The organism is Bradyrhizobium sp. NBAIM01, from assembly GCF_020194115.1.
GTDB classification, from domain to species: domain Bacteria; phylum Pseudomonadota; class Alphaproteobacteria; order Rhizobiales; family Xanthobacteraceae; genus Bradyrhizobium; species Bradyrhizobium yuanmingense.
The window spans coordinates 57,672-283,544 of record NZ_JADYVU010000004.1 but is presented as its reverse complement, the minus strand read 5'-3'; the positions used below and the strand labels follow the sequence as shown (position 1 = coordinate 283,544).

Sequence of the window (225,873 nt, the reverse complement as noted above, 5' to 3'; positions counted from 1 at the left end):
CCGGCTTGCCGATGCTGCGTCCTGGCCGGATCGCGCGGCGCAAGCGCGCGCCGAGTTCGACCTCGCCATCGTCAGCGTGCTGCTCGATGCCGGCGCCGGCGCAGCTTGGCGCTATCGCGACAGCGTGACGGGAGCAGACGTAGGGCGATCGGAAGGGCTCGCGATCGCGAGCCTCGACATGTTCGCGAGCGGGCTGTTTTCGCGCGATGCGCGTGCGCCGTTCAGGGCCGATGCGGAGGTGCTTGAAAGACTGCCTCTTGGCTCACTCACCTCCGCCTTTCAGGTGACCGAGGCCAATCCGCTGCTCGGCCTGGAGGGACGCACCGACCTGCTGCGGCGTCTGGGCAGGCAGGTCTCGGAGCGTGCGGACGTGTTCGGCCTGCACGATACGCCGCGGCCGGGCGGGCTGTTCGATCATATCGCAGCGCAGGCGATCGGCGGCGCCGTCGCAGCGCCCGCGATCCTGTCCGCGGTGCTGAACCAGCTCGGACCGATCTGGCCGTCGCGACTTGAGCTTGCGGGCGTGCCGCTCGGCGATTGCTGGCGGCATCCGGCGATCAAGGCGGACGACGGCACGGCAGGCCTCGTGCCGCTGCACAAGCTGTCGCAATGGCTGAGCTATTCGCTGATCGAGCCGCTGCAGCGCGCCGGCTTTGAGGTGACCGACATCGATGGCCTGACCGGGCTCGCCGAATACCGCAACGGCGGTCTGTTCGTCGATCATGACGTGCTGCGCCTGCGCGATGCCGCCGATGCCGCGCGTGCGCATGAAGTGGATTCGCTGCTCGTCGTGGAGTGGCGCGCGCTGACGGTTGCATTGCTCGACAGGTTGGCGGAGCGCATTCACGCCAAGCTCGGCCGCACCCCTCGGACCTTGCCGCTTGCGAGCATCCTCGAAGGCGGCACGTGGGCGGCGGGCCGCGCCATCGCATTTGCACGCCGTCCCGATGGATCGCCGCCGCTCAAGGTGATCAGCGACGGCACGGTGTTTTAAACCCTCTCCCCTTGTGGGAGAGGGTGGCTTCGCGAAGCGAAGCCGGGTGAGGGGTTGTCGCCGCGGGCACATCTCTCAGTTGGAGTTCGCGGAGAGATACCCCTCATCCGGCGCTTCGCGCCACCTTCTCCCACAAGGGGAGAAGGGAAAAGCAAGAGCATCTCATCATGGAAGGCGTCACGATCGTCGATCATCCGCTGGTGCAGCACAAGCTGACGCTGGTGCGGGACAAGTCCATCTCGACCAAGTCATTCCGCGAGCTGATCAAGGAGATCGGCATGCTGCTGTGCTACGAGGTGACGCGCGACCTGCCGCTCACCGACACCGTGATCGAGACGCCGCTGGCGACGATGCACTCGGCCAAGATCGCCGGCAAGAAGCTGGTATTCGTGCCGATGCTGCGCGCCGGCACCACCTTCGTCGACGGCATGATGGATCTGGTGCCGACCGCGCGCGTCGCCCATATCGGGCTCTACCGCGAGCCGCACAGCTTTGCCGCGGTGGAGTATTTCTTCAAGTCGCCGTCCGACCTCAGCGAGCGCCTCGCCATCGTGGTGACGCCGGTGGTCGCCACCGCCAACACCGCCGTCGCCGCCATCGACCGGCTGAAAGAGCGCGGCGCCAGGGACATCCGCCTGGCCTGCCTGATCGCCGCACCGGAAGGGCTCGAACGGCTGCGCGGATTGCACCCGGACGTGCCGATCTGGACGGCGGCGGTGGATGAAGGGCTCGACGACAACGGGTTCATCCTGCCGGGCCTCGGCGATGCCGGCGACCGCGCCTACGGAACGCGGTAAGTGCTGGGCGCGTTTTAGGAACAGCTTCCGCCGCGCGAGGTTCTCCTGCTTTGCGATGGAGAGCAACGATGACCTATCAGAATGAGGACCGCAGGGCCGACAGAGCGCGCCGCAACAGCCCGGTGGGCTGGGCAGTCGGCGCGATCTTCGTGATCGCCGTGGTCGCGGCCGTCTTCTTCTACAATGGTCGCGAGTTCGGTCCCCAGACCACGACCTCGAACCCGAACACGGCGCCGAACGTCACCACCGGATCGAATCCACCGGCTGCGCCGGCGAAGTGATGCGCCAGGAGCGGGCCGTCACACCTTCCCGCTGCCGCAAATGCCCTTCAGTGCCTGCCACTCCTTGTCGGTCAGCAGCGGCGGGCCGCTGGCGGGCCGGTCCTCCTTCGTCATGCGCGCGAGGCGGTCCTCGGTCAGCGGATGGCTGGCGAGGATATTCGTCAGGCCGGAGCCGCCCTCTTTGCCGGTGATGCGGAACATCAGCTGGGCCGCGGGCTTCGGCGACCGGCCGAGCGCATGCATGATCTCGATCGCGAAAGTGTCGGCGCCGGTCTCGGCTTCGCGCGAATAGGACGCTTCGACCAGGCTGCGCGAGGCGAAGATCACGGCCGAGGAGCCGGTGATGTCGCCGAACAAGAGGCCGATCAGGAACGAGGTGCCGCCGTTGTAGATCAGGCCGCGCATGTTGTCGTAATGCTTGAGATGGCCGAGCTCGTGGGCGAGGATGCCGGCGAGCTCGTCGGGACTTTCGGCCTTGTCGAGCAGGCCCTTCAGCACGAACACCTTGCCGCCGGGCAGCGCGAAGGCATTCGGTATCGAGCTCGGCAGCACGCCGGCCGTCATTGAGTCGTCGAGGCCGGCCGCATCGCGCAGGCGGTTGACGAGCTTCGTGAACGCGGCCTTGCCCGCGGGGTCTTCGCACACGCCGCGGCCGAAGATGGTTTTCATCTGCACTTCGGCGGCGTCGCCGATGCGCCGTTCCACGGGCTTCGGCACCAGCGGCGCGAGCCGGTCGGCGGCGAGCGGCACGCCGAACAGGACGACGCAGACGATGGAGACGGCGGCGGCAACCGACCAGCCCACGATTTTCGCGACGCCGCTGCGCGTCGTCCGGTGCTCGTCGAGGCGCGTGCAGCGCGCGGCTACGTCCGCGGCGAGCACGGCATCGCGGATCTCCAGCCGCGCCAGAGGCGGTGCAGACGTCGCAGCCAGGCGCAGGATTCCGGGGGGACTGTCGGCGCGGCGAACGTCGGCGTAGGCCCAGCGAACAGGCGTTGCGCCGTCCTCGGCGATCTCGAGCGCATCACTGAGCGTCAGCGTCACCTGCCGTCTGCGGCTCGACACGCCGTCGAAGAAGATGGTCGGACTCTCCGACTGCGCCGGGGTCTCGGCAAACACGTCACTCACAGCTCAGAATCCCGCGACATCGAGTCCGTCGGCAAAGCCTTCGCCGAGCGCGCCGGCAAGCTGACCGCTGCCGCGCACGTCCGCCGCGGCCCAGATGTTGTGCACCTCGACGGTCTCCAGCACCTTGGCCCAAAGATCGCGTTGAAGATAGACCCGCATGACGATGTTGATGGCAAGAGCGAGCGCGAAATAGCCGATCACCATCATCGCCACCATCGGGATGCTCTTCGTCGCATTGTCGCCGGCGAAGATCTCCTCGGCGGAAACGCCTGTGAGCGAGACGACCAGGAAGGCGCTGCCGCCCATATAGGCTGCGAACGCGACCGTGAGCAGCATCCACCAGCCGATCACTTTCCAGTACAGGCCGTAGAAGGCATCATGACGCAATTCCGAGGACAGGCTGACGCCACCGATCCGGATGCCATCGAGCCACCAGCGCCATTCGCGCGCCTTGAACTCGGCATAGAAGAACGGTGCGAGCGGGAAGATGATCAGCGCGATCGGGCTGAGCAGCCAGAGCCACCAGCCGCGCTTGAAGAAGGTCCAGCCGTCGGCGTCGAAATCGCCGCGGAGATCGCCGTAATGGGTGTGCCGCATCTTGTAGCGTTCGAGCGCCGCCGCGCGCCAGGGCAGCGCGAGACCGAGCGTCAGGAGCACCAGCAAGCCCCATAGCATGGCGCGAAACGCGTAAGCCCAGCCGGAGCCGTCCATCCAGAAGCGGACGCCGCGCCAGACCGTGCGGGTCAGGCGGTAGCGCCGCGCGCGAAAAATCGCGAACTGGCCGAAGGCGTAGAAGGCGATGAATAGCGGCGTCGACGCAAAGGCCTGCCAGCGCTCGAACTCGATGCCAATGAGAAAATAGGCGAGATAGATCGGCACCAGGATCGCGAGCGCGAACAGGAAGCCGACCAGGAGCTCCTTGGCCCGTCCGGTGTATTCGGCCGCATCGCCATCGATCGCGGTGTGCGTCCACAGATGACGGCGGATGTCGGTGACGAGCCAGAACCGGTAGAAGCCGAAGGTCACGAGCTCGAGCATGGCACCCTTGGTGACCATTTTGCGGAACTCGGAGCGGCTGCCGGAGAAATCGACCCGCGTCGCCGGCAGCGGCGGGGGCAAGGGTTCGGACCCGATCGGGGTCCATTGCATGTCGTTCACGGCGGCAACCTCGGGATGCGGATCTGTTCCAGCCAAACTATAGATCAGAGATTAGTCGATCCCCAAGATGAGCGGGTTCGATTTAGCTCGATTCCAGCGGGTTTCTCGCACGATTCTCTGTCGTTCGGCGTGCGGGAGGTCACGTTCTCGTGGCGCCGTGACGATCGTGCAACGCGCTCGTGAAGGCTGGATGAGGCAAAACTCTCCCTTGCCCCGGCGCAGACAACCGGCTGTAATTGCAAATCAAATACCGCAGCGCAGAATTCAACGACGCGCGGTTCATATTCAGGGAGAACGGTCATGCATGGGACCATCGAAAGCGCGGCCAAGCTCGACGCCTTGCGCGAGCGCGCCATGTCGCTGCCGCTGGAGCAGTTCGATCCCGGCGACCCCGAATTGTTCAGGACCGATACGTTCTGGCCCTATTTCGATCGGCTGCGCCGCGAGGATCCCGTGCATTACTGCAAGGACTCGATGTTCGGGCCGTACTGGTCGGTGACGCGCTACAATGACATCATGGAGATCGAGACCAACCATGCGGTGTTCTCCTCGGCCTCCGCGCTCGGCGGCATCACCATCCGCGACATCGATCCGGATCTACGCCGTGAGAGCTTCATTTCGATGGACCCGCCGCGCCATGCCGCCCAGCGCAAGACCGTGGCGCCGATGTTCACGCCGACGCATCTGGACAATCTCGCCATCAACATCCGCAAGCGCTCGGCCGAGTGCCTGGACAACCTTCCCCGCGGCGAGGTGTTCGACTGGGTCGACCGCGTGTCGATCGAGCTCACCACGCAGATGCTTGCGGTGCTGTTCGATTTCCCCTGGGAGGATCGCCGCAAGCTGACGCGCTGGTCCGACGTCGCCACCACGATTCCCGGGCCTGACGGCCTGGTCGCGACCGAGGACGAGCGGCAGGCCGAGCTGACGGAATGTGCGGCCTATTTCTCGAAGCTGTGGAAGCAGCGCATCGAACAGCCGCCGAAGAGCGACCTATTGTCGATGATGGCGCATGGCACTGCTACGCGCGACATGGATGCGAAGAACTTCCTCGGCAATCTCATCCTCCTGATCGTCGGCGGCAACGACACCACGCGCAACACCATGTCGGGCTCGCTTCTCGCGCTGAGCCAGCATCCGGAGCAATATCGCAAGTTGCGCGAGAACCCTGACCTGCTCGACAGTTTCGTGCCGGAGGTGATCCGCTGGCAGACGCCGCTCGCGCATATGCGCCGCACGGCGCTGTCCGATTTCGAGTTCCGCGGCAATCAGATCAAGAAGGGTGACAAGGTCGTGATGTGGTACGTCTCGGGCAACCGCGACGAGGACGTGATCGACAGGCCCTACGAGTTCATCATCGACCGCGCCCGCCCGCGTACGCACCTGTCCTTCGGCTTCGGCATCCATCGCTGCGTCGGCCTGCGGCTCGCCGAGCTCCAGCTCAAGATTATTTGGGAGGAAATTCTCAAGCGGTTCGACCATATTGATGTGGTCGGCGAACCCACTCGGGTCTATTCGAGTTTTGTAAAGGGTATCGAAACGCTGCCGGTGAAGATTGCTGCGTGAGTCGAACGCAACGGAGCCACGATCATGAACATCCAAGCGCCGGTTAAAGTGGACAAGGCCGAACGCATGCGGAAGGCGCGCGAGGAGGCCTATGCGACGCCGTTGTCGCAATTCCACCCCGGCGCGCCCCGGCTGTTCCAGGACGACACGCTGTGGCCCTGGTTCGAGCGGCTGCGCAACGAAGAGCCGGTGCATTACTGCACCAATGCGCCGATCGAGCCGTATTGGTCGGTGGTGAAATACAACGACATCATGCATGTCGACACCAATCACGGCATCTTCTCCTCGGATTCCAAGCTCGGCGGCATCTCGATCCGCGACGTGCCGGAAGGCTACGACTATCCGAGCTTCATCGCGATGGACCAGCCCCGGCATTCGGCGCAGCGCAAGACGGTGTCGCCGATGTTCACCCCTCAGCATCTGGACGAGCTGGCAAAGCTGATCCGCCAGCGCTCGCAGACCGTGCTGGACAATCTGCCGCGCAACGAGACCTTCAGCTTCGTCGAGCGCGTTTCCATCGAGCTGACCACGCAGATGCTGGCGACCCTGTTCGACTTCCCCTGGGAGGAGCGGCGCAAGTTGACGCGCTGGTCCGACGTTTCCACCGCGCTGCCCAAGAGCGGCATCGTCGCCAGCGCCGAAGAGCGCCGCCGCGAGATGGACGAGTGCTACGCCTACATGTCCAAGCTCTGGAACGAGCGTGTCAACTCCGCGCCGCGCAACGACCTGTTGTCGCTGATGGCCCACAACGAGGCGACGCGCCACATGGACCCCGACAACCTCATGGGCAACATCATCCTGCTCATCGTCGGCGGCAACGACACCACGCGCAACACCATGACCGGCTCGGTGCTGGCGCTGAACGAGAACCCGGAGCAATACGACAAGCTGCGCGCCAATCCGGAGCTGATCGATTCCATGGTGCCGGAGGTGATCCGCTGGCAGACGCCGCTGGCGCATATGCGGCGTACTGCGCTCCAGGACACCGAGATCGGCGGCAAGCACATCAGGAAGGGCGACCGGGTCGTGATGTGGTACGTCTCCGGCAATCGCGACGAGGAGATGTTCGACAAGCCGGACGAGTTCATCATCGACCGCCCCCGCCCGCGCACGCACCTCTCCTTCGGCTTCGGCATCCACCGCTGCGTCGGCATGCGCCTCGCCGAGCTGCAGCTCAAGATCGTCTGGGAGGAGATGCTGAAGCGCTTCGACCGCATCGAGGTGGTCGGCGAGCCCAAGCGGATCTATTCGAGCTTCATCAAGGGATATGAGACGCTGCCGGTGCGGATTCCGGGCTGAGCTCTCTCCTACCGTCATTGCGAGGAGCGAAGCGACGAAGCAATCCAGACTGTCACCGCGGAGGGATTTCTGGATTGCTTCGCTGCGCTCGCAATGACGGTGTCCTGGACACACCTGCTCGTCACGCCCGCACCGGCAGGCACGGCACTCCCCAGCTATAAAATTCCGGCATGACAGCTCGCGCCAGATGCGAAGGCACGACCGCGCGCGGCTGTTCTACCACACGCCATCTAACTCAGCTTGATGTCCCACACGCCGTCCTTGCGGCAGGCGGCGACCTCCTCGCGCAGCAGCGCGGTGATGGCGAGCGAGGCCGTCGAGGCCGGGCGGTCGATTGGAGAGGCAAAGATGAGCTCGCGCGTCATCGGCTTGGATACGGGGGCGGTTTCCAGCCGCCCGTCCGCGACCTCGTCGTGGACAGAGGACGGCGGCAGCAGCGCGAAGCCGAGGCCCTCCTCGACCAGGCTCGTCAGCACGCGAAACGAATCCGCCTCCAGTTGGACGTCGAGCTTGATCTTGCGCTGGGCCGCGGCGTGCTCGATCAGCGCGCGGAGGCCGTGGGAATGAGAGGGCAGCACCAGGCGTTGCCGCAGCAGCCAGCCGATGTCGACGCTCTTCTTGCGCGCCAAGCCGCAGCCGCGCGGACCTACCGCGACGATGTTGTCGCGCCCCAGGCTCTGCACGTTCAGATGCAGGTCGGCCGAGCGGCCGTAGAGGATGGCGAGATCCATCTCGCCGCGATGCAGCCATTCGACCAGATGCCCGCTGTAGCTCTCGACGATGCGCAGCGAGATGCCGGGAAATTTTTCGACACAGCGCCGTGCAAAGCGCGCCGACAGCACGCAGCTCACGGTCGGAACCAGGCCGAGCACGACCTGGCCGGACGGCGGCCCCTTGGCCGACTGGATGTCGTCGCGGATCTGGTCGATCTGCCGCACGATGCCGGAGGTGCGTGCGAGCAGCAGGCGGCCGGCCTCGGTCAGCACCATGCCGCGGCCGTTGCGCGTGAAGAGTTCGGTGCGCAGCTCGTGTTCCAGGAGCTTGATCTGCCGGGAGAGCGCCGGCTGCGCCACGCGCAAGGTGTCGGAGGCCTTGGACAGGCTGCCGAGCTCCGCCACGCAACTGAAGGTCCTGAGCTGCCGGAAATCCATGCTTGCCAATCCTGGAAGGCTACTCCATACGCTATAACAAATGAGCATAGGGGGCGGGCATTGTTTTCACAACGCCCGTGGGTTGGCCGGCGTTATCTTTAACTGCCGCTGAGAATTGGAAACGCCATGAGTCAAGAACACCACGCCGAAGATTACGCCGACATCCGCGAGGCCATAGCCAAGCTCTGCGCCCAGTTCCCCGGCGAATATTGGCGCAAGCTCGACCGCGAGATGGCCTACCCCAAGGCGTTCGTCGATGCGCTGACCGAGGCCGGCTATCTCTCGGTGCTGATTCCCGAGGAATACGGCGGCGCGGGCCTGAAGCTGTCGGCGGCCGCCGCGATCCTGGAAGAGATCCAGCGCGCCGGCTGCAACGGCGGCGGCTGCCACGCCCAGATGTACACGATGGGCACGGTGCTCAGGCACGGCAATGCCGAGCAGAAGGCAAAGTACCTGCCGAAGATCGCGAGCGGCGAGTTGCGCCTGCAGGCGTTCGGCGTCACCGAGCCGACCAGCGGCACCGACACCTCCTCGCTGAAGACGTTCGCGCGCAAGGACGGCAACGACAGCTACATCGTCAACGGCCAGAAGATCTGGACCAGCCGCGCCGAGCATTCCGATCTGATGGTGCTGCTGGCGCGCACCACCCCGAAGGACCAGGTCAAGAAGCGCACCGATGGCTTGTCGGTGTTCATCGTCGACATGCGCGAGGCCAAGAACAACGGTCTCGAGATCCGCCCGATCCGCACCATGATGAACCACGCCACCACCGAAGTGTTCTTCACCGACATGAGGGTGCCGGCGGAGAATCTGATCGGCGAGGAAGGCAAGGGCTTTCGCTACATCCTCTCCGGCATGAATGCCGAGCGCATCCTGATCGCGGCCGAATGCGTCGGCGACGCAAAGTGGTTCATCGCGAAGGCGACGAACTACGCCAAGGAGCGCGCCGTGTTCGGCCGGCCGATCGGCCAGAATCAAGGCATCCAGTTTCCGATCGCAAAAGCCTACGCCTCGATGCGCGCGGCCGAGCTGATGGTGAAGGAAGCCACGCGCAAATACGAGGCCGGGCTCGATTGCGGCGCGGAGGCCAACATGGCCAAGATGCTGGCGGCGGATGCGTCCTGGGAAGCGGCGAACGCCTGCATCCAGACCCATGGCGGGTTCGGCTTTGCCGAGGAATACGACGTCGAGCGCAAGTTCCGCGAGACGCGGCTCTACCAGGTGGCGCCGATCTCGACCAACCTCGTGCTGTCCTTCGTCGCCGAGCACGTGCTCGGCATGCCGCGCTCGTACTGAGGTGGCGGCCATGGGAGCATTGGACGGGATCAGGGTGATTGCGGTCGAGCAGGCGGTGGCGGCGCCGTTCTGCTCCTCGCGCCTGGCGGATGCCGGCGCGGAGGTGATCAAGATCGAGCGGCCCGAGGGCGATTTCGCCCGCGGCTATGACGCGGCGGCCAAGGGCCAGAGCAGCTATTTCGTCTGGCTCAATCGCGGCAAGCAATCGGCGGTGGTCGATCTCACCACGAAGGAAGGCCGCGCCGAGCTGGAGAAGCTGATCGCGAGTGCCGACGTGCTGATCCAGAACCTGAAACCCGGCTCGATGGACAAGCTCGGCTTCTCGCGCGAGCGGCTCTTGAAGGACTATCCCAAGCTGATCTCGTGCACCATCACCGGTTATGGTGACGAAGGTCCCTACGCCCACCGCAAGGCCTATGATCTCCTGATCCAGGCCGAGAGCGGGCTCGCCTCGATCACCGGCAATCCCGACGGCGCCTCGCGCGTCGGCATGTCGATCGTCGACGTCGCAACCGGCGCCACCGCGCATGCGGCGATCCTGGAGGCGCTGATCGCGCGCGGGCGCACCGGCAAGGGCGCCGACATCCGCATCTCCATGTTCGACGTGATGGCGGACTGGTGCACCGTGCCGCTGCTCAATGCCGAAGCCGGCAATCCGCCCAAGCGCATGGGCCTGCGCCATCCCTCGATCGCGCCCTACGGTGTGTTCACCTCCAAGGACGGCAAGGACATCCTGATCTCGATCCAGAGCGAGCGCGAGTGGAAGACCCTGTGCGCGAAGGTGCTGGATCAGCCGGACCTGCCGGCCGATCCCCGCGTCGCCAACATGGTCGAGCGCGTGCGCAACCGCGACTTTACCGACACGACGGTGGCCGACATCTTCGGCAAGATGACGCGCGGCGAGCTCCTGAAGCGGCTGTCGGACGCGGACATCGCCTTCGCCGAGGTCAACACCATGGCCGACCTCGCCAACCATCCGCATCTGCGCCGCATCGATGTCGACACGCCGAACGGACGCGTCAGCTATCCCGCGCCGGCGCCGATCATCGTCGGCGAGACGCGCAGCTACGGCGCCGTGCCCGCCATCGGCGAGCGTCCCCAGTCCAAATAAAGAGAGCGAGGCGTCATGACCGAGAAGCTCGACATCGATCATCTCAGGCAATGGATCGGCCGCAGCCAGGAGGCCACCGACATCGTCACCGCGCAGCTTGTGAAGGGCCTGCGCGCGACATTGTTCCAGGAGGTCGGCGAGCCCAAGACGGGCGATGCTGCGCCGTTCACGGTGCATTGGTGCCTGGCGCAGCCGGTGTTCCCGATGTCGATGCTCGGGCCCGACGGCCACCCGACCCGCGGCGGCTTCCTGCCGCCGGTGCCGCTGCCGCGCCGGATGTGGGCGGGCGGCGAGATCGAGTTCTTGCAGCCCTTGCGCGTCGGCGATGAATCGACGCGGACCTCGCGCATTGCCGACGTGCAAGTGAAGACGGGCTCGACCGGCACGCTGTGCTTCGTCTCGGTCGAGCACAGCATCTCCTCACCGAGGGGCACGGCGATCCGCGAGCGGCAGGACATCGTCTATCGCGAGATGACCGGCGGCGCGCCGGCTGGCGGCAAGGCGTCGCCTCCGCCGCCGCAGGCGCATCATCGCGAAACGCATGTGTCCGATCCCGTGCTGCTGTTCCGCTACTCCGCGCTGACCTTCAACGGCCACCGCATCCATTACGACCGCGACTACGTCACTGAGGTCGAGGGCTATCCGGGCCTGATCTTCCACGGCCCGCTGCAGGCCGCGCTGATCGTCGAGATGGCGGCCAAGCTTCGCGGCGGCAAGGCGCCGAAGAAGTTTTCGTATCGCGGCGTGCAGCCGCTATTCGAAGGCACGGAGTTCTCCGTCAACGCCAATGAGACCGACGCGGGCATGGAGCTGTGGACCGCGAACGCGGAGGGGCAGCCGACGATGAAGGGAACGGCGGTGTGGTGATAGTCTCTCCTCGTCATTGCGAGGAGCGAAGCGACGAAGCAATCCAGACTGGCTCTGCGGAGAGATTCTGGATTGCTTCGCTTCGCTCGCAATGACGGGTGGGGCTGCTACGTTCAATCAATAAACGCAGGGACGGAACCAATGGCCAGGAACGGCAAGACCGGCAGCAAGCCCGTCACCGTGAAGCAGGCGACGCTCGATCTCTTGCGCGCCTTCGGCATCGACAGGGTGTTCGGCAATCCTGGTTCGACCGAGCTGCCGTTCCTGAGCGACTGGCCCGACGATATCGACTACGTGCTGGCGCTGCAGGAGGCTTCCGCCGTCGGCATGGCCGATGGCTATGCGCAGGCGACGCGCAATGCCGGCTTCGTCAATCTGCATTCGGCGGCCGGCGTCGGCAACGCGCTCGGCAACATCTACACCGCGCATCGCAACCAGACCCCGCTAGTGATCACCGCAGGCCAACAGGCGCGCTCGATCCTGCCCTTGCAGGCGTTTCTCTATGCCGAGCGCGCCTCCGAGTTTCCGCGGCCTTATGTGAAATACAGCGTCGAGCCGGCAAGGCCGGAGGACGTGCCCGCCGCGATCGCGCGGGCCTATTACACCGCGATGCAGCCGCCGTGCGGGCCGACCTTCGTGTCGATCCCGATCGACGACTGGGCCCATGCCTGCGCGCCGGTCGCGGCGCGGAAAGTGAGCCGCGAGATCGGCCCTGAGCTGGAGCCGATGAAGGCGCTGGTTGCGGCGCTCGCCTCAAGCAAACACCCTGCGCTCGTCGTCGGCCCGGGCGTCGATCGCGCCGGCGCGGTGGATCTGATGGTGCGCGTCGCCGAGAAGACCAAGGCGAGCGTCTGGGTCAGCCCGTTCTCGGCACGCTGCTCGTTCCCCGAGCGGCATCCGCAATTCGCAGGCTTCCTGCATGCCTCGCCGGCGCAGCTGTCCGATGCGCTGCGCGAGCACGATGTCGTCGTCGTTATCGGCGCGCCGGTGTTCACCTTCCATGTCGAGGGCCATGCCGCGATCTTCGACGGCGGCGCGACCATCTTCCAGATCACCGATGATGCGGATGCCGCCGCGGTGACGCCATCAGGCACCAGCATCATCGCGACGATGAAGCCGGCACTCGGCCTGCTGCTCGATCTGCTGCCGGAGAGCAAGCGCGCGGCGCCGAAGGGCCGCACGCTGCCGCCGGCGCCGCAGCCTGCCGATCCGCTGCCGGTCGAATTTCTGCTGCATTCGCTGTCGCAGGCGATGCCCGATGGCGCCTCACTGGTCGAGGAAGTGCCTTCGCATCGGCCGGCGATGCAAAAATTCCTGCCGATGCGCGGCCAGGACAGTTTTTACACCATGTCAAGCGGTGGTCTCGGCTACTCTCTGCCAGCCGCGGTTGGCATGGCCCTCGGCAAGCCGAAGCAGCGCACGGTGTGCCTGATCGGCGACGGCTCGGCGATGTATTCGATCCAGGCGCTCTGGACGGCCGCGCAGCGCAAGCTGCCGCTCACAATCGTCGTCATCAACAATTCCGGCTACGGCGCGATGCGCTCGTTCAGCCAGGTCATGCAGGTGCGCAACGTGCCGGGGCTGGAGCTGCCGGGGATCGATTTCGTGCGGCTTGCCGAAGGCATGGGCTGTCATGCGGTGCGGGTGACGAAGGCCGCGGAGCTGGGCGAAGCGCTGAAGCGCGGCATGGCGTATGCGGGCACGAGCCTCGTTGAGGTCGTCGTGGATTCCGCAGTGCCTGTGCTGTACGGGCAGAAGCATTGACCGTGTCGTAGCCCGGATGGAGCGCAGCGTAATCCGGGAATCCTGCCACAGGCGAGTCGGCCCTGGATTGCGCTGCGCTCCATCCAGGCTACGACATCACGACGCCAAAAATCCCCCGTCCGCCGCCAGCACATGCCCGACGACATACGACGACGCATCCGACGACAGCCACACCACGGCCTCGGCGACCTCCTCCGGGCTGCCCATCCGCCGCAGCGGCAGGCCGGCGCTGACCGTCGCGACATCGCCGACGCCGGCGCGCAGCATCATGTCTGTGACGACGCGGCCGGGCGCGATCGCATTGATGCGAATGCCGCGCGGCGCGTTCTCCATCGCCGCCGAGCGCGTCAGCGAGATCGCGGCGGCCTTTGAGGCCGAGTAGAGCGAGAAGCCTGGATTGGGATTGCGCACCCCGCTGACGGAGGCGTTGACGACGATGCAGCCGCGCCCCTGCGCCAGCATCGCCGGCAATTGATGGCGCAGGCACAGGAACAGCGCGCGGACATTGGTGTCGAACACGCTGTCGTAGATCTCCGTGCCCTGTTCCTCCAGCGGAGCGCGGCGCTCCTGGAAGCCGGCATTGTTGAAGGCGACGTCGAGCCGGCCGCAGCGCCCGACGGCTGTGCCGACGAGGCGCGCGACCTCGTCCTCCCGCGTGATGTCGGTCTGAAGCGCGATCGCCTCCGTCCCGAGTTCGCGGCACGCTGAGGCAGTGGCCTCGATCTCGGCTTCGCGCCGGCCGGCGACGACGACCGCTTCCGCTCCTTCGGCCGCCATCCTCAGCGCCGTTGCGCGCCCGATGCCGCTGCCGCCGCCCGTGATCAGGCAGACCTTGCTGCTCATGCGCTGACCGGTCGGCAAGGCTTCGCTCATGGTCCACTCCAAACACTTGCGCGCGCCGTTGCGCCCATATAGTTGTATGATACAACATATGGGTCGAGTCAAGCCATGGCCGAGCTTTCGCTGATTGACGACATCCGCGCCGCCTCGCGCCTGATGGTGCGCGAACTCGGCTTCATGGACGCCACGGTGGCGGCCTCGGGCTATCCGCCCTCGGCGGTCCACACCATCCTGGAGATCGGCATCCGCGGCCCCATGACGTCGGGCGAACTCGGCGATTTCCTGCGGCTGGAGAAATCCAGCGTCAGCCGTCTGGTGCGCAAGCTGATTGATTGCGGCGAGCTCAAGGAGACGCTGGACGAGGCGGATGCGCGCAGCAAGCTGCTGTCGCTGACGGCGAAGGGCCGGCGCACGCTGGAGGCTCTCCATGCGTTCGGCCGGCAGCAGGTGCGCGGCGCGCTGGCGGCGCTGACGGAAGCCGAGCAGCGCAAGGTGCGCGAGGGCATGATGCTCTATGCGCGGGCGCTGCGGGCGAGTCGGGTGGGGGATGAGGTGGAAGCGGCCGTGTGATGCGCGAGGCTGCTGAAGCTGCTTCTACACACTCGGTGTCATCGCCCGCGCAGGCGGGCGATCCAGTACTCCGAGACGGTCGTGGTTGAGCCGACAGGCCGCGGCGTACTGGATGCCCCGCCTTCGCGGGGCATGACAGCGTCAATTGCGGCGACTCACTTCCCGAACTCCTCCCGCATCTTCGCCTGGATCTTGGCCATGCCGCCGATCCAGCGGTCGTAATTCTCGGTCTTCTTGCGCATGTAGCCGAGCACTTGCGGGTGCGGCAGGATCAGGAACGTCTCCTGCTCGAGTCCGGCGAGCACGTCTTTCGCCACTTGCTCGGGCGTCAGGTCGCCGTCGCCGGATTGCGGGCCCTTGGGAATCGAGCGCAGCATGTTGGTGTCGACACCCTGCGGGCAGAGGATCGAGACCTTGATGTTGTGGGCCTTGTGCGAGATTGCGAGGTTCTCGGCGAAACCGACCGCAGCGTGCTTCGTCGTCGAATAGGCCGGGCTGCCGACCTGCGACAACAGGCCCGCGGCCGAGATGGTGTTGAGGAAATAGCCGCCGCCGCGCGCCCTCATCCGAGGGACGAGATGCCGCGCCGCATAGACATGCGCCATGACGTGGATCGCCCAGCTGCGCTGCCAAGGCTCGTCGGAAGCGCCACCGGCGTTCTCCGACATTGGATCGAAGCCGCCGCCGATGCCGGCGTTGGAACAGAACAGCGCGATCGGGCCGAACTGCCGCTCGGTCTCCTCGATGACGTGGACGATGTCCTTTTCCTGCGCGACGTCGCATTTGAACGCGGCGCCATCGACCATGGCCGCGACCGCTCGCGCATTGGCCGCGTCCATGTCCGCGACCACGACCTTGGCCGCACCCGCATTGTGAAAGGCCTCGCACAGCGCCTTGCCGATGCCGTTTGCGCCGCCCGTGACGACCACGACCTTGCCGGTCACCTGCATGCGACGTCTCCTCTCGTCTTCTTATACCGCTTCGCGGAAACTTCTCAGCTCAACACGAGGTCGAGCACCGCGGTATAATGACATGCCGCGCCGGCCAAGACAAAGCCGTGCCAGATCGCATTCTGAAAGCGCAGCCGCCGCCAGGCGTGGAAGATCACGCCGAAGCTGTAGAGCAGGCCGCCGGCAAGAATGAAGCCCAGCACCAGCGTGGGCAACGCCCTGACCACGGCATCGTAGAGCATCATGCCGCTCCAGCCCATCGCGAGATAGATGCCGACCGAGACGCGGTCGAACCGGCCGGGATAGAGCAGCTTCAGCACGATGCCGAGGATTGCGACGCACCAGACGCCGGCCAGCAGCACCAACGCGAACACGCTGTCCTTCAGCTCCAGGATGAACGGCGTGTAGGTCGCGGCGATCAAGAGATAGATCGCGGAATGGTCGAAGCGGCGCAGCAGCCATTTGGCCGGCGAGACCGGCCAGAGATTATAGGTCGCCGACAGCACCAGCATCGAGAGCAGGCCGGCGACATAGACGGAGACGCCGACGATGTCGGTGGCGTCGGCATAGACCGCCGTCAGCACCACCAGCACCGTCGCGGCAATGATGCCCGCGAGCACGCCGATCCCGTGGACGATGCCGTCGGCGATCAGCTCGGCGCGATCGTAGTCCCAGCCGATCGCGTCGGCTGCGGCGTGGACGGAAGAGGATGCAAGCTGCTTCAACTGGAAGACGGTCATGGCAATCCGCAAAGGCTCGAGGCAATGCCCTCTAGATGGGTGTTTCAGGACCGGCGGGTCGTTCAAACGGCTGATTTGCCGAGAAAGGCGGTGGAAGTATGAAAGCTTGAATTTCTTCAGGCAATTGCCACTTTTGTGACTAATCCGTTTTGCGTATCCCTCGCCCGAGATCCCCTCACGTTCATATGGCATTCAGTTTCCAGGATATGGTCGAGGAAGCGCGGCTGTCGGCGCGGGCGCTGATCGACTATGGCGAGCACTTCTTCAACCCGACGGTGCGGCTTGGTGTCACCGGTCTGTCGCGCGCCGGTAAGACCGTATTCATCACCGCGCTGATCCATGGACTGACGCGCGGCGGCCGGTTTCCGGTGTTCGAGGCCTACGCCTCGGGCCGGATCGCGCGGGCGCACCTGGCGCCGCAGCCGGACGATGCCGTGCCGCGCTTTGCCTATGAGAACCATCTGCGCGCGCTGATCGAGGAACGGCGCTGGCCGAGCTCGACCGTGGATATCAGCGAGCTCAGGCTCGTGATCGACTACCAGCGCCCGAACGGCGCCGACCGCACGCTGACGCTCGACATCGTCGACTATCCCGGCGAATGGCTGCTGGACCTGCCGTTGCTGCACAAGAGCTACGAGCAATGGTCGGCGGAGAGCCTGGCGCTTTCGCGCGAGGCGCCGCGCGCGCATCTCGCAGCCGAGTGGCACAGTCATCTCGTAACGCTCAAGCCCGAAGCGCGCGAGGACGAGCAGGCGACGCTGACGGCCGCAAAGCTCTTCACCGATTATTTGCGCGCCTGCCGCGACGAGCGGTTTGCGATGAGCCTGTTGCCGCCCGGTCGCTTCCTGATGCCCGGCAATCTCGCCGATACGCCGGCGCTGACCTTTGCGCCGCTGGACGTGCCTGCTGGCGGGCAGGCGGGCGAGCGATCGCTGTGGGCGATGATGGTGCGGCGCTTCGAAGCCTACAAGGACGTCGTGGTGCGGCCGTTCTTCCGCGATCATTTCGCGCGGCTCGACCGTCAGATCGTGCTGGCCGATGCGCTCGCCGCGTTCAACTCCGGCCCCGAGGCGCTGCACGATCTCGAAGCCGCGCTCGCCGGCATTCTCGACTGCTTCAACACCGGCCGCAGCACGATCCTCTCCAGCCTGTTCCGGCCGCGCATCGACCGCATCCTGTTCGCCGCGACCAAGGCGGATCATCTGCATCATTCCAGCCACGACCGGCTCGAGGCGGTGCTGCGCCGCGCCGTCTCGCGCGCGGTCGCGCGCGCGGAAAACACCGGCGCGGCGATCGACGTCGTCGCGCTCGCCGCCGTGCGCGCCACGCGCGAAGCGCAGGTGGCGCATGGCCGTGACAAGCTGCCGTCGATCCTGGGAACACCCGCCGCAGGCGAAAGCGCCGGCGGCGAGTTCTTCGACGGCAACACCGAGGTTGCGACCTTTCCGGGCGATCTTCCGCTCGATCCCGAACCGCTGTTCAATGGGACGGATGCGTTCCGCGGGCTCGCGTCGGAGGCGGCCGGGAACAGCGATTTCCGCTTCCTGCGCTTCCGCCCGCCGAAGCTCGAACGCGAGGGTGCCGACGAGCCGACGCTGCCACACATCCGCCTCGACCGTGCTTTGCAGTTCCTGATCGGAGACAAGCTGTCATGACCGAGCGATCCAAGCCACGGCGGCCGGCGACGTTCCGGCTCGACGATCCCGGCGTCGTCGTCGCCGAGGCCGACGAGACCGGCCGTCTCGGTCGCGCCACCATCCAGATCACGCCGGAGCCCGACCCGGCGATGCTGCCGGTGCCGGTGCAACCCGCAGTCCCGGCGCGGCGCGGCTTTCCCTGGGGCACTCTGTTCTGGTCGGGGCTCGCCGGATTGACGCTGCTCGGCACCGGGCTCGGCGTGGTGCATCTGATCGAGGATCTGTTCGCGCGCAACGAGACGCTCGGTTTCGTCGGGCTTGCCTTCGCCGTCATCACCGCGCTGGCGCTTGCCGTGGTGATCGGACGCGAGGCGTTCGGCCTCGCGCGTCTTGCGACCATCGAGAAGCTGCACCAGCGCGCAGCTTCCGTGCTGGCCAGCGACGATCGCAAGGAGAGCCGCGTCATCGTCCAGGACCTGCTCAAGATCGCGCACCAGAATCCGCAGCTGGCGCGCGCCCGCGCGACGCTGGAGAGCCATGCCGGCGAGATCATCGACGGCGCCGACATGATCCGCCTCGCCGAGCGCGAGCTGATGTCGCCGCTGGACGCCGAGGCGCGGCGGCTGGTGTCGTCAGCGGCGCAAAAGGTCTCGATCGTGACGGCGGTGAGTCCGCGCGCCGCCATCGACGTGCTGTTCGTGTTCGTGGCGGCGCTGCGCCTGATCCGCCAGCTCGCTTATCTCTATGGCGGCCGCCCAGGCGCGCTCGGCATGATCCGCCTGCTTCGCCACGTCATCGCCCATCTCGCCATCACCGGCGGCATGGCCGCGAGCGACAGCCTGGTGCAGCAGATGCTCGGCCACGGCATCGCGGCGAAGCTGTCGCAGCGCCTGGGTGAAGGCGTGCTGAACGGGCTGCTGACCGCGCGGCTGGGATTGGCCGCGATCGATGTGACGCGGCCGCTGCCGTTCGCGGCCCTGCCGCCGCCGAAGCTGTCGGATCTGGCGACGGATCTGCTGCGGAAGAAGGACGCCGACGAGTAGATCGCTCCCTTGGACCGCCTCACTCCTTCAGATTATTCGCCCGCTTCACCCAGGCGCGCACGTCCTTGAGGACGGCGGGAAGCACGGTCTTGACCTCCGCCACGGTCATGCCCGCCTTGATGCGGGGATCGTACAGCAGGTTGAGGATGTACTGGTCGTAGACGTCGAAATAGCCCATCGAGACGTTGTCGTTGAACATGGTCCAGGGCACGCTCGTGGTGTCGTTGATCGGCCCGAGCGATTGCAGCAGCTCCTCATAGGCGCAATCGAGGAAGGTGAAATCGCCGTTGTCGACGGTGAGGATGACGTCGGAATGCTCGATCTCGAAATTGTCGTTCTTGCGGAAGCCGGACAGGCATTGCGGATCGAGCGAGGAGCGGATCTCGCGCGCCTTCTCGGCGCCGTAGAAGCTCGAGATGGTGCGGAAGAGATCGCGGTCGCGCACCAGCTTCACGCGCACATTCGCCGCTTCGTTGGTGTCGATCATGGCGATGTCGAGATGCTGCACGCGCTTGCCGATGTCGGCCACGACCTTGGCGAGCTGCGTCTTGCGATCCTCGCGGTCGCTCTCGGCGTAGACGCGTACCGGCCCGTCGAACTTGCGGATGCGGTCGACGCGGCCGGCAAGATGGTATTCGGCGCCGAATGCCGTCTTCAGGAAGCCTTCAATGATCTCGCCGTCGGTGAAGCTCTTCTTCTCGGCGCGCTGGCGCGAGGACACCGCGGGCAGCTCGGCGGCGGCAGCCATGGGTGCGATGTCAGGCGCGCAGGCGAGCGTCGCGAGGGCCAGCAGGGCGAAGCGAAAGCCGGGCGAGGGCGGGACGAATGCGCTCATCGTGCTGTGACGCTGCCGCATTCGCCCCGCGTGCACAAGAGCGCAAATTCACGCGCCGCGCGGGTTCCTGGTCAGTTGTTCAGCACCACCACCGGGGTGCCGATCGAGACGCGGCTATAGAGGTCGGTGACGTCGTCGTTGGTCATGCGGAAGCAGCCCGAGGAGACGGCCTGACCGATCGTCTCCGGCTCGTTGGAGCCGTGGATGCGGTACAGCGTCGAGCCCAGATACATGGCGCGGGCGCCGAGCGGGTTGTCGATGCCGCCCTTCATGTGGCGCGGCAGGTCCGGCCGGCGCGCCAGCATCTGCGAGGGCGGCGTCCAGTCCGGCCATTCCCTCTTGGCGGTGATCCTGTGCACCCCGGCCCAGCGGAAGCCGTCGCGGCCGACGCCGATGCCGTAGCGCAGCGCCTGCCCGTTCCCGAGCACCAAATAGAGCCGCCGCTCGGCGGTGTTCACCACGACGGTGCCCGGGGCGTAGCTGCCGTTATACATGACGGTAGTGCGGGGGATCGGGCTCGCGCCGCCGCGGCCGATATAGCTGGTGGAACTGGTGCCCGTGAAGTCTATCATCCCCGTCGCGGACGCGTCGGCTGCGCCAGCCAGCAGCAGCGCCATTGCGGCCATCGGTGCGGCAAAAAACCGGATCATCATCTCCCCCAGAAAAAAATCGATTCAACCGGACCCAGAGGCCATATTTGCGCGCGTTTCGCAAGCCACGGGCCCGTGAGGGTCGCATCGTTAACGACTGGCGTTACCAAATCGCAACTGCGCCAATTTGCTGGAAAGCGTTAGCCAAATCCGCGTCTCACCACGCGGGGCAGGGCCGCAATGCCCGCTATTGCTTTGACGCGCCGCGCGAACAATGATTGACCGAACGGATCACTGGCAGGTTGCGGGAGCAGACAGAATGAACGGTGCGGAAAGCCTGGTGCGGACGATGGTCAAGGGCGGGGTGGACGTCTGCTTCACCAACCCCGGCACCTCCGAGATGCATTTCGTCGCGGCGCTCGACCGTGTCCCCGGCATGCGATGCGTGCTCGGCCTGTTCGAAGGCGTGGTGACGGGCGCGGCCGACGGCTATTTCCGCATGAAGGGCACGCCGGCCTCGACCCTGCTGCATCTCGGCCCCGGCCTCGCCAACGGCCTTGCCAATCTGCACAATGCCAAGAAGGCCAATTCCGGCATCGTCAACATCGTCGGCCAGCACGCCGTCTACCACATCGGCTACAACGCGCCGCTGACCTCCGACATCGAGGGCCTGGCCCGGCCGATGTCGTCCTGGGTCCGCACCTCGCCGGATGCCAAATCGGTCGCCGCGGACGGCGCCGCCGCCATTGCCGCCGCCAAAAGCGCGCCGCCGCAGATCGCGACCCTGATCCTGCCCGCCGACACCGCCTGGAACGAGGCCGACGGCATCGCCGAGGTTCCGGCCGAGCAGCAGCGCGCCAGCTATTCGCCGCAGGCGGTCGAGCAGGCCGCAAAGATCCTGCATGGCGACGGCGAAGGCACGCTGCTCCTGATGACCGGCAGCGCGCTGAGCGCGCAGGGTCTGGCGCTGGCCGAGCGCATCGCCGGCAAGACCGGCTGCACCGTGATGGGCCCGACCTTCCGTCCGAAGATGGCGCGCGGCCGTGGCCGTTTCTCGATCGACCGCATCCACTACGTCATCGATCAAGCCCTGCCGATGCTGGCGAAATTCCGTCACATCGTGCTGGTCGAGTCCGACGACCCCGTGGCGTTCTTCGCCTATCCGAACAAGCCGAGCATGCTCAAGCCGCAGGGCTGCGAGGTGCATCGCATGACCTCCTGGGGCGAGAATTCGGTCGCCGCGCTCGAAGCACTCGCCGGCGCCGTGAAGGCCAGCGCCAGGGACGTCAAGCCGCAGGCTCTGGCTGAGCTGGTCAAGCCGACCGGCGCGCTCACCTTCGCCTCGATCGCGCAGGCCATTGCCTGTGCGATCCCCGAGAACGCGATCATGGTCGACGAATCCCTCACCACCGGCCGCGGCTTCTTCCCGCCGACGGCGGCGGCCGCCCCGCACGACTGGCTGCAGAACATGGGCGGCTCGATCGGCTTCTCGACGCCGCTGTCGATCGGTGCCGCGATCGCCTGCCCGGACCGCAAGGTGATCACCATGGTCGGCGACGGCAGCGCGATGTACACGATCCAGTCGCTGTGGACCCAGGCACGCGAGAACCTCGACATCGTCACCATCGTGTTCGCCAACCGCATCTACCAGATACTGCGCGGCGAGTTCGACAATGTCGGCGCCGGCGAGCCCGGCCAGCGCGCCAACGACATGCTCCGCCTCGACCGCCCGACCCTGGACTTCGTGGCGCTGGCCAAGGGCATGGGCGTGCCCGGCCGCGCCGTCACCAACGCCGACGAGTTCAACAAGGCACTGGCAGAGGCCGTCGCCGAGCCCGGCCCGCGCCTGATCGAAGTTCAGATGTAGACCGGACCGATTGCGCCGCGAATTCCGGTCTCATGTAGCCCGGATGGAGCGTAGCGTAATCCGGGGCTGGTGTGTTTTGCGAGAGTCCCGGATTGCGCTACGCTTCATCCGGGCTACCAACTTGGCGCGCACGTGATGGGCCCGGAGGCACGATGCAGACGGAGCTGAACAAGGTGATCGCGGCTGTCAGGGACTTCTACGCCCACGAGGGCTTCCTGTTCGAGAAGGACGTCGGCGAGCGGGCGGTCACGCACCGTTTCGCCGTGCATCTGGAGAAGCAGTTCTCGGGCTGGTCGGTCGACTGCAACTACGACCGGCTCGGCGAGCGCACGCTGCATCTGCCGCACGGCACCATCATCTCGACCGACGACCATCTCGGCAAGTCGATCTACCCCGATGTCGTCGTGCATCAGCGCGAGATCCCAAACAATCTGCTCGCCGTGGAGATCCGCAAGGCGAGCAACCACACGCCGCTCGATCACGACCAGCACAAGCTGCGGGCGCTGACCGACGTCCATGTCTGGTTTCCCTATTGGATCGGCCTGCTCCTGGTGCTGGACAGGCAACATGTGACGATGTCGGAGGTCTATGTCAGCGGTGCCGTCGACGAGCCGCTGTCACGCTGGTTCGCCTCGCGACTGGAGGAGACCGGCCGCGCAGCTCGCGCATAGCCGAGCGCGCCATTGCGAACCTGCGCACGCTGCGAGGTCGTGAGGCAGACCACGCCGGGAGTGTGACCCCCACCACAGTTCCGGCGTGCGATCGGGCCTATCGTGGGCGGACTTGCACGCGTCGATGCCGGAGGCCTACGCTGGCTCATTCGGATCAGGTATTTTGGAGGTTCTGATGCAGAAATCATATTTGCTGGCTGCGACGGCAGCGCTGATGCTCATGATGCAATCGCCGCTCGCGCTGGCGCAGGGCGCGCCGGCCGCGGGCGGAACCGCTGCGCCTGCCGCGACAAGCACTGCGCCGGCTGCGACGACCACAGCGCCAAGCGCGACCACCGACACGTCCAGCCAGCCCACTGACGGCAAGAAGAGCGCGTCGAAGAAGCCGGCGAAGAAGAAGATGACCCGCCAGCAGGAGATCGATCATTCGGTCGACACCGGCACCGTGCCGGCGCGCTATCGCAGCTCGGTGCCCAAGCGGTACCACCAATACATTCCGTTCGCTAAGCAGTAACGGATCGCACGCTATCGCCTATGACTTGTGGCGCGGCCGGCGCGCACGCCTCGTCCTTCGAGACGGCGCTTACGCGCCTCCTCACAGGATGAGGCTCTGCGGCACCAGCGCTCGTTGAAGCTGCTGCCGCGCACTCGGACCTCATCCCGAGGAGCCCGCCAAAGCGGGCGTCTCGAAGGATGGCCGCAAGGGAAGAGCTCCCATGTGCGATAGCCCTGCCACATCGCCGGTGGCGGTCTGCGCGAGCGGTGCTAGAGTAGGCCGAAGCCCGGGGGGAATGATGAGCGATGAGGTGAAGGATGCCGGCCTTGTGGCCATGATCAGCAGCATCCTGGGAGGCAACAAGCGCGCAGACCCTGCTGCACCGCCTCCGCTCGCCGAGGTCCCGCCGATCGTGCCGGCGGATCCCATGGAGCCGGCCGCGACGTCCAGGTCCGAGTCCACGTCCGAGTCCAGGTCCGATGCGGCCGAAGCCGAGAGCGCGCCCGATGCCGCAGCGGCGGCCGCCGAGCCGGCCGAGCCGCCCGCGCAAATCGCAACCACGCGGGACGGCAAGCGGCTGCTGCCGGCGGAGGCGATCGCCGATCTCGTGCTCGGCGAGCTGCGCAAGCTGGACAACTTCCCGAGTTCCGGCGTCTCGGTCACGGTCTACGGTTACCGGCACTGGAACGCGATGCTCACTTTCGCGCCGTTCTCCACCAGTTTCCAGAACGCAACCCGGTTCCGCCAGGCCGTGCCGGACCTCGTCTTCAAGCTCCGCCGTTTCGTCGAACTTGAGATATAATCTCGGTCGTCGGCGCCATGGCGTCGCAAGCGAAACAGTTCGACAGGATCTTCAATTGAGCGTCGCCTTCACCAAGGAAGAGAGCGCCGAAACCGCGTCCGAGACGCTGTTGCCGGACCGCCCGATCTCGCCGCATCCGAACCTCGTGACGGAAGCAGGCTTCAACGCATTGCAGGCGCAGCTCGCCGAAGCGCGGGCGGCCTATGAAGCCGCGCAAGCCATCGAGGACGTCAACGAGAAGCGCCGGCAGTCCGCCGTGCCCCTGCGCGATCTCCGCTATCTCACGGAACGCTTGCGCACGGCGCAGGTGATGCCCGATCCTGTCGCGACCGAAATCGTTGCGTTCGGCAGCACCGTGAGCTTCAGCCGTGCTGACGGCCGCGTCCAGACCTACCGCATCGTCGGCGAGGACGAAGCCGATCCCAAGGCCGGCTCGATCTCGTTCGTCGCGCCCGTCGCGAGGTCGCTGATGGGCAAGGCGGTCGGCGACGTCGTCGGTTCAGGTGCGCAGGAGATCGAGATCCTGTCGATTGCGTAGGGGTGCGCAAGCCGAGGTGAGTTGCGTGGCAAAGAGCGCCATCGACAGCCTCAATCCCATTCGCCTAAAGCAGATCCGGAACAGCGCGAGGCCGTCGTCTCCGCCAAACGAAGTTGATGATTGGATGAGACGGTTTTTGTCTGGAGCCTTGCCGTTCTATGCGCTGGCGGGCCTCGCCATGTGCATGTACCTCGTTCTCTACAGGACGAGCCTGTTCGACCTGAACGCCATCGTCCACGGCGCGGCCGGGTCGGCATGGTTTCCAGCCTTCATGTTCGCCTGCGTGCTGGTGGAAGCAGTCTTCCCGTATTTCGGCTATTTTCCCGGCACCGCCCTCATCCTGATGTCCGTGGCGCTCAGTCCGAAGGCCGTGGACGGCTCCGTCTTCCTCGCGGCGTGGCTCGCCATCATCCTGGGCGCCGTTCTCAGCTATGGACAAGCGCGTTTCTTCAGGCCGTTTCTGCAGCGGGTGGCCTCGAAGGCGGCCTTGCGCCGATGCGAGTCCCTGTTCGACGCCTATGGCCGCTATGCGCGCATTGCCTTGTTCGTTCATCCCAACGCCTGTTCGATGTATTTCACGGCCCTCGGACTGCTCGGCCGCAGCCTGACGCGCGAGCTCGCTTATCTCTGCGTGGGTGCCGCGGCCGCAGTGGGCATTCTGTTCGTCATCGTATCCCGGCTGGTGTCGTCCATCGGCCCCACCGACAACGGCGAATTGCAGGTGCTGCTGGCAGCCGCGCTGGTCGCCATGGGGACACTGATCGGTCTCTACACGGCCTGGCGGCCGAAGGCCGCCTGAAGCCTGCTTCGTCATTGCGAGTCTGCAATGACAACGAATCGTTGTGCGTCACTCCTCCGGCAGCTCGACGCCCGTCAGCTCGGTCAATTTGCCGATGAGCCGGTCCTGAAACCTCGGATCGGTCGCCTCACGGGCCGGCGCTTGCTGCTCGAGGCGATGCCAGTAGCGCCCGCTCACGAGGGCCGCGGGATCCTCGCTGACTGCCAGCCAGGTCTGGGTCCGTTGCCCGGTGTCTATATCGACCGGGGCGCCCGCGCCGCCCATCTTCGTGCGCACCCAACCGGGATCGACGGCGTTGCAGAGGACGTCGGGCCACCGCCGCGCCAGCGCGTAGGCGAGCGCGACGACGTGCAGCTTGCTCTCGGCATAGGCCGTGGCGGCGTTCCAGGCCCGCTTGGTCCAATCGAGGTCGTCGAGCGAGCCCTCTCCGCCGCGGTGCAATCCGCTGCTGAGATAAATCAATCGAGCGGGCCGCGCGATCAGAGCCGTCAGCATGAACGGCGCAAGCGTGTTGATGGCCAGCGTCTCGGCATGGCCTTCCGGCGTCGCGCCGCGGCTCGGCCGCGTGTAGACGCCGGCATTGTGAATGACCGCATCCATGCGCCCGATCGCGTTGATCTGGTCCGCGATGCTCCGCGTCTCCCCCGCGCTCCTGAGATCGCCGATCACCAATCCCTTCGCACGCGAAGTGAGGCCGCCGAGAGCCGCGGCACGATCGGCTGAACGCGCGTGCAGCACCACGCGGTGCCCCTGATCGAGCAGCGATTGGGCCGCCGCCCGGCCGAGGCCATCGGTGCTGCCGGTGATGAATATGGTCGCCATGGGGCTCTCCTAGGTGTTTCGGGACGCAATCTACGGCGCTCGCGGCACGTGGGTCCCGCGATCCCCCTGGCGCCAGCACCAGGCGGACCCGAGGTAATCGGCCTCCAGCGGCATTGTGTGAAACTTGCCGCTTCGGTCGATCACGAGGACGAATTGACGCGTAGTCGATCGAAAATCAACTCACGGTATGTCTGGTCGGAAGCACCTGATGGTGAAATAATTCCCGGCGCTTTCTTGATTAAATTTTGACGTCGGCCGCGAACCGGCTGCCGACACGGATTTTCATCATGGCCGCGCTTCCTCAGGGCGTTGTGGCGGAATTGCAGCAGGAGAACGCGCGGCTCCTGGCCGAGTTGCGCGCCGCACAAGATCGCGAGACCGCCACCGCGGACATTCTCAAGATCATTGCCAGCTCGCCATCGGAGGTGAAGCCGGTATTCGATGCAATCGCGAGGCGCGCAAATGCCTTGCTCGGCGGCTTTTCGACGACCGTATTCCGCTTCATCGACGGCAATGCCCACTTGGCGGCGTTCACGCCGACGAATTCTGCCGCCGATGAAGCTTTGAAGAAGATGTTTCCGCGTCCGATCACCGATTTCGAGAGTTTTGCGAGGACACAGGCGGGCAAGGTGGTGCCGACCCCCGATACGGAAGCGTTGACGAACGAGATCAAATTCATCGCGCGCGCCCGCGGCTTTCGCAGCATGTTGTTCGTTCCGCTCGCGACTGGCGGCGTGGTGATCGGCATGATCAGCGTCACGCGGGCAGAGCCGGGGGCCTTCGCTCCGCATCACGTGCAGCTTCTGCAGACCTTCGCCGACCAGGCCGTCATCGCCATAGAGAACGTGCGGCTGTTCGACGAGGTGCAGGCGCGTACCGACGACTTGCGGGAATCGCTGCAGCAGCAGACCGCGACCGCCGATGTGTTGAAAGTCATCAGTCGCTCCGCGTTCGATTTGCAAACGGTTCTCGACACGCTGACGGAATCGGCGGCGTCGCTGTGTGGGGCCGACATGGCGGCAATCCTCCGGCAGGACGCCGATGGCTCCTTCTATCACGCAACTCGGTACAATTTCTCGCCGGAGTGGGCCAAGGTCTCGGCGGGCGTTCGGCTCAATGCTGGACGCGGTAGCCTCGTTGGGCGCGTCCTGCTGTGCGGCAAGGCTGTTCAGATTCCGGATGTCCTGGTCGATCCCGACTATGCCTATCCCGAGCAACAGAGGGCCGGCGGTTACCGCACCCTTCTGGGCGTACCCCTGCTGCGGTCCGGAGAAGTGATCGGCGTGCTATTCCTAGGCCGCAAGACCGCGAACTCGTTCACGGACAAGCAGATCGACCTGGTCTCCACTTTCGCTGATCAGGCCGTGATCGCGATTGAGAATGTGCGGCTGTTCGATGAGGTCCAGGCGAAGACGCGCGATCTCGCCGAATCGCTCCAGCAGCAAACTGCGACCGCCGACGTGCTGAAGGTGATCAGCCGCTCGACCTTCGACCTGCAAACCGTGCTCGACACGCTGGTCGATTCGGCGGCACGGCTGTGCGAGGCGGAGATGGCCTTCATCATGCGCCGCGAGGGCGATGAATATCAGGCCGGAGCAGCGGTCGGGTTTTCCGAGGACTACATTGCTTTTCTGCGGGCTCATCCGATCGCTCCCGGCCGGGGCACGGTCACGGGTCGAGCCGTCCTCGAACGCCGTCCGGTGCAAATCCTCGACGTCGCTGCCGATCCCGAATACGGCCTGGAGGCGTCGATCACGATCGCTGGTCAGCGCACGGCGCTCGGTGTTCCCCTTCTGCGCGAAAATGAGCCGATCGGCGCGATCGTGGTCGCCCGCAAGCGCGTGCAGCCCTTCACCGAAAAGCAGATCGAACTCGTCGCCACCTTTGCCGACCAGGCCGTGATCGCCATCGGCAATGTGCGTCTGTTCGAGCAATTGAATGAATCGCTGGCGCGGCAGACGGCAACGTCGGAGGTGCTGGAGATCATAAGCGCTTCATCGGGCGCGCTCGCTCCGGTCTTCCACAAGATGCTGGAGAATGCGACGCGAATTTGCGGCGCCGGCTTTGGCACCATGAATCTGTACGAGGAGGGCGGCTTTCGCACGGTCGCATTGCACAACGCGCCGCAAGCTTATGTCGATACCCGGCTCTACCAGAACATTCGCCCACATCCCGCGAGCGGGCTCGGCACCGTCGAGAAGAGTCATCAGACCGTTCATATCGACGACATCAGGACGCAGCCGCCCTATATCGAAGGCAACCCCAATGTTCGCGCGCTCGCTGACCTTGCCGGCGCAAGGACCCTCGTCATCGTTCCCATGCTCAAGGAAGATGAGCTGATTGGCACGATCACGATCTTCCGCCAGGAAGTGAAACCCTTCACAGACAAGCAGATCGAGCTCGTGTCCAACTTCGCACACCAGGGCGTGATCGCGATCGAGAATGCACGCCTGCTGAATGAACTGCGCGAGCGCACCATGGAATTGTCGCAATCGCTCGAGGAATTGCGAAATACGCAGGATCGGCTGGTCCAGACCGAGAAGCTTGCCTCGCTCGGGCAACTCACCGCCGGCATTGCGCACGAGATCAAGAACCCGCTCAATTTCGTCAACAATTTTGCTGCGCTATCCTCCGAACTGACCGACGAGCTCGGCGACGCGCTGCGCTCAGCCGGCCTCGGCGAGGTGGAAAGGCAGGACATCGACGCGCTGATCCACATGCTGCAAGGTAACCTGGAAAAGATCGTGCAGCACGGAACGCGCGCCGATTCCATCGTCAAGAATATGCTTCTGCACTCCCGCGAGGGGTCCGGCGAACGCCGCGCGGCGGAGATCAACGCCATCCTCGAAGAAAGTCTCAACCTGGCCTATCACGGAGCCCGCGCTGAAAGAGCCGGCTTCAATATCACGCTTGAAAGAAAACTCGATCCGTCTGCGGGAGCCCTCGAGCTGTATCCGCAGGAAATCACGCGGGTGTTCCTCAATCTGGTTTCAAACGGTTTCTACGCGGCCAGCAAACAAAAGGAGGTCGTCGGTGACGGCTTCGAGCCAAGGCTGCGTGCGACGACCACAGACCTCGGCGGCGCCGTCGAAATTCGCATTCGCGACAATGGCACCGGCATCCCGGCCGACGTCAGAGAGAAGATATTCAATCCATTCTTCACGACCAAGCCGGCCGGCGAAGGAACTGGCCTTGGGCTTTCGATCTGCCACGACATCATCGTGAAGCAGCACGGCGGCAGCATCGAGGTCGATACCGAGCCGGGCGAATATACCGAGTTCATCATTACGCTGCCGCGTACGCGGGCGGCACCATTGTAGAGCGGAGGCAGAAATTGAGCGTCTATATCATGGTGGTCGACGACGAGCCCGATGTCGAGGCGCTGTTCCGCCAGCAGTTTCGGCGCGATCTGCGCGCCGGTCGTTTTCTGATGGAGTTTGTATCCTCGGCGCCCCTGGCATTGCAGCGCGCGGCCGAGATAGCGGATGCCACCCTGATTCTGATCCTGTCCGACATCAACATGCCCGGAATGAGCGGACTGGAGATGCTGCCTATCGTGCGCTCGGCCCGCCCCGATGTACCGGTTATCATGATCACGGCCTACGGTGATGCCGAGACCAAGCGCAAGGCGCTGGAGAAGGGCGCCGCCGACCTGTTGACCAAGCCAATCGACTTCGCCGCGCTGCGCCAGGAGATCGATGCGAGGCTTGAGCAGGCCGCATGATTGCAACCGTTGCCGGTGGCAAACGAGAGCGGCTCGCAAAGTGAAGCTGTTGCAGACGCCGCCCCAATTGAGAGCATGCATCCACCGTCAATCTTCGTCAGAAAATCGGAGATTCGAAATGAAGACGCTCCTGGTCCCGCTTCAGAATATTCCGATGATGACAGCTACGCTCGCTGTGGCCGTAGGCCTAGCGCGTCGCACCGGCGCCTATATCGAAGGCTTTCCACTCCGGTTCGGCATCCCTCAATATGCGGCCGCCGAATTGGCCACCGGCATTCTCCTGGACACGTATCAAGTGAAGAGCGAAGCCGAACTGAACGACATGCGGAACTTTTTCGAAGCATTCATGCTGAAGCATGATGTTCCCCGCGCCACCGCAGGGTCGAACCCGCCTTGCTTCGGCTGGCTGGAGACCGCGCCTGAGGGCGAAGACTTTGTCGGAAGTTATGGGCGCGCTTTCGATCTGATCGTGATGGCGCGGTCTGACATTGATGCGGTGGGCCCTCACCGCCGCGCGATTGAGTCCGCGCTGTTTGAGAGCGGCAGGCCCGTTCTACTGGCGCCGTCGAATGGACCAAGAAGCGTCGCAACGAACATTATGATCCACTGGAACGGGAGTACCGAGCAAGCTCGGGCAAACGCATTTGCCATGCCGTTGCTTCGTCTGGCCGAAAGGGTATCGGTCCTAACCGTTGTCGGCGGCCAAGCGGTGCCAGGACCGTCTGCCGGTCAGATCGCTCGGCAACTCCAATACAATGGCATTGCGGCCAGCTTGATCAGCGTTGAGCTGGACGGGCGCGAAACTGGTGAGGCGGTCCTCGATGCCGCCAGGGCACACGGTTGCGATCTATTGATCAAAGGAGCCTTCACCCGCACGCGGCTACGGCAGATGATATTCGGTGGAGCGACCAGCTATATCATGGAGCACGCGGATATCTCCGTCCTTATGGCTCACTAGCGCGCAAAAGGCCTGGTTTTATCGCCATTGGTGAGGCAAAAATCCATTGCTTTACAGAGCGACCGGCGCATGGCTTTGGCTATCAACATTCGGTCCGACCATTCCTCCGCAGAGCGCATCGAAGCCTTGTGGGATGAAGTTGCCGCGTTTGAGAGCCAGCCTTCGATGAGGGGGCTCGGTTATCGGCCGCATTTCACATTCGCCATTTATGATGCGCCCGAGATTACCGCGAAGACCGCGTGGGAGACCATGCTCCGCGCAGTTGGAGGCGAAGGGCCATTGCAGGTCGCGTTCAGGCGAATTTGTTGGTTCGCAGGTCCGCCGCTCGTGCTCTGGGCGGAGCCGGAGTTCGATGAAACGCTCGTCCGGTGGCACGCTTCCATCAGCGCTGCAATCGATCCAGCCTTGTGTCGGCTGCATTATCGGCCGGAAAACTGGCGACCTCATTGCACGCTCGGCACACAAATCGCCGACGCAAAGCGCGATGACGCGATCGCTTTCGCGCAGTCATTCAGCGGCAGCATCAGCGTGCTGTTCGACGTCGTGGATTGCGTTTCTTTTCCGCCAGTGCGCGTGGTTGCGGAGCAGAGATTGCCGGTTCGGGCTCCATGAAGTGGTGATCATTCGTCGAGCCCGCAGATCATTTGTAATCGATCCGGATCGAGCCGACCTTCTCATCGTGCCGGATGAAGCCTCCCTCGACCCCTGGCATCATCGCAATTTCGACGACGTTGCTCCCGCGCCAGCTGGGTAGTATCTCCGCGTGACCGGCGAAGCCAAGGAATGCGTGGTTGCGATCAGGTGAAAAGGTCCGGTCCATCGGTGCGATGCTCGCATATGTGGAATCCGGAACCGTTGCGTTGCATTCCTGCCTGAAGACGAACACGGCCTTGGTGCCGTCGGGCGACCACGTCGAGCTCAGGACCACGTTGCGGCAGCTGGCAAATCCTTCGAGTGCGAACCAGATGAGACCAACCATGGCCGCGATTCCGATGCCGGCCACAGCAAGCACCGCGATCGCGATTCGTACCCAGAGTTTCGAAGGAGGGCGAGGGAGCGTCATCCAGCTCATCCATGAATCTCTAAGCCGGCGATGCCGTGCGGGCCCTCAGGCGCAGCATGCTCATCAAGCGTGCGCCCCTCCCGATGATGCCATCATGCCCCTGTTTTGCCCGACGGAGCAAGGAAAATTCGGAAAAGTCGCAACCCTTTGATCCGACTGAGGTCGGCTACTGTGCATGGGGTTGTTTTCGAATTTTTGACAGAGCGGAAGCAAGACCCCCGGTCCGTCTACGCTCTTTGAGCTACGCCGGACACGCTTCGCTGCCATTGGGGGTGGCTGCGCCACGCGAAGCCTTGCGAAGCGTGGTGGGCGCACAAGGGATCGAACCTTGGACCTCTCCCGTGTGAAGGGAACGCTCTCCCGCTGAGCTATGCGCCCGGGACCATCATGCAGGCGGCCGCAACCTTGGGCCGGCCGGCACATCGGAGCCCGCGATTTAGAAGTGCCGGCCCAAGGTGTCAAGTTTTCAAGCCGTCGCCGGGGCGGAAAACCTTCGTCAGGTCGCGCCTTCCGCAGGGGAAGCCGGATTTTGGTCGGTTACGCGCCCTGCTGGCGGGCGCGGGAGGCGTGGGCCTGGAGCGCGCGGATGCGCTCGGCCAGCGTTCCACCGCCTTCGGGCAGGCGGGGCGCAGAACCGCTGCTGGTCGCGGCGCCGCCCGTCGCGGCGTCGTTGGCCGGGCGCGGCGCCGGCTTCGGCGGCTGGCCGGCCTCGGCCGCGAGCAGCGCCTCGATCGGCGAGTTCGGGCCTTCGAGCTGCATCGCGAGTTTTGCCACCTCGGCCGCGATGTCGTTGATGCGCTCGCGCAGAAGCGCGTTCTCCATGCGCTCGGTCGCCCAGGAACTCTCGGCCTGCTGCTGAATCGCGTTGATGTCGCGCTGGAGTTTCGCGCGTTCGTCGCGTGCGCTGCGCAGCTGCTCCTCCAGCGCGGCCTTTTCCGCGCGCAGCTGCTCCATCGCAGCCGACGACTTGCCGCGGCTGAGGCCCGCGATCTCGACGCGCAGCTCCTTGATGGTGCGCTCGTTGGCCTCGTTGGCCTGGCGCAGCTGGTTGTTCTCGTAGTCGCGCTCGGCGAGCAGCTTGCCCTGCGTGGCAAGGCGTCCTTCGAGATCGGCGACGCGGCTCGACAGCATCTCGGCCTCCTTGACCTGCACGATGAGCTGGCGGTCGAGCTCGGTGACGCGCTGGCTCAGATTCTCGACGCGGCCGCGCGCCTCGCCGAGCTCGCGCGAGGCGGTCTCGGATTCGGTGCGCTCCTGTGCGAGGCGCGCTTGCGTCGCGGCAAATTCCTTCTCGGCATCGCCGACCCGGTGCTTCAATTCCTCGATCTGCGCGCGCACTGCGACCAGCTCGACCTGGCGGCTCTCCGCCATCATCGAGCGGTCGGACAGTTCGGAGTTGATCTTGGCGAGCTCGGCCTGCTTGTCCGTCAACGCGATCTCGGCTTCGCGCAAGGACGCCGTCTTGGCGGCGAATTCCTCCTCGGTGGCGCGGAGCTGCTCTTTCACCGCCTTCTCGCGCGCCTCCAGCGCGAAGATGGTGGCGTTCTTCTCGCCGAGCTCGATCTTCATGCGGTTGATGGCGTCGCTCTTCTTGCCGAGCTCGGCGAGCTGGCTCGTGGTCTTGTTCTTGAGCTGCTCGACGCTCATCTCGAGCCGCCGCGCGGACATGGCGAATTCGGCGCGGAGCTGGTCCTTGTCGGCCTGGATCTCGGCCATCGATAGCGGGGTGGCGGCCTCGAGCCGGCGCGTGGTCAGGCGCACCGCGCGGTTATGCACCAGCGGCACGATCGCAAGCCCGCACAGCATCGAGAGCAGGAAACCGATCGCCAGGTACATGATCGGTTCGACCATGGGCCAGAACTCCCAAGCTTAAGGAAAAATTCACCAACGACAATGCCATGGCGGGCCGGCAGAAAGCCAGCCCCGCTCTGTCGTTAACCTTGATCGGTGGGCAGTGGGGAGGACGTGGGCCTAGAACGGGTTCCAGGTCGCCCGCGGGGTGTATTTGAGATAGCCGATATTGGCGCCGAGGCGCAGGCCGAGCCCGGAGCGGATCGGCACCAGCACGATGTTGTTGGAGGTCAGCGCCGTCATGCCGAAGCCGCCGATGATGTAGGCCGAGCCGTCGATGCCGGCGAAGCGCTGGTAGATCGCGTTGGTGGCCGGCAGGTTGTAGACCAGCGTCATGGTGCGGGCGCCGTCGCCGCCCCAGTCGAAGCCGAGCGAGGGGCCCTGCCAATAGACGCGCAAGTCGCCGGCGTTCTTGGTGTAGAGCGTGCCCTCGCCGTAGCGCAGGCCGGCGACGAAGGCGCCGGAGCCTTCCTCACCCAGGATGTAGCCGTTCGGCAGGCCCCATTGGCTGACCGCCTTCTCGATGATCGAGGCGAGCCCGCGCGAGACGTTGCCGAAGAAGCGATGGCCGGCGGTGACGAGCTCGTCCGGCCCATAGGTATTGGGCGTCGGGGTCCGCTGCGGCGGCGGCAGGTCAGGCGGCGGCGCCTGCTGGGCGGAGGCCGGCACGATCCAGCCGATCATCGCGGCAAGCGCGAGCGCAGCAAGGCGTGATGCGAAAGTCATAAAAGAACCCCTGGTACCGAATCCGGTCGCTTCCTTAACCTCACGCCAACAGGCATGGCCCTAGGTTGCGCCGGATGTCCCCTCGACTCGGATGTTATCCGCAGCAACTATGACGGCACAACGGCAGGAAGATAGCCCTTTGCGCCCCGGAATTGCCTTGATCGCCCGCCGCCTCTGCCTGCTGGCGGGCATTTGGATCCTCGGTGCCGGCGGACCGACAGGGGCCGCCACCACCGAGCGGATCGTCGTCAACCGCTTCAGCGGCGTCGCCATCGAGGGCTTCGACCCCGTCGCTTATTTCGTCGCCGGCGCGGCCGTGCAGGGGACGGCGGAGTTCGAGGCGAACCTCTGGGGGGCCGTCTGGCGCTTCCGGAACGAGGGCAACCGCGCCTCTTTCCAGGCCCATCCCGAAATCTACGGACCGCAATTCGGCGGCTACGATCCGGTCGATATCGCCCGCGGCGTCACCGTCCCCGCCAATCCGCATTTCTTCGCGATCGTGGCGCAGCGGCTCTATTTGTTCAGCCGGGAAGACAATCGCGACGCCTTCGTCGCCGATCCCGAGCGCTTCCTCTATGAGGTGGGCAAGCGCTGGCCGGCCCTGCAGGAGAAGCTCGGGCAGTAACGAGCCCTGGTCAGTCGCAGCCTACCGCCTGCGGGTCGCCCCACGCGATGAATTCCGGGATGATGAAGCCGGTATCGCTGCGCTGGCCAAATCGGAGCTCGCCGCCCTTGCCGTCGGTCACCTTGCCGCCGGCCGCGGTCACGACCGCGCAGCCGGCTCCGACGTCCCATTCCGAGGTCGGCCCGAAACGGGGATAGATGTCGGCGCCGCCTTCCGCGATGCGGCCGAATTTCACGGCCGAGCCGCACGTCATCCTGACGGCATTGGGCCTGTCGGCGATGAACGCCTCGCTTCTGGCATCGCCGTGCGAACGGCTCACTGCGGCGATCCAAGGCTCCCCGCGCGCCGGCAGCTTGCGGGTGCGGATCGGCTCGGCGGCGGCAATCGTCGCGCCGTTGAATCTCACGCGCTCGGCGCCGCGGCCGACGATGCCGCGCCAGAGCAGGCCGAGTGCGGGTGCGGAGACGATGCCGAGCAGCGGCACGCCGTCCGTCACCAAGGCGAGGTTGACGGTGAACTCGTCGCGGCCGGCGACGAACTCCTTGGTCCCGTCGAGCGGATCGATCAGGAAGAAGCTGCCCTGGAACGGCGGGGAGGCGAGCTGGGTCCGCTCCTCCGACAGCGTCGGAACGTCGCCCGCGAGCTGCGCGAGTCCGTCCGCGATGATGCGGTCGGCGGCAAGGTCGGCCTCGGTCACCGGCGAGCCATCCTGCTTGCCGTCGATCCGCATGGCCGCGCGGTTGACGGCGAGGATCGCCTCGCCCGCCTTCACCACCAGCGCAGTCAGCGGCTCCATCAGGCCGGCAGCGGCCGCTCCGTCAATGATCCGTTTCACCTGCATGCCTCATCTGTCGGCAATATCGTTCCTCGTCCACTGATTCGCCCCGATCGATTCGCCCGGGCTTATGGCCGCCTCGAACCGATCGCAAGCTAGCTGCCGCGGGGTTGCGAATGTTAGAACCCGCAGCATCCGTCAAGCATGCGTGATTCGCGGCGTCCAGCGCCGTGCAATTCCAGGAACCCTCCAGGACCCCATTATATGTCTGACGCTTCGTCGCCCGCGACCACTGCCGCTCCCGATATGCTCGAACTCGCCGCGCTGCTGTGCTCGCGGGTCTGCCACGATCTCATCAGCCCCGTCGGCGCCATCGTCAACGGGCTCGAAGTGCTCGACGACGATCCCAAGCCCGAGGACCGCGAGTTCGCGCTCGACCTGATTCGCAAAAGCGCCAAGACGGCCTCCGCCCGGCTGCAGTTCTGCCGCCTTGCCTTCGGCGCGGCCGGCTCCTCCGGCGCGCAGATCGATCTCGGCGATGCCCACACCATGGCGAAGGGCCATATCGAGGACGGCAAGTGCTCGATCACCTGGAATCTGCCGCGGCTGCTGCTGCCGAAGAACCGCGTCAAGCTGCTGCTCAACATGCTGGTCGTCGCCCAGCACACGATCCCGCGCGGCGGCATGCTGACTGTCGATCCGGTCGGCGAGGGCGAGGTGATGAGCTTTCGCATCACCGCGACCGGACACAATGCACGCCTGCCGCAGAACATCTCCGAGCTCCTGAGCGGCGAGCGCGGGCCGGCTGCCGATGCGCATGCGATCCAGCCTTATTATACGCGGCTGCTCGCGCAGGCCTGCGGGCTCACCGTGACGCTCAAGCCGGAAGGCGAAGCCATCATCGTTACCGCTTCGTAAACGCGAAGCCTCGCTCGCGACGCGTTAATGCAATCTTTACGAGGCGCTTCGGCTTGTCCGGAGCGCCTTATCTCTTTGTTGGTGCCGTTCTTTTGCACATACTCAACCAATATTAAACGCTTTGCGGTGAAGCTGGCCCCATTCCGAAATGGCGCATCACGCCTCGTGCGCGCCCTTCCTGTATGAAGGCCTGTTTTCATGGATGATCTGTTGCGGGAGTTTCTGACGGAGACCAGCGAGAGCCTGGACACCGTGGACAATCAGCTGGTGAAGTTCGAGCAGGAGCCGAACAACGCCAAGATCCTGGATAACATCTTCCGCCTGGTCCACACCATCAAGGGCACCTGCGGCTTCCTCGGCCTGCCGCGGCTGGAAGCGCTGGCCCATGCCGGCGAGACCCTGATGGGCAAATTCCGCGACGGCATGCCTGTGACTGCCGAGGCGGTGACGGTGATCCTGTCCTCGATCGACCGCATCAAGGAGATTTTGGCTGGCTTGGAGGCGACCGAGGCCGAGCCTGAGGGGAACGACCGCGATCTCATCGACAAGTTGGAAGCAATGGTCGAGCAGGGCATGGCCGCCATGTCAGGCTCGGCGCAGCCGATGCCGACTGCCGGCACTGCTGCTCCCGTTGCCGATGCACCGCCGCTGGTGCCGGAAGCGCCCGCCGCTGCGTCCGCACCCGCCAAGGAGATGACCATGGGCACGCTGGTCGATCAGACCCTGGAGCGCCCCTTGCGTCCGGGCGAGGTTTCGCTCGACGAGCTCGAGCGCGCCTTCCGCGAGACCGCGATCGAAGCGCCGGTGCCCGTTGCTCAGGCTGAGGCAAAGGCCGAGCCCGCGCCAGCTGCTGAAGCGCCCGTGGCGAAGGAAGCCGCAAAGCCCGCCAAGGAGAAGGCCGCGCCGAAGAAGTCGATGGCCGACGAGATGGCGGGCGAGGGCGACCGCATCGCCAACCAGTCGATCCGCGTCAACGTGGATACGCTGGAGCACCTGATGACCATGGTCTCCGAGCTGGTCCTGACCCGCAACCAGCTCTTGGAGATCTCCCGCCGCAACGAGGACACCGAGTTCAAGGTGCCGCTGCAGCGCCTCTCCAACGTCACCGCCGAGCTGCAGGAAGGCGTCATGAAGACGCGCATGCAGCCGATCGGCAATGCCTGGCAGAAGCTGCCCCGCATCGTCCGCGACCTCTCATCCGAACTCGGCAAGCAGATCGAGCTCGAGATGCACGGCGCCGACACCGAGCTCGACCGCCAGGTGCTCGATCTGATCAAGGACCCGCTCACTCACATGGTGCGCAACTCCGCCGATCATGGCCTCGAGACCCCCGCCGAGCGCCTCGCCAGCGGCAAGGGCGAGCAGGGCACCATCCGCCTCTCCGCCTATCACGAGGGCGGCCACATCATCATCTGCATCGCCGACAACGGCCGCGGCCTCAACACCGAGAAGATCAAGGCCAAGGCGCTCTCGTCCGGTCTCGTCACCGAGGCCGAGCTCGAGAAGATGAGCGAAGCCCAGATCCACAAGTTCATCTTCGCGCCGGGCTTCTCCACTGCCGCTGCCATCACCTCGGTCTCGGGCCGCGGCGTCGGCATGGACGTGGTCCGCACCAATATCGACCAGATCGGCGGCACCATCGACATCAAGTCGGTCGCGGGCGAAGGAAGCTCCGTCACCATCAAGATCCCGCTGACGCTCGCCATCGTCTCGGCCCTGATCGTCGAAGCCGCCGGCGACCGCTTTGCGATCCCGCAGCTCTCGGTGGTGGAATTGGTCCGCGCCCGCGCCAACTCCGAGCACCGCATCGAGCGCATCAAGGACACCGCGGTGCTGCGTCTGCGCAACAAGCTGCTGCCGCTGATCCATCTGAAGAAGCTCCTGAAGATCGACGACGGCGCGGCCAGCGATCCCGAGAACGGCTTCATCGTGGTGACGCAAGTCGGCAGCCAGACCTTTGGCATCGTCGTCGATGGCGTGTTCCACACCGAAGAAATCGTGGTCAAGCCGATGTCGACAAAACTGCGTCACATCGACATGTTCTCCGGCAACACCATTCTGGGCGATGGCGCGGTCATCATGATCATCGATCCCAACGGCATCGCCAAGGCGCTCGGCGCCGCCGGCTCCTCGGCCCATGGCATGGGTGACGAAGCGGCCGGCCATCACATCGGAAGTGGCGAGCAGACCACCTCGCTCTTGGTGTTCCGCGCCGGCTCGTCGCAGCCCAAGGCGGTTCCGCTCGGCCTCGTCACGCGCCTGGAAGAGCTGCCGGCCGACAAGATCGAGTTCTCGAACGGCCGCTACATGGTGCAGTACCGCGAGCAGCTGATGCCGCTGGTGGCCATGGAAGGCGTCACCATTGCGAGCCAGGGCGCCCAGCCGATCCTGGTGTTCGCCGACGACGGCCGCTCCATGGGCCTCGTCGTCGACGAGATCATCGACATCGTCGAGGAACGCCTCAACATTGAGGTCGGCGGCTCCTCCTCCGGCGTTCTCGGCTCGGCCGTGATCAAGGGCCAGGCCACCGAGGTGATCGACGTCGGCCACTTCCTGCCGATGGCGTTCGCCGACTGGTTCACCCGCAAGGAGATGAAGCCGTCGCTGCATTCGCAGTCGGTGCTGCTGGTCGACGACTCGGCCTTCTTCCGCAACATGCTGGCGCCGGTGCTGAAGGCCGCCGGCTACCGCGTCCGCACCGCGCCGACCGCGCAGGAGGGCCTCGCGGCACTGCGCGCCCAAAGCTTCGACGTGATCCTGACCGACATCGAGATGCCCGATATGAACGGGTTCGAGTTCGCGGAAGTCGTCCGCTCCGACAACAACCTCGCTGCGACGCCGATCATCGGCCTGTCGGCGCTGGTGTCGCCGGCGGCGATCGAGCGCGGCCGTCAGGCCGGCTTCCACGATTACGTCGCCAAGTTCGACCGTCCCGGCCTGATCGCGGCGCTGAAGGAGCAGACCGCGGGCGCCGCCGGCGCCTCCGAGCTGAGCCGGGCGGCCGCGGCTTAAACCTTGAGCGGCATGGACCAGGAGACACTGAAATGAGCAAGAAGACCCAGTCCAGCGAAGGCGCCATGGTCGAGTACGTCACCGCGATGATCGGTGGCCAGCTGTTCGGCCTGCCGATCTCCCGCGTCCAGGACGTGTTCATGCCCGAGCGCGTCACCCGCGTGCCGCTGGCCTCGCGTGAGATCGCAGGCGTTTTGAACCTGCGCGGCCGCATCGTCACCGTGGTCGACATGCGCTCGCGCCTCGGCCTGCCCAAGGACGAGGACGGCAAGACCGCGATGGCGGTCGGCGTCGACCTACGCGGCGAATCCTATGGCCTCCTGATCGACCAGATCGGCGAGGTGCTGCGCCTGCCCGAGGACGGCAAGGAAGAAAACCCCGTGAACCTCGACCCCCGCATGGCCAAGCTCGCCGGCGGCGTCCACCGCCTCGACGGCCAGCTCATGGTCGTCCTCGACGTCGACCGCGTCCTCGAGCTCGCGCCCGAGATGATGGCGGCCTGATACGGCGGCATTGCCGCCGAGGGACTTGCGATTGGAAGTGCCCCGCAAAGGGGAAAGGAAGCAGAGGTTCACATGCGAACTTGTCTCGTCGTTGATGATTCCAGCGTCATCCGAAAGGTTGCGCGCCGGATCCTGGAGGGGCTCGACTTCCAAATCCTCGAAGCCGAGGACGGTGAGAAGGCGCTGGAGGCCTGCAAGCGCGGCCTGCCGGACGCGGTGCTGCTCGACTGGAACATGCCGGTCATGGATGGCTACGAGTTCCTCGGCCATCTCAGGCGCATGCCCGGCGGCGACCAGCCCAAGGTGGTGTTCTGCACCACCGAGAACGACGTCGCGCATATCGCGCGCGCTCTGCACGCCGGCGCCAACGAATACATCATGAAGCCGTTCGACAAGGACATCGTGACGGCGAAATTTCAGGAAGTCGGCCTGATCTGAGCGATCTCCCGGAGGCTGAACGGATCCTTCGGCGCTTGTTTTCAACTGAACCGTTTCAGTCTGAGTTGGTGTGTAATGAGTGTTGCGTTCGCAGGTAATTCGACCACGAGCACGTCGCGCGAAACCGGGCCGCTGCGGGTGATGATCGTCGACGACTCGGTCGTCATCCGCGGTCTGATCTCGCGCTGGATTGGTGCCGAGCACGACATGGAGGTCGCGGCCTCGCTGCGCACCGGGCTCGAGGCGGTCAACCAGCTCGACCGCATCAATCCCGATGTTGCCGTGCTCGACATCGAAATGCCCGAGCTCGATGGCCTCTCGGCGCTGCCGCAACTGCTCGCCAAGAAGCGCGATCTCGTCATCATCATGGCTTCCACCCTGACCCGCCGCAACGCGGAGATCAGCTTCAAGGCGTTGTCGCTCGGCGCAGCCGACTACATTCCCAAGCCGGAATCGACGCGTGAGGCGTCGGCCGCGGACATTTTCCATCACGACCTGATCCAGAAGATCCGCCATCTCGGCGCGCGGCTGCGTCGCAAGTCTGCGGTTGCGAGTCCGCCGCTGGCGCCGGCGAGCCCGGCTCCCGTCGCGCGCAGTCCTGTCGCGCGGCCTGCCGCGCCTGCGCCCGCTCCGGCCCCCTCGTCAGGCTCGGTGTCAACGCGTCCGTTCTCGACCCAGGCGCCCAAGGTGCTGTTGATCGGCTCCTCGACCGGCGGTCCTCAGGCGCTGATGTCGCTCGTCACCGAGCTCAGCGCCGTGATCGATCGCTTCCCGGTGCTGATCACCCAGCACATGCCGCCGACCTTCACCACCATCCTGGCCGAGCATCTGGCGCGCTCGAGCCGCCGGCCGGCGGCCGAGGCGGTCGACGGCGAGCCGGTCAAGCCGGGACGGATCTACCTCGCACCGGGCGGCAAGCACATGCGCGTCACGCGCAGCGGCGCCGATCCTGTGATCGCGCTCGACGACGGCCCCGCCGTCAATTTCTGCAAGCCTGCGGTCGATCCGCTCTTCACCTCCGCCATCGACGTCTGGCACGGCAACATCCTCTCGGTGATCCTGACCGGCATGGGCTCGGACGGCATGCGCGGCGGCAAGGACATCGTCGCGGCCGGCGGCAGCGTGATTGCGCAGGACGAAGCCTCCAGCGTGGTCTGGGGCATGCCCGGCGCGGCGGCCAATGCCGGCATCTGCGCGGCGATCCTGCCGCTCAACCAGATCGGCGCCAAGGTCAACCGCCTGTTCGCTGGAGACCGCTCGTGACGCCCGCAGATTACGACTATCTGCGCAAGTTCCTGAAAGAGCGCTCCGGTCTCGATCTCTCCGCCGACAAGCAATATCTGGTCGAGAGCCGGCTGCTGCCGCTCGCCCGCAAGGCAAGCGTTCCCGGCATCCCCGACCTCGTCCTGAAGATCAGGAACGGCGACGGCCGGCTTGCGACCGACGTGGTCGAAGCGATGACCACCAACGAGACGTTCTTCTACCGCGACAAGATTCCGTTCGATCACCTGCGCGGCACCATCCTGCCGGGCCTGATCCAGGCGCGCGCGGCGCGCAAGTCGCTTCGCATCTGGTCGGCGGCCGCCTCGACCGGGCAGGAGCCCTATTCGATCGCGATGTGCGTGAAGGAGATGGGCGCGGCGCTCGCGGGGTGGCGCATCGAGATCGTCGCCACCGATCTGTCGCAGGAGGTGCTGGAGAAATCCAAGGCGGGCCTCTACAGCCAGTTCGAGGTGCAGCGCGGCCTGCCGATCCAGCATCTGGTGAAATACTTCACGCAAACCGGCGAGCTCTGGCAGCTCAACGCCGACATTCGCGCCATGGTGCAGTTCCGCCAGCTCAATCTGCTGCAGGACTTCTCCCATCTCGGCACGTTCGACGTGATCTTCTGCCGCAACGTGCTGATCTATTTCGACCAGGACACCAAGGCGGTGATTTTCGAGCGCATGGCGAAGGCAATGGAAGCCGACGGCACGCTGCTGCTGGGCGCTGCCGAATCCGTCGTCGGCATCACCGATGCATTCCGCCCGATCGCCGATCGCCGCGGCCTCTATCAGCTCAACCCCGCGCGCTCCGGCCGTCCGATGGGCGGATTGATGCCGCAGCCGCTGAAGGTCGCCGCGGCGAGATGAAGTTCTCTTTGTCATTCCGGGGCCGCGCATAAGCGCGGAGCCCGGAATCCATAACCACAGGCCATCGAAATAGGCAGGCGGTTAGACCAGGGCCATTTCATCCGACTGTGGTTATGGATTCCGGGCTCGCGACTTTGTCGCGCCCCGGAATGAGAAAATCACAAAATCGCATGCGGCAAGAACCGCGAGCGGTTGCCCGTGATCGGGCTCTCGTCCTCGCGGATCGATATCCCGCAGGGCTCGTGGTTCACCAGCCAGCTTCCGATCACCGGATAGCAGCCCGAAAAGTTCGGCAGCGGTGCCAGCGCCTGACGTACGAAACCTTCGGCGCCGTACGGCCCCGTCTGCTCGTCGAGCGGCATGCCGCCGGAGACCAGCGTGACATTGGCGCCTTCGCGCGACAGCAGCGGCTTGCGCACATAGGACGTGCCGAGCTCGGCGGCGCGCGGATCGTCCTCGAAGAAGGCCGGCAGCAGATTGGGATGGTTCGGAAACATCTCCCAGAGCAGCGGCAAGATGCCCTTGTTGGAGAGCACCGCCTTCCACGGCGGCTCGATCCAGCGCGTTGGCGCATCCTTCAGCTTTGCGCCGAAGGCGTCCTGGAACATCCATTCCCAGGGATAGAGCTTGAAGGCGAGCGCGATGTCGTTCTCGCCGAGATCGACGAAGCCGCCGGCCTCGTCGCGCCAGCCGACCTGCTCGATGTCGAGCAGCGTCGTCGAGAGTCCGGCCTGGCGCGCGGTGTCTTCGAGATAAGCGAGCGTGCCGGCGTCCTCTTCGTTGCCGGTGATCCCTGTGAGATGGACGTGACGGCTCCCAGCGATCTCCTTCCATGCCGCGATCAGCCGCTCGTGGATGGAGTTGAATTGGTCGGCACGCGAGGGGATGACGCGGCGTTCGATCGCCTGTTCGAGCCAGGTCCATTGGAACACCGCGGCCTCGAAGATCGAGGTCGGCGTGTCCGCGTTGTATTCGAGCAGCTTTGCCGGCGACTTGCCGTCGAACCTCAGATCGAGCCGGCCGTAGAGGCTGCGGTCGTCGCGCTTCCAGCTCTCGACGATCAGGCCCCAGAACGCTTCCGGAATCTTCAGCCGTCGCAAGGAACGCTCGTCGCCGATGACGCGGCCGGCGAGTTCCAGGCACATCGCGTCGATCTCGCCGGTCGGCGCCTCGATGCCTCGCTCGATCTCCTCCAGCGTAAAGCCATAATAGGCGCGCTCGTCCCAATAGCGCTCGCCGTCGATGGTGTGGAAGACGAAGCCGCATCGTGCGGCGGTCTCCCGCCAGTCGTCGCGCTCGAGGCAGGTGATGCGCTGCATGGATCAGCCGCCGCCCGAGAAGCCGTGGCCGAACGAGCCGAAGCCGCCGCGGCTCACGCTGCTATGGCTGACATTGGACGACGTTCCCGACGAGGAATGGCTGGAGGAATCGCCGCTGAACAAGCTCGATCGCGACGACCAGCGCGAACTGCTGCCGCCCGACGAACTGCTGCTGCTCGTGCAGGTCGTGGTCGTCTGCCCCGGCACGGCGCCGGGCGTGGGCTCGCAGTTCTGCCGCGGCATCAAGGTATAGGCCGTGGTGCCGACGGCGATCGTGCCCATCACCAGCAGCGCGACGTGGCCGGAGCGCTTCACCGGCGGTCGCGGCGGCTCGGCGACTGGCCGGCGCTTGCCGAACTCCTTCTTGGCGGGTTTGTCGGCCATGTCAGTAGATCATGCTGGCGGCGTTCAGCAGGCCCGCGGCGAGCGAGGACAGGCCGAGCCAGATCGCCGGGGCAAGCTCGCCGTCATCGATGCGCCTCGACAAGTCCGGCACCGGAACCTTGACGAGATAGAACACGATGACCTGCACGATCAGCGCGATCGTCGCCCAGATCAGGCAGTCCAGCACGTTGGCCGAATGCGCGATGGCGCTGACCAGCGGCGCCACGAAGCCGAGCAGGCTGAGCCCAAGCGCGATCGCCGCGGCCGGCTGGTTGTCGCGAATGAGCTGGAATTCGTTATGCGCCGTGATGCGGGTGTAGACGAACAGATAGGCCACGATCACGATCAGCCCGGTGCAGAAATAGACCAGGAAGGCGGGCAGGCCGGCGAGTGATTGCAGGATCATCGTTCCCCCATCGTGCAGCGACCATTCGTCGGCAGGGGAAGGCTAGGGGTTCAAACGTTAAGCTTCCAATGAAGCGTCCCCCCAAAAACGAAAACCCCGCCATTTGCGGCGGGGTCCAGGCTGGGAGGAGCGAGCCTGACTGGGCTCGCGACGTAACCCAGGGATCAGGCGGGGATGCGCTCGTCGGCCTCGTGCGGCTCGCGCAGCACGTAGCCGCGGCCCCAGACGGTCTCGATGAAGTTGCGGCCCTCGGAGGCGTTGGCGAGCTTCTTGCGGAGCTTGCAAATGAAGACGTCGATGATCTTCAGTTCGGGCTCGTCCATGCCGCCATAGAGGTGGTTGAGGAACATTTCCTTGGTGAGGGTCGTGCCTTTGCGGAGCGAGAGCAGCTCCAGCATCTGATATTCCTTGCCGGTCAGATGCACGCGCTGACCGCCGACTTCCACCGTCTTGGTGTCGAGGTTGACGACGAGGTCGCCGGTCTGGATGACCGACTGGGCATGGCCCTTGGAGCGGCGCACGATGGCGTGGATGCGGGCCACCAGCTCGTCCTTGTGGAAGGGCTTGGTCATGTAGTCGTCGGCGCCGACGCCGAGACCCTTGACCTTGTCCTCGATGCCGGCGAGGCCGGAGAGGATCAGAATCGGTGTCTTGATCTTGGAGACCCGGAGCTGCTTGAGCACATCGTAGCCGGACATGTCGGGCAGGTTGAGGTCGAGGAGAATAATGTCGTAATCGTATAGTTTACCGAGATCGACGCCTTCTTCCCCCAAATCGGTCGTGTAGACGTTGAAGCTCTCCGACTTCAGCATCAGCTCGATCGACTGCGCGACGGCGCTGTCATCTTCAATCAGCAAAACGCGCATGCCAGTTCCCCATAGTCGCCGCTCCTGGGCGTCAGGTCGGCCGCATTCGCGGCACTCAACAAAACGCCTTTGAACAACTGATTCGGATCCTGACAACAGATGGTTAACAAAGTCTGATTCTGGAACGCAAGTCCCCCCGGTGCAATTTTTGTCGAATCGCCCTAAGGTCTTGCGTACGAAGCAGCTTTCGTTACCCGATTCCGTTCAAGCTCCACTTTAAGAGACGGGCCTAACCGACTCCCGCGACTCAGCCTTCTTCTGAAGGGGAGGCACGCTCAGTCTCAAAGACAGTGACGCAATGATTAATGATGCGGGTAAACACGAAGTTAAGCGCCGTTCAGAAATATGGCGAAACTTAAGGTTTTCACCGTGATGTCCCGGGATCACCGAAAGCGATCATCTCATGAGCACCCTCATATGAAGGCGCGCTGCTGATGAAGGCCCCCCTGTGAAGGCCCTCCTATGAAGGCTCTTGCCGAACAGATCGGCGACATCGACGGCGTCAACATCTATGGCCGCGTGGTCGGCGTTCGCGGTCTGATGGTCGAGGTGGCCGGCCCTATCCACGCGATGTCGGTCGGCGCGCGGCTGGTGATCGAGACCGGCGCCAACCGCACCATTCCCTGCGAGGTGATCGGCTTCTCCGGCAACAATGCCGTCGTGATGCCGTTCGCCGGCCTCGAGGGCGTACGCCGCGGCTGCAAGGCGGTCATCGCCAATGCCGCCAACCAGGTGAGGCCGTCCGCGGCCTGGCTGGGACGCGTCGTCAATGCGCTGGGCGAGCCGATCGACGGCAAGGGGCCGCTGCCGCAGGGCTCTTCGCCGATGCCGTTCCGCAATACGCCGCCGCCCGCCCATTCGCGCAAGCGCGTCGGCAGCCCGCTCGACCTCGGCGTGCGCGCCATGAACACCTTCCTCACCTGCTGCCGCGGTCAGCGCATGGGCATCTTCGCAGGCTCCGGCGTCGGCAAGTCGGTGCTGCTGTCGATGCTGGCGCGCAACGTCGATGCCGATGTCAGTGTCATCGGGCTGATCGGCGAACGCGGCCGCGAGGTGCAGGAATTCCTGCAGGACGATCTCGGCGAGGAGGGCCTTGCGCGCTCAGTCGTGGTGGTCGCGACCTCCGACGAGCCGGCCCTGATGCGCCGCCAGGCGGCCTACCTCACGCTCGCGGTCGCCGAATATTTTCGCGACGAGGACAAGGACGTGCTCTGCCTGATGGACTCGGTGACGCGCTTTGCGATGGCCCAGCGCGAGATCGGCCTGTCTGCCGGGGAGCCGCCGACCGCCAAGGGTTACACGCCGACCGTCTTCACCGAGTTGCCGAAGCTGCTGGAGCGTGCCGGGCCGGGATTGGGCGAGGGCGCCATCACCGCGATCTTCACGGTGCTGGTCGACGGCGACGACCATAACGAGCCGATCGCCGATGCCGTCCGCGGCATCCTCGACGGTCACATCGTGATGCAGCGCTCGATCGCCGAGCGCGGCCGCTATCCCGCGATCAACATTCTCAAATCCGTCTCGCGCACGATGCCGAAATCGGCCGATCCGCAGTTCTGGCCGGTGATCCAGCGGGCGCGCCAGGTGATGGCGACCTATGCCGACATGGAGGAATTGATCCGTCTCGGCGCCTACCGCGCCGGCTCCAGTCCCGAGGTCGACGAGGCCATCCGCCTCAACGAGCCGCTGGAAGCCTTCCTGCGCCAGCGCAAGGACGAAAAGGCATCGCTCGCGGAGGGCTATCGCCAATTGGCGCAAATCCTCGGCAATTTGGAAACGGAACGCTAACTTTGTCCGGTCATCATCCGATCCCACAGAGTAGCAGAGCCGGTCTGGGCCCCCTTCGGGCCCGTGGGGTGACCGGTATCGTCCCACGTGCAGCGGGGGGACTTCTGGGGAGTACGAGTCGATGAAGTCACGAGATACCCTCATCCGCCTGAAGAAGTTTCAGGTCGACGAGAAGCGCCGCCGGGTCACCCAGATCGAGACCATGATCGCCGACTTCCAGCGCATGTCGGTCGATCTCGAACGCGAGATCCAGACCGAGCAGGAGCGCGCCGGGATCAACGATCCCTCGCACTTCGCCTACCCGACCTACGCCAAAGCCGCGATCCAGCGCCGCGAGAACCTGACCCGCTCGGCCGACGAGCTCAAGGGCCAGCTCGAGGAAGCCAAGGCCGCACTGGCCGAGGCCTTCGAGGAGCTGAAAAAGGTCGAGCTGCTCGACGAGCGCGACCAGGCCCGCGAGCGTGCCGAGGAGAACGCCCGCGAGCAGGCCGACCTCGACAGCATCGGCCTGATGCGTGCCCGCATCGGCGCCGTCGCCTGAGCCGCTAGCGCCAGACCACCAGAAATTCCAGAACCCGGACCCGCAAGGTCCGGGTTTTCGCATGTGCTGTCCACAGTGTGGCGCCGCGCCCCTTGGTGGTCGGCTTGGCCGCGCGCTATGGTGGTGCGGTGCCGGGGTCTACGCGGAACGCGACGGCCCGCGTGTTGGGGGGCTGAATGCTGACGCCAGCGGAGCTGGTCGGGTTGATTGAGGCGGTGGCGAAGGGCGATCAGGCCGCGTTCGAGCGCCTCTACGCCGCCACGCGCGCGAAACTCTATGGCGTCGTGCTCCGTATCTTGCGCAGGCAGGATCTCGCGGAGGAGGTCATTCAGGAGACTTACGTCAAGATCTGGAACAGCGCCGGCCAGTTCAATCCGGCCCTGTCCTCGCCGATCACGTGGATGGCCTCGATCGCCCGCAACCGCGCCATCGACATCGTGCGCAAGAAGTCGGAAGCCTCCATCGAGGAAGAGCCTCAGGCGATGGAAGTCGCGGCCGAAAGTCCCGATCCGCTGGCCCGCCGCGAGATGACCGAGGAGCTGAAGCGGCTCCTGGAATGCATCGGCCGGCTCGAGCCGGACCGTCAGAGGCTCGTGCTGCTCGCCTATTACAACGGGTGGAGCCGCGAGCAATTGGCGGAGAAGTTTTCAGCGCCGGTCAACACGGTGAAGACGTGGCTGCGGCGCAGCATGCTGGATATCCGGGAGTGCCTCGGACTGTGATCGCTTGGATGATGAGGGTGGTTCTGGACTGCAATTGATGGCCTACACGGAGGACCATATCGCGCTCGCCGCGGAATATGCGCTCGGGACGCTCGGCGCCGACGAGCGCGCGCAGGTCGAGACCATGATGGCGGTGGACCCGGCGTTCGCCGAGATCGTGCAGGCCTGGGCCTATCGGCTCGGCGTGCTCAACCAGATGGTCGGCTCGGTCGAGCCGCGTCCGATCGTGTGGGAGAACATCAGGGCGGAGATCGCGCGCACGACCGCCGCGCAGGAGCCGCCTGCGCCTGCCGAAGCTTCGCCGCCACCACAGCCGCCTGTGCCCGAGACGTCCTCGCTGGCAGCTGCGGAATCTCCGCCCGAGAGCCCGCAGTCGGCTGAGGTGCAGCAGCCCGAAGCCGCCGCGCCTGAGGCGCCGCGTCCCGAGTTTGATGCTGTTCCGGACATCGCGCCGCAATTCATCCCGCAAGTCCATGCGCCGGATGCCAACGTCGTCCGTACGCCGCAGGCGCCGGTGGTCGACGACAGCAATGTGATTCGTCTTGAGAGACGGGTGAAGCGCTGGCGCACCATCGCTTCCGCCATTGGCGCGCTCGCGGCCGCGCTGCTCGTAACGCTGTCGCTGCAGATCTTGCTGCCCGACGCGCTGCCGGGCGCTTTGCGTCCCCCGCCGCGCATCCAGACGGTCGAGGTGAAGACGCCGGCCGCGCCGCTCGCCGCCTCCGCGCAATATGTTGCGCTGCTGCAGGGCCAGGGCGGTGGCCCCGCCTTCATCCTCACCATCGACGGCGCGACGCGGAATTTCACGGTGCGGAAGGTCGGCGCGACGCCGGAGCCCGGCAAGAGCTTCGAGCTCTGGCTGATCTCGGACAAGCTGCCGCGCCCGCGCTCGCTCGGCGTGATCGGCGCCGGCGATTTCACCGCGCGTCCACTGCTCGCCTCCTACGATGCCGAGGTCGTCAATAGCGCGACCTTCGCCGTCACCATCGAGCAGGCGGGCGGCTCGCCGAACGGCCAGCCGACCTCCGCCCCGGTGTTTTCCGGCAAGCTGATCGAGACCGTGCCGCCGGCCCAACCGCAGGCGCCCGCGCAAAAATAGGTGCCACGGAGACTGTCGCCACGGTCCATCCCGCTGTCGCAGCCCGACAAGTGCTCCCGAATCCGCCCTCGATTTGAACCTCGCCTCGGTCCACGGCGTCAAATTCCCGGAATTTGAACGCGATTGATGCCGGAAAGGGCGAGAAAATCAGATGGATGCAGCGAGAACGCCGGGCATCTTCCTTCACCAATATGCAGGCCTGCCGCACGGTCCGGCCTTCGAGCATTGGCGCGAGCGGGCCGTCGGTCGCTGCGGCCTCGATATCGGGCCGAGCCGTGGCGACAGCATCGATTGCCGGCTGCAGATCAGCGTCGTCGACAACATCACCCTTGCCATTCCGGAAGGTGCCTCGGCGCAATATTCCCGCACACAGAGCCACCTTGCCGACGGCAGCGACGATCTCGTCCTGATCGCGGCCCACGCAGGGCTCGTCCGCGTCGGGCAGAACGGCCACACCATCGAGCTCGCGCCCGCCCAGATGGTGCTCGTCGACATGAGCGTGACCGGGACCGTCGGCCACACCGAGGCCGACCGCTTCACCAGCATTCGCATGCCGCGCCGTGCGCTGCTCGACATTAATCCGCGCGCCGAGGACAAGCTCTCGCAGGTGCTAGTCGACGGCGCAGTCGCCGAGACCATCTTCCGCTACCACGCGATCGCCGCCAATCACGCGCCGCATCTCGATGCGGTCGGCCAGCGCCTGACCGCGCAGCACATGGTCGATCTCGTCGGCCTCCTGCTCGGCACCGATGCCGAGCACGCAAGCCGCGCACGCGGTCGCGGGCAGGCGGCGGCGCGCCTCGATCTCATGCGCGCCGACGTGATGGCCGCACTCGGCCGCAACGATCTCTGCCTCGCCGAAGTTGCGACGCGCTCGGGCTTGAGCCCGCGCCAGGCCCAGCGCCTGTTCGAGCAGGCCGGCACGACCTTCACCGAATTCGTGCTGGAGCAGCGCCTGCTCCACGCGCGCAAGCTGCTCGGCGATCCCCGCGCCAGGATGCGCAAGATCAGCGACATCGCGCATTCCTCCGGCTTCTCCGATCTGTCCTACTTCAACCGCGCCTTCCGCAAGCGCTTCGGCACGACGCCGTCGGAGCTGCGCGAGGCGTAAATCGCGATTTTGTGCAGCGGCGCGGACGCCGCCGCATTTGGTCGGCGCCTGTTGTTGCGCTAGTCTGTCTCCGCGGGCAGGCCGCAGGTTTCCTCGGGAAAGTGCAGTAGGCGGAGATGGCGCGTATCGTCGTGCTCGGCGCCGGGTTTGCGGGGTTGTGGGCGGCCATCGGCGCCGCGCGCAAGCGCGAGGAGATCGGTGCGAGCGATCGCGACATCGAGATCCGTCTCGTCGACCGCAATCCCTATCACAATATCCGCGTGCGCAATTACGAGGCCGATCTCGCCGAGGTCGCGCTTCCGCTTCCGCAACTGCTCGATCCGATCGGCGTCAGCCACGGCCTTGGCGAGGTCGAGGCCGTCGATCCGGCCCGGCGCGAAATCTCGCTCGTCACCAGCGCCGGCGCGGAGACGCTGCACTACGACCGCCTGGTGCTGGCGCTCGGCAGCGCGGTGATGCGTCCCGACATTCCCGGCCTTGCCGCGCACGCCTTCGACGTCGACACCTATGCCGCGGCGCTCCGCCTTGAAGATCATCTGGTTTCGCTCGGACGCAGCGCGCCGTCTCCGGGCCATTCAACGGCGGTCGTGGTCGGCGCCGGCTTCACCGGCATCGAAGTCGCAGCTGAGATGCCGGACCAGTTGGCGCGCGCAGGGATCACCGGCCGCCGCCGCATCGTCCTCGTCGATCCCAATCCGAGCGTCGGCGCCAGCATCGGCGCGAACGCGCGCCCGGTGATCGAGACGGCCCTGGCTTCGCTCGACATCGAGACGCGGCTCGGCGTGCGTGTCGCCGCGATCGAGGCCGCGGGCATGCGCCTGAGCTCGGGCGAATTCATTCCGGCACGGACGGTGATCTGGTGCGCGGGCATGCGGGCAAGCCCTTTGGCCGCGAGCTTTCCGGGCGGGCGCGATTCCCTCGGGCGTCTCCTCGTCGATCCCTTCATGCGTGTGGCCGATGTCGGCGGCGTGTTCGCGGCCGGCGATGTTGCGTCGAGCGTGATCGACGGGCTGCATCCGACCGTGATGTCCTGCCAGTTCGCCCGTCCCATGGGCCGCTTCGCCGGCCACAACGTGGTCGCCGATCTCGTCGGCCTGCCCATGCTGCCGCTGCGGATCGACTGGTACGTGACCGTGCTCGACCTCGGCGGCTGGGGCGCGCTCTATACCGAAGGATGGAATCGCGAGGTCCGTGCCACCGGCGCGGCCGCGAAGGCGACCAAACAGACGATCAACCGCAACCGCATCTATCCGCCGCTCTCGGGACGCAAGGACGAGCTGTTCGCTGCCGCCGCCCCGACCGTGCAGGCGCCGCCGCCGACTTACGGGGCGCGATAGTTGGCGACGGCGTGCCGCTTGCTCCGTCATTGCGAGCGCAGCGAAGCAATCCAAAGTCTTTCCGCGGAGGCAGTCTGGATTGCTTCGCTGCGCTCGCAATGACGAATTGGACGCGCGTGCGCTCGCAATGACGAGGTACCAGAAATGGGAAAGCGCCCGTGGGGGGCGGGCGCTTTCTGTAGTCGACTTGGGGTTGGGGTCGTCTACATATCCACGTGGCGACTTTGGGGGGCTGGTAAAGAGCCGCGTGAATTCACAAAACTCGTCAGGTCTCCTTAGCGAACGAGGGACGCGTTCGAACTGGTGACAACGACCGGCTTGCCGGCCTTGATGACGCGGGCGGTCTGGGTCAGGCCTTCATCCGGACCCGAACGTGCCGTGATGCCGAGGCCAGCCACCGCGATCCCTGCGACGAGGGCGACGACCACGATTTTCAAATGGGTCGCGCGATCTGCGCTGTAGATCGAGTGGTTCATGGAAGCCTCCTGCCGCCATCTACCCGAAGTAGTCGCCAGCCGTTTGAGGCAGGTTCATGCTTCCGGTGCCCATCAACCTAGTATCGGGGGGATTCGTTCCCAAGGGGCCATCACAAGGGCGTGATATGACGTGATAGATCGCGATCAAAGGCGACCCTTGATCGGTCTTTTTTATAATTATTTCAAAGCTGTAATGAGCCTATTGCCGGCTTTTGAGGCCTTGGTCGACAAGGCGCCAGGAACTCAAAAACCATTTGCCTGTGGCTGAAAAACACACGGCTTCTTAAGGCAAATCAGATGCTTCCGACGGTTTTCAGCCTCGCCCTGGGGTGGATTTCGGCCTGCGACAGCACGGTGGTCTGGGCCCGGAACCGTTCCACCAGGGAGCGCACGAAGGGCCGAATGGAAGCGGAGGTGACCAGCACCGGCGCCTCGCCTTCGCGGGCGGCGCGCTCGAAGGCCTCGCGCACGGCAGTCATGAACTCCGAGAGTTTCGAGGGCTGCATGGCAAGGCTCCGCTCCTCGCCCTGGCCGATGATGGATTCGGCAAAAGCCTGCTCCCATTTCGCCGACAGTGCGATCAGCGGCAGATAGCCGGCGTAGGAGGTGTTCTGCGCGCAAATCTGCCGCGCTAGGCGGGCGCGGACGTGCTCGACCATGGTCGCGGGGTTGCGCGAGAAGGCGAGCGAATCCGCGATGCCTTCGAGGATGGTCGAGAGGTCGCGGATCGAGATGCGCTCGGCGAGCAGCAGCTGCAGCACGCGCTGGATGCCGGAGACCGTGACCTGGCCCGGGACGATGTCCTTGACCAGCTCGCTCTGCTCCTTCGGCAGCTCCTTGAGCAGCTTCTGCACCTCGCCGTAGGACAACAGGTCCGACATGTTGGCCTTGAGCAGCTCGGTGAGATGGGTCGAGAGCACGGTCGCGGCGTCGACGACGGTGTAGCCCTTGAGCGAGGCCTCTTCCTTGAGGCTGGCATCGACCCAGGTTGCGGGCAGGCCGAAGGTCGGCTCGGTGGTGTGGATGCCGGGCACCTGCACCTGGCTGCCGCCGGGATCCATGACCATGAACTGGTTCGGCCAGATCTTGCCGGTGCCGGCGTCGACCTCCTTGATCTTGATGATGTAGGTGTTGGCCTCGAGCTGGACGTTGTCGAGGATGCGCACCGCCGGCATCACGAAGCCCATCTCGATCGCGAGCGAGCGGCGCAGCGCCTTGATCTGCTCGGTGAGGCGGTCGGTGCCGTCGGGGCCGTTGACCAGCGGCAGCAGGGCGTAGCCGAGCTCGATCTTGAGGTCGTCGATCTTGAGCGCGGCCGAGATCGGCTCTTCGGTCGCGGCAGCGCCTGGCGCACCCGGCGTTCCCGGCGCGGGCGCCGCATGAACGGCTGCTTCGGCCTTGGCCGCCACCCGATTGCGGTTGCGGGCGTTCCAGGCCAGCGCGCCGGCGCCGGCGCCGAGCGCGAGGAACGGAAGGGTCGGAATGCCCGGCAGCGCCGCCAGCACCAGCATCACCGCCGAGGACATCGCCAGCGCCTGCGGATAGCCGGAGAACTGCTTCATCAGCGCCTTGTCGGCCGCGCCGGAGACGCCGGCCTTGGAGACGAGCAGGCCGGCCGCGGTCGAGACGATCAGCGCCGGCACCTGGGTGACGAGGCCGTCACCGACGGTCAGCAGCGTGTAGGTACGGCCGGCGTCGGCGAAGGACATGCCCTGCTGCGCGACGCCGATGATCATGCCGCCGACGACGTTGATGAAGACGATCAAGAGGCCGGCGATGGCGTCGCCCCGGACGAACTTCGAGGCACCGTCCATGGCGCCGAAGAAGCCGCTCTCGTCCTCCAGCTCCTTGCGCCGCTCCTTGGCGACCTTCTCGTCGATCAGGCCGGCGGAAAGGTCGGCGTCAATCGCCATCTGCTTGCCGGGCATGGCGTCGAGATGGAAGCGCGCGGCGACTTCGGCGATGCGGCCCGAACCCTTGGTGATGACGACGAAATTGACGATGATCAGGATGGCGAAGACGATGATGCCGATGACGAAATTGCCGCCCATTACGAAGTTGCCGAAGGCTTCGATGACGTGACCGGCGGCAGCCGTGCCCTCGTGGCCGTGCGTCAGGATCAGGCGGGTCGAGGCCATGTTGAGCGACAGGCGCAGCATGGTCGAGATCAGCAGGACGGTCGGGAAGGCGGAGAATTCCAGCGGCGCCTGGATGAACAGCGAGGTCATCAGGATCAGGATCGAGAGCGTGATCGAGATCGCGAGGAACAGGTCCAGCACGATCGCCGGCAGCGGCAGGATCAGCACCACGAGGATGGTGAGAACGCCGAGCGCCAGCGCGATGTCGCCGCGCTTGAGCACGGTGACGATCTCGTTGAGGGAGGGGATGCCGGGCTTCGCGCCGCCTACGCCCTGTCCCGCGGTGACGTCGACCATGGTAGCTGCCTCCCCGCGCGCCTGCCGTCCGCGCGCCCCAAACGTCTGCGCGGCGGCCGACGGGCCGCCGTTCCGAAAGTGAGGCACCGCACTGGCGTCCACGGGAGCTCCCGTTCTACGCGGCTGACGACACTCGACTTCACCCGGCAATTTTTGCCTGGTGTATGGTTAGCAAAGCGTTAACGGAAGGGGTGGGAAGAGCTCAGACCGGGGTGTTTCGGGGGCGGGTTGTCATACCGGGGCGATGCGGAGCATCGAGCCCGGAATCCATCGGGCCGCAGGTATGGTGGTGAAATGGATTCCGGGCTCGCGCCAAGAGGCGCGCCCCGGAATGACGGCCAGGCGAGGCTGCCCTACTTCGCCTTCTGCATCTTGGTCACCGTGTAGCCCGACGCCGCTTCCTCGGCCTCGAAGGTGATCTTGTCGCCGACCTTCACCTGCTTGAGCATGGCGGGATCCTTGACCCGATAGACCATGGTCATGGGGTCCTCCATGCCGAGGCTCTTCGCCGGTCCGTGCTTGAGCGTGATCTTGCCGGCGCCTTCGTCGATCTTCTTCACCTCGCCGCTGATCGCCGCGCCTTCGGCGGCGAGGGTTGCAGTCGCAAGGCCGACGGTCAGCGCCAGCGCCGAAGCGATACGGATGATGCGGTTCATGTGGATCTCCTTTCGCGTTACTTCACGGTGACCTGGCCGACCATGCCGTACTCGCGATGGTCGGGAATGAGGCACGAATATTCGAAGGTGCCGCGTTTGCTGAACTTCCAGAGGATCTCGGTCGTCTTCTTTGGGGCAAGCCGCGCCGCATTAGGCTCGTCGTGCTCCATGTGCGGATGTTTCTTCATCTGGTCCGCATGCGCGAGGTTCTCCTTGGTCGTGGCCAGCAGGAATTCGTGGTCCTCCTTGCCGACATTGCGCAGCACGAATCGGATCTGCTCTCCGCGCTTCACCTCGATTTTCGCGGGCGTGTAGTCCATCTCGTTCATCAGGATTTCGATAGTGCGTGCGGGCTTCTTGGGATCGCCGGGCTCGCCGGCCGAATAGTTTCCGTGCCCGTGCTTGTCGTGCGCAAAGGCCGGCGCGGTCGAAAGTGCAGCCAGCGCGACGGCGAGCTTGATCGTGGTCTTCATCGTAGTCTCCGGTTGGTGGTTCATCGAAACGCTCACATCTTGTGCTTCATCGGCGGACTGCCGGATTTCTGCCGCGCCGGCTCCGGGGCGGGTGCGGCGACTTCGTAGGCGACGGTGCCTGGCGGGAATTTGTACGGACCAGGATCGCGGTAATCGTCGCGCGTGAGGCCTTCGCGGATCTTCATCACGGTGAACATGCCGCCCATCTCGATCGGCCCGAACTGGCCGGTGCCAGTCATCATCGGCAGCGTGTTGTCGGGCGCGGGCATCTCCATGTTGCCCATCGCCATGCCGGTCGAGCCCATGGCCATGCCGTCGGGCGCGAGCTTGCCGACGGCCTTGGCGAGGTCCTTGCGCGATACGCCGATCAGGTTGCGCACGTCGTGTCCCATCGAATTCATGGTGTGGTGCGACTTGTGGCAATGGAACGCCCAGTCGCCGGGATTGTCGGCGAGCACGTCGAACACCCTGATGGCGCCGACCGGGACGTCGGTGGTCGTCTCCGGGATCTGCGCGCTCTCCTGAATCCAGCCGCCATCGGTGCAGGTCACCGCGAAGCTGTGGCCATGCAAATGAATCGGATGGTTGGTCATGCTGAGATTGCCGATGCGCACGCGCACCTTGTCGCCGAGCCTGACCGGCAGCGGATCGATTCCGGGAAAGACCCGCGCGTTCCAGGTCCACATGTTGAAGTCCGTCATCTCGTTGACGTGCGGCAGATAGGTGCCGGGGTCGACGCGATAGGTGCTCATCACGAACACGAAGTCGCGGTCGACGGCGCGGAAACTCGGGTCGCGCGGGTGCACGATGAACATGCCCATCATGCCCATCGCCATCTGCACCATCTCGTCGGAATGCGGGTGGTACATGAAGGTTCCGCTCTTCTTCATCTCGAATTCGTAGACGAAGGTCTTGCCCGGTTCGATGTGCGGCTGGTTCAATCCGCCGACGCCGTCCATGCCGCTCGGGATGATCATGCCGTGCCAGTGCACCGTGGTGTATTCGGGTAAGCGGTTGGTGACGAAGATGCGCACCTTGTCGCCCTCGACGGCCTCGATGGTCGGGCCCGGCGATTGCCCGTTGTAGCCCCACAAATTCACCTTCATGCCCTCGGCGAATTCCCGCACCACCGGCTCGGCGACGAGATGGAACTCCTTCCAGTCGCCGTTCATGCGGAACGGCAGCGACCAGCCGTTCAGCGTGACCACGGGTCGGTAGTCAGGGCCGCTGCTCGGATGCAGCGGCGGCTGCATCACCACCTTGTCCATGGTGGGTGCTTCCGGAATCGACGCGGCCTGGACGCGGCCTTGAATGGCGGATGCGCCGACAAGCGCGGCGGTGCCTAAAAATCCTCGGCGGGAAAACATCTTGGCCTCCGTCTCAGTGGCCGCCGCCTTCGGCAGGAGCTGCCGCGGCAACGGTGGTTGGATTGTCGCCAACGGCGGCGGGCAGACCGCCGCCGTTGACGGCGGTCTGCAGATCGGCCTGGGCGAGGAAGAATCTCTGCCTGGCATCGATCGCGCCGCGCAGCGCCGCGAGGCGCTGCCGCGCCTCGGTGAGCAGCGCGAAGATGTCGACCTGCATGCTGGAGAAGCGCAGCTGCATCTCCTCGGTGATGATCTTTCGCAACGGGATGATCTCGCGCTGGTAGTGGCCGGCGATGTCGTAAGTGGAGCGATAGACGCGATAGGCGTCGCGCGCCTCGGACCGCACATTCACGGCCCGCTCGGTCAGGCGGTTGAAGGCGAGGTTGTAGGTCTCTGCCGCCTGGCGCACGCGCACCTCGCCGCCGTCGAAGACCGGAATCTGGAACTGCAGGTCGAAGCCGCGCTCGCGGAAGGGCGGTCCTTCCGGATCCTGGGTGCGGCGGGAGATGCCGGCGATATCGAGCAGTGTCACGAAGCGCGTCGCCTCGGTGAGGTTCAGCGCCTTCGCCAGCGCGGCCAGCTCAAGCCGCGCGATCTGCAGGTCGAGGCGATGCGCCACCGCATCGGCCTCGATCGTGGGGAGGGCCAGCGGCCGGCGCGGCAATGGCGGCAGTTGATTGGGCAGGCGGAAGTCGAGACCGTCGTCCCACAGCCCCATCTGGCGCGCCAGCCTTTCGCGCGCGCTCGCAGCCATCTGCCGCGCGGTGGCGAGGTCGGCGGTGGTCTCGGCATAGAACACCTGCTCGCGGGCCTGGTCGAGCTTGTTGAGCGAGCCGGTCTCGCCGAGCTTGAGCGCGAGCTGTGCGGTCGATTCCGCCGTCGCCTTCGCGTCGGTCAGCAGCCCCACCATCTCGTTGGCGGCAACCGCACGGACATAGGCGCGGCGCACGTCCGAGGCGAGCCGCAGCGTCGCCAGCGCGGCGCGCAGCTGCGCTCCGCGGAAGCGTTCCCGGGCGATCTCGGACCGGAACGGCAGGGTGGCGAGCGCGAGGATGTCGCCGACCACTTGGCGTTCGATCTCGCTGGCGCCATTGCCGGTGATGCGAGAGACTGCGAACACCGGATTGGCCGGCAGGCTCTGCTCGACCAGCTCGGTCTCCGCCAGCGCCAGCTCGTTGTAGGCGGCCTGCAGTCCCTTGTTGTTGAGCAGTGCGATCTGCACGGCGGCGTCGACGCTGAGCGTGCGCGAGAGCAGCTGGCGGACGCGGGCATCGACCGCGGCGGCACCCTCGGCCGAGCGCACGAAGGCGACGTCCTTGTTGATGGCCTGGCTCGTCAGATCCGAGACCGCGCTCATGCCGCTGTCGGGCGAGAACGCGGCGCAGCCGGAAAGTCCGAGCGCGGCGAGCACGAGCAGGCCTCGCGCAAAATGCTGTGACATGGCGCGCTCCTACCGCTCTTGCTTCGGCTGCGGCGTCACCGCCTCGTTGCGGCCACGCCAGGGTGCCGGGGTCGCAGGCCGCAGGCTGGTATAGGGCGCGATGGTCGAGCGATAGCCGATTGGGGCCACCTTCGCCGCCGGATCTGCGGGATCCGCGCTGGCCATGTGCGTCGTTGTCGGCACGCAGCCGGACAGCGTCGGCCCGGCAAAGGCCAGCAGCAGCCAAGTGAAACGTGAGTGTCGATCACCCACCGCGGATGCGGCAGATTTCGCCCCGGAAAGCGCAACCATGTCTTAATTCCTGATCTGGAGACCACAGGTTCGCGCGCGCAAAAGCGCGCATCGAAACCGACGCCGTCATGTCAGATCAGGCGATGGGGGGACGGTAGTGCTGGGGCGGCGCCGCGCTGTGCAGGCTGGGCACGATCTCGGGCGCACAGGTCGACATCGGCCGGAGCGGCGTGGCGAGGCTGGGCAGATCGGCCGGCAGCGCGCTGACGCACATCATCGCACAGCAGGGGCCCACAGTTCCCTTGCCGTCGTGATGAATCGGAGCAGGTGCGTCCTTCGCAGCGGTCTGCGAAGGCGTTCCGGCGTGCTCGTGCGGAACATCGCCAGGGTTCGCAGCCATATCATGGCTCGCAGCCATATGGTGATGCGCCGGAACGAGGTCAGCCTGGGCATCGTCGCCGAGGCAGGGCGCAGCACTGCCCCAGGCGAGGCTTGCGGCCGGCGCGAGCACGCAGAACAGATAGGCGAGGGCGATGATCCGCCCCACCCTGATCCGCATCGATCGCGTCAATCGCATCAACATTCCGCCGATAGGCTCCTCGCGCGGCAATGTTGCACACGCTTGTTGCAAACTAATGGCAAAAGACGCATTCGCCAAGAGCTTATTACCGCAGCGCACCGCGCATGCCCAATATCGCGGCAAGATGGTTGACCATGCGGCGGTCCGCGAACATGGTCCTGCCCGTGCACGCGCCAAATCATCCAGGGCAAACACCTGACGCCTTCACCCCTGACTCCCGTCAGGCCTGGGTGCGGCTCGTCATTGCCCTCCTGATCGGCTCGATCGGCGCCGTCGGCATGTGGGCGGTCGTGGTCGTGATTCCCGTGGTGCAGGCCGAATTCGGAGCCACGCGCGGCGCGGTGTCGCTGGCCTTCACCCTCATGATGTTCGGGTTCGGGCTCGGCGGCGTGATCGCGGGCAAGATCACCGACCGGTTCGGCATCGTTCCGGCGATGGCGATCAGCATCGCCTTCCTCGGCGTCGCCAACGTGCTCGCGGGCCTGTCGGGCCAGCTCTGGCAGTTCGTGGCGGCTTATTTCTTCATCGGGCTCGGGACGTCGGCGACCTTTGCGCCGCTGATGGCCGAAGCTTCGCACTGGTTCGAGCGCTATCGCGGTCTTGCCGTGACCATCGTCGCCAGCGGCAATTACGTCGCCGGCGCGATGTGGCCGCCGATCGTGAGCTGGGGCACGCAGGACATCGGCTGGCGTTACACCCATATCGGCATAGGCATCGTCTGCGCCGGCCTGATGACGGTGCTGGTGCTGATCCTGCGCGCGCAGATGGGCCGCGACACCGTCCACGACCATGCCAACGCGCCGCCGCCGCGGGTCGATCTCCGGCTGTCGACGAATACGCTGACGGTGCTGCTCTCGATCGCCAGCATCTCCTGCTGCGTGGCGATGGCCATGCCGCAGGTGCACATCGTCGCCTATTGCGGCGATCTCGGCTATGGCGTCGCGCGCGGCGCCGAGATGCTGTCCCTGATGATGGGCTGCGGCATCGTCAGCCGGATCGGCTCGGGCTACCTCGCCGACAAGATCGGCGGCATCTACACGCTGCTGGTGGGATCGCTGGCGCAGGGCTTTGCGCTGGTGTTCTATCTGTTCTTCGACAGCCTGACCTCGCTTTATCTGATCTCCGCGATGTTCGGCCTGTTCCAGGGCGGCATCGTGCCGAGCTACGCCATCATCGTGCGCGAGGCGATGCCGGCGAGCGAGGCCGCGACCCGCGTCGGCATCGTGATCTTTGCCTCCGTGTTCGGCATGTCCTTCGGCGGCTGGGTGTCCGGCGTGATCTTCGACGCCACCGGCTCGTATGCGGCGGCATTCGCCAACGGCGTCGCCTGGAATGCGCTGAACATCGGCATCGTCGTGCTGCTCTTGATCCGCGCGCGGATGGGCTCGGTCAAGACCGGCCCGGGTTTTGCTACTTAAGGTTTGAGCATGGACTTTTCGGAAAACCGCTACACACTTTGCGCTAGCGCGACCCTCCGGGTCCGGATCATGCTTTAAACCGCCTGTCCCGCCTTCAGCAGCGAGCAGCCGGTGATCTTGTAGCTGCCGTCGCCCTGCTGCTCGAGCGTGTAGAGCGCCTCCCAGGCCTCGCCATTGGCATCGACGATATGGACGCGCTGGGCGATCCAGCCGCCATCGCTCTTGCTCTCGCCGAATTCGAAGCTCTTGTGACGATAGACCGGCGCGTAGCCGTTCTGCACCATGGACATGAAGATGTCGGGCGCGGGAAAGATCTCCTTGATCGCCGGCGCCGCATAGGAATAAGCCGCCGCAGCATCGTCGCGAACGAAGGCCTGCTCCTGGGCGCGGATGATGCTCTGGGCAGCCGCGACATCGCCGGCAAAAGCTGAATGATGACAGGCAACAATGATGAGAGCGACCAGCAAGGCTGCGATGCGCATGACAGGCTCCGCGTTGAATACCCGGCGAAGGCGATCCTAGCACATCTGTGCCGCCAGGGCGTGTACTCAGATATCACGCGCTGGGTTTGAACGCTCCAGATGCCGACTCATCCGGGACAGCGGCGCAACAGCAGGCAGCTGCGACATGTTCTCCTAAGGCAGGAACGGCTCCGCGATGGCCGAGTTAAGCCGGCAAAACCACCTTACCAAGGAGCAAAGTCATGGCCCGTGCAACAGCACATCCGGATCATCACTGCATCTCAAGCGAGGACATTGAGGGAACCGAGGTCTATGGAGCAGATGGGACGAATATCGGCGAGATTGATCACCTCATCATCGACAAGGTGTCAGGCCGCGTGGCTTATGCGGTCATGAGCTTTGGTGGATTTGTGGGCTTGGGTCACAGCCACTACCCGATTCCCTGGGGCGCTCTGAAATATGACACGTCGCTTGACGGTTTCCGAACCAATATCACCGAGCAACAACTGAGGGATGCGCCTGAGTTCAGCGATGACTCCTGGGAAGATCGAGACTGGGAAATGCGAACCCATCGGTATTATGGGACGCCAACCTACTGGGAAGGGCGAGGTGGCCTATAACGCCAGCGGCGCGTCAGGACAGCTGATCTGATTAGCCGGCCCTCATTGGATGCTGTCGGGTTTGATCCGGCCGATTGAGGGCTTGGTACTCGATGGCCTCAGTCGCCACGCCATGTCGCGGCGACTGCCATGAATCGCGGTCATTGGCTTAGTCGAGGCGAAACCAGCGATAGCCATATCCATCAAGCGCGATAGCAGTGCCGTCGGCGCTGGACTTCGAATCGTAAATTCGGTTGCCGAATATATCGGTCAGCTTGCGCCCCTTGGGAACGTCCCTGATCTCCGTGCTGCAGCTGGTTTGTGACAAGTTGTGCAGCACGAGCACGGATTTGCCTTCCCAAACGAAATGCTGGATCAGCACCGCCGGACAGTTGCTTTCGGGAACGGTGCATTCACCCCAGCCGATCTCGGGGCAGGACTGCCGCATTTCGACCAGACGCCGCAGCCAGTTAAACAGCGAGTCCGGATCGCGCTGCTGGGCAGTCGCATTCACCTTAGCTGGCGCGTACGGACCCTCGCGAATTACATGATGGAGCAAACGATGTCCCGGCCGCGCGGAAAATCCGCCGGCTTCGTCGTCCGTCCATTGCATGCACGTACGGACGGGCCATCGCTCAGGAAGCGTCAGATCGTCGCCCATTCCCAGTTCGTCGCCGTAGTAAATGACCGGCGTGCCAGGAAGACTGAATAATAGGCTGAATGCCAGCTCGATCCGGCAACGATCGTTTCCGAACATGCAGGCGAGCCGCCGCCGAATTCCCCGTCCGTAAAGCTGCATTTTGCGGGTTGGAGCAAATGCAGCATAAACTTCGTCGCGCTCTTCGGGAGTTAGCCGGCCGAGATCCAGCTCATCATGATTGCGTAGAAATTGGGCCCAGTGTGCGAATTGCGGCAATCGGGGCAGCTCAGCCATGCAGCGCCGAAGCGGTTCGGCACTTTCGCGTGCAAGTGCAAGAAACAAGTGCTGGTTCATCAGGAACGCAAACAGCATGTGGATCCGCGATCCATCGCCGAAATAGTGCTGAAGCTCCGCGGGAGCTACATTTGCTTCGGCCAGCAAGACCGCGTCACCCTTGCGCCAGGACAGGAAATTGCGGAGCTCGGCGAAAAACTCATACCGGCGCTTCGCCGGGCGGTCCGGACGGATTTCCTCCACGACGAACGGCGCAGCGTCGATTCGGAATCCCGATACACCGAGTTCAAGCCAGAAGCCAAAGATCCTGAAGATTTCTTCGCGGACGGCCGCGCAGGATATGTTGAGGTCAGGCTGATGCTGGTAAAATCGGTGATAGTACCACGATTGCGCGCAGAGGTCGTAAGTCCACACACTGAGTTGAAACCCGGGAAATACAACGCCCTCTGTGCTGTTTTCGGGTTCGCTGGTTGACCAGACGTAATATTCCCGAAAAGGCGACGACGGGTCGGCGCGAGCCTGCTGAAACCACGGGTGCCTGTCCGAAGTGTGATTGATGGGAAGGTCGACTATCAGCCGCAATCCGCGCAGTCGGGCCTGGTGACTGAATTCGACGAAGTCGCCCAACGTTCCAAGTGCCGGTGCGACATTATAGTAGTCGGTGACATCGTAGCCGTGGTCCAGTCCGGGACTGGGATAAAATGGAAGCAACCACAGGCAATTTACGCCAAGCTGAGCGATGTGATCGAGCTGCTCGGTCAGCCCCTTGAAATCGCCGATACCGTCCCCGTTGCCATCCTTGTAGGTGGCCACGTTGAGGCTGTAGATGACGGCATTCTTGTACCAGAGATCGAGCAAGCGTCGACATCCTTTGCCGGGCGAGGGGTCGAAGGGCTTGCAGGTAACCGTCGGCGGCGGCTGTCGTTCCGGGAATTTGTGGCAACGAGGTGTGGGACGGCATGCGCGTTAGCAGGTTCCAATTTTGCCGATGGCATTGCGAGCGTTCGTGGACGCGACGCTCGTTGGTCGCAAGGACTGAGTTACTCGACCTCGGCGAAGGAGAAATACTGGGGCACTCCGGCCCGAAAGTGACGCTATGCCTCGCATTTGAGTCGTCCGAATAACACCATTTGGCATTCTTCATGCGATCATGCTGGGATGGACTGGCTCATTGGCCTTGCATTCTTCGGCTTTTGTTGGTGGCGCGCAGCAAAAGCACGCGAACGAGCTGCTGAACTCGCAGCAACGGGAATTAGGCGCTCACCGTTGTATTGGGTGTCGAACGCCTTGGTTGCAGTCCTGTTGGCCCTCGTGTTGTACATTGCCAACATACACAGTCAGTCGACCGTTCCAGCTTTGCTCTGGCTCGCCGCCCTCGCGATCATTGTGGCTTTGCTTTTCCTGCGACGCGCGTTGAAATGGCACTACCCTGTTTAGTGCCGATGGCCGAAATCATCCTGCGCATCATTGGCGTTTTGATCGAAGGGGTGATCGGGCCAATAGCCGGCCCGCCGCATCACAGATTTTTCAACAAGCGTCGGTGGAGCGTTGCGGCGTTGGGCTGCCTGGCGGCCCACTCCAGATTACGTTCGCCATCGATCTTCACCCAAAACGTACGAGTCGGCGCATCGCTTCCAGTGAGCGAGTTGAATGTACATGATGCCCTTTCTCGCATGATGGCGCCGACGGAATCCTGAGCTTGGTAGTCGATCACCGCCTCATACTGAACCGGCTGGTGGCGTGCTGATTGCATCATGAATCTTCTGGTTGACTCGGGTACGGCCCGTTCCGGCTCGGCGAAAAATTCGTCCCACGTGATCGTTCTTCTGGAGTCTTCCAGGTCGATCCGTTGATAGGTGGAGGGATCCGTCAGCCGCTCTTGAATCGCCTTTTCGCAGGTTTGCACAAATTGAGACGTGAACGGCGGATAGCTACGCACGTAAGCATAACCGAGAACAGCGACACCGAGGACTGCGAATGCTGCAATGGCAGGTTTGATTTTCATATCCGACTCTTACAAGTCCGCCAACATGGATTGGAGCGGATGGACAGTAGGTTGCACACCGTCACTCACGCATTTGCACGCTGACGTAAAAAAACAACAGCACTCCAAGGTTGGGACACCTGCGAACCAGTCGCTCAAAAAAACCACAGACTCATACGGCCTCGGGGCGCAAGCAGCAACGAGCGAACTAAACTGGAATAGGGCTAAGCGTGTATTAACCGGCGCGGACAACCTTACACTCTAGAGTGTGGTACTTTGCCGCTGGCGTGTGTGACGAGGAGCTGTCCGATTTAGCTCTGGCCAGAATGTTTGGGTCACAAGCCACGATGCTCCGGCCGATCAGCAGATTTCCGCTCCGCCCGCACGACCCGACTTTCCTTTTATGAGTACACGCGCCTAGCGCTTCCGCTTCGTCGCCGGCTTCGTCGTCTTGGCTGAGCGCGCCTTGGCCTTGCCGGGCGGCGGCACGCGCAAGCCGTCGACGAACACGTCGAGCAGGCGCAGCGCCGTCTCTTGCCAGCCGGGCTGGTCGTGCACGTAGCACATGCCGAAGAAGGCGCGCAGCAGATCCTCCGGGCTGATGTCGGCGCGCATCTCGCCGGCTGCGATGGCGCGGTCCAGCAGCGAGCCGATCGCCTTGGTCAGACGCTCGAAGGAGAAAGCATGCAGCTCCGACCCGCTCTGCACCGCGAGCGCGAGCGCTGCCATCATCCCCTTCTTGGTCGCAACAAACTCGACCCCTGATCGCAGCCAGCGCCGCAGCGCCTCGACCGGATCCTTGGCATTCTTCAATTGCTCGGCCAGCTCGCTGAGCTGCTCGACCTCGCGGCGGTACACCGCCTCGAACAAGGCCTCGCGCGTCGGAAAATGCCGATACAGCGTGCCGATGCCGACGCCGGCCCGCTTCGCCACCGCTTCCAGGCTCGCCTCCGAACCGCCGGCGCTGAACACCAGCTTCGCCGCTTCGAGCACGCGCTCGCGATTGCGCACGGCGTCCGCGCGGGGCTTTCGGGTCTGATCGGTGTGGTCGTCCATGGCGCGCAATGTAGATCACGAATTGGTTAGATTGAACCCATTGGTCGCCTTATCGCGTTGGTGACGCACGGGCTTTTGACGAATTCCAGATTTTTCCGCACCGGCCTTGTTAAGCGGAGGCTGCCTCCGTATCTTCGATCGAGCGTCGGCCGCATCGTGTTCGGCCGGCGCTATTCGACGGCGGCCACGGCGATGGCGCGCTGCGCGATGACTCATGTCCAAATCTGATCGGAGCCTTGTATGAACCACTCCATCAGCCTCACCGTGAACGGTGCGCGGCGCGATTTCGTCCTCGACGATCCGCGCGTCACGCTGCTCGATCTCCTGCGTGAGCGCCTTCATCTGACCGGAACCAAGAAGGGGTGCGACCGCGGCCAATGCGGCGCCTGCACCGTCCTGGTCGACGGCAAGCGCATCAATTCCTGCCTCGCGCTCGCTATCAGCCATGACGGGGCCGACATCCTCACCATCGAAGGCCTCGCGCGCGGCGACCAGCTCCATCCCGTGCAGGCCGCCTTCATCGCACATGACGGCTTTCAATGCGGCTTCTGCACGCCGGGCCAGATCATGAGCGCGATCGGCATGATCAGAGAAGGCCAGGCCGGCAACGATCCCGAGCGCGTCCGCGAATGCATGAGCGGCAATCTGTGCCGCTGCGGCGCTTACGTCGGCATCGTCGATGCCGTGCTGGACGCGCAAGGACAGATGGACGAGACCAATCAGAGGCGTTCCGCATGAAACCGTTCGATTATGTCAGGCCGGCCACCGTCACTGAAGCGGTTGCGGCGGCGGCCCAGCCCGGCGCGGTGTTTCTTGCAGCCGGCACCAACCTGCTCGACCTGATGAAGGGTGGCATCAGCCGTCCGGACCGGCTGGTCGATGTCACGCGTCTCGATGGGCTCGATCAGATCGAGACTCTCGCGGACGGGTCTTTGCGCATCGGCGCGCTGGTGAGCAACGCAGATCTCGCGCATGACGCTGAATTCGCGAGATCATATCCCGCGGTGGCCGAAGCACTGCTGTCCGGAGCGTCGGCGCAATTGCGCAATGCCGCGACAATCGGCGGCAATCTCCTGCAACGGACGCGCTGCGCGTATTTCTACGACACCGCCAGTCGCTGCAACAAGCGCGCACCTGGCTCCGGCTGCGACGCACTTCACGGCGAGAACCGCGGCCATGCCGTGCTCGGCTGGAGCGAGAGCTGTATCGCCACGCACCCTTCCGACTTCTGCGTGCCGCTGGTCGCGCTTGATGCCATCGTCGAGATCGAGGGCAGGGGCGGCCGGCGCGAGGTCGCGCTCGACGAACTGCACCGCCTGCCGGGCGATGCGCCCGAGCGCGAGACCGTGCTTGAGCCCGGCGATCTCATCGTCGCCGTGCGCCTGCCGCCTGCCGCACGCGGCTTTGCCGCGCATGCGCGTTACCTCAAGGTGCGCGAGCGTACCTCCTACGCCTTTGCTGTCGTCTCGGCCGCGGCCGCGCTGCGGATCGAGAACGGCAGAATCGCACAGGCGCGGCTCGCGCTCGGCGGCGTCGCCGCGAAGCCTTGGCGCGCTCGCGCAGCGGAAGACGTCCTCAAGGGCGTTGCGCCGACGGCGGACGCGTTCCAGGAGGCGGCCCGGCGTGCGCTCGAGGGCGCAAAACCGTCCGGCGACAACGCCTTCAAGATCGAACTCGCGCGCCGCATCGTCGTGCGCGCGCTGACCTTGGCCGCCGCCGGGACGCCTGCGCGTATCCCCGCGCTGCCGGCCTCTCCCTTCGCCTCGACCTCCGGAGCCGTCCATGTCTGAGCTCAATTTGACCAGTGCGCCCGCACATCTCAGGCACGGCTCGAATATCGGCCAGCCGCTGACCCGCCGCGACGGCATCCTCAAGGTGACGGGGCAGGCGAGCTATGCTGCGGACAATCATCCGCCCGGCATGCTGTTTGCCGTGATGGCCGTCTCGAGCATTGCGCGGGGCCGTGTGGTCTCGCTCGATGTCGCTGCCGCAAAACGCCATCCCGGCGTCGTCGACGTCATGACGCCCGATCACAAGCCAGCGCTCGCGATCGACCCCGACCTCAAGACCAATCCGTTCGTATTCCGGATGGAGGTGTTGCAGAGCAATGAGGTCCGCTACGCCAATCAGGCGATTGCGGTCGTGATCGCCGAGACGCTGGAGGCCGCGACGGAAGGCGCCGCGCTGCTGGCCCCACGTTACGAGGTGCAGCCTGCGCTGGTCGGCCTCGATGCCGGCGAAAGCTTCGTGCCGCCGGTCGTCGGCGTCGGCAATCCCACGGAAAGCCATCGCGGCGATGTCGAGGCGGGCCTCGCCGCGGCCGAGAAGCAGATCGACGCGATCTACGAGACGCCGCCGCAATATCACAATGCCATGGAGCCGCACGCGATCGTGGCGCGCTGGGAGGGTGACAAGCTCTTCTTGGACACGCCGAGCCAGGCCATGGTGATGGCTCGCGGCCGCGTCGCCGAGCTGTTTGGCCTCGCGCCGGAGAAGATTCACATCCGCAGCCCGTTCCTCGGCGGCGGCTTCGGCTCGAAGGGCTTCCTGACCGGGCCGCAGATCCTCGGCGTGATGGCGGCGAAGCTGGTCGGCAGGCCAGTCAAGCTGGTGCTCCGCCGCGAGCAGATGTATGGCCCGGTCGGCCACCGGGCGCCGACGCGCCAACGCCTGCGCCTCGGCGCCGATGGCGAGGGCCGCCTGACTGCGCTCGATCATCATGCGCGAACCGTGTCGAGCACCTTCGACGATTTCTACGAGCCTGCCGCCGATGCCTCGCACACGCTCTACGCGGCGCCCGCGATCCGCACTTCGCACGATGCCGTGCGCGTCAACACCGGCACGCCGCTGTTCATGCGCGCGCCGGGCGAGGCGACCGGCTCGATCGCGCTCGAGAGCGCGATCGACGAGATGGCCTGGGCCTGCGGCATGGATCCGCTCGCTTTCCGCCTGAAGAACTACGCCGAGGTCGAGCCGATGACGGGGCGGCCGTTCTCCTCCAAGGCGCTGCGCGCCTGCTACGAGCAGGGCGCCTCGCGCTTCGGCTGGGCCAAGCGTCCGCTGCAGCCGCGGCAGATGCGCGACGATGCCGGCCTTCTGGTCGGCTGGGGCATGGGTACGGCGACCTTCCCGGCGCTGATGTTCCAGGCCGAGGCGCGCGCGGCGATCCGCCGCGACGGCTCCGGCGTGATGGAGATCGGCGCGCATGACATGGGGCAGGGCGCCTGGACGGCGCTGGCGCAGATCGCGGCCGATTCCGTCGGTCTCGACATCGACCGCCTCGACTTCAGGTCCGGCACGTCCGACCTGCCCGATGCCGGCATCGCCGGCGGCTCGGCGCACACGGCAACCGCAGGCGCTGCGATCCACAGCGCCGGTGCCGCCGTGATCGGAAAGCTCGCCGATCTCGCCACAAGCGACGAGCGCTCGCCGCTGTTCGGCGCCGGCAATGCCGGCGTGATCGCGCGCGACGGCAGGCTGATCCGCCGCGACGATGAGAGCCGCAGCGAGAGCTATGCCGGGATTCTGGCGCGCGCGGGCGTTGCCGAAGTGGAGGCGCGCGGCACCGGCGCGCCGAACCCTGCGGCGATGGAGCAATATGCGATGCACGCCCACGGCGCGGTGTTCGCCGAGGTGAAGGTCGATCCCGAGCTCGGCCAGGTCCGCGTCAGTCGCATGATCGGCGCCTTCGCCGCCGGCCGCATCATCAATCCGCGCATGGTGCAGAGCCAGCTGTTCGGCGGCATGATCTGGGGCATGTCCTTCGCGCTGCACGAGGCGGCGATCACAGACCGCCGCAGCGGGCGGATCATGAATGCCAATCTCGGCGAGTACCACATCCCCGTGAACGCCGACGTGCCGCCGCTCGACGTCATCACCGTCGAGGAGCACGATCCGCACGTGAATGCGCTCGGCATCAAGGGTGTCGGCGAGATCGGCATCACCGGCAGCGCCGGCGCGGTCGCCAACGCGGTCTGGCACGCCACCGGCGTGCGCGTCCGCAACTTTCCGATCCGGATCGAGGAACTGCTGACGTAGCTCTAGCTCTTCCGAAACAGGCGGCCCCGGAGTGCCTAGGAGTCCGGGCCATAACCTCAGCACCTTTGCGCGAGGCTGCTCGGCTACGGCTCCCAACATATCAAGCTGCGGTTCGCGGAAATTGCGGTGGCTCAATATCCGCTAGATCCTCGCCTCCGTACGATTGCGGAGGGACCGTCAGAACGTCGGCGGCGTGCAGGCCGAGATCACCTCGCACGGTTTGCCGCCGACGCAGCGGAAGCGATGCGGGCGGCGGCTCTCGAAATAATAGGCATCGCCGGGATTGAGGATGCGGCGCTCGTCCTCGACGGTGACCTCGAGCTTGCCCGAAATCACGATGCCGCCTTCCTCGCCGTCATGGACGAGATGCACGCGCCCGGTGTCGCTGCCGGGCTCGTAGCGCTCCTTCAGGATCTGCAGGCTGCGGCCGAACAGATTGTCGCCGACCTGCCGGTATGAGATCGGCTTCTTGCCGACTTCGGTGAGCTCCTCGGCGCGGTAGAAGATCTTGCGCCTGGACTCCGGCTCCAGCGCGAAGAATTCCGCGAGCCCCATCGGGATGCCGTCGAGGATGCGCTTGAGCGCGCCGACCGAAGGGTTCATCTGGTTGGATTCGATCAGCGAGATCGTCGAATTGGTGACGCCGGCGCGCTTGGCCAGCTCGCGCTGCGACAGCTTGTGGCGCGCCCGGATGAATCGCAGCCGTCCACCGATGTCGACGCTCATGTTCTGGTCCTTGCCCTGGGTCCCGTGTTGCAGGTGTTGCGGATCGCGCAAATATGGACCGGCAGCCCCAGTTAAATCAATGGCTTGCAGGTCACCAGAAAAGGACTTGTTGCGCCATCCAAGCCATGGCTCAGCTATGGGGTCAGCACAGGAGCGCGGCCGTGACCCTTCATCAGATTCCGAACACCATCAAGACCGATTCGTACTGGATGCCGTTCACGGCCAATCGGCAGTTCAAGAAGTCGCCGCGCCTGTTCTCCTCGGCCGAGGGCATGTACTACACCAGCGTCGATGGCCGCCAGGTGATCGACGGCTCCGCCGGGCTCTGGTGCGTCAATGCCGGCCACGGCCGCAAGCAGATCGCCGCCGCCGTCGAGCGCCAGCTGATGACGCTGGACTTCGCGCCGTCGTTCCAGATGGGCCATCCGCTGGCCTTCGACTTCGCCGAGCGTCTCGCCGAGATCGCCCCAAAGGGCCTCGACCGCGTCTTCTTCACCAATTCCGGCTCCGAGTCGGTCGACACCGCGCTGAAGATCGCGCTGGCCTATCACCGCGCCAACGGCCAGGCCAGCCGCACCCGCCTGATCGGTCGCGAGCGCGGCTATCACGGCGTTGGCTTCGGCGGCACCTCGGTCGGCGGCATGGTCGCCAACCGCCGCGCCTTCACCACCCTGCTGCCAGGCGTCGACCATATCCGCCACACCCATGATCTCACCCGCAACGCCTTCGCCAAGGACCTGCCCGAGCACGGCGCCGAGCTCGCCGACGATCTCGAGCGTCTGGTCGCCCTGCACGGCGCGGAAACGATCGCCGCCGTCATCGTCGAGCCGGTGCCGGGCTCGACCGCGGTGTTGCCGCCGCCGAAGGGATATCTGCAGCGCCTGCGCGAGATCTGCGACAAGCACGGCATCCTCCTGATCTTCGACGAGGTCATCACCGGCTTCGGCCGCCTCGGCACGCCGTTCGCCGCCAATTTCTTTGGCGTCACGCCGGACCTGATGACCACGGCCAAGGGCATCACCAACGGCACCGTGCCCTGCGGCGCCGTGTTCGCGAGCCGCAAGGTGCACGACGGCATGATGACCGGCCCGGAGAACCAGATCGAGCTGTTCCACGGCTACACCTATTCGGCGCATCCGGTCGCCTGCGCCGCGGGCATCGCGACGCTCGACATCTACAAGGACGAAGGCCTGCTCACGCGCGGCGCCTCGCTCGCCGAATACTGGCGCGATGCGCTGCATTCGCTCAAAGGTCTGCCGAACGTCGTCGACATCCGCAATTGCGGCCTGATGGGCGCGGTCGAACTCGCACCGCGTGGCGGCGTGGTCGGCGCGCGCGGCTACGACATGCTGGTCGAATGCTTCAACAACGGCCTCTATCTTCGCACCGGTGGCGATTCCGTCGCGATGTCGCCCCCGCTCATCGTCGAGAAGAGCCACATCGACCAGATGATCTCGATCCTCGGCGACGCCATCAAGAAGGTGGCCTGATAATTGCTCTCGCCGCTAGCGAGTTGTGTCCTTGCAGCGGCGAGCGCCGCGGGAGTTTGACGAAGCGTGAAAGTTCTGATCCTCGGCAGCGGTGTCATCGGTGTCACCTCTGCCTACTACCTCGCGCGTGCCGGCCATGAGGTGACGGTCGTCGACCGCCGGCCGGAGCCGGCACTGGAGACCTCCTTCGCCAATGCCGGCGAGGTGTCGCCCGGCTATTCCTCGCCCTGGGCCGGCCCCGGCGTGCCGGTCAAGGCGATCAAGTGGCTGTTGATGAAGCACGGCCCGCTGGTGATCCGGCCGAAGCTCGATCCGGTCATGTGGGTCTGGCTGCTCAAGATGCTGCGCAACTGCACCAGCGCGCGCTACGCGGTCAACAAGAGCCGGATGATTCCGATCGCGGAATACAGCCGCGATGCCTTGCGTGATCTGCGCCGCGACATCGGCATCCAGTATGACGAGCGCTCGCAGGGCACGCTGCAGCTGTTTCGCTACCAGGCCCAGCTCGACGGCACGGCCGAAGACATCGCCGTGCTCAAGCAATATGGCGTTCCCTTCGAGGTGCTGAGCCGCGAGGGCTGCATCGCCGCCGAGCCGGCGCTCGGCGGTGTGAAGGAGAAGTTCGTCGGCGGGCTGCGCCTGCCGCAGGACGAGACCGGCGACTGCCACATGTTCACGCAGGCGCTGGCCAAGCATGCCGGGGCGCTCGGCGTGCGCTTCCTGTTCAACACAGGCATCGATCGCATCGTCACCGAGGGTGCCCGCGTCAGCGGTGTCGCCACGAGCGCCGGCCTGTTGCAGGCGGACGCTTACGTGCTCGCGCTCGGCAGCTGGTCGTCGCGGCTCCTGGCGCCGCTCGGTATCTCGCTGCCGGTCTATCCGGTGAAGGGCTACTCGATCACCGTGCCGATCAAGGACGCCGCAGGCGCGCCGGAATCGACCGTGATGGACGAGAGCTACAAGGTCGCGATCACCCGCCTCGGCAATCGCATCCGCGTCGGCGGCACCGCCGAAATCTCCGGCTATTCGGACAAGCTTTACGACGCACGCCGCGCCACGCTCGATCATTCGCTGACCGACCTGTTCCCGCGCGGCGGCGACCTGTCCAAGGCGACGTTCTGGAGCGGCCTGCGCCCGATGACGCCGGACGGCCCGCCCGTGATCGGCCGGACGCATTACGCCAATCTCCACCTCAACACCGGCCACGGCACGCTGGGCTGGACCATGTCCTGCGGCTCGGGCCGCGTGCTCGCCGACATGCTGTCGGGCAAGAAGCCGGACATCGACGTCAGCGCGTTGTCGGTGGAGCGGTACAAGCACCGGTTTGGCTAAGGTTCTATCCGCGTCTTGCGAGGAGCCCTTGCGACGAAGCAATCCAGTATCCCTCCGCGGAGACAGTCTGGATTGCTTCGCTACGCTCGCAATGACGGCGATGGAGTTGCGTTCGCGGTCTGATAACAGAGCTACCCCGCCCCCGTGACGCAATTCACCCACAGCACCACGGCCTTCGCATCCTGCGCCGGATTGGAAAACCGGTGCGGCCTGCGGCTCGCGAAGCGAAAACTGTCGCCCGTCTTCAGCGACCACGTCTTACTGTCCACCGTCAGCATCATCTCGCCTTCGAGCACGAGCCCGGCCTCTTCGCCGTCGTGGGTGTAGAGCTCATCGCCGGTGGAGCCGCCCGCCTCCAGATGCACCAGAAACAGATTGAGCTTGTTGTCGCTGCTCGCGGGGCTCAGCAATTGCTTCGACACGCCGGTGCGCCACAGTTTCAATTCCGGCCGCTGCAGCCCGCGCGTTACCACCTGATCCGATGCGCCGTCGGCGCTCGGGCTCGCGCCGAACAGCGCGGCGATGCCGACGCCGAGCACGTCGGCGAGCGTCGCCAGCACCCGCAGCGACGGCGACGACAGCCCGCGCTCGATCTGGCTGAGGAAGCCGATCGACAGCTCCGTGCGCGCGGCGACCGTCTCCAGCGAGAACTGCCTGACTCGCCTGAGATCCCGGATGCGGCGGCCGACCGCGACGTCCATCGCCGGCTCGGCCGGCTTGGCAGCGGCTTTGGCTTTCACCTTGGCCGGCCTGTTCCTGGCCGGCTTTGCGGCGGCCGGTTTGCGCATTCTTTTGCCACCGCTCACGTCAAACCGCTTTCTTCATGTGCATGAAAACCGCTTGCATCACCCGCGAAAGTGTGACCAAATTTTCATATTGGTGAAAATAAGCCGAAACGGGCCGGCCCGCAACGTTCGATCGCGACATGCGCGCGCCGCCGCCGACCAGGCCCAAAAGGGGGATGCGATGAAGCGTTTTGTTCAGGCCGCAGTTGCGGCGCTCGCCATTGCCACAGCGGTGCCGGCAGCGGCGCAACAGGTGCTGAAGGTCGGCTCGACGCCGACGGGCATTCCCTTCACCTTCCTCGACACCAAGACCAACACCATCCAGGGCATCATGGTCGATCTCATCACCGAGGTCGGCAAGGATGCGGGCTTCAACGTGCAGATCGAGCCGATGGCGTTCTCGGCGCTGATCCCCTCGCTGACTTCGAGCAAGATCGACATCATTGCGGCAGCGATGTTCATCACGCCGCCGCGCAAGGAGGTCATCGACTTCTCCGACCCGATCTACAGCTACGGCGAGGGCCTCGTGGTGCCGAAGACCGACACCAAGGCTTACGCCACGCAGGAGGATCTGAAGGGCCAGACGGTGGGGGCGCAAGTCGGCACCGCCTTCGTCGACGCGCTGAAGAAGACCGGCCTGTTTTCCGACGTGAAGGCTTACGACACCATCCCGGACATCCTGCGCGACGTGAACACCGGCCGCCTCAAGGCCGGCTACGCCGACTATCCGATCCTCGCCTACAATCTGAAGCAGGGCGGCTTCCCCGAGGTGCGCCTGGTCGACGGCTACAAGCCGGTCACGGTCGGCTCGGTCGGCATCGGCGTGCGCAAGGGCGAGAGCGCACTGCTCGGCAAGATCAACGCTTCGCTGGCGAAGCTGAAAGCCAACGGCACCATCGACAAGATCCTCGATAAATGGGGCCTGAAAGCACAAGGTTGATCGATAGAAGCTGATCGAAGGCTGCCCGATGAAAGGCTTCTGGCGCGACGCCGTCGAGTTCTTCCCGATCCTGCTGAACGGCGTCGCGCTGACGATCATCGTCACGATCGGCTCGCTGTTGCTGTCGACGGTGCTCGGCCTGGTCTGGGCGATGATGCGGGTCTCCGGCATCAAAGCGCTGTCGATGCTCAGCGCCAGCCTGATCAACGTGATCCGCGGCATCCCGATCATCGTGCTGTTGTTCTACCTCTACTTCGTGATGCCCGATCTCGGCGTTACGCTCAGCGCGTTGCAGGCCGCGATCCTCGGGCTCGGCATCGCCTATTCGGCCTACCAGGCCGAAAACTTCCGCGCCGGCATCGAGGCGATCGACAAGGGGCAGATCGAGGCGGCGCAGTCGATCGGCATGGGCTGGTGGCTCACCATGCGCCGCGTGGTGCTGCCGCAGGCCGTGCGCATCGTGCTGCCGCCCTACGGCAACGTCATGATCATGATGCTGAAGGATTCCTCGCAAGCCTCGACCATCACGGTCGCCGAGCTCGCGCTGCAGGGCAAGCTGATCGCGTCCTCGACGTTCAAGAACACCAGCGTGTTCACGCTGGTCGCCCTGATGTACCTCACCATGAGCATTCCGCTGATCCTCTTGGTCCGTCACTTCGAGAAGCGGGCCGGCAAGCGATGATCGAGCTGAGCGACGTCCACAAGAGCTTTGGCAAGGTCGAGGTGCTCAAGGGCATCACGGCGAGCGTCGAGAAGGGTGAGGTGGTCTGCATCATCGGCCCCTCCGGCTCCGGCAAGTCGACCATCCTGCGCTGTATCAACGGCCTCGAAAGCTACGACCGCGGCGAGATCAGCGTCGAGGGCTTGAGGGTCGATCGCGACGCGCCCTCGATCGTGAACATCCGCACCCAGGTCTCGATGGTGTTCCAGCGCTTCAACCTGTTCCCGCATCGGACAGCGCTGGAGAACGTGATCGAGGGGCCGCTCTTCGTGAAGAAGGAGCCGCGCGCCCAGGTGCTCGAGCGCGGCCGCGCGCTGCTCGCTCAGGTTGGGCTTGCGGAAAAGGCTGATGCGCATCCGCCGCAGCTCTCCGGCGGGCAGCAGCAGCGCGTCGCCATCGCGCGGGCGCTCGCCATGCAGCCCAAGGCGATCCTGTTCGACGAGCCGACCTCGGCGCTCGACCCCGAGCTGGTCGGCGACGTCCTCGGCGTCATGCGCAAGCTCGCCGACGACGGCATGACCATGGTCGTCGTCACCCACGAGATGGGCTTTGCGCGCGACGTCGCCGATCGTGTTCTGTTCATCGATGGCGGCGTCATTGTCGAGCAGGGCCCGGCGAAATCGGTGCTCAATCAACCGCAGCACGCGCGGACGCAGGACTTCTTGCGCCGCGTGCTGCATCCGCTCTGACCGGTTTCGACATGACGCGCCTGCCTCTGCCGCCCTCGCTCTATGCCGACACCGCCGTGGCGCCGGTTGCCACGCCGCCGCTCGATGTCGACAAGAGCGTCTCGGTCGCGATCGTTGGCGGCGGCTACACCGGCCTTTCCACCGCGCTGCATCTGGCGGAGCAGGGTGTCGAGGCCTTGGTGCTGGAGGCGCAGGAGCCGGGCTGGGGCGCGTCCGGCAACAATGGCGGCCACACCAATCCCGGCCTGAAGCACGATCCGGATCAGATCGAAGCCGATTTCGGCACCCAACTCGGCCGCCGCATGATCGCGTTCGCCTATGGCACGACCAACTTCACGCACGATTTGATCCGCCGCTACCAGATCCCGTGCGAGGCGCGGCAGAACGGCACCTTGCGCGCGGCTTACAACGAGAGCAGCGCCGCCGCGATCGAGAAGACCGCGCAGCAATGCATCCGCCGCGGCATGCCGGTGAATTATCTGAACCGCGAGCAGTTGCGCGAGATGACGGGCACCGACCGCTACATCGGCGCGATGTTGGATGCACGCGGCGGCGATCTGCATCCCCTGAGCTACGCCCGTGGTCTTGCCCGCGCCGCGATGTCGGCGGGCGCGAAGGTTCATGGCGAGACGCCGGCATTGTCCCTGCGCCGCGACGGCACGCGCTGGCGCATCGAGACGCCGCGCGCAGTGGTTCATGCGGATAAAGTCCTGCTCGCCACCAACGGCTTCACCGACGATCTCTGGCCGGCGCTCCGCCGCACCATCGTGCCGGTGTTTTCCTCGATCGCCGCCACCGCGCCGCTTTCCGACGCAGTCGCCCGTTCGATCATGCCGACGCGTCCGGTGCTCTACGAGAGCGGCCATATCACGGTCTACTATCGCATCGATCAGCAGAACCGTCTGTTGATGGGCGGGCGCGGCCCGATGCGCTGGATCAGGTCGCCGCATGACGTCGCCTATCTCATGCGTTATGCGGAGCGACTCTGGCCGCAGCTCAAGGGCGTTGCCTGGACCCACGGCTGGAACAGCCGGCTCGCCATCACTGCGGACCATTATCCGCATGTGCACGAGCCCGCGGAGAACATCCTGATCTCGCTCGGCTGCAACGGCCGCGGCGTTGCGCTTGCGACCGCCATGGGTGCGCAACTCGCCCGCCGCCTCATCGGCGGCGCCAAGGCCGAGATCGACATGCCCATCACGGGCATCAAGCCGATCCCGATGCACGCGTTCTGGCCGGTGGGCGTGACGACTGCGGTGATGGCGGGCCGTGTGCGCGATCGACTCGGCATATGAAAAAGGCGCCGCTCGGTGAGGAGCGACGCCTTGCTCGGATCCTAGCTCGACTCAGCAGCGACCCTGCTTCCAAAGTCCGGGCGGGCACGCGTGACCGCGCCAGCCGACCTTGCGACCGTGGTACCAGCCGAACGACTTGCCATGGTGATGATGGCCCATCTTGTGGCCATGACCATGTCCATGTCCGTGCCCACCCTTCGCCAGCGCGGCGCTCGTAAATGTGAAGCCGGCCGCAATGATCAGCGAGGCGGCGAGCGCAAGTTTCTTCATGATGTCCTCCAGTGGGGCGAGCGCATTTGTCCGTTCAGTGAACGAACGGTGGGTGGGTAAGTTCCCTGCGAATGTGGAGGAGTCGTGACGCTCGCCTGGATGCGTAATCGCGCCGGAGCTCAACGCGCGCTGGCATGTCGAGCGGAGTCAAGCCTCCGCCACCGCATCGGCCCAGGGCTGGAAAATCTCGACCGCGCCGGAATTGACCTCGCCCTCGCGCATCACGACGCTCGGGCAGGCGAACTTCTGCGGCAGCGCCTGCACCCGGCTCTCTTCATAGTCGAAGCGCGCGGCCAGCGCCTCGCGCACCTCCGCCGGCAGACGCGCATCGCCGATCACCACCGCGCCTTCGCTGGCGTCGATGCGCGGCTGGTGGATGGCGCCGTCGAGGTCCATCCCATAATCCATCGCGAAGGACACGAGCTGCATCACCGACGGCAGGATGCGGCGACCGCCGGAGGCGCCGATTGCGAGGCGCTTGCCGTCCTTGGTCTCGGCGATGACGGGCGTGTAGTTGCAGAGGCAGCGCTTGCCGGGTGCAAGCGAGTTGGTGGTGCCGGCTGTCGGGTCGAACCACATGATGCCGTTGTTCATGGTGATGCCGGTGTGCGGTGTCACGTAGCGCGAGCCAAAGGACGACAGTAGCGTCTGCGTCACCGCCGCGATGTTGCCGTGACGATCGACCACCGAGAAATGCGTAGTGCAGGCCGGCGCCAGATATTCGGCGCCGAGCGAGCGCTTGCCGTCGGCATCGCCCATATCCTTGAGCCGTTCGCGGAAGGCGGCCTGCAGGGCGAGCGCATATTCGACATAGGCGCCGGCATCCGGCGCGCCTGCCGGCGTCAGGCTCTGCTGCAACAGCCGCAGCGCATGAGCCATTGTCGGCCCCGCGGTGAGCTCCGGGGTCGCGAACACCCTGCCTTGGCGATAGGGGATCGCCAGCGGCGCGCGCAGATGGGCGCGGAATGCGGCGAGATCCTCCACCGACAGCGAGCCGCCGTCGGCCTTGATGTCGGAAGCAATGCTCCTGGCGAGATCGCCCTGATAGAAATCGCGCGCGCCCGCGTCGGCGAGATGTGTCAGCGTCGCCTTCAGGGCGTCCTGCGGCAGCCGCGTCTCGAATTTGATGCCCCAGGGCGCGGTTGGGGGCAGGCCGTCCTTCAGATATGCGGCCGCGCTCGCGGGGTATCGCCTGAGATCGGCGGCCGAGCCCGCGATCGTCACCGTCGTCCACCAATCGACCAGCAGGCCTTCGCCGGCAAGCCGAGCTGCCGGCGTGACCAGATCCTTCCACGGCATCTTGGCGTAGCGGCGGTGCGCCTCTTCCATTCCGGCGACGACACCGGGTACGGCGATCGAGCCGGGGCCGTGGATGTTGCGATCGTCCTTCACCCTTGGCCAGGGAAACAGGTCGGACGACGCGCCTTCGCCGCTGAGCGGATAATCGGCCGTGCGCAGGCTTTGCGGCGCGCACATGCCGTAGTCGATCACCTCATAGCGATTTTCCTTGGCGCGGTAGAGCACCATCGCACCGCCGCCGCCGATGCCGCTGTTCCAGGGCTCCAGCACGTTGAGGGCAAACGTGGTCGCAACGATCGCGTCGACGCAATCGCCGCCCGCGGCCAGCACCTGCGCCCCGGCTTCGGCCGCCCGCCGCGATTGCGAGGCGACGATGCCGCCCTTGGAGGTGACGGCGGGCTTGCGGACGGTCTGGTTGAGGCTGAACTGGTGAGGCATGGTGTCGTCTTGATCTCTGGATTCAGTTGCGTCGTGCACTGAGGTTGAAAGCTCTGCGATTGGCGAAGCGCGCGGACAATGGCACATTGCCGCCAACGAGAACATCGAAAGGGAGGCGCGGCATGGCTGGTGTGAAACAGGCGCGGGATGGCGCGGTCGGGATCCTGACGCTCGACGAGCCGGCCAGCCTCAACGCGATGACGCCAGACCTGCTCGGCGCACTTGCCCTAGCCGTCGGCGAAATGACGGGGGACGAGGCCATCCGCGCGCTGGTGCTCACGGGCGCCGGGCGGGGATTTTGCTCAGGACAGAATTTGAAAGCCTCAGAGGCGCTCGGCGAGGACATCGCGGCCGGCGTGATGCGCTTCTACTGGCCGGCCTTCAAGGCCTTGCGCGAATGCCGAGTGCCTGTTGTCGTTGCCGTCAATGGCGTCGCGGCCGGCGGCGGCTTCAGTCTCGCAATGGCCGGCGACATCATCGTCGCGGCGCGGTCGGCGAGCTTCATCCAGGTGTTCAGCCGCATCGCGCTGGTGCCCGATCTCGGCTCGACCTGGCTCTTGCCGCGGCTGATCGGCCGGCAGCGCGCGCTCGAGCTGATGCTGCTCAATGAGCCGCTGACGGCGGAACGCGCCCAGGAGATCGGCCTGGTCCGGCAGGTCGTCGACGACGCCAAGTTGATGGATGAGGCGTTAGGTTTGGCGCGCCGCCTCGCCGAAGGACCGACGCGCGCTTTGGTCGCAACCCGCGCTCTGGTCGAGGAGAGCGAGCATGCGACCTATGAAGCGCAGTTCCGCCGCGAGATCGAGCTTCAGGCCACGATCCGCAAGAGCGCGGACGCCATGGAAGGCCGCAATGCGTTCGTGGAGAAGCGCAAGGCGAAGTTTACCGGGAGGTGAGGTGGGCATGCTTCTCATCCAACCGTCATGCCCGGGCTGTCCCGGGCATCCACGTCTTCCTATCCGAGCCCCCAAAACGTGGAATGGCCGGGTCAAGCCCGGCCATGACGACGATTAGTGCGATTTCTATGGCCGCGCGCTCAGCGCATGCGATCCAGCCGGCTGGCCTGGTACTTGGCGCGCCATTTCGGGCCGGGTCCGCGCATGTAGTGCAGCTCGGGGCGGTAGGGATTGGCTGCGACGCGGATCAGCGTCTGCCATCTGGTGGCGACGAAGCTGAGGGGCTGGCGCAGCAGGCTCAATGAAGCGAGCAACATGGCATCACCTCAATGCGGCTTGCCGAGCATGGCGGTGAAGGGGAGGTCGAACAGATCCTCGCCGTCGGAGCCGCTGACGTGGATCACCCAGTCGCGCCAGTCTTCGGCGCCGGGGGTCTGGATCATCGAGTTCATGATCTGAGCGGCGCGGTCGCGCGCCTCGGTCAGATTGGCGACTGCGGCGCCGTAGCGGTCGATCAGCGTGCCCTCGGTGTTGGAGCAGTGAAAATAGACCTGGACCATAGGCGCCTCCTGTAGAAAGCGATCGGGACGGCAAACCGATACCACCCCAAGCATTCGCGAAACATTCGGGTCGAGCCCGGTAAGGGAATTTACGGATATTGGTCGGGCCCAAGGTCGTTACAGGTTTAATCACAGGCGGGTGATGACTGGACGGCGTTGCGGCGGCATGGAACAACGCCCGCGGGAAGGCGGGGCTCACCGTGAACCAGTTCACATTCGATCGCGAACGGCCAAATCTGCGCTTGCCTGCAGCGGTCGTTCTTGCAGCGGGCTTCGCCGCCGCGCTGCTCGGCTTCGCCCCGGCTTCGTCCGAGCCGGTCAGAAAGAGCGGCTACGCGATCGGCACGGAAGCCTGCGGCAGCGGCGATCTCGCCTTTCCCAGGATCCAGATCGACATGAAGGCGGGATATTGCGCCGGCCTCGTCGCCAGCGAGGGGGACCGCCTCAAATTTCCGCGCTCGATCGTCCAGGTGCCCGGCCGCGACCTTTTGGTGGTCGCCGATATGGGCGGCTGGGGCCACACCGACGGGCGGCTGCTGCTGCTCGATCCGCGTGCCCCGCAGGGGCAACGCTTCAAGGAGCTGCTGACGGGGATAGAATATCCGTTCGCTCTCGTCATCGGCCCGGACAAAAAGCTTTATGCCTCGACCGCGGAGACGATCTTCCGGTTCGACCCGCTCGCGGACAATCCACGCAGCACGGTCGAGACCATCATCCGTCACATGCCCGGCCGCCGGATCACGCTGCCGGATGGCACGAGGACCGATGAGAGCGCGCACCCGTTCAAGCAGTTCGTGTTCGACCGGAACGGCCGGCTGTTCGTCAATGTCGGCTCGCACAGCGACGATTGCATCACGCCTGCGCCGATCACAAAACCCTGTGCGGCGGCCGAGGGCGCGTCTGCGCTGGCCTCGATCTGGCTGTTCACGCCGCCCTCAAGCGGCGTCTTCCCGGCATTGAAACCCGGCGATCCCGACCCGCCGCACATTGTCTATGCGCGCGGCCTGCGCAACTCGATGGCGCTGGTGCTGCACCCGAAGTTTCCGGACGCTGGCTACGCCTTCCTGCAAGGCGAGAACGCCCGCGACCTGCCCGACATCTTCAAGCCGAACGAGGAGATCAACGCGATCGAGCAGGGCAGGCACTACGGCTGGCCCTATTGCTACGATTTGTCGACGCCGAGCCCCGAATTCCGGCTCGTGCTGCAATCGGGCGCATACAAGTCGTTCTGCTCGGCCAATGTGCTTTACAAGGCGCCGCTCTCGCTGCTGCCGCCGCACGGCGCGCCGCTCGCGATGCTCTACTACCACGGCGCCAAATTCCCGGAGCTGGAAGGCAAGCTGCTGGTCGGCTTGCACGGCTATCGGCCGACCGGCAGCCGGCTGCTGGTCTATGACGTCGACGATCACGGCTTTCCAAAGCCCAGCGCGGCACCGGTGCGCTATCACGTCAGTTGCGCGGCCGAGCCGACCCGCAGTTTCCGGACCGATGCCGGCGAGGTCGCCGCCGCGCCGTTCGAAGAGCTGATCGCCGGCTGGCACCGCGTCAACGGTGCGCGGCCGCAAGGTGCGCCGGTCGGCATGACGGTGACGGAGGACGGCGCGATCTGGCTGGTCGAGGACAAGAACAAGACCGTGATCCGCATCGATCGCGCTGCTGGCGAAGCGCCTGCGCCTCTCCCCTGCGATACGCGCAGCCAGGCGATGATCGACCAGCTCGCAGCTTTCGTGGCCAGGGATGCGCAGAACGGCGTTCGCCTCACCACCTTGCGCAAGGGCCTCGTCGAGAAGCATTGCGTCGGCTGCCATTCGGATTTCGGCCTGAGCGCGGGGCAATCGGATGCGGAGAAGGACAGGGCGGTGCTGCACTTCATGCTGGCGCAGGACGGCTGGATCTACCCTGGCGATCCCGACGCCGGCAGGCTGCGGACGCGCCTGCGCGGCCTAGGCGCCGAGAAGCTGATGCCGCCGGGCGGCGAGAGCCTGCCCAAGACCGAGCCTGGTTACACGCGCCTGCTCGATACCGCGGACCTGTTCGTCGCCAAAATGGTGCCGGGCACGCGGATGCGGATCAAGCCAGGCCCGCCGCAGCGGAAGTTTTTCAGCAAGGCCAACAAGGAATGCGGCGAAATACCGGCTGGAAACGTCGTCGTCGTGACACAAAGGAGCGCTGTAGACAGACCCGGCTTTAGCCGATTCTTCCGGCCAGCCGATCCCTATCTGAACGGCGAGTGCACCGACGGCGATGGCTATTACATCCGGCAGGAACTTCTGGTGCCTGTGCAGTAGCATCCTGCTGGTCACGACGCTGCCGGCCGCTGCCGAAACAAAACTGTTCGAAAGCGCACAGGTGACGCCCGCCAGCGAATACACCTTCGGCATCGAAGGGCCGGCCGCCGATCTCGACGGCAATCTGTTCGTCGTCAATCTCGGCAAGCCCGGCACCATCGGCAAATTGCCCGCTGGTGGCGCCGCCTCGGAGCTGTTCACGACGCTCCCCGAAGGCAGCGTCGGCAACGCGATCCGTTTCGATCGCAGCGGCACCATGTTCATCGCCGACTACAAGAAGCACAACATCTTCGCCATCCCCAAGGGTGCGACCAAGCCCGCGGTGTGGTTTCACTCCGGCGAGATGAGCCAGCCCAACGACATCACGATCGCGCCGGACGGCACGATCTATGCGAGCGATCCGAACTGGAAGGGGCGCGAAGGCCACATCTGGCGCATCGCCAGGGGAGCGGACGGTACGGTGCGGGGGCAGGTGATGTCGACGCCGCGCGCCATGGGCACCACCAACGGCATCGACCTCAGCCCTGACGGCAAGACGCTCTATGTCGGCGAATCCAGCAGCGGCCAGATCTGGTCCTATGCGATCAGCGGCAACGAGCTGACGGCTGCAAAACTCGTCAAGGCGTTTCAGCCCGACACCATCGACGGCCTGCGCACCGACGTTGCCGGGCGCCTCTACGTCGCGCGCATTCTCAAGGGCACGATCGCGCTGATGAAGCCGACCGGCGCTGTCGAGCGCGAGATCCCGCTGAAGGCCAAGGAGCCGACCAACATTGCCTTCGGCGGCAGCGACGGCAAGACCGTCTTCGTCACCCAGCGCCAGGGTGGCTTCATCGAGTCCTTCCGCACCGACCAGCAGGGCCGCGAGCACTGCCTCCAGCGTGGGCGTTGCTGAGCTTCGCAAGCGCTCTGCTTTCCGCGCAGGGCAGCGCGACGATGGACGGCATTTTTCTTGCTTGCATCCGGCGGCCGTGGCGATCAAGACTCTGCGGCACGTCCAGTAGCAGGCGACCACGGAGTGTTGAGTGAAAGCCGTCTATACCGAGCTGCACCGCAGCCACGATCCGCAATTCTTCTTGGTGCGTGGTGTCGTCAAGCGCACCACAGAGCAGCCCGAGCGCGCCGATCGCCTGCTCAGGGGATTGAAGGACGGCAGGCATCAACTGGTCGAGCCAACCAAGTTCGGGCCCGGTCCGCGCGCACGCATTCACAGCCCGGAATACCTGTCGTTCCTCAGCGAAGCCTGGGACGCCTGGACGGCGCTCGGCGATTCCGGCCCGGAGATGATCGGCAATATCCATCCCGTGCGCCATGCCGCGACCTATCCGACCCACATCGTCGGCAAGCTCGGCTGGCATACCGCCGACACCGCAGCGCCGATCGGCCCGGGCACGTGGGCCGCGGCCTGCGCCGCCACCGATGTTGCGGTGACCGCAGCGCAGATGGTGATGGATGGCGAGGACGCAACTTACGCGCTCTGCCGTCCGCCCGGCCATCACGCCTATCGCGACATGGCCGGCGGCTTCTGCTTCCTCAACAACAGCGCGATCGCGGCGGCGCATCTGCGGCAGAAGCATGAGCGCGTCGTGATCCTCGACGTCGATGTCCATCACGGCAACGGCACGCAAGGCATCTTTTATGCCCGGCCCGACGTCTACACGATCTCGATTCATGCCGACCCCGTTGCGTATTATCCGTACGTATGGGGCTATGCGCATGAGCGCGGCGAAGGACCCGGCCTCGGCACCAACCTCAACATTCCGCTTCCCATCGGCACCGGCGATGACGGCTATCTCCAGGCGCTGGACATCGCGCGCAAGGCGATCGAATCCTTTGCACCCGGCGCCCTCGTCATCGCACTCGGCCTCGATGCCTCCGAGCACGATCCGCTCAAGGGATTGGCCGTCACCACACCCGGCTTCCGCCGCATCGGCCAGGCCATCGCAAAGCTGGGCCTGCCGACCGTGCTCGTGCAGGAAGGCGGCTATCTCTCGGACATTCTCGGCGCCAACCTGACCTCTGTGCTGGCAGGATTCGAAGAAGCGCGGTGAGATCGCTTCGCCTCTCCGCTTGCCCGCCTCACTCAGCCGCTTCGCGGAGGGGCCAGGCATGGCGGCTGATGGGAAGGCCGCCGTCCGCGCGGGAGCCGTCGGCGATCGCGAGGCGATGCGCGGGCGATGGCGAGCACAGCGAGAAGCGCCAGGCGTCCGGATCGTCGACGATGTCGGGCTTGAAGCTGATCTCGATGGCCTCGCGTGACACCTGCATGGCGAAGGCGTCGAGCGGCAGATTCAGCCCGAAGCCCCTGGCTTTCAGATAGGCCTCCTTGAGCGTCCAATAGTCGAAGAAGCGCTCGATCGCCGCGGGCTCCGGCAGTCCGCGCAAGGTTTCGACCTCCTCCGGCGCAAAGAAGCGAAGCGCGGTGGACAGCGGGGCGACGCGCCGCGACACGGTTTCGACGTCGACCCCGACGGCCTCATGCCGCGACACCACACAGGCGACGCAGCCGTCGGCATGCGACAGGCTGAAATGCAGCGCGGTCGAGGTGGCCGGTGCTGCGACGAACGGCCGGCCATAGCGGCCCGCGCCAAACGTCCAGTCGGTGGGCGCGACGTTGGAAGCGACCCGTGACAGCGCCAGGCGCAACATCGCATGCGCGAAGATGTACTGCCGCCGATGCCGCTCGAACACGAAGCGATCGGCCCGGGCCCGCTCGTCGACCGAGAGCAGGCGTCGGCACGCCTCGGCCGCGCCCGGCACGTCAATGCTCTCGATCAGTCCGACAAAGAGTTCGATTCTGTCGTCTGCCATCAATTGGGCCCATGGCGTCGGGCGAGGCCAAATCCCTCGGTCCCGACGGAAGAAACAACTGCGCAAGAATCAGCCGAGAGGACCGTACCTAGCGGTCCACCCGGGCGAATTCTTGTCGATTTGCAGGCCGGTTTACAGGCGCAAGCTTGTGCGAGCCCCCAAACTCGACACGCAAGCGGCCGCTCTGCGAAGATTCGTACGGCCGTCCCCGACCGACGAGTTTACTTCTTCTTGGACTTCTTCTTCTTGGACCCGCGCAGAGCCTTAAGGCTGGCGTCGACATCCTTCAGTGCGAGCTGGAGTTTTTGCTTCTCGAAATTGAGCAGGTCTTGCAGCGCCTTGCGGTCCTCCGCGCTGAGCGAGGTCTTCTTGGTAAATTTGATGAAACCCATAACACTCCCCCGGTTGAAAATGATCATCCCAAATCAAAATCCGAGAATAATCTTGCGCGACGACGCCAAATAATCAAGCTGCAACTTGATCATTCACAGCTTTGGGGCGTGAACCCGTATTCTGGCGCGATGTCGCGGCATCAAGCGGCCCTGCGCGCGAGCAATCTGCCGAGTGGTGCGTTGGGCTGGGCGATCGCCGCCGTTAGCAGGGCGACGAGGTCCTCCATCCATTCGCCGACCGCTCGGCCCTCGAGCAAATCGCGCTTGTAATTGCAGGAGCCGGTAATGCCGGTCGGGCGCTCCTTGAGCATCAGCGACAGCCAGGTCTGGTCGATCGGCAGCACCGGCTGGCCTTCGCGCGTGACGTTGCCGATCGATTCCGTCGCGAGATCCGGGAGATCGAGCGGCCGGCGCAACGGATTCTGCAGCGTGAAATAGACCTGGAGCAGCGAGGCCGGATCGATCCCCTCCTGCTCCAGTCGATCGGCCAGGACGTTGAACGGCAGCTCCTGCCGCGCATGCGCCTCGAGCACGCTCTGGCGCACCCGCAGCAGAGCCTGCGCGAAAGACAGGTCCGGCGTGATTGTCGTGCGGACGATCACCGTGTTCTCGAACGGGCCGATGATCCGGTCGGTGTCCGGCTGGGCACGATTGGCCATCGCGGTCGCGACCGCGATGTCGGTGCGGCCCGTCCGGGCCAGCAGCATGGCCTTCAGGCCGGTGAGGAAGCACATGAACAGCGTGCAATTGTGCTGGCCCGCAAACGCCGTCAGCCGGGCGATCAGCTCGCGCTCGAGGCAGACCGGATGATGCCCGGTGGAGGCGCCCGGGCTCGATTCGCCGTCGAAGAGGGGACCCGCTCCGCGCAAATTCAGGATCCAGTCGGAAGCCTGGCGGCGCGCCGCGTCGGTGCCGCACCACCAGCGCTGCCAGCGTGCCACGTCCGAAAAGGCCGGCGGCGGGCTCGGCAGCGGCGCAGACGGATATCCGGCCAGCGCGGCATAGCGGCTCGACAATTCCTCGAACAGCACGCCGATCGACCAGCCGTCGACGACGGCGTGATGCAACGTCAGCAGCAGCACGTGGTCATCGTCGTGGAGCCGCAACAGCCGGGCGCGCAACAGCGGCGCGCGCGTGGTGTCGATCGGGGTATAAGCCTCCTGCTCGATCAGGAGATCGATCTTCCTGAGCTCGAGCGCCTTGCGCCGCTTGTTGTTGTGGGAATGACCGTCGCCGATCGTCTCGACCGTCATGATTCGGCCGAGCGTGCGTGGCGCGGCGATGCGGCTTTCCGGCTCATCGCCGTTCCAGGCGAACGCGGTGCGCAGCGATTCGTGCCGGCGCACCACGTCGTCGATCGCCTTTGCCAGGGCGGCCGAATCGAGCGGGCCCTGCAGGCGGAAGGCGAAGGGCAGGTTGAGCTGCGGCAGCCCCGGCAGATTCCGCTCGATGTGCAGCATCTGGTCCTGTCCGATGGAAGGCGCCGGCGGCCCGCCCGCAGCCGATCGCGGCAGGCTTGCGGCAGGCTCGTGCGGCTTCGTGGCCACGGTCTGTTCGACCCGCCGCGCCAACCCCTCGATCGTCGGCGCCTCGAAGATGGCCTTGATCGGTAACGAGACGCCGAGCGCCCGCGCGATGCGCGCCATCACCTGGCCGGCCAGCAGCGAATGGCCGCCGAGGTCGAAGAAATTGTCGGTAACACCGATGCGTTCGACGTTCAGCAGGTCGATCCAGATGTCGGAGAGCACCTTTTCGGTGAAGCGCCGCGCCGGGACGGCCGCATCCGCGCCGGACGTTTCCGGCGGGACGGACGCCAGCAGCGCCGAGCGGTCGATCTTGCCATGGGCGTTGAGCGGCACCTGATCCAGGAACAGGAAGGCGGCGGGGATGGCGTGGACGGGCAGGCGGCTCTTCAGGAAGTCGCGCAGCTCGCTGGCGCTGCTCCGGCTGCCGGGCTTGGCGACGACATGGGCGATCAGCCTGATGTCGCCGCTCGCCTCGCGGCGCGGTTCGACGATGGCGGCGCGCACGCTTGGATGCTCGGCCAGCGCGTTCTCGATCTCCTTGAACTCGATACGATAGCCACGGATCTTGACCTGATGGTCGGCGCGGCCGAGGCATTCGATCGTCCCGTCGGCGCGGCGCCGGGCCAGATCGCCGGTCCGGTAGAGCCGGCTGCCGGCCTGGCGCGAGAACAGATCGGGCAGAAAGCGCTGCCGGCTCTGCGCGGGATCGTTGATATAGCCGCGGCCGATTCCGGCGCCGCCGATGCAGAGCTCGCCGGTCACGCCGATCGGTTGCGGCTGGAGCTGCGCGTCGAGCACGTAGAGCTGCGTGTTCGGCAGCGGCGCCCCGACCGGAACGTTGGCCGTCGCGATCGCCGGCGCCTTGGTAAGGCGATGCAGGGAGACGTCGTCGGAGCATTCCGACGCGCCATAGGCATTGATCAGCGGCACCCTCGGGCAGCGGGCAAACCAGGCGCGGCAGAGCTCGACGGGCAACGGCTCGCCGGTCGAAATCAGCAGCCGCAGCTTCGCGAAGGCGCGCCGGATCGGCGCCTCGTCCATAAGCTCGAGAATGAGGCGCAGCAGCGAGGGCACGATCTCGAGCACCGTGATGCCCTCGCGCTCGATCTCGCGCGCCAGCAGCATCGGGTCCTGCACGATCGCGCTGCCGCAGACATGGACGCGCGCGCCGACCATGGGACCGGCGAGGAATTGCCAGACCGAAATGACGAAGCTCTGCGGCGCGATCTGCGCGATCACGTCCTTAGGCGAGAGGCCGAGTTCGGAGATGAGCGAGGCCAGATGGTTCGACAGGCCGCGCTGCTCGATCATGACGCCCTTCGGCGCGCCGGAGGAGCCGGACGTATAGACGAGATAGGCAAGGCTCGAGGCGGCGCGGCGTGCGGCGCGGGCCGGCTTTGTCGACCCGGATGCAAGAGCGTCGTCGAGCTCGGCCACCGGGATGCGCTCGACCAGCGGTTCGAGCAGGGCCTCGACCATGGCAGACTGAGCCCGCCCGGTCAGCAGCACGCGGGCACAGCTCGATCCGAGGATGGTCGAGAGCCTAGCCGTCGGCTGGTCGGGATCGAGATTGAGGAAGGCCGCGCCGACGCGCTGCACCGCGATCATCGCGGCGAGCAGGTCGGGCCCGCGCTCCGCGAGCAGGGCAACCACGCTCTCGGCGCCGACGCCCTCACGGGCAAGCCAGCGCGCGGCCGCCCCAGTGCGACGCGCCAGCTCGCGATAGGTCAGGGACGTGCGACCGTCCGAGACCGCGACTGCGTTCGGCGTCTTCCTCGCCTGGCGCTCGAAGCGTTCGCTCAAGTTGCCGCGTGTGGTGAAATTGGCCGGCATGCCCCGGCCTTTTGCCAGCGCTTGCCGACGTTCGGCCTCGGTCAGGAGCGGCAGGCGCGAGATGCGCTGTTCCGGATTGGCGATGACGGCCTTGAGCAGCGCCTTGAACTGGGCCGCCATGGCTTCGATCGTCGCGGCCTCGAACAGATCGGTGGCGTATTCGAAGAAGCCGGTGAAGCGGCCATCGGCCTCGACCAGTTCGAGCGTGATGTCGAACCGCGCCACCCTGGGATCGACTTCCAGCCGCCGGGTCGACAGGCCAGGAAAACGCGCTGCCTCGATCGAGGCGTTCTGGAGGATGAACATGATCCGGAACAGCGGATTGCCGTCGCTGCGGCGCGCCACCCGCAATGCGCGCAACACCTCCTCGATCGGAAGGTCCTGGTTGCGGTAGGCGTCCAGCGTGACCTGCCGTACCCGCCGCAGCATCTCGCCGAAGCTCGGATCGCCGCTGAAATCATTGCGCAGGACCAGGGTATTGGCGAACAGCCCGATCAGGCGTTCGCTCTCGATCTGGTTGCGGTTGGCGATCAGCGATCCCGTGGCGACGTCCTCATGCGAGGTGTGGCGGAACAACAGGCACTGGAAAGCGGCGAGCAGCGTCATGAACGGCGTGACGCCCTGGTTCTGGCTCAACGCGCGCAGCTCGGACGAGAGGGACTTTGAGAATTCAAGGTAGTGACGCGCGCCGTGTCCGCTCCAGATCTCAGGTCTCGGCCTGTCGGTTCTCAGCGGCAGCATGGTGACGCCGTCGAGCTGGGTCCGCCAATAATCGAGCTGCTCCCTGGCCGCGGGCGTCTGCGCCCAGCTTTGCTGCCAGAGTGCGAAGTCGCGATATTGGAAAGCGGGCGGCGGCAGTGCGGCCGAATGCTTCTTGCGTGTCGCGGCATAATGGACGGCGAGCTCCTGCCAGAACAGCCGCTGCGACCAGCCATCGGTGGCGAGGTGATGGACGTTGACCACCAGCGCATGGTTGTTCCTGTCGAACGACAGCAGTGTCGTCTTCAGGGGCGGCGCGTGGGCCAGGTCGAACTGACGTTGCGCAAGCCTGAGCGCCTCGCGCCGGATTGCCGCAGGCCGCCTGCCCGCAGGGCATGGCTTGAGCTTGATGCGCTCCAGCCGCGGCGTCGATGACAGCACGAGTTGCATCGGCTCGCCCTGGCGCTCGACGAACACCGAGCGCAGCGCCTCATGGCGCGTTGAGATCGCAGCGAGGCTCGCAGACAGCGCGGCGGCGTCGACCGGGCCCTTGAGGACGGCGATCTCGACGACGTTATAATTGTACTGCGTCGGGTCCAGTCGCGAGAGCACGTACATCCGCTGCTGCTGGAACGACAGCGGTGCGTCCGTGCCTGCAAGCCGGCGCCAGCCCGGCAGCGCCGTCTCGCGCCGGCTTGCGGCGGTCTCGATCCGGGCCGCAAGCGCTGCGACCGTCGGGCAATCGAAGATATCCTCGAACGAGAAGTCGACATTGAAGCGGTCGCGCAGGCGCGAGCGCATCTGTGTCACCGCGAGCGAATCCGCGCCGAGCGCGAAGACGTCCTGGTCGGCGCCGACCTGCGGCAGCTCCAACAGGCCGGCCCAGATCTCGGCGAGCTGGCTCTCGACCGCATTGCGCGGCAGCCGGGTCTCGTCGTCCGCGTCGACCGTTGCAATCAGCCCGGCGAGGGCGTTGCGCTTGACCTTGCCGCTGGCGCCCTTCGGCAGCGCCGCCACGCTGCGGATCACGCTCGGTATCTTGTAGGCCGCAAGCCGTTTTCGTGCGAATTGGCGCAACTGGTCCGGGGTCGCCTCGGCATTCGGCCGCAGCACCACGACGGCCGCGACGTTCTCGCCGAGCTTCTGGTGCGGGACCGCGAACACGCCGGCTTCCAGCACCGCCGGATGGCTGAGCAGGACGTCTTCCACCTCCAGCGGCGATATCTTCTGCCCGCCGCGGTTGATGACGTCCTTGATGCGGCCGACGATGAAGAGATAGCCGTCGTCATCGAGATAGCCGAGGTCGCCGGTCCTGAACCAGCCGTTGCGGAATGCGGCCCGCGTCGCCGGCTCGTCATTATAATAGCCGCGGCTCATGTTCGGCCCGCGCAGCACGATCTCGCCGTGCGCCCCGCTTGCGAGCGTGCGGCCGGTCTCGTCCATGATCGCGATCTCCGGGCCGGCGGCGCGACCGACCGACGCGACCTTGCGCAGCTCGAACCGATTGGCCGCAATCTGCGAGGCCGCCTCGGTCATGCCGTAAGTTTCGAGCACGGGAACGCCGAACGTTGTCTCCAGCCCGGCGAGAATCGTCGGCGCGAGCGAGGCCGAAGCCGACCGGATCACGCGCAGCGACGATGGTCGGGCGCGGTCGGGGTTTACTTCCGCCGCCGTCAGCAATGCGCGATGAATGGTCGGCACCGCCGTGTACCAGGTCGGTTGCAGCTCCCGCATCCAGCCGAAGAACGAGGCTGCGTCGAAACCGTCGGTGCAGATCACGCTGGAGCCCGCGGCCAGCGCCGTGAGCAGGCCGGAGATCAAGCCATGGGCATGAAACAGCGGCAGGACGTTGAGCAGGCGATCATGCATCGTGAGCGACAGCACATGGCCGGCATTGTAAGCGGACAGGCAGACATTGCGATGGGTCAGCGGCACCATTTTCGGTCGCGCCGCCGTGCCTGACGTCAGCAGGATGAACGCATCGTCGTCGCCGCGCGAAGCGCCGCCGGCATTGGCCGGCCCGATCGCCGGAGCAATGAACGCGCAGCCGCCGAGATCGTGGGTGGGCCCCGCCACGAAATCGATCAATGCGATGTCGAGCATCCTGGCGGCGTCACGGCTCGCCGAGTTCATGTCGGCCCGGGTCACGAGCGCGGTCAGCTTCAGTTCGCTGAAATAGCGTTGCAGCTCGTCCGCCGTCAGATCGGGGTTGACGGGGACGCAGGCGCAGCCTGATGCGACTGCTAGCAGCGCCAGGGCAGTATCGGCGCCGCGCGGCAGCGCCACCGCGATGCGGTCTGCGGGACGGATGCCGAGTTCACGCAAGGCACGCACCAGTTGCCGGATCGACTCGGCCAGCGCGCCATAGCTGAGCGCCGGCCGGCCGGGAGCGAGGAGTGCGGGCGCCGCCGGCGTCCTGCGGGCGTAGAATTCGAGAAGGCCGCTGATATGCGCGAACACCTTCGTTTCGGCCGTGGTGCCGGCTGATGCTTCGTCCGCTCCGGATGCAATGTCCGACAACGCCATTCCCTTTTGGACCGATTAAGTTATTCTTCCAAGAAGTTGGGGAATGCGTCCAGTCCGAGGTGAAGTTTGGACCCCAAAATCTGTGGTTGAGGGGCCCTCGAGCCCTTCGACGGAGTAAGGGTCGGGCAGAATCACGATGCTGGAGAACGAGCCGAGCACGAGTTTGGAAGGTGGGCTGAATCACTGGCTCGAAAGCATCGGCCTCGGGCACTACACCGATCTTTTCGCGCAGCACCGCCTCGATCTCGACGTCATCGCGGATCTCACCGAAGCCGATCTGGTCGAACTCGGATTGCCGCTCGGCGATCGCAAGCGGCTGCAGCGGGCGATGGCGGCGCTGTTTCAAGCGGAAACCACGGAGGCGCCGGCGGAGGCGCCGCGTCCGCAAATCCGGGCGGAGGTCGGAGCCGAACGGCGCCAGCTCACCACGATGTTCTGCGACATGGTGGATTCCACCTCGCTGTCCGCGCAGTTCGATCCGGAGGACGTCCGCGACATGATCGCGGATTTTCGCGAGACCTGCGTCCGGGTGGTCAAGCAATACGAGGGCTTTGCCGCCCGTTTCGTCGGCGACGGTATCCTGGTCTATTTCGGCTATCCGACCGCACATGAGGACGATGCCGAGCGCGCGGTGCGCGCCGGGCTCGAGATCGTGCGGGTGCTGTCGACGGCACGCGCGGTCGAGCCGCGTGGTGCGCTCAGCCATTCACCCGCCGTCCGCATCGGGATCGCGACCGGCCTCGTTGTGGTCGGCGACCTCGTCGGGCAGGGCACCGAAGAACGCGACTCCGCGGTCGGGGAAACCGTCAATCTCGCGGCGCGCCTGCAAGGCCTGGCGCCGCCCAACGGCGTGGTGATCTCGGCCTCGACGCAGGCGCTGCTGAAGGGGAAGTTCGACTACCGCAATCTCGGAGTCCACGACTTGAAGGGGATCTCCGAGAAGGCCCAGGCCTGGCACGTGGTGCGCGCCTCGCGGTTGGAGACCCGTTTCGCTGCGGCGATGGGTACGCGCCTGACGCCGCTCGTCAACCGCGAGGAGGAGATCGCGCTGTTGATGGGGCGCTGGCAGCAGGCCAAGGACGGCGACGGCCAGGTCGTGGTCAAGTTCGGCGAGCCCGGAATCGGCAAGTCGCGCATCATCCAGGAGATCTTCGAGCGGATATCGGGCGACCGCCATGGACAGGTCTCGCTGCAGTGCTCGCCCTATTACACCTCCACCGCGTTCCATCCGTTCGTCGAGCAGCTCAAATTCTCCCTCGGTCTCGATCGCGAGGATTCGTCCGCGCTGTCGCTGGCGAGCCTGGAGAACGCGATCGCCGCCGCCGATGGCGACATTGAGCAGGTCACCCCGCTGTTTGCCGCGCTGCTGTCGATACCGACCGGGGACCGCTATCCGCCGCTCGAGCTGTCGCCGCAGCAGCAGAAGGATGCGACGGTCGTGGCGCTGGTCAACCATTTCCTCGGCCTTGCGCGCGAGATGCCGCTGGTGATCGCGTTCGAGGATTTGCATTGGATCGACCCGACCTCCCGCGAGGTGGTCGACCTCCTGGTCGATCGGGTGCAGAACCAGCCGATCCTGGCGATCATCACCGCGCGCTCGGAATTCCAGGCGAGCTGGAACGCGCATTCGCACATCACCACCCTGGTCCTGAACCGCTTGAGCCGGCAGTTGCGCACGACGCTGGTGGAGCGCGTCGCGGGACGCGAGCTGCCCAAGGAGGTTGTCGAGGAGATCATCGTCAAGACCGACGGCGTGCCGCTGTTCCTGGAAGAGCTGACCAAGACGGTTCTGGAATCCAATCTGCTGACCGAGCGGCACGGGCGCTACGTGCTGTCGGGACCGTGGCGGCAGCTCGCAATCCCGGCCACCCTGACCGACTCGCTGATGGCGCGGCTCGACCGGATGGGACCTTTCAAGCGCATCGCGCAGATCGGCGCCACGATCGGCCGCGAGTTCTCCTACGAGACGCTGCACGCCGTTGCCAATGCGCCGGCCGAGCAGATCGAGGCGGCGCTCAGCCATCTGCAGGAAGCCGGGCTGATCATGCGCCGCGGCCATCCGCCGGATGCGCTGTACTCATTCAAGCACGTGATGATCCAGAACGCCGCGCATGGGAGCCTGTTGCACAGCGAGCGGCGCAAGCTGCATGCGCGGATCGCCCAGGTGCTCGCCGAGATGTATCCGGAGAGGACCGAGCGCGAACCGGAGCTGCTCGCCCATCATTTGACCGAATCCGGCCAGAGCGAGGGCGCTGCCAGCTTCTGGCTCAAGGCCGGCAAGCAGGCGGCCAAGACCGGGGCCAATCTGGAGGCGATCGGCCACCTGCGCCGCGGCCTTAACGTCGTGCAGGCCAATGCGCGCATGCAGGGCGCCGACGAGATGGAGCTCAAGCTGCGCATCGCGCTCGGCAACGCGCTGATCGCCGCCAAGGGCTACGCGGTGCAGGAGGTCGAGGAGAACTACATCCGCGCGCTGGAGCTCGGCCGTCAGCTCGATGACGACGAAAAGGTCTTCGCTGCGACGCGCGGGCTCTGGGTGTGCCATTTCATCCGCGCCGATCTCACCCGCGCGCACGATCTCAGCGTCGAGCTGTTGAAGTTTGCCAAGCGCGAGCGGCTGAACGAGCGGACGCAGCCGGCGCAGCAGACCGGCTATCTGATCGAGGCGCACCGCGCGATCGCGATGACCATGCTCTATCGCGGCCGCTTCGCAGCCTCGCAGCACCATTTGCACCGCTGCATCAACCTGTTCAGCCCCGATCTGCACTCCGACCTGATGGAACGGCACGGCATCGATCCCGGTGTCGTTTCGCTGTCCTATCTCGGTTACCTCCTGTGGTTCCTCGGTCGGCCCGACGCGGCGCGCCAGCACAGCGAGCAGGCGATCGCGAACGCCGAGAAGATCCGCCACCCCTTCACGCTCGCCTTCGCGCTGGTGTTCGGCGCCTATCTCCGCCAGCATTTGCGCGACGTCGAAGGCACGCGCGACTACGCCAATCGCGCCATGATCATTGCCACCGAGCACAATTTCCTGCACTGGAAGCAGCAGGCGGCGATCCTGCGCGGCTGGGCGCTGGCTCAGCTCGGCGAAGCCGACGAAGGCCTCGGCCAGATGCGCTTCGGCCTCGACGAGTACGAGGCGATGGATTCCTGGCTCGCCGGCTGCTGGTTCCGCTGTCTGCTCGCGGAAACGTACGCCAAGGTCGGGATGCGCGACGCCGCCTTGCGCGCGCTGGATGGTGCGCTTGCGACCGCAAGGCGGACCGGCGATCACTTCTATCTCGCCGAGGTCTATCGCATGCAAGGCGAGATCACGCTGGCGGGTGGCGACCCGGCGTCGGTACAGGAGGCGGAGGACCTGTTCGGCCTTTCGCTGGAGACCGCACGCAAGCAGGGAGCGCTGTCCTGGGAGCTTCGCACCGCCGTCTGCCTCGCGCGCCTGTCGCATCAAGCCGGCAAGCGCGAGCACGCAAGACTCCTGCTGATGCCGATCGTCGGCAAATTCAGCGAGGGCTTTTACACGCCGGACCTGAAGCAGGCGATGCAGCTCCTCGATGAGCTCGGTAGCGACGCGGCGGTGCGCGAGCAGGCCGGTCTGTGACATGAGCGATCTTGCCGCCGCGCGTGCGCGCTACGCTGAGTTGATCGCCAGGCGCGAGCGGATTGCCTCGAAGCGTCTGCTCGATGCGCTCGCCGCTGTTCCGCGCGAGGACTTTCTGCCAAGAGGACCCTGGCGCATCAAGGGCGAGGCGGCGCGCAGCTACCGGCTGACGTCCGACGCCGATCCCGTTCATCTCTACGACAACGTGCTGGTCGCGATCGATGCACGCCGCAAGCTCGACACCGGCCTGCCGAGCCTGTGGGCGCATTTGATCGACATTCTCGACGTCAAGCGGACGGACCGTGTGGTGCAGATCGGCTGCGGCCTCGGCTATTTCTCGGCGGTGCTGTCGATGATGGTCGGCGAGAAGGGCCGCGTCCATGCGATCGAATGCGACGAGCGGCTCGCGACCCGGGCGGCGAGCTATTTGCGCGGCTATGGCAATGTCACGGTCGTCCACGGCGATGGATGCAAGGACGTGAGCGAGCCCGCCGATGTGATCATCGTCCATGCCGGCTTCCCGCACCCGCACCCGCTCTGGCTGCGGTCGCTCCGTCCGCGCGGCCGTCTTCTGGTGCCGCTGACCCAGCGCGACCGCGAAGGCGCCGCCCTCAAGATCACGCGGAGGGCCAGGGGTTTCGAGGCAGAGGCGATCCAGCAGATCCGGATCTTTCCCGGCCGGGGCCGCGGCGTGACCGCCCTCGACGACCGCGTCGCCGACTGGTGGCAGCGCGCCTCAGCCCTGGCGCCGCTCCGCTTTCGCGGGCTGGAGCAGGGGCTGCCGTCGGATGGCTAACACTTCGTTTCGCTTTACCTTGATTTCGATCGTGAGTTTCCGGCATCTCGCATTGCCGCTATCAGTGCGGGTCTGATGGCCATTTGAGCGTGCTCCATGCATTCCGTTGCCCTGCTGACTGCCAGCTACGCCAAGGATATCGAACGCTTTTCGCTGCTTAGCGAGAGCATCGACACCTGGCTGTCGGGATACACGCGCCATTATGTGCTCGTTAACGATGAGGACGTGCCGCTGTTCGCGCGCTTCGCGTCCGACAAGCGGGTGATCGTTCCGGCCTCGCGCTATCTGCCGAAGTGGCTGTTCGCGCTGCCGCCGGCGCTCCAGTTCGGCAGCCGGCGCGTCTGGCTGTCGCTGCTGTCCTCGCCGGTGCACGGCTGGCACATCCAGCAGATCCTGAAGATCGCCGGCGTCCTCAACGCGCCCGAGCAGCGCGTCTGCATCCTGGATTCGGACAATCTGTTCTTCCGCGAGTTCGACGTCAGCCGATATGCCGGCGCTGAGACGACGCCGCTGTTCGTCACGCGCAAAGCGATCGCCGCCGACCACCCGTTGCACGGCCTGTGGCTGCGCACCGTCGACCAGCTTCTCGGCATCAAGGAGCGCGCGTTCCCGGCGGACGATTATGTCGGCAACGCGCTGGTCTGGGACAGGGACACGGCGCGTGCGATGACGGACGCGATCAAGTCGGCGACCGGCCTGAGCTGGGCGCTGGCGCTGTGCCGGAAGAAGAAGTTTTCGGAGTATCTGCTTTACGGAAACTTCGTCGCCAATGCGCCGGAACACCTGGCGCGACATCGGCTCACCGAAGACAGCATCGCGGTCTCGCACTGGGACGACACGCCGCTCGACCGCCCGGCCATCGAAGCGATGATGCGCACGGCCTCGCCCGAGCAGGTCGCGCTTTGCATTCAGTCCTATTCGTCGACGTCGATCGCCGACATCCGCGACGTGTTCCGCCTGTCCTCGCGCGAGCGGCGCGCGCCGAGCCTGGCCCCCGATCATATCGGCGATGTGGCCGCGTTCGAAACGCCGAAGACACGCTGATTTCTAAAGCATGATCCGGAAAAGTGCATAGCGGTTTTCCGAAAAGATCATGCTCGAACAATAATCTAAAGCGCGATGACGATTCATCCTAATCGCATCGCGCTTTAGCCGTCCTTCGTGAACTTGCTGATGACGTCCATGAACGGCTTCGGCTTGAACTCGCCGTCGAGCGGCAGGGGGCGGTTCGGCTGCTTGTCCTTGCGGGCAAAGGTGCCGTTGATCCAGCTGTAACGGTCCGAGATGCCCCAGGTCAGGATCGACCGCACCGGGCCGCTCGCGGCAACGGCCGTCAGCAGGTCGTCGACGCGCTTGGCGACGACGGCGTCGCGCTCCGCAGGACTTCCCGCCAGCTTCTGGTCGTCGACGTCGAGCTCGGTGATGAGAACCTCGAGCCCCCAGGAACGCAGCTCGGTGACGAATTCGGCGAGCCCGTGCGTGTCGATCTCAAGCTCGGCGTGAAGATGCGCCTGCAGCCCGACGGCGTGGAGCGGAACGCCCTGATCGAGCAAGTCCATGATGAGGGTGCGATAGGCGGCCCGCTTGGCGATGAAGGAATCTTTCGCCGATTCGATGTCATATTCGTTGATCGCGAGCTTGACGAAGGGGTCGGCCGCCGCCGCCGTGCGGAACGCCAGCGGAATCCAGCGATCGCCGAGATGTTGCGTCCAGAAGGTGTCGCGCCGGTCCTTCGGGCTGCGCGGATTGTCCGGGATCGGCTCGTTGACGACGTCCCACGACGTCAGCTTATCCTTGTAGTAGGAAACGACGGTGCCGATGTGGTCGAGATAGGCGCGTTCGACGCCCTTGCTGCCCTTGATCTGCTTGGTCCAGTCCGGAATGTCGTGATACCAGGCGAGTGCGTGGCCGCGCATGGTCAGATCGTTGTCGCGCGCGAAATCCAGGATGGCGTCGGCGCGCTCGAAGGTGAACGTATGGGCGTCCGGCCGCAGCATCGGCCATTTCAGCTCGAGCACCGGCACCACCTGCGTGCAATAGGTGCTGATGGCCTCGCCGAGCCGCGGATCGGCTTGCAGGTCCCAGAGCGTGGCGGCTGCGCCGTAGCCCGGGCGGCGTTGGACGCGTTTCGAGGCCGGCACCGCGGACGCCGATGCGCCCGCCGCGAGCGTTGCGACACTGCCGAGCAGGAATTCGCGTCGGTCGAGCCCGGTCACGCGTGCCGCTGCATCGCGGCTTCCGCGATTTCGTAATAGTGAAGCGCGCCCTTCTCGAGCGTCAGGTGGTCCAGCACATAATCGCGCGGCGCGAAGCCTCCTGCGTCGACCTGCGACCAGAAACGGCCCCAGCCCGCCGCGAAGCTGCCCGCATCAGTGAAGGTCATGCCGCAGCGCGCGTCGAAATAGGGCACCGAGGACACGTTGCCCTCGTATCGCACCTTGTCCGGGAAATATTTCGGATCCTGCCAGGGTCCGCCGCGATCCCAGGCGAAGACGGGCACGCCGCTCGACAGTGCTTGCTGGCAGGCGATGCCCTGGCTCTCGTGCTCGCAGAGGAAGATCATGCTGCGGCAGCGCGCAAGCGCGGTCTTGTAATCCTCTTCCTTGTAGTGCCCGTAGCGGATCGTTTCGACCGTGCGTCCGCTGGCTTCGAGAAACTTTCGGATCGGCTCGATCAGCTCCGGTTGATACCGGTCGTAATCCCAGCGGACCTTGTCGTAGAGCAGCACGTCGATCTTCTTCTGCGCGGCCGGCGCCGGGACCCAGAGATCCGTCTCGATGCCGACGGGCCAGGCACCGACATGGGGCCAGTGCGGACGGAACATGTCGGCATACCAGGCGCACGGCAACAGCACCTGCCTCACGTCGAGATCCTCTAGAGTTTCTGGTGCGTCGATTGGATGGTCATACATGGCGACGCCAAGCAGCAGTGGATTCTTCCACTTGAACCAGTCGAGCACGAACGGCCGGCCGATGATGCAGGCCAGTTCCTCCGGATGCTTCCGAATGTAGCGATAATCGTTGACGCGGTAGCGAATGCCAAGCCGATCGAGACCTGCGCACAGATTGAGCAGAACGCGCCGCTGTCCGCTGATGAAGGACTTGCCCAGCAGCAACCGGCGCAGCAGCGGCCGAAGGTGACGGTCGCCGGGAAACCAGCGGTCGTCTCGTTCCTCGAAGAAGAGGTTGAGGACCATCCTGTCGCGGCCCTTCGCGCCGGGATACGCCGGAGCCGCGGGAGCAGTGGCGGTTCGACGCGGGAGGGAAGTCGATCTCGCCCGTGTTCGTTCGACAACGTCCATATCAGTTACATCAGTGCGTCGGAGGAGTCGGGCGACGTTTCGCTATCATTGCTTCTTTTCTGTGATCGCGCCCGCTCCTTCAAGGACAGGGCAAATTTAACGCTAACGCGCGATAACCGCGTGCTCGCTCCATTAGCGATCCGATTTGCAGGGTTATCCGGCTATCCTTGACTTGTCCTTGACCTATCCTTGGCAATGCCAGCGGCGAGCCCCGATTGTCGCACCCAATCGTCTTAACGATCCGTTAATCCTGATGGCCGCCCACGGTCCCGTGCTCGCATGCTGAACCGCCATTTCTCGATCTATCTCGTCGCCTACATCCTGCCTGCGGCGGTGGGCTTCTTCGCCGTCACGGCCTATACGCGGCTCCTCAGCCCGGCGGAGTACGGCGTCTATGTCGTCGGCATCAGCCTTGCCGGGATTCTGGGCGCGATCTTCTTCGCCTGGATCAAGCTGTCGGTGTCGCGCTATCAGGCGATGTCGGCGGAGGTCGATTTTCGTGGCACGGCAATCGTCGCCTTCGCGCTCACGGCCGCGGTGCTCTGCGCCACCACTCCGCTGGTTGTCCTGGTCCGCAGCGATCTCAGCGTCGAGCTGCTGCTCGCCAGCATGTTCGTCGCGATCATGGCCAATGCCGTCGATGTCGGCCAGGAGTTCGAGCGCGCCAAATTGCGCCCCTACCGCTTCGCGGCGATCTCGATCGTGCGCAGCGTCTCCACCGTCGGCTTCGGACTTCTCGGAATCTGGCTCGGCTGGGGTGGATTGGGGCTGCTCGCCGCATTCGGCCTGGGGTCGCTCGCCGGCATCATCCTGAACCTCGTCGGCGACCGCACCGGGATCGCGCGATTCCAGCGCAGCCAGTTCATGCAGCTGGCGCGCTACGGCCTGCCGCTGACGCTGGCGGGATTGTCCGTGGCCGTCTATTCGGCCTGCGACCGCCTCATTGTCGCTTATCTGCTCGGCAAGGATGCTGCCGGCATCTTCGGCGTTGCCGCCGATCTGCCGCGCCAGTTCATGGTGATGATCGCATCCAGCGTCGCCGCGGCGACCGTGCCGCTGGTGTTCCGGTCATTGTCCGAGAACAACGGCGAGACGACGCGGGAGCGGCTGACCGAAAGCCTCGAGCTGCTGCTCGTCGTGGTGGCGCCCGTTGCGGTCTGGCTTGCGCTTGCGGCGGACCAGGTGGCCGGAACGCTCGTCGGGATCGACTTCCGCGCCGGCGTCTCGGCCCTGTTGCCGACGCTGGTGCTTGCGCGCTTCTTCGGCATCGCCAATCAGTTCTACGTGCAGATCAGCTTCCAGCTCGCCGAGCGGCCGTTCATGCTGGCGACGCAATCTTTCCTCACGCTGGTGATCAGCGTGATCCTGATGTTCGCGCTGATCGGCGGCTACGGCCTTTACGGCGCGGCGCTGGCGACCTTGGCGACCGAGGCGATCGGCTTCCTCGTCGCACTCGTCCTGATGCATCGGGCCCATCCGGTTCCGTTCGAGCTCAATCGCCTCGCCGGCGTCGCTGCCTCCGCGGCCGCGATGGCCGCCGCGATCCTGATTGCGCGGTCGCAAGTGGGCGGCACCGGCCTCGTGCCGCTCGTCATCGTCAGCCTCGCCGGCGGCCTTGCCTATGCCGCCGCGGCGTGGCTGCTGAATGTTGCGAACGTGCGAACGTTGTCGCTGCGTTTCCTGCGAACGTTGAACCGCAAGGCTCTCGGCGTCTAGCGAGGGACTATCCGCGCGTTCGTACGGTTGCACCAAAAGGTGATCCGGACATTCTGCCGCAGCGATCGAGGCAGCTCCGGACCGCCCCCGGCTGAAGGCCGCCTTCCGCCTTCGCCAACCCTCGTATATGAGAGATTTGTCGCCCGAACGTACCGAATCCCGCCACAGAGGGAACGTAAGGCGGCTGCGATTTCTTAATCCAATGATTCCAATCTGACACGTGAGCGACACCAGCCGACTGGCAGCTCGACCGAGGATGGCATGAAAAACCGATCGACGACGGCGCAATCCATCAGGGCGGTGGGGCGCCGGGGGCCTGCCGGAATCATGGCGCTCGTGGCGGCGGCGACCCTTGCGGCGGCCACCCCGGCGATTGCGGCCAAGCAGCAGCGCCAGGTGGCCGAGGCAGTCGCGCCGCGGGTGGCCGGCGATCCGGTCATGGCGATCGTGTCGATCAAGAGCCAGCAGGTCACTTTCTACGATGCCGACGGCTGGATCGTGCGCGCGCCGGTATCGACCGGCACCACCGGACGCGAGACGCCGGCTGGCGTCTTTGCCATTATCGAGAAGAACCGGGAGCATCGCTCGAGCCTTTATGACGATGCCTGGATGCCGCACATGCAGCGCATTACCTGGAACGGCATCGCCCTGCATGGCGGACCGCTGCCCGGCTATGCCGCCTCGCACGGCTGCGTGCGAATGCCGTTCGGCTTCGCCGAGAATGTGTTCGACAAGACCTATATCGGGATGCGCGTGATCGTCTCGCCGCATGACACGGTCCCGACGGAATTCTCTCATCCGTCGCTGTTCGTGCCAAAGCCGGAGGCCATCGCGGCCGTGCCCGGCCGGGCCGACAAGCTCTCCGCCGAGGCGGAGGAGGCCACAAGGGCGGCCGACGAGGCCAAGAAGGCTGCGTCCGCCGCCGCGAAGGAAGCCGCCTCGCTCCCGGCCGCGTTGCGCAAGCTGGAACAGCAGAAGACCCGCGCCGATGCCGAGCTCGCCTTCGCCGACAAAATGCTCGCAAATGCCAAGACGGATCAGGCCCGCGCCAAGGCCGAGGAGCTGAAGCAGAAGGCAGCAACCAAGGCTGCCGACGCGGCGACGCAGCTCGAGGCCGCCAGGGCCGCCGCGCAGCCGAAGCGCGATGCGGTGGCTGCGACCAAGGAAGCCGCGAAGACCGCTGCGGCCAGAAAGACCGAGGCCGTGAAGGCGGCGACCGACGCGAAGCTCGCGGGCGAGCCGGTCTCGGTCTACATCAGCCGGGCGACGCAGAAGCTCTATGTGCGTCGGAACACGCACAAGCCGGCGCCCGACGGCGGCGGCGAGGTGTTCGACACCAGCATCGAGGTCCCCGTCACGATCCGCAATCCCGAGCAGCCGATCGGCACGCATATCTTTACGGCGATGGCGAAGACCGGGACGGGCCTGCGCTGGGGCGTTGTCACGATCGAGAACGGCGATGAGGCCCGCAACGCACTCGACCGCATCACCATCCCGCAGGACGTATGGGACCGCATCGGGCCGACCGCGTTGCCGCGCTCCTCGATCGTCGTCTCGGACGAGCCGCTGAGCAGCGAGACCAACTACCGCACCGAGTTCGTCGCGGTGCTGAGCAACGAGCCGCAAGGCGGCTTCATCACGCGCAAGCCGACCGCGCCTGCCATGATCGCCAGCGATGACGGCTGGGACAACGGCTTCGGCTTCTTCTACCGCGATCCCTACGTCCAGCCGGCCAACCCGCGCCGGCGCAGCCAGTACCAGTACTATCAGCCGGCGCAGCCGTTCCAGCGCGGCTTCTGGTAAAGGACGCGCCGCCTCGGCCAACGCCCCTGCTACGGGCGGGCCTCGATCACGATCGCCTGGATCTTGCCCTCCACCGGACCGGATCCACGGCGGGCCCGGATTGCCTCCGCAACCGTATCGGTCGCAGCCTGAAGCTTGCCGGCATCCCGTGCCTCGATCTCGCTGCGCAGCGGCGTGCCCTGGCAGAGCGCAATGGCGACATCTTCGGCTAAAGGCGCGCGGCTGATTTCGGATCGGGTTTCGATCGAGATGTCGCGGAAGCCAGCTCGTTCGAGATCGCTCCTGATGACGGCCTTGTCGTGATAGCCGTGCGGCGTCCGGACCATGAAACGCGGCGGATCATTGGGAAACAGCTTCTCGAGCGCGACCGTTGCTTCATGCGTGAGCGCATTCTCCTCGATGCGATCCCAAACGTTGAACACGAACGTGCCGTCCGGCTTCAGGACGCGCCTGACCTCGCCATAGGCCTTGATGCGGTCCGGAAAGAACATCGCGCCGAACTGGCAGCAGACCACGTCGAACTCGGCGTCGCCCAAGGGCAGGGCCATTGCGTCCGCCTGGCGCCAGGTGATGCGATCGTCATTCGCCTGGCGCTGCGCTGCGACCGCGAGCATCGGTTCGTTGAGGTCCGTTGCAACGTATCGAACGCCGCGCGGCAGCGCCGCCGCCACGGCACGCGTCACCGCACCGGTGCCCGCTGCGATCTCGAGCAATACAGCGGGAGAGCGTGCGGCAACGCGCCTTGCGATGTCCTCCGCATAGACGGCGAAGATCATCGGGACCAGATACTCGTCGTAGATTTTCGGAATCGAGCCGGCGAAAACCTTGTCAGTGTCGGGCATGCTAGCCTCGCTGAAGGTTCGGACACGAGGCCACGTTACCATGGTTTCCCGCAAGAGCCAGCAACGGCGTACATTGCGGGCAATCGGTTCTACGATCTCCCGCCGCCGATCTCGCGGATCGGCCGCGTGCCGTCCCAGCTCATCGCGGCCTGCCGCACCTTCTCGAAGAACGGGCCCTTGGTGCCGCTGATGTCGGAGATTTCGATCACCGTGCCCGGATGCGCCTGCGTGTCGAAATAGGCAAAGCGTCCCTTGTTGCCGCCGATCTGGCCCTCATGGCCGATCCGATAGCCGAGCCCGAGCGCCTTGTCGTAGAGCGCCTGATAGTCGTGGCTCCAATACGACATGTGCTGGAGCCCTTCGTGCCCAGCATCGAGGAATTCCCTGTAGAGCGAGGGCGCGTCGTTGCGCTGCTGGATCAGCTCGATCTGGAGATCGCCGGAATTCGCCAGCGCAATGCTCATCTCGACGGCCGAATCCCGGCCGCGATGCCGGAACCAGTCGGTCTTGACCCGGTCCATGTAGTACCAGGGGCCGACGCCCATCACCTCGATCCAGTGCTTCATCGCGGCGTGGATGTCCCGCACCACATATCCGTTCTGGCGCACCGCGCCGAAGATGCGGCTCATGTCCGCGCTCCTGTCGTCAGCTTGCTCACTTGACCTCGATGCCCGCGTCCTTGGCAACCTGCTTCCAGGCCGTGATGTCGCGCGCGTTGATGTCGCGTTGCTCCTCGCCTGGCACGAATTGCGGGGTGATGCCGAGCGTCAGCAGCTTCTGCTTCACCACCTCATCGCCAAGGGTCTCCTTCAGGGCCGCCGACAGCTTCTGCGCGATCGGCGGAGCCACGCCGGCGGGCGCATACATCGCCCATGACAGGCTGCGGTCGAACGCGACGCCCTGCTCCTTGTAGCTGGCGATTTCGGGCAGGCTCGGCGACCGCTCGCCGCAGGCCGCCAGCGCCTTGATCGAGCCCTCCTTCACCAGCGGCGTTGCGGTGGCGACGTCGAGCGTCGCCAGGGAAATGTGGCGGCCGAGCAAATCGCCGGCCAGCTTTGCGATGCCGTTGAACGGCACGTGGTCCATCTTGATGCCGGTCTGCTGCATCAGGATTTCCGCGCAGAATTGCCCGGTCGAGCCGACGCCCCAGCTGCCGTACTGGATCGGCTCGCCCTTCTTGGCCAGCGCGACCAGACCCTTGATGTCATTGGCGGCAAAGTCCTTGGTCGCCACCAGCATGATGGAGGAGACGCCGACGCGCCCGATCGTCGTGAAATCCTTGATCGGATCGTAGGGCAGCTTTGGATAGATCGCGGGCGCCAGCACATGCGTGGTCATGCCGCCGACGGTGATGGTGTAGCCGTCATTCGCGGAAGTCGCGACCATCTGCGTGCCGATCGTGCCGGCGGCGCCGGTGTGGTTCTCGATATAGATGCTCTGTCCGAGCGTCTTGCCCATCCTCTCCGCAAGCAGCCGGCCGACTACGTCGCCGCCGCCGCCGGCCGCGTAAGGCAGCAGCATCCTGATCTTGCGGGTGGGGTAGGCGGCAGCATCCTCGGCACGGGCCGACGCCGCCGCAGACAGGATCAGCAGCAATGATGCGACGATGCGAAGCGCTGCGATGGTTTGCGCGGGCAAAAGGCGAGCGTGGCTTGCCATGGCATTCTTCCCCAATTGCTCTCCGCTTATCGAGCGGAGTTGAAACGAACGATCGTTCGTACGGTTGACTAGCGAACGAGCGTTCGTTAGTCAAGCAGCATGGCTGTCGACACCTCCAGCGCGGCTGAAGCGGCTGCGCCCACGACGCGCGAGCGCATCCTCGCCGAAGCGCTCAATTTGTTCGCGCAGAGCGGTTATGGCGGCGCCTCGATGCGCGAGCTCGCGCGCCGCGTCGGCATCCGCGAGAGCAGCCTCTACAACCATTTCCCCGGCAAGGCGGCGATCCTCGAGGCGATCGTCAGCGAGCATGGCCCGGCCAGCTCGGCGAGCCGGCTGGAGGAGCCGCGCTACAAGCAGCTGGCGCGGCAGCCGGCGGAGTTCTGCCGGCAGTTCGCGCTCGACCTCGTCGAGCAATGGTCCGATCCGCGCGAGCACCAGTTCCAGAAGGTCATCACCGCCGAGCGCAACCGCGTGCCAGGCATTCGCGCCAAATTCGCCGATCATTTCTACGCGCGCGAGCAGAGCCTGATGACGGATTATTTCCGCGGCTTCGCGCTCGCCGGCCTGATCTCGACCACTGATCCGCGCGAGACCGCGCGGCTGTTCGCCGCCGGTCTGATCTACATCCGCCTCGAGCATTACGTGATGGGCGCGGTGCCGTCGCCGCGCCCGAAGGTGATCGAGGCGATCGACCGCTATCTCGCCTTCTTCCTGTCGCTGATCGCGGCAGGTCAAGACGCCGACAACAAGAAACGAAAGCCCAAGGGAGAAATGCGTGGCAAGGCTGCCCCTGATTGATCCGGAGACGACGAGCGGCGACATTCGCGCCTCGTTCGACCGCATGCCGGTCAAGCTCAACATCTTCCGCATGATGGCCCATGCCGAGGCCAACATGATTCCGGCGATGCGGCTCGGCAATTCCATCCTGCACAAGCAGAAGCTCAGCGCGGTCAACCGCGAGCTTCTGATCCTCCAGTCCGCCCAGCTCGAAGGCGGCGCCTACGAGTGGCGCCAGCACGTGCCGATCGCGCTCGGCGTCGGCTGCACGCAGGACCAGATCGACGCCGTCGAGCGTAGTGACTACGACGCCGCCGGCCTGAGCGAGGCCGAGCGCGCGCTGCTGAAGTTCGGCCGCGAAGTGGTCGAGAACGTCCGTGTCCCCGAGACCATCTTCGCGGCCGTGCGAAAACATTTCAGCGACCAGGAAATCGTCGAAGCCATCGTCGCGCTCGGCTTTTACATGATGATGGCGCGCCTGACCGAAGCAACGGAAACCGATCTCGATCCCGCCGCTGGCATGAAGGTCTATGACGGCGGCAAGAAGCCAGGCGGCTGAGATGGCGGACACCGAGAGCAAGCCGGAGCGTTACATTCGTCCGCCGAGCGCGGAATCATCCGGAGAAGCGCCGGGCAGGGGGCGCCTCAAAGGGCGCCGCATCCTGATCGTCGGCGGCGGCCAACGCGTGTTCGACGCAGCGAGCGATCCAATCGGCAACGGCCGTGCCATGAGCATCCTGTGCGCCCGCGAGGGCGCCAAGGTCGCGGTCGCCGATCTCAACCGCAGCTCCGCCGAACAGACGGTGAAGCGCATCACGGATGAAGGCGGCGACGGCTTTGCCATCGCGGCCGACGTCACCTCGGAGGCCGACGTCGTCCGCATGATCGACGAAGCGCGCCGCGCCATGGGCGGGCTCGACGGCATGGTGCTGAACGTCGGCACATTCGGCAAGGTCGGGCTCGATGCCGTCAGCCCCGAGGAGTGGAACAAGATCTACGACGTCAATGTCCGCGGCCCCATGCTGTGCTGCCGCGCCGCGATGCCGAGGTTCGATGATGGCGGCGCCATCGTCTTCATCTCCTCCATCGCCGCGCTGAAGGCGGGTTCGCAGATGGCGGTGTACGATTCCTCGAAAGCCGCGCTCGGCGGCCTGATGCGCAACATCGCCCATCTCGGAGCCCGCCGCGGCATCCGCGCCAATCTCGTCTATCCCGGACTCGTCGACACCCCCAACGGCCGCGAAGCCGGCGCCGGCCGTCCCTCCCGCGGCAAGAGCCACATCCCGTTCGGCCGCCAGGCGACAGCCTGGGAGATTGCCTATGCCGTGCTGTTCTTCCTCTCGGACGAAAGCGTCTACGTCACCGCACAGACCCTCGCAGTCGATAGCGGCCTGAGCGGGATGTAAGTGCTCTTCTGTAGCCCGGATGGAGCGCAAGCGTAATCCGGGACCGATGCCTCACCGCGCAACCTGCCCCGGATTGCGCTGCGCTCCATCCGGGCTACGGATGCGACAGATCAGACGATCGAGCGAGATGTGCCCCGGCCCGTAAGCCATGAGGGCAAGCGCCATCGCCGCCCAAGTGAGGTGAATCGGCCAGCCGTCGGGCACCGTGAGCTCGACGATCACGGTCATGAACAGCAGCCCGAGCGCGGCGAACCGCGTGCCCAGTCCCAGCACCAGCAGGATCGGGAACATGATCTCGCCGGAGCCCGAGAGAAAGGCCATCACCGTCGGGGCCGGAAAGTGATAGGGCCCGCCGGGCAGATGCAGCATGAATTCGTCGCTGAACAGCGTCACCGCGGTGTCGTTGAGCTCGAGGAAGCCGCTCCATTTGAGCAGGCCCGAGCGCCAGAACGGCACGGCCAGCGCGAGGCGCAGCACCAGCTGGACCAGCGATGGCATCGCGAGCGCCTGCATCAGATGATTGGCTCTGTCGACGAGTGCTCCGGGCGACGCCAGGCCGCTGGCGGACGTCATGGGCTGCTCCGTGATCATGATGGGTCTCCGCAACAGAGCGAGGTGAAGGCGCCGGCTTCGATCAGCCCGGCAATGTTCGCGGCGATGTCGAATTCGCTTGCCGCCTCCAGCGCCGCCGCCGCGGCTTCGCCGAGCGGCCGGCCCAACATGAGATGGTGCGCGAAGACCGCGCCGCCGGGTGGAAGGCGGCGCACGGCGACGTCGAATTCGCCGCGCGTGATCAGGGCATCCTCCGGCGTCGAGGCATCGATCCGCATAATCGGTGCGTCGTCGCGGTTGGCCGCAAAGATCGTCACGGCAGCGTAATTCGAACGCAGGCACCGCGCGGCCGGGTGCGGAATGAAAACCAGATCAGCCAGGCGGTCGGGCGTCACCGCCGAGAGCCGGGCCGGCGACAGCGGGATGGCGTCGGCGGCGTGATAGGCGTCGAGCCAGGCCCGCTCGAGACGCGCGACGTCGCCGAGCCAGGGCAGATCTTGCGCATGCTCGTAGGCTTCGATGAAGTCCGGAAAGTCGCGGCCGTATTCGAACAGCAGCGGCGATGTCGGCGGATTGCTGCGCACATGCAAGCGCGCCATGGCGCGGAAGAAATCGGTGCCTGTGATGCGCTGCACCGCCGGATAGATCGCGGCGAGCGCTTCGATCAGGCTGACCGTGACGTTGTTGCGGTAGACGTCGTAGCGCCGGCCAGCGGCCTTGCCGTTCGGGCCGGTCACGAGCTCAGGCGTGCTGCGCGCCGGATCCAGCAGCGCCGGCGCGAACGATGCAGCAAAGCACAGGCCGGGTTCAGGCGGCATGACGCTCTCCTGCCGGCACGGCGGACAGATGACGGTCGAGGATCGCCTGGGCGGCCGCGGCTTCCGCTTGCAGCACCGGCCAGTCCGGAATCTTGCTGTCCCATTCGATCAGCGTCGGCACCGGCCCGCGGCGGCGGATCACGATCTCGTAGAGCTTCCAGACGGCGTCGGCCACCGGCCCATCGTGGCTGTCGATCAACAGCAGGTCACCTTCGTCGTCGGCCTGCTCGGCATGCCCGGCGAGATGAATTTCCGCAACGCGCGACAGCGGGAAATCAGCGAGGTAGTCGAGCGCAGAATATCCATGGTTGGCCGCGGAGACGAACACGTTGTTGAGGTCGAGCAGCAGGCCGCAGCCGGTGCGCTCCGCAACGGCGCGGATGAATTCGGCCTCGTGCATGGAGGATTCGCGGAAGGCGAGATAGGTCGACGGGTTTTCCAACAGCAGCGGTCGCCGGATCGCCTCCTGCACCTGATCGATGTGATCGCAGACGCAAGCGAGCGTCGCCGCGGTATAGGGCAGAGGCAACAGATCGTTGAAGAAGCTGGTCTCGTGCGTCGACCAGGCGAGATGCTCGGAGACCAGCGCCGGCTGATAGCGCGCGACCAGGCCGCGGAAGCGCGCCAGATGCGCCTTGTCGAGCGGCCGGGGTCCGCCGATCGACATGCAGACGCCGTGCAGCGAGAGCGGATGGTCGCGGCGGATCGTCTCCAGCGCGCGATGCGGCGGCCCTCCGGCGCCCATGTAGTTCTCGGCGTGGACCTCGAAGAAGCCGCGCTGATCCTTTGCCTCGAGGATTGCCGGGAGGTGCTCGGGCTTGAAGCTCGTCCCGGCAACGCCGCCGATCGGCGTTGCGAAGCGGAGCGGCAGCGCTGCTGGCGGGGCCGGCCTGATTGTGCTCATCGTGCTGCTCCGTTCGCGCCTGCCGTTGCGCCGGCCGTTACACCGGCTTCAGCGAACCCTTCTTGCCGCCCGGCAGCTCGATGCTGGTGCAGGTGCCGCCCTTGACGAATTTCCAGGCATTGCCCTGGTAGTCCACGGTCGAGGTGCCCTGGCAGGTGGTGCCCGGTCCCGCCGCGCAATCGTTCTGGCCTTTCAGTGCGACGCCGAAGCACTTCTCTTTCTTGGCGGCGACGGCGGCGTCGGCTTCGGCCTTGCTCAGGGGGCCCGCGGAGGCAAGGGTCGCGAGGGCGGTCGACACCGCACCGGCGAGGACGAGGGAGGTGACGGTATGTTTGGCAGACATTGAGGTTCTCCTGTTCGAGGTGGCATCGCCTGGGATGCGCGCATGGTCTCCTTCGCTCCGCGTGCCGCCCGCGTTACGGCGGGCTGCTCACGAAACCGTGAGGCCGATTGGATCGGGCGCACGAGCGGTGCGCTTGGACGGGATTAGCGGGCGAGTGGCGGGGTAAAGCCAATGCCGAGCTTCTATCGACACGTTAGCCCACGGGCATTGGCGGCCGGTGCCCCCTCCTGCCAGAGGTAACGAACGACCGACGGCGGCCGCAAAGGCAGGATCGGTGGCTCACAACGAGCGCAGGCGAAGGCAGCGATGAGGGTCGATCCGGAACGACGGCTTCATGCGATCGCAAGGATGACGGTGAGCATTCGCCTTGCCGTGTCCGCGCTGGTCCTCGCCGCGATCCTGCTGACCGCGGCGCTCTCCAGCCTGCTGTGGTGGCGCACGGCGGAGGCGGCCAGCCGGCAGCTCGCCTCGACCATCAACGAGCAGATCGTCGCGGCGGTGCGCAAGGAGGTCTCGGCCATCGTCGACGAGGCGCGGGCCGCGCACACCGCGATCCGCACGCTGTTCCTCCAGAACGTGCTCGACACCCGCGAGGCCGACAAGCGCGAGTTCGTCTTCCTCTCGCAATTGCAGTCGCAGGCGACGATTTCCTGGGTCGCGTTCGGCTGGCCCGACGGCTCCTTCTTCGCCGCGCACAAGCTCGGCGATCGGCGCCTGGAGATGATGGAGATCTCGTTGACGGATCATCCGGGCGAACGCCGGGTCGACGAATATGACGTGGTGCCCGGCGACATCGAATTTGCCAACCGCCGCTTCGAGCCGACCGATTTCCGCGTCGCCGATCAGGCCTGGTTCAAGGCCGGCCTCGGCGCGGACGATCCGCAATGGTTCAGGGTCATGAGACACGCGACCGGCGAGCGGCCGTCGATCGCCTTCGCCGGCCCGATCGACGTCTACCAGGAGCGGCAAGGCGTGCTTGCCGTCATCATCGAATATACCAGGCTCGCGCGCTTCCTCTCGCAGCTGGAGGTCGGACGCACCGGCACCGCCTTCATCGTCGACGGCAGCGGCGAGCTCGTCGCAGCGCCGGACAAGGACGCCGACGAGCTCCATCCGGCGCGTGGCGACACGGCGCTGCTGCCGCTGGCGCGCGCAGCGCTCGACCAGGCGGGGGAGGCCGGCCGCAAGGAGGCCTGGCGAAGCCGGCTCACCTCGGGCGGCGCGGCCTATGAGGTTGCGCTGACGCCGCTGCCGTTTCCCGGCTGGTCGCTCGCGACCGTGATCCCCGAGGCCGAATTTCTCGGGCCGGTCGAGACGACATTGCATCGCCTTATCCTCGGCCTCACCGTCGGCGCCGTGCTCGCGGCGCTGGCCTCGGCTATGCTGGCGCGGTCCGTCATCGCCGCGCCGCTGTCGCGCGTCGTCGGCGAGCTGCGCCATGTCGAAGCCTTCGCGCTGGAGCAGGTCCGTCGCCATCCGTCGCGGCTCAAGGAGATCGCAAGCCTGTCGGGTGCGATCGCGGAGATGGCGGCCGGCCTGTCCGCATTCCGCAAGTTCATCCCGGCGGACCTCGTCCGCGGCCTGCTGCGTCAGGGCGTCGAGGCGAAGCCCGGCGGCAGCATCCAGGAGCTCAGCGTGATGTTCATCGACATCGCCGGCTTCACCGGCCTGTCGGAGCGGCTCGGCGACCGCGTCGTGCCGCTGCTGTCGCGCTATCTCGACCTCACCTCGGAGATCATCGTCGCCAATGGCGGGACCATCGACAAGTTCATCGGCGATGCCGTGATGGCGTTCTGGGGCGCGCCGCAGCCGCAAGGCGATCACGCCGCACGATGCTGCCGCGCCGCGCTCGCCTGCCGCCGGGCGATCGACGAGTCGGGCCTCGTCGACGATCTCGGTCAGCCGCTCCAGATCCGCATCGGCATCAATTCCGGCCGCATGCTGGTCGGCAATATCGGCTCGGAGCTGCGGCTGAACTACACCGTGATCGGCGATGCCGTGAACGTCGCGAGCCGGCTCGAAGGCGCCAACAAATCCTACGGCACGCAGATCCTGATCGGCGCGGCAACCGAACGTCTGGCGCGCGGCGCCGTCGTCACGCGCGAGGTCGACAGCATCGCGGTCTACGGACGCGAGGAGGGACTCTCCGTCCACGAGCTGATCGGGATGGTGAACGAGAATGCGGTCGGCAGCATCGGCTGGATCGCGGATTACGAACGCGGCCTCGCCGCCTATCGCGCCCGCCGCTTTGCCGATGCGCTCGCCGATTTCGAGGCGGTGCTGAAGCGGCGCGGCGACGATCGCCCGGCCGAGCTGATGCGTGACCGCTGCCGTCGGCTCGCTGCAGCTGCGCCCGACGTCAGCTGGCGGCCTGTGGCGGCATTGGCGTCGAAATAGCGACATCATCCGGCTACAAACTCTGGTACATACTCCGACTTTCCCGGACGAGCTCAAGACATGAAGGCAACGCTGCTCAATCCTGAAATCTACACCCGCTCGCCGTGGAAGAACGGCGCCGGCGTCTTCACCGACATCGCGGATGCGCATCGGGCCGATGCGCCGCGGAAGGACTGGGACAGCCTGCTCTGGCGCTTTGCGTCGACGCCGATTCTTGCGTCCGGTCCGTTCTCCCACATGCCCGGCATCGACCGCTTGCAAATGGTCGTCGAGGGCCGCGGGCTGGTGCTGAAGTCGCCGACGCAGGAATTCGACGAACGTGAACCTTTTACGACGGTGCGGTTCACCGGCGAGCTCGAGATCGTGACCGAGCTCGAGGCCGGTCCCGTCGAGGTCGTGAACCTCATGGCGCGGCGCGGCGCGGCCGAGATCGATCTCCTCGCGTTGAAGCAGCCCGGCGACCGGCACCTCGCCGCCGGCACGCATCTGGTCTACGCCCCGCGCGGCGAATGCCGCATCCGCCTCGACAACGAGGAATTTGCGATTCCCCGCACCGGCACGTTGAAGGTCGAGCTGGCCGGGCCGTCGCAGCTTGCGCTCGTCGCGGGTCTGGCGGTGCTGGGGTCGATCCGGCTTCTGGTCTAGAACCTCAGACCGATGCGCACAATCCATGCAACTAGCTAGGTTGACGCCGCCGGGCCGGCGCACGATATCTGCTGGCTAAACCGCAGCTCGAGGGGCAGGATATGAATGCGCCACACACATACGCCCCCACACTGGCCGACGGCGTCATCGACTGGCTGACCAACGGCACGCGCGACGAGCGCTTCATCGACGACATCTTCGCGCTGATGTGCATCCGCCTGCAGCAGGCGGGCATTCCGCTCAAGCGATCGACGCTTCACGTGATGATCCATCATCCGCAATGGCTGGGTGCCCGCATGATGTGGTCCGACGGCAAGCGCGAGGCGGAGATCACGCTGGCCGACTATGACGTTCGCGAGCGGTCCGAATATATCGGCAGCTCCGCCAACGAGATCCATGACGGTGCCGACGAGGTCCGCGAAAAGCTCGAACAGGATTCCTCGCTCGGTCGCAAGCATGCCCTCTATGACGACATGCGGTCGCTGGGCATGACCGACTATGTGGCCTGGCCGCTGCTGCACACGCTCGGCAAGCGCCACGTCGTGACCTTCGCCACTGATCGTCCCGGCGGTTTCGAGGATGTCCACATCGCCGGCCTGAAGAAGCTGTTGCCGGTGCTGGCGCTGGTCAGCGAGATCCGCATCAAGAATCGCCTGGCGCGCACGCTGCTGGAAACTTATGTCGGCTCCCATGCCGGCGAGCTGATCCTGGCCGGCGCCACCAGGCGCGGCACCGGCACGACGGTGCGCGCCGCGATCATGATCTGCGACCTCAGGGACTTCACCAAGATCTCCGACAACTGGCCGCGCGACGATGTCATCGACCTTCTCAACGACTATTTCGACGCGATGTCGGAGCCGATCGCGCGGCACGGCGGCGAGATCCTGAAGTTCATCGGCGACGGGCTGCTCGCCATCTTCCCGCTGCATCAGCCGAACGCCTGCGCCAATCTTCTGCATGCGGTGGCCGAGGCGAGGGGAGCCATGGCCGCGCTCAACGATCGGAACAGCGCGACCGGCCGCGCGCCGCTGAACTACGGCATCGGCGTCCACGTCGGTGATGTCATGTACGGCAATATCGGATCTGCCCAGCGGCTGGATTTCACGGTGATCGGCCCGGCCGTCAACATGGCCTCCCGCCTGGAGGCGCTGACCAAGACGCTCGGCAGGAATGTGCTGCTGTCACGCGATTTCGCCGAGCTTGTCGAGAAGGAGTTCGCATTGGAGCATGTCGGCCGGCACGAGGTGCGCGGCTTCAACGCCCCGATCGAGCTCTATGCCTATCCGGCTCGCGCTATTTCCGGTTAGTTCCGGGGGCGTTCGGCAGGGCCTGTTGGCCCCCCTGGGTCTGCCTGGCCGGATCGTTGTCGCCCGGCCTCATCGTTGACGACTTCGCCGGTGCATTGGCGCCGCCGTTGTTGGCGTCCGACGACGTATTGAGGCTGGAGGCGCCCGCGCCGGTCGTGCCGCCGGTGCCGGTCGAATTGATGCCGGAGCCCGTCCTCGACGGCCCCGCGCCGCTTTGCGCGAAGGCGGAAGGAGACGAGGCGAGCGCCGCGATGAGCCCTGCTATGACGAGTGCTTTCATGTCCGCTCCTGTGCTCGGCCTGGTGCATGATCCGGACCCGGAGGGCCGCGCAGCGCAAAGTGCGCAGCGGTTTTCCAAAAAGATCATGCTCAAAAAATAACCTGGAGCGCGATGACGGTTCATCCTAATCGCATCGCGCTCTAGGCCGCCCCGGCCCGGCATCCGGGGGCGGGCTTGAGCCGGGGCCGCCATTTGCCGGAATGGTGAGACGCCGGCGAAGGGCCAATGCGCGGGAACGCGTGGTCGTTCCAAATTCGATGGGGCGCCGCAAACCCGCTGAACTAGGCTGACCAGCGGTCCTGCTCTTCCTGGTGGGCTTGCTCGTTCAGCCGGTCGGCGATCTCGTCCGCAATCTGCTCGGTCTCGGCCGAGGCCACCGGCTCGCCCTTGTGTGTCTTCAGCTTGTCCTTGTCGGCTTCGATCGGAAAGTCGTCGGGTGTCAGTCCGGTCGTCTTGTTCATGGTGCGCCTCACTGTCTCCAGTTGGGGAAAACACACGTGAAGGGCCGATCGTTGCTTTGAGGATGAAGCCGCTGGACGAGGCGGCGTCAGGCGCCGCCGACTGCCCGCGTGATGGTGCCGCTCCCGCCGCAGGTGGCGCAAGGCGCGCCGTCGATGCGTCCCTTGCCGTGACAATCGGGACAGACGTCGTCGCCGGTGCCCTTGGTTCCGGGCGGAGCTTCGTCACCGGGATTGAGCGCTGCTTGCGTGGGAATCTTGGCGTCTTGTGCGTGGGCAGCCTTGGTCTTGGTCATCTGCGCCTCCTCGACAACACCGCAACGCGCCTTGCCGCAGAAAGTGCCAATCGGAGTTCGCAGCGCAGTCAACGGAACCGCGCCGCTGTTCTCGCTACTTCTCGACTGCGCCCGTCCAGTCCTTGAAGCCGCCGACGTTGTAGACGTTCTCGTAACCCATATCCTTCAAGAGCTTGCCGGCCAGCGCCGACCTGCCGCCGGATGCGCAATAGAGGATGACGGTCTTGCCCTTGTCGAACGCCTTGTCGTGATAGGGCGACTCCGGGTCGGCGCGAAACTCCAGCATCCCGCGCGAGACGTTCACGGCGCCGGCGATCTTGCCGCTGGCGGCGACTTCCGGCGCATCGCGAACGTCCACGACCAGCGTGTTGCCCTTGTTGATCATCTCGGCCGCCTGCTCCGAGGTGATCTTCGGGACCGCCGCGCTCGCAGCTTCCAGCATTTGCTTGACACTCGTTGCCATAAATTCTCTCCGGATTTTCTTCTGCCGCCCCATAGGAGGATAGCACATCGATCTGGACATCGCTCCTGGATAAGCTTGTCCCGCCGGAGTCAGAGGCCGGAGGTCCGGTTGCCAAGGCCGGATTGTCCGACTAGCCTTGCCGAAGCTACGCCCAAACGGTCTCTGGCCGCACCTTCATGCCCAAATTTCTCCGCATCGGTGTCCATCAGTCCAACGTCTCCGGATACACCTCGAAGGCGTGGTGCGTCAGACGCGTCGGCGCGGCGGTCTTCCTGAAATGGGGCGCGGTGGAGGTGCAGGGCGCCGGCGCCGGGCGCAAGGTCTACTGGTCGCGGTCGCCGCAGGAGAAGACGATCCGTTGCGGCACCGCGCAGCGCGCGCAGGAGTACACGAAAGCCGCGATCGCGCGGCGCCGCAATCACCGCTATGAGCCGCTGACCGGACCCATCGCGAACCGGCGCCGGTCGGCTGCCCGCGCCGCCGAGCTCAAGCAGGCGCTCGCCACCATCCTCATCGTGGACATCGTCGGCTCCACGGCGAAGGCAGCCAAGCTCGGCGATGCGCGCTGGACCAAGGTGATAGGCCATTATTACGCGGCGGTCCGCAAGGAGCTGAAGACGTGCCGCGGCAAGGAGGTCGTGACCACGGGCGACGGCGTGCTGGCGACCTTCAGGAAACCCGCTGCCGGCATCGCCTGCGCGGCCGCGATTCAGAAAGCCGTGCGCACGCTCGGCCTCGAGATCAGGGTGGGTCTCCACGCGGGCGAATACACCATCAGCGGCGGCGAAATGGTCGGCCTCGCGTTCCACATCTGCACCCGGGTTGCAGCGAAAGCACGCGCGGGCGAGGTGCTGGTTTCGAGCGCGGTAAAGGAACTGATGGCGGCGCAGTCCGCAATCAACCTGAGGGATCATGGCCAGCACCGGCTCAAGGGGGTGCCCGAAAGGTGGCGGCTGTACCGGGTGGAGGGCTGAGGGCATCGCGGCGCAATAAGCCTTGCGAGGCTGCGCCTCAGTCACAGCCCCTGGATTCAAGCTTCCGCCTTCATGTTTGCGAAACGGTCCCGCAAATAGGCGGCGAAGGGACGCCTTCCCTCATCCTGGCTCCAACTGTCGATCGCAAGGCGAAAAGCTCCGATTGAGACCATCGCGACTATGCGGAGTGCCGTTCGCCGCTTGGGCTGCGGCCACATCGTGCAGAGCGCGTCGAAGACCGCCTGTTCCTGTTGGGCGTATTTGGTGGCCTCGCGGGCGCGAAGCGTCTCGTTGGTGCGGATGAACCGGTCGATCTCCATCATTTGTTTCCGGGCCTGGACGTCCTCGTAGGACGCCGTGAGTCTGACCAGTGCATTCTTCACCGCTTCGAGCGGCGGCTGCTTGGTCGATTGCTCCAGAACGGCGCGCCCTATGGCTTCGGCGAGACCGCCCTGCCAGGCCAGGATGATGTCTTCCTTCGACTTGAAATAATAGAAGAAGGTCCGACGCGAAATTCCCGCTGCCTCCGCGATGGCGTCGAGCGTCGTCGCCTCATAGCCGTTCCGAAGGAAGAGCCTCAGACCGGTGTCGGTGATCCGTCGCAACGTTTCGCGGCGCTTTTGCTCCCTCAGTCCCTCGCTTTTCGGTGATGGGTCGTCTCCGTCCTGTTTCGACACACAACGGCCTCATTCAAAATTACACTCAGTGCGATAAAATTCCGCATCAAGTGCGAAATTACTGCATGTGAGGCCGGCCAGCAAGGCTCGGGCCGATTCGAGGCGTCCAAGACCAGCGAACTGGATCAAGATGACTGCAGACAGGGACGGCCCGGCGAACGACCGGGATGCCGATGCTTCGCGTTGCGATTTCCACGATGCCGAGGCCGGTTTGCTGCAAGCGGCGGCCGGGAAGGACCAGCGCACGCGCAGCTCCGGCAACATCGAGCTTCTACGCCGCAATCCTGCCGGTTACGTCGCCTCCAGCCATCGCCAGGGCGCGCCGCACCGGCCTCGCCGTGCAATCAGCAGACCTCGCAGGAGCCTGCAATCCGTCCCCCGGACGATACATGACGCGCGAGCCCGTCATGCCGGCGAGCAGCGCCTCGACGGCGCCGTGCAAGGCTCGCCAAGGGAACGTGACCAGCGTCGATTTGTCGCTCGGACCCTCGCGCGCGCGGTGAAGGCCATACGTTCGCCGTATCTCGGCAATTTCGGCGTTCTCATCCTGCTGTGCGCAATCTCGTTCCATCCCTGCTTCGATCTGGCGAACGTCGTTTCGAACAGCTTCCTCTGTCTCGGTGCGAAGGCGGCGTTCGCCGCGACCGTCAATCTCGTGGTGGACGACTGGACCCCGACGATCCAGGCCTTTCTGGCCGGCCGCCTTCTGCGCTGGATTGGCCTCAGCCTTCTGCTCGCGCTGCTCCCCGTGCTGACCGTCATCCGCGCCGGGACGCTGGCCAAGCTGCGGGCGCTAGCCGCCCTCTTGCTTGTCCGGCTGCGCGGGATCCTCAGAGCTTCGCTGCGGCCACTGAATCGCGCAGCGCGGGAGGGCCGCGGCGCAGGTGTCGTTCACGAGAAGGTCAACAGGCTCGGGCGGCACAACGCTTGAAAATTACACTAGGTGTAATTTAACTGGCCCGATGTGATGTTGTGCCGTGGGAGATGGCCCGATGCCTGGTTGGAGTGCGAGCGATATTCCGTCCCAGCGGGGGCGTTGCGCCGTTGTCACGGGCACGGGTGGCCTGGGTTACCAAGATGCGCTGGCGTTGGCGCGTGCGGACGGCGAAGTGATCATTGCCGGTCGCAATGCCTCGAAGGGAGCAGACGCCGTCGCGCGGATCCGATCCCGTCAGCCCAACGCCAACGTCCGGTTCGAACGGCTCGACCTTGCGGATATTCATTCGGTGCGGGCCTTCGGCTCCCGTTTGCGTGGCCAACGGGACAGTCTCGACCTGCTCGTCAACAATGCCGCGGTCATGATGCCCCCTGTCCGGCAAGTAACGGCCGACGGGTTCGAAATGCAGTTCGGCACGAACCACCTCGGCCATTTCGCGCTGACGGCCGAGCTTCTGCCGCTGCTGCACAAGGGCGTCGAGCCGCGCGTCGTCACCGTGTCCAGCCTGGCAGCGCGCAGCGGAGCGATCGAGTTCGACAATCTGCAGGCTGAGCGTCGCTACCAGCCGATGCCGATCTACAGCCAGTCCAAGCTTGCGAACCTGATGTTTGCGTTCGAGCTGCAGCGACGCAGCCGGAGGTTCGGCTGGGGCATCACCAGCGTTGCGGCCCATCCCGGCGTATCGCGGACCGACCTCATTCCGAATGGCGCCGGCCGGATGAGCCTTCCCGGCCTGGCGCGGACCGCCCTCTGGTTCCTGTTTCAGCCGGCGGCGCAAGGTGCGCTGCCGACGCTGTTCGCGGCGACGTCGCCGGACATCGTCCCCGGCGGCTATTACGGTCCGGACAAGTTCGGCGAAATCCGCGGTTCGCCGTCCGTGGCCCGCGTGCCGCCGCAGGCCGATGACGATGCGGTGGCGTCTCATCTGTGGGATGTCTCGGCAAGACTGACCGGCGCTCGCTTAGCGACGGAGTCGTCCCGCACCCAGGCGAGGACGGATCTGTGCACTTGAAGCGGCCTCGCGCAGGTCCGCCATTCCGAGGCCCGGCGGCCGCGTAGAAAGACGAAGCAGAGGACTCCAACATGACCCGTCGAAATCTGGTGCTGATCGCTTTGGGAGTTTGCCTGATGAGTGCTCCAGTCCACGCGACGCCGCCGAACAAGGTGCTCGGCACCTGGAGAATGGTCTCCGCTCAGATCGATCCGGAAGGAAAGAACCTGCCGGCCTATGGCGCGCGGCCGAACGGGCTGCTGACCTTCACGCCGGACATGCACTTCATCGAGGTGCTGACCGACTCGGACGTCCCGCGCTTTGCCTCCAGCGTGCGGGGAGAGGGCACGGACGCGGAAAACCGCGCGGCCATGGCCGGCAGCATCGGCTTTTTCGGCACCTACACGGTGGATGAGAACGGCGAGTTCAGCGGCAACAAGGTCGAGGGCTGCACCTTTCCGAACTGGATCGGCAGCGTTCGGACGCGGAAGGAATTGCGTCTGGTGGTCGACGGCGACGTCATGACCGAGAATTTTGAACGACCTGACGGCACGAAGATCCGCATCACGTTCGAGCGGGTCCGCTAGCGCCGTTCACGCCGACGGCGTTACCTTCGGCTCCGGAAAGGGGCAGGGCGATCACATATGGGAGCGATCTCGCCTGTGGCCATTCTTCGAGACGCCCGCCGTTAGCGGGCGTTGAAGGACGAGGCGCGCGCTCAGCTCGCGCAAAGCACCATATGCAATAGTCCTGGGAGAGGGGCTCGGCTCGACCGTCGCCGCCTTGATGTTGACATTCAGCTTCAACCTGCTGACGAGTCTGGGGCTTGGCGAATCCGCCAAGCTGATGCTGCAGGGTGCGATCATCGGCCTTGCAGCGGCCGCATATTCGGCAAGGCGCCAGTCATGATTGCCTCGATATCGGAACGAGAACGGATGCGGCCGCAGCCGCGATGACAACAGGAGAGATGACATGACCGATGTGATGGCTGGAGCCGAACCATTCTTCATGCAGGGCAAGGGGCCTGCGGTCCTCGTGCTCCACGGCTTCACGGGAACGACGCAAAGCATGCGGTACCTCGGCGAAGAGCTTCACCGGCGCTTCGGCTTCACCGTCAGCGGGCCTCGCCTGGGGGGCCACGGCACCTCACCGGACGACATGGAAACGACCGGCTATCTCGATTGGCTCGCGTCGGCGGAGCAGGCGCTTCACGAGCTGGCTGGCCAGGGCACCAAGGTCTTCGTCACCGGCCTGTCCATGGGAGGCACGCTGACGCTCAACCTAGCCGCACGTTTTCCGAACATCGTCGCAGGCGCCGTGCCGATCAACGGTGCCGCCGGAATCTTCGATGGCGCGATGGCCGAGCTCGTATCGGACGGCGCGGCGCCGAAGCGCGTTCCCGGCATCGGATCGGACATCAAGGCCGCCGGCGTCAAGGAGCTGGCCTATCAGGAGGTGCCAGTCGCTTGCCTCCGGCAGGTCCACGTCCTGATTGCTGCGACCGAAAGCCTGCTGCGCAAGGTCAGCTGTCCCACGCTCGCCATTCATTCCAGAGAGGACCACGTCGTGCCGGCGGCCAATGGCAAGCGAATCGCGCAGGAGGTCAGTTCCAACGACGTGCGCCTGCTTTGGCTCGACAATTCCTATCATGTCGCCACGCTCGATAACGACAAGGATCTGATCGTAGAGCGCTGCGGACGATTCATCTCGGAAATCGCCGGGGCGGCGCCTGGATAGAACAGCGCTTCTGCATACGGCGGTCGTAGAATGATGGGCTTGAGATCCTACGATAGCCGCTTTCGCATCTTCGGGCTGGCTCAGCCTTCGAACCGCCAGTTCGCCGGCACCCAGCGATAGCCGTCGTCCGTCTTCCTGATGTTGCCGATGCCCGGAAACGGGAAATGGAATCCAAGCACCGGGATGCGGTCCGTCGCAGCGCGGTCGAACAAGCGCCTGCGCGACTGCAACGCGGTATCGGGATCGAGATCCGGCCCGGGCCGCCAGGCATTGTCGATGTTGAGTAGGGGGCTATAGGCGGCATCGGACGTGATCAGCAATGCTTGCGCGCCGGAATGCACCAGGATCGCCGACATGCCCGGCGTGTGGCCGCCGGCGGCGATCGTCGTTATGCCCGGCAACAACTCGCTGCCCGGCCGGTACAGCACGGCAGACTTGGCGACGGGCGCCACGCTTCGCTTGATATTGGCGATGAAGGCGCGCCGGAAATCTTCCGGCATGGGCAGCCGCGACAGGTCAGGCTCGTTACGGATGAAGAACGCAAAATCGTCCTCGGGAAGATGGACCGTCGCCTTCGGAAAAGCGCTCGATCCGTCGGCGCGGCTGAGATTGCCGACGTGATCGGGATGGGTATGCGTGATCACGATGGCGTCGATGTGCTCGGGCTCCACGCCGATCGCCGCAAGGTTGCGGAATAGATGTCCGCCATCGGGGCCCAGCGTTTGCGCTGCACCTGCCTCGATCAGGATTCTCCTGCCACCGGTTTCCAGCAGAAGCGTGTTCAGGTTGAGCCTGAAGGTGTCGGTCGGCAGGAACGCATCGCTCAGCGTCCTGCCGAGTTCCTCCGCCTGGGCGGTGTGGGCATAGATGCGCGGATTGCCGCTCAGCGTGCCGTCGCTGACGACGGTTGTCTTGATATCGCCGATCCGAAAACTGTAGTGGCCGGAATTGGCCCTGCCAGCAGGCGTTTGCGCGATCGCGGCCGGCATGCCCAGCAGCGGCGTCATCGCTCCGGCCGCGCCGCCTGCGAGCATTATGCGGCGGCTGATGTTCAGATGTGATGGCATACGGCTTCTCCGGCCTATCGCGGTGGGGTCTGTGTACGATGATCTGGCATCATCCACAAATGTCATGATAGAATTTACATTATGCGTTCGATGGATTTGGCGAAAGTCGACCTCAACCTGCTGGTGGTGTTGCATGCGCTGCTCGAGACCGGCAGCGTCACGCGCGCCGCTGAGCGTCTCGGCAGCAGCCAACCCGCGATCAGCCGTGCGCTGGCAAAGCTGCGGCGCCTGTTCGGTGACCGGCTGATGGTGAAGGCGGCAAGCGGCATGACGCCGACGCTGCGCGCCGAGGCGATGCGCGAGCCGCTGGCGACCTTGCTCGGCGGCGTCGAGACATTTCTCCACAAGCCGAAATTCGATCCTTCCGCCACCGACCGCGTCTTTCGCATCGCGACGACCGATTATGGGGCGCTCGCCATCCTGCCCAATGTCGCCGCCCACTTTGCGCGCGAGGCACCCGGGGCGGCGATCGAGGTCGTCAGCTTCTCGCGTGATGTGTTCCGCATGCTCGCTGACGGTCAGGTGGATTTCGTGCTGTATGCCGATAATCCGGTATCCGGCTCGTTTCGGGCGCGCGAGCTGTTCCGCGAAAATTTCGTGACGCTGGTCCGGCAAGGGCATCCTTTGCTCAAGCAGATGCGCGGGGCAAAGGACGTGCTGCCGATCAAGCTGTTCACGGCCTGGCCGCACATCGTGGTCAGCATTTTTGGCGGGCAGGGCGGGCCGATCGATACCGCATTGGCCGAGCGCGGCTACAAGCGGCACGTCGCGCTGCGTGTTCCATATTTCGCAACGGCCGCGGTGATCACGGCTGCGTCGGATTACCTGGTGACCATGCCCTCGCGGGCGGCCCGGCAGCTTGCGCCGCGGCTCGGTCTCGTGATGCTGAAACCGCCGGCGCAGGTGACGCCCTACGGCTATCGCCTGCTCTGGCACGAACGAAGTCACGACGATCCCGGCGCGGTCTGGTTGCGCCGGCTGGTGGTCGATTCTGTCAAGTCGGGCGCCGCCTAAACCAAAACATGGAGCAAGACGCCGCAAAGCGTGCTCGTCATGAATGTTGCTCCCGATGTCGGAACCCGGGCCGGCCGTTCGTCTTGAATCCAAGCCGCCTCGAACCGGAGTTCTGCGTAAATGGCCCCGCGCGCCAATTGGAAAGGCTTCCTGAGACTGTCCCTCGTCACCTGTCCCGTGGCGCTCTATCCCGCCACCTCCGAGAGCGAGAAGATCTCGTTCAACCAGCTCAACCGGCAGACCGGCCACCGCATCAAATACGTGAAGGTGGACGCGGAGACCGGCGACGAGGTGACGAACGAGGACATCGTCAAGGGCTATGAGCTCGAGAAGGGCCAATACATCGAGGTCTCCAAGGAAGAGCTCGAGGAGATCGCGCTGGAGTCCACGCGCACCATCGAGATCGACGAGTTCGTCGACAAATCGGACATCGACGCGCGCTATCTGATCCGCCCCTATTACATCCGGCCCGACGGCAAGATCGGCCACGACGCCTTCGCGGTGATCCGCGAGACCATTCGCGAGATGAACAAGGTCGCGATCGGGCGCGTGGTGCTGACCAACCGCGAGCACATCATCGCGCTGGAGCCGATGGACAAGGGCCTCGTCGGCACCCTCTTGCGCTACCCCTACGAGGTGCGCAGCGAGGCTGAATATTTCGACGACATCCAGGACGTGAAGGTCACCAAGGACATGCTCGATCTCGCCCGGCACATCGTCAACCAGAAGGCCGGACGCTTCGCGCCCGAAAAGTTCGAGGACCATTACGAGACCGCGCTGATCGACCTGATCAACGAAAAGCGCGCCGGCAAGGTGATCCGGCCGAAGGAGCGGCCGAAGGGCGAGAACGTCGTCGACCTCATGGAGGCGCTGCGGCGGAGCGTCGGCAAGGAAGTCGGGAAGCAGGCCGCGCCCGCGAAGGCGGACAAGCCGGCGAAGAAGCCGAGGAAGGCGGCGGCCGGCCAGAAGGAGATGCTGATGCCGATCGCCGGCAAGAAGGCGGCCGCCAGGGAGACGTCCGCGAAAAAGCCGGCCGCAGGGGCGCGGCGGAAATCGGCATGAAGCATCCCGTGACGCCGGACTTAAATCGAAAACACGCCCTATGCCGCTTGGTACGCGAAGGTCCTAGTCGCAGGCCTCAAAGGCCCTCGTCAGGGCACTCCGGACATGTATCGCCGATCGAATCGAGGACATCGTTGATCTCCGCGACCGCCTGATCGGCAGAGACGCCGTCCGGCGGATCCTGGCGCGCAAGCACGACCGCGCGATGGCGCGCGTGCGGGTCGGCGCGGTCCCTGGCCCAGCCGTGCTCCTCGCATTCGCAGATCGCGCCGGCCTCGTGCAGCACGTGGGTGGCCCATCCCCGTAAGGTCCGGATCGCCGGCCGTCTTTCCCTGGTCATCAGCATGCGAGATTGCTCCTGCGGGACGAATCCGTGCCGCCGCCAGATCGTTCCGGGCTGTTAGCACGGGTCAGAGATTCCCAAACGGCAGGGCTGGGCTTGTCCACGTGTTCCGGATGAAGGGGAGCGCGCGTTGTGACGCAGCGTCTGTATGCGTTGCAAGCACCCAGCAGAGCCAGGCAGGTTTCCTCCTGAGGAACCCTGGTGCTGAGAGGCGGCTTATGTTGTCATCGGTTTCGGAGGAAAAGCATGGTCATTGATGCGTTCGCTGGCACCACGCCGGTGTTTCTCCCTGAGCAGTTCTTCGTTGGTCGCTTGGAAGGATGGGCGGTGGTCGAGAGTCTCGTCGGCGGGCTGTTGAAGCGGGCGACGATCACGGCGCATGGCGAATTGGACGCGGACACCGACACTGTCGTTCTGACTGAAACCTACACCTTTGATGACGGCCATAGCGACACGTTGCGCTGGACGATCCACAAGCTGAGCGAAGGTCAATACATCGGCCACGAAAATCGACTGGAGGGTGAAGCCACGGGCGAGCAGACCGGTTGTGCATTCCATTGGAAGTACACGCGCGACACGCCCCAAGGCGACGGAAAGTCGTTCAAGCTGAACTTCGACGATTGGTTCTATGCGATCGATGACCGCGCCTGCATCGTGCGCCGATCCGCCGGGCGCGCGGGCATTCCGTTCGCGACGGCGCATGTGACGTATCGGAAGCTTTAGGTTCGCCCGACGCGGGCTGCAGCCCCGCTCCCCTGCGCGCCCGTCTTCCTCCAGATTAACATTTTTGAATCGCGACCGCACCGAAGCAAAGTACGATGGCCGTTCCCGGGGAGGGATCGTCTGGCGTTGATTGACCAGAGCGGGGGCGGGGGCGTTGAATTTCCAGGTTACGGTTTTGAAGATCCTGGTGAGCTATCCGGATGGCTTTGCCGTCATGGAAGACCTCAAGCGCGACATGGCGATCCTGGCGACCAGTGGCCGGGATTGGGCCGACCGGACGAGGCGTCTTGCCAGCCGGGTGCCGGACCTCGACATCTTTTCACAGGGGCTTGTCGAGCGCATCAGCGGTGGCTGGAGACTGACGTCCAAGGGGCGAGACATATTGGCATTCATGGAAGCCCGCCCGGCACCAAGCGAGCCCAGCCTGGCGGCCCCGGTCGATGAGACGTCCCAGCCGGTATTGGAGATTGCTCCGCTTTCCCCGCTGCCGCAGCCAGCCGACCGGGCCAAGCGTCGGCGCGATCGCCGAGAGCGCCGCCGCGAAGCCCGCGAACGGGCGCGGGCGAACGCCTCCTGAACCGGGATTGAGGTCGGCAACGAACTAGCGGTCCATCGCCGCGCTCGAAGGGGCGCCAAGCCGGCGGCGACGCGGAGGCGACGGGGTGCTAACCACCCCATCTCTCGTAAGGATTATGACCTGGCTCTGGTTGATCATCATAGTGCGGGGCCGGTTGACGGCGGTCCGGCCGTGCCGGTGAATAAGCCCAGGCCGCAGTACTCCCAGTCGTCAGAATACGAGGATGCGCTTTTGCATGATGCCGATGGACCTGGCCTGCCACCGCGGCGCTGACGGGGGCCCACAGGATAATCAAAAGGCTCAAAACGAGACCCGATCGCATGGGAGTTTCTCCGATAGACCTACGATGATGAGTTAGATGAGCCTCGGTCCACGCCCTCGCAATCGGTGACGCCTGCAAGACTGGTAACGTCCTCGGCATCACGCGCGGGTTGGCGGTCGAATTCGTGCGAATCTGTAAACCCCGCACTCGGCTTCATGCTGGCAGTTGCGTCACGGTTTGGAGTCTTTCGTCGCCGGGGTGCGTCACGCGATGATGAGCACACCGATTTGCCATTCGCGCAGGCGTGATTGTTCACCCACGTGTTTTTCCCGAGCGCATACCCACCTAATGCTCAACCAAGAAATTCGAAGGAAGCGCATTTCAACAGAGCAGCCGGTTCGAGTCAGCGCGAATGCTCCGCACGAAAACAACAGCCGTTCGGAGCACGACCATGACTGGATTCAGGACCTTTGTTATTGCAGCGATGATGTCGATTGGCGCGATAAGCTCTGCAAGCGCCCAGTGCCCATTGTGGGCGACTCAACATCCAGATTCGTTTCAGGCGCAATATCCCGATCGGGATGTGTTGAACGACTGCGAATTGACGCCAGCAGGCAGAATGGGCCTGGAACGCCCTGGCGGCGCGGCTCCCTTGTTTGGGCCCAACAGGGCCTACCAGACAACGCCTGGCGTTGCCCAGCACCGCGGCTTTCACCACCGATCGCGGTGAGTATCTGAAAATGGATCCGGATGGTCGGATTCCGGCGGAGAAACCGTAGCGCGCCAAGTCGAATGATCAGAAATCAATCCGCGCACCTTCGGTACGCGACCGTTTTCAGCGATTCCTGAGTGCTGTCGGGACCAATCAAATGCGAGTCGATTAAGTCATTGGTTTCGCGTCCGTCGCCAAAAGATCGCGAGTCGTTTTAGGTCAATTCCAAAGATCTGCTAGTCGAATGGGTGATGACGCTAGATCTTGGGTTGGATGCCGCGATTTGTTGTCCAGATGTCGTGGTCTTGTGGAGCTGGGTGCTGCGAGCGTGGCCCGCAATGAACAACCTGCTCGAGGAAAACCGTCGGGGCCAATTTAGTACAAGTCGTCTGAAGCGGTGGAACGCTATCGAGAGACCGATGTGCGATCGTCGAGCGCCGCGCCGGTCGAGGCTTTATAGTCGGAACGGGCGCACGGGAGCACGCAACAGCCTCCTCGATCGCGAGAGATGACCGAGGTTCCGCCTTAGCTATTCTGCGGTCGCGCAGACCACACGGCAGCGATTAGGCCGCCTCGCAGAAGTGCACGGAAGCACAGCGCGGGCAGCGCACCTCGGAAGAAGGAGGCGATGCTCACGAGCTTGCCGCAGGACGTGCTTGACGTGGCCAGGCGCGAATAGAACGACGCACTTCATCGACTCTATCCTCGACGCGAACGGCAATGCGTCCACGCTGCTCCAGACCAATGGTTGCTGAGTGTGGGGTTAGCTGCAGCTCAGCGGTAACGGCAGGTCGGGATGCAACTCGTACCAGTCGTAGCAATCTGGATAGGCGCCGTAGAATCCATAGCCGCCTCGGCGGAAGTGGTGAAACGCGTGCTGGCGCAGGCCTCCGTCATGACCACCGAAGCCAAGGTGCTCGCCGCCGAACCGGGCGCCGCCGGCAAAATCTCCCTCATGGCCCATGCCGCCGAAATGCGCGCCGCCGCCGAAGGCCGCATGTCCAGCGCCGAAGCCTGCATGTCCGCCGCCAAAGCCGCCACCGCCAAAACCACCGCCGTGGCCACCGCCACCACCGCCGCCATGGGCATTGGCCGCGCCAACGGCGAGCGTCGAGGCGAGTGCTGCTGTCGCCAGAATCATGATTGCACGTTTCATGGATGACTCCTCTTGTTGCGCTGTCCGGCCATGTTCCGCGCGAGGTTGCCGATGGCCGGGTCAGTGATGAGGGAGAGGTAGGTCCGGTACGAGGCGATCCAACTGAATTCGATGTCAGAATATCAGGCAAGCCGCTCGCGAAGAGCGTCTCGCGGATCGGCGCGACGCACGCGTAGGAGCGGGCCGACCAGCGCAGTCCGCTTCTCGTTATTGCAAAACGCGGCGAAGCTATAGGGCAGGCCGCGTCACCCAATCAGTACTAGCTGCCTGTGCCCGGCTCGCACGGTACGTTGTTGCCGGTCCACGGCGCGGTGGCAAAGGCGCCGACGCGCGGCGCCGGAACGCAGGCGCGCTCGCCCGGATAATGGAACGGCGTGGTCGCCGCGACTGTATCGGCGCCCACGTCGGGCCGCTGCGCGGCGCGCTGGTGCTCGCGCGCCATGACCGGGCCACCCAGCATTGCGGCCGCGATCAATCCTATCGAGAATAGTTTGGACGTGGTCATTCGCTCTCTCCTCTGACGACATCGGGCCGATCAAGCCGGCTCAGCGACGATGTCTGAACGATCGGCCACGTTTCCAACGCACGTTTTGCTCACTGCATTTCAACCGCCCGAGAGCCGCTGCGGTGTCGCAGCCACGATCGTGTGAATGCATAACATCCGTGGTCCCTGAGACGACGGCACGTGCGTTGACGGCATATGTTCGATCCAGTCGGTTGGCAGCGGAGCGCGGAAGATGATCATTGCATTTGTAACACGCGTGGTGCGGGTCCTCGTGCCGTTGGCGGCACGCACAGCCGACAACATGAACCGCAATTTAATGGCGCGGTGCGCGCGGCAGAGCTACCTCATAGCGCAGCGGGCGACCGGTAACAGGCGGCATCAGCGACGCGCGTCCGACGTACGCGGGCACTGAGCATGACACGGCCCGACGCCGTACCCGTGCTGCCCAACCGCGCATCGAGACGCCGTGGGAATTATGGTACGAGGCTCATGACCCGGATTCTCCTGATTGAGGACGACACTGAAACCGCCGAGGCGATCCTCGCCGAACTCGGCGATCGCGGCTTCGAGGTGCAGTGGGCCGGCAACGGCGTCGAGGGTCTCGCGCGGGCGCGTGCGTCGAGCCCCGATGCCATGATCGTCGATCGCATGCTCCCGGGAGTTGACGGGCTGACCGTCATCGAGGTGCTGCGCAAGGAGCAGGTGAGGACGCCTGTGCTGGTGTTGAGTGCGCTTGGCGCCGTGAATGACCGGGTGCGCGGGTTGCGCATGGGCGGGGACGACTATCTCACAAAGCCGTTCGCGCTCATCGAACTGGTTGCGCGAATCGAGGCGCTGCTGCGCCGGCCGAGCGACAGCCGCGAAACCATCCTGCATGTCGGGCCCCTCGAGCTCGATCTGATCGAGCGCACCGCGCGACGCGGCGAGCGCAAGCTCGACCTGTTGCCGCGCGAATTCCGCTTGCTCGAGTACATGATGCGCCGGAGCGATCAGCTCTTGACGCGCGCGATGCTGCTCGAGGAGGTCTGGAACTACAAGTTCGTTCCGGCGACCACCAACTTGATCGACGTGCATATGGGCCGGCTTCGTCACAAGGTGGACGGTCCCGGGGAGACACAGCTCATCCACAATGTCCGAGGCTCCGGCTTCGTCCTTCGCTCGCGGTAGGAGAGACGGGCGATGCAGCAGACACAGTTGATCCGCTCCAGCACATTTCTCTGGGCTCTGGCCGTGGCGGCGTCCTTTGCGCTGTTCGTGGTCGCCTTGTTCGCCTTCATCTACTGGAAGCTCGACGCCTATCTGGTCGCGCGGTCCGATCGCATGATCACCACGCAGATCCACTTCGTCGCGAAATTGTCCCCGGCCCGCCGCGTCAGCGCAATCGCGGATCACCTCGCGCAGGATTCCAGGGGCGTTCAGTACGCGGGACTGTTCGATGCTGCCGGCAAAAGGCTGGCCGGGAATATCGACCGCGTGCCGCGCGAACTCGGGCTCGATGGGGCGGCGCAGGGCGTGCGACTCGATCTGCTGGAGAAGCCGACGGAGCATGGTCCCGTCGTCAGGGCGGTCGGCAGCCGTCTCGAGGGCGGCGATGTCCTGGTGATGGGACGGAACGTCGACGAGACGCGCGAGATATCGAGCGTGGTGGGCCAGGCTCTGGCCCTGGGTCTGCTGCCGGCCTTCAGCCTCTGCCTGCTTGCGGGTGCCTGGCTGAGCTTGCGCGCCCAGCGACGCGTAGAGGAGGTCAACCAGCGGGTCCAGCGCATCGTGGCCGGCGAGCTGCGCGAGCGGCTTCCGGAGGGCGGGACGGACGACCCGTTTGCGCGGCTGGCCAGGATCGTCAACGGCATGCTCGACGAGATGGAGACGATGATCAATGCGCTCGCCGGCGTCGGCAACGACATCGCTCATGATCTCAGGACGCCGCTGACCCGCGTCCGTCTGGCGCTGGAGCGCGGCCGGACGCATGCGGCGACGCTGGAACAGCTGCAGGACGTTGCGGACAAGGCCATCGCCGGCATCGACCAGTCGCTCGCGATCGTCACGGCCTTGCTGCGCCTGACAGAGATCGAGAACAACCGCCGTATGGCCGGGTTTGGCGACGTCGCGCTCGACGAGATTCTGCGGGAGGTGTGCGACGTCTACGAGCCGATCGCCGAGGACAAGCATGTCCGGCTCGGCGTCGTCACCGAGTGCAATGTGCAGGTGTGGGGTGACCGCGACCTGCTGTTCGAGGCAGTCGCCAACCTCGTCGACAACGCCATCAAGTTCACGCCGTCCGGCGGGCGGGTGGACCTCGCCCTGCAGGCGGAGGACGAGACCGCGCTGGTGCGCGTTAGCGATACCGGGCCCGGCATCAGCGAGCAGGAGCGCGAAGCAGTGCTGCGGCGGTTTTACCGCTCCGACAAGATGCGCAATACGCCGGGCGTCGGGCTTGGACTGAGCCTGGTGGCGGCGATCGTCAAGCTGCACGGCTTCCGGCTGATCATTGGCCCGGCTCCCGGTGGGCGGATCGAGATCCTCGCCTGGACCTGGAGTGCGGGCAGGCCCATCGCGCGCCGGTCACGCGCATTGCTGCACGCGGACGCCGGCCAGATGGGATGAGCCAAATGACGTGTGGTGCCTCCGAGATCAATCAGCCGGCCCGGACTATAGGAGTGACAAATGCAGACGAGCCATGAGGTGGTGTGCCGCGATCCTGTTGCCGTGCCGATCGCAGCGGTGTCGACGCCGTTCCTCACCGCCTATTCCGCCGCAATCCGGCGCTACGAGCTACTTGAATCAGGTCAGGAGCAGCAGCTGGCGCGTCGCTGGCAGGAAACGCGGGACCGGCGCGCCGCGGATGCGCTCGTCACCAGCCATCTTCGGCTCGCCGCCAAGTTGGCGAGGGGTTACAAGGGATACGGTCTGCCGCTGGTCGATCTGATCGCGGAAGCGAACCTCGGCCTCGTGATCGCGGCGTCGCGCTTCGAGCCCGGGCACGGCGCCCGATTCTCCAGCTATGCGATCTGGTGGATCAAGGCCACCATTCACGACTACATCCTGCGATCGTGGTCCCTGGTCAAGATCGGGACGACGGCTGCGCAGAAGAAGCTGTTTTTCAAACTCCGCGGCGAGATCAGGAAAGCCACCAGCAGTGCGATGGCCGGGCTCACACCCGACGTCGCCGAATTGATCGCCGGGAAGCTCGAGGTGACGGCGCGCGAGGTGATCGAGATGGACGCGCGACTCCACCGCGACATGTCGCTGAACGCGCGCGTCGGTGACGAGGACGGTGGAACCGAGCTGGAGGCCCTGCTGGTCGATGGTGCGGTCGACGCCGAGACGATGCTTGCCGATCACGACCAGACGGAGCAGCGCAGCAGGGCTTTGCGCGCTGCACTGGACGGGCTCGCGCCGCGGGAGCGTCATATCTTCGAGGCGCGGCGCCTGAAGGAATGTCCTGTTACGCGCGATCAGCTCGCCCGAGAGCTGTCCATATCCAGCGAGCGGGTTCGGCAGATCGAGATCCGTACCTTCGCCAAAGTCAAACGGGCCGTCGTGAACGCCGCGCATGATGTGTCACACGCCGCCGCGTGCAGCGACTGAATTCGTTTTCATTTGAACGGAGGCGCGGCCGCCCTCACTTGTCCGACAATCCTGCGTAACCCTGTTTCAGGCAGACCAATCATGGGAATTGTTCGCTTCGCGCTGCGGCTTCCGCATACTTTCTACGTGCTTGCGGCGTTGATCCTGTTCCTCGGCGGCATCGCGATTCGCTCGATGCCGACAGACATCTTTCCGGAGATCCGGATTCCCGTCGTCACCGTCATCTGGAGCTACACCGGCCTTTCCACGCCGGAGATGGAACAGCGCGTCAGCACCTACAGCCAGTATTCGATCAGCGCCAATGTCAGCGGTATCAAGAATATCGAGGCGCAGACCCTCAACGGCTTGTCGGTTCAGAAGATCTACTTTCAGCCGGACGTCAATCTCGATCTCGCGATCTCGCAGATCGTCTCGGCAACCAACGCCATCCGCGCCCTGATGCCTCCCGGCATCCAGCCGCCGATCATCGTGCAGTTCAATGCCTCAAGCGTGCCGGTGCTCCAGCTCAGCCTCGAATCGAATAACCTGAATGAGCAGCAGCTCTACGATTTCGGCATCTACCGAGTCCGCCAGCAACTGGCTCCCGTTCGAGGCGTGACCCTGCCCACGCCTACCGGCGGCAAATACCGCCAGATCATGGTTGACCTCGATCCGAACAAGCTGCTGGCGCGCGGATTGACACCGCTCGACATCGTCAACGCAGTGAACACGCAGAACCTGACGCTGCCGACCGGCACGACCAAGATCGGCGACACCCAGTACACCGTTCGTACCAACGCGACGCCGGCGACGATCCAGGATCTCAACATGATCCCGGTGAAGTTCGCGAACGGGGCCACGATCTTCCTGAAGGACGTCGCCCAGGTCCGCGACGGCGCCCAGGTTCAGCAGAACATTGTGCGCGAGGACGGCCACCGCGCCGTCCTGCTCAGCGTCATCAAGAACGGCAATGCCTCCACGCTGGCCGTCGTCAACGGCGTGAAAGCGGCCCTGACGTCGATCCGCGCGTCGGCGCCCGCGGGGCTGAAGGTGAACGAGCTGTTCGACCAGTCAATCTTCGTCACACACTCGGTCGATGGTGTGCTGCGCGAAGGCGCGATCGCGGCGGGCCTGACGGCATTGATGATTCTGGTGTTCCTGGGATCGTGGCGATCGACGCTCGTCGTCCTGATCTCGATCCCGCTGGCGATGCTGTCCTCGCTGATCGTCCTCTATTTCCTCGGCGAGACCCTCAACACCATGACGCTCGGCGGCCTTGCTCTTGCCGTCGGTATTCTCGTAGACGATTCGACGGTGACGATCGAGAACACGCACCGGCTCTGGACCGAGGAAGGCATGCCGCTGCCGGACGCGACTCTGCACGGAGCCGCCGAAATCGCCATTCCGACGCTGGTCTCGACGCTCGCGATCAGTTGCGTGTTCATCTCGGTCGTATTCCTCGAGGGCCCGGCCAAATATCTGTTCACGCCACTTGGCCTTGCCGTGGTGTTCGCGATGCTGGCGTCTTATGGCCTGTCGCGGACGCTGACGCCGATCACCATTGGCCTGCTCCTGAAGGGCGAGCAACGTCATGGCGAGGGCAACCGGCCGTCAAACATCCTCGCACGCGCCTCCGCGGCATTCGAGCGCGGTTTCGAACGCCTGCGCGACGGCTATTCCGATCTGCTGCTGAAACTGCTGCGGCACCGCGCAGTGATACCCGTCGTCGCCGTGCTGGTGCTGGCGCTCGGTGCCACGATGTTCGCCTATGTCGGCCAGGACTTCTATCCCCTGATCGACGGCGGCCAGATCCAGCTCCATGTTCGCGCCCCCGCGGGCACGCGGATCGAGCGGACGGAAGCGATCTTCCAGGCAGTTGAGGACAAGATCCGCGAGGTCATTCCCGAGCACGACCGGGCGCTGATCGTCGATAATATCGGCCTGCCGGCGCGGCCCTATAACCTTGCTTTCACGGACGGTTCCACCATCGGGGTGAACGACGGCACCATTCTCGTGTCGTTGAAGGAAGGGCACCAGCCGACGGCGGATTACATCAGGAGGCTGCGGCAGGTGCTGCCGAGGGCATTCCCGGAGGACACGTTCTATTTCCAGGCGGCCGATATCGTCACGCAGATCCTGAACTTCGGTCTCCCGGCGCAGATCGATGTCCGCACGGTCGGTTACGGCAACAACAATCTCGCCGTCGCCAAGGAACTGCAAAAGAGTCTCGCCGCGATCCCCGGCGTGGTCGATGCACATCTGCAGCAGGAGGTCGATGCTCCCGCATTCTACGCCGACATCGACCGCACCCGCGCCGCGCAACTCGGTCTCAATGCGAGCACGGTGGCAACCAACATCAATGTCAGCCTCTCATCGTCCGCGCAGGTCTCGCCGAACTTCTGGACGGATCCGACTTCCGGCATTCCCTATTACCTGGCTGTGCAGACGCCAGAGTACAGGACCAATTCGCTGAACGCGCTGGGCAATACGCCGGTTTCGGCCTCGCTTGCCGCAAGCGGGCAGACGGTGCCGGGCCTGCTCAGCAATGTTGCGACCTTCAAGCGGGGCACCGTTCCGACCAACTCGAACCAAGCCAATGTGCAGCCGGTTTACGATGTCTATGCGAGCGTGCAGGGCCGTGATCTCGGCAGCGTCGCGGCTGACATCGAGAAGGTGACGTCCACGCTGCAGAAGCAACTCCAGCCGGGCAACTCGATCCAGGTTCTCGGCCAGATCCAGAGCATGCACCAATCGTTCCGCGATCTCTCCCTTGGACTGCTGTTCGCGGCCATCCTCGTCTACCTGCTGATGGTCGTGAACTACCAGAATTTTGGCGATCCCTTTGTCGTCATCCTGGCACTGCCGGCGACATTCTGCGGCATCGTGACGATGCTGTTTATCACCGGGACGACGCTGAACGTGCCTTCGCTGATGGGAGCCATCATGGCGATCGGCGTAGCCTCCGCGAACTCCATCCTGCTCGTGACATTCGCACGCGACGAGCAATTGAAGGGGCATTCGGCATTCCAGGCGGCGCTGAGCGCAGGCCGGACGCGAATCCGGCCCGTGCTGATGACCGCGGCGGCGATGATCGTCGGCATGATCCCGATGGCGATCGGCGGGCCCGGCGAGGAGCAGAATGCAGCGCTCGCGCGGGCGGTCATCGGCGGTCTGCTGTTTGCAACACCGACCACCCTGCTGATCGTGCCTTATCTCTTCGCCATGCTGCGCAAAGGCAACGACGGCAAGCCTCATCATGGGGTATTCGAGGAGCAACCGGAATGAGTGACGTTCGCGCAAGGACCGATGACGACGGGGCGACACACCGCCCGGGGGCGGAGAGCCTCCGGATTGTGGAATTGCCGGGAAAGGGCCCTCGATCCGCACGCCGTTACGGCGGCGCGCTGCTCGGCGGAGGCGTGCTCCTCATGCTTGCGTGCGGTCTCGGCATCGGCGGCTGGCGGCACTATGAGGCCATGCGTGGCGTTGCCGCTGTGGCAGAGCAGGCTCGAACCAACCTTCCCGAGGTTCGGGTCGCGACGGTGAAGCCCGGAGGCGACATCATGAAGGTGAGCCTGCCGGCGACGACGACCGCGTTCGAGGCGGCCAACATCTTCGCGCGGACCAGCGGCTACATCGAGAAGCGCTACGTCGATATCGGCGATCGGGTCAAGAAGGGCGAGCTGCTCGTGGAAATCACTGCGCCCGAGCTCGACCAGCAGATCGCGCAGGCGCAAGCGACGCTCGCGCAGGACCAGGCCGCGCTTCAGCAGGCGGAGGCAAGCCGGGAACTGGCCGACGTGACCAACTCGCGCGACAGCAATCTCGTCAAGCAGGGCTGGTTGACGGCACAACAGGGCGACAACGATCGTCTCACCCTGCGCGCGCAGCAAGGCGCGGTGGGTGTCGCCCAGTCGAATATCACGGCGCAGGAAGCGCAGATCCGAGTTCTTCAGCAGGAGAAGTCCTATCAGCGTGTAGTGGCGCCATTCGACGGCGTGGTCACGCAGCGTAACGTGGACAACGGCAGCCTGGTATCAGCCGGGTCCACCTTCATGTTCACGCTGATGCATTCCGACGTGATCCGAACCCAGGTGTTCGTGCCACAGGACGAAGCGTTCGGCGTTGGCCCGGGCGTCGATGCGGATATCCGCGTCCCCGAGATTCCGGGGCGGACGTTTGCGGGCAAGGTCACGCGGATCGCAACCGCGCTGCAGCCGGGAAGCCGGACGCTGCTAACCGAGATCGACGTGCCCAATCCGGATGGCCTGCTCAGTCCGGGCATATATTGCACGGTCGAACTATCGATCCCGCGCAGGACAGCATCGACGACGATCCCATCCGATGCGCTCGTCTTCGACCAGAACGGCCTCCATGTCGTGGTTGTGCGCAACAACACGGTCCATTTTCAGCAGGTCTCGATCACCCGGGATTTCGGCACCACGGTGGAAGTGCGCGACGGCGTGCAGCCCGGCGACCAGGTCGTGCTCAATCCCGCGGTCAATCTGGCAGAGGGAAGCAAGGTCACCGTTCGCAAGAGCGAGACGAGCTAGGACGCGAAAGATGATGCGAATTGTACTCGCAGCGACGACGGCGTTGCTGCTCGCAAGCTCTGCTGGTCAGGCACAGGTCGCAACGACCGGCACTACTGCAATGGATCTGCCGACGGTGCCGGGCGCGATCGTGGTCTCACCGCTCAACAGTCCCGGGCCGTTTTCCGCAACGACCGTGTCAGGTGCCCCGGACACGACGCTGGCGCCGGTTCCGCTCGCGTCGGATCCGACGTCGCCGGGGACGGTGGTCGTCTGCGCTCCACCGTCGTCATCGCCGACGCCGGTGCCGGCGACGCCGACCGTATCGCCGACAGGCCTTGCACCACCGGGCATCACGGCGCCGTTGCTGCCGGTGATAAGGCAGAACAGCAGCGCCACCGGTACGATCTCCTCAGCTGCGCCCTCAGGAACAGGTACGACGGTCGGATGCAGCTCGACGCCGGGGGGAGAGGTGACGAGCGCTGCGTCCCTGCCATTGTCGATCCCGCAAGTGGCTACAAGCCCCGCACCTGGTACGATTCAGGCGGAAGCCAGTGGTGCCGGTGGGACGGGCATAGACCCGAACGCTGCGGTTGTGCCCAGCCCGAACAGCTCGGCTTGCATGGAAGGCGTGTCGATGAATCTCGCCTCGCCTGCGACTGTGCTGCCGGCGAACGCTTCAGGCGCAGCACCAACGCCCGGCGTGTCGCCGGTGCTGCCGCCCGGATGCTGAAGTCGGACGCAGATCGAACCCCTAGTGGCAGGTGCAAGACGCAGCAAGCATCGCACTGAAATTCATCAAGAAGGCTCGGCGCGATCCCGGCCCGTGTGTGGCCTATTGTTCGATGAGTGCTGTTTATGCACGGAGAAGGCTCCACCTGATTGCATTGACATTAGAAACCTGCGCTCGGGCGAGCATTTCCAGAACGCACGTCCTGCTCCCACGGCTGCACGACCGCGTTGCGCGCATCGCCTTGCCTTCGACCCTTGAGCGGCATTTGCTATCTCAGGACGGCCCGCGCGCGTGCGATCTCCCGGCTGCACGCGTCGATGTCGCCGCTGCGATCGGCGGCGCGGGCGCGGTCGAGCGAATCAAGCGCGTCCGTGAAGCCGATGCCGTTGTCGCCCTCGGCTTTTGCGAGTGAGCGGGGGATGCCCACTTCCTGGCCGGGTATACGGGTGCGGACCTCGATCTGAAGTCCGCGATGGACGAGCAGCGGCTGCTTCCGTTGCCCGGCACCAACGCCGTCCTGGAAAGATCAGGTGGCTCGTCGTGATTGATGTGACTGTCTAGGACCGCCTCGCATTGCTGGATATGCCGCCGGCCTACTGGAATAACCGAGGGCAGCGCCGATGGTTCGGGCTGCCTCCATCACGTGAACCGAATATTCTTTTATCTGCTTGCGCTTGATGCGGCTGTCGGGCCCGGACATGCCAATCGCTCCCACGAGTTCGCCGGAACGACCGAGAATGGCACAAGCGCAGGCCGCGATGCCCTCGCGCCACTCGCCGTGCAGGACGGAGGAGTAGCCCTGCGCGCGTGCCAGCTCGATGTCCTCCCGCAGCTCCTCGATCGTCGTTCGCGTCGTTTCCGTGTAGCGCCTCAGATGCGGACGGAACCGTTCCAGGTAGTCATCAGGCATATGTGCGAGCATCGCTTTGCCTGTCGCCATGGTGAAAGCGGGTGCGCGCATGCCCACGCTTGTATGGGCACGGATATGGTGAGCGCTTTCGATCTTGTCGACGTAGACCACGTCGGTGTCCTCGAGCACCGACAGGTGAATGGTTTCGCCGGTGATCTCGGCAAGCTTCGTCATTGCCGGTCGCGCGACGTTGATGAGATCCATCCGATGGATGACATGGCTGCCGAGCGCCCAGATCTTGGTCGTGAGCTCGTAGGTGCTGTGCGGGGGGATCTGGCGCACATAGCCTTGAGACTGCAAAGTCATCAGCAGCCGATGCACGTTGCTCTTGGTGAGCTTCAGCTCGCTCGCGAGGTCAGTGACGCCGCGGGGCTGCTCGCTCAGAGCAAGTGCTTCCAGGAGACGCAGTCCCTTGGTAAAAGCCTTATCCATCCACCAGCCAAAATAGAATGATATTTCACTCGATCTAGCATGGCCGCGCGAACGGCAATAGCCCGGGTGTGGAATTAACCCCGATCCTTTCGGATCGGGGCTGATCAGCCTGCTTACTGGGCCAGCAAGGCGTTGAGCTTCTCCTGCCCGTACTCTTCATTGGTGGAATTTCCAGCCGGCGAAGTCGCGCCCCAATAATCCGGGCTCCATTCGATCGCTTTCGAGACGTTGTCCGGGTTGTTGGCCCAGTAGCGCGCGAGCTTCTTGTCGGTTGCGGCCTCGAACACGACCTGGGAGGGAAGGGCGACCGGGAAGGTCGAGGTGAGCTGCGCCGCGCGCTTGGGCTCGAGCCGCCAGGACAGCAGTTTCAGCGCGTTGTCGTAGTTCGGCGCTCCCTTGGGAATCGAGAAGAAGTCGTAGTAGATGAAGCCCTGATTGAAAGTCAGCTCGATCGGGGCGCCCTCCAGCGCGAGCTTGCTCATCGAACCGGTGTAGGCCATGCACATGTCGGCCTCGCCGTCGAGCAGGAGCTGCGGCGGCTGTGCGGATGTCGTCCACCATTTGGCAATGTGTGGCTTGATCTCCTTGACCTTCTTCAGCGCCCGCTCCATGTCGATCGGGTAGAGCTTGCTCTTCTCTACGCCGTCGGCCATCAGCGCCGCCTCGAAGACGAAACGCGGCCAGGCGGGCATGCAGCGCCGGCCAGGGAATTTCTTCACGTCCCAGAAGTCGGCCCAGCTGGTCGGCACGTTCTCGCCCTTGTACTTGTCCTTGTTGTAGACGAGGCCGACGCCGATCACCTGCAGCGCCACGCCCTTCTTGCGCTTCAGATTGTCCGGCATGGCCGCCAGCGTCTGCTTGGCCGCGTCGGACAGCTTGGAATAGTCGATGTCGGCGAGACAACAGTCGCCGAGCAGCTTGGTCTCCTGGTCGAAGATGAACGTCAGGTCCCATTGAGCCTTGCCGGCCTCGGCCTGAGCCTTGATGCGTGGGCCGCTACGCGCCTCCTGGACGGTGACCACCTTGATGCCGGTCGCCTTCTCGAACGGATCGTACATGACCTTGCGCAATGCATCGCCATATCCGCCGCCCGGGTCCTGCATGATCACGACGTTGCTCTGAGCCTGAGCCGGGCCCGTCCCCATCGCGATGCACAGGGCCGAGGCCAATACGGAAACCGACAGTCGCCAGCGTTTCATTCCCAGCATTTTCTCTTTCCTCCAGTTGAAATTGATCTGTGTCACGTTGCCTTCCGCGACGTGGCGAGAACGGGCCGTGCAAGGACGAGCCCTGCGACCACCAGCAGCACCTCCAGCGTCGAGACCACGGCCAGCACCGGATTGAGCCGGTAATTGATGTCGCCCCACAGCATGAGCGGGAGCGTCTTCAGCTCCGCGCTCGACAGGAACAGCGTCAGCACCAACTCGTCGAACGAGTGCAGGAAGGCGAAGAATGTCGCTGCAGCGAGGCCCGGCATGATGGCCGGCAGCGTCACCAGGCGGAACACCGTCAGGGACGATGCGCCATGGACGGCAGCCGCCTGTTCGAGCCTTGTATCGACGCCTTGAAGCGATGCGGACAGGATCACCACGACGAGGGGAAGGCCGCCGATCGCATGCGCCGCGGCAAGGCCGAAGACGGAGCCGACCAGGTCGAAACGCAGGAACAGGCTGTAGAGCGACAGGCCGAGCACGACCGGAGGCACGATGATCGGACTTACGAGCAGCAGCATGATGGTGGACTTGCCGCGAATGCTGCTCCTGACGATGCCGAGGGCGGCCGACGCGCCCAGCACGATCGCGATTCCGGCCGACATCGCCGCGACGACCAAGGATGTCCAGAACGCCCGCATCCAGTTCGAATCGGAGAAGAACTGCTCATACCAGCGAAATGAGAAGCCCGGCGGCGGGAAGGTCAGATAGCTTGCGCTGCTGAAGGAAATGATCATCACCACGATGATCGGCAGGATGAGAACGGTAATGACCAGTCCGCCCATGAGGCGAACCGTCCAGGTCCCGAAGCTCGCCGGCAGTCGTCCGAAAAGTCTCAGAAGCGGCCAGCCTATCAAGTCGGCAGCTAAGGCGCCGAAACTACGGCGACCGTCATCGGCGGCGTAGCGGTTAGTCGTCGTCGGTGCGGCCTCGGTCAGCTTGCGGCCGCCCCAAATGAACTCGAAGCCGAGGAAGCGTCCGGCCACCGCGACCACCGCCAGCGTGATCGTCAGCAGCACCACGCCCAAGGCCTGCAGGAATCCCTCCGATGTGACCGAGTCCGCCTGCTGCGTGATATGCATGGCAAACATCTGGTCGCCGGGTCCCCCGAGCAGCGTGGGCGTAATGAAGAACCCGATCGCTGCGACGAAGACCAGCAGGAAGCCGGCGCCCATCCCGGGTAGGGTCAGCGGCAGCAACACGCGCCAGAACGCCGCAATGGGCCCGGCGCCGCTGGCCAGCGCCGCGCGCGTCAGGCTTTGATCGAGGCGCGCCACGCTGGAATAGATCGTCAGCACCATCAGCGGCAGAAGCACCGCGGTCATGCCGAGAAGTACCGTGCCGCGATTGAAGAGGAGCTGCACCGGCTCGCTCAATATTCCGACCGAAACCAGCAGCTTGTTGACCGGCCCGTTGCGGCCGAGCAGGACCATCCAGGCGTAGGTTCGGATCAGGATGGCGATGAAATAGGGCAGCACGATCGCGGTCGCGATCAGGGCCTGGGTCATGCCGCGGCTGCGGTGAATGAGCAGCGCCGTCGGATATCCGAACAGCAGGCACAGTCCGGCGACGGTGACCGAGATCTGCATCGTGCGGACGAGCGAATCCCAATAGAGCGGTATGGCGAATACCCGCTCGAAATAGGTCGACCACGACGGCCCGCTCACGCTGATGCGGATGAGATCGATCAGCGGGAGCAGATAGATGAAGGCCAGAAACGCGAGCGCGGGCAGGAGCAGCAGCGCCGGATCCTTCAACCTCCTGACGAGATCGAGATCCGCAGGACGGCCTGCCTGGGCGCCGATCGATGCCGCGGTCATGCAAGCACCCAGCAGTCCGCGGCGCCCCAGCTCACGTGCAGACGATCGCCGACGGCCGGCAGCGGCCGGTCGGCCATGTCGGTGCAGCGGATCAGGAGCGGATCTCCGCCCTCCATTTGCGCCTCGATCCGCAGGATCTCGCCGAGGAAGATCGCAGACGTGACGCTGACGGGCGTGGAATTCGCAGCCGGCTCGTTCGACACGGCGATGCGTTCCGGACGCACGAGCACAGTTGCGCGTCCGACGTCGATCGTGTCCCGGCTTTCGGCGCTGAACACGTATCCTGCACGGTTCTTCATCGTCAGTGTCGATCCGCGCTTCTGCAGGATCTCGGCCTCGATCAGATTGCTCTCGCCGACGAACGAGGCGACGAAGCGATCTGTCGGATGCCGGTAGATGTCCAGGGGGCGGCCGATTTGAACGATCTTGCCGGCGTTGAGTACCGCGATGCGGTCGCTCATCGTCAGGGCTTCGCCCTGGTCATGGGTGACGAACAGGATCGTGCTGCCGATGGTCTGGTGAAGGTCGCGGATCTCGATCTGGATCTGTTCGCGCAACCGCCGGTCAAGGGCGCTGAGGGGCTCGTCCATCAGCACGACCTTGGGCTTCCTGACGATGGCGCGGGCAATCGCGACGCGCTGCTGCTGTCCACCCGACATTTGCGAGGGAGACTTCGTCGCATGCTCCGTCAGCCGCATGATCTCCAGCGTTTCGGCGACGCGGCGCTCCGCGGTCGCCCGGTCAACCCCCGCCATCCGAAGCGGAAACGCGACGTTCTGGCTGACCGTCATGTTCGGAAACAGCGCGTAGCTCTGGAACACCATGCCGAAGCCGCGCTTGTGCGTGGGTACGTTGTGGACCGGCTTGCCGTCGACGAGGATCTCGCCGCTGTCGAGGCTCTGGAATCCGGCGACAAGGTTGAGCAGCGTTGTTTTTCCGCTGCCGGATGGGCCAAGAAGCGTGATGAACTCGCCGGGCTCGATGTCGATGCTGATCCGGTCGACCGCATGAAAGTTGCCGTAAGCTTTCACCGCTTCACGGACGGCAATGCTCGATCCGAACGCGTCGCGGTCCCGGAGGCGGCCGGTCGGCAATGTCCGAACGTTCGCATTGCCAGAGCGCATCACACGCTGAGCCGAAGGCTCGCCCATTCTATCCTCCCAGTGTGTTCTATAGTGTAGAACGTTATTCCAATTATTGTTGGAGCAGCGCGTCGTCTTGTCAAGTCGCGCCGCCTGGTCGCGGCGCGAAGGTGCGCTGCTGCGGCCGGCTGCGCGCGAGAGTCCTGGAAATCAAGGCTCCGCCGGCGAAGCCAGATTGACAGCATCGTCCAAACCCGCCTAACATAATTTAGAATTGCATTCTACAATATAGAACAAGGCTGGGGAGGATGATGGTGTTGAGCGAGCCTCGCGTCATGGCGAAGCACATCGAGCCGGGCATGCGCGTCGCGCTGCCCGTCGACTACGCCGGCGTCTCCATGGCCATGACGCGTCCAATGATCGAGCACGGCGCGGGCGATCTCGATCTGGTCTGCGTGCCAACCGGCGGATTACAGCTCGACCAGCTTGTCGGCGCAGGTCTGGTCCGGACGGTGGAGACCAGTGCGGCCTCGCTGGGCGAAGCAGGTGGAGCGCCCCGGTTCAACGCGGCGGTCAAGGAAGGCGCGGTTCGACTGAAGGACGCGACCTGTCCTGCCATCCATGCGGGCCTGATGGCGGCGCAGAAGGGCAGCCCCTTCATGCCCCTTCGCGGGCTGATCGGAACGGATCTGCTGCGCCACCGCGACGATTGGCGTGTCGTCGACAATCCGCTGGCGGATGGAGGCGATCCGATCGTGCTGATTCCCGCCATCAAGCCCGACGTCACGATCTTCCATGTGCCGATGGCTGATCGCTTCGGCAATGTCTGGATCGGGCGACGCCGCGAGCTTGCCGCAATGGCCTACGCTTCGCAGACAGTTCTCGTCACGGTGGAGCGCATCGTCGAGGAAAATCTGCTCGCCGACGAGATGAGCGCGGCCGGCGTGCTGCCGGCACTCTACGTCACGGCAGTCGCGCGCGCACCGAAGGGCGCATGGCCATACGGTTTATGGGGCGAGTATCCCGCCGATAGCGCGGAGATCGCGCGTTATGCGAAGGCCGCGCGAACGGCCGATGGCTTCTCGGCCTATATGGCGCAGGCGCAGATGGAGCCCGCGTGATGTCGGACGTTCTCCCTCGCGAAGTGCTGATTTGCACGATCGCGCGGTTGCTCGATGGCGTCAGGCATGTTGCCGTAGGCGCCTCCTCTCCGATTCCTGCCGCTGGCGCGATGCTGCTGCGTGCAATGAAGGAGGCGCGTGGCGCCGTTGGTCCACGCCTCTCCATCCTCGGTTCTGTCGAGCATAATTTCTTCACCAACGGTTCGGCGGAGCTGTTCGATTGTGCAGGTCAGGGCCGGATCGACGCGTTCTTCCTCGGCGGCGGCCAGATCGACGGCCTTGGCAACGTGAACCTCGTCGGCACCGGTGACTATCCGCGCTCCAGCGTGCGCTGGCCCGGCTCGTTCGGGTCGGCCTATCTCTATTTCGTCGTGCCGCGGGTCATCCTGTTCCGCGAGGAGCATACGCCGCGCGTCTTCGTCGAGAAGGTCGACTTCATCAGTGCCCCCGGCGTCAGTCCCGAGGGAGTCTTCCGGAGCGGCGGCCCCGTGGCTCTCTTGACCGGCAAGGGACTCTTTCGATTCGACAAGACGCGGCCGGGGTTCGAGCTGGAGAGTGTTCACCCCGGGCACGATCTTGCGGAGATCAAGCAAGCGACCGGCTTTCGATTCGAGCATGAAGCCGAGCCGCGGCAGACCGCGCTGCCCGATCGATCGACACTCGATCTGCTCCGCGGCCGCGTGTTCGACGAACTCGCCGAGACCTATCCCGAATTCGCCGCGCAGATGCGGGGCGAACTTGGAGCGGTGGACGCATGAGCAGGATCAAACGGATCCCGCATTGCAGCCATTGGGGTGCGTACACGATCCTCGTCGAGGATAATCGCATCGTTGGCATCGAGCCGTTCCAGCACGATCCGGCGCCGTCCCCGATCATCCATTCTATTGCCGAATGGGCAAATCCCGAGCGGCGCGTGCTGCGGCCGATGGTCCGTTCCGGCTGGCTGGACAAGCGCGAAAACAGCGATCGCCGCGGGCGTGGCCGAGAGAAGTTCGTTCCTGTCAGCTGGGACGAGGCGACGACGCTGGTTGCCGACGAAGTGCGCCGCGTCGCCGACGCGTTCGGGAACGCATCGATCTTTGCGGGCTCCTATGGTTGGACGAATTCGGGGCGCCTGCATCATGCCTCTTCGCTTCTCAGGCGCATGCTCAATCTGGTCGGCGGCTTCACCCGGCACGTCGATACCTATTCCATCGCGGCGGGTCCGGTGATCCTGCGCCACACGCTGGGCAACGACGACGCGTGTGGCGGCCGCGCCAATACGCTCGACACGATCGCGCAGCACACCGAGACACTGGTGGTGTTCGGCGCTCTGTCGCCACGAACCGCGCAAAACGAGGCCGGAGGAATTGGCAGCCACCGCCTCGAGACTTATCTCAGGAAAATCGTCGAGCGTGGCGTCAAGGTCATCCACGTCTCGCCGCTGAAGGACGATCTGCCGGACTGGGTCGATGCCGAATGGTGGCCGATCCGGCCGAACGCCGACACTGCGCTGATGCTCGGCCTCGCCGGCGAGATCGTGAAGGCCGGCCGGCACGACACGGATTTCCTTGCGCGCTGCACCAGCGGCGCGGATCGACTTCTTCGCTATCTCGAAGGCAAGGCGGATGGCGGACGAAAGGACGCCTTGTGGGCCGCCGGCATCTGCGGGCTCGGTGCAGGCCAGATTGCCGAGCTCGCAAGGCGCCTGGTCGACACGCGGAGCATGTTGACGGTGAGCTGGAGTCTGCAGCGTGCCCATCACGGCGAACAGCCGTTCTGGGCGGCGCTCGGACTGGCCTCGATAATCGGCCAGATCGGGCTGCCGGGCGGCGGTGTCGGCTACGGCTATGCTTCGCTGGGAGGTGTCGGGGCCCCGCTCAATCTCGGCAAGTCTCCAGCCATTTCACAGCTGAAGAGGCCGATCGACAGCTTCATCCCGGTGGCGCGCATCAGCGACATGCTGCTCAATCCCGGTCGGCCATTCAGCTATCAAGGCGAGATCCGCTCCTATCCGGATACGAGGCTGGTCTATTGGGCGGGCGGCAATCCTTACCACCATCATCAGGATCTCAACCGCCTGTCGGAAGCCTGGACGAGGCCCGAAACGATCATCGTGCAGGACCCGATGTTCACCGCGACAGCCCAACGGGCCGACATCGTGCTGCCGGCAACCACGTCGATCGAGCGTAACGATCTTGCCGGCAACAGGCGCTCCGACTTCATCCTGGCCATGAAGAAGGCCATCGAGCCGCTGGGCGAAGCCCGCTCCGACTTCGATCTCTTCAACGCGATTGCAGGCAAGCTCGGTGTGGCCGAGCGCTTCAACGAAGGCCGCGACGAAATGGGTTGGGTCCGGCATCTCTACGAAGCCTGCCGGGACGACGCTTCGAAGCGCTTTGGTTTCGCCATGCCGGAGTTCGATGCGTTCTGGGAATCCGGCTATGCCCACTGCCCGGTCAAGGCAGACCACACGTTCCTGGCCGACTTCCGCAACGAGCCCGAGGAATACCCGCTCAACACCGAAAGCGGGAAGATCGTACTCGGCAGCGAGACGCTTGCCAGGCTCGACTATCCCGACTGCCGCTCGCATCCTGCCTGGATCGAGCCCGCCGAATGGCTCGGCACTGCAGAAGCTGGCCAAATGCACCTCATCTCGCATCAGCCGGCTGGTCGTCTTCACAGCCAGCTTGAAACCGGCCCATCGAGCCGCGTCATGAAACGCAATGGCCGTGAACAGGCCCGTCTTCATCCTGACGACGCGGCTGCTCTCGGCATCGTCGACGGCCAGACGATCCGCATCTGGAACGACCGCGGGGAATGCCTTGCGACTGCTGAGGTCAGCGACGAGGTCCGCCGGTGCGTGCTTGTGCTCCCGACCGGCGCCTGGTTCACACCGACCGGCAATAGCGGCCTCGAGGTCGCCGGCAATCCGAACGTGCTCACGCTCGACATCGGCACGTCTCAATTCGGCCAGGGCTGCTCGGCCCATACCTGCCTGGTGCGGGTCGAGCCCTACGCCGCCGATCGGCGCGATGCGTTCGAGGCCTATCAGGGAACGCTCGTCGCGCTTGCGGCAGTCTAACAGGAGCTTGGAACATGTCTGCAACCGCGATCAGCCGCTTTCCCGTTCCCGATATCGCGACGCTTCCTACGGATATCCGCGCGCGGATCGAGGCCGTTCAGGAGAAGTCTGGATTCGTCCCGAACGTCTTTCTGACACTCGCGCATCGTCCGGACGAGTTCCGGGCGTTCTTTGCCTATCACGACGCTCTTATGGACAAGCCCGGGCCGATCACCAAGGCCGAGCGCGAGATGATCGTCGTCGCGACCAGCAGCGCCAATCAATGCCAGTACTGCGTGGTCGCGCACGGCGCCATCCTGCGCGTGCGGGCGAAGAATCCGCTGATTGCGGACCAGGTCGCCGTCAACTACCGCAAGGCCGATATCACCGCGCGGCAAAGGGCGATGCTCGATTTCGCGATGAAGGTCTCCGCACGCGCCTATGAGGTGGACGATTCCGACCTCGTGGATCTCAAGGGACATGGATTCACCGAGGACGACGCCTGGGACATCGCAGCCATCGCTGCATTCTTCGGCATGTCGAACCGCCTGGCCAACGTCACCAGCATGCGTCCGAACGACGAGTTCTTCGCGATGGGACGCTAAACGCCGCGAACGAGAGCTGCAATGGTATCGCTGGTCATCGACAGGCGCTTCCGGGGCCCACCCAACTCCGGCAACGGCGGTTATGTATGCGGATGTCTCGCAAGGCACGTCAGTGGAGACGCCGAAGTGACGTTGCGCGCCCCGCCGCCGCTGGAGCGGTCGCTCGACGTGTTGACGGGGGCCGACGGCGGGATCGAGTTGCGCGAGAACGGCAAGCTGCTCGCGACGGCGCGTGCAACAGACATCGATGTGCCGGACGTTCCCAGGGTAAGCTACGAGGCGGCCGAAGAGGCGGCCGGCCGAACGCCCTACGAAGAGCAGACTCATAACCTTCCGACTTGTTTTGTCTGTGGCCCCGCGCGTGGTCACGGCGATGGTCTTCGCATCTTCGCAGGCCCGCTGCAGGCGGGCGCTGTCCCGGGCAAGCCCGTCGTGTTCGCGGCCTCCTGGGTACCTCATGGGAGCCTGTCCGGTGCGGACGGCCATGTCGCGCCCGAATTCGTCTGGGCCGCTCTCGATTGCCCGACCGGCTATTGCACCGTTGGCGCCCGTCACCTGGGATTGAAGGGCGACGAAACGGCGCTGCTCGGACGCATGGCCGCTCGGATCGAACGCCGGCCGCGTCCCGGAGATCGATGTGCGGTGGTGGCGTGGCCGACCGGGCGGGAAGGCCGCAAGTTGTTTGCCGAGAGTGCTTTGCTCGATGCCGAGCAGGAGGTGCTGGCGACCGCGCGAGCCACCTGGCTGTTGGTCGACCGTCAGGTCCAGCTCGGAGCAAGTGCATGAACCAGGGTGGAAGCAAGGTATGACCGGCCGCGAAGCAGAGCTCGAACTTCGTCAATCCATCATCGACGCGTGCCGCGAGATGGCGGCGCAAGGCATCAACCAGGGAACGTCCGGAAACATCAGCGTTCGAGCCGACGACGGCATCCTGCTGACGCCGTCCGGTCTTCCCTACGACCGCATGAAGCCCGAAGACATCGTGGCCATGAAGTGGGACGGCTCATGGACTGCATCGGCCGGCAATGTTCCGTCGACCGAATGGCGTTTTCACCTCGACATCCTAAAGTCGAAGCCGGAGGTTGGCGCCGTCGTTCACGCCCATCCGGTCTTTTGCACCATCATCGCAATCATGAATCGCTCGATCCCTGCGATTCACTACATGATTGCCGCGGCCGGCGGCAACGACATCCCCTGCGCGCCCTACGCGCAATATGGTACGGCCGAACTGTCGCAGGCGGCCCTGAACGCGCTTCGCTATCGCCGCGCCTGCCTCCTCGCACATCACGGGCTGATCGCCATCGGTCCCAATTTGCGCAAAGCCTTGTGGCTCGCGGTGGAGGTCGAGGTGCTCGCCAAGCAGTATCACGGCTGTCTTCAACTTGGCTCTCCTCCGCTGCTACCGGACGAGGAGATCGACAGCATCCTGAAGCGATGGGGGCATTACGGCCTGCGCGATAACGAAGGCGCTCCCAAGATTACCCAGCTGTCGAGCTAGATCACGATCAAACCACTGTCCTGCGAGAAATCATGGCTCATTCTCACGACGTCAGCGTCTGCGGTACTTATATTCTGGACATTCTGGGGGTCCCGGTGACCGAGATTCCGCCCGGTGGCGGCCGCCTGCTGATCGAAGAAATCCGGCTGGCGGTCGCAGGCACCGCCGGCGGAACGGTCGTCCCTTGCGCGCGGCTCGGTCTGAAGGCGCTCGCGGTTGGTGCCGTCGGCTCCGACGAGAAGGCTGATTGGATGCTGAACGCGCTGGATCGCGAAGGCATCGATATCTCTCTGATGGAGCGAATGACCGGCGCTCCAACCTCTGCAACGATCTTGCCGATCCGGCCCGACGGCTCGCGTCCGGTCATGCATGCGAGGGGCGCCTCAGCCCGATGGCGGATCGCGCCCGAAACGCAAGTAGCCGCATGCCGGAGCAAAATTCTCCATCTCGGCGGGGTCGGCTCTCTACTTGCGATGGATGGAGCGCCTTCCGTCGCATTGCTGCAGGACGCGAAAGCCGCTGGTTGCACGACGACGCTCGATCTCATCCAGGCGCGGCGTGAGACGCTGGCGCTGGTCGAGCCTCTGCTGCCTTACGTTGACTTCTTCATGCCGAGTATCGACGAGACCAGTGCCATGGTCGGAACCGACGATCCCGCCGCATGCGCGCGGTTCTTCATCGACAAGGGGGCGGGGGCCTGCGCCATCTCTCTTGGTGCCGATGGTTCCTTCGTGATGACCCGCGACGGACGCCAGTTCACGGTGCCGGCGTTCGACGTTGCCGTTCGCGATACGTCGGGATGCGGCGATTCCTATACGGGAGGCTTCATCGCGGGGCTGGCTCGCGACTGGGACCTGCTCGATTGCGCCAAGCTTGCGACCGCGACGGCCGCGATCGTCGCGACGGGGCTGGGTTCGGGCGCCAATCTCGTATCGTTCGAGGAAACCGTGAAGGCCATGAACACCTTGCCAGTCCGCAAGCCGGCTCGCGCCTGATCTTTTCAACGCCGGTAAAGAACCAACATTCATTGGAAATAACAGGGGAGAACGCAACATGGCCCGACATGCGATCGTGACGGGAGCAAGCCGCGGCATTGGCCGTGCAATAGCCATTGGGCTTGCAAGGCGAGGCTACGATCTCGCGCTGACCGACATCGCGGCCCAGGAGAAGGTTCTGCTCGAGACCGTCGCCGAGGTCGGCAAGCTTGGCGGCCGCTGCATCCCGGTGCTGGGCGACGTCAGCGATATCGGCGATTGCAGGCGTGCGGTGGCTGAAGCCGTCCAGGGTCTCGGGCACGTCGATGTCCTCGTCAACAATGCGGGCATCCTCAGGCTGGCCACCATCGACGAGCTGACGACGGATACATGGGATCAGACCTTCGCCGTCAACACGCGCGGCGTCTTCCAGATGACCCAGGCCGTGGTGCCACATATGAAGGAGCGCAAATACGGGCGGATCGTCAACATCGCCTCGCTCGCCGCTCGAACGGGCGGTCCGGGACAGTCCCACTATGCTGCATCGAAGTCGGCGGTGGTCGGCTTCACCCGGGTGTCGTCCATGGAGTTCGGCGGCTACGGCATCACGGTCAATGCCGTATGCCCGGGCATCATCGTGACTGAGATGGGGATGAACAATCTCCGCGATCCCGAGCGTGTCGCCTATTTCGAGAAGGTCACGGACTTGCACCGGCTCGGGCAGCCGGAGGACGTCGTCGGGCCCGTTGCGTTCTTCGCGTCTGACGATTCTGCGTTTGTGACCGGCCAAGCCCTCAACGTCGACGGAGGCATCTTCTACAGCTAGCAACGGGGTCGATCCGCTCTAGCTAACCTATTGCGGCTCGATGCCGGCTGCCTTGATGATCCTTCCCCATTTGCCGATCTCAGCCTTGAGAAAGGCTTCAAGGGCTTCCGGCGTCGCGCGTTCGGGTTCAACCGGGGACATGCTGAGCTCACCAAACCGATTGATCAGGGCGGCATCCTTCAGCGCGGTCTGCAGCGCGCCGACGAGTTGGTCAACTACGGGCTTCGGCGTGCCGCGCGGGGCGTAGAGGCCATACCAGGTCGTCACGTCGAACGCGGGAAGGCCGGCCTCGGCCGAGGTCGGCACGTTCGGCAGCGTTGCAACCCGCTTCTTGCTCGTGATCGCGTAGCCCTTGATCGTGTTCGACTGAATATAAGGCGTCGGCCCGGTTGCAGGGTCGCAATAAACGTCGATGTGGCCGGCGATGACGTCGTTCAGCGCCGGGCCGCCGCCCTTGTAGTAGATCGGGGTAAGCTTGGTATCGGTGGTGCTCATGAACATCAAACCGCAGAGCTGTGAGGCCGAGCCGAGACCGACATTGCCGAAGGTGATCTTGTCGCCGGCATTGCGGATCCGCGCGATGAGCTCGTTGAGATCCTTGGCAGGAAAGTTCGGCCGCGCCACGAGGATCATCGGGACGTCGGTGACGAGCCCGATCGGGGCGAAATCGCCGACCGGATCGAACGGCAGCTTGGCGTAGAGGGCCGGTGCTGTGGCCTGGCCGACATGCATCAGCAGCAGCGTGTAGCCGTCGGCGGCCGCCTTGGCCACACGGTTGGTGCCGAGCGTGCCGCCAGCGCCGACGACGTTTTCGATCACGATCGACTGTTTCAGCGTCGCACTCATCGCGCCGCCGAGGATGCGTGCGATCACGTCGCCGGGACCGCCAGCTGAGAACGGCACGATCATCGTGACCGGGCGGGTGGGGTAGTCTTCCGCAATGGCTGCGCGGCAGGGATAGAGCAGGACAAACAGGATCAGCGATCGTACGAGATACGTCATCGAACACTCCCTGGCGGCAATGTTTTAGTCGTCGGAAGGCGCCGCCTCCTTGGCTGCCGACGATTTTTCGATCATGTCGAGCGCGGCCACCGCAGCCGCATTGATGTGGTCGACGCAGCAGCGCTCGGCGAGGTCCGCATCGCCGTTCTGGATCGCGCGCCAGATCGCGGTAACCTCGCGCAAACTCTTGTTGATCCGCTTCGGCTGCGACATCGAGGTGATCCGCAACAGCTGGATTCGGTCATGCAGCGGCTTGAGCATGCGCTCGATGAACGCGTTGCGGCAGCCACCGATCAGAGCGGCGTAAAAGTCGGTCTTGGCTTCCAGGCATCCGACGAGGTCCTGCTTGGCTGCGGCTGCCTTCAGCCGGGTCAGGGCTTCCCCGATCCGGCGAGCCACTTCCGGGTCGTGAAGCCTGGCGCATTCACGGCCGGCGAAGCCTTCGAGCACCGCGCGGGCGGCGTAGAGCTGCCGGGCCTCCTCCAGGCTGATCGTGGAGACCACGGGGCCGCGGTGAGGGACCGTATTGACCAGCCCGTCGGCCTCGAGGGCGCGTAGCGCTTCCCGGATCGAGGGGCGGCTGACGCCCATCATCTCGCAGAGCTCGCGCTCGACCAGGCGCTGGCCCGGTTTCAGCGTGCCGGACATGATCGCCTCGCGCAGCTTTTGCGCCACCATCGCCCGGACGGTCGGTACGTCATCGATGCGGAGTGTCGACTGCAATTCGCGGCGTCTTTCCATGTCCGGGCCTTGGTTGGAATGATTCAATACCGGTTTACAGGCAGAATCATCATTTCGGCAATTTGAACGTGGGCGGGCTGATCCAGGGCGAACACGATCGAGCGGGCGATGTCGGCCGGCTCGAGCGCCATCCTGAACTGGTCGAAATAGTCCTTTTCCTTCTGCTTGTCGCCGCGGTAGCGGGTCAGGATGATGTTGGTCCTGGTCAGGCCGGGCTGGAGCTCGGTGACCCGGATCGCGGTGTCCGCCAGCTCGCCCCGGAGGGTCTCTGTGAACATGTGCACGCCGGCCTTGCTGGTGCTGTAGGCCGCCATATCCGGGACTATACGGACGGCGTTGATGGAGCTGATGTTGACGATATGGCCGGCGTTGCGCTTGACCATGTCGGGGAGGATCGCGCGGGTGACGCGCATCAGGCCAATCAGGTTGGTCTGGATGATGTTGGACCAGTCGTCGGCGGAGCCGGCGTCGAAGCGTGTCCGGCCGCCGATGTCATGCCCGGCATTGTTGATGAGGATTTCGACCGGCTTGAAATGAGCAGGAATGGCCTCCGGCAGACTATCCACGTCCCGGGAATCGCTGACGTCGAGCTGAATCGGAAACACCTTGTCGCCGACGGTGGCCGCCAGCTGCTGAAGCGCCTCGGCGTCACGATCGACCAGCACGACGCGGCGGCCGCTGTCCAGCAGCGCCTTGGTGATGGCGCGTCCCATGCCGCCGGCAGCGCCGGTCAGGACGACGGTCTGGCCTGGTTGTTCGGTCATGTCAGCACTCCCATTCCAATGCTCTCATGCGATTGACCAGCCGCCGTCGATAGGCAGGCTGGCGCCGGTGATGTCATTTGCCGCGGTACCGCAGAGAAAGACGACCATGGCGGCGACCGCCTCCATTCTGATGAAGCGCTGCGTCGGCTGGCGCTCGCCAAGATATTCGCGGGTCACGTCATCGACGGGGCGTCCGCTATTCGCTGCCATCGTCGCGATCTTGTTCAGGATCGCCGGCGTCGGCAGCGTACCCGGGCAGAGCGCGTTGCAGGTGATTCCGCTGCGGGCGGTCTCGATGGCCACCGCGCGGGTCATGCCGAGGATTGCCGCTTTGGTCGTGACGTAGTCGATGCGATCTTCGACCGCGCGGCTCGAATAGATCGAGCCGATATTGATGATCCGGCCCCAGCCGCGCTGCTTCATCGCGGGCAGCGCAAGGCGGATCAGGTGGAACGGCGCCGACAGGTTAACAGCGAGCGCCTGGTCCCAGCGATCGGGTGGAAACTGCTCGATCGTCGAGAAATGCCTGACAACGGCGTTGTTGACAAGGATGTCGATGGCTCCGCAGCGGTCGAGCAGGCCGACCATCATGCTCTCGATGTCGTCGCGCCCGGACAGATCGGCAGCGGCGGGGATGACCTCGATGCCGAAGCGGGCGCTGAGGTCGTCCGCGGGCTGCTTCGGCGCAACGAGGTCGTGCAGGACAATGTTGCAGCCCGCGCCGGCCAGGCCTTCCGCGATGGCGAGGCCAAGGCCTGCGGTCGCGCCGGTCACGAGTGCCCATTTGCCCTTCATCGCAGCCCGCGCGCCCTTATTTCTTGTCGAGCTCGGCGAAGACTTCCTTCGCGTTGCGGAACGCGTCCACGCCGGCCGGCACGCCGCAATAGATCGCGACCTGCATGAAAACCTCGCGGATCTCCTCTTTGGTCGCGCCATTGGCGAGGGCGCCGCGGACGTGGGTCTTCAGCTCGTGCGGACGGTTGAGCGCGCAGAGCATCGCCAGATTGAGGAAGCTGCGCGTCTTTCGCGTCAACCCTTCGCGGCCCCAGACGTAACCCCAGCAATACTCGGTGGTCAGATCCTGCATCGGGCGGTTGAACTCGTCGGCTGACGCGATCGCCTTGTCGACAAACTCGCTGCCGAGCACGCTCTTGCGGATTTCGAGACCGCGGTCGTAGGTCGCCTTGTCCATTCTGTTCTCCGTTTCTCGTTCGGGCGTTCTCAGGTCTTCGGCCAGAACGGTTTGGCCAGCGCAAGCTCAGGCGGGAACACCGTCACCGGCACGCCGGATTGCCACTGCACGATGGTCATGCCGGCGCCGACGCGGCGGCCTTTCTGGTCGAACTTGATCTCGCCGAGCGGGTAATATTTCGAGGGGCCTGCATCCATGGTGCGCAGCGCTTCGCCGACGGCAACGCGGTCGGCCTTGCCGGCCTTCTCCAGCGCGTCCTTGATCACCCACATGTCGCCATAGGTGGAGATCGCATTCTGCGTCATCCACGGCTCCTTGTAGCGGGTCTTCAACTCGGCGATCAGCGTCTCGTGGCCCTTGGCGCCCCAGCTCGCAACGCAGGTCAGGACTCCCTGGAGCAGTTCCGGGCTCACGGTCTGCAGCATGTCAGGCTCGGCGATGGCGATGCCGAACGAGATGGTCGGCACCTTGCCCTGGCCGAGGCCGAACTCGTTCATTTTCTCGAGCAGCAGCTTGGCGTCGGAGATCACCGTCGGCAGGAAGAAGAGCAGGTCGGGCTTGGCCGAGCGAATCTTCTGAACCAGCGACGTCGCGTCCGCCAGCGGCGGCGTGAAGGTCTCGTCCACGATCAGCTGCAGCTGGTTCTCTGCCAAGAGGCCCTCGCGCATCGATTTCGCCGAGGCGATCGACGCGGCCGTGTTGTCGGTGAGGATCGCGACCGTCTTCGGCCGCTTGCCCGATGCCGTCTCGGCCAGCTTGATGATTTGCGGCAAGGCCTGACGGGCCTGTGAGGCTGCCGTGGCCGAGGTCTGGAACACGTATTTGAAGCCGCGATCCGTGATCAGGTCGGAATAGGAGAGGGTGAGGACGGGCAAGTTGGCGCGTTCCGTGACCTCGGTGACCGCGAGCGTGAAGGATGACAGGTAGGCGCCGCTTGCTGCGACCAGGTCGCTCTCCTGCGCCACCATACGCTGGGCGGCGTTCTTGGCCTTCTCAGTTGTGTCGCCGGAATCGAGCACCACGAGCTTCAGCTTGGCGCCGCCGAGCGCCTTGACTCCGCCTTGCGCGTTGATGTGCTCGACCGCCATCTCGGCGCCCTGCCGCATCACCGTTCCAGGACGGGCGTAGATGCCGGAGATCGGCACCAACAGGCCGACTTTCACCTCAGATGGCTGCTGGGCCCAGGCACGGGATGCGATCAGCGTGCCCGACGCGCCCGCAAGCAGTGTTCGACGGGTGATCCTGATCTTGCTCGTTGTTCTCATGACAATCCTCCTCCCTGAAAAGCGTGCGATGCTATTTCTTCGGCCAGAACGGCTGCGCCTGCGCGAGCTCGGGCGGATAGACGGTGACTGGCACGCCCGATTGCCATTGCACGATGACGACGCCGGCGCCGATCCTGCGGCCCTTCTCGTCGAACTTGAGCTGGCCGCCTGGGTAGTATTTCGACGGGCCGGCATCCAAGGTGCGGAAGGCCTGCGCGACCGAATTGCGGTCGGCCTTACCGGCCTTTTCCAAGGCTTCCTTCATCAGCCACATGTCGCCATAGGTCGAGATGACGTTCTGCGTCATCCAGGGCTCCTTGTATTTCGCCTTGAGCTCGGCGATCAGCGCCTCGTGACCTTTCGAGCCCCAATTGGCGACGATGGTCATGATGCCCTGCACTGTCTCCGGGCTCACGCTCTGCAGCATGTCCGGTTCGGCGATGGTGATGCTGAAGGACACGGTCGGGATCTTGCCCTGGCCAAGGCCGAACTCGCTGATCTTCTCGAGCCCCAGCTTGGCGTCCGACACCGCGTTCGGCATGAACAGCAGCAGATCGGGCTTGGCCGAGCGGACTTTCTGGATCAGCGGCGTCGCATCCGACAGCGGCGGGGTCCAGACTTCCTCGACGACGAGCTGGAGGCCTTCCTGCGCGAACAGTCGTTCCTTCAGCGCCTTGGCGGTAGCGACTGAGGTGGCGGTGTTGTCCATCAGCATCGCCACGGTCTTCGGCTTCTTGCCCGACGCATTCTCGGCGAGCTTCATCAGCGTCGGCAGGCCGAGCTCGGACTGGCGGCTCGCGGTCGCGGCGGTCTGGAAGATGTATTTGAAGCCGCGGTCGGTCAGAAGGTCCGAATAGGACAGCGTCAGCACCGGCAGCTCGGCACGCTCGGTCACCTCGGTGACCGCCAGCGTGAAGGACGACAGATAGGCGCCGGTGGCCGCGACGAGATCCGGCTCCTGCGCCACCATGCGTTGCGCCGCGTTCTTGGCCTTCTCGGTGGTGTCGCCGCAATCGATCACGACGAGCTTCAGCTTGGCGCCGCCGAGCGCCTTGATGCCGCCCTGCGCGTTGATGTGCTCGATACCCATCTCGGCGCCCATCTTCATCACCTGGCCGGGGCGGGTGTAGATGCCCGACAGCGGCACGATCAGCCCGACCTTGATCTCGGCCGGTGTCTGCGCGCGTGCCACGCCGGCAAGGCCCACGGCGGCGGCGCCGGACAGCACGGTCCGTCGCGAGAGTCCCTCCGATGTCTTGTTCATTTTGTTTGCTCCCTGGTCTTTTTTTATAGTTGTCACATGCCGAGATAGGCCTTGCGCACGCGATCGTCGGCGCGCAGCGTGTCGTTGTTGCCTTCGAGCACGACATGGCCGGCTTCGAGGACGTAGCCGTGGTCCGCGGATTCCAGCGCTTCCGCGACGCGCTGCTCGACCAGCAGCATGGTCAGCCCGGACTGGCGGCGAATCTCGATCAGCCGATCGAAGATGAAGTCGGCGGTTGAGGGCGCCAGCCCCATCGAGGGTTCGTCCAGCATCAAGAGTTTCGGCGAGGAGGCGAGGCCGCGGCCGATCGCGAGCATCTGCTGCTGGCCGCCTGACATCGTGCCCGCGAACTGGCTGCGACGCTCCTTCAGCACCGGAAGCCATTCGAAGATGCGCTCGATGTTGCTCTGCCAGTCGCGTCGACCGCTCTCGGTCATCGCACCCATCTCCAGATTCTCCATCACGGTCAGTGACGGGAAGACTTGGCGGCCCTCGGGGACGTGGGCGATGCCGAGATGGGCGCGCTGTGGCGGCGGCACTGCGAGGAGATCGACGCCGTCGAAGGTGATGGCCCCGCCGCTCGGCTTGACGATGCCGGAGATGGTCTTGAACAGCGTGGTCTTGCCGGCGCCGTTGGGTCCGACGATGGCGACGAACTGGCCGGCGCCGACATTGATCGAGATGTCGTTCAGCACGGGTTTGGCGGAATAGCCCGCGCTCAATCCCTCAATTCGCAGCATGGCCCACCCATTTCTTGCCGAGATAGGCCTCGATCACCCGGTTGTCGCGCGTCACCACTTCCGGCAGGCCTTCGGTGATGACGGCGCCGTGGTCGAGCACGACGAATCTGTCGACCAGCCGGACCATCGCCTGCATCGTGTGCTCGATGATCGCGATGGTCATGCCGTCGCGCGCGAGCTGCTGGATCACGGCGACGACCTCGTCCGCCTCGCCGTGGCCGAGGCCCGCGAGGGTCTCGTCGAGCAGCAGGATGCGTGGCTGGCCGGCGATAGCGCGGGCAAGTTCCATCAGCCGCAGCTCCTTGGTCGAAAGCTCGCCGGCGACGCGGTCGGCGACGGCGGAGAGCCCGACACGGGCAACTGCATCGGCGGCAAGCTTGCGAGCTTCGTCGTCGGACCGCGCGCGCACATAGGCACCGACCACGACGTTGTCGAGGATCGACATGCGCAGGAATGGTCGCATCACCTGGAAGGTGCGGCCGATGCCGGCCTCGCAGATCACGTGCGGCCGTTGGCCGGACATGTTGCGGCCATCGATCAAGACCTCGCCCTCGCTCGGTTTCAGGAAGCCGTTGAGGAGGTTGAACAGCGTGGTCTTGCCGGCGCCGTTGGGCCCGATGATGCCGAGGATCTCGTTCTGGTGCAGCTTGAAGCTGACATCCTGCACGGCCTTGAGGCCGCCGAAGGACCGCGACAGGTTCCTCACTTCGAGCATGACTTCCCCGGTGGCAGCCCGCTGTCGCGGTGCGGGCTTCAGCGTGGTGACGTTGGCAGCCGATGTTTCGGGCAGGTCGGAGGCAGGCGCCTTAGGCGCGATCCGTTTGCGCAGGAGATCGCGCAGCTTCCAGAACAGGCCTTCCGGTGCCAGCAGGATGACGCAGACGATGGCGAAGCCGAAGATCACGCCCTGGATGCCGGGGAAGCGCGCGCCGGCTTCGGCATGCAGGATCTCGGCGAGCGGGATCAGGATCACCGAGCCAATCACCGGCCCCCAGACCGTGCCGACGCCGCCGAACATCGCGACCGTCAGCGCCTGGGCCGACACCAGCATGCCGAACACCGATTGCGGCGTCACGACCAACAACACCTGCGCGTAAAAGCCGCCGATCGCCGCGGCAATGGCCCCGCTAAGCGTGATCGCGCGCAGCTTCCAGGCGAGCGTATTGATCCCGGCCGCCTCGGCGGCGGCCTCGTTCTGCTTGATTGCGAGCAGTGCCATGCCGAAGCGGGAGCGCTCGATGAATTGCGTCAGCACGATGGTGGCAAGCATGATTGCGAGTCCCAGCAGCGTGTAGATGCGCGGATCGGCGAATTGCATGTAGGCGATCGGCGCGTCGCGCTTGATCGGAAGGGTCACCTCCTGGAAGCCGAGCCACTCGAACACGTAGAGGATGGCAAGCGGGTAGGCGAGCATCGCCAGGGCGAAATAGTGGCCCTGGAGGCGGAAGGTGGGAAATCCGATCAGCAGCCCGGCGATGCCGCCGAGCACGGCGGCGATGGGGATCAGCAGCCAGGGCGATATGTCGAAATAGATCTGGCCAAGCGCGGTGGCATAGGCGCCAATGCCGAAGAAGGCGGCATGGCCGAACGAGATCAGTCCGGTGTAGCCGCTGAGCAGGTTCCAGGAGAGGCCGAACACCGCCCACACCGGCACCAGGGTCAGGATGAGCTGGTAGTAGGAATTGGTGACGCCGAGCGACAGCGCGGCATAGGCGATGGTGAAGAGCAGGGGAGGAAGAAAGGAGCGCATCCGGAGCATGATCACGTCCTCTCCACCATCCGCCCGAAGAAGCCTTGCGGTCGGAAGAAGATGATGAGGAGGAAGACGGCGAAGATCGCGGCGTTCTGCAGCTGCGTCGGCAGGATCAGCGTCGACATCTGCTGCACGAGCCCGATCGTCATGCCGCCCCAGAACGCGCCGATGATGCTGCCCATGCCGCCGAGCACGACGCCCGCATACATGACGATGACGTATTCGAGGCCGACGAACGGGTGGAACGGATAGTTCGTCGCGAGGAGGCCGCCGGCGATCGCCGTGATGCCGCAGCCGAGCGCGAAGGCGGTTCGGTGCGCGCGATCGACGTCGATGCCCATATAGGTCGCGGCGGTCGGATTATCCGCGGCGGCGCGAAGCGATTTGCCGATCCGCGTTCGCGTGATCAGCAGTGAAAGCAGGATCATCATGACCAGCGAAACGATCATGTCGATGCTGCGGGCCTTGTTGAGAAAGATGCTCATGTCGAAGAAGGGGCCGAGCTCCCAGGCCGAGCTCGACAGCGGCGTGCGGATCGAGGCCAGCACCGAGCCGAACACGATGAGGCCGCCGTTCTGCAGGATCAGCGCGATGCCGAGCGTGAGGATCAGCTGGGCGTAGTGTCCCTCGCCTTCGAGCGAGGCGGTGCGCGTCCCCGAGACGTGCGAGATCAGTGCCCGGTGGACGAAGTAGCCGAATACGGCAAGCACGGGGCCGGCCAGCAGGATGGAGACGAACGGTCCGACGGCATTGCCGAAGAACGACTGAACGCCGGCGGCGGTGAACAGATAGAAGGCAGTGTACATGCCGAGCATCATGAAATCGCCATGGGCGAAGTTGATGACGCGCATGACGCCGAAGATCAGGCCGAGCCCGACGCACATCAGGCCGTAGACGGCGCCGATCAGAAGGCCCGCGGCGAGCGCTTGCAGAAATCCTTCCATCAGCTTCGCCTCCGCGCGGCTGACGAACCTAAGCGGGTCTCGAAGTCGACCATGTTTCCCCCGTACTCTCCGGCACTTCTTATGATGCCGATCGTAAAACCCGTTCCGCCGTGTCCAGGCGGCATAGTGCTGCGATATCGCCGGCGTTGCCGAGCCGTTCGCAGCTCTCGATGAGTTGCTCCAACTGGCACGTGCGGTCCTCACCGAGGACTCCCTGAGCGGCCGTGCGAAAGCGCGTGCGAATATCTGAAGGCGTTGCGGCGATGACGTCGGGTAGCGCGTGCCGGATCGTCCGCCCGCTCTGCAGATGCACGGTCACATCCGCGCCCTGCTTGTCGGGGAACGCGGTGGTGAAGCCGACATCCGGCTCAAGCTTCGTGATCGCAACCAGGCGGATGATATCGACATCATCGAGTTCGGCGTAGTTGCCTTCCTCGATCTCGCCCCTCACGAGGGTGGCCGCGACGCTGAAGGGAATGCTCATCTTGGCCTGGAGCGCGTTCCGATACGGGCCGGTGGAGGCGCACCCAGGATAGCGCACGGCGGCATCGGGAGCGCGAACGACGACGCTGTCGATCTCCTCGGTGCCGGCGAGTTCGTGCGAGACGCGAAGGGCCGCTTGCGCGGCGGTCTGCGCGAAATTGCAGGCCGGGACCGGCTTGTTGTAGACCGCCATGATCTCGCATTCGCCACTCGGGAACAGCGCGATGCTGTCGGGCGCGGCCTGGCGACGATAGGCGGCGAACAGGCCCGCTTCGCCTTCGAGGATCGTTTCGGAGCCGAAAGCGCCGGCTGCGGCGAGGCCGATTGCCTTGATCGCATTGCTGGCGGCGAAGCCCGGATGAAAATACATGTCGGAGCCGCCTGCATGCGGCCACTCGTTGAGACCGCTGGACGTGTTGGCGGCAATCGCGATGGCGCTGGTCGCTGCGTCTTCGGGCAGGTTGAGCGCGAAACTTCCGGCGAGCGCCGCGCCCAGCGGGGCCACGAGGCCGGTCGGACGATAGAGCCGGGCGAGATCGGAGGTCAGGAGCGCGCGGCCGATCCGCGCGCCGGTCTCATAGCCGATGATGGCGGCGGCGAGCAGTTTTGCGCCGTGCAACGGCGCCTGTTCCGATAGCGCGAGCAAGGTCGGCCAGATCACGACGCCATGATGCGCAATGCTGGCGGCATGCATGTCTTCCCGCACGAGTCCGTGCCCCATCACGGCATTGGCGAAGGCGGCATCGGCCGGCGAGGAGAGTCGCGACATTCCGACGATGGTTGCGCTGCCGCCACCTTGTGCGATCGCGATTGCCTGACGACTCCAGGGATGATGACCCGCCTCGAAGGCGCAGGACAGGAAGTCGAGCAGGCAGAGCTTGGCCTTGGCGACCACTTCAGGCCCGAAATCTCCGAGATCAACGGCAAGTGCGCTCCGCGCCATCTGGCGCGCGAGCGATACCTTGCCTGATCCGGTCGGGCCGTTCGTCATCGCAAGTGTTTCTCCCAAAGGCTCTTGCGCTCAGCCGCGCATCTCGACTCCGGCCCAGTCCTCGAGCACCTTGGCGATCGAGGTGAAATCGGATGACGGGCCGTATTTGGCGTTGGTGATCGCCAGCATCTGCCGTACCACTGCGCCGCAGACCATCGGCACGCCCATGGCCTCGGCCTCGTCCACGCAGAGACGGACGTCCTTGTAGGAAAGGCCGGTGGCGAATCCGAAATCGAACGTGCCCGGCAGCACCGAACGGGGAAATTTGTCTTCGGAGGCGCTGTTGCGGCCGCTGCTGGCGTTGATGATATCGATCAGCACCTTGGCGTTGACGCCGCCCTTGACGCCCATGGCGACCGCTTCCGACGTGATCACCAGTGCCGCCGCCGCCATCAGATTGTTGGCGAGCTTGGCGGTCTGCGCCACGCCGGGCTTGTCGCCGGTGTAGAACAGCTTGCCGAAATTCTTCAGGATCGGCTGCACGATGTCGTAAGTCGCTTGCGGGCACGATACCATAACGGCGAGCGTGCCGTTCACGGCGCCCTTGATGCCGCCGCTGACGGGCGCATCGACCAGCGTCATGCCTTTGGCTTTCAGCCCTTCCGCAACGAGCTTCGCCGCGCCGGGACCAGAGGTCGAGAGATCAACGACGATCTTGGCGCGGTTGCCGCTGCTGATGCCGTCCTCGCCGAGAGTGACGGCCTTGACGATGTCGGGCGTCGGCAGACTGGCGAGCACGATGTCGGCGCGCGAGGCGACGTCGGCCGGCGACTTGCCGACCAAGGCGCCGCGCTTGACCAGCGGCTGCGTCGCGTCGGTCTGCGTGTCGTAGACGACGAGCGAATAGCCCGCGTCCATCAACCGCCCCGCCATGGGGCCGCCCATGCGGCCCGTTCCGATCACACCGAGCGTCTCTCCCGCCATCGTTCACTCCCTGTCGCGCGATCCCACGCGGGGCGCGCCGTCTTGATCTTGTCGTTGTCAGTTCGCCGGCCGGCCCTGACGACCGCCGTCGTTGCGGCGGCGGGTTCCCGTGCCAGCGTGCCGGATTGTTATGATTGTCAGACAAGCTGTCAAGCATAACATTTGGGTCGACAGTTTGCCGCGGATCGGCATAAGGTCCGAAAAACGAGGAAGACGCCCCGCGTGCCGCAAGACCCAATTCCCAGCGTGAGCAGGACGCTCGCCGATTTCGTCGCGGCGACATCGTGGGCGGACGTGGAGGCGCAGAGCGGCGAGGCGCGACGCTCGATACTGAATTTCTTCGCCACGGCACTCGGCTCCGCACGCGATCCGGTGGTGATGGCGGCGATGCGAACCCTGTCGCCGTTCAGCGGCGCCGCGACCGCGACGGTCATCGGTCATTCGCAGCCGATGGACGCGATGTGCGCATCGTTTCTCAACGCCATCTCGGCCAATCTGCTCGATTTCGATGACACCCATCCCGAGACGATCATTCATCCGGCGGCACCGGTCGCAGCTCCAGTCCTCGCACTCGCGGAGACGCATAAACTGTCTGGACGCGAATTGTTGACGGCGTTCATCCTCGGTGTGGACGTCGAATGCCGCATCGGCGCCGCCGTTTCGCCGCGCCATTATGCGCGCGGCTGGCACATCACCTCGACCTGCGGGATCTTTGGCGCCGCGGCGGCTTGCGCGAAACTATTGGGGCTGCCCGCGGAGGGCATTGCGAATGCCATCGGGCTCGCGGCGAGCCAGTCGGCCGGCAATGTCGAGAACCTGCCCAGTGCCGCGAAGAATGTCAGCGTCGGCAACGCGGCGCGCAACGGCTTGTTTGCGGCGCTGCTTGCAGAGCAGGGTTATGAGGCAGCCCCCCACGCCATTGAAGGCCCGCTCGGTTGGGCACGCACCATGGGTGACGAGCCGGATATTGCCCGCTTGCTTGATGGTCTCGGCAAGACCTTTGAGATCGCCAAGAACACCTACAAGCCCTATCCCGCCGGCATCGTTTTTCATGCGGTCATTGATGCCTGCCTTCAGTTGCGAGAGCAGATCGGTCGGCGATTCGACCAGATTGACACCGTGACCGTTCAAGGCTCGACGCTGCTGCTTGCGCGCGGCGACCGCCCCGTCAACAACGAGCGCGATGCGCGCGTCAGCATCCATCATTGCGTGGCGTGCGGATTGCTGCTCGGCAGAGCCGGCGTCGCCGAGTTTGCACGCGAGACGGTCGGCCGGCCCGATATTGTGCAGCTGCGGCAGAAGGTGAGGGCGGAGTGGGATGACGGGATGCCGGATGGTGCGGCACGCGTGACCGTGCGCCTGTCGTCCGGCGAGGTTTTCACCGAGACCGTCATCTCGCCGCGCGGCAGCCGGGCAGCGCCGCTTGAAGATCGCGATCTCGAGGCCAAGCTGCGCGAAAGCGTGCGAACGGGCCAGAGCAATTGGGACGCGGACGGTGTCATCGACGCCGTCTGGCGTCTCGATGCGGTGGCTGACGTCGCCGAACTGCTGCGATCGTTGCGGCCGCCCTCGGCGATGCGCCGAACAACTTCCATCTAGACTCTCGCAAGACCTGAAAGGGACGATCATGACCAAGACCGAACTGTTCGAAAAGGGCCTCAAAGTCCGCAAGGAGGTGCTCGGCGAGGACTACGTCAACAAATCGATCGCCGGTGCCGACGAGTTCACGCGCACGATGGCGGAATGGTCCACCGAATTCTGCTGGGGCGCGCTGTGGACGCGGCCCGGCGTCGACCGTCGCACGCGCTCGATCGTCAATTTGGCGATGCTCGGCGCACTGAACCGGCCGCACGAGCTGAAGCTGCACGTGAAGGGCGCGTTGAAGAACGGGCTGACCAAGGAGGAGATCAAGGAGATCCTGCTCCAGGTCGCGGTCTATTGCGGCGTGCCCGCCGGCATCGACGCCTTCCGCAACGCACGCGAGGCCTTCAACGAGGTCGACGCGGCCGGCTCCTGAGCAAATCCATGGCTGACCCGATCTACGAACTCTTCGCCATCCGCTACGCAACGCGGGATGCGCAGCGGAGCGACCACTTCATCGGCGGCGATCCGCATGACGGGCCGATGCCGATGGACTATTTCATGTGGCTGGCGCGGGGAGGTGGGCGCACCTTCGTCATCGATACCGGATTTAACGCCGAAATTGCGAAGCAGCGCAGGCGGACATTCTTGCGCTGCCCGGTGGAGACTCTTGTTGCGTTCGATATCAAGCCGGCCGAGATCAAGGACGTGATCCTCACACATCTGCACTACGACCATGCCGGCAATTTCGACCGCTTTCCGAACGCGCGATTTCATCTGCAGGAGCGCGAACTCGCGTATGCCACCGGACGCTACATGCAATATCCGAGGTTGTCGCATTCCTTCGAGGTCGAGGACGTTTGCGGCATCGTGCGGTTGAACTATGCGCGCCGCGTCCTGTTCTACGATGGCGATGCTGAGATCGCTCCCGGGCTGACGGTCCATGCGGCGGGGGGACATTCCGCCGGGCTTCAATTCGTCCGGGCCAACACGCGCCGCGGTCCGGTCGTGCTCGCTTCCGACGTCAGTCATTTCTACGAGAACCTGACCAGCGAGCGTCCCTTTACGACGGCGTTTCATGTCGGCGACATGCTGGCGGGGTTCGACAAACTGCGCGCCGCAGCGCCGGATGCGGACCACATCGTTCCAGGTCACGATCCGCTCGTCATGATGCATTATCCAGCGCCGACCCCGGATCTGGACGGGATCGCGGTCCGCTTGGATGTGGCGCCGTCCGGGCCTGCTCACTCCTAGGGCGGCGAGAGGACCACGCACCGCATCCTTGTCGAGCTTCCGCATCTTCAACTCTGGCACGATCTGCGGCCGATCGGAGACGGCTGACTATCCTGCCAGAAAGCCGCCATCGATGGCGACGACGGTGCCGGTCGCGTATTGCGAGGCCGGCATGCAGAGGAACGCAACCGCGCAGCATCTAGATCATGATGCGGTCAGGTTGGAGGCGCCAAGCGGATTGGAACGAAAGGTCTTCGCCAAGCATCGCTACATCGGCTCGATGCCGATCTTCTTGATGATCCCGGCCCACTTCGTGGACTCGGAGCTCATGAAGTCGGTCAGGCCCTTGGAGTCCATCACATCTCGGCTTACCCAAGCGAAAGGTCTGCGCTGTTTGTCGAAATATCCGGTTTGACGTCCGTCAGGCAGGGTGACAGGCCATCACTTTCGGTCACAGGCGCAGCCGTGAGAATAGGTCACTTGGGATTGGTGTCTTTGTAGATGATCCCGTCCTTCATGATGACGACAAGCTTATTTGCGGGGTCCTCGATGAGGCGAATGTCTTCCAGCGGATTGCCATCGACGAGCAGGAGATCGGCCAATGCGCCTTCCTCGACCACTCCGATCCTGCCGGGATAAGGATTCCGCGCTCCGGAAAGCGCGAGCAGCTCTCCATTGGTTGAGGTCGCCATCGTCAGCGCTTCCGCCGGCGTGAACCACCGCGTGAGGTCTACGATGCCCTGACCCTGATGCTCGGCCAGTGGCTTCGAGAAGAGGATATCTGTTCCAAAGGCGGTCTTGATCCCAAACTTCTTGACGAACCCGTACACGGTGTCCGTTCCCGCAACAACCTGGCGCATCTGCGCCTGTTGGGCGGGCGGGAGCATGGCTGCGCCGCCGAGGTCTACGAACGGCTGAGTGCTCAGCCAGATTTGCTTCTCGGCGATGAGGCGTGCAGTCGGTTCATCCATGAGATGACCATGCTCGATCACTTTGACGCCCGCGGCGATGGAACGTCGAATTGCGCTCGGTGTATATGCGTGTGTTGCAACATACGTCCCCCAATCGGTGGCGGTTTCGACGGCCGCGCGCAAGTCCGCTTCGCTGAATGTGGTCACATCAAGTGGGCTGAAAGGCGAGGCGACGCCTCCCCCTGCCGTCAGCTTGACCTGGGACGCGCCCTGCATGAGCTGTTCGCGCACGCGCTTGCGGACCTCGTCGGGATCATCCGCGATGATGCTTCCGCCGAGCTGTTCGACGCGGCTTGCTCCGCCCTGACTTTGCGGCAGCTCCCAAAGCTCGCGGAAGTCTCCATGGCCGCCGGAGACCGTGATGACGGCTCCCGATGGATAGATGCGGGGACCCGGGACGAGACCTTCATCGATCGCGCGTTTGAGTGAGAAGGTGGGGCCGCCCATGTCCCTGACTGTCGTGAATCCGCGCATCAGTGTCGCTGTCGCTTCCGCGCTCGCCAGCAGCGTCGTATATCCGAGGTCGCTCGACAGCATCTGCGCGGGTGTTGGACGGACCATCATCGCGTGCCAGTGCATGTCGCTGAGCCCGGGCATCAGCACGCGTCCACCGCCTTGTATGACGCGGGCGTCCACGCGACGATCGGTTGGAATGGGCGCGGTCACGATCCGCTCGATGATGTTTCCGCGGATGACGACATTCGATGGGACGGAAAGCGTCTCGCTCTTCCCGTCAAAGATGCGCACGTTCTCGAAGACGGTGACTGCAATCCGCTCTTGCGGCTCTGCCGGCGTGAGAAAGGTGCACGTCGCAACAATGATCGTGGCACACTCGGCTATCCGCATTTGCAGTGTTCCTTCCTAGCATGTTGTGTTCTCTCGCCAGCGGCGCGGAGCCCGGCAGAAGTTGTCGCGCCGCACACGAGTTCGTTCCGATTCGCTCGACCGACAACCATCGGGCCGTGACCATTTGGCGAGAGCCATCCATCAGAACACTCGTGGCAAGGTCGGGTCCCTATGCTGCTACATTCGACTTGCGCCAGCTTCCGCTTGATGTGAGCTCCGTTGCACCAAAGGACCCGCATAGAAGTACGTCCCGCGGATTGAGCGGGGTCCCCGAGCCTTCCAGTCCGCCAGCTTAGAGACGCCGTCTGTCCCGTACATTAGGGATTCTCTGTACACCGGCGGAGCAGGAATCGGGGTGCCAACTGTGGAAATAGCGCTCTATGAAAGCTCTACCCGGGTAAACTTGGTTCAATTTTCTGCGCAGCTTACTAATAATCTCTCGTAATCCGGCAGCGTACTCCTCAATCATCGAAGTAGCTCATCTAAGCCAGACGACATTCTTTCGTTACGTTCTATGTTTTTGTTAGGATCGGGCATTCTTAGCCGCTTTTGATTGTGCCTTTCGCGCGCTCCCGTATGCGCTGGAAGGTGACGTAGAGCATCGGCACCAGGAAGATCCCGATCGAGCTTGCTGCGAGCATACCAGCGAAGACAGCGGTGCCCACCGCTCTGCGGCTCAGCGCGGCAGCTCCGGTCGCAATGACCAGCGGCAGAAGGCCGAGGATGAACGCAAGTGACGTCATCATGACCGCACGAAAACGCATATAGGCACCCTGAACCGCGGCCTCACAGATCGGGATACCCGCCTCCCGCTGTTCCCTCGCAAACTCGACGATCAGGATGCCGTTCTTGGCGGCAAGAGCGATCAGCACAACGAGGCCGATCTGGCCATAGAGGTCGAGATTGAGGCGCGCAGTCATGATGCCGAGATAAGATCCGAGCACACCGACGACCACCGACAGCAGCACCGGGATCGGGATCACCGTGCTCTCGTAAAGTGCGACCAGGAACAGATAGGCGAACATCACGGCCAGCGCGAGCACGATTCCGGTCTGACCTGCCGCTCCCTGCTCCTGAAAGGCGGTGCCGGTCCAGGCGAAGTCGTAGCCGGACGGCAGCACGGTGTCGGAGATCTGCGCCATCGCGGATAGCGCGGTGCCCGAAGAGGTCCCCGGCGCAGGGCTGCCGTTCACCGTCACGGAACGATGATTGTTGTAGCGAGTGATGACCTGCGGCCCGGTTACGACCATGACGTCGGCCAGCGCCCGCATCGGCACCATCTCGCCGTTGTTGTTGCGCACGTAGATCCGCCAGATATCCGAGACGTGGGCGCGATCGGATGCGTCGCCCTGAACGTTGACCTGCCAGGTGCGTCCGAACAGGTTGAAGTTGTTGACGTAGACGCCGCCGAGCGTCGCCTGCAGCGCCATGAAGATGTCATTGACCGCGACGCCCAGCGCTTGGGCCTTTCGCCGGTCGACGTCGAGATAGAGCGACGGATTGGTCGCGGTGAAGGTCGAGAACACCCGCGTGAGCCGCGAATCGGCGTTGGCGGCGCCGATCAGGGCGTTTGTCACGCTCGAAATCGCGGCTGGGCCCTGTCCTTCCAGAGCTTGAAGCTGGTACTCGAATCCGCCGCCGGTGGAGAGGCCGATGATCGGCGGCAGGTTGAACGGCAGCACATTGGCTTGTCGTACCTGGGCACCGGCTGCGAATGTCCTGGAGATTAGCGCCTGCGCCGAGTCTGCGGCCGCCGTCCGGTCGGAAAATGGCTTGAGCCGCGCCACCACCAGTGCGCTGTTCGATTGGGAGACGCCATCGAGCATTGAAAAGCCGATCACCGCGAGCACGTGATCGACGGCCGGCATCTGTTTCAGGACGTCTTCGATCTCGCGCGTAACCTGGCTGGTGCGCGCGACCGACGCGCCGTCGGGCAGTTGTACGGAGGTGAAGAAGGCGCCCTGGTCCTCCTCCGGCAGGAAGCCGGTCGGAGTTAGCAGTGAGACACCGAAGATGCCGGCGGCGAATACCGCAACCAGCAGCAGCGAGAGGGCGGCCCGGCGCACGAGGTAGCGGACGCCGTTGCCGTAGCGCTCGCGCAACCAGTCGATGCCGCCGAGTACACGGCCGATGATGCCGCGGGGCCGTCTGCCGTGACGCATCAGCAGCGCGCACAGTGCAGGGGATAGCGTCAGGGCGTTCAGCGCCGAAATCAACATTGCGGCGCTGATCGTCACGGCGAACTGACGGAACAACGTGCCCGAAATGCCGGGAATGAACGCGATCGGCACGAAGACCGAGAGCAGCACCAGCGTGATCGCGATGATCGGCGCGGTGATCTGGGTCATGGCTTTCTTGGTGGCCTCGGCTGGAGCCAGGCTTGGTTCCGCCGCCATGACGCGCTCGACATTCTCCACGACGACGATGGCATCGTCGACGACGATGCCGATGGCGAGGACCATCGCGAGCAGCGATACCGTATTGGCCGAATAGCCGAACGCGAGCAGAACTGCGAACGTGCCGATCAGGCTCACCGGTACTGCGATGGCCGGGATCACCGTCGCACGGAGACTACCGAGGAAGATATAGACGACTAGCATCACGAGGACGAAGGCTTCGGCCAGTGTCCGCAAGACCTCCGCGATCGTGTCCCGAACGAAGCTCGTGGAATCGTATTGGACGAGATAGCTCAGTCCAGGCGGAAATCGCATTGACAGCCGTTGCATCGTCTCGGCCACCGCTCGCGCCGTGGTCACCGCGTTCGCTCCCGGCGCAAGGTAGACTGCGATCGGAACGGCGGCGCGCCCGTCGATCCGCGCCTCGCTGTCGACGTTTTGCGCACCGATCTCGACGCGCGCGACGTCTTTCACCAGCAGCGAGGATCCGTCGGGATTGGCGCGTAGCACGATGTTGGCGAATTGATCGGCGCTGGCGAGTCGGCCGAGGGTCTGCACGTTGAATTGGAACTGCTGATCGTCGCTGATCGTCGCTGATCGGCCGCGCGCCGATGCGGCCGACGGCAGCTTGGACGCTCTGCGCGCGGATCGCGGCAATCACGTCCGACGGGGTCAAGCTGAGGCTGGTGAGCCGCTGCGAATCGAACCAGATTCGCATCGAATAGTTCATCTTTGCGAACAGGTTCGCTTGGCCGACGCCCGGCGTGCTCGCGATCGCGTCCAGCACGTTGATGATGGCGTAATTGGTGATGAAGAGGGGATCCTGCTGGCCGTCGGCGCTGTAGAGCACGAGGAATTGCAGGATCGACGAGGATCGCTTCTGCACCCTCACGCCTTGCTGCTGCACCTCCGTCGGCAACTGCGACAGCGCGCTCTGCACGCGATTATTGACGTTGACCGTGTTGATGTCGGCATTGGTGCCATGCGCGAAAGAAATGGTGAGCGTGTAGCTGCCGTCATTGCCGCTGGTTGATTTCATGTAGAGCGCGCGGTCGACGCCGATCACCTGCGCTTCGAGAGGCTGGGCGACGCTGCTTTCCACGACCTCGGCGGACGCGCCTGGGAAGGTCGCGGAGACGGTCACCTGCGGCGGCACGATATCCGGAAATTGCGCCACGGGAATTTGCGTGAGTGCCAACGCGCCGGCAATGGTGATGAGAAGTGCGATCACTATCGCAAGGCGCGGCCGATCGACGAAGACGCCCGATATCATGGAGTGCGGTCCGCGGCGTGGGGCCGGATCGGAGTGCCGCGGCCGCTCCGCGGTGGCGCCTCGCTCGCTGCGCCGTCCATGCTCGACCGCAGGAGTGCGCTTGCTGCATCCGGAGCGACGGTCTGACCCGCGCGAACCCGCTGCAACCCTTCGGCGATCACCTTGTCGCCGGCAGCAAGCCCGCCGATGACGGCGGCAATTGCTGCGGTCGATTGTCCGAGCTGAACGCGCCGCTGCTCTGCCTTATTGTCCTTGCCGACGACGAGAACATAGTCGCCACGCTGGTCGGACAACACCGCCGCGCGTGGGATCGCAAGTACTTCGATCGGGTGGACGCCTTCGAGCAGAACGGTGACGAATTCGCCGTCGGTCAGCTCGTGCGCGGTCACGCCTGCGGCAGACGGGGCGCGCAAGATCGGGTTGGCAATCTCGCCGCGGACCGTGATCGTGTCGGTGTTCTGGGCGATGCTGTTGTCGACGAAGTTCAGTTTGCCGGACTGACCGTACATACGGCCATCGGGCAGCCGCAGTCTGATCGTCACCGCCTCGAGGCCGCCTTGTGGGAGGTACCGCTCGCGCAGCTCGAGCCCCTCTCGCAGCGGCACCGGGAACGTGACGTGCATCGGGTCCTGGCTGACGATCGTGGTCAGCACGCCGGAGGAGGGCCCGACGATGTTGCCTTCGGTTACCGCCGTGCGACCGATCTTGCCGTCGATCGGAGCATTGATGACGGTGTAGTCGAGATTGATCTGCGAGGCCTGGACCTGCGCCTGGGCAGCCTGGACCTGGGCCTGTAAGCTGCGCTGGGTGGCGAGCGCGGCGTCATAGGTCGATTGCTGCCCGGCCGGCCCGCCGAGAAGGGTGTGCGCGCGCTCCGTCGTCAGCCTGGCGTTTTCCAGCATCGCCTCGAGTTGCGCCACCTGCGCCTGCTTGGCTGCGAGATCGGCCTCGAATGGGCCGCGCTCCAGCCGATAGAGCTGGTCGCCCTTTTTGATCTCGGCACCCTCGTTGAACAGCCGCTGCTCCAGAGCGGCGGTGACACGGGCCGTCACGTTGACCCGGTTGACCGCCTCAACTCGGCCGAGGAACTCGTTGCTTTCGGTGATCAGCCGGCGCGTTGCCTCCACAACGCCGACGGCAGGCGTGGAAGGCGTCGGCTGGGTCCGGACAGTCCCGCCGATCGAGACCGTAACCAATCCTGCCGCCAGTAATCTGGTCGCGACGTCAGCAAGGTTCATGGTCCGCTCCGTGTTCCAGAGCTCCGAACGCCGACGTCACTTCGTTCGGCGTCTGGCGGACTGCATTACTCGCGCTGCGTCCTGTTGCTGCGGGCTGGTTCGTCGTAACCTTTGCGATGGCTGTAGAACATCAGCGCGATCAGGCCGCAGCCTAAGATCAGGATGAGAATCACGGCTCCGGTCAGGATGACGTTTCCATAGAGGGGCATCGGCGTCGATCGCCAGACCGACACGCAAAACCAGCTCGCCCCGACCAGCAGACCGGCCAGCAAGGCGGCGATCGCCCATTGGTACCTGTCGCGCATCGTTACCTCCATCAGCTCGCAAGGCTTCGGAGACCCGCCTAGACCCAACGCCATCCGCAGCGGCGCCGGCCGCGATGCCACCAGCAGACCCAGCGCCGGTGCCGGCGACGGCGCGGTGGAGGGCCCCAGCCGGGTCGCGGAGGCGGTCCCCACTGCGTCTTGATCAGTTCTGATGACGTGGTGGCGCGTCGCGGATCTGGATCGATCGGCAGCGCTTCGGCAACGTCGATCAAGCGAACGCCGGTGGCGCCGAGCGCGGCAGCGGCAAGGGCGCTCGTTGCAAAGCCTAGGAAGGCTCGGCGGCTGGAACCAACCATGTGTCGTCCTCCTCTGTCACGCAGTCGATCGCAGCGATTGCAGGGCGTAGAGCAGCCATGCGAGGCCATGTGAGATCAGGTCGACGCCGAGCAGGAAGCCGAGCGCCCAGACGCTAATATCCGGGAAGCCAAACAGGATGAGCACGCCGGCGGCCATGGCGAAGACGCCAGAGATCAGCATCATCCAGCCGTTCTGTCGCCAATAGGCGAAACTCAGCACGCATCGAACGACGCCGGATGCGAATAGCAGCGCGCCGAGGAAATAGGTCAGGATCAGTGCACCCGACACCGGCTGGGTGAGAAGGATCAGGCCGAATGCGAGGTAGAGCGCACCGAGAATGATCCGCCACAGGAAACTGCCCCAACCCTTTGTCCAGAACGCATGCGCGATCTCGAAGGCGCCGGCAGCGATTGCGGTGAGCCCAATGAACTTGACACTGATGATCGTGGCGAAGGCGAGATCGCCGAGGGCGAGGAGGCCGGCGGCGATCAGGACAATTCCGAGGAGAGCGCAAGCCCATAGCGGTGGGGCACCCAGCGTGTTGAGATCGTCGCGGCTGTCGTGGACGGTCATGCGAACCTCCTGGGTGCTCACGCTCCGATCGACACGCCTTCGATCCTAGACTTGAACCAGCAGGTCCAACATCGGACGAAACCCGGAGTTGAGGGGCGGGAATATTCTCATTCCAACTTGTTGCGACCTTTCCTGAGCGGACACGGCTCATCGCGGTCCGCGCGGGCCCAGTGTCAGATGGGTCACGCCGGCCGCGAGATTGAGCCCGATCGAGCGTTCGATCGAGATCGGCTGGAGCATGATGCTCCTGCGCGAGCCGCCAATCAGGACGTTGGCGCCGAGGCCGGGGCCTAGAGCGAAATTGCCACTCGCGCCCACATAGCTGCCGCGCAAAGTGCCGGCACCAATCCGCGAAGTCCTGGCGAACACGGCCCAGGACAGCGTGCCGGCGCTGGTCACGCCGAGATCAAGGCCGAGGCGTCTGATCCGTCCCTCGTAGATGTAGCGGCGGGCAGGGCGCACCCCATCGAACACGCAGCGCAGCGACTGCGTCGATCCGAGCACCAGTCCAACGCGTGGCTCCGAGAAGCATAGCAGCCTGCCTATTCTGAATCTCTCGGCTCCTGCGGGCGAGGGAATCGTCAACAGCACCGCCACTGCGCCGACGGCCGCGAGATATGGCAATTGTCGCATTCAAGCCTCCGCCTGGTGCTTTGTTTCGGTCGGCGCCCGCGGCGGGCCGCCGTCCCGGCGCAGCCAGAACGAAATGGCCAGCCCGATCAGCAGCACGGCGCCGAGCAGGAAGAAGAAGATGGATTGCTTCAGCCACGAGATCGCCGGGACGGCTGCGCCCATTGCAAGGCCGAGAAAAGCGATCTGCAATGACAACAGGCTGATGCCTGCGAGGAATGTGCCGAGCGCGAGCAGCGTCAGCAGGACGAGACCGGTTGCCGGCGTCGGGAGCAGTTGCTGAACGCCGGAGACCAGGATGATGTTCATCGTGATCAGGACGGCGATCCAGTGCAGCGCCTGGGTCCAGATCAGACGAATCTGGCCCTCCCTGCCTTCGATCTCCGGCCATTTGGTGATGACGCAGACCACCCCGACCGCCAGCGCCAGGAATTCCCAATAGCCGATCAGCGGCTGGTGCGAGACGTTGGTATAGGCAACTCCTGCGATGGCGAGCAGCAGCGCGACGGCGTACGGAAGCTGCTGCCAGACAAGACGCCCCATTCCCGAGCGAGCCTGTTGAGGCACGTGGTCTTCACGCTGCTGTGCATCCGTTTCGCTCATGGCTGCTCACCCAGGATTGGGGGATCGGTCGTTGCCGGTTCGATCCTGTCTCCGAGATAATCCTCGACATACAACCTGATGATCGCCACCCGTCCGACCGCGACGAGCGGCATCGCGAGCGCAATGCCCATGACGCCGAACAAGGCGCCCAGCAGGACGATGGCGACCAGGGTCCAGGCTGGCGGGGTCTCGACCGCATGCCGCTGAATCAGCGGGCCGATGACGTAACCTTCGATCGACTGGATGATGGTGTAGACCGCGACCGCCCAGATCAGCGGCGAGGCTCCGAGCGGCATCGCAACGAGCGCGATCGGGATCGCGGCGACGATTGGCCCAAGATAGGGGATGAAGTTCGACAATCCTGCCTGCAATCCGAGAACGAATGGGCCAGGCAGGCCGATGAGATAAAGGGCAAGCCAGACGAAGAGCGTCATCAGGATGATGCGGATCAACTGGCCGACGAACCACAGCCGCATCACGGTGCCCATCTCGTCCATCACCTCGCGCGCGCGGGCCCGGTAAGATTGCCTGACCAGCACGACCACGCTGTCGCGGTAGCTGATGGGATCGAAGGCGAAGAGAATGCCGAGGAACAAGATCACGAGCACGGCGGTCAAAAGGCTCGAGGCGCCGCCGAGCAGGAATTGCGCATGGCTGAGGAACCGACCCTGGTCGGCGAACAGCCACTGCGCGAAGTCACGCCCCCATTCCGGGCCGAGCAGATCCACGCCATAAGACAACAAATGCTCTTGCAGGATGTCGACCTGGGCATCCATGACTTTCAGCAGCACACGCGTCTGCTCCGGCAGCTTACCGGTCCCCCAGGCCAGCCCGAAGCCTGCCAGCGCCGACAGCAGCAGGAGAACGAGCGTCAGACGCCAGACGCGGCTGAGAGGAAGAACCGGCGCCAGAGCCCGGGCTGCGGCATCGAGAAAGGCTGCGAAAAGCACGCCAGCGAACACGATCAAGAGACTCGATACCGTTTGCCAGACCAGGAAGAGGGCCACGGCCACGACGAGCACAGTGAGGCCGATCGCAAGCAGGCTCGGTCGTCCGGATTGGACCGAATCGTCGATCGGGCTCTCATTCCGAACGAGGCCGCGGACCCGCTCGGATCCGACCCTGGCGTCGCTCATCGATCGGTCCGCCGTCATGTGGTCACGCCTCACGAGCGAACGCGGCGGCTGCCAAAATGCGGATGCTTGCCGCCGCGATGACGCCAATAGCGATGCTTGAATGGATTCGTGTTGGTGTTGATGTTGGGCCTCGCATCGCCCGGGGCGGCCGTGCCGGTTTGCTTCGGCGCGGCCAGGGTATCGTCCTTCGGCTGAGCCGGGGAAATGCTTGACGGCAGAGTGGCGGCTACGACTGCGGTGAGGAACAGGGTACGATAGTTGATCCACATCTTCATACTCGCCTCCATGCGGTCAGCGACATCGGTCAGATCGCGATGGCTCCGACAGCCAGGCCGTAGATTCCGATCCCCGCGGCGATGGCCACCGCGCCGAACAGGACGGACTCGACCGGCCTGAAAAGCCGCTCCTTGCGTTCGCGCTTGGCGATCAGGAACAGCAGCGTTCCCGGCGCGTAGAGGATCGCGGACAGCAGGAGAAATTTCGCCCCGCCGGCGTAGATCATTCCCGCCGCGTAGAGCGTCGCGACAGCCGCGAAGATCCCCTCGCTGGTGCGGGCGCGCTCGCCGGAAGCATAAGCCTCACCAGTCCATGCGAGCTTCAGGCCGTAAGCCGCCACGAGGAAATACGGGACCAGTGTCATTGCGCTCGTCATCTTGAGGGCGAGCGTGAAGGCATATTCGGCGAACCAACTCACAAGAAGCAACGCCTGTATCACGCAGTTGGTGAGCCAGAGCGCGCCGACAGGGACCTTGTGAACGTTCTCGCGCGCCAGAAAGGCCGGCATCGTGCGCTGAATGGCCGCTGAGTGCAGGATCTCGGCCGCAAGGAGGGACCATGACAGGTAATTGCCGAGGATCGAGATCAGCAATGCGATACTGATGAATACACCGCCCCAGCGGCCGACCATGGCCTCCATCACGCCTGCCATCGATGGTGTCGGCAGGTCCGCGAGCCCGCTCCGCGGCAGGATGCCGTAGGACAGGAGTGTCACGAGCACGAGAAGGCAGAGAACGGTCAGAAAGCCGGTGACCGCCGCGATACCGATGTCGTCGCGCCTTCGTGCGTAACGCGAATACACGCTCGCGCCCTCGATGCCGACGAAGACGAACACCGTGAGCAGCATCGTGCTGCGGACCTGGCTCAACACCTGCCCGGCGTCGGGCTCGGTCGTTCCCCAGAAATTGTCGGAGAAAAGCCCGCGGTTCAGGGCGGCCGCAGCCACCACGATGAACAGCACGATGGGGATGATCTTCGCGAAAGTTGTGACCATGTTGAGCGCGGCAGCCCCCTTGATGCCGCGCAGCACCAGAATATGGACGCTCCAAAGCAGCACGGAGGCCGAAGCGATGGCTACCGGCGTGGTGCCGTCGCCGAACACGGGGAAGAATTGGCCGAGCGTGGCCTTGATCAGGATGAGGCAGGCGACGTCGGCTAGACAACAGCCGATCCAGTAGCCGGCGGCGGACGCAAAGCCGATGTAGTCACCGAAACCGGCTTTGGCATAGGCGTAGATGCCCGCATCGAGCTCCGGCTTGCGCCGGGATAGCGATTGGAACACGAAGGCCAGAGTCAGCATGCCGGTGCCAGCAATCATCCAGGCAATGATCGCTCCCAAAGCGCCGGTGGTGCGCCCGAACTGAGCCGGCAATGCGAAGATGCCGGAGCCGACCATCGACCCGATCACCAGGGCGATCAGCGCATTGCGCGAAAGCTTCTGATCGGCCTCGCTTGTCGAAGCAGCCATGATGGATGCCTTCCGATCCGAGGCGGCTGCATTCGCGGCCTCCCTCCCGGAACCTTAGAGCCGCCTCCCGCGTGCGCACATCAGGGATTGTCTGTAGGAAGAGAGGCAGGAAATCGGTGGCCGCCGATTCAGATATCGCCACGGGAAGCGGTGGTGTCGTCCCCGCCCTTGTGCCAGGACGTCGGCAACGTATCCCGCGCGACCAGCACGACGCTGCCACGGAAGAACTCGCCGGACTTGGCGAGTTCGGCGGCCAGGCGCCTGGCATGTAGGACGGCCGCATCCTGCTCGCTAAGATCGCATCCGATCGTGTCGGGCGAGACGCCGTAGCGATCGGTGATATGGAAGAAGAAGCGCATGCCTCCGGTTAGGTCATTGCGCCTCCGGTCTCCAGTGACAAAAGCGCAAGGTGCCTCAGTCAAAAGTCTTACGACCCCGAAGCAGGTTCCAGTCTTACGGATCGGCAATCAGCGCCATGCCGTCCCCATTCGGGCAAGAGTGGTTTTCACCTGATGTCTTCGGGTGATTGTCCGATGTTGTTCCGTCGAAGCAGAGCCTAGCGTGGTCGCGCTTTAGGGGGCTGCACAGGAGGATGCGATGTCGAATCTCGATCAGAACTTGGCGGCGACAGACGTCGTCGGCGGCCGGATCACCGTGGATGCCGGACTGCGCCAGTACATGTTGCGGATCTATGGCTACATGGCCGCGGGTGTCGCCCTGACCGCCGTCGCCGCCGGCCTGACCTATCAGGTCACCGGCCCCGCGCTGCTGCAGAGCCCGCTGATGTGGGTTTTCATCCTGGCGCCGCTTGGGTTGGTGTTCTTTCTCAGCTCGCGCATCGAGACATTGTCGGTGCCAACTGCGCGCCTGCTGTTCTTCTTCTATGCTGCCCTGGTCGGTATCTCGCTCTCGATCCTACTACACATCTACACCAGTTCGTCGATAACCCGCGTCTTCGTGATCGCTGCTGCAATGTTCGGCGGGCTCAGCATCTTCGGCTACACGACCCGGCGCGACCTTTCGGGACTGGGTACCTTCCTGTTGATGGGGCTGATTGGGATCATCTTCGCGAGCGTCGTCAACCTGTTCCTGTGGTCGACTGCGCTCGACTGGCTGATCTCGATCGTAGGAGTCGGCGTGTTTGCCGGCTTGACGGCCTATGATACGCAGCGGATCAAGGCGATGTACGACAGCGCGGATGACCAAACCGCTTCGGGGCGAAAGTCGGTCCTTGCCGCGCTGTCGCTCTATCTCAATTTCCTCAACCTGTTCCTGATGCTGCTGCGTCTTGCGGGCGGCCGCCGTTGAGAAGGGAAGGGCGGCGGCTCAGGCCGCCGGCCGCTCCACCGTGCTGGCGAGGGCATCGCGCAACGCCTTTTCCTTCGTCTCGTCGAGGGAGGTCTTGAGTACGACGCCGCCCGCGTCCTTGATCTCCTTAATCACCTTGTCGGCGGTCATGTGCTTGATCAGGACGAACAGGGCGGCGTTGCCGGGCTGAAGGCTGGCGGAGAGACCCTTCATAAAGGCATCGTCGATGCCGACGTCCGAAAGAGCGCCGCCGAGCGCACCCGACGCTGCGCCTACGGCAACTCCGAGGATCGGATTGAGAAAGAGGACACCGATTAAAAGGCCCCAGAAGCTTCCCGTCACCGCGCCCATGGCGGTCGTGTTGACGAGTTGGTTGAGCTTGATGCTGCCCTGGTCCGTCTTTACGGCGATCACGGCGTCACTGATCGTGATCAGATACTCCTTCTGCAGCTTGAGCAATCGCTGACGCACTTCCTCGGCCTTCGCCTCGGACGGATATACGATGGCGACCAGATCGGACATGAAGACCTCCCGTTGGAGCATGCAAGCGGACCCGAGGAAGCTACCGCGCGAGAGCTGCCTCAGGGGATCGGAGAAAACCCTCGGTCCCGGTGGGGAATGTTCCGAATGAGATTGGACGCTGTAGACTGCGTCCCGAAGGGGCGGCGCAAAGTGAAATTGCTGGCGCCGCCCGATCGATGCGACCTCGGCGATCAATTGCGGCATCTAGCGGCGCGGATTCGGGACGCAGGTGCCGGACCGCCCGCTCACCGACGCGCGGCATTGGGCACGAGTGTCATACATACAGGTCAGCGTTCCCCTGAACTTTCTGCACCATGCCAGATCCTGCGCTTGTCCTGGCGTCCACGAGCCCATGGCACTGAGCGCAATGAAGACGGCAGCGGAGAGCAAAGCCAGCTTTGTCATCTTGGTTTCTCCTTGTCGTTGAGCAATCACGTCGAGCCGCGGATCGCAGGCTCGTCAAACCCGCCGCGGCTTTGACGAAGGGGTCGCATGCGCCGCAACGGCGGCAGCTGCAGGCTTATGCACCGTCTGCGCGCTTGGGCTGTCGGGTGATCGCCTGACTTCGCTGCCGGAATCTTTCGGCTCCGCCGGATGTTCGTTCACGATTGCACCCGCGGATGCTCAGTAGATTTACCGATACAAGCGGGATGAATTCTCCGCAAAATCCTCAGCGGCACGGATGGGTCAATTCATGCAGCTGCGGTCAATGAGTACGACGCTTGTTGCAGGGGTTTCTGCGCTGTTGCTGGTCGCCTGTGAGAGGGAGGCGGCGACGGACTCCCTTCCGGCGCCGGCGCGTCCCGTCCGCACCATGACAGTCGAGAAGCGGGATCAACTCACGCCCCTCACATTTTCCGGCCGCATCGAAGCCGAAGACGAAGTGAATCTGGCATTTCGAATTTCCGGTCGGCTGCACTCGAGCGACATCCGGCTCGGTGAGCGCGTCGAGGCCGGCCAGCTGTTGGCGCAGCTTGAATCGCAGGACCAACTCAGCGCGTTGCGGCAGGCGCAGGCCGCTCTTGCCGCAGCTCAGGGCCAGCTCACTCAGGCACGCAATCATTTCGAACGCCAGCAGACTCTGTTGGCGCAGGGATGGACCACGCGCGCCAACTTCGAGGCCGCGACGCAGGCGCAACAGACTGCGCAATCGAATGTTGAAATGGCCGAAGCTCAGTTGAATTCCGCCCACGACCAGGTCAGCTTCACCGAGCTGCGGGCCGATGCACCGGGCAAGATAACCGAAACGGGGCCCGCCGCCGGAGAGGTCGTCCAGGCCGGACAGACGATTGCGCGGATCGCGCGGCAGGATGGCCGAGACGCGGTCTTCGACATGCCGGCTCAATTCGTCCGCGCGGCACCGTCCAATCTGCAGGTGAGCGTCAGTCTGACCGACGATCCAGCGGTGACTGCGGAAGGGCGTATCCGGCAGGTTGCCGCGCAGGCCAATCCGGTCACGCGAACCTTTGAGATCAAGATAGGACTTCGCGATCCCCCTGCCGCGATGCGGCTGGGGGCGACTGTCACGGGGCGCGTCGAGATGAGCGCCGGACCAATGATCGACATTCCGGCAACGGCGCTGACCAGGATGAATCGCCAGCCGGCGGTCTGGATCCTGGATCCCGCGACGAAGACGGTCGCCATCCGCAATGTCGACGTCTTGAGGTTCGATCAGGCGCAGGTGATCATCTCGCAAGGTTTGGACATAGGCGAGGTCGTGGTGACCGCGGGCGTCCAGGCACTTCATCCGGGTCAGCGGGTGCGCGTCCTTGGGTCGGAGCCATGACCGGGCTCAACCTCTCGGAATGGGCGCTCGGGCGCCGCTCGCTCGTCATTTATCTGATGATTGCCGCCGTCGTCGCCGGCGTGCTGTCCTATCTGCGGCTGGGCCGGAACGAAGATCCTGCATTCACCATCAGGACTATGGTTGTTCAAGCGGCCTGGCCTGGAGCGACGGCCGAAGAGACGATGAAGCAGGTGACCGAACGGCTCGAGCGGCGGTTGCAAGAGACGCCACATCTGGACTTCCTGCGCAGCTTCACTCGGGCCGGTCTCACCACTATCTTCGTGAACTTGAAGGGGAGCGCCAACGCAAGGGACGTCTCCGATACCTGGTACCAGGTGAGGAAATCCATCGGGGACATCCGTCACACGCTGCCGGCGGGCATCGTGGGGCCAGCGTTCAATGACGATTTCGGCGACACGTTCGGGATCATCTATGGATTCACCAGTGATGGATTTACCCAGCGCGAGCTGCGTGACCGGGTCGAGGCGGTCCGCTCGCGTCTTCTAGACGTGCCCGATGTCGCGAAGATCGAACTGCTGGGTGCGCAGGACGAAGTGATCTTCGTCGAGTTCTCGAAACGGCAACTCGCAAGTCTCGGGGTCGATCGCACGGCTCTGATCGCCGCCCTGCAGGCACAGAATATCGTGAGCCCGGCCGGCACCATCCAGACCGGGACCGAGCGAATTTCGTTTCGGGTGTCCGGGGCGTTCCAGTCGGAGCAGGACATTGCCGACATCAACTTCAGCGCGGGCGGTCGCACGCTACGTCTGAGCGATCTCGCGACGGTACGGCGAGGCTATGCCGATCCGCCGCAACCGCTGTTCCGGGTCGGCGGTCGTCCAGCGATCGGGCTCGCGATCGCGATGCGCGAGGGCGGCGATATTCTCGTTCTCGGCAGGAACATCAAGGCGGCGATGGCAGAGATCACGGCCGATCTGCCGATCGGAATCGAACCGAGCCTCGTGGCCGACCAGGCCGTCGTGGTGGACAAAGCGATCCGCGAGTTCATGACCTCGCTGGTGCAGGCGATCGCGATCATCCTCGTCGTGAGCTTCATCAGCCTCGGCGTTCGGCCGGGCCTCATCATCGCACTGGCTATTCCGCTCACGCTTGCGATCGTGTTCCCGACGATGGAGTTTCTTCGCATCGATATGCAGCGAATTTCCCTCGGCGCTCTCATCATCGCGCTCGCGCTGCTGGTCGACGACGCCATGACGACGACGGACGCCACGCTTAATCGGTTGGCGCTGGGCGACGGCAAGATCGCGGCCGCGGCCTACGCCTTTCGCACGCATGCAGTCGCCATGCTCACGGGCACACTCGTAACGATCGCCGGGTTCATTCCGGTGGGCTTTGCAGCCAGCGCGGCCGGCGAATACACGTTCTCGCTGTTTGTGGTGGTTACGATCGCTCTCCTGGCGTCGTGGTTCGTCGCCGTCATCTTCACGCCGCTGCTCGGCGTCGCTATCCTCGCGCCGCCCAAGACCACAGCCGATGCGCCGGGAATGGCTTTTCGCTTGTACCGGCGCTTTCTGGTCCTGGCGATCCGCGCCAAATGGCTGACGATCGGCGCGACGGTTGCGCTTTTTCTCGCTTCCGTGCTCGCGCTTCCGCTGGTTCCGCAGCAATTCTTTCCATCGTCCGACCGGCCGGAACTTCTCGTGGACATCGGCCTGCCGCAGAATGCATCGATTTACGCCAGCGAGGCGGCGGCCAAGCGCCTCGATCAAGTACTGACCGGTGATCCCGACGTTGGTCATTGGAGTACCAATGTCGGGCGCGGTGCGATCCGCTTCTATCTGCCGCTCAGCGTCGAGCTGCCGAATGACTTCTTCACCCAGGCGGTCGTTGTGGCCAAAGACGTCGGGGCACGCGAGCGCCTTCATGCCAAGCTGGAACGGTTCCTTGTGGAAGAATTCCCGAACGCGATCTCCTCGGTTTCGCCGCTTGGGCTCGGTCCCCCCGTGGGATGGCCGCTGCAGTATCGCGTCAGCGGTCCCGACGTGGAGCTCGTGCGTGACATCGCGGTCGAAGTCGCGCGGATCGTCGGCTCCGATCCGAGGGCCAAGAGCCTCAATTTCGACTGGATGGAGCCGGATCGCCAGATCCGCGTTCGCGTCAACCAGGATGAGGCGCGCCGTCTCGGCCTGAGCTCGCAGGCGATCTCAATCGTTCTGAACACCGTGATCTCCGGCCTGCCCGTGACCCAGGTGCGGGACGATATCTACCTTGTCGATGTGCTGGCCCGCGCAACGGACGAGCAGCGCGTCTCGCTGCCGAGCTTGCGGACGCTGCAGGTGCCGATCCCGGGAGGGCAGACCGTTCCGCTGAGCCAGTTTGCCACCTTTGAATACGGTCAGGAGTTTCCGCTGATCTGGCGGCGCGATCGCATGCCGACCCTGACGGTGCGGGCCGCCGTTCCCGACGAGATGCCGCCGGAGACGGTGGTCAATCGGCTGGCTCCCGCTATCGCCAAGCTGAAGGCCACTCTGCCGCGTTCCTACGATGTCGTGGCCGGCGGCACGGTGGAGGAGAGCCGAAATTCGAGGTCGTCCGTGATGGCAGTCGTACCGATGATGTTGTTCGTCATGTTTACGGTGCTGATGGTGCAGCTGCAGAGCTTCCCGCGATTATTGATGGTCGTTAGCGTCGCGCCGCTCGGCCTGATCGGCGTCGTCGCGGCGCTGCTCGTGTCCGGGCGGCCGCTGGGCTTCGTCGCCATCCTCGGCGTGTTGGCGCTGCTTGGCATGATTAGCAAGAACGCGGTGATCCTGATCGGGCAAATCGAGGCGGAGCGCTTGCAAGGGAAGGGGCCCTGGCAGGCGGCAGTGGATGCAAGCAGCTCCCGCTTTCGTCCGATCATGCTGACGGCCGTCTCAACCGTACTCGGCATGATCCCGATAGCGCCGACCGTCTTCTGGGGGCCGATGGCCTTTGCGATCATGGGCGGCCTGCTCGTCGCAACCGTTCTAACTCTGGTGCTGCTGCCGACCTTGTATGTCGCCTGGTTCGGCGGGAAAGAAATGGCGCCAGCTTCCGATGCTTCCAGCCCGGCGCGAGGGTAATCCCGGGCAGCGACTAGGTAATCACCTGATGGGCCGGGCCGAGGCCACGGCGCATGGTTCGATCTCGAAATGAGGAGGTCGGCAACGCATCGTTCGAGACATCGGTGACGGCGTCGGTCTTCGCTCGCTCTTCGAGGCCATTCAATGACTGCGACGACATCGGCCCAGAAGCTCTCATTGTTCGCGCTGACGGGAATGGTCGTCGGCTCCATGGTCGGCTCCGGCATCTTCTCGCTGCCCAGAACCTTCGGCACCGCAACCGGTCCCTTCGGCGCCATCCTCGCCTGGTGCATCGCAGGCGGTGGCATGTACACTATGGCGCGCGTGTTCCAGTCTCTGGCCGAGCGCAAGCCTGGTCTGGATGCCGGTGTTTATGCCTATGCGAAAGAGGGCTTTGGCGACTATCCCGGCTTCCTGTCGGCGCTCGGTTACTGGATGGGAAGTTGCATCGGCAACGTGTCCTACTGGGTCCTCATCAAATCGACCCTGGGCGCGTTCTTTCCCGTGTTCGGCGACGGCAATACGGTCATCGCGATCGTCGTAGCCTCGATCGGGATCTGGCTGTTCCACTTCATGATCCTGCGCGGGGTGCAGCAGGCCGCCGCGATCAATACGATCGTCACCATCGCCAAGATCGTGCCGATCCTGATCTTCATCGTCATCCTGATCCTTGCCTTCAAGGCCGACCTGTTCCGTGCCAACTTCTGGGGCGGCGAGGGCATGCCGGACACGGGACTCTTCGAGCAGATCCGCGCGACCATGCTGGTCACGGTGTTCGTCTTTCTCGGGATCGAGGGGGCCAGCGTCTATTCCCGCTACGCCAAGGAGCGGTCCGACGTCGGCGCGGCGACGATCATGGGCTTCCTGGTCGTCACGAGCCTGATGGTGCTCGTCACCATGCTGCCTTATGCCGTGCTGCCGCGTGCGGAGATTGCAGACATGCGGCAACCGTCAATGGCCACGGTGCTGGAGGCAGTGGTCGGACATTGGGGTGCCGTCTTCGTCAGCATCGGGCTCCTGGTCTCGGTGCTCGGCGCCTATCTCGCCTGGTCGCTGATCTGCGCCGAGGTGCTTTCGGCGGCCGGTCGAACCCGGGACATGCCGCGCGTGTTCGGTACCGAGAACGCCAACAAGGTGCCGGCCGCCGCGCTCTGGCTGACCAATATCGTGGTGCAGCTCTTCGTCATCAGCACATATTGGTCCCGGGATGCCTTCTCGCTGATGCTCAATCTCACGAGCGTCATGAACCTCATTCCGTTCTTCCTGGTCGCCGCCTACGGATTGCTGCTGGTGAAGCGCGGCGAGACGTACGAGAAGAGCGCGGGCGAGCACAGACGAGACCTGATCTTCACCGGCATCGCCGTCATCTACACACTCTTCCTGATCTACGCGGCGGGAATGAAATACCTGCTGCTATCCGCGCTGCTCTACGTGCCCGGCACGGCGCTGTATGTCTGGGCGCGGGTCCAACAGAAGGCGCGGATTTTTGCACCGGTGGAGTGGGGCATCTTCATCGTGGCTGCGATCGGCGCGGCCGTCGGCATTCACGGCCTCGCCACCGGCTACATCACGATCTAGGCGGATCGATTGCGGAGGTTGCGCTCATGACACAACAGACATCAAACGGAGCGCTTCCTTTTGGCGTTCATTCGGAAGTCGGTCAGTTGCGCAAGGTAATGGTCTGCTCGCCGGGCCGCGCTCACCAGCGTCTCACTCCGACCAATTGCGACACGCTGCTGTTCGATGACGTCCTGTGGGTCGACAATGCCAAGCGCGACCATTTCGACTTCGTGCAGAAGATGCGCGACCGCGGCATCGAGGTCGTCGAGATGCACAATCTGCTCGCGGACACCGTCGCCATCCCGGAGGCGAGGCGATGGATCCTCGACAATCAGGTGGTCCCAAACCAGGTCGGTCTCGGCCTGATTGACGAGCTCCGCGGCTATCTGGAAAGCCTCGCCCCCCGCGCGCTGGCGGAAACCCTGATCGGCGGATTGTCGACCCACGATTTCCCCGACGCACATGGCGGTGAAATGCTCCGGTTGATCCGGGAGGCGGCCGGCATGACCGAGTATCTGCTGCCGCCACTTCCGAACACGCTGTACACGCGCGATACCACCTGCTGGATCTATGGCGGCGTAACGTTGAATTCGCTGTTCTGGCCGGCGCGTCACGAGGAGCCGATCCTCGCCGCCGCCATTTACAAGTTCCATCCGGATTTCGCCGGCAAGGTCCACGTCTGGTGGGGCGATCCGACTCAGGATCACGGCCTTGCCACTCTGGAAGGTGGCGATGTGATGCCGATCGGGAAGGGCAATGTCCTGATCGGATTGAGCGAGCGGACATCGAGACAGGCGATCAGTCAGCTTGCTGCCGCTCTTTTCAGGAGAAAGGCTGCCGAGCGCGTCATTGTGGCGGCCATGCCCAAGCTCCGCGCGGCGATGCATCTCGACACGGTCTTCACGTTCGCCGATCGGGATTGCGTGCTGCTTTACCCCGATATCGTCAATAACATCACGGCGTACTCCTACCGGCCGACGGATAATTCCGCTGGTATCGAGTTGCGGAAGGACGAGAAGCCTTTCGTGGACGTCGTAGCTGAAGCGCTCGGCCTCAAGAAGCTCCGCGTCGTGGAGACCGGCGGCAACGCCTATCTGCGAGAGCGAACTCAGTGGGACAGCGGTGCCAATCTGGTCTGCGCCTCCCCAGGCGTCGTCTTCGCCTACGATCGCAACACCTACACCAATACGCTGCTGCGCAAGGAGGGAATCGAAGTGATCACCATCGTCGGCGCGGAGCTCGGACGTGGCCGAGGCGGCGGTCACTGCATGACCTGCCCGATTACCAGAGATCCGGTCGACTACTAGCCGGCGGAGGAATCGACCCAGATCAACCTGTGATTTATCATCTGAACATTAACACGCCACAATCGGCGCGCAGTGTGACACGAATCCCGGTGTCCGGCTGCAGCATCGGAGGGGACCTATGCGACCGTCTGGATCTTTTCTGCCGGTTGCCGCACTGCTCGGCAGTAGTACGGCTTGGGCGGCGGACCTCGATCTCACCGACTTCAAATCGAGCGGAGCCGCTACATCCTCCTACGCGGTTCCTTATTACCAAGCCCCATCCTGGAGCGTCGTTGGTTCCATCTCGCCGACTTTCACCGACAATGCGCTCTTCACCCGCGATAACCGCAGGTCCGACGTCTATTACGCGCCAGACGTGAGCGTCAGGCTCGACGGGAACCTCACCAACGATCTGTCATACCGGCTCTATGCGCGGGCTCAATACGAAGCCTTTTCGCGGGAAAAGGACGGCAATTTCGCCGTCGCGCGTATGGGCGCGCGTCTGACCGAGAACTGGGACGGCTGGCGCTTGTCTGGCATTTACGAAAATCGATATGATTTCGATGGCATCTACCGCGATCTCGCCTTCACGTCCCACGACGTGATGGGCTCAGTCGCGCGCGATTTCCGCGTTGGCAACGCGACGTTCTCGCCACTAGTGCTTTTGACCTACCGTTTCTCCGATCTGGCCGAGGCGCGCCGCTGGCGCTTTGACGCCGTGCTCGGAATCGAGGTCAAGCTCGATCCCAGATGGTCGATCGTCAGTACGCCCCTGTTCGAAGCCTATTGGTTCACCGATGGACTCAATACCGGTCGCCAGGATCAGCTCTATTCGGTTGACCTCGGCCTGAAGTACAACGTCGCCAACAACGTGTCGCTCACGACGACCGTGCTCTACGAGGCACGAACCTCGAACGTCCCGCTGCGGCGATACAGGGACGTTCGGATCGGGCCTCGCCTGGACTTTGCCTTTTAGAGGTGCTCGAGAGATGCCGGCAAGACGCCTTCTAATGCTGACCTGCCTCATCATCTCAAGCATGATGACGACGGTCGTGCTGGCCGATCCTCGCGATGCGGTCGATCGTAGCCATCGACTCGATACCGATGCACTTCGGGATGATGCCGCGACGCGCCGTCTGGAGCAACCATCTCACCCGCTCGCAATTGCGCCGGCCCCGGCGGCACCGCCCGCGAAGGCGACCAGAAAGAAGAAGTCGGACACGAGCAGTAGCCGATAGCCCTGGCGAACCTGTCAGCGCATTAGGCGGGGGAACGGTGGAGGACGCCCGGCGACCACGGAATGGCGGCGCGACGATGCCATTCGGGCTCGTTCGCCGCGCATCGCCATTTTTACTCTCTATTGCATCGGATTTGAGATTCGGCGGCCCTTGACGAAGGCCAAGATTTCAATCCCTCACGAATACTACCTCATGTTGAATGAGCGGTTCGCTGGGTGTATAGTTGATTGACCCCGCAGGTGCGCTATTCCGAATTCGGTGGAGGATTTCTCGCCGGCAGGGTGGGGAGAGACCCCGCTATTGTCGTCGTGGCCAATATCGGGAGTCGCCGGAATAGAGTGAGTAGTACAGTGAAGCCACATGGCTCCCCCGCCAGAGAGTCGAGGCAAACCAGTCCCAAGCGCTGGCTGCGCGTAGGTTTGCAACCATCGACCGAGGAGCTTTACTGGAACTCTTCTGCAGATCTCCTCTTCGTCGCGCGCCCCTCCTTTTGCGGACATTTCGTCTACGAGAGCATCAATCCGGCATTCGAGTCCCGGCTCGGCGTATCGTCGCGAGACGTGCTCGACATGGATGTATCCGATTGCCTGAGCGCGGATGACGCGAGATCTGTCTGCGAAGCACTTCGGGCGAGCCTCGCGGAGAAGGCTGAGATCAGGATCCGGCAGCGGCTGGCGTTTGGTGGTTCATCCCGCACGAAGGAAACGACGGTCACGCCGATCCTGGATCCCGCGACCCGCGGTGTCGTCCGGTTGATCGGCTGCCATCGCGAGGCGCGCGACGTTCGCTTCGAGGACCCCACCACATGGGGGAACGGGCTGGATGTCGAAGCTGGCCTGCTGTCGCTTCAGGAGAGCATTCAGCAGCGGATCGCTTCCGATCTCCACGATTCGACATGCCAGCATCTGATTGCCGCGGGTCTCGGCCTCATGCGGATCCGCGGCCAGCTTGACGGCACACAAGCTGCCGAACGGCTCTGCGACGAAATCGACGGGTCGATCGATGAAGCGCTCCGGGAGCTCCGAGCTTTTGCCTATCTGCTGCATCCGCGGGATCTGACGGGTGACGGATTGAAGGCCACGATCGAAGGCTACGCGGAAGGGTTCGCGGCGCGCACCTCGTTGCACGTGAGGGTGAATATCGTGCCGGAGGTCGATCGGCTGCCTCATGAGGCCAAGCGCTCGCTGCTGCGCGTCGTTCAGGAGGCCCTGACGAACGTCTTCCGTCACGCAAGAGCGACGGAGGTGGCGATCGTCCTGGATGTTGTCGACAGACGTTTCCAGTTGACGATCAGCGACAATGGACGCGGTTTTCCCAACCCCGGCAGGCCGGGCACCAAGACGCTGTCGAGCGGTGTCGGAATTCCCGCGATGCGAGCGAGGCTGCACGGGATGGGAGGTACGCTCGCCATCCAGTCCAACGGGATGGCACCGCACTCCGGCACCGTTCTGTCCGCGGTCTTCCCGCACGTCCTTGCAGTGAATGGACGCAATCGACGAAGGACCACGATCAATACGAGGCCAGCGACCGGCACACGATCAGCGAAAGAACACTAGCCAGCGGCGGCGGGTCGAAAGCGCGACCCGAACGCCGTCAAAGACATGGAGTGTGCGGCATGAAACGTATCCTCATAGCCGACGATCATGAAGCGGTGCGGTCGGGTTTGCGGGCGGTGCTCGAGCAGCGGGCGGACTGGGAAGTGGTGGCCGAGGCCGCTGACGGAGGCAAAGCGGTCGCCGCGGCGATCCAGAGCCAGCCCCACGTCGCCATCCTGGACTTCTCGATGCCGAGGATGACCGGCGTGGAGGTGGCGCGGCGTATGAGGGACTATCGGTTGCAAACCGAGATCCTGATCTTCACCGTGCACAATTCGGGCCTGATAGCGCAGCAGGCGTTCGAGGCCGGCGCCCGCGCTTTCTTGGTGAAGTCTGATGCGAACAAGCTGCTGCTGGCGGCTGTCGAGTCGCTGCTGATGCACAGGCCGTTCTTCTGTACGAATAGCATTATCGAATACGACGGCGGGCCGGGCCCCCACGGCGAACGACACCACCATGGGCTGACCTCGCGCGAGCAGCTCGTCGTCAAGCTGGTTGCCGAGGGCTACAGCAACAAGGGGATTAGCGCGATCCTCGACCTGAGCGTTAAGACGACGGAGGCACATCGTGCAGCGGCGATGCGCAAGCTGGAGGTAAACTCGACGGCGGGCCTCGTGCGATACGCGGTGCGGAGCGGACTCGTCGAGGCCTGATCGCAAGCCGTGGCGATCCGTGGCTGTCAGTACCTTCGCCCGCATCTCTCAGGGTTTTGCTGGATAACCGTTCTTGTGGGACGCCGTATGATCGTTCGACCTGACGGCCGATGACCGCTCTAGTCCACTTGGCTTGGCCGAGGGTAGGCAAACGGGAACGACCCGTGAAACGCATCTTGATTGCGGACGACCATGAAATCGTGCGTTCCGGACTTCGTGCGATTGTTGAAACGCGGTCCAACTGGATCGTGAGCGGCGAGGCGACCAATGGTGAGCAGGCGGTCACGCTTGCGCTGGAAACCAGGCCAGACATCGTGATCGTCGATTATTCCATGCCGATCATCAACGGCCTGGAGGTCAGCCGCCGCCTCAGAGCGCTTCACGTTCAAACCGAGGTGCTTATCCTCACGATGCATGAAAGCGAGGAGTTGCTGACAGAGGCCATTCTGGCCGGAATCCGCGGCTTCCTGTTCAAGTCCGACGCTCGCAACCATCTCATTTCCGCGGTCGAAGCGCTGCTCGACGGCAGACCCTACTTCACGAGTGTTCTGCTGGAGAAGCTGCTCCGCGACTACCAGGCGAACAAGCAGAACCGGGCCGACATGCTGCTGACCTCGCGCGAGGAGAGCGTGGTCCAGCTGATCGCAGAGGGGCACACCAACAGGTCGATAAGCGCGATCCTGAATCTGAGCGTCAAGACGGTCGAGACCCACCGCGCCTCGGCCATGCGCAAGCTCAGGATGTCCTCCACCGCCGAGCTGGTTCGGTATGCTGTCCGCAAGCGGCTGGTTTCACCTTGAACGAGCGGGGAGCGCTTTCGGCTGCTCGCGAAAGATCGAGAGTGCACCGTCGAGTGAACGGACGCGAGAAATACCTTCGCATGCTTACTTTGATGTGTGGCGTTGGCTTGCCGAGCCGAAGCTTGCCGCGCCAGTCCGTCTTTGCTTCCGCTGCGCTCCGGCTACGACACCGCGCTTCGCCCCTCGTTCTCCGCTTGGCTGGGCCGCGCGTAGCCCGAAGGGCGAAGCGTGGTGGGCCCGGCAGGACTCGAACCTGCAACCAGACCGTTATGAGCGGCCGGCTCTAACCATTGAGCTACAGGCCCCGCCGCGAGGCGGCCGCAGGTAGCGCGGCCGGCAACGGTGCGCGGTTCGTTTACAGGGCCTGAGGCGGGGGTGCAATGCTGGCGCTGGTGGATGGGAACGCCGGCACGGCATCATTGATAAATTTCGAATAACCGAAATTGGCGATGATGCCTGTATAACCCTGTTTTGCCCGACGAAGCAAACCGCGTTTTCGCAGGTTTTTTCGACGTGGGCGGTAACCCATTGAAAACACTGGTCTCGTCTACTGTGCATGGGGTTGTTTTCGCAATTTGTTTGAGGGGGCCTGTTGGCCCCCTCGAACATGTGCGGCTGCGCTCGGCGGCACGGCCGCTGCCTAGTCCACCGAGACCCCGGCGAACTCGACCACCTTGCGCCACTTCGCGGTCTCGTCCGCGACCAGCTTGCCGAACTCGGCCGGCGTCATCGGCTTGGGGATGCCGCCAGTCTCGGCGAGCTTTGCCACCAGCTTCGGGTCCTTCAGCGCTTCGCCGACGGCTTTGTTGAGGATCTCGATCACCTCAGGCGGAGTGCCCTTCGGCGCGGAGATGCCGTAGAAGCCAACCGATTCGAAGCCCGGCACGGTCTCGGCGATCGCGGGCACGTCGGGCACGCTCGGCCAGCGCTGCGGCGAGGTCACGCCGAGCGCGCGGACGTTGCCGCCCTTCACCTGCTCCATCGCCGAGGGCAGATTGTCGAAGATCAGCTGCACCTTGTTGGAGATGATGTCGGGGAAGGCGACGGCCGAGCCGCGATAGGGCACGTGCAACATGTCGCACTTCGTCATCACCTTGAACAGCTCGGCCGACATGTGCACCGAGGTGCCGTTGCCGGAGGAGGCATAGGAGATCTTGCCGGGATTGGCCTTGCAGTAGTCGATGAACTCCTTGACCGACTTCGGCGGGAACGCGTTGGAGACGACCAGCATGTTGGTGAGCTGCATGATGCTGGCCACCGGCACGGTGTCGCGCAAAAAGTCGAACGGCAGCTTCTTGTAGAGCGAGGTCGAGATCGCGTTGTTGGGCGCGACGAACAGCAGCGTGTAGCCGTCCGGCGGGGCGTTGATCGCGGCGGCCGCTGCGATGTTGCCGCCGGAGCCGGTGCGGTTCTCGACGATGAATTGCTGGCCGAGCCGCTCCGACAGCCACTGCGCCATGATCCGCGCCACGATGTCGACCGGGCCGCCGGGGGAAAAGCCGATCAGCCAGTGCACCGGACGGTCGGGGTATGCGGCGGCGGCGGGAGGGGCGGCGCTGAAAAGACCCAACAGGACTGCGAGCCCGAAAACACTCTTACGCAAAATTCGCAACATGACACCTCCCATTGTTCTATTGTCGTTGGCTGCATGCTTTCACAAAAACCGGCGGCTGCCTACTTCGCCGCAAGTCGGTGTTGACGCAGCTCCGCCAGGGACGACCATGAGATTCGCGACGATCCTCATCAGTGCGGCGCTGCTCGCCAGCCCCGCCGCCGCCCAAACCGGAGGCACGGCCATTCCGACCACGACCATCAGCTCGACGCTCAGCTTGGGAACGGCCACGCCCGGCGGCGGCTTCCCGCTCTATGGCAACGCCTTCGCGGAGGTAATGAACGCGGCCGATCCGCAACTCATCATCGTCCCGCGCAACACCAAGGGCAGCAACGAGAACATCCCCCTCTTGGAGAAGGGTGAGCTCGATCTCGCACTGGTTGCGGGCGAGCCGGCCTACGAGGCTTTCGCCGGCATCGGCCGTGCGAAGGTAGCGCTGAAGATCCTCACCGCGATCTATTCCAACCCCGGCATGTTCGTGGTGCGCGCCGACAGCCCCTACACGACCATCCGCGATCTCGTCGGTCAGCCCGTCGCATTCGGTGCCAGGGGCTCCGGCCTGCCGATCCTGGCGCGCTATGTACTCGATGGTCTCGGCCTCAAGCAGGACGAGGACTTCAAGGCTGTCTATCTCGACCGCGCCGGCGACGGCCCCGCGATGGTCGAGGACGGCCGCGTCGCTGCGCTCTGGGGCGCCGGCATCGGCTGGCCCGGCTTTGCCGCGGTCGCCGCGAGCGCATCAGGCGCGCGCTTCATCGCGCCGAGTGCGGACGAGATCGCCCGCATCCGCGCCAAACATGCGTTCCTCAAGCCGCTGACCGTGCCGGCCGGCTCCTACCCGAAGCAGACCGAGCCGATCGCCTCGCTCGGTTCCTGGAGCTTCATCCTCACGCTCGAGGATCTGCCCGACGACGTCGCCTACCGCCTCGCCAAGACGCTGCACGGCAATGAGGCGACGTTCTGCAAGAAGCTCGCCCAGGCCTGCGAGACCACCGCCGCGAACACGGTCGCGGCCGCGCCGAGGCCGGAGCTGATTCATCCGGGCGTGACAAAGTACTTCCGCGAGATCGGGGTGGTGAAATAGGGCGCCCCTGCACCCCCAGCCGTCATGGCCGGGCTTGACCCGGCCATCCACGCGTCACCGCGATTGAGGAAAGACGTGGATGCCCGGGTCAAGCCCGGGCACGACGAATTGCGCGTGTCTCGCTACGTCACTTCTTCACCAGCGGACAGGCCGGGTCCGGCGGGCCGAACGCCTTGTCGCCGGAAATAGTCGTGAGGATCTTGTAATAGTCCCACGGATATTTGCTCTCCTCCGGCGTCTTCACCTGCACCAGCCAGAGATCGTGCACCATCAGATTGTCTTCGCGCAGCTTGCCGTTGCGGGCGAAGAAATCCTCGATCGGCTTCTCGCGCATCTTGGCCGCCACTTTCAGCGGATCGTCGCTGCCGGTCTCCTGGATGGCGTTGAGATAGTGCATCACGCTGGAATAGACGCCGGCCTGCCACATCGACGGCATCCGGTTCATCTTGGCGAAATAGCGCTTCGACCATTCGCGCGTCTTGTCGTCCATGTCCCAGTAGAACGAGGTGGTCAGCAGCAGGCCTTGCGCCGCCTGCAGGCCGATGCCGTGGATGTCGGTGATCAGCGCGAGCAGCGCCGCCATCTGCTGGCCGCCCTTGAACACGCCGAACTCGGCGCCGGTCTTGATCTCGTTCATGTTGTTGGGGGGACCGGCGGCAATGCCGATGATCTTGGCCTTGGAGGCCTGCGCCTGCAGCACGAAGGAGGAGAGATCGGGTGTTGCCAGCGGCGGCCGCACCGAGCCCAGCACCTTGCCGCCATTGGCGGTGACGACGGCGGAAGCGTCGCGCTCCAGCGAATGGCCGAAGGCGTAATCGTCGGTGATGAAGAACCAGCTGTCGCCGCCGCGCTTGACCACGGCGTCCGCGGTGCCGACCGCGAGCGCGCGGGTGTCGAACACCCATTGGATCGCGTAAGGCGAGCAGAACTTGCCGTGGAAGTCCGCGGTGCCGGTGGAGTGGGTGATGAACAGCCGCTTCTTCTCGTTGGCGATGGTCTGCACCGCGAGCCCGACCGCCGAGACGGGCACGTCCACGATCAGATCGACCTGCTCGACGTCGAACCAGCGCCGCGCCAGCGAAGCGCCGATGTCGGCCTTGAGTTGGTGGTCGCCGATCACGACGCTGATCGGCTTGCCGAGCACCTTGCCGCCGAAATCGTCGATCGCCATTTGCGCCGCGGTCACCGAGCCCTGGCCGGTCGGCGCCGAGGCCGGGCCGTTCATGTCGGTGAGCACGCCGATCTTGACGACGTCGTCGGAAACCTGCGCCGACGCCGCGCCGGACAGCAGGGTCGCCAGCAAGGCGGCCGCGACGGGCACTCCAAGTCTGATTGGGTTCACGCTCGTCCTCCCTGATCCGGCTCATTGGCCGGTGTTGCTTGTCCGGGTATGGCCCGGTCGAATTGGTTTCTTTTGCAACTATTGGGGGGCTGGCGTCAATGTCAGGCTGCGAAGCGGATCTGTCCTGCGGGGGAGGGATCGTAGCCGGTCAGCTCCTCCGCGCGCTGGCGCAGCCGCCGCTCGTTCAGGAAGCGGAGCAAGGCCTGCATGGCGGGGCGGAAATAGCTGCGCTGCCGCATCGCGAGGTCGAAATTCTCCCAGACCAGCGGCACGAAATCGAGACCGGCCGAGCGCGCCGCGGCGCGCGTCGCGATGCCGCAATCGGCTTGGCCGGCGCGAACCAGCTCGGCCAGATCCGGGCCGGTCAGCGCCGGCGTCTCGATCCGGCGCAAGTCCCGCATCGAGGCGCCGGCGCGCTTGAGCAGCACGTCGAGCAGCATCTGAGCGCCCGTGCCCTGTTGCCGCATCGCCATCCGGGCCCCGGCTGCGAGCACGTCGGTCAGGCTGTGCAGGTGCTTGGGATTGCCGTGCGGCAGCAGGAGACCCTCTTCGCGGCGCACGAACGCGATCAGCACCGCATCATGCAGGTCCGGCGTGGTCCGCAGCGCTTCGATGCTGGCATCGCTAGAGAAATTGTCGCCGGCGTCGAGCGCGTGGAAGTGCACCGCCGCAGCCATCACCTCATTGCGCTGCAAGCGCTCGAGCCCGCGCGCGCTGCCCTCGCTCATCGATCCGAGCCCCGAGCCGGACTCGCGCAGGCTCCAATCGAGCAGTTCGTCGTGGCTGCCGCCGACGACCGGCGGCGGCTCGGCGATCAACATGCCGGCCGGACGCGCAAGGCCCGACAGGACCCAGAGGTCGAGCTCGTGCCGTGGGAACAGCCATTTCCCCGTCACCTTGCTGCAGGGGATCGCACCGGTGGTGACGAGCTCGTAAAGCTTGCGTTCGCCGAGCCGAAGGTAATCGGCGGCTTCGCTGGTGGTCAGGAATTCCATCCTGCATTCCTATGCAAATTCTTGCTTCTTTTTGACGCCCGACGCAGGTGGAATTCTGCATTTCAGATATTTGTCGCAGGAAACCATGCCCGATCATCTCGCTGCTTTGCAACACATCCGCACGCGCGATCTCTGCTTTGGTGAACGATCCTAAAGAGATCGCGCGCCCGGTGCGCCGGGATGAAGTTGCCGAAATTTCCCGGCCGGCAGCGCAAAAACGCGTCACGAGTGCGGCGCAATCGATCATCATCATGACGGCGTCAAACCTGAGGGAACCCGATCATGGGCCGCCTGTCCGTTGCACTTGCGCTTCTCTGCGGCCTTGCCGCAGGCGTTGCGGCTTCGGCCGCGGAGGACCGCAGCATTGTCCTCGCTTCGACGACGGCGACGCAGGAATCCGGGCTGCTCGACTATCTGCTGCCGATCTTCCGCGACAAGACCGGCATCGACGTCACCGTGATCGCGCGGCGCGCCGACGAAGTGCTCGATGGGGCGCGGCGGGGTGAGGTCGACGTCGTGCTGATGCACGCGCGGCCTCAGGAGGAGAAGTTCGTCGCCGACGGCTTTGGCGTGAAGCGATACGACGTGATGTACAGCGACTATGTGCTGATCGGGCCGAAGAGCGATCCCGCGGGCGTAAAGGGCAAGGACATCGCGACGGCGCTGAAGGCGATCGAAGCCAAAGGCGCGCCGTTCGTGACGCGTGGCGATCGGTCGGGCACTCATGCCGCGGAGCTCGCGCTTTGGATCGTTGCCGGCATCGACATCGCGAGCGCCAAGGGCGCCTGGTATCGCGAGGCCGGGCCCGGCATGGCCGCATCGCTCGGGGCCGCGCGCGCGGCCAATGCCTATGTGCTTGCGGATCGCGGCAGCTGGATCGCGTTCAGCGATCGCGGCGATCTCGACATCGTCGTCGAAGGCGACCGGCGGCTGCTCAACCAATATGGTGTGATGCTGGTGAACCCTGCGAAGTTCCCGAACGTGAAGAAGGACCTCGCGCAGACCTTCGTCGATTGGCTGACATCGCCGGAGGGGCAGACGGCGATTGCCGGCTACAAGGTGGACGGGCAGCAATTGTTCTTCCCCAATTCGGACAGGTCGGGCGGCTGAGGGTTGAGGCCGGGACCGCCGGCGGTTGCCAAACCGGACGATGCATGGTCCTCATGGCGCATGACCCAGCGCCTGCCGCCTTCGCTCACGCCGCTCGACACCGCGCTCGCCGCGCTGCTACGGGGCGTTGATCCCGTCGCGCCGATGGAGGTGCCGCTGGCGGACGCAATCGGCTGCATCGCGGCGGGTGCGCCGCTGCTTGCCGCCTATCCTTCCCGGGATGTTGCGGCCGTAGATGGTTGGGCGCTATCTGCCAACGATCTCGTCGGGGCGTCCGCTTACTCGCCCGTGCCGCTGGCAATGGCTCCTGCATGGGTCGAGGCGGGCGAGGCGATGCCGGCGGGATGCGACTGCGTGCTCGATGCCGACGCCGTGGAGACGTCGGGGCCGCTTGCCCAGGTGCTCGCAGAGGGCGCGCCGGGGCAGGGTGTCAGGCGCGCAGGCAGCGACATCACCGCGCGTAGGGCCGTGGGGGACGCCGGCCATCCCATCCGTGCGGCGGACCTGTTGCTGGCGCGTGCGGCGGGCGGGGACAAACTCGCCGTGAGGCGGCCGCGGCTGCGCATAGTCAATGTGCCGGGTGGGACGGTCGCGGCGCAGACGATTGCCGGGATCGCGCACACAGCGGGACTGGATGTGGAAACGCGTCCAGCGCGTGCGCGCGATGCAGCGTCGATTGCCGATGCGCTCGATGCGTCCTCCTGCGATGTCCTGCTGACCATCGGCGGCAGCGGCGTCGGCCGCCAGGACGCCGCCATCGCCGCCCTCGCCCGGCGCGGCGAGGTGATGGCGCACGGCCTTGCGCTGCAGCCGGGACGCACCGCTGCGGTCGGACGGCTGGGACGGGTTCCCGTCGTCGCCTTGCCCGGCTCGCCCGATTCCGCGCTTGCAGCTTGGCTTGCACTCGCGCTGCCGCTCGCGGACCGTTTGTCGGCGCGTCGGCCGCGTCGAAAAGTGTCGCTGCCGCTTGCGCGAAAGATCGCCTCCAGCGTCGGCATCACGGAGATCGCTTTGCTGGCTGAGGAACATCGTGCCTGGATGCCGCTTGCCGTGGGCGAATGGCCGCTTCAGGCCATCGCCCGTGCGGACGCATGGCTGCTCATTTCCGCCAGCGACGAGGGATTTGCGGCAGGTACGCCGATCGATGCGTATCTGATGCGGGCGTGATAAGGGTTCTGGCATGACGATGATCCCGAAATCACCGGACCGCAGCGCGCTCGAGCAGGAGCAGTTCCTCAAGATCCTGTCGCGCGAAGAGGCCTTGGCGCGCTTCGAGGCGGCCTTGTTCCCGCGCGCGCTTCGAACTGAAACGCGCAAGCTCGCAGCCGCGCTGGGCGCTGCCCTCGCCGAAGATATCACGGCAACGATCGACGTGCCGCCGTTCGACCGCTCCAATGTCGACGGCTTTGCCGTGCGCTCCGCCGACCTTGCGGCGGCCGGCGAGGGCGCGCCCGTGCGCCTCGCGCTGAATGGCGAGACCGTTCATTGCGGGACCGCGCCGACGCTGCAGGTGGCGGCCGGAACCGCAACGGCGATCGCCACCGGGGGTCCGTTGCCGCGCGGCGCCGATGCCGTGGTCATGGTCGAGCACACCCAGCCTGCCGGCCAGGATGCGATCGATGTCCGTCGCGCCGTGTCGCCGGGGCAATTCGTCTCGTATGCCGGGTCCGACATTGCGCGCGGCGAGGCGCTGCTGCGCGCCGGCACCATCATCGGCTCGCGCGAGATCGGCATGCTGGCGGCTTGCGGCATCGCCGAGGTGGGTGTCGCGCGCAGGCCGCGGGTTGCCGTGATCTCCACCGGCGATGAGCTGGTTCAGCCCGGCGAGGTGCTCGGGCCCGCCGAGATCTACGATACCAATGGCGCCATCGTCGCGGCCGCGGTCGACGAAAACGGTGGCGAGGCCGTCTTCCTCGGCGCTGTTCCGGACGACGAAGCCAGGCTCGAAGCCGCCATGCGCAACGCGCTTGCGGAAGCCGACATGCTGGTGCTCTCGGGCGGCACGTCGAAAGGCGCGGGCGACCTCTCTCATCGCATCATCAGCCGGCTCGGCGCACCCGGCATCATCGCCCATGGCGTCGCGCTCAAGCCCGGCAAGCCGTTGTGTCTTGCGGTGTGCGACGGCAAGCCTGTCGTGATCCTGCCGGGTTTTCCGACTTCGGCGATGTTCACCTTCCACGACATGATCGTGCCGGTGCTGCGCAGGATGGCCGGACTGCCGCCGCGCTCCGATGCCAAGGTGAACGCGACCGTGCCGGTACGCATCGCTTCCGAGCTCGGCCGTACCGAATTCGTCATGGTCTCGCTGGTTGAGGGCAGGGAGGGCCTCATCGCCTATCCCTCCGGCAAGGGGTCTGGTGCGATCACGTCCTTTGCTCAGGCGGACGGCTTTCTGCGCATCGACGCACTTGCCGACCAGATGCCGGCCGGCACCGAGACCGAGGTGACGCTGTTCACGCCGCATGTGCGCGTGCCGGATCTCGTCATCGTCGGCAGCCATTGCACCGGCCTCGATCTCGTCACCGCACAGCTCGCGCATGCTGGTCTCACCGTGCGCTCGATCGCGGTCGGCAGCCTCGGCGGGCTTGCAGCAGCCAAACGTGGCGAATGCGATCTCGCGCCGATCCACCTGTTCGACGACAGAAGCGAGACCTACAACACGCCCTATCTCGTCGAAGGTCTCGAGCTCGTGCCAGGCTGGCGGCGGATGCAGGGCATCGTCTTCCGAAAGGACGACAAACGTTTCCAAGGTCTTGGTGCAAAGGACGCCGTTGCGGCGGCGCTCGCTGATCCCGCCTGCATCATGGTCAACCGCAACCAGGGCGCCGGCACGCGCATCCTGATCGACCGGCTGCTCGGCGGCGCGCGTCCGGAAGGCTACTGGAACCAGCCGCGTTCGCACAATGCGGTAGCGGCGGCCGTGGCGCAGCACCGCGCCGACTGGGGCATGACCATCGCGCCGGTCGCCCATGCGGCCGGCCTCGATTTCATTCCGCTCGCCGAAGAGCATTATGACTTCGCGCTGGTGAGTGCGCGAAAGCAACGGCCGGCAGTGCAGGCGTTTCTCGACGCACTCGGCTCGAACGAGGTACGCGCGTCGCTCGCGCGAGCGGGCTTCCGGCCCGCATAGACGAGGGACCACGACGCGTTCGAGCCATGAGAGGTCTACGGCTACGATGCCTGGTCGGTACGGCTGGCGGCCTGAGCGGCCTGCTCTCGCTTGCGCTCACGATCCTCGGCCTCGGCAAGCGCGCGCCGCGCGGCGGGTGGCAGCGGCTTTGGATCCGGCGGCACCTCGACGATGTCAGGCTTGCTCAGCTGCCTCGTGCGATCGATCGTCTCGGAGAGATCGAAGACGAAGTCGACGAATTCGAAGATCGTATTCAAGAGAGGGGCGGCCATGGCTTCGTCCGGGGAATGTCCAGACCTGTGGTCGCTCCCGTTCCAGGTCCGGTTCAAGACGTCATGAACTTGGCGGGGCGCCGCAGCGACCAAGGAACATGAGCCAGGTCATGACTGCATCGACGCCCCTCAAATTCCGCAAGATCGCTGCTCTCGTCGCGGCGGCCGGCACGCTGTTCTGGCTCTACACCTTCCATTACATCGCGAATGTCCCGCCCGGGGACGGCAGCGGCTTTCAATGGCTCGCGGTGTTTCCGCTGGGCATGGTTTTCGGGGCGTTCTTCCTGCCGGCCTGGGTGCTGGTTGCGATCGGCCGTTTGCCGCGCTTCACCACTGCCGTCGGCATTTGCGGCCTGATCGCCTTCGCGATCATCTGGGCGCAGCTCCTCAACGAGTTTCCGAAATCATAGAGTCGCTAAGACGCGTCATCCAGCGCCGCCAGCCGCTCGGCCTCGGCGATGTCCTCGACCGTGTTGGCATTGAAGAACGGATCGAGCGGCTCGTTCGGCCAGGTCACCGTTGCGAGCGGATAGCGCGCGGTCCAGCGGTCGATCTTGCGGAGGTCTTCGTCCACGAGCGCGTGGCGCAGCTCCTCGCGCAAGGCGACGCGCCACAGGCCGATCACCGGATGCGACTGCTCGCCTGAGGCTGCGACCGCAAGCTGCGCATTCTCACGCGCGCGCGCCTCATGCAGGCGCGCGACGAGGTCGCGCGGCAGGAACGGGCAGTCGCCGGCGGCGCTGAGCACCCATTCGATCTGCGGCCGGTTCGCCGCGGCCCAGTCGAGCGCCGCGAGGATGCCGGCGAGGGGACCCGGGAAGCCGGGCACGTCATCGGCGACGACCTGCAAGCGGAACGCCGCAAAGCGGGCGGGATCGCCGTTGGCGTTGAGGATCAGTCCGCTGCACTGGGGCGAAAGGCGCGCTATCACGCGCTCCAGAATGGTGCGGCCGCCGATGGTCCGCATCGGCTTGTCGCCGCCGCCCATGCGCCGCGCGAGCCCGCCGGCGAGCAGCACGCCGAGAGTCGGCGGAACATGCGCCGCGGACAGGTCAGTCGTCACCGCCCTCACCCTTGCGCTTGTGCTTGGCCGATTCCTCTTCGACATAAGCGAGGTTCTGGTCGTAGACGATACGCTCTTCGCCTGCGAGCGCGATGAAGCGTTTGCCGCGGGTGCGCCCGACCAGCGTCAGGCCGACCTGCCTTGCCAGATCGACACCCCAGGCGGTGAAGCCGGAGCGCGACACCAGGATCGGAATCCCCATGCGCACCGTCTTGATCACCATCTCGGAGGTGAGGCGCCCCGTGGTGTAGAGGATCTTGTCGGACGCGTCGACGCCGTGGCGGTACATCCAGCCCGCGATCTTGTCGACGGCGTTGTGGCGGCCGACATCCTCGGTGTAGCAGAGCGGGGTGCCTTCCTTGCACAGCACACAGCCGTGGATCGCGCCGGCCTCCAGATAAAGCGAGGGCATGGTGTTGATGGTCTGCGTCATCTGGTAGAGCCAGGAGGTGCGCAGCTCCGCCTTGGGCAGCGCGACGCTCTCGACCGCCTCCAAGAGGTCGCCGAAGGCGGTGCCCTGCGCGCAGCCGGAAGTCTGCGTGCGCTTTTTCAGCTTGGCCTCGAAATTGGTGTGGTGTGAGGTGCGCACGACGACCACCTGGAGGTCGTCGTCGTACTCGACCTCGGTGACCACGTCGTTATATTTCAGCATGTTCTGGTTCAGCAGGTAGCCGAGCGCCAGATACTCTGGATAGTCGCCGATCGTCATCATGGTGACGATCTCCTGGGCGTTCAGATAGAGCGTCAGCGGCCGCTCCATCGGCACCTTGATCTCGACCCTGGCGCCGGTCTGGTCGGTGCCGGTCACGCTCTGGGTCAGGCGCGGGTCGTCCGGATTGGGGACGATCAGGGGCACCGGGGCTTTGTCGATCTTCATCATGGCGGCGAGGTTAGCATGACATTCAGGTCAAGCCGATATAAGCATGGCGGGGAGAGAGCGAAATGCCTCGGCTCGTCATTGCGAGCGCAGCGAAGCAATCCAGGATCTTTCCGCAGCGGCAGTCTGGATTGCTTCGCTGCGCTCGCAATGAGGGGAGGGGATGGTGGTTCCATCGGCGAGCGCTGGTTGCTGGAAAAGAGAGCTGGAATGAAAGTCATCGGCCTTGCAGGCTGGAGCGGTGCGGGCAAGACAACGCTATTGACGCGGCTGATCCCGCATTTCGACGCGCAGGGCCTGCGCGTCTCCGTGATCAAGCATGCGCATCACCAGTTCGACGTCGACGTGCCCGGCAAGGATTCCTGGCGCCATCGCGAGGCCGGCGCGGCGGAGGTTCTGGTGGCCTCGTCGAAACGCTGGGCGCTGATGCATGAGCTGCGCGGGGCGGCGGAGCCGCGGCTGCCGGAGCTGCTCGACAAGCTCTCCGCGGTCGATCTCGTCGTGGTCGAGGGATTCAAGCGCGAGCCGCATCGCAAGATCGAGGTGCATCGTGCCGCCAACGGCAAGCCGCTGCTGTTTCCGGACGATCCCGGAATTGCCGGGATTGCGACCGACGTCGCGATTGACACGAGGCTCCCGACTGTCCATCTCGACGATATCGAAGGCGCGGCGGCATTGATGCTACGGGCGGCGATGCCGGTCGAGGAAGCGGTAGCAAGAAGCGCCGCGACACGCTGACGAGGCACCATGGCGCAACTGTCGGACGATTGCTTTGCCTTTGGCGGCCCGATGATGTCGGTCGACGAAGCCGTCGGCCTCATCACGACGCGCGTCAACGCCATCGTCGATCTCGAGACGGTGGCGCTGGTCGATGCCGACGGGCGCGTGCTCGCGCGCGATGTGGCCGCGCCTTTGCCGCTGCCGCCGTTCACCAACTCCGCCGTCGACGGTTACGCCGTGCGCAACGCCGACCTTCCGGCAAGCGCAGAGCAGGCCTTCCCGCTCGACGGCCGCATCCAGGCCGGCGGCCCTGCGGAAGCGCCGATCAAGCCCGGCCACACCGCGCGCATCTTCACCGGCGCCCCGATGCCGCCGGATGCGGAGACCGTCTTCATGCAGGAGGACGTCCGCATCGATGCTTCAGGCAGGATCGTGCTGCCGCCGGGGCTGAAGCCCGGCGCAAATGTGCGGCCCGCAGGCGAGGACATTCCCCAAGGTCAGGTCGCGCTGCGCGCCGGCCAGCGCCTGCGGCCGCAGCACGTCGCCCTTGCCGCCGCGTTCGGCCTGACGAGGCTCGACGTCGTCAGGCGCATCCGTGTCGCCGTGTTCTCGACCGGCGACGAGCTCGCCTCGCCCGGCGAGCCGCGCGCCGCCTCGCAATTGTTCGATTCCAATCGCTTCATGCTGATGGCGATGCTGCGGCGGCTCGGCTGCGAGGTCAGCGATCTCGGCATTCTGCGCGATGAGCGAGCGTCGCTGGCGCGCGGCCTGAAGCAGGTCGCAGGCGGCCATGACCTGATCCTCACCACCGGCGGCGTCTCGACCGGCGAGGAGGATCACGTCAAGGCGGCGGTGGAGAGCATCGGCTCGCTGGTGCTGTGGCGGATGGCGATCAAGCCCGGCCGTCCCGTGGCGATGGGCATCATCGGCGGCACGCCGTTGATCGGACTGCCCGGCAATCCCGTCGCGAGCTTCGTGACATTCGTCCATGTGGTGCGACCGACGGCGTTGGCGCTGTCGGGCGCCTTGCCGGAGCCGCTCTTGGCGATCCCGCTGCGCGCGGCGTTCACCTACAAGAAGAAGGCCGGCCGGCGTGAATATGTGCGCGCCTCGCTGCGGCGCGCGCAGGACGGCGGGCTCGAGGCGATCAAGTTCCCGCGCGAAGGGGCAGGGCTCCTATCCTCGCTGGTCGAGACCGATGGCCTCGTCGAGCTCGGCGAGGACATTACGAATGTCGAGCCGGGGCAGGACGTGGGCTTCCTGCCCTACGCCAGCCTGATCTGATGCCTCCTAACGTTGACGCAGCCGCTCCGCCTCGCCATGGTGCGGCCATGACCAGGACGACACTCGATCTCACCGGGTTGAAATGCCCGTTGCCGGCCCTCAAGACGCGGAAGGCGCTCAAGCCGCTCAAGGCAGGGGACCAGCTCGAAGTTCACTGCACAGATCCGCTCTCGGTGATCGATATTCCCAATCTGATCCGCGAGACCGGCGACAAGGTCGAGATCACCGAGCGCAACGAGGCGCGCATCGTGTTCCTGGTCGAAAAGAGCGACGCCCCGTAGAAAGGGGAATGTTCACGGCGGCGGCCTTTGCGCTCCCGCCGCGGCTCAGGCGACGTCGATAGGACTTCGCAATCGCAGCATGAGACGCCTTTATTGATCTTCCGGTCAATTCGGGCTTGGCTCGGCCTTGCTCAAGAACGCAGGGCCGGTGCTGGGCTCTGTTGAGCCGTGCAGCGTAACCACTTCCGCGAGCGTGATAATTTTCTTGGCATCTGGCATGCCAGAGGATAGAAGTGGAGTCCTGATTAGGACGAGATCGAGACGAAGCGATGAGCCACGAGGACGTGCACAAGGTCCGCTCCTTCGAGCATCCCGGTGAGGGACGCCGACGCGCCAAGGCGACCCCCAAGGGGCGGCAGGTCGATCCCACGGCCGCGCACGAGATCGAGCTGTTGCTCGGCGACAGGCCGCGGCGGCGCGATCTGTTGATCGAATATCTGCACCTGATCCAGGACAAGTATCACCAGATCTCGGCGGCGCATCTGGCCGCGCTCGCCGACGAGATGAAGCTCGCCTTCGCCGAGGTGTTCGAGACCGCGACCTTCTATGCACATTTCGACGTGGTGAAGGAGGGGGAGCCCGACATTCCCCCGCTGACGATCCGCGTCTGCGATTCGCTCACCTGCGCGATGCTTGGCGGCGAGAACCTGCTCGAAGATCTGCAGAGCGCGTCAGGTCCCGGCATCCGCGTCGTGCGCGCGCCGTGCGTCGGCCGCTGCGACACGGCGCCGGCTGCCGAGGTCGGGCACAATTTCGTCGACCACGCGACCGTCGCCGATGTGATGGCGGCGGCAAAGGCCGGCGATACTCATACGCATCTGCCCAAATATACCGAGTACGATGCCTACGTCGCGGGTGGCGGCTACAAGCTGCTCAATCGTCTGCGCTCCGGCGAGTTGTCGAAGGACGATCTCCTGAAAGCGCTCGACGACGCTTCGCTGCGCGGCCTTGGCGGCGCCGGCTTCCCCACCGGGCGCAAATGGCGCGCCGTGCTCGGCGAGCCCGGACCGCGGCTGATGGCGATCAACGGCGACGAGGGCGAGCCCGGCACGTTCAAGGACCGCTATTACCTCGAAACAGATCCGCATCGCTTCATCGAGGGTATGTTGATCGGCGCCCACGTGGTGCAGGCGAGCGATGTCTACATCTATCTGCGCGACGAATATCCGGCCTCTCGCGAGATCCTCCAGCGCGAGATCGCCAAGCTTCCGCCGGGCGGCCCGACGCTGCACCTGCGGCGCGGCGCCGGCGCCTACATCTGCGGCGAGGAATCCTCGCTGCTGGAGAGCATCGAAGGCAAGCGCGGCCTGCCCCGGCACAAGCCGCCTTACCCGTTCCAGGTCGGCCTGTTCGGCCTGCCGACGTTGATCAACAATATCGAGACGCTGTGGTGGGTGCGCGACATCGTCGAGAAGGGCGCCGATTGGTGGAAGGGCCATGGCCGCCACGAGCGTCACGGCCTGCGCAGCTTCTCGGTCTCGGGCCGCGTCAAGAATCCCGGCATGAAGCTCGCGCCCGCGGGCATCACCGTGCGCGAGCTGATCGAGGAATATTGCGGCGGCATGGCCGACGGCCACCAGTTCTACGCCTATCTGCCGGGCGGTGCGTCCGGCGGCATTTTGCCTGCAGCGATGGACGACATCCCGCTCGATTTCGGCACGCTGGAGAAATACGGCTGCTTCATCGGCTCGGCTGCGATCGTGATCCTGTCGCACAAGGACAGCGTGCGGTCGGCCGCACTGAACCTGATGAAGTTCTTCGAGGACGAGAGCTGCGGCCAGTGCACGCCGTGCCGCGTCGGTACCCAGAAGGCGGCGCTGCTGATGCAAAGGCCGGTCTGGAACCGTGCCTTGCTGGAAGAATTGAGCCAGGCGATGCGCGATGCCTCGATCTGCGGGCTCGGACAGGCGGCATCGAATCCGCTGTCTTCCGTGATCAAATATTTCCCTGACGAGTTCAAGGAAGCCGCCGAATGACCAAGATCACGTTCGAACTCGACGGCAAGCAGGTCGAGGCCAAGCCCGGCGAGACCATCTGGCAGGTCGCAAAGCGCCAGGGCCGCGACATTCCGCACCTCTGCTATTCGCCGGCGCCGGACTATCGCCCCGACGGCAATTGCCGCGCCTGCATGGTCGAGATCGAGGGCGAGCGCGTGCTGGCTGCGTCCTGCAAGCGCACGCCGTCGGTCGGCATGAAGGTGAAGACCGAGAGCGCCCGCGCGACTGCTGCGCAGAAGATGGTGATGGAGCTGCTGGTCGCAGACCAGCCGGCGCGCGAAACCAGCCACGACCCGGAGTCGAAGTTCTGGCACTGGGCCGAGACGACAGGCGTCACCGAGAGCCGCTTTCCCGCCGCCGAGCGCTGGGCCACTGATGCCAGCCATCCGGCGATGCGCGTCAATCTCGATGCCTGCATCCAGTGCGGCCTGTGCGTGCGCGCCTGCCGCGAGGTCCAGGTCAACGACGTCATCGGCATGGCCTACCGCAATGCCGGCGCCAAGATCGTGTTCGACTTCGACGATCCCATGGGCGAGTCGACCTGCGTTGCCTGCGGCGAATGCGTGCAGGCCTGCCCGACCGGCGCGTTGATGCCGGCCGTGATGCTCGACGACAAGCAGACGCGCGTCACCTATGCCGACAAGAAGGTGGATTCGCTCTGCCCGTTCTGCGGCGTCGGCTGCCAGGTCACCTACGAGGTCAAGGACGAGAAGGTGATCTATGCGGAAGGCCGCGACGGCCCCGCCAACCATAATCGTCTCTGCGTCAAGGGCCGCTTCGGCTTCGACTACATCCACCATCCGCACCGCCTGACGAAGCCGCTGGTGCGGCTGCCGAATGCGAAGAAGGACGCCAACGACCAGGTCGATCCGGCGAATCCGTTCACGCATTTCCGCGAGGCGAGCTGGGAGGAAGCGCTCGACATCGCCGCCAAGGGCCTCGTCAAGATCCGCGACGAGAAGGGCGTGAAGGCGCTCGCCGGCTTCGGTTCGGCCAAGGGCTCGAACGAAGAGGCCTATCTGTTCCAGAAGCTGGTGCGCACCGGCTTCGGCTCCAACAACGTCGATCACTGCACGCGCCTCTGCCACGCTTCGTCGGTCGCGGCGCTGTTCGAAGGCCTCAGCTCGGGCGCGGTGTCGGCACCGTTCTCTGCCGCCATGGACGCCGAGGTCATCATCGTGATCGGCGCCAATCCGACTGTGAACCATCCGGTTGCGGCGACCTTCATCAAGAACGCGGTCAAGCAGAACGGCGCAAAACTGTTCGTTATGGATCCGCGCCGGCAGTCGCTGTCGCGGCATGCGACCAAGCATCTGCAGTTCAAGCCCGGCTCCGACGTCGCCATGCTGAACGCGATGATCAACACGATCATCACTGAGGGCCTGACCGACGACCAGTACATCGCCGGCTACACCGAGGGTTTCGAGGACCTCAAGGAGAAGATCAAGGAGTTCACGCCGGAGAAGATGGAGCCGATCTGCGGCGTCCCGGCGCAGACCTTGCGCGAGGTGGCGCGCACCTATGCGCGCGCGAAATCGTCGATCATCTTCTGGGGTATGGGCATCAGCCAGCACGTCCACGGCACCGACAATGCGCGCTGCCTGATCGCGCTCGCGCTGATCACCGGCCAGGTCGGCCGTCCCGGCACCGGCCTGCATCCGCTGCGCGGCCAGAACAACGTGCAAGGCGCCTCCGATGCCGGCCTGATCCCGATGTTCCTGCCGGACTACCAGCCGGTCGGCCGCGACGATCTGCGCGGCAGTTTCGAAAAGCTCTGGCAGCAGGATCTCGATCCCGTCCGCGGCCTGACCGTGGTCGAGATCATGAACGCGATCCATGCCGGCGAGATCACGGGCATGTATATCGAGGGCGAGAATCCAGCGATGTCCGATCCCGATCTGCAGCACGCGCGCCACGCGCTGGCGATGCTCGATCATCTCGTGGTGCAGGACCTCTTCGTCACCGAGACTGCGTTCCACGCCGACGTGATCCTGCCGGCCTCGGCCTTCGCCGAGAAGGACGGCTCCTTCACCAACACCGACCGCCGCGTGCAGCTGGCGCGTCAGGTGATCAAGCCGCCCGGCGATGCGCGCCAGGATCTCTGGATCATCCAGGAGATCGGCAAGCGCATGGGCCTGCCGTGGAATTATGCCGGTCCCGGCGAGGTCTTCACCGAGATGGCGGAGCTGATGCCGTCGCTGAAGAACATCACCTGGGAACGGCTGGTGCGCGAAGGCGCGGTGACCTATCCGGTCGACGATCCGAACAAGCCCGGCAACGAGATCATCTTCACCACAGGTTTCCCGACCGCGAGCGGCCGCGGCAAGATCGTGCCGGCCAAGGTCATCCCGCCGGACGAGATTCCCGACGACGAATATCCGATGGTGCTCTCGACCGGCCGCGTGCTGGAGCACTGGCACACCGGCTCGATGACGCGCCGCGCCCAGGTGCTCGACCAGATCGAGCCCGAGGCGGTCGCGTTCATGTCGCCAAAGGACATGCGCAAGAAGAAGCTGGTGCCCGGCGATTTCATTCGGCTGGAGACCCGCCGCGGCGCCGTCGAGGTCAAGGTCCGCTCCGACCGCGACGTGCCGGAGAACATGGTGTTCATGCCGTTCTGCTACGCCGAGGCGGCGGCGAACCTGCTCACCAACCCGGCGCTGGACCCGTTCGGCAAGATCCCGGAGTTCAAGTTCTGCGCAGCCCGGGCCGAGCGCGCCGAGATACGTGACGCGGCGGAGTAGGGGACGTCATGGGTGGGGCGCATGGTGCCCACACCGTCATTGCGAGCGAAGCGAAGCAATCTAGACTGCCTCCGCGGCAAGATTCTGGATTGCTTCGTCGCTTCGCTCCTCGCAATGACGGTGCTACATGTGACGCATGTCCAAAGTCACCCCCGCGACACGCGCACTCACGGCCGCCGGTGTTGCCTTCACCGTGCACACCTACGACTATGATCCCGACGCCGAGAGCATCGGGCTGCAGGCGGCGGCCGCGCTCGGCGAGGAGCCGGCGCGCGTCCTGAAGACGCTGATGGCGCTGGTCGACGGCAAGCCGGTGTGCGTGGTCGTGCCGTCCGACCAGGAGGTCTCGATGAAGAAGCTGGCGGCGGCGGCGAGCGGCAAGTCGGCGCAGATGATGAAGCCGCCCGAGGCCGAGCGCGTCACCGGCTACAAGGTCGGCGGCATCAGCCCGTTCGGGCAGCGCAAGCCTGTGCGCACCGTGATCGAGCAGAGCGCGCTTGCGCATGATCTCGTCTATCTCAATGGAGGCCAGCGCGGCTTGCAGGTCCGGCTGAAGCCGGCCGATGCGCGGGACGTCCTGAAGGCCGTGGTGGCGGATGTGCTGGCGTGAGCGCGATGGAGCGGGATCATGAGGCGGCTGCTTCTGGCGGGGTTCTGGGTGCTGCTCGGCATCGCTTTTCCGGCAGAGGCACATGAGGTCAATCTCGTCACCGCGCGCGTGGGGCTGAGCCCTGATCGCTCGGTGAGCGTCGAGCTCGGGTTGAAGGGCAGCGATGTCGATCGCCTGATCGGTACGAAGATCTATGATCCGAGACGGGACGCGGTCGATCCTGTCGCGGTCGAAGCGGCCAAGCCCGCGATCCTTGCCTATATGGGCACGCACCTGGCTGTCACAGGTGGTGCCAAGGCCTGTGTTGCCGGAGATGCCGCGATCTTGGCCGACGGCGACGGCGTCGTCTATCGCAACAGCTTTGCCTGCGCCGACGCCGCCGGCGATCTCATCTATCGTTCCACCGTGCTGACCGAGAAGGACAAGGCTGCTCGACAAGTCGTGCTGATTGCGCAGGGGCGGTCGGAAACGCAGGCCTTGCTCGACGCCGGCAACACGACGGTCACGCTTTCAACCGCGCCGCCGTCGCTGTGGTCGACGATGCAGCGCTATGTCATCACCGGCATCGAGCACATCTTCCTCGGTTACGATCACATCGCATTCCTGATCGCGGTGGTGCTGTGGGCGCGACGGCTCATGCCCGTCGTCAAAATCGTGACGGCCTTCACCATTGCCCATTCAATCACCTTGTCGCTGGCCGCGCTCGATGTTCTCGTGATTCCGAGCAGCATCGTGGAGCCTGCAATTGCGGCCTCGATCGTCTTCGTGGCTGTGGAGAACTTCTTCTCGCGCGACGTCGACAGGCGCTGGCGCGTGGCTTTTCTGTTCGGCTTGATCCACGGCTTCGGCTTCGCGGGGGTGCTGCGTGACATCGGGTTACCGCCAAACACAGCCGTGCCGGCGCTTGCCGCTTTCAACATCGGCGTCGAGATCGGGCAGGTCGCGATCGTTGCGGTCGCGTTGCCGACCCTCCGTCTCGCCGATCGATGGAGCGGAGGGGACCGGTCCGAACCGGTGAGGGCGGCGGGGCTGGTTTACACGTTCTCTGCCATGATCGGCCTGCTCGGCGGCTATTGGCTGGTCGCGCGCGTCTTCGAAGCTTGAAATCAAGCGGTCTCTCTCGCGCGGTCGGCCTGCTTCCGCCACGGCGCGCGGCCCCACGGCTCCTGCGCACTTGAGTTCGCTCACAAGCCCTGTATAGAAACTGGAATAGAAATAGAATATCGTTCTGTACAATAGAACGAACGCAATTGAGGGACGAGACAATGGAATTCGAACGCGTCCGGCAGGACGACGGCTCACCGGTGCCATTCACGCCCGATGCCGTCATCGAAGCCTTCAAGGCGATTCCCGATTTGCTGATCCGCGACGAGGCCCTCACTGCCCGTGGTCGCTGGCTCGATGTGGATTGCCTGCTCGGGCCGAGCACGCAGCCATTCCACCTCGCCATTCGGGCCGGTCGGATCGTCGACATGGCGCCGGCGCCAGTGCTGATGCGTTCCTGGCGCTTCTCCTATCGCGCGACGCCCGCCGCGTTCGCCGCATATTGGCAACGAATGCCGCCGGCGGGATGGCACGATCTGCTGGCGTTGACCAAGCGCGGGCAGGCGACGCTCGAAGGCGATCTGCATCCGTTCATGGCGTACCTTCAGTATTTCAAGGATCTTCTGGCGCTACCGCGGCGCAGCGGGTTCGGAGGCGCGTCATGAACGGCTTCATCGAGCCGATTGTCGGGCGCTACGTGCACGTCGAGATCGATGGCGAGGTCAACAGGATCTATTTCGAGGAGAACGGCAGCGGCATTCCCCTGGTTTGCCTCCACACCGCCGGTTCCGACGCGCGGCAGTGGCGTCATCTGCTCGTGGACGACGAGTTCACGAGGCATTTCCGAGTCATCACCTTCGACATGCCCTGGCATGGTAAGTCCAATCCCCCGGACAGCCGATATGGCAGCGAATACCGGCTGACCACCGCGAGCTACACGGCGACGATCCGCGCCTTCTGCAGCGCGCTTGGGCTGGAGCGGCCGGTGGTGATGGGTTGCTCGATCGGTGGCCGCATCGTGCTCAATCTCGCCATTGCGCATGCTCACGAGTTTCGCGCTCTGATCGGCCTTGAGGCCGCCGACTTCCAGCAGCCCTGGTACGAAACGACCTGGCTGAACCGGCCTGATGTTCATGGCGGCGAGGTCTGCGCCGCGCTGGTATCGGGATTGATCGCGCCTGGCGGTCCTGAGGGTGCGCGCAACGAGACACTGTGGGGCTACAAGCAGGGCGGACCCGGCATCTTCAAGGGCGATCTTTATTTCTATCGCGTCGATGGCGATCTGCGTGGTCGCACCGGCAACATCGACGTCAACCAGTGCCCGCTCTATCTGCTGACCGGCGAGTACGATTTCTCCTGCACGCCGGAGGACACGCTGCGGACCGCCGCCGGGATTCCCGGTGCGAAGGCCACCGTCATGGAGCGGCTCGGCCATTTTCCGATGAGTGAAAACCCAGGCCAGTTCCGCCGCTACATCGCGCCGGTGCTGCAAAACATCCTCGATAAGCAAAAGTCGTAAACGGGAGGCGTATGTTATGAAGTTGCGTTGGATGATTGCGGTCGCTCTGGCCGCGCAGACGAGTGCCGCGGTCGCGGCCGACGATGTCATCAGGATCGGCGTTCTCAACGACCAGTCCGGTGTGTTCGCCGACAATGGAGGGCGGGGCTCGGTCGCCGCCGCAAGGCTCGCCGCGGAGGATTTCGGCAACGAACTCCTCGGCAAGAAGATCGAGATCATTTCGGCCGACCATCAGAACAAGCCGGACATCGCATCGGCAACTGCGCGCAAATGGTTCGACAATGAGGGCGTCGACATGATCGCGGACGGCGCAGCCTCCTCGGCCGGCTTTGCCATCCTGGAAGTCGCCAAGCAGAAGAACAAGATCTTCGTCATCTCGGGTCCGGGCTCGTCCGATTTCACGGGAAAGTCCTGCTCGCCGATCAGCTTCCACTTCAACTACGACACCTACGCGCTGTCGAAGCTGACCAGCGACGCGATCACGCGGGCTGGCGGCAAGACCTGGTACTTCGTGACAGCCGACTACGCCTTCGGTCACGCGCTTCAGCGCGATGCCACGAAGTTCATCGACGTCGCCGGCGGCAAAGTGATCGGCTCGGCCGCGCATCCGCTCGGCACTGCGGATTTTGCGTCCTTTCTGCTGCAGGCGCAGGGATCCAAGGCCGACGTCGTTGGCCTCGCGACGTCGGGCGCGGACGTGCAGACCGCGATCAAGCAGGCTGGTGAGTTCGGCATCGTCGAAGGAGGGCAGAAGCTCGCCGGCCTCCTGGTCTTCATCACGGATGTGAACTCGCTTGGCCTGAAGGTCACGCAGGGTTTGCAGGTGACGACCTCGTTCTACTGGGACCTCAACGAGCAGACCCGGGCCTGGTCGAAGCGCTACTCGACGCTGATGGACGGCAAGGTCGCGAGCATGGTGCAGGCAGGCGTCTACAGCGGCGTCCGACATTACCTCGCCGCCGTCAAGGCAGCGGGCACCACCGATGCAACGGTCGTTGCCGCCAAGATGCACGAGCTGAAGGTCAACGACATGTACAACAAGGACGTTGCGGTCCGCCCCGACGGGCGCGTGCTGCACACGATGTATCTCGTGCAAGTGAAGAAGCCGGAGGAGTCCAAGTACAAGTTCGACTATTACCGGATCGTCGGCTCCAAGCCGGGCGACGAGGTATTCCGGCCGTTGAGCGAAGGCGGCTGCCCGCTGGTAAAGTAACTGCGCCGGCCGGGCGGGACCGGCGTCCGCCCGGCCACACGACTTCGAGGGAGAGTTAAGGAATGTCTGGTTCGATTGGGTTCATCGGTCTTGGCGTCATGGGCGAGCCGATCTGCCGCAACCTGTTGCGCAAGAGCGGCCGGCCGGTGCTTGCCTTCGACCTTGCTGCGGAGCCGTTGGCTCGGGTCGCAGCTGACGGAGCGACGGCGACGACGTCGATCGGGGATGTCGTCGCCGGCGCACAGACGGTCTTCCTGTGCCTGCCCAGCGCCAAGCACGTCATGTCGGTCTTCGAGAGCATCCTGCCGGCGGTCAAGCGCGACCAGACTGTGATCGATCTCGGCACGTCCGACGTCGGCCTGACCCGTTCATTCGCGAAGCAGCTCGCGGAGAAGGGCGCGCTCTGGATCGATGCGCCGATCGCGCGCACCCGCCAGGCAGCCCAGGACGGCACGCTCAGCGTTATGGTCGGCGCGACAGCCGAGCAGTTCGCCGCGGTCGAGCCGCTGATCCGGCATTTTGCGACCGACGTCACTCTCTGTGGCGGAACCGGCGCAGGCCAAGTGACGAAGATCCTCAACAACATGGTGCTGTTCGAGACGGTGAATGCGCTGGCGGAGGCCGTCGCGCTTGCCAAGCACAGCGGCGTCGAGCCGAAGCTGCTGCTGGAGACGTTGTCCAAGGGGTCGGCGGACAGTTTTGCCCTGCGCAATCACGGCATGAAGGCGATCGTCGCCGGGGAGTTTCCGCTGCGGGCGTTCTCCACTGAATATGCAATGAAGGACCTCTCCTATGCGCTGGAGCTCGGCGCGCAGGCTGGGCTCAACCTGCGCGGTGCCGCGCTTATGCGCACCATCTTCCAGGAGACGATCGACAAGGGGATGGGGGATGCTTACTTTCCCGTCATCGCTAAGCTCATCGATCCCTCCGGATTCCCCCAATAGGAAACGCCATGCCTTCGCCCGGTGTCGCCGCCGTCGACCGCGCTCTGACGATCCTTGCCGCGTTCGAGGATGCCCCGGAGCCGATGACGCTGGCGGAGCTTGCCAAGCGCACCAAGATGTACAAAAGCACGCTGTTGCGGCTGATGGCCTCGCTTCAGGAATTCGGCTACCTCGTGCAACTCGCCGACGGCCGCTACCATCTCGGGCCGACGCCGTTCCGGCTGGGTGCGGTGTACCAGCGCAACAACAATCTGCATGATCGGGTGATGCCGCTGCTGCGCCAGCTCGTGGCCGACGGCACCGAAAGTCCGTCGTACCACGTGCGGCATGATGCCAAGCGCCGGCTCTGCGTGTTCCGCGTCGATTCCCAACACTCGACGCTCGACCGCGTCGAGGCCGGCATGCTGCTGCCGCTGGAGCGCGGGGCGGCGGGCCGGGTTATTCTCGCCTTCGACGGTGAGAAAGGCGCGACCTATGACGCGATTCGCGAGGGCTGCATCGCAGTGTCGTTCGGGGAGCGCGATCCGGATTGTGCCGGGCTGGCCTGCCCCGTGTTCGGGTCCGGCGGCAAGTGCGTCGGCGCCTTGTCGCTCTCGGGGCCGAAGCCGCGCTTCACGAGAGACAATATCAAGACGATGGCGTCGCTGTTGCTGAAGGCAGCCATCCGCCTGACGCGCACGCTGGGCGGTCCGACCGAGATCCTCGACAATGCCTTATCGGCTTTGGCTGAAGACGCGCGTCCAGCGCGCAGGGCGAGGCGCTAGTTGTCGACAAAATGCGCAACGCTGGAAGGTCGAGCATGCCACTGACGGACAGAATTTCTCCAATCTCGCGTGCCGTCGGGCGGACGGTATGAGCAGCAAATACGACGTGCTGGTGATCGGCGGCGGCAATGCCGCCCTGTGCGCGGCGATCAGCGCGCGGCGCGGCGGGGCCTCGGTGCTCGTGCTCGAAGGCGCGCCGAAATTCTATCGCGGCGGCAACACCCGCCACACCCGCAACATGCGCTGCGCCCATGATGCGGCGACCGAAATCCTGACCGGCCCCTACACTGAGGAAGAATTCTGGGAGGACCTGCTGCGCGTCACCGGCGGGCAGACTGACGAGGTGCTGGCGCGCCACATGATCTGCGAATCCAAGGACATCCTGAACTGGATCGTGGAGCAGGGCGTGCGCTGGCAGCCCTCGCTCGGCGGCACGCTGAGCCTCGGCCGCACCAACTCCTTCTTCCTGGGCGGCGGGCGGGCGATGCTGAACGCGCTTTATCTCACCGCGGAGCGGCTCGGTGTCGACGTCGAATACGACGCCGAGGTCACCGATCTCGTGATCGAGGACGGCATGTTCCTCGCCGCGCGCCTCCAGCGGCCGGTCAAGGGCGAGAGCGAGATCCGCGCGACTTCATTGGTCGCCGCTGCGGGCGGGTTCGAGGCCAACATCGAATGGCTGAAGCAATATTGGGGCGAGGCCGCCGACAACTTCCTGATCCGCGGCACGCCCTATAACCGCGGCTCGATCCTGAAGATGCTGCTCGACAAGGGCGTGCAGGAGGTCGGCGATCCCACGCAGTGTCATGCGGTCGCGATCGATGCCCGCGCGCCGAAATTCGACGGCGGCATCATCACGCGGCACGACTCCGTGGTGTTCGGCATCGTCGTCAACAAGCATGCCCAGCGCTTCTACGACGAGGGCGAGGACCTCTGGCCGAAGCGGTACGCGATCTGGGGCCGGCTGGTCGCGGCGCAGCCCGACCAGATCGCCTACATCATCTTCGACTCCACCGTGGTCACCAGCTTCATGCCGACGTTGTTTCCGCCGATCGCCGGGCAGACGATCGCCGAACTCGCCGGCAAGCTCGCGCTCGATCCGGTCGTGTTGGAGAAGACTATGACCGAGTTCAACGCGGCAGTGCGGCCCGGGACCTTCGACCACACCATTCTGGATGATTGCGTGACGGAAGGCATCACGCCGCCCAAGACGCATTGGGCGCGCCGGATCGAGACGCCGCCTTTTCTCGCTTATCCGGTGCGGCCCGGCATCACCTTCACCTATCTCGGCACGCGCGTGAACAAGGAGGCGCGAATGCTGATGAAGGACGGCAATCCCTCGGCCAACATGTTCGCGGCCGGCGAGATCATGGCCGGCAATGTGCTCGGCAAGGGCTATGCGGCCGGCATGGGCATGACGATCGGCAGCGTGTTCGGGCGGATCGCAGGACGGGAAGCGGCGAAACATGCACGGAACTAGGATTCTCGACGAAGCCGACCGTCTGATGACGGTCTGCAATTCCTGCCGCTATTGCGAGGGCCTGTGCGCGGTGTTTCCGGCCATGGAGATGCGGCGCGCCTTCTCCGACGGCGATCTCAACTATCTCGCCAATCTCTGCCATTCCTGCGGCGCCTGCTACGTCGACTGCCAGTTCTCGCCGCCGCACGAATTCAACGTCAACGTCCCGAAGACGTTGGCGGTTGCGCGCGCGGAGTCCTATGCGGCCTATGCCTGGCCGCGGCCGCTCTCCGGCGCCTTCGCGCGCAACGGCCTCGTCATCAGCATCACCGCCGCGCTCAGCATGGCGGCATTCATTTTCGGCTTCGTCGCCCTGAACGACCGCAGCGTGCTGTTCGGCGTGCACACCGGCCCCGGCGCCTTCTACAAGCTGATGCCGCACAACGCGATGGTCGCGCTGTTTGGCGCCGCATTTCTCTACGCGATCCTCGCACTCGTCATGAGCGTGCGTGCCTTCTGGCGCGACATCGGCACGCCGATCGGCGACCGCGCCGACGGCGGCTCGATCTTTCAGGCGATCCGCGACGCCGGCGAGCTGCGCTATCTCCATGGCGGCGGCGTCGGCTGCTACAACGAGGACGATAAGCCGACCGACCGGCGCAAGCTCTATCACCACCTGACCTTCTACGGCTTCCTCCTATGCTTTGCAGCGACCTCGGTGGCGACGCTCTATCATTATCTGCTCGGCCGCGAGGCGCCGTATCCGTGGTGGGACCTGCCCGTGGTGCTCGGCACGCTCGGCGGCATCGGCCTGATCGTCGGGCCCATCGGCCTGTTCGCGGCCAAGATGCGGCGCGATCCCGCGCTGCTCGACGAATACAGCTACGGCATGGACGTCGGTTTCATCGCCATGCTGTTCCTGACCGGTCTCACCGGAATGCTGCTGCTGGTGCTGCGCGAGACTGCCGCGATGGGACCGCTGCTCGCGCTGCATCTCGGCGCGGTGTTCGCGTTGTTCATCACGATGCCCTACGGCAAGTTCGTGCACGGCCTTTATCGCTTCGCCGCGCTGGTGCGCTATGCGCAGGAGCGGCGGACGGCGGCGTAACCCGCGCCGCCCGTCTCGCAACCTCTTACGCCACCTCGCGCTCGGGCGGGGATCCCTGCTCGCGGGCCATCGTCGTGGCCGTGACATAGTCGGTCTTGCCGGTGCCGAGCAGCGGCACCTTGTCGACCACCATGATCGCAGCGGGCACGGTCAGCTCGGAGGCGCCGATCGCCTTGGCCTGGGCCTGCATCGCGCTGCGCTCGGCGTTCTTCTCGGTCGTCAGCAGCACGATGCGCTCGCCCTTGCGCTGGTCGGGGATCGACACGGCGATCGATGCGGCCTGCGGCCACAACGCCGTCGCGATGGCTTCGACCGCCGACAGCGAGACCATTTCGCCCGCGATCTTGGCAAAGCGCTTGGCGCGGCCCTTGATGGTGATGAAGCCGGCCGGGTCGATCGAAACGATGTCGCCGGTGTCGTGCCAGCCGTCGGGGAGCTTTTCGAGCACGCCGGGATTTTCGGCCCTGAGGTAGCCGAGCATCACGTTCGGGCCGCGCACCGAGAGGCGTCCGCCTTCCTCGATGCCGGGGACCGGATCGAGACGGCTTTCCATCAGCGGCGAGAGACGGCCGACGGTGCCGGGGCGGTTGGCCATCGGCGTGTTCATCGCCAGCACCGGCGCCGTCTCGGTGACGCCGTAGCCTTCGAGGATGCGAATGCCGTAGCGCTCCATGAAGACCTGCCGCGTGCGGTCCTTGACCGCCTCGGCGCCGGCGATGACGAGGCGCAGGGTGCGGAAGTCGTAAGCGTGCGCCGAGCGCGCATAGCCGGTCAGGAACGTATCCGTGCCGAACAGGATCGTAGCGCCGGTCTGGTAGATCAGCTCGGGCACGATCCGGTAGTGCAGCGGCGAGGGATACATGTAGATCGGAATGCCCGCCAGCATCGGCATCATCATTCCGCCCGTGAGTCCAAACGAGTGGAACACCGGCAACACGTTGAACACCTTGTCGTTGGCATTGGCATCGACCCGCGCCAGCGCCTGCGCCGCGTTGGCGAGGATGTTGCGGTGGGACAGCACCACGCCCTTGGGCGTACCTTCCGAGCCCGACGTGAACAGCACGACGGCGGGATCGTTGGCCTGGCGGGGCACGCGCGGCGTCGTGCCCGCGAGCAGGCCCTTGATCTTGTCGGCGAGGCTGATCGAGGCGCGGACGTCCTCGAGATAGACGACGCGTGCCTCCGCGGAGATCGCAGTCATCAGCTTGTCGAGCTTGCCTTTCTCGATGAAGGCCTTCGACGTCAGCACGGTCTTGACCTGCGCGGCCTTCATGGCGGCGAGCACGTTGACCGGACCGGCCGAGAAATTGAGCATCGCCGGCACCCGGCCGCTGTTCTGCAGCGCCATGAAGACGACGGCGACGCCCGCGGAGTTCGGCAGCAGCACGCCGACATTCTCGCCGGTTGCGGTGCCGTTCTCGAGCTTGCGGCTCAGGACCTGCGCGCCGAGGATCAGCTTGCGATAAGTCAGCTTGGTGCCGAGCGCGTCCTCGATGATGACCTTGCCGGTGTCGCGGTCGCGATAGGCGTGTCCGAGGGCTTCGAACAGCGTGTGATCGAGCATGGCGTTCTTGACGAGGGCGTCGATCATGACGTCCTGCAGCGCGGCGCCGGCGGCGTTGCGGCGGGCCTTGCCCTTCAGCGTTTCGTCGACCGGAAGCTTGACCGGCGGTAGGATCGTCACCGTCACGCGCGGAAACCAGGACCGCTTGATCTGGCTGGAGTTGAGATAGCTGAGATAGGAGCGTTGCGCACCTTCGATCCGGACCGGCACGACCACGGCGTCGGCCTTGTCCGCGATCATCGCGGTGCCGTCATACACCTTCATCAGCGAGCCGGAGACGGTGATGCGTCCCTCAGGGAAGATCACGACAGGCTCGCCCGCCGCCACCAGCTTGATCAGGTCGCGCGCAGCCAGCGGCTTGGTCGGGTCCATAGTGTAGTGCTTGACGGCGCGCAGGAACGGCTTGGCCCACCAGGCCTTGGCGATGCCGGTGTCGACCGCAAAGCTCGCGTCGATCGGCAGCACGGCGTGCAGCAGCGGGCCGTCGATCAGGCTGACATGGTTCGGCGCGATCAGCATGCGCGTGCCGGGAGGCGGCAGGTTTTCGAGGCCGCGCACCTCGGTACGGAACAGGGCGCGGAACAGAAGCCCGCCGGCATCGCGCACGCCTTCCTTGCCCCACTTGGTCAGCACGAACCACACCGCGCCGAAGCTGGCGACGCCGAGGCCGAAGAAGATCCAACCGATATGCAGACCGGCCGCCTGCAATAGCGCGACGAACAGCGAGCCGACCACCATGAAGGCAGCCTGCAGCACGTTGCCGGCGGCGATGATGCGGGCGCGTTCGGAAGGTTGCGACCAGGCCTGGACCGCGGCAAAGGACGGCACGACGAACAGGCCGCCGCCGAAGGCGAAGGCGACGAAGTCGGCCAGCATGCGCAGGCCACCGAACGAAGTCGCGAAGCCGAGCGCGGTGATCTCGTGCCCCTTTGCGGTGACGCCGATGGCCCAGGCGAGATCGAGGCCGGCAAAGCCCATGATGATGGCGCCGATCGGCACCAGCGCGAGGTTCGGGCGAACGTGGCTGAGGCTGGCGGCAAACAGCGAGCCGATCGCGATGCCGATCGCGAAGATGGCAAGGCACAGCGTCACGACGCCCTCGGTGCCGCCGACGACGTCCTTGATCAGCGCCGGCAGCAGCGACAGCACGATGGCGCCGACCAGCCAGAACCAGGAGACGATCACGGTGCCGTCCCAGAGGCGATGGTCGGCACGAAGCGTCCTGAGCAGGCTCACCGTCGACGTCCAGGGATTGGCGTCGACGGGCAGCTCAGGCGCGGAGGGCGTCGTCTGCGGAATGCGGGACGCGAACGCCCAGGACAACACGGCCAGCACGACCACGGCGGATGCGACCCAGCCCATATGCGCGGAGCCGGCGACGAACTGGCCGCCCGCGACGGTACCGAGCAGGATCGCCATGAAGGTCGCGCCTTCGACCAGCGCGTTGCCGGTCGCGAGTTCGCCGAGCTCGAGCTGGTCCGGCAGCATCGCGTATTTCACCGGGCCAAACAGCGCGGCGATGGTACCGAACAGTGCGAGCGCTGCGAACAAGAGCGGCACCGAATGCAGGAAGAAGCCGGCAGCGGCGAAGCAGGCTGCAAAGATCTCGACGAATTTGAGCCGCCTTGCGACGACGGATTTGACGTATTTGTCGGCGAGCTGGCCGCCGAGCCCGGACAGGATGAAGTAGGGGAAGATGAAGACGGCGCCTGCCACCGTCACCAGCGCATCGCCGTGGCTCGTTGCCGCGCTGTAGAGCAGGATGATGACGAGCGCATTCTTGAGCACGTTGTCATTGAGCGCCGAGAAGAATTGCGCCCAGAACAGCGGCGCAAAGCGGCGTGACGACATCAATTCCCTGATCATGACTGGTCCTGTTTTGGCAAGGCAGACTGAGGTTGTTACGTTGTCTGTGAAACGTCACGACCGGAAGCATAGGGCGAACGATTGCGCGGCAACGAAGTTGCTGGCCTGCTCTGTCCCCTCGGTTCCTCCGATCCTGTTGGTCTCCAATCGGCATCGTTAGGTTCGCAAATATCCGGTCGAGGCCGGGCGGAGCGGCCTCGCTCGCCCGGATATGGCGCCGGGCGATGAAGGAAAGACTGAACCGCATCGTCGAAATCCGCCGGATCGGCCACGCCCGTCCGGACATGGTTAAGTCCATCCTTGCAGCCGGCGCTTGCATTCGAGCCGACCCGCGTGCGCGCCTCAGGTGAGATGGGCGAGGTGGCGAAACGGCGAGAAGCGGCCGAGCAGGCTGAACCGGCGGCCCTCGTGACGGGCACGGGCACGGCTCGCCCGCCACATCCGAAGAGTCGCCCGGCGTTCGGCGAGCACACCGGCAACGTCGCAGGCGTTGGCGATGCGATTGACCGGGGCCATGG

The 225,873-nt window shown here is 64.8% G+C and carries 211 protein-coding genes, 2 tRNA genes and 1 pseudogene (2 of these 214 running past the window's edge); 120 read left to right on the top strand and 94 right to left on the bottom strand.

All coding sequences use genetic code 11. The features are described from left to right. The 3 genes from I6F31_RS16565 to I6F31_RS16555 form a co-directional block, all read left to right on the top strand. Positions 1–994 carry the 3' portion of a URC4/urg3 family protein gene (locus I6F31_RS16565; protein WP_225185730.1) on the top strand. The gene continues 245 nt to the left of window position 1, outside the view, so only the last 994 of its 1,239 coding nucleotides appear in the window; its start codon lies off the left edge, out of view; the stop codon is at positions 992–994. A gap of 167 nt (positions 995–1,161) precedes the next feature. Then, positions 1,162–1,791: a uracil phosphoribosyltransferase gene (gene upp / locus I6F31_RS16560; RefSeq protein ID WP_036009715.1), complete on the top strand. Its 630-nt coding sequence runs from the start codon at positions 1,162–1,164 to the stop codon at positions 1,789–1,791. Between the two features lie 68 nt (positions 1,792–1,859). After that, the gene (locus I6F31_RS16555; RefSeq protein WP_036028638.1) at positions 1,860–2,072 is read left to right on the top strand and encodes a hypothetical protein; all 213 of its coding nucleotides are present in this window, start codon (positions 1,860–1,862) and stop codon (positions 2,070–2,072) included. Between the two features lie 18 nt (positions 2,073–2,090). Here I6F31_RS16555 and I6F31_RS16550 read toward each other — a convergent pair whose 3' ends face one another. Continuing rightward, entirely contained in the window at positions 2,091–3,200 is a 1,110-nt protein-coding gene (locus I6F31_RS16550; RefSeq protein ID WP_036028635.1) for a M48 family metallopeptidase, read from the bottom strand. A gap of 3 nt (positions 3,201–3,203) precedes the next feature. After that, positions 3,204–4,349, bottom strand: coding sequence for a DUF898 domain-containing protein (locus I6F31_RS16545; protein WP_225185833.1), 1,146 nt, complete (start codon positions 4,347–4,349; stop codon positions 3,204–3,206). A gap of 309 nt (positions 4,350–4,658) precedes the next feature. Between I6F31_RS16545 and I6F31_RS16540 the strand changes: the two genes are divergently transcribed. Together I6F31_RS16540 and I6F31_RS16535 are read left to right on the top strand one after the other, a co-directional pair. Next, positions 4,659–5,924, top strand: coding sequence for a cytochrome P450 (locus I6F31_RS16540; RefSeq protein ID WP_225185729.1), 1,266 nt, complete (start codon positions 4,659–4,661; stop codon positions 5,922–5,924). A gap of 24 nt (positions 5,925–5,948) precedes the next feature. Then, a complete protein-coding gene (locus tag I6F31_RS16535; RefSeq protein WP_225185728.1) occupies positions 5,949–7,223 on the top strand; it encodes a cytochrome P450 in 1,275 nt (424 codons plus the stop codon). Between the two features lie 230 nt (positions 7,224–7,453). Here the strand turns inward: I6F31_RS16535 and I6F31_RS16530 are convergent, their stop codons facing one another. Continuing rightward, positions 7,454–8,374, bottom strand: coding sequence for a LysR substrate-binding domain-containing protein (locus I6F31_RS16530; protein ID WP_225144229.1), 921 nt, complete (start codon positions 8,372–8,374; stop codon positions 7,454–7,456). A 126-nt stretch (positions 8,375–8,500) separates the two neighbouring features. On the opposite strand from I6F31_RS16530, the gene I6F31_RS16525 reads away from it, so the two are divergent. The 4 genes from I6F31_RS16525 (at position 8,501) to mdlC (ending at position 13,412) form a co-directional block, all read left to right on the top strand. Further along, positions 8,501–9,670 carry an acyl-CoA dehydrogenase family protein gene (locus tag I6F31_RS16525; protein ID WP_225144228.1) on the top strand — a complete coding sequence of 390 codons (1,170 nt, stop codon included), beginning with the start codon at positions 8,501–8,503 and terminating at the stop codon, positions 9,668–9,670. A gap of 10 nt (positions 9,671–9,680) precedes the next feature. After that, the gene (locus tag I6F31_RS16520) at positions 9,681–10,781 is read left to right on the top strand and encodes a CaiB/BaiF CoA-transferase family protein (RefSeq protein WP_225144227.1); all 1,101 of its coding nucleotides are present in this window, start codon (positions 9,681–9,683) and stop codon (positions 10,779–10,781) included. Positions 10,782–10,796: 15 nt separating this feature from the next. Beyond that, entirely contained in the window at positions 10,797–11,648 is an 852-nt protein-coding gene (locus tag I6F31_RS16515; protein ID WP_225134807.1) for a MaoC family dehydratase N-terminal domain-containing protein, read from the top strand. 141 nt (positions 11,649–11,789) lie between these two features. Further along, the gene (gene mdlC / locus I6F31_RS16510; protein ID WP_225185727.1) at positions 11,790–13,412 is read left to right on the top strand and encodes a benzoylformate decarboxylase; all 1,623 of its coding nucleotides are present in this window, start codon (positions 11,790–11,792) and stop codon (positions 13,410–13,412) included. Positions 13,413–13,508: 96 nt separating this feature from the next. Here mdlC and I6F31_RS16505 read toward each other — a convergent pair whose 3' ends face one another. Further along, a complete protein-coding gene (locus tag I6F31_RS16505) occupies positions 13,509–14,285 on the bottom strand; it encodes a glucose 1-dehydrogenase (protein ID WP_036009738.1) in 777 nt (258 codons plus the stop codon). Between the two features lie 75 nt (positions 14,286–14,360). Between I6F31_RS16505 and I6F31_RS16500 the strand changes: the two genes are divergently transcribed. After that, entirely contained in the window at positions 14,361–14,822 is a 462-nt protein-coding gene (locus tag I6F31_RS16500) for a MarR family winged helix-turn-helix transcriptional regulator (RefSeq protein WP_225185726.1), read from the top strand. A 155-nt stretch (positions 14,823–14,977) separates the two neighbouring features. Here the strand turns inward: I6F31_RS16500 and I6F31_RS16495 are convergent, their stop codons facing one another. After that, positions 14,978–15,772, bottom strand: coding sequence for an SDR family oxidoreductase (locus I6F31_RS16495; RefSeq protein ID WP_036009739.1), 795 nt, complete (start codon positions 15,770–15,772; stop codon positions 14,978–14,980). 44 nt (positions 15,773–15,816) lie between these two features. Then, complete coding sequence (locus I6F31_RS16490) at positions 15,817–16,512, bottom strand: hemolysin III family protein (protein WP_036009743.1); 696 nt, start codon at positions 16,510–16,512, stop codon at positions 15,817–15,819. Between the two features lie 185 nt (positions 16,513–16,697). Here I6F31_RS16490 and I6F31_RS16485 point away from each other — a divergent pair, with 185 nt between their 5' ends. Both I6F31_RS16485 and I6F31_RS16480 read left to right on the top strand, forming a co-directional pair. Further along, on the top strand, positions 16,698–18,167 hold the full coding sequence (locus I6F31_RS16485) for a YcjX family protein (protein WP_225134803.1): 1,470 nt from the start codon (positions 16,698–16,700) through the stop codon (positions 18,165–18,167). Then, entirely contained in the window at positions 18,164–19,192 is a 1,029-nt protein-coding gene (locus tag I6F31_RS16480) for a TIGR01620 family protein (protein ID WP_225134802.1), read from the top strand. The genes I6F31_RS16485 and I6F31_RS16480 overlap by 4 nt, the downstream gene beginning before the upstream one ends. A gap of 19 nt (positions 19,193–19,211) precedes the next feature. Here the strand turns inward: I6F31_RS16480 and I6F31_RS16475 are convergent, their stop codons facing one another. Together I6F31_RS16475 and I6F31_RS16470 are read right to left on the bottom strand one after the other, a co-directional pair. Continuing rightward, positions 19,212–20,027, bottom strand: coding sequence for a DUF2927 domain-containing protein (locus I6F31_RS16475; RefSeq protein ID WP_225113924.1), 816 nt, complete (start codon positions 20,025–20,027; stop codon positions 19,212–19,214). A 71-nt stretch (positions 20,028–20,098) separates the two neighbouring features. After that, positions 20,099–20,677, bottom strand: coding sequence for a L,D-transpeptidase (locus tag I6F31_RS16470; protein ID WP_036009766.1), 579 nt, complete (start codon positions 20,675–20,677; stop codon positions 20,099–20,101). A 259-nt stretch (positions 20,678–20,936) separates the two neighbouring features. Between I6F31_RS16470 and I6F31_RS16465 the strand changes: the two genes are divergently transcribed. The 6 genes from I6F31_RS16465 to I6F31_RS16440 all read left to right on the top strand — a co-directional run bounded on the left by I6F31_RS16465 (position 20,937) and on the right by I6F31_RS16440 (position 25,790). Beyond that, on the top strand, positions 20,937–22,484 hold the full coding sequence (locus tag I6F31_RS16465; protein WP_036036084.1) for an acetolactate synthase large subunit: 1,548 nt from the start codon (positions 20,937–20,939) through the stop codon (positions 22,482–22,484). Positions 22,485–22,636: 152 nt separating this feature from the next. After that, on the top strand, positions 22,637–23,155 hold the full coding sequence (locus tag I6F31_RS16460; RefSeq protein WP_036009755.1) for a hypothetical protein: 519 nt from the start codon (positions 22,637–22,639) through the stop codon (positions 23,153–23,155). Between the two features lie 175 nt (positions 23,156–23,330). Further along, the gene (locus tag I6F31_RS16455; RefSeq protein WP_128266570.1) at positions 23,331–23,669 is read left to right on the top strand and encodes a hypothetical protein; all 339 of its coding nucleotides are present in this window, start codon (positions 23,331–23,333) and stop codon (positions 23,667–23,669) included. 280 nt (positions 23,670–23,949) lie between these two features. After that, complete coding sequence (locus I6F31_RS16450; protein ID WP_225185832.1) at positions 23,950–24,453, top strand: hypothetical protein; 504 nt, start codon at positions 23,950–23,952, stop codon at positions 24,451–24,453. Between the two features lie 55 nt (positions 24,454–24,508). Further along, on the top strand, positions 24,509–24,991 hold the full coding sequence (greA, locus tag I6F31_RS16445) for a transcription elongation factor GreA (protein WP_036009784.1): 483 nt from the start codon (positions 24,509–24,511) through the stop codon (positions 24,989–24,991). Between the two features lie 124 nt (positions 24,992–25,115). Beyond that, positions 25,116–25,790, top strand: a complete 675-nt coding sequence (locus tag I6F31_RS16440; protein WP_225126682.1) for a hypothetical protein — start codon at positions 25,116–25,118, stop codon at positions 25,788–25,790. A gap of 48 nt (positions 25,791–25,838) precedes the next feature. Here I6F31_RS16440 and I6F31_RS16435 read toward each other — a convergent pair whose 3' ends face one another. Further along, positions 25,839–26,612: an SDR family NAD(P)-dependent oxidoreductase gene (locus I6F31_RS16435; protein WP_225142087.1), complete on the bottom strand. Its 774-nt coding sequence runs from the start codon at positions 26,610–26,612 to the stop codon at positions 25,839–25,841. Between the two features lie 287 nt (positions 26,613–26,899). Between I6F31_RS16435 and I6F31_RS16430 the strand changes: the two genes are divergently transcribed. From I6F31_RS16430 to I6F31_RS16415, 4 genes are all read left to right on the top strand, one after another. After that, a complete protein-coding gene (locus I6F31_RS16430) occupies positions 26,900–29,932 on the top strand; it encodes a GAF domain-containing protein (RefSeq protein ID WP_225142086.1) in 3,033 nt (1,010 codons plus the stop codon). A 14-nt stretch (positions 29,933–29,946) separates the two neighbouring features. Then, positions 29,947–30,336 carry a response regulator gene (locus I6F31_RS16425; protein WP_036009791.1) on the top strand — a complete coding sequence of 130 codons (390 nt, stop codon included), beginning with the start codon at positions 29,947–29,949 and terminating at the stop codon, positions 30,334–30,336. 118 nt (positions 30,337–30,454) lie between these two features. Beyond that, positions 30,455–31,294: a universal stress protein gene (locus tag I6F31_RS16420; protein ID WP_225126679.1), complete on the top strand. Its 840-nt coding sequence runs from the start codon at positions 30,455–30,457 to the stop codon at positions 31,292–31,294. A 69-nt stretch (positions 31,295–31,363) separates the two neighbouring features. After that, positions 31,364–31,906: a 2'-5' RNA ligase family protein gene (locus I6F31_RS16415; RefSeq protein WP_225126678.1), complete on the top strand. Its 543-nt coding sequence runs from the start codon at positions 31,364–31,366 to the stop codon at positions 31,904–31,906. Positions 31,907–31,934: 28 nt separating this feature from the next. Here the strand turns inward: I6F31_RS16415 and I6F31_RS16410 are convergent, their stop codons facing one another. From I6F31_RS16410 to I6F31_RS16395, 4 genes are all read right to left on the bottom strand, one after another. Beyond that, positions 31,935–32,366 (bottom strand): hypothetical protein, encoded by a 432-nt coding sequence (locus I6F31_RS16410; RefSeq protein WP_225126677.1) that lies wholly within the window; start codon positions 32,364–32,366, stop codon positions 31,935–31,937. Positions 32,367–32,660: 294 nt separating this feature from the next. Beyond that, positions 32,661–32,735, bottom strand: a tRNA-Val gene (locus tag I6F31_RS16405). A 159-nt stretch (positions 32,736–32,894) separates the two neighbouring features. Beyond that, positions 32,895–34,208 (bottom strand): hypothetical protein, encoded by a 1,314-nt coding sequence (locus I6F31_RS16400; RefSeq protein ID WP_225185725.1) that lies wholly within the window; start codon positions 34,206–34,208, stop codon positions 32,895–32,897. A 120-nt stretch (positions 34,209–34,328) separates the two neighbouring features. Further along, complete coding sequence (locus tag I6F31_RS16395) at positions 34,329–34,934, bottom strand: DUF1134 domain-containing protein (protein ID WP_036009799.1); 606 nt, start codon at positions 34,932–34,934, stop codon at positions 34,329–34,331. A gap of 139 nt (positions 34,935–35,073) precedes the next feature. Here I6F31_RS16395 and I6F31_RS16390 point away from each other — a divergent pair, with 139 nt between their 5' ends. After that, complete coding sequence (locus I6F31_RS16390; protein WP_036009801.1) at positions 35,074–35,559, top strand: YHS domain-containing (seleno)protein; 486 nt, start codon at positions 35,074–35,076, stop codon at positions 35,557–35,559. 10 nt (positions 35,560–35,569) lie between these two features. Here I6F31_RS16390 and I6F31_RS16385 read toward each other — a convergent pair whose 3' ends face one another. Beyond that, on the bottom strand, positions 35,570–36,400 hold the full coding sequence (locus tag I6F31_RS16385; RefSeq protein WP_225185724.1) for a 3'(2'),5'-bisphosphate nucleotidase CysQ: 831 nt from the start codon (positions 36,398–36,400) through the stop codon (positions 35,570–35,572). Between the two features lie 198 nt (positions 36,401–36,598). On the opposite strand from I6F31_RS16385, the gene I6F31_RS16380 reads away from it, so the two are divergent. The 6 genes from I6F31_RS16380 to I6F31_RS16355 all read left to right on the top strand — a co-directional run bounded on the left by I6F31_RS16380 (position 36,599) and on the right by I6F31_RS16355 (position 43,337). Further along, the gene (locus tag I6F31_RS16380; protein WP_036009803.1) at positions 36,599–37,252 is read left to right on the top strand and encodes a histidine phosphotransferase family protein; all 654 of its coding nucleotides are present in this window, start codon (positions 36,599–36,601) and stop codon (positions 37,250–37,252) included. 198 nt (positions 37,253–37,450) lie between these two features. Beyond that, on the top strand, positions 37,451–40,264 hold the full coding sequence (locus I6F31_RS16375; RefSeq protein ID WP_225185723.1) for a hybrid sensor histidine kinase/response regulator: 2,814 nt from the start codon (positions 37,451–37,453) through the stop codon (positions 40,262–40,264). Between the two features lie 32 nt (positions 40,265–40,296). Then, positions 40,297–40,767 (top strand): chemotaxis protein CheW, encoded by a 471-nt coding sequence (locus tag I6F31_RS16370; RefSeq protein WP_074448087.1) that lies wholly within the window; start codon positions 40,297–40,299, stop codon positions 40,765–40,767. A gap of 72 nt (positions 40,768–40,839) precedes the next feature. Further along, positions 40,840–41,205 (top strand): response regulator, encoded by a 366-nt coding sequence (locus I6F31_RS16365; protein ID WP_007600538.1) that lies wholly within the window; start codon positions 40,840–40,842, stop codon positions 41,203–41,205. Positions 41,206–41,280: 75 nt separating this feature from the next. Beyond that, the gene (locus I6F31_RS16360; protein ID WP_225115058.1) at positions 41,281–42,468 is read left to right on the top strand and encodes a chemotaxis response regulator protein-glutamate methylesterase; all 1,188 of its coding nucleotides are present in this window, start codon (positions 41,281–41,283) and stop codon (positions 42,466–42,468) included. Next, a complete protein-coding gene (locus tag I6F31_RS16355) occupies positions 42,465–43,337 on the top strand; it encodes a protein-glutamate O-methyltransferase CheR (protein ID WP_225115057.1) in 873 nt (290 codons plus the stop codon). Before I6F31_RS16360 ends, I6F31_RS16355 begins: the two co-directional genes overlap by 4 nt. Positions 43,338–43,495: 158 nt before the next feature. On the opposite strand, the gene I6F31_RS16350 is transcribed toward I6F31_RS16355, so the two are convergent. From I6F31_RS16350 to I6F31_RS16335, 4 genes are all read right to left on the bottom strand, one after another. Then, the gene (locus I6F31_RS16350; protein WP_036011885.1) at positions 43,496–44,656 is read right to left on the bottom strand and encodes a glutathionylspermidine synthase family protein; all 1,161 of its coding nucleotides are present in this window, start codon (positions 44,654–44,656) and stop codon (positions 43,496–43,498) included. Positions 44,657–44,659: 3 nt separating this feature from the next. Beyond that, positions 44,660–45,040 (bottom strand): hypothetical protein, encoded by a 381-nt coding sequence (locus I6F31_RS16345; protein ID WP_074448088.1) that lies wholly within the window; start codon positions 45,038–45,040, stop codon positions 44,660–44,662. Between the two features lies 1 nt (position 45,041). Next, positions 45,042–45,446, bottom strand: a complete 405-nt coding sequence (locus tag I6F31_RS16340; RefSeq protein ID WP_036011880.1) for a DUF350 domain-containing protein — start codon at positions 45,444–45,446, stop codon at positions 45,042–45,044. A 164-nt stretch (positions 45,447–45,610) separates the two neighbouring features. After that, complete coding sequence (locus tag I6F31_RS16335) at positions 45,611–46,312, bottom strand: response regulator transcription factor (RefSeq protein ID WP_016848562.1); 702 nt, start codon at positions 46,310–46,312, stop codon at positions 45,611–45,613. 462 nt (positions 46,313–46,774) lie between these two features. On the opposite strand from I6F31_RS16335, the gene fliI reads away from it, so the two are divergent. The 6 genes from fliI (at position 46,775) to I6F31_RS16305 (ending at position 52,910) form a co-directional block, all read left to right on the top strand. Next, the gene (gene fliI / locus I6F31_RS16330) at positions 46,775–48,100 is read left to right on the top strand and encodes a flagellar protein export ATPase FliI (protein ID WP_225185722.1); all 1,326 of its coding nucleotides are present in this window, start codon (positions 46,775–46,777) and stop codon (positions 48,098–48,100) included. 121 nt (positions 48,101–48,221) lie between these two features. Further along, complete coding sequence (gene fliJ, locus I6F31_RS16325) at positions 48,222–48,641, top strand: flagellar export protein FliJ (protein ID WP_025032035.1); 420 nt, start codon at positions 48,222–48,224, stop codon at positions 48,639–48,641. A 176-nt stretch (positions 48,642–48,817) separates the two neighbouring features. Next, positions 48,818–49,363, top strand: coding sequence for a sigma-70 family RNA polymerase sigma factor (locus tag I6F31_RS16320; RefSeq protein ID WP_036026817.1), 546 nt, complete (start codon positions 48,818–48,820; stop codon positions 49,361–49,363). 37 nt (positions 49,364–49,400) lie between these two features. Beyond that, positions 49,401–50,462: an anti-sigma factor gene (locus tag I6F31_RS16315; RefSeq protein WP_225185721.1), complete on the top strand. Its 1,062-nt coding sequence runs from the start codon at positions 49,401–49,403 to the stop codon at positions 50,460–50,462. Positions 50,463–50,613: 151 nt separating this feature from the next. After that, the gene (locus tag I6F31_RS16310) at positions 50,614–51,573 is read left to right on the top strand and encodes an AraC family transcriptional regulator (RefSeq protein WP_225185720.1); all 960 of its coding nucleotides are present in this window, start codon (positions 50,614–50,616) and stop codon (positions 51,571–51,573) included. 116 nt (positions 51,574–51,689) lie between these two features. Further along, positions 51,690–52,910 carry an FAD-dependent oxidoreductase gene (locus I6F31_RS16305; RefSeq protein ID WP_225185719.1) on the top strand — a complete coding sequence of 407 codons (1,221 nt, stop codon included), beginning with the start codon at positions 51,690–51,692 and terminating at the stop codon, positions 52,908–52,910. Positions 52,911–53,185: 275 nt separating this feature from the next. On the opposite strand, the gene I6F31_RS16300 is transcribed toward I6F31_RS16305, so the two are convergent. The 8 genes from I6F31_RS16300 to I6F31_RS16265 all read right to left on the bottom strand — a co-directional run bounded on the left by I6F31_RS16300 (position 53,186) and on the right by I6F31_RS16265 (position 60,572). Then, positions 53,186–53,386, bottom strand: coding sequence for a hypothetical protein (locus tag I6F31_RS16300; protein WP_225129146.1), 201 nt, complete (start codon positions 53,384–53,386; stop codon positions 53,186–53,188). A gap of 293 nt (positions 53,387–53,679) precedes the next feature. Beyond that, positions 53,680–55,821, bottom strand: a complete 2,142-nt coding sequence (gene flhA / locus I6F31_RS16295) for a flagellar biosynthesis protein FlhA (RefSeq protein ID WP_225185718.1) — start codon at positions 55,819–55,821, stop codon at positions 53,680–53,682. Between the two features lie 353 nt (positions 55,822–56,174). Then, positions 56,175–56,477, bottom strand: coding sequence for a copper-binding protein (locus tag I6F31_RS16290; RefSeq protein ID WP_057027389.1), 303 nt, complete (start codon positions 56,475–56,477; stop codon positions 56,175–56,177). A 17-nt stretch (positions 56,478–56,494) separates the two neighbouring features. Then, positions 56,495–56,950: a cupredoxin family protein gene (locus I6F31_RS16285; protein ID WP_225134787.1), complete on the bottom strand. Its 456-nt coding sequence runs from the start codon at positions 56,948–56,950 to the stop codon at positions 56,495–56,497. A gap of 32 nt (positions 56,951–56,982) precedes the next feature. Further along, complete coding sequence (locus I6F31_RS16280; RefSeq protein ID WP_225185717.1) at positions 56,983–58,317, bottom strand: copper oxidase; 1,335 nt, start codon at positions 58,315–58,317, stop codon at positions 56,983–56,985. Between the two features lie 13 nt (positions 58,318–58,330). Then, a complete protein-coding gene (locus tag I6F31_RS16275) occupies positions 58,331–59,758 on the bottom strand; it encodes a TolC family protein (RefSeq protein WP_225134785.1) in 1,428 nt (475 codons plus the stop codon). Positions 59,759–59,767: 9 nt separating this feature from the next. Beyond that, positions 59,768–60,049 carry a hypothetical protein gene (locus tag I6F31_RS16270; RefSeq protein WP_225113998.1) on the bottom strand — a complete coding sequence of 94 codons (282 nt, stop codon included), beginning with the start codon at positions 60,047–60,049 and terminating at the stop codon, positions 59,768–59,770. A 76-nt stretch (positions 60,050–60,125) separates the two neighbouring features. Further along, a complete protein-coding gene (locus I6F31_RS16265; RefSeq protein WP_225185716.1) occupies positions 60,126–60,572 on the bottom strand; it encodes a hypothetical protein in 447 nt (148 codons plus the stop codon). On the opposite strand from I6F31_RS16265, the gene I6F31_RS16260 reads away from it, so the two are divergent. Both I6F31_RS16260 and I6F31_RS16255 read left to right on the top strand, forming a co-directional pair. Further along, complete coding sequence (locus I6F31_RS16260; RefSeq protein ID WP_225134901.1) at positions 60,523–60,768, top strand: hypothetical protein; 246 nt, start codon at positions 60,523–60,525, stop codon at positions 60,766–60,768. The genes I6F31_RS16265 and I6F31_RS16260 overlap by 50 nt on opposite strands. Then, positions 60,722–61,987, top strand: coding sequence for an MFS transporter (locus I6F31_RS16255; protein ID WP_225134887.1), 1,266 nt, complete (start codon positions 60,722–60,724; stop codon positions 61,985–61,987). Before I6F31_RS16260 ends, I6F31_RS16255 begins: the two co-directional genes overlap by 47 nt. A gap of 74 nt (positions 61,988–62,061) precedes the next feature. On the opposite strand, the gene I6F31_RS16250 is transcribed toward I6F31_RS16255, so the two are convergent. Continuing rightward, positions 62,062–62,469 carry a DUF4864 domain-containing protein gene (locus I6F31_RS16250; RefSeq protein WP_225114000.1) on the bottom strand — a complete coding sequence of 136 codons (408 nt, stop codon included), beginning with the start codon at positions 62,467–62,469 and terminating at the stop codon, positions 62,062–62,064. 221 nt (positions 62,470–62,690) lie between these two features. Here I6F31_RS16250 and I6F31_RS16245 point away from each other — a divergent pair, with 221 nt between their 5' ends. Continuing rightward, positions 62,691–63,068, top strand: a complete 378-nt coding sequence (locus tag I6F31_RS16245) for a PRC-barrel domain-containing protein (RefSeq protein ID WP_081493686.1) — start codon at positions 62,691–62,693, stop codon at positions 63,066–63,068. A gap of 148 nt (positions 63,069–63,216) precedes the next feature. Here I6F31_RS16245 and I6F31_RS16240 read toward each other — a convergent pair whose 3' ends face one another. Next, the gene (locus tag I6F31_RS16240) at positions 63,217–64,839 is read right to left on the bottom strand and encodes an alpha-amylase family protein (protein WP_225134783.1); all 1,623 of its coding nucleotides are present in this window, start codon (positions 64,837–64,839) and stop codon (positions 63,217–63,219) included. A gap of 300 nt (positions 64,840–65,139) precedes the next feature. Between I6F31_RS16240 and I6F31_RS16235 the strand changes: the two genes are divergently transcribed. Beyond that, positions 65,140–65,418: a hypothetical protein gene (locus I6F31_RS16235; RefSeq protein WP_225134782.1), complete on the top strand. Its 279-nt coding sequence runs from the start codon at positions 65,140–65,142 to the stop codon at positions 65,416–65,418. Positions 65,419–65,497: 79 nt separating this feature from the next. Here the strand turns inward: I6F31_RS16235 and I6F31_RS16230 are convergent, their stop codons facing one another. Both I6F31_RS16230 and I6F31_RS16225 read right to left on the bottom strand, forming a co-directional pair. Then, on the bottom strand, positions 65,498–65,986 hold the full coding sequence (locus I6F31_RS16230) for a hypothetical protein (protein WP_225185715.1): 489 nt from the start codon (positions 65,984–65,986) through the stop codon (positions 65,498–65,500). Between the two features lie 396 nt (positions 65,987–66,382). Beyond that, the gene (locus I6F31_RS16225; RefSeq protein WP_225134780.1) at positions 66,383–67,021 is read right to left on the bottom strand and encodes a TetR/AcrR family transcriptional regulator; all 639 of its coding nucleotides are present in this window, start codon (positions 67,019–67,021) and stop codon (positions 66,383–66,385) included. Positions 67,022–67,261: 240 nt separating this feature from the next. Between I6F31_RS16225 and I6F31_RS16220 the strand changes: the two genes are divergently transcribed. The 3 genes from I6F31_RS16220 to I6F31_RS16210 are packed head-to-tail and all read left to right on the top strand — an operon-like array spanning position 67,262 to position 71,059. Continuing rightward, on the top strand, positions 67,262–67,759 hold the full coding sequence (locus I6F31_RS16220) for a (2Fe-2S)-binding protein (RefSeq protein ID WP_225134779.1): 498 nt from the start codon (positions 67,262–67,264) through the stop codon (positions 67,757–67,759). After that, positions 67,756–68,811: a xanthine dehydrogenase family protein subunit M gene (locus tag I6F31_RS16215; RefSeq protein ID WP_225185714.1), complete on the top strand. Its 1,056-nt coding sequence runs from the start codon at positions 67,756–67,758 to the stop codon at positions 68,809–68,811. Before I6F31_RS16220 ends, I6F31_RS16215 begins: the two co-directional genes overlap by 4 nt. After that, a complete protein-coding gene (locus I6F31_RS16210) occupies positions 68,804–71,059 on the top strand; it encodes a xanthine dehydrogenase family protein molybdopterin-binding subunit (protein WP_225185713.1) in 2,256 nt (751 codons plus the stop codon). Before I6F31_RS16215 ends, I6F31_RS16210 begins: the two co-directional genes overlap by 8 nt. A 177-nt stretch (positions 71,060–71,236) precedes the next feature. On the opposite strand, the gene I6F31_RS16205 is transcribed toward I6F31_RS16210, so the two are convergent. Beyond that, the gene (locus tag I6F31_RS16205) at positions 71,237–71,785 is read right to left on the bottom strand and encodes a cupin domain-containing protein (RefSeq protein ID WP_018646206.1); all 549 of its coding nucleotides are present in this window, start codon (positions 71,783–71,785) and stop codon (positions 71,237–71,239) included. 161 nt (positions 71,786–71,946) lie between these two features. On the opposite strand from I6F31_RS16205, the gene I6F31_RS16200 reads away from it, so the two are divergent. Continuing rightward, positions 71,947–73,275, top strand: a complete 1,329-nt coding sequence (locus I6F31_RS16200) for an aspartate aminotransferase family protein (RefSeq protein ID WP_225144672.1) — start codon at positions 71,947–71,949, stop codon at positions 73,273–73,275. Positions 73,276–73,341: 66 nt separating this feature from the next. Then, positions 73,342–74,607, top strand: a complete 1,266-nt coding sequence (locus I6F31_RS16195) for a D-amino acid dehydrogenase (RefSeq protein ID WP_225185712.1) — start codon at positions 73,342–73,344, stop codon at positions 74,605–74,607. A gap of 131 nt (positions 74,608–74,738) precedes the next feature. Here the strand turns inward: I6F31_RS16195 and I6F31_RS16190 are convergent, their stop codons facing one another. Next, a complete protein-coding gene (locus I6F31_RS16190) occupies positions 74,739–75,395 on the bottom strand; it encodes an XRE family transcriptional regulator (protein ID WP_036026786.1) in 657 nt (218 codons plus the stop codon). Between the two features lie 178 nt (positions 75,396–75,573). On the opposite strand from I6F31_RS16190, the gene I6F31_RS16185 reads away from it, so the two are divergent. From I6F31_RS16185 to I6F31_RS16170, 4 genes are read left to right on the top strand one after another with little or no spacing between them, the layout of a single operon-like run. Then, positions 75,574–76,332: an ABC transporter substrate-binding protein gene (locus I6F31_RS16185; protein WP_225134774.1), complete on the top strand. Its 759-nt coding sequence runs from the start codon at positions 75,574–75,576 to the stop codon at positions 76,330–76,332. Positions 76,333–76,360: 28 nt separating this feature from the next. Beyond that, the gene (locus I6F31_RS16180) at positions 76,361–77,014 is read left to right on the top strand and encodes an amino acid ABC transporter permease (protein ID WP_024341720.1); all 654 of its coding nucleotides are present in this window, start codon (positions 76,361–76,363) and stop codon (positions 77,012–77,014) included. Continuing rightward, a complete protein-coding gene (locus tag I6F31_RS16175) occupies positions 77,011–77,742 on the top strand; it encodes an amino acid ABC transporter ATP-binding protein (RefSeq protein WP_036011798.1) in 732 nt (243 codons plus the stop codon). Before I6F31_RS16180 ends, I6F31_RS16175 begins: the two co-directional genes overlap by 4 nt. A gap of 11 nt (positions 77,743–77,753) precedes the next feature. Continuing rightward, the gene (locus tag I6F31_RS16170) at positions 77,754–79,037 is read left to right on the top strand and encodes an FAD-binding oxidoreductase (protein ID WP_225147771.1); all 1,284 of its coding nucleotides are present in this window, start codon (positions 77,754–77,756) and stop codon (positions 79,035–79,037) included. Between the two features lie 51 nt (positions 79,038–79,088). On the opposite strand, the gene I6F31_RS16165 is transcribed toward I6F31_RS16170, so the two are convergent. Continuing rightward, on the bottom strand, positions 79,089–79,307 hold the full coding sequence (locus I6F31_RS16165) for a hypothetical protein (protein ID WP_225147770.1): 219 nt from the start codon (positions 79,305–79,307) through the stop codon (positions 79,089–79,091). Between the two features lie 147 nt (positions 79,308–79,454). Continuing rightward, entirely contained in the window at positions 79,455–81,044 is a 1,590-nt protein-coding gene (locus I6F31_RS16160) for a gamma-glutamyltransferase (protein ID WP_225147769.1), read from the bottom strand. Between the two features lie 122 nt (positions 81,045–81,166). Between I6F31_RS16160 and I6F31_RS16155 the strand changes: the two genes are divergently transcribed. Further along, positions 81,167–81,940, top strand: coding sequence for an enoyl-CoA hydratase-related protein (locus I6F31_RS16155; protein WP_109145186.1), 774 nt, complete (start codon positions 81,167–81,169; stop codon positions 81,938–81,940). Between the two features lie 140 nt (positions 81,941–82,080). On the opposite strand, the gene I6F31_RS16150 is transcribed toward I6F31_RS16155, so the two are convergent. Both I6F31_RS16150 and I6F31_RS16145 read right to left on the bottom strand, forming a co-directional pair. After that, positions 82,081–82,257: a hypothetical protein gene (locus I6F31_RS16150; protein WP_172788150.1), complete on the bottom strand. Its 177-nt coding sequence runs from the start codon at positions 82,255–82,257 to the stop codon at positions 82,081–82,083. 9 nt (positions 82,258–82,266) lie between these two features. Beyond that, on the bottom strand, positions 82,267–82,500 hold the full coding sequence (locus tag I6F31_RS16145; RefSeq protein WP_036011788.1) for a hypothetical protein: 234 nt from the start codon (positions 82,498–82,500) through the stop codon (positions 82,267–82,269). Between the two features lie 200 nt (positions 82,501–82,700). Between I6F31_RS16145 and I6F31_RS16140 the strand changes: the two genes are divergently transcribed. The 3 genes from I6F31_RS16140 (at position 82,701) to I6F31_RS16130 (ending at position 86,839) form a co-directional block, all read left to right on the top strand. Further along, complete coding sequence (locus tag I6F31_RS16140; protein WP_225185711.1) at positions 82,701–84,788, top strand: PQQ-dependent sugar dehydrogenase; 2,088 nt, start codon at positions 82,701–82,703, stop codon at positions 84,786–84,788. Beyond that, positions 84,745–85,683 carry an SMP-30/gluconolactonase/LRE family protein gene (locus tag I6F31_RS16135; RefSeq protein ID WP_036035942.1) on the top strand — a complete coding sequence of 313 codons (939 nt, stop codon included), beginning with the start codon at positions 84,745–84,747 and terminating at the stop codon, positions 85,681–85,683. The genes I6F31_RS16140 and I6F31_RS16135 overlap by 44 nt, the downstream gene beginning before the upstream one ends. Before the next feature lie 130 nt (positions 85,684–85,813). Beyond that, positions 85,814–86,839, top strand: a complete 1,026-nt coding sequence (locus I6F31_RS16130; protein WP_225147766.1) for a histone deacetylase family protein — start codon at positions 85,814–85,816, stop codon at positions 86,837–86,839. Positions 86,840–86,867: 28 nt separating this feature from the next. Here the strand turns inward: I6F31_RS16130 and I6F31_RS16125 are convergent, their stop codons facing one another. The 3 genes from I6F31_RS16125 to I6F31_RS16115 form a co-directional block, all read right to left on the bottom strand. After that, on the bottom strand, positions 86,868–87,548 hold the full coding sequence (locus I6F31_RS16125; protein WP_225185710.1) for a 4'-phosphopantetheinyl transferase superfamily protein: 681 nt from the start codon (positions 87,546–87,548) through the stop codon (positions 86,868–86,870). A gap of 272 nt (positions 87,549–87,820) precedes the next feature. Continuing rightward, positions 87,821–87,991, bottom strand: a complete 171-nt coding sequence (locus I6F31_RS16120) for a hypothetical protein (protein ID WP_167361674.1) — start codon at positions 87,989–87,991, stop codon at positions 87,821–87,823. A gap of 140 nt (positions 87,992–88,131) precedes the next feature. Continuing rightward, on the bottom strand, positions 88,132–94,575 hold the full coding sequence (locus tag I6F31_RS16115; protein ID WP_225185709.1) for a non-ribosomal peptide synthetase: 6,444 nt from the start codon (positions 94,573–94,575) through the stop codon (positions 88,132–88,134). 136 nt (positions 94,576–94,711) lie between these two features. Here I6F31_RS16115 and I6F31_RS16110 point away from each other — a divergent pair, with 136 nt between their 5' ends. The 3 genes from I6F31_RS16110 (at position 94,712) to I6F31_RS16100 (ending at position 100,016) form a co-directional block, all read left to right on the top strand. Further along, a complete protein-coding gene (locus I6F31_RS16110; RefSeq protein ID WP_225147763.1) occupies positions 94,712–98,176 on the top strand; it encodes an AAA family ATPase in 3,465 nt (1,154 codons plus the stop codon). 1 nt (position 98,177) lies between these two features. Beyond that, entirely contained in the window at positions 98,178–98,972 is a 795-nt protein-coding gene (locus I6F31_RS16105) for an rRNA adenine N-6-methyltransferase family protein (protein WP_225147762.1), read from the top strand. Positions 98,973–99,068: 96 nt separating this feature from the next. Next, complete coding sequence (locus I6F31_RS16100; RefSeq protein WP_036026769.1) at positions 99,069–100,016, top strand: DUF6492 family protein; 948 nt, start codon at positions 99,069–99,071, stop codon at positions 100,014–100,016. A gap of 104 nt (positions 100,017–100,120) precedes the next feature. Here the strand turns inward: I6F31_RS16100 and I6F31_RS16095 are convergent, their stop codons facing one another. Both I6F31_RS16095 and I6F31_RS16090 read right to left on the bottom strand, forming a co-directional pair. Next, a complete protein-coding gene (locus tag I6F31_RS16095) occupies positions 100,121–101,188 on the bottom strand; it encodes an endo-1,4-beta-xylanase (protein ID WP_036011740.1) in 1,068 nt (355 codons plus the stop codon). Further along, complete coding sequence (locus I6F31_RS16090) at positions 101,185–102,273, bottom strand: glycosyltransferase (protein ID WP_036011738.1); 1,089 nt, start codon at positions 102,271–102,273, stop codon at positions 101,185–101,187. The genes I6F31_RS16095 and I6F31_RS16090 overlap by 4 nt, the downstream gene beginning before the upstream one ends. 279 nt (positions 102,274–102,552) lie before the next feature. Between I6F31_RS16090 and I6F31_RS16085 the strand changes: the two genes are divergently transcribed. Together I6F31_RS16085 and I6F31_RS16080 are read left to right on the top strand one after the other, a co-directional pair. Then, complete coding sequence (locus I6F31_RS16085; protein ID WP_225144687.1) at positions 102,553–103,989, top strand: oligosaccharide flippase family protein; 1,437 nt, start codon at positions 102,553–102,555, stop codon at positions 103,987–103,989. A 261-nt stretch (positions 103,990–104,250) separates the two neighbouring features. Next, on the top strand, positions 104,251–105,792 hold the full coding sequence (locus I6F31_RS16080; protein ID WP_036011723.1) for a L,D-transpeptidase: 1,542 nt from the start codon (positions 104,251–104,253) through the stop codon (positions 105,790–105,792). 29 nt (positions 105,793–105,821) lie between these two features. Here I6F31_RS16080 and I6F31_RS16075 read toward each other — a convergent pair whose 3' ends face one another. The 3 genes from I6F31_RS16075 to I6F31_RS16065 all read right to left on the bottom strand — a co-directional run bounded on the left by I6F31_RS16075 (position 105,822) and on the right by I6F31_RS16065 (position 108,293). Beyond that, the gene (locus I6F31_RS16075; protein ID WP_036011720.1) at positions 105,822–106,634 is read right to left on the bottom strand and encodes a class I SAM-dependent methyltransferase; all 813 of its coding nucleotides are present in this window, start codon (positions 106,632–106,634) and stop codon (positions 105,822–105,824) included. Positions 106,635–106,723: 89 nt separating this feature from the next. Continuing rightward, entirely contained in the window at positions 106,724–107,263 is a 540-nt protein-coding gene (locus I6F31_RS16070) for a VOC family protein (protein WP_036011717.1), read from the bottom strand. A gap of 25 nt (positions 107,264–107,288) precedes the next feature. Then, the gene (locus I6F31_RS16065; RefSeq protein WP_051057094.1) at positions 107,289–108,293 is read right to left on the bottom strand and encodes a tripartite tricarboxylate transporter substrate binding protein; all 1,005 of its coding nucleotides are present in this window, start codon (positions 108,291–108,293) and stop codon (positions 107,289–107,291) included. Positions 108,294–108,392: 99 nt separating this feature from the next. Here I6F31_RS16065 and I6F31_RS16060 point away from each other — a divergent pair, with 99 nt between their 5' ends. The 3 genes from I6F31_RS16060 to I6F31_RS16050 are packed head-to-tail and all read left to right on the top strand — an operon-like array spanning position 108,393 to position 110,476. After that, the gene (locus tag I6F31_RS16060) at positions 108,393–109,091 is read left to right on the top strand and encodes a TetR/AcrR family transcriptional regulator (protein WP_036026741.1); all 699 of its coding nucleotides are present in this window, start codon (positions 108,393–108,395) and stop codon (positions 109,089–109,091) included. After that, positions 109,069–109,629 carry a carboxymuconolactone decarboxylase family protein gene (locus I6F31_RS16055; protein WP_036011690.1) on the top strand — a complete coding sequence of 187 codons (561 nt, stop codon included), beginning with the start codon at positions 109,069–109,071 and terminating at the stop codon, positions 109,627–109,629. Before I6F31_RS16060 ends, I6F31_RS16055 begins: the two co-directional genes overlap by 23 nt. A gap of 1 nt (position 109,630) precedes the next feature. Continuing rightward, positions 109,631–110,476, top strand: a complete 846-nt coding sequence (locus I6F31_RS16050) for an SDR family oxidoreductase (protein ID WP_036011702.1) — start codon at positions 109,631–109,633, stop codon at positions 110,474–110,476. Positions 110,477–110,527: 51 nt separating this feature from the next. Here I6F31_RS16050 and I6F31_RS16045 read toward each other — a convergent pair whose 3' ends face one another. Genes I6F31_RS16045 through I6F31_RS16030 form a run of 4 tightly spaced genes read right to left on the bottom strand, consistent with a single transcriptional unit; the run spans position 110,528 to position 113,093 of the window. Next, on the bottom strand, positions 110,528–111,067 hold the full coding sequence (locus tag I6F31_RS16045; RefSeq protein ID WP_051057089.1) for a DoxX family protein: 540 nt from the start codon (positions 111,065–111,067) through the stop codon (positions 110,528–110,530). Next, positions 111,064–111,846 (bottom strand): DNA-binding domain-containing protein, encoded by a 783-nt coding sequence (locus tag I6F31_RS16040; RefSeq protein ID WP_036011687.1) that lies wholly within the window; start codon positions 111,844–111,846, stop codon positions 111,064–111,066. Before I6F31_RS16040 ends, I6F31_RS16045 begins: the two co-directional genes overlap by 4 nt. After that, positions 111,836–112,750: a DUF692 domain-containing protein gene (locus I6F31_RS16035; protein ID WP_036011685.1), complete on the bottom strand. Its 915-nt coding sequence runs from the start codon at positions 112,748–112,750 to the stop codon at positions 111,836–111,838. The genes I6F31_RS16040 and I6F31_RS16035 overlap by 11 nt, the downstream gene beginning before the upstream one ends. Before the next feature lie 37 nt (positions 112,751–112,787). Beyond that, entirely contained in the window at positions 112,788–113,093 is a 306-nt protein-coding gene (locus tag I6F31_RS16030) for a DUF2282 domain-containing protein (protein ID WP_036011683.1), read from the bottom strand. Positions 113,094–113,399: 306 nt separating this feature from the next. Between I6F31_RS16030 and I6F31_RS16025 the strand changes: the two genes are divergently transcribed. From I6F31_RS16025 to I6F31_RS16010, 4 genes are all read left to right on the top strand, one after another. Beyond that, complete coding sequence (locus tag I6F31_RS16025; protein ID WP_225185708.1) at positions 113,400–115,490, top strand: adenylate/guanylate cyclase domain-containing protein; 2,091 nt, start codon at positions 113,400–113,402, stop codon at positions 115,488–115,490. Positions 115,491–115,550: 60 nt separating this feature from the next. Continuing rightward, complete coding sequence (locus tag I6F31_RS16020) at positions 115,551–116,135, top strand: HutD family protein (RefSeq protein WP_036026727.1); 585 nt, start codon at positions 115,551–115,553, stop codon at positions 116,133–116,135. 101 nt (positions 116,136–116,236) lie between these two features. Then, positions 116,237–117,442 (top strand): adenylate/guanylate cyclase domain-containing protein, encoded by a 1,206-nt coding sequence (locus tag I6F31_RS16015; RefSeq protein WP_036011675.1) that lies wholly within the window; start codon positions 116,237–116,239, stop codon positions 117,440–117,442. 56 nt (positions 117,443–117,498) lie between these two features. Beyond that, positions 117,499–117,822 (top strand): hypothetical protein, encoded by a 324-nt coding sequence (locus I6F31_RS16010; RefSeq protein ID WP_225147753.1) that lies wholly within the window; start codon positions 117,499–117,501, stop codon positions 117,820–117,822. A gap of 181 nt (positions 117,823–118,003) precedes the next feature. On the opposite strand, the gene I6F31_RS16005 is transcribed toward I6F31_RS16010, so the two are convergent. The 3 genes from I6F31_RS16005 to I6F31_RS15995 all read right to left on the bottom strand — a co-directional run bounded on the left by I6F31_RS16005 (position 118,004) and on the right by I6F31_RS15995 (position 118,939). After that, positions 118,004–118,183 (bottom strand): hypothetical protein, encoded by a 180-nt coding sequence (locus I6F31_RS16005; RefSeq protein WP_036011671.1) that lies wholly within the window; start codon positions 118,181–118,183, stop codon positions 118,004–118,006. 86 nt (positions 118,184–118,269) lie between these two features. Next, positions 118,270–118,476, bottom strand: coding sequence for a hypothetical protein (locus I6F31_RS16000; protein WP_050991724.1), 207 nt, complete (start codon positions 118,474–118,476; stop codon positions 118,270–118,272). 94 nt (positions 118,477–118,570) lie between these two features. After that, a complete protein-coding gene (locus I6F31_RS15995) occupies positions 118,571–118,939 on the bottom strand; it encodes a rhodanese-like domain-containing protein (protein ID WP_225147752.1) in 369 nt (122 codons plus the stop codon). A 176-nt stretch (positions 118,940–119,115) separates the two neighbouring features. Between I6F31_RS15995 and I6F31_RS15990 the strand changes: the two genes are divergently transcribed. Further along, positions 119,116–119,913, top strand: a complete 798-nt coding sequence (locus tag I6F31_RS15990) for an adenylate/guanylate cyclase domain-containing protein (protein WP_057026102.1) — start codon at positions 119,116–119,118, stop codon at positions 119,911–119,913. 56 nt (positions 119,914–119,969) lie between these two features. Here I6F31_RS15990 and I6F31_RS15985 read toward each other — a convergent pair whose 3' ends face one another. Next, a complete protein-coding gene (locus I6F31_RS15985; protein WP_225114033.1) occupies positions 119,970–120,518 on the bottom strand; it encodes a TetR/AcrR family transcriptional regulator in 549 nt (182 codons plus the stop codon). A gap of 283 nt (positions 120,519–120,801) precedes the next feature. On the opposite strand from I6F31_RS15985, the gene I6F31_RS15980 reads away from it, so the two are divergent. The 5 genes from I6F31_RS15980 to I6F31_RS15965 all read left to right on the top strand — a co-directional run bounded on the left by I6F31_RS15980 (position 120,802) and on the right by I6F31_RS15965 (position 124,255). Next, positions 120,802–121,521: a hypothetical protein gene (locus I6F31_RS15980; protein WP_225114034.1), complete on the top strand. Its 720-nt coding sequence runs from the start codon at positions 120,802–120,804 to the stop codon at positions 121,519–121,521. Positions 121,522–121,582: 61 nt separating this feature from the next. Then, on the top strand, positions 121,583–122,539 hold the full coding sequence (locus tag I6F31_RS15975) for an oxidoreductase (protein WP_036011654.1): 957 nt from the start codon (positions 121,583–121,585) through the stop codon (positions 122,537–122,539). A gap of 116 nt (positions 122,540–122,655) precedes the next feature. Continuing rightward, positions 122,656–123,105, top strand: coding sequence for a lipocalin-like domain-containing protein (locus I6F31_RS15970; protein WP_225114035.1), 450 nt, complete (start codon positions 122,656–122,658; stop codon positions 123,103–123,105). A 199-nt stretch (positions 123,106–123,304) separates the two neighbouring features. Then, on the top strand, positions 123,305–123,427 hold the full coding sequence (locus I6F31_RS36520; RefSeq protein ID WP_260345905.1) for a hypothetical protein: 123 nt from the start codon (positions 123,305–123,307) through the stop codon (positions 123,425–123,427). Positions 123,428–123,526: 99 nt separating this feature from the next. Then, a complete protein-coding gene (locus tag I6F31_RS15965) occupies positions 123,527–124,255 on the top strand; it encodes an alpha/beta fold hydrolase (RefSeq protein ID WP_225185707.1) in 729 nt (242 codons plus the stop codon). 80 nt (positions 124,256–124,335) lie between these two features. Here I6F31_RS15965 and I6F31_RS15960 read toward each other — a convergent pair whose 3' ends face one another. Beyond that, positions 124,336–125,262, bottom strand: a complete 927-nt coding sequence (locus tag I6F31_RS15960; protein WP_225128801.1) for an MBL fold metallo-hydrolase — start codon at positions 125,260–125,262, stop codon at positions 124,336–124,338. A 150-nt stretch (positions 125,263–125,412) separates the two neighbouring features. On the opposite strand from I6F31_RS15960, the gene I6F31_RS15955 reads away from it, so the two are divergent. Both I6F31_RS15955 and I6F31_RS15950 read left to right on the top strand, forming a co-directional pair. Next, on the top strand, positions 125,413–126,336 hold the full coding sequence (locus tag I6F31_RS15955) for a LysR family transcriptional regulator (RefSeq protein WP_225134968.1): 924 nt from the start codon (positions 125,413–125,415) through the stop codon (positions 126,334–126,336). 120 nt (positions 126,337–126,456) lie between these two features. After that, positions 126,457–127,398: a Ku protein gene (locus I6F31_RS15950; protein WP_225114036.1), complete on the top strand. Its 942-nt coding sequence runs from the start codon at positions 126,457–126,459 to the stop codon at positions 127,396–127,398. A 76-nt stretch (positions 127,399–127,474) separates the two neighbouring features. On the opposite strand, the gene I6F31_RS15945 is transcribed toward I6F31_RS15950, so the two are convergent. Then, the gene (locus I6F31_RS15945; RefSeq protein WP_109145159.1) at positions 127,475–127,744 is read right to left on the bottom strand and encodes a hypothetical protein; all 270 of its coding nucleotides are present in this window, start codon (positions 127,742–127,744) and stop codon (positions 127,475–127,477) included. Positions 127,745–127,987: 243 nt separating this feature from the next. Here I6F31_RS15945 and I6F31_RS15940 point away from each other — a divergent pair, with 243 nt between their 5' ends. Then, positions 127,988–128,464, top strand: coding sequence for a DUF3833 family protein (locus tag I6F31_RS15940; protein ID WP_225185706.1), 477 nt, complete (start codon positions 127,988–127,990; stop codon positions 128,462–128,464). Between the two features lie 154 nt (positions 128,465–128,618). Beyond that, on the top strand, positions 128,619–129,041 hold the full coding sequence (locus I6F31_RS15935) for a hypothetical protein (protein WP_036011634.1): 423 nt from the start codon (positions 128,619–128,621) through the stop codon (positions 129,039–129,041). A 1,737-nt stretch (positions 129,042–130,778) separates the two neighbouring features. On the opposite strand, the gene I6F31_RS15930 is transcribed toward I6F31_RS15935, so the two are convergent. Continuing rightward, complete coding sequence (locus I6F31_RS15930) at positions 130,779–131,171, bottom strand: hypothetical protein (protein WP_225147745.1); 393 nt, start codon at positions 131,169–131,171, stop codon at positions 130,779–130,781. A 259-nt stretch (positions 131,172–131,430) separates the two neighbouring features. After that, positions 131,431–131,676, bottom strand: coding sequence for a hypothetical protein (locus I6F31_RS15925; RefSeq protein ID WP_036026704.1), 246 nt, complete (start codon positions 131,674–131,676; stop codon positions 131,431–131,433). A 489-nt stretch (positions 131,677–132,165) separates the two neighbouring features. Between I6F31_RS15925 and I6F31_RS15920 the strand changes: the two genes are divergently transcribed. From I6F31_RS15920 to I6F31_RS15900, 5 genes are all read left to right on the top strand, one after another. Beyond that, positions 132,166–132,843, top strand: coding sequence for a response regulator transcription factor (locus I6F31_RS15920; RefSeq protein ID WP_225185705.1), 678 nt, complete (start codon positions 132,166–132,168; stop codon positions 132,841–132,843). A gap of 12 nt (positions 132,844–132,855) precedes the next feature. Further along, positions 132,856–134,280 (top strand): ATP-binding protein, encoded by a 1,425-nt coding sequence (locus I6F31_RS15915; RefSeq protein WP_225185704.1) that lies wholly within the window; start codon positions 132,856–132,858, stop codon positions 134,278–134,280. Between the two features lie 60 nt (positions 134,281–134,340). After that, positions 134,341–135,264, top strand: a complete 924-nt coding sequence (rpoH, locus tag I6F31_RS15910) for an RNA polymerase sigma factor RpoH (RefSeq protein WP_036011601.1) — start codon at positions 134,341–134,343, stop codon at positions 135,262–135,264. 81 nt (positions 135,265–135,345) lie between these two features. Next, on the top strand, positions 135,346–138,528 hold the full coding sequence (locus I6F31_RS15905; RefSeq protein WP_036011598.1) for an efflux RND transporter permease subunit: 3,183 nt from the start codon (positions 135,346–135,348) through the stop codon (positions 138,526–138,528). Continuing rightward, positions 138,525–139,796, top strand: coding sequence for an efflux RND transporter periplasmic adaptor subunit (locus I6F31_RS15900; RefSeq protein WP_225185703.1), 1,272 nt, complete (start codon positions 138,525–138,527; stop codon positions 139,794–139,796). The genes I6F31_RS15905 and I6F31_RS15900 overlap by 4 nt, the downstream gene beginning before the upstream one ends. Positions 139,797–139,862: 66 nt before the next feature. Here I6F31_RS15900 and I6F31_RS15895 read toward each other — a convergent pair whose 3' ends face one another. Continuing rightward, positions 139,863–140,174, bottom strand: a complete 312-nt coding sequence (locus I6F31_RS15895; protein WP_225185702.1) for a hypothetical protein — start codon at positions 140,172–140,174, stop codon at positions 139,863–139,865. Between the two features lie 365 nt (positions 140,175–140,539). Between I6F31_RS15895 and I6F31_RS15890 the strand changes: the two genes are divergently transcribed. After that, the gene (locus tag I6F31_RS15890) at positions 140,540–140,920 is read left to right on the top strand and encodes a hypothetical protein (protein WP_162131172.1); all 381 of its coding nucleotides are present in this window, start codon (positions 140,540–140,542) and stop codon (positions 140,918–140,920) included. A 114-nt stretch (positions 140,921–141,034) separates the two neighbouring features. Here I6F31_RS15890 and I6F31_RS15885 read toward each other — a convergent pair whose 3' ends face one another. From I6F31_RS15885 to I6F31_RS15870, 4 genes are all read right to left on the bottom strand, one after another. Further along, positions 141,035–141,850, bottom strand: coding sequence for an IclR family transcriptional regulator (locus I6F31_RS15885; RefSeq protein WP_036011591.1), 816 nt, complete (start codon positions 141,848–141,850; stop codon positions 141,035–141,037). A 113-nt stretch (positions 141,851–141,963) separates the two neighbouring features. Next, positions 141,964–143,058 (bottom strand): extracellular solute-binding protein, encoded by a 1,095-nt coding sequence (locus tag I6F31_RS15880; RefSeq protein WP_036011588.1) that lies wholly within the window; start codon positions 143,056–143,058, stop codon positions 141,964–141,966. Positions 143,059–143,090: 32 nt separating this feature from the next. Next, positions 143,091–144,881: an ABC transporter permease subunit gene (locus tag I6F31_RS15875; protein ID WP_051057084.1), complete on the bottom strand. Its 1,791-nt coding sequence runs from the start codon at positions 144,879–144,881 to the stop codon at positions 143,091–143,093. Continuing rightward, complete coding sequence (locus I6F31_RS15870; RefSeq protein WP_036011585.1) at positions 144,878–146,032, bottom strand: ABC transporter ATP-binding protein; 1,155 nt, start codon at positions 146,030–146,032, stop codon at positions 144,878–144,880. The genes I6F31_RS15875 and I6F31_RS15870 overlap by 4 nt, the downstream gene beginning before the upstream one ends. A gap of 242 nt (positions 146,033–146,274) precedes the next feature. Between I6F31_RS15870 and I6F31_RS15865 the strand changes: the two genes are divergently transcribed. The 8 genes from I6F31_RS15865 to I6F31_RS15830 are packed head-to-tail and all read left to right on the top strand — an operon-like array spanning position 146,275 to position 154,030. Beyond that, positions 146,275–147,084, top strand: a complete 810-nt coding sequence (locus I6F31_RS15865; protein ID WP_036026693.1) for a CoA transferase — start codon at positions 146,275–146,277, stop codon at positions 147,082–147,084. After that, on the top strand, positions 147,084–147,842 hold the full coding sequence (locus I6F31_RS15860) for a CoA transferase (protein WP_036011580.1): 759 nt from the start codon (positions 147,084–147,086) through the stop codon (positions 147,840–147,842). The genes I6F31_RS15865 and I6F31_RS15860 overlap by 1 nt, the downstream gene beginning before the upstream one ends. Then, positions 147,839–150,148, top strand: a complete 2,310-nt coding sequence (locus I6F31_RS15855; protein ID WP_036011578.1) for a molybdopterin-dependent oxidoreductase — start codon at positions 147,839–147,841, stop codon at positions 150,146–150,148. The genes I6F31_RS15860 and I6F31_RS15855 overlap by 4 nt, the downstream gene beginning before the upstream one ends. Positions 150,149–150,162: 14 nt before the next feature. Continuing rightward, complete coding sequence (locus tag I6F31_RS15850) at positions 150,163–150,732, top strand: peroxidase-related enzyme (protein WP_225185701.1); 570 nt, start codon at positions 150,163–150,165, stop codon at positions 150,730–150,732. Between the two features lie 21 nt (positions 150,733–150,753). Next, positions 150,754–151,518: a hypothetical protein gene (locus tag I6F31_RS15845; protein ID WP_036011570.1), complete on the top strand. Its 765-nt coding sequence runs from the start codon at positions 150,754–150,756 to the stop codon at positions 151,516–151,518. Between the two features lie 19 nt (positions 151,519–151,537). Further along, positions 151,538–152,230, top strand: coding sequence for an L-fuculose-phosphate aldolase (locus I6F31_RS15840; protein WP_036011567.1), 693 nt, complete (start codon positions 151,538–151,540; stop codon positions 152,228–152,230). Between the two features lie 32 nt (positions 152,231–152,262). Further along, positions 152,263–153,225, top strand: coding sequence for a sugar kinase (locus I6F31_RS15835; protein ID WP_036011564.1), 963 nt, complete (start codon positions 152,263–152,265; stop codon positions 153,223–153,225). A gap of 58 nt (positions 153,226–153,283) precedes the next feature. Continuing rightward, positions 153,284–154,030 carry an SDR family NAD(P)-dependent oxidoreductase gene (locus I6F31_RS15830; protein WP_036011561.1) on the top strand — a complete coding sequence of 249 codons (747 nt, stop codon included), beginning with the start codon at positions 153,284–153,286 and terminating at the stop codon, positions 154,028–154,030. Between the two features lie 27 nt (positions 154,031–154,057). Here the strand turns inward: I6F31_RS15830 and I6F31_RS15825 are convergent, their stop codons facing one another. The 12 genes from I6F31_RS15825 to I6F31_RS15770 all read right to left on the bottom strand — a co-directional run bounded on the left by I6F31_RS15825 (position 154,058) and on the right by I6F31_RS15770 (position 166,093). Next, complete coding sequence (locus I6F31_RS15825) at positions 154,058–155,032, bottom strand: tripartite tricarboxylate transporter substrate-binding protein (RefSeq protein ID WP_225185700.1); 975 nt, start codon at positions 155,030–155,032, stop codon at positions 154,058–154,060. Between the two features lie 24 nt (positions 155,033–155,056). Further along, positions 155,057–155,773, bottom strand: coding sequence for a GntR family transcriptional regulator (locus I6F31_RS15820; protein WP_050991723.1), 717 nt, complete (start codon positions 155,771–155,773; stop codon positions 155,057–155,059). Positions 155,774–155,796: 23 nt separating this feature from the next. Next, positions 155,797–156,537, bottom strand: coding sequence for an SDR family oxidoreductase (locus I6F31_RS15815; protein ID WP_225185699.1), 741 nt, complete (start codon positions 156,535–156,537; stop codon positions 155,797–155,799). 24 nt (positions 156,538–156,561) lie between these two features. Then, complete coding sequence (locus I6F31_RS15810; protein WP_225185698.1) at positions 156,562–157,332, bottom strand: SDR family oxidoreductase; 771 nt, start codon at positions 157,330–157,332, stop codon at positions 156,562–156,564. 16 nt (positions 157,333–157,348) lie between these two features. After that, positions 157,349–157,729, bottom strand: coding sequence for a carboxymuconolactone decarboxylase family protein (locus I6F31_RS15805; protein ID WP_036011548.1), 381 nt, complete (start codon positions 157,727–157,729; stop codon positions 157,349–157,351). A gap of 29 nt (positions 157,730–157,758) precedes the next feature. Then, a complete protein-coding gene (locus tag I6F31_RS15800) occupies positions 157,759–158,994 on the bottom strand; it encodes an ABC transporter substrate-binding protein (protein WP_225185697.1) in 1,236 nt (411 codons plus the stop codon). 31 nt (positions 158,995–159,025) lie between these two features. Continuing rightward, the gene (locus tag I6F31_RS15795; RefSeq protein WP_225185696.1) at positions 159,026–160,258 is read right to left on the bottom strand and encodes an ABC transporter substrate-binding protein; all 1,233 of its coding nucleotides are present in this window, start codon (positions 160,256–160,258) and stop codon (positions 159,026–159,028) included. Positions 160,259–160,290: 32 nt separating this feature from the next. Then, entirely contained in the window at positions 160,291–160,998 is a 708-nt protein-coding gene (locus I6F31_RS15790; RefSeq protein ID WP_036011537.1) for an ABC transporter ATP-binding protein, read from the bottom strand. Continuing rightward, positions 160,985–162,757 carry a branched-chain amino acid ABC transporter ATP-binding protein/permease gene (locus tag I6F31_RS15785; RefSeq protein ID WP_193375194.1) on the bottom strand — a complete coding sequence of 591 codons (1,773 nt, stop codon included), beginning with the start codon at positions 162,755–162,757 and terminating at the stop codon, positions 160,985–160,987. The genes I6F31_RS15790 and I6F31_RS15785 overlap by 14 nt, the downstream gene beginning before the upstream one ends. Before the next feature lie 2 nt (positions 162,758–162,759). Then, on the bottom strand, positions 162,760–163,695 hold the full coding sequence (locus tag I6F31_RS15780) for a branched-chain amino acid ABC transporter permease (RefSeq protein WP_036035780.1): 936 nt from the start codon (positions 163,693–163,695) through the stop codon (positions 162,760–162,762). A gap of 79 nt (positions 163,696–163,774) precedes the next feature. Continuing rightward, entirely contained in the window at positions 163,775–165,169 is a 1,395-nt protein-coding gene (locus I6F31_RS15775) for an MmgE/PrpD family protein (protein WP_225185695.1), read from the bottom strand. Positions 165,170–165,199: 30 nt separating this feature from the next. Then, on the bottom strand, positions 165,200–166,093 hold the full coding sequence (locus I6F31_RS15770; RefSeq protein ID WP_225185694.1) for an NAD(P)-dependent oxidoreductase: 894 nt from the start codon (positions 166,091–166,093) through the stop codon (positions 165,200–165,202). Between the two features lie 222 nt (positions 166,094–166,315). On the opposite strand from I6F31_RS15770, the gene I6F31_RS15765 reads away from it, so the two are divergent. From I6F31_RS15765 to I6F31_RS15755, 3 genes are read left to right on the top strand one after another with little or no spacing between them, the layout of a single operon-like run. Beyond that, positions 166,316–167,692, top strand: coding sequence for an MmgE/PrpD family protein (locus I6F31_RS15765; RefSeq protein WP_225185693.1), 1,377 nt, complete (start codon positions 166,316–166,318; stop codon positions 167,690–167,692). Between the two features lie 28 nt (positions 167,693–167,720). After that, positions 167,721–168,110 (top strand): carboxymuconolactone decarboxylase family protein, encoded by a 390-nt coding sequence (locus I6F31_RS15760; RefSeq protein WP_036011521.1) that lies wholly within the window; start codon positions 167,721–167,723, stop codon positions 168,108–168,110. 8 nt (positions 168,111–168,118) lie between these two features. Then, positions 168,119–168,928, top strand: a complete 810-nt coding sequence (locus I6F31_RS15755; RefSeq protein ID WP_225185692.1) for an N-acyl homoserine lactonase family protein — start codon at positions 168,119–168,121, stop codon at positions 168,926–168,928. 455 nt (positions 168,929–169,383) lie between these two features. On the opposite strand, the gene I6F31_RS15750 is transcribed toward I6F31_RS15755, so the two are convergent. The 11 genes and pseudogenes from I6F31_RS15750 to I6F31_RS15695 form a co-directional block, all read right to left on the bottom strand. Beyond that, positions 169,384–170,724, bottom strand: a complete 1,341-nt coding sequence (locus I6F31_RS15750; protein ID WP_225185691.1) for an amidohydrolase family protein — start codon at positions 170,722–170,724, stop codon at positions 169,384–169,386. Positions 170,725–171,263: 539 nt separating this feature from the next. After that, a pseudogene (locus I6F31_RS15745) lies at positions 171,264–174,393 on the bottom strand (multidrug efflux RND transporter permease subunit). Continuing rightward, positions 174,390–175,631: an efflux RND transporter periplasmic adaptor subunit gene (locus I6F31_RS15740; protein WP_225185690.1), complete on the bottom strand. Its 1,242-nt coding sequence runs from the start codon at positions 175,629–175,631 to the stop codon at positions 174,390–174,392. The pseudogene I6F31_RS15745 and the gene I6F31_RS15740 overlap by 4 nt, the downstream one beginning before the upstream one ends. Before the next feature lie 65 nt (positions 175,632–175,696). Next, the gene (locus I6F31_RS15735) at positions 175,697–175,936 is read right to left on the bottom strand and encodes a hypothetical protein (RefSeq protein WP_225128696.1); all 240 of its coding nucleotides are present in this window, start codon (positions 175,934–175,936) and stop codon (positions 175,697–175,699) included. 333 nt (positions 175,937–176,269) lie between these two features. After that, a complete protein-coding gene (locus I6F31_RS15725; RefSeq protein WP_225185689.1) occupies positions 176,270–176,827 on the bottom strand; it encodes an HdeD family acid-resistance protein in 558 nt (185 codons plus the stop codon). Between the two features lie 147 nt (positions 176,828–176,974). Beyond that, positions 176,975–177,460 (bottom strand): DUF992 domain-containing protein, encoded by a 486-nt coding sequence (locus I6F31_RS15720; protein ID WP_128262852.1) that lies wholly within the window; start codon positions 177,458–177,460, stop codon positions 176,975–176,977. Beyond that, positions 177,461–178,060, bottom strand: coding sequence for a hypothetical protein (locus I6F31_RS15715; protein WP_225185688.1), 600 nt, complete (start codon positions 178,058–178,060; stop codon positions 177,461–177,463). Beyond that, positions 178,057–179,196 (bottom strand): AI-2E family transporter, encoded by a 1,140-nt coding sequence (locus I6F31_RS15710; RefSeq protein WP_192893330.1) that lies wholly within the window; start codon positions 179,194–179,196, stop codon positions 178,057–178,059. Before I6F31_RS15710 ends, I6F31_RS15715 begins: the two co-directional genes overlap by 4 nt. 29 nt (positions 179,197–179,225) lie before the next feature. Then, positions 179,226–179,471 carry a hypothetical protein gene (locus I6F31_RS15705; RefSeq protein ID WP_225144724.1) on the bottom strand — a complete coding sequence of 82 codons (246 nt, stop codon included), beginning with the start codon at positions 179,469–179,471 and terminating at the stop codon, positions 179,226–179,228. A gap of 29 nt (positions 179,472–179,500) precedes the next feature. Further along, positions 179,501–180,940 (bottom strand): basic amino acid/polyamine antiporter, encoded by a 1,440-nt coding sequence (locus I6F31_RS15700; protein WP_225185687.1) that lies wholly within the window; start codon positions 180,938–180,940, stop codon positions 179,501–179,503. A gap of 128 nt (positions 180,941–181,068) precedes the next feature. Next, positions 181,069–181,299, bottom strand: a complete 231-nt coding sequence (locus tag I6F31_RS15695) for a hypothetical protein (protein WP_225112296.1) — start codon at positions 181,297–181,299, stop codon at positions 181,069–181,071. A 238-nt stretch (positions 181,300–181,537) separates the two neighbouring features. Here I6F31_RS15695 and I6F31_RS15690 point away from each other — a divergent pair, with 238 nt between their 5' ends. Further along, entirely contained in the window at positions 181,538–182,248 is a 711-nt protein-coding gene (locus I6F31_RS15690; protein ID WP_225185686.1) for a Bax inhibitor-1/YccA family protein, read from the top strand. Positions 182,249–182,266: 18 nt separating this feature from the next. On the opposite strand, the gene I6F31_RS15685 is transcribed toward I6F31_RS15690, so the two are convergent. Further along, positions 182,267–182,770 carry a DUF1269 domain-containing protein gene (locus I6F31_RS15685; RefSeq protein WP_225112298.1) on the bottom strand — a complete coding sequence of 168 codons (504 nt, stop codon included), beginning with the start codon at positions 182,768–182,770 and terminating at the stop codon, positions 182,267–182,269. A gap of 709 nt (positions 182,771–183,479) precedes the next feature. Between I6F31_RS15685 and I6F31_RS15675 the strand changes: the two genes are divergently transcribed. The 9 genes from I6F31_RS15675 (at position 183,480) to I6F31_RS15635 (ending at position 194,753) form a co-directional block, all read left to right on the top strand. Further along, positions 183,480–184,556, top strand: coding sequence for an efflux RND transporter periplasmic adaptor subunit (locus I6F31_RS15675; protein ID WP_225147717.1), 1,077 nt, complete (start codon positions 183,480–183,482; stop codon positions 184,554–184,556). Next, positions 184,553–187,621 (top strand): efflux RND transporter permease subunit, encoded by a 3,069-nt coding sequence (locus I6F31_RS15670; protein WP_225185685.1) that lies wholly within the window; start codon positions 184,553–184,555, stop codon positions 187,619–187,621. The genes I6F31_RS15675 and I6F31_RS15670 overlap by 4 nt, the downstream gene beginning before the upstream one ends. Positions 187,622–187,765: 144 nt before the next feature. Beyond that, positions 187,766–189,199 carry a basic amino acid/polyamine antiporter gene (locus I6F31_RS15665; protein ID WP_036011479.1) on the top strand — a complete coding sequence of 478 codons (1,434 nt, stop codon included), beginning with the start codon at positions 187,766–187,768 and terminating at the stop codon, positions 189,197–189,199. 26 nt (positions 189,200–189,225) lie between these two features. Further along, the gene (arcA, locus tag I6F31_RS15660) at positions 189,226–190,488 is read left to right on the top strand and encodes an arginine deiminase (RefSeq protein WP_225185684.1); all 1,263 of its coding nucleotides are present in this window, start codon (positions 189,226–189,228) and stop codon (positions 190,486–190,488) included. A gap of 118 nt (positions 190,489–190,606) precedes the next feature. Further along, a complete protein-coding gene (locus tag I6F31_RS15655; protein WP_225140397.1) occupies positions 190,607–191,443 on the top strand; it encodes an outer membrane beta-barrel protein in 837 nt (278 codons plus the stop codon). Between the two features lie 34 nt (positions 191,444–191,477). Next, entirely contained in the window at positions 191,478–191,705 is a 228-nt protein-coding gene (locus I6F31_RS15650; protein ID WP_141697668.1) for a hypothetical protein, read from the top strand. A 350-nt stretch (positions 191,706–192,055) separates the two neighbouring features. Next, on the top strand, positions 192,056–193,261 hold the full coding sequence (locus tag I6F31_RS15645) for an ATP-binding protein (RefSeq protein ID WP_225185683.1): 1,206 nt from the start codon (positions 192,056–192,058) through the stop codon (positions 193,259–193,261). Positions 193,262–193,320: 59 nt separating this feature from the next. Next, positions 193,321–193,953: a response regulator transcription factor gene (locus I6F31_RS15640; RefSeq protein ID WP_225185682.1), complete on the top strand. Its 633-nt coding sequence runs from the start codon at positions 193,321–193,323 to the stop codon at positions 193,951–193,953. Between the two features lie 164 nt (positions 193,954–194,117). Further along, entirely contained in the window at positions 194,118–194,753 is a 636-nt protein-coding gene (locus tag I6F31_RS15635) for a response regulator transcription factor (RefSeq protein WP_036035698.1), read from the top strand. A 229-nt stretch (positions 194,754–194,982) separates the two neighbouring features. Here I6F31_RS15635 and I6F31_RS15630 read toward each other — a convergent pair. Together I6F31_RS15630 and I6F31_RS15625 are read right to left on the bottom strand one after the other, a co-directional pair. Then, positions 194,983–195,058: transfer RNA gene (locus tag I6F31_RS15630), tRNA-Ile, on the bottom strand. A gap of 335 nt (positions 195,059–195,393) precedes the next feature. Next, a complete protein-coding gene (locus tag I6F31_RS15625; RefSeq protein ID WP_036011464.1) occupies positions 195,394–196,368 on the bottom strand; it encodes a tripartite tricarboxylate transporter substrate binding protein in 975 nt (324 codons plus the stop codon). Between the two features lie 106 nt (positions 196,369–196,474). Here I6F31_RS15625 and I6F31_RS15620 point away from each other — a divergent pair, with 106 nt between their 5' ends. Then, positions 196,475–197,449, top strand: a complete 975-nt coding sequence (locus I6F31_RS15620; protein ID WP_225185681.1) for a TAXI family TRAP transporter solute-binding subunit — start codon at positions 196,475–196,477, stop codon at positions 197,447–197,449. 127 nt (positions 197,450–197,576) lie between these two features. Here I6F31_RS15620 and I6F31_RS15615 read toward each other — a convergent pair whose 3' ends face one another. Together I6F31_RS15615 and I6F31_RS15610 are read right to left on the bottom strand one after the other, a co-directional pair. Beyond that, positions 197,577–198,791 carry an ABC transporter substrate-binding protein gene (locus I6F31_RS15615; protein ID WP_225185680.1) on the bottom strand — a complete coding sequence of 405 codons (1,215 nt, stop codon included), beginning with the start codon at positions 198,789–198,791 and terminating at the stop codon, positions 197,577–197,579. A gap of 101 nt (positions 198,792–198,892) precedes the next feature. Continuing rightward, positions 198,893–199,786, bottom strand: a complete 894-nt coding sequence (locus tag I6F31_RS15610; RefSeq protein WP_036011436.1) for a helix-turn-helix transcriptional regulator — start codon at positions 199,784–199,786, stop codon at positions 198,893–198,895. A gap of 282 nt (positions 199,787–200,068) precedes the next feature. Here I6F31_RS15610 and I6F31_RS15605 point away from each other — a divergent pair, with 282 nt between their 5' ends. Genes I6F31_RS15605 through I6F31_RS15595 form a run of 3 tightly spaced genes read left to right on the top strand, consistent with a single transcriptional unit; the run spans position 200,069 to position 204,026 of the window. Beyond that, positions 200,069–200,896, top strand: coding sequence for a substrate-binding domain-containing protein (locus tag I6F31_RS15605; RefSeq protein WP_036026620.1), 828 nt, complete (start codon positions 200,069–200,071; stop codon positions 200,894–200,896). A 60-nt stretch (positions 200,897–200,956) separates the two neighbouring features. After that, complete coding sequence (locus I6F31_RS15600) at positions 200,957–202,063, top strand: molybdopterin-binding protein (protein WP_036026618.1); 1,107 nt, start codon at positions 200,957–200,959, stop codon at positions 202,061–202,063. Positions 202,064–202,076: 13 nt separating this feature from the next. After that, positions 202,077–204,026, top strand: a complete 1,950-nt coding sequence (locus tag I6F31_RS15595; RefSeq protein WP_225146961.1) for a molybdopterin biosynthesis protein — start codon at positions 202,077–202,079, stop codon at positions 204,024–204,026. Between the two features lie 41 nt (positions 204,027–204,067). On the opposite strand, the gene I6F31_RS15590 is transcribed toward I6F31_RS15595, so the two are convergent. After that, positions 204,068–204,298, bottom strand: a complete 231-nt coding sequence (locus I6F31_RS15590; protein WP_036011421.1) for a hypothetical protein — start codon at positions 204,296–204,298, stop codon at positions 204,068–204,070. Positions 204,299–204,408: 110 nt separating this feature from the next. Here I6F31_RS15590 and I6F31_RS15585 point away from each other — a divergent pair, with 110 nt between their 5' ends. Continuing rightward, positions 204,409–204,708 (top strand): hypothetical protein, encoded by a 300-nt coding sequence (locus I6F31_RS15585; RefSeq protein ID WP_225146962.1) that lies wholly within the window; start codon positions 204,409–204,411, stop codon positions 204,706–204,708. A 5-nt stretch (positions 204,709–204,713) separates the two neighbouring features. Here I6F31_RS15585 and mobA read toward each other — a convergent pair whose 3' ends face one another. Both mobA and fdhD read right to left on the bottom strand, forming a co-directional pair. Next, positions 204,714–205,370, bottom strand: coding sequence for a molybdenum cofactor guanylyltransferase MobA (mobA, locus tag I6F31_RS15580; protein WP_225185679.1), 657 nt, complete (start codon positions 205,368–205,370; stop codon positions 204,714–204,716). After that, the gene (gene fdhD, locus I6F31_RS15575; protein WP_036011418.1) at positions 205,351–206,241 is read right to left on the bottom strand and encodes a formate dehydrogenase accessory sulfurtransferase FdhD; all 891 of its coding nucleotides are present in this window, start codon (positions 206,239–206,241) and stop codon (positions 205,351–205,353) included. Before fdhD ends, mobA begins: the two co-directional genes overlap by 20 nt. Positions 206,242–206,448: 207 nt before the next feature. On the opposite strand from fdhD, the gene mobB reads away from it, so the two are divergent. From mobB to tcuB, 14 genes are all read left to right on the top strand, one after another. Beyond that, positions 206,449–206,976 carry a molybdopterin-guanine dinucleotide biosynthesis protein B gene (gene mobB / locus I6F31_RS15570; RefSeq protein WP_225135032.1) on the top strand — a complete coding sequence of 176 codons (528 nt, stop codon included), beginning with the start codon at positions 206,449–206,451 and terminating at the stop codon, positions 206,974–206,976. A 9-nt stretch (positions 206,977–206,985) separates the two neighbouring features. Further along, entirely contained in the window at positions 206,986–208,242 is a 1,257-nt protein-coding gene (gene glp, locus I6F31_RS15565; RefSeq protein WP_225185678.1) for a gephyrin-like molybdotransferase Glp, read from the top strand. Positions 208,243–208,289: 47 nt separating this feature from the next. After that, positions 208,290–208,523 (top strand): sulfurtransferase TusA family protein, encoded by a 234-nt coding sequence (locus I6F31_RS15560; protein WP_036011410.1) that lies wholly within the window; start codon positions 208,290–208,292, stop codon positions 208,521–208,523. A gap of 269 nt (positions 208,524–208,792) precedes the next feature. After that, positions 208,793–210,499: an NADH-ubiquinone oxidoreductase-F iron-sulfur binding region domain-containing protein gene (locus I6F31_RS15555; RefSeq protein WP_036011406.1), complete on the top strand. Its 1,707-nt coding sequence runs from the start codon at positions 208,793–208,795 to the stop codon at positions 210,497–210,499. After that, the gene (gene fdhF, locus I6F31_RS15550; RefSeq protein WP_225185677.1) at positions 210,496–213,264 is read left to right on the top strand and encodes a formate dehydrogenase subunit alpha; all 2,769 of its coding nucleotides are present in this window, start codon (positions 210,496–210,498) and stop codon (positions 213,262–213,264) included. Before I6F31_RS15555 ends, fdhF begins: the two co-directional genes overlap by 4 nt. A 136-nt stretch (positions 213,265–213,400) precedes the next feature. Continuing rightward, positions 213,401–213,874, top strand: coding sequence for a Cys-tRNA(Pro) deacylase (gene ybaK, locus I6F31_RS15545; RefSeq protein ID WP_036011401.1), 474 nt, complete (start codon positions 213,401–213,403; stop codon positions 213,872–213,874). A gap of 18 nt (positions 213,875–213,892) precedes the next feature. Further along, complete coding sequence (locus I6F31_RS15540) at positions 213,893–214,978, top strand: HupE/UreJ family protein (protein ID WP_036011399.1); 1,086 nt, start codon at positions 213,893–213,895, stop codon at positions 214,976–214,978. A gap of 161 nt (positions 214,979–215,139) precedes the next feature. Further along, on the top strand, positions 215,140–215,583 hold the full coding sequence (locus tag I6F31_RS15535) for a hypothetical protein (protein ID WP_036011397.1): 444 nt from the start codon (positions 215,140–215,142) through the stop codon (positions 215,581–215,583). Next, positions 215,580–216,437 carry an alpha/beta hydrolase gene (locus tag I6F31_RS15530; protein WP_109145110.1) on the top strand — a complete coding sequence of 286 codons (858 nt, stop codon included), beginning with the start codon at positions 215,580–215,582 and terminating at the stop codon, positions 216,435–216,437. The genes I6F31_RS15535 and I6F31_RS15530 overlap by 4 nt, the downstream gene beginning before the upstream one ends. Positions 216,438–216,453: 16 nt before the next feature. After that, complete coding sequence (locus I6F31_RS15525; protein ID WP_051057080.1) at positions 216,454–217,650, top strand: ABC transporter substrate-binding protein; 1,197 nt, start codon at positions 216,454–216,456, stop codon at positions 217,648–217,650. Between the two features lie 62 nt (positions 217,651–217,712). Further along, entirely contained in the window at positions 217,713–218,594 is an 882-nt protein-coding gene (locus I6F31_RS15520; protein WP_036011385.1) for an NAD(P)-dependent oxidoreductase, read from the top strand. A gap of 8 nt (positions 218,595–218,602) precedes the next feature. Further along, complete coding sequence (locus tag I6F31_RS15515) at positions 218,603–219,358, top strand: IclR family transcriptional regulator (RefSeq protein ID WP_036011383.1); 756 nt, start codon at positions 218,603–218,605, stop codon at positions 219,356–219,358. Positions 219,359–219,446: 88 nt separating this feature from the next. After that, positions 219,447–220,838 (top strand): FAD-dependent tricarballylate dehydrogenase TcuA, encoded by a 1,392-nt coding sequence (gene tcuA, locus I6F31_RS15510; RefSeq protein ID WP_036011380.1) that lies wholly within the window; start codon positions 219,447–219,449, stop codon positions 220,836–220,838. Further along, positions 220,825–221,925, top strand: coding sequence for a tricarballylate utilization 4Fe-4S protein TcuB (gene tcuB, locus I6F31_RS15505; protein ID WP_036011377.1), 1,101 nt, complete (start codon positions 220,825–220,827; stop codon positions 221,923–221,925). Before tcuA ends, tcuB begins: the two co-directional genes overlap by 14 nt. 25 nt (positions 221,926–221,950) lie before the next feature. Here tcuB and I6F31_RS15500 read toward each other — a convergent pair whose 3' ends face one another. Both I6F31_RS15500 and I6F31_RS36715 read right to left on the bottom strand, forming a co-directional pair. Further along, a complete protein-coding gene (locus I6F31_RS15500) occupies positions 221,951–225,355 on the bottom strand; it encodes an acyl-[ACP]--phospholipid O-acyltransferase (RefSeq protein WP_225185676.1) in 3,405 nt (1,134 codons plus the stop codon). A gap of 342 nt (positions 225,356–225,697) precedes the next feature. After that, on the bottom strand, positions 225,698–225,873 hold the 3' portion of the coding sequence (locus tag I6F31_RS36715) for a hypothetical protein (RefSeq protein WP_074448103.1). The gene runs 91 nt beyond the window's last position; only the last 176 of its 267 coding nucleotides appear in the window; its start codon lies off the right edge, out of view; the stop codon is at positions 225,698–225,700.

What these genes read in the sequence shown, in the direction of transcription:
- I6F31_RS16155 (WP_109145186.1), top strand. Translation starts at nt 81,167, where the DNA reads ATGGCTGGTGTGAAACAGGCGCGGGATGGCGCGGTCGGGATCCTGACG.
- flhA (WP_225185718.1), bottom strand. Translation starts at nt 55,821, where the DNA reads ATGGTCGACGTCACCGCGGGACAGGGCGTAGGCGGCGCGAAGCCCGGC.
- I6F31_RS16215 (WP_225185714.1), top strand. Translation starts at nt 67,756, where the DNA reads ATGAAACCGTTCGATTATGTCAGGCCGGCCACCGTCACTGAAGCGGTT.
- I6F31_RS16420 (WP_225126679.1), top strand. Translation starts at nt 30,455, where the DNA reads ATGAAGACGCTCCTGGTCCCGCTTCAGAATATTCCGATGATGACAGCT.
- I6F31_RS15725 (WP_225185689.1), bottom strand. Translation starts at nt 176,827, where the DNA reads ATGACCGTCCACGACAGCCGCGACGATCTCAACACGCTGGGTGCCCCA.
- I6F31_RS15965 (WP_225185707.1), top strand. Translation starts at nt 123,527, where the DNA reads ATGCAGGGCAAGGGGCCTGCGGTCCTCGTGCTCCACGGCTTCACGGGA.
- I6F31_RS16435 (WP_225142087.1), bottom strand. Translation starts at nt 26,612, where the DNA reads ATGGCGACCATATTCATCACCGGCAGCACCGATGGCCTCGGCCGGGCG.
- I6F31_RS15960 (WP_225128801.1), bottom strand. Translation starts at nt 125,262, where the DNA reads ATGACGCCGCTGCTGGGCATGCCGGCCGCGATCGCGCAAACGCCTGCT.
- I6F31_RS15885 (WP_036011591.1), bottom strand. Translation starts at nt 141,850, where the DNA reads ATGGATAAGGCTTTTACCAAGGGACTGCGTCTCCTGGAAGCACTTGCT.
- I6F31_RS15605 (WP_036026620.1), top strand. Translation starts at nt 200,069, where the DNA reads ATGGGCCGCCTGTCCGTTGCACTTGCGCTTCTCTGCGGCCTTGCCGCA.
- I6F31_RS16475 (WP_225113924.1), bottom strand. Translation starts at nt 20,027, where the DNA reads ATGAGCGCATTCGTCCCGCCCTCGCCCGGCTTTCGCTTCGCCCTGCTG.
- I6F31_RS16315 (WP_225185721.1), top strand. Translation starts at nt 49,401, where the DNA reads ATGGCCTACACGGAGGACCATATCGCGCTCGCCGCGGAATATGCGCTC.
- I6F31_RS16270 (WP_225113998.1), bottom strand. Translation starts at nt 60,049, where the DNA reads ATGGTTGCGCTTTCCGGGGCGAAATCTGCCGCATCCGCGGTGGGTGAT.
- I6F31_RS15555 (WP_036011406.1), top strand. Translation starts at nt 208,793, where the DNA reads ATGAGCCACGAGGACGTGCACAAGGTCCGCTCCTTCGAGCATCCCGGT.
- I6F31_RS16505 (WP_036009738.1), bottom strand. Translation starts at nt 14,285, where the DNA reads ATGAGCGAAGCCTTGCCGACCGGTCAGCGCATGAGCAGCAAGGTCTGC.
- I6F31_RS16145 (WP_036011788.1), bottom strand. Translation starts at nt 82,500, where the DNA reads ATGGTCCAGGTCTATTTTCACTGCTCCAACACCGAGGGCACGCTGATC.
- I6F31_RS15840 (WP_036011567.1), top strand. Translation starts at nt 151,538, where the DNA reads ATGACCGGCCGCGAAGCAGAGCTCGAACTTCGTCAATCCATCATCGAC.
- I6F31_RS16515 (WP_225134807.1), top strand. Translation starts at nt 10,797, where the DNA reads ATGACCGAGAAGCTCGACATCGATCATCTCAGGCAATGGATCGGCCGC.
- ybaK (WP_036011401.1), top strand. Translation starts at nt 213,401, where the DNA reads ATGTCCAAAGTCACCCCCGCGACACGCGCACTCACGGCCGCCGGTGTT.
- I6F31_RS15595 (WP_225146961.1), top strand. Translation starts at nt 202,077, where the DNA reads ATGACGATGATCCCGAAATCACCGGACCGCAGCGCGCTCGAGCAGGAG.
- I6F31_RS15855 (WP_036011578.1), top strand. Translation starts at nt 147,839, where the DNA reads ATGAGCAGGATCAAACGGATCCCGCATTGCAGCCATTGGGGTGCGTAC.
- fdhD (WP_036011418.1), bottom strand. Translation starts at nt 206,241, where the DNA reads ATGATGAAGATCGACAAAGCCCCGGTGCCCCTGATCGTCCCCAATCCG.
- I6F31_RS16115 (WP_225185709.1), bottom strand. Translation starts at nt 94,575, where the DNA reads ATGGCGTTGTCGGACATTGCATCCGGAGCGGACGAAGCATCAGCCGGC.
- I6F31_RS15920 (WP_225185705.1), top strand. Translation starts at nt 132,166, where the DNA reads ATGACCCGGATTCTCCTGATTGAGGACGACACTGAAACCGCCGAGGCG.
- I6F31_RS16030 (WP_036011683.1), bottom strand. Translation starts at nt 113,093, where the DNA reads ATGTCTGCCAAACATACCGTCACCTCCCTCGTCCTCGCCGGTGCGGTG.
- I6F31_RS15795 (WP_225185696.1), bottom strand. Translation starts at nt 160,258, where the DNA reads ATGAACAAGACATCGGAGGGACTCTCGCGACGGACCGTGCTGTCCGGC.
- I6F31_RS16440 (WP_225126682.1), top strand. Translation starts at nt 25,116, where the DNA reads ATGAGACGGTTTTTGTCTGGAGCCTTGCCGTTCTATGCGCTGGCGGGC.
- I6F31_RS16395 (WP_036009799.1), bottom strand. Translation starts at nt 34,934, where the DNA reads ATGACTTTCGCATCACGCCTTGCTGCGCTCGCGCTTGCCGCGATGATC.
- I6F31_RS15760 (WP_036011521.1), top strand. Translation starts at nt 167,721, where the DNA reads ATGACCAAGACCGAACTGTTCGAAAAGGGCCTCAAAGTCCGCAAGGAG.
- I6F31_RS15620 (WP_225185681.1), top strand. Translation starts at nt 196,475, where the DNA reads ATGAGATTCGCGACGATCCTCATCAGTGCGGCGCTGCTCGCCAGCCCC.
- I6F31_RS15950 (WP_225114036.1), top strand. Translation starts at nt 126,457, where the DNA reads ATGGCCCCGCGCGCCAATTGGAAAGGCTTCCTGAGACTGTCCCTCGTC.
- I6F31_RS15820 (WP_050991723.1), bottom strand. Translation starts at nt 155,773, where the DNA reads ATGGAAAGACGCCGCGAATTGCAGTCGACACTCCGCATCGATGACGTA.
- I6F31_RS16530 (WP_225144229.1), bottom strand. Translation starts at nt 8,374, where the DNA reads ATGGATTTCCGGCAGCTCAGGACCTTCAGTTGCGTGGCGGAGCTCGGC.
- I6F31_RS16305 (WP_225185719.1), top strand. Translation starts at nt 51,690, where the DNA reads ATGGCGCGTATCGTCGTGCTCGGCGCCGGGTTTGCGGGGTTGTGGGCG.
- I6F31_RS16535 (WP_225185728.1), top strand. Translation starts at nt 5,949, where the DNA reads ATGAACATCCAAGCGCCGGTTAAAGTGGACAAGGCCGAACGCATGCGG.
- I6F31_RS15790 (WP_036011537.1), bottom strand. Translation starts at nt 160,998, where the DNA reads ATGCTGCGAATTGAGGGATTGAGCGCGGGCTATTCCGCCAAACCCGTG.
- I6F31_RS15940 (WP_225185706.1), top strand. Translation starts at nt 127,988, where the DNA reads ATGGTCATTGATGCGTTCGCTGGCACCACGCCGGTGTTTCTCCCTGAG.
- I6F31_RS16540 (WP_225185729.1), top strand. Translation starts at nt 4,659, where the DNA reads ATGCATGGGACCATCGAAAGCGCGGCCAAGCTCGACGCCTTGCGCGAG.
- I6F31_RS15785 (WP_193375194.1), bottom strand. Translation starts at nt 162,757, where the DNA reads ATGCTCCGGATGCGCTCCTTTCTTCCTCCCCTGCTCTTCACCATCGCC.
- I6F31_RS16260 (WP_225134901.1), top strand. Translation starts at nt 60,523, where the DNA reads ATGATCCGCCCCACCCTGATCCGCATCGATCGCGTCAATCGCATCAAC.
- I6F31_RS15675 (WP_225147717.1), top strand. Translation starts at nt 183,480, where the DNA reads ATGAGTACGACGCTTGTTGCAGGGGTTTCTGCGCTGTTGCTGGTCGCC.
- mobB (WP_225135032.1), top strand. Translation starts at nt 206,449, where the DNA reads ATGAAAGTCATCGGCCTTGCAGGCTGGAGCGGTGCGGGCAAGACAACG.
- I6F31_RS16490 (WP_036009743.1), bottom strand. Translation starts at nt 16,512, where the DNA reads ATGACCGTCTTCCAGTTGAAGCAGCTTGCATCCTCTTCCGTCCACGCC.
- I6F31_RS15815 (WP_225185699.1), bottom strand. Translation starts at nt 156,537, where the DNA reads ATGACCGAACAACCAGGCCAGACCGTCGTCCTGACCGGCGCTGCCGGC.
- I6F31_RS16050 (WP_036011702.1), top strand. Translation starts at nt 109,631, where the DNA reads ATGGCGGACACCGAGAGCAAGCCGGAGCGTTACATTCGTCCGCCGAGC.
- I6F31_RS15650 (WP_141697668.1), top strand. Translation starts at nt 191,478, where the DNA reads ATGCTGACCTGCCTCATCATCTCAAGCATGATGACGACGGTCGTGCTG.
- I6F31_RS15955 (WP_225134968.1), top strand. Translation starts at nt 125,413, where the DNA reads ATGGATTTGGCGAAAGTCGACCTCAACCTGCTGGTGGTGTTGCATGCG.
- I6F31_RS16545 (WP_225185833.1), bottom strand. Translation starts at nt 4,349, where the DNA reads ATGCAATGGACCCCGATCGGGTCCGAACCCTTGCCCCCGCCGCTGCCG.
- I6F31_RS15750 (WP_225185691.1), bottom strand. Translation starts at nt 170,724, where the DNA reads ATGCGGATAGCCGAGTGTGCCACGATCATTGTTGCGACGTGCACCTTT.
- I6F31_RS16255 (WP_225134887.1), top strand. Translation starts at nt 60,722, where the DNA reads ATGGTCCTGCCCGTGCACGCGCCAAATCATCCAGGGCAAACACCTGAC.
- I6F31_RS15540 (WP_036011399.1), top strand. Translation starts at nt 213,893, where the DNA reads ATGAGGCGGCTGCTTCTGGCGGGGTTCTGGGTGCTGCTCGGCATCGCT.
- tcuA (WP_036011380.1), top strand. Translation starts at nt 219,447, where the DNA reads ATGAGCAGCAAATACGACGTGCTGGTGATCGGCGGCGGCAATGCCGCC.
- I6F31_RS16160 (WP_225147769.1), bottom strand. Translation starts at nt 81,044, where the DNA reads ATGCCTCACCAGTTCAGCCTCAACCAGACCGTCCGCAAGCCCGCCGTC.
- I6F31_RS15800 (WP_225185697.1), bottom strand. Translation starts at nt 158,994, where the DNA reads ATGAGAACAACGAGCAAGATCAGGATCACCCGTCGAACACTGCTTGCG.
- I6F31_RS16120 (WP_167361674.1), bottom strand. Translation starts at nt 87,991, where the DNA reads ATGGGTTTCATCAAATTTACCAAGAAGACCTCGCTCAGCGCGGAGGAC.
- I6F31_RS15700 (WP_225185687.1), bottom strand. Translation starts at nt 180,940, where the DNA reads ATGGCTGCTTCGACAAGCGAGGCCGATCAGAAGCTTTCGCGCAATGCG.
- I6F31_RS15925 (WP_036026704.1), bottom strand. Translation starts at nt 131,676, where the DNA reads ATGACCACGTCCAAACTATTCTCGATAGGATTGATCGCGGCCGCAATG.
- I6F31_RS15500 (WP_225185676.1), bottom strand. Translation starts at nt 225,355, where the DNA reads ATGATCAGGGAATTGATGTCGTCACGCCGCTTTGCGCCGCTGTTCTGG.
- I6F31_RS16265 (WP_225185716.1), bottom strand. Translation starts at nt 60,572, where the DNA reads ATGTTGATGCGATTGACGCGATCGATGCGGATCAGGGTGGGGCGGATC.
- I6F31_RS15625 (WP_036011464.1), bottom strand. Translation starts at nt 196,368, where the DNA reads ATGTTGCGAATTTTGCGTAAGAGTGTTTTCGGGCTCGCAGTCCTGTTG.
- I6F31_RS15535 (WP_036011397.1), top strand. Translation starts at nt 215,140, where the DNA reads ATGGAATTCGAACGCGTCCGGCAGGACGACGGCTCACCGGTGCCATTC.
- I6F31_RS15585 (WP_225146962.1), top strand. Translation starts at nt 204,409, where the DNA reads ATGACTGCATCGACGCCCCTCAAATTCCGCAAGATCGCTGCTCTCGTC.
- I6F31_RS16180 (WP_024341720.1), top strand. Translation starts at nt 76,361, where the DNA reads ATGAAAGGCTTCTGGCGCGACGCCGTCGAGTTCTTCCCGATCCTGCTG.
- I6F31_RS16185 (WP_225134774.1), top strand. Translation starts at nt 75,574, where the DNA reads ATGAAGCGTTTTGTTCAGGCCGCAGTTGCGGCGCTCGCCATTGCCACA.
- I6F31_RS15705 (WP_225144724.1), bottom strand. Translation starts at nt 179,471, where the DNA reads ATGAAGATGTGGATCAACTATCGTACCCTGTTCCTCACCGCAGTCGTA.
- I6F31_RS15520 (WP_036011385.1), top strand. Translation starts at nt 217,713, where the DNA reads ATGTCTGGTTCGATTGGGTTCATCGGTCTTGGCGTCATGGGCGAGCCG.
- I6F31_RS16220 (WP_225134779.1), top strand. Translation starts at nt 67,262, where the DNA reads ATGAACCACTCCATCAGCCTCACCGTGAACGGTGCGCGGCGCGATTTC.
- I6F31_RS16235 (WP_225134782.1), top strand. Translation starts at nt 65,140, where the DNA reads ATGGACTGGCTCATTGGCCTTGCATTCTTCGGCTTTTGTTGGTGGCGC.
- I6F31_RS15975 (WP_036011654.1), top strand. Translation starts at nt 121,583, where the DNA reads ATGCCTGGTTGGAGTGCGAGCGATATTCCGTCCCAGCGGGGGCGTTGC.
- I6F31_RS15875 (WP_051057084.1), bottom strand. Translation starts at nt 144,881, where the DNA reads ATGACCGCGGCATCGATCGGCGCCCAGGCAGGCCGTCCTGCGGATCTC.
- I6F31_RS15690 (WP_225185686.1), top strand. Translation starts at nt 181,538, where the DNA reads ATGTCGAATCTCGATCAGAACTTGGCGGCGACAGACGTCGTCGGCGGC.
- fliJ (WP_025032035.1), top strand. Translation starts at nt 48,222, where the DNA reads ATGAAGTCACGAGATACCCTCATCCGCCTGAAGAAGTTTCAGGTCGAC.
- I6F31_RS16470 (WP_036009766.1), bottom strand. Translation starts at nt 20,677, where the DNA reads ATGATCCGGTTTTTTGCCGCACCGATGGCCGCAATGGCGCTGCTGCTG.
- I6F31_RS16415 (WP_225126678.1), top strand. Translation starts at nt 31,364, where the DNA reads ATGGCTTTGGCTATCAACATTCGGTCCGACCATTCCTCCGCAGAGCGC.
- I6F31_RS15735 (WP_225128696.1), bottom strand. Translation starts at nt 175,936, where the DNA reads ATGCGCGACAGGTACCAATGGGCGATCGCCGCCTTGCTGGCCGGTCTG.
- I6F31_RS16460 (WP_036009755.1), top strand. Translation starts at nt 22,637, where the DNA reads ATGCAGACGGAGCTGAACAAGGTGATCGCGGCTGTCAGGGACTTCTAC.
- I6F31_RS15970 (WP_225114035.1), top strand. Translation starts at nt 122,656, where the DNA reads ATGAGTGCTCCAGTCCACGCGACGCCGCCGAACAAGGTGCTCGGCACC.
- I6F31_RS15805 (WP_036011548.1), bottom strand. Translation starts at nt 157,729, where the DNA reads ATGGACAAGGCGACCTACGACCGCGGTCTCGAAATCCGCAAGAGCGTG.
- I6F31_RS16450 (WP_225185832.1), top strand. Translation starts at nt 23,950, where the DNA reads ATGAGCGATGAGGTGAAGGATGCCGGCCTTGTGGCCATGATCAGCAGC.
- I6F31_RS16335 (WP_016848562.1), bottom strand. Translation starts at nt 46,312, where the DNA reads ATGCGCGTTTTGCTGATTGAAGATGACAGCGCCGTCGCGCAGTCGATC.
- fliI (WP_225185722.1), top strand. Translation starts at nt 46,775, where the DNA reads ATGAAGGCTCTTGCCGAACAGATCGGCGACATCGACGGCGTCAACATC.
- I6F31_RS16375 (WP_225185723.1), top strand. Translation starts at nt 37,451, where the DNA reads ATGGATGATCTGTTGCGGGAGTTTCTGACGGAGACCAGCGAGAGCCTG.
- I6F31_RS16320 (WP_036026817.1), top strand. Translation starts at nt 48,818, where the DNA reads ATGCTGACGCCAGCGGAGCTGGTCGGGTTGATTGAGGCGGTGGCGAAG.
- I6F31_RS16060 (WP_036026741.1), top strand. Translation starts at nt 108,393, where the DNA reads ATGGCTGTCGACACCTCCAGCGCGGCTGAAGCGGCTGCGCCCACGACG.
- I6F31_RS15995 (WP_225147752.1), bottom strand. Translation starts at nt 118,939, where the DNA reads ATGGCAACGAGTGTCAAGCAAATGCTGGAAGCTGCGAGCGCGGCGGTC.
- I6F31_RS16225 (WP_225134780.1), bottom strand. Translation starts at nt 67,021, where the DNA reads ATGGACGACCACACCGATCAGACCCGAAAGCCCCGCGCGGACGCCGTG.
- I6F31_RS16280 (WP_225185717.1), bottom strand. Translation starts at nt 58,317, where the DNA reads ATGTTTTCCCGCCGAGGATTTTTAGGCACCGCCGCGCTTGTCGGCGCA.
- I6F31_RS15835 (WP_036011564.1), top strand. Translation starts at nt 152,263, where the DNA reads ATGGCTCATTCTCACGACGTCAGCGTCTGCGGTACTTATATTCTGGAC.
- arcA (WP_225185684.1), top strand. Translation starts at nt 189,226, where the DNA reads ATGACACAACAGACATCAAACGGAGCGCTTCCTTTTGGCGTTCATTCG.
- I6F31_RS16075 (WP_036011720.1), bottom strand. Translation starts at nt 106,634, where the DNA reads ATGCCCGACACTGACAAGGTTTTCGCCGGCTCGATTCCGAAAATCTAC.
- I6F31_RS16110 (WP_225147763.1), top strand. Translation starts at nt 94,712, where the DNA reads ATGCTGGAGAACGAGCCGAGCACGAGTTTGGAAGGTGGGCTGAATCAC.
- I6F31_RS16135 (WP_036035942.1), top strand. Translation starts at nt 84,745, where the DNA reads ATGGCTATTACATCCGGCAGGAACTTCTGGTGCCTGTGCAGTAGCATC.
- rpoH (WP_036011601.1), top strand. Translation starts at nt 134,341, where the DNA reads ATGCAGACGAGCCATGAGGTGGTGTGCCGCGATCCTGTTGCCGTGCCG.
- I6F31_RS16285 (WP_225134787.1), bottom strand. Translation starts at nt 56,950, where the DNA reads ATGAAGACCACGATCAAGCTCGCCGTCGCGCTGGCTGCACTTTCGACC.
- I6F31_RS15525 (WP_051057080.1), top strand. Translation starts at nt 216,454, where the DNA reads ATGAAGTTGCGTTGGATGATTGCGGTCGCTCTGGCCGCGCAGACGAGT.
- I6F31_RS16310 (WP_225185720.1), top strand. Translation starts at nt 50,614, where the DNA reads ATGGATGCAGCGAGAACGCCGGGCATCTTCCTTCACCAATATGCAGGC.
- I6F31_RS16005 (WP_036011671.1), bottom strand. Translation starts at nt 118,183, where the DNA reads ATGAACAAGACGACCGGACTGACACCCGACGACTTTCCGATCGAAGCC.
- upp (WP_036009715.1), top strand. Translation starts at nt 1,162, where the DNA reads ATGGAAGGCGTCACGATCGTCGATCATCCGCTGGTGCAGCACAAGCTG.
- I6F31_RS16495 (WP_036009739.1), bottom strand. Translation starts at nt 15,772, where the DNA reads ATGCAGGTGACCGGCAAGGTCGTGGTCGTCACGGGCGGCGCAAACGGC.
- I6F31_RS16410 (WP_225126677.1), bottom strand. Translation starts at nt 32,366, where the DNA reads ATGAGCTGGATGACGCTCCCTCGCCCTCCTTCGAAACTCTGGGTACGA.
- I6F31_RS16040 (WP_036011687.1), bottom strand. Translation starts at nt 111,846, where the DNA reads ATGCCGCCTGAACCCGGCCTGTGCTTTGCTGCATCGTTCGCGCCGGCG.
- I6F31_RS15810 (WP_225185698.1), bottom strand. Translation starts at nt 157,332, where the DNA reads ATGAAGGGCAAATGGGCACTCGTGACCGGCGCGACCGCAGGCCTTGGC.
- I6F31_RS15900 (WP_225185703.1), top strand. Translation starts at nt 138,525, where the DNA reads ATGAGTGACGTTCGCGCAAGGACCGATGACGACGGGGCGACACACCGC.
- I6F31_RS16300 (WP_225129146.1), bottom strand. Translation starts at nt 53,386, where the DNA reads ATGAACCACTCGATCTACAGCGCAGATCGCGCGACCCATTTGAAAATC.
- I6F31_RS15600 (WP_036026618.1), top strand. Translation starts at nt 200,957, where the DNA reads ATGACCCAGCGCCTGCCGCCTTCGCTCACGCCGCTCGACACCGCGCTC.
- I6F31_RS16365 (WP_007600538.1), top strand. Translation starts at nt 40,840, where the DNA reads ATGCGAACTTGTCTCGTCGTTGATGATTCCAGCGTCATCCGAAAGGTT.
- I6F31_RS15530 (WP_109145110.1), top strand. Translation starts at nt 215,580, where the DNA reads ATGAACGGCTTCATCGAGCCGATTGTCGGGCGCTACGTGCACGTCGAG.
- I6F31_RS15695 (WP_225112296.1), bottom strand. Translation starts at nt 181,299, where the DNA reads ATGCGCTTCTTCTTCCATATCACCGATCGCTACGGCGTCTCGCCCGAC.
- I6F31_RS16000 (WP_050991724.1), bottom strand. Translation starts at nt 118,476, where the DNA reads ATGACCAAGACCAAGGCTGCCCACGCACAAGACGCCAAGATTCCCACG.
- I6F31_RS15685 (WP_225112298.1), bottom strand. Translation starts at nt 182,770, where the DNA reads ATGTCCGATCTGGTCGCCATCGTATATCCGTCCGAGGCGAAGGCCGAG.
- I6F31_RS15990 (WP_057026102.1), top strand. Translation starts at nt 119,116, where the DNA reads ATGCCCAAATTTCTCCGCATCGGTGTCCATCAGTCCAACGTCTCCGGA.
- I6F31_RS15865 (WP_036026693.1), top strand. Translation starts at nt 146,275, where the DNA reads ATGGTGTTGAGCGAGCCTCGCGTCATGGCGAAGCACATCGAGCCGGGC.
- I6F31_RS15905 (WP_036011598.1), top strand. Translation starts at nt 135,346, where the DNA reads ATGGGAATTGTTCGCTTCGCGCTGCGGCTTCCGCATACTTTCTACGTG.
- I6F31_RS15665 (WP_036011479.1), top strand. Translation starts at nt 187,766, where the DNA reads ATGACTGCGACGACATCGGCCCAGAAGCTCTCATTGTTCGCGCTGACG.
- I6F31_RS15610 (WP_036011436.1), bottom strand. Translation starts at nt 199,786, where the DNA reads ATGGAATTCCTGACCACCAGCGAAGCCGCCGATTACCTTCGGCTCGGC.
- I6F31_RS15825 (WP_225185700.1), bottom strand. Translation starts at nt 155,032, where the DNA reads ATGACGTATCTCGTACGATCGCTGATCCTGTTTGTCCTGCTCTATCCC.
- I6F31_RS15770 (WP_225185694.1), bottom strand. Translation starts at nt 166,093, where the DNA reads ATGGCGGGAGAGACGCTCGGTGTGATCGGAACGGGCCGCATGGGCGGC.
- I6F31_RS16275 (WP_225134785.1), bottom strand. Translation starts at nt 59,758, where the DNA reads ATGTCACAGCATTTTGCGCGAGGCCTGCTCGTGCTCGCCGCGCTCGGA.
- I6F31_RS15560 (WP_036011410.1), top strand. Translation starts at nt 208,290, where the DNA reads ATGACCAGGACGACACTCGATCTCACCGGGTTGAAATGCCCGTTGCCG.
- I6F31_RS16150 (WP_172788150.1), bottom strand. Translation starts at nt 82,257, where the DNA reads ATGTTGCTCGCTTCATTGAGCCTGCTGCGCCAGCCCCTCAGCTTCGTC.
- I6F31_RS16070 (WP_036011717.1), bottom strand. Translation starts at nt 107,263, where the DNA reads ATGAGCCGCATCTTCGGCGCGGTGCGCCAGAACGGATATGTGGTGCGG.
- I6F31_RS16465 (WP_036036084.1), top strand. Translation starts at nt 20,937, where the DNA reads ATGAACGGTGCGGAAAGCCTGGTGCGGACGATGGTCAAGGGCGGGGTG.
- I6F31_RS15915 (WP_225185704.1), top strand. Translation starts at nt 132,856, where the DNA reads ATGCAGCAGACACAGTTGATCCGCTCCAGCACATTTCTCTGGGCTCTG.
- I6F31_RS16035 (WP_036011685.1), bottom strand. Translation starts at nt 112,750, where the DNA reads ATGAGCACAATCAGGCCGGCCCCGCCAGCAGCGCTGCCGCTCCGCTTC.
- I6F31_RS15720 (WP_128262852.1), bottom strand. Translation starts at nt 177,460, where the DNA reads ATGCGACAATTGCCATATCTCGCGGCCGTCGGCGCAGTGGCGGTGCTG.
- I6F31_RS16380 (WP_036009803.1), top strand. Translation starts at nt 36,599, where the DNA reads ATGTCTGACGCTTCGTCGCCCGCGACCACTGCCGCTCCCGATATGCTC.
- I6F31_RS16480 (WP_225134802.1), top strand. Translation starts at nt 18,164, where the DNA reads ATGACCGAGCGATCCAAGCCACGGCGGCCGGCGACGTTCCGGCTCGAC.
- I6F31_RS16400 (WP_225185725.1), bottom strand. Translation starts at nt 34,208, where the DNA reads ATGGTCGAACCGATCATGTACCTGGCGATCGGTTTCCTGCTCTCGATG.
- I6F31_RS15830 (WP_036011561.1), top strand. Translation starts at nt 153,284, where the DNA reads ATGGCCCGACATGCGATCGTGACGGGAGCAAGCCGCGGCATTGGCCGT.
- mdlC (WP_225185727.1), top strand. Translation starts at nt 11,790, where the DNA reads ATGGCCAGGAACGGCAAGACCGGCAGCAAGCCCGTCACCGTGAAGCAG.
- I6F31_RS16170 (WP_225147771.1), top strand. Translation starts at nt 77,754, where the DNA reads ATGACGCGCCTGCCTCTGCCGCCCTCGCTCTATGCCGACACCGCCGTG.
- I6F31_RS16345 (WP_074448088.1), bottom strand. Translation starts at nt 45,040, where the DNA reads ATGGCCGACAAACCCGCCAAGAAGGAGTTCGGCAAGCGCCGGCCAGTC.
- I6F31_RS15670 (WP_225185685.1), top strand. Translation starts at nt 184,553, where the DNA reads ATGACCGGGCTCAACCTCTCGGAATGGGCGCTCGGGCGCCGCTCGCTC.
- I6F31_RS16370 (WP_074448087.1), top strand. Translation starts at nt 40,297, where the DNA reads ATGAGCAAGAAGACCCAGTCCAGCGAAGGCGCCATGGTCGAGTACGTC.
- I6F31_RS15880 (WP_036011588.1), bottom strand. Translation starts at nt 143,058, where the DNA reads ATGCTGGGAATGAAACGCTGGCGACTGTCGGTTTCCGTATTGGCCTCG.
- fdhF (WP_225185677.1), top strand. Translation starts at nt 210,496, where the DNA reads ATGACCAAGATCACGTTCGAACTCGACGGCAAGCAGGTCGAGGCCAAG.
- I6F31_RS16175 (WP_036011798.1), top strand. Translation starts at nt 77,011, where the DNA reads ATGATCGAGCTGAGCGACGTCCACAAGAGCTTTGGCAAGGTCGAGGTG.
- I6F31_RS16485 (WP_225134803.1), top strand. Translation starts at nt 16,698, where the DNA reads ATGGCATTCAGTTTCCAGGATATGGTCGAGGAAGCGCGGCTGTCGGCG.
- I6F31_RS16015 (WP_036011675.1), top strand. Translation starts at nt 116,237, where the DNA reads ATGAATGCGCCACACACATACGCCCCCACACTGGCCGACGGCGTCATC.
- I6F31_RS15640 (WP_225185682.1), top strand. Translation starts at nt 193,321, where the DNA reads ATGAAACGTATCCTCATAGCCGACGATCATGAAGCGGTGCGGTCGGGT.
- I6F31_RS15515 (WP_036011383.1), top strand. Translation starts at nt 218,603, where the DNA reads ATGCCTTCGCCCGGTGTCGCCGCCGTCGACCGCGCTCTGACGATCCTT.
- I6F31_RS15775 (WP_225185695.1), bottom strand. Translation starts at nt 165,169, where the DNA reads ATGACGAACGGCCCGACCGGATCAGGCAAGGTATCGCTCGCGCGCCAG.
- I6F31_RS16025 (WP_225185708.1), top strand. Translation starts at nt 113,400, where the DNA reads ATGAGGGTCGATCCGGAACGACGGCTTCATGCGATCGCAAGGATGACG.
- I6F31_RS16340 (WP_036011880.1), bottom strand. Translation starts at nt 45,446, where the DNA reads ATGATCCTGCAATCACTCGCCGGCCTGCCCGCCTTCCTGGTCTATTTC.
- I6F31_RS16290 (WP_057027389.1), bottom strand. Translation starts at nt 56,477, where the DNA reads ATGAACCGCATCATCCGTATCGCTTCGGCGCTGGCGCTGACCGTCGGC.
- I6F31_RS15845 (WP_036011570.1), top strand. Translation starts at nt 150,754, where the DNA reads ATGGTATCGCTGGTCATCGACAGGCGCTTCCGGGGCCCACCCAACTCC.
- I6F31_RS15870 (WP_036011585.1), bottom strand. Translation starts at nt 146,032, where the DNA reads ATGGGCGAGCCTTCGGCTCAGCGTGTGATGCGCTCTGGCAATGCGAAC.
- I6F31_RS15715 (WP_225185688.1), bottom strand. Translation starts at nt 178,060, where the DNA reads ATGAGCGAAACGGATGCACAGCAGCGTGAAGACCACGTGCCTCAACAG.
- I6F31_RS15780 (WP_036035780.1), bottom strand. Translation starts at nt 163,695, where the DNA reads ATGGAAGGATTTCTGCAAGCGCTCGCCGCGGGCCTTCTGATCGGCGCC.
- I6F31_RS15860 (WP_036011580.1), top strand. Translation starts at nt 147,084, where the DNA reads ATGTCGGACGTTCTCCCTCGCGAAGTGCTGATTTGCACGATCGCGCGG.
- I6F31_RS16205 (WP_018646206.1), bottom strand. Translation starts at nt 71,785, where the DNA reads ATGAGCGTCGACATCGGTGGACGGCTGCGATTCATCCGGGCGCGCCAC.
- I6F31_RS16210 (WP_225185713.1), top strand. Translation starts at nt 68,804, where the DNA reads ATGTCTGAGCTCAATTTGACCAGTGCGCCCGCACATCTCAGGCACGGC.
- I6F31_RS15710 (WP_192893330.1), bottom strand. Translation starts at nt 179,196, where the DNA reads ATGAGCGACGCCAGGGTCGGATCCGAGCGGGTCCGCGGCCTCGTTCGG.
- I6F31_RS36520 (WP_260345905.1), top strand. Translation starts at nt 123,305, where the DNA reads ATGTTGACATTCAGCTTCAACCTGCTGACGAGTCTGGGGCTTGGCGAA.
- I6F31_RS16090 (WP_036011738.1), bottom strand. Translation starts at nt 102,273, where the DNA reads ATGGACGTTGTCGAACGAACACGGGCGAGATCGACTTCCCTCCCGCGT.
- tcuB (WP_036011377.1), top strand. Translation starts at nt 220,825, where the DNA reads ATGCACGGAACTAGGATTCTCGACGAAGCCGACCGTCTGATGACGGTC.
- I6F31_RS16245 (WP_081493686.1), top strand. Translation starts at nt 62,691, where the DNA reads ATGGCCCGTGCAACAGCACATCCGGATCATCACTGCATCTCAAGCGAG.
- I6F31_RS16555 (WP_036028638.1), top strand. Translation starts at nt 1,860, where the DNA reads ATGACCTATCAGAATGAGGACCGCAGGGCCGACAGAGCGCGCCGCAAC.
- I6F31_RS16520 (WP_225144227.1), top strand. Translation starts at nt 9,681, where the DNA reads ATGGGAGCATTGGACGGGATCAGGGTGATTGCGGTCGAGCAGGCGGTG.
- I6F31_RS16350 (WP_036011885.1), bottom strand. Translation starts at nt 44,656, where the DNA reads ATGCAGCGCATCACCTGCCTCGAGCGCGACGACTGGCGGGAGACCGCC.
- I6F31_RS16230 (WP_225185715.1), bottom strand. Translation starts at nt 65,986, where the DNA reads ATGAAAATCAAACCTGCCATTGCAGCATTCGCAGTCCTCGGTGTCGCT.
- I6F31_RS16045 (WP_051057089.1), bottom strand. Translation starts at nt 111,067, where the DNA reads ATGATCACGGAGCAGCCCATGACGTCCGCCAGCGGCCTGGCGTCGCCC.
- I6F31_RS16385 (WP_225185724.1), bottom strand. Translation starts at nt 36,400, where the DNA reads ATGCAGGTGAAACGGATCATTGACGGAGCGGCCGCTGCCGGCCTGATG.
- glp (WP_225185678.1), top strand. Translation starts at nt 206,986, where the DNA reads ATGGCGCAACTGTCGGACGATTGCTTTGCCTTTGGCGGCCCGATGATG.
- I6F31_RS16020 (WP_036026727.1), top strand. Translation starts at nt 115,551, where the DNA reads ATGAAGGCAACGCTGCTCAATCCTGAAATCTACACCCGCTCGCCGTGG.
- I6F31_RS16430 (WP_225142086.1), top strand. Translation starts at nt 26,900, where the DNA reads ATGGCCGCGCTTCCTCAGGGCGTTGTGGCGGAATTGCAGCAGGAGAAC.
- I6F31_RS16100 (WP_036026769.1), top strand. Translation starts at nt 99,069, where the DNA reads ATGCATTCCGTTGCCCTGCTGACTGCCAGCTACGCCAAGGATATCGAA.
- I6F31_RS16080 (WP_036011723.1), top strand. Translation starts at nt 104,251, where the DNA reads ATGAAAAACCGATCGACGACGGCGCAATCCATCAGGGCGGTGGGGCGC.
- I6F31_RS16085 (WP_225144687.1), top strand. Translation starts at nt 102,553, where the DNA reads ATGCTGAACCGCCATTTCTCGATCTATCTCGTCGCCTACATCCTGCCT.
- I6F31_RS16065 (WP_051057094.1), bottom strand. Translation starts at nt 108,293, where the DNA reads ATGGCAAGCCACGCTCGCCTTTTGCCCGCGCAAACCATCGCAGCGCTT.
- I6F31_RS15655 (WP_225140397.1), top strand. Translation starts at nt 190,607, where the DNA reads ATGCGACCGTCTGGATCTTTTCTGCCGGTTGCCGCACTGCTCGGCAGT.
- I6F31_RS15590 (WP_036011421.1), bottom strand. Translation starts at nt 204,298, where the DNA reads ATGGCCGCCCCTCTCTTGAATACGATCTTCGAATTCGTCGACTTCGTC.
- I6F31_RS16455 (WP_128266570.1), top strand. Translation starts at nt 23,331, where the DNA reads ATGCAGAAATCATATTTGCTGGCTGCGACGGCAGCGCTGATGCTCATG.
- I6F31_RS16190 (WP_036026786.1), bottom strand. Translation starts at nt 75,395, where the DNA reads ATGCGCAAACCGGCCGCCGCAAAGCCGGCCAGGAACAGGCCGGCCAAG.
- I6F31_RS16500 (WP_225185726.1), top strand. Translation starts at nt 14,361, where the DNA reads ATGGCCGAGCTTTCGCTGATTGACGACATCCGCGCCGCCTCGCGCCTG.
- I6F31_RS15945 (WP_109145159.1), bottom strand. Translation starts at nt 127,744, where the DNA reads ATGCTGATGACCAGGGAAAGACGGCCGGCGATCCGGACCTTACGGGGA.
- I6F31_RS16525 (WP_225144228.1), top strand. Translation starts at nt 8,501, where the DNA reads ATGAGTCAAGAACACCACGCCGAAGATTACGCCGACATCCGCGAGGCC.
- I6F31_RS16165 (WP_225147770.1), bottom strand. Translation starts at nt 79,307, where the DNA reads ATGAAGAAACTTGCGCTCGCCGCCTCGCTGATCATTGCGGCCGGCTTC.
- I6F31_RS15930 (WP_225147745.1), bottom strand. Translation starts at nt 131,171, where the DNA reads ATGAAACGTGCAATCATGATTCTGGCGACAGCAGCACTCGCCTCGACG.
- I6F31_RS16105 (WP_225147762.1), top strand. Translation starts at nt 98,178, where the DNA reads ATGAGCGATCTTGCCGCCGCGCGTGCGCGCTACGCTGAGTTGATCGCC.
- I6F31_RS15740 (WP_225185690.1), bottom strand. Translation starts at nt 175,631, where the DNA reads ATGAACCTTGCTGACGTCGCGACCAGATTACTGGCGGCAGGATTGGTT.
- I6F31_RS16250 (WP_225114000.1), bottom strand. Translation starts at nt 62,469, where the DNA reads ATGCGCATCGCAGCCTTGCTGGTCGCTCTCATCATTGTTGCCTGTCAT.
- I6F31_RS15755 (WP_225185692.1), top strand. Translation starts at nt 168,119, where the DNA reads ATGGCTGACCCGATCTACGAACTCTTCGCCATCCGCTACGCAACGCGG.
- I6F31_RS16360 (WP_225115058.1), top strand. Translation starts at nt 41,281, where the DNA reads ATGAGTGTTGCGTTCGCAGGTAATTCGACCACGAGCACGTCGCGCGAA.
- I6F31_RS15850 (WP_225185701.1), top strand. Translation starts at nt 150,163, where the DNA reads ATGTCTGCAACCGCGATCAGCCGCTTTCCCGTTCCCGATATCGCGACG.